The organism is Variovorax sp. FG153, assembly GCF_057809595.1.
Genome location: NZ_JBMDKG010000013.1, coordinates 1 through 167,499 on the forward strand (window position 1 = coordinate 1; position 167,499 = coordinate 167,499).

The window sequence follows — 167,499 nt, forward strand, 5'->3', positions numbered from 1 at the left end:
GCCCGCCCCGGCACCCGCGCCCCCGGCCCCGCCGCCCGCGCCGGCCGCCGAAGCCGGCCGCTGGACCGTCGGCGACCTGCACGTCCACACCTGGCAGTCGGACGACACGCAGCAGATCTCCACGCTCGACCAGGTGCTGGCCAAGGCCTTCGACCGCTTCGGCCTGGACTGGGTCGCGATCTCGGACCACCTGCGCCTCTCGTCCTACGACAACGCCGGCAACAAGCTGCCGGCGCAGATCCCCTTCTCCGAGGGCATGGCCAAGTACCAAGTGCCACGCATCAAGGCGCTGCAGGCCGGCGGCAAGTACGCCGACAAGACCATCTTCGCCTCGGCCGAGTGGGACATGCCCGCGCACGATCACGGCAACGTCGGCATCCTGACCGACAGCCCGATGTCGAATGCCGCGCTCAAGGCCGTGAGCCAGTTCGAATACCTGTTCACCAACCGCGACGCCGCGCTGTTCCCGGCCGCCGACGTGGCCGCCTGGGGCCCGAAGGCCGGCACCGGCTACAACACCCATGCCGAGACGATGCAGGCCGTGGCCTGGCTCAAGAAGAACTACCCGGCCACCAGCTACCTGCAGATCAACCATCCCTCGCGCAACCCCGGCAAGTACACGATCGCGCAGCTGCGCGAAATGAACGACCTCGCGCCCGACATCGTGTTCTCGCTCGAAGGCATGGTCGGCAACCAGATGGAGCCCGACCGCGGCGGCTACAACAGCTCCTACATCGACGCCAACCTGCCCTCGCGCACCTATGGCGGCGTCGACTACCTGGTGGCCAAGCTCGGCGGCACCTGGGACGCGTTGCTGTCGGAAGGCCGCCGCATCTGGAACGTGGCCGATTCCGACTACCACTTCACCACCTCGCAGGGCCTCTACAGCAGCGGCTACGCGCCCGGCGAGTACGCCAAGAACCACCTGTTCGGCGACATCAAGGATCCGAAGTCGCTGCTCGCGGCGATGCGCACGGGCCGGCTGTTCGCGGTCAACGGCGACCTGATCGACGCGCTCGACTTCCGGGTGGAAGGCAGCAAGGGCGCCGGCCGGATGGGCAGCGAACTCGCGGCCGCCGCGGGCGAGGAGCTGCGGATCACCGTGCGCTTCCGGAGCCCCGAGCGCAACAACTTCGAGTACCAGCTCGGCAGCGGCCTCTACGCCAACGTCAAGCCCGTGGTCGACCACATCGACCTGATCGCGGGCGACGTGACCGGCCGCGAGCAGCCCGGCACGCCCGGCTACGACCGCGCGACCAATCCGTCGACACGCGTCGTCAAGCGCTTCACACGCGCCGACTGGAAGCTCGACGCCGAGGGCTACTACGCCGCCAGCTTCACCGTGAAGGCCGGCGCCAACCAGTACTTCCGGCTGCGCGGCACCAACCTGGGGACCGACGTGCCCGGCGAGACCGCCAACGGCGAGCCGCTGCCCGACGCGCGAACCGAGGGCAACGACAACGTGGCGCGCTTCAACGCGATCAACGCGCGCAACTACGCCGACCTCTGGTTCTATTCGAACCCGGTGTTCGTGAAGGTGGCGGCGAAGTAGGCCCGGCCCGTCTTCCCCCTCCCTTTCCGCGCGAGAGCGCCGTGGCCCCTGGGCCCGGCGCTCTTTTTCTTGCAGCGGCGGTCCGAGCCCGCCCGTCCGCGCCTCAGGGAATCTACGGATATATGAATATCTGGATGATCTTGATTGTGCTCAGTTTTTGTATACAAATAACGAACTCAAAAACGGGCGCACAAATTGCGTCGTAAGCAGGTCCTCCAACGCAACCCAATCGAAGAGACGAGGTAAAGACCATGAGCACAGCCGTCAGCCAGACGCCCGCCGGGGCCAGCGCAGCCAGCGCCCCGGCGCATGCCGAATCGAATGCCCTCATCAAGCCCGGCTACCACCCGCGCCTGACCAACGAGGACCTCGCGCCGCTCAAGAAGCAGACCTGGGGGCAGTACAACATCTTCGCGTTCTGGATGTCCGACGTGCACAGCGTGGGCGGCTACATCACGGCCGGCAGCCTGTTCGCGCTGGGCCTGTCGAGCTGGCAGGTGCTGGTGTCGCTGCTGGTGGGCATCGTGATCGTGCAGATCTTCTGCAACCTGGTCGCCAAGCCCAGCCAGGTGACCGGCACGCCCTACCCCGTGATGTGCCGCGCCTCCTTCGGCGTGCTCGGCGCCAACATCCCGGCCATCATCCGCGGCCTGATCGCGGTGGCCTGGTACGGCGTGCAGACCTACCTCGCCTCGGCCGCCTTCATGGTGCTGGCGCTGCACATGTTTCCCAACCTCGCGCCCTACGCCGACCTGGCGCAGCACGGCTTCGTCGGCCTGTCGACGCTGGGCTGGGTCGCCTTCATGGTGATGTGGGTGCTGCAGGCCTTCGTGTTCTGGCACGGCATGGACGCGATCCGCAAGTTCATCGACTGGGCCGGTCCGGCGGTCTACGTGGTGATGGCCATCCTGTGCGGCTGGCTGGTGTGGAAGGCCGGCTGGAAGAACATCGACCTGAATCTCGGCGGCATCAAGTTCCAGGGCTGGGACGCGCTGCCGGTGATGCTGTCGGCCATCGCACTGGTGGTCAGCTACTTCAGCGGCCCGATGCTCAACTTCGGCGACTTCTCGCGCTACGGCAAGAGCTTCGACGCGGTGAAGAAGGGCAACTTCTGGGGCCTGCCGATCAACTTCGTGTTCTTCTCGCTGCTGACCGTGATCACCACCGCCGCCACGCTGCCGGTGTTCGGCGAACTGATCACCGACCCGGTGCATACCGTGGGCAAGATCGACAGCACCACCGCCGTGGTGCTGGGCGCGCTGACCTTCATGATCGCCACCATCGGCATCAACATCGTCGCCAACTTCGTCTCGCCGGCCTTCGACTTCTCGAACGTGGCGCCGCAGCACATCAGCTGGCGCACCGGCGGCATGATCGCCGCCGTGGGCTCGGTGTTCCTCACGCCGTGGAACCTCTACAACAGCCCCGAGGTCATCCACTACACGCTCGACGTGCTGGGTTCGTTCATCGGCCCGCTGTTCGGCATCCTGATCGCCGACTACTACCTGGTGCGCAAGCAGCAGATCGACGTGGATGCGCTCTACAGCATGAGCACGCAGGGCAAGTACTGGTACAGCGGCGGCTACAACCCGAAGGCGATCCAGGCGCTGATCCCCTCGGCGATCGTGCCGATCCTGTGCGTGATGGTGCCGACCCTGCGCGGCGCGGCCAACTACGCCTGGTTCATCGGCATGGCGCTGGGCTTCGTGATCTACGCGCTGCTGAACCGCAACACCAAGAGCTGAACACACTGCAAGAGAAAGGGAGCGCACCGTGCGCATCAAGATCATCAACCCCAACACCACCTGGAGCATGACCGAGAAGATCGGTGCCTGCGCCCGCGCGGTGGCGCACGCCGGCACCGAGATCGTGGCCGTGAGCCCGGCCATGGGCCCGGTGTCCATCGAGAGCCACTACGACGAGGCGCTGGCCGTGCCCGGGCTGCTGCAGGAGATCGCGGCCGGCGAGCGCGACGGCATCGACGGCTACGTGATCGCCTGCTTCGGCGACCCGGGCCTGAAGGCCGCGCGCGAGCTCGCGCGCGGGCCGGTGGTGGGCATCGCCGAGGCCGCGATGCACCTGGCCAGCATGGTCGGCAGCCGCTTCAGCGTGGTCACCACCCTGGGGCGCACCATCGGCCAGGCCTGGCACCTGGCGGAGATCTACGGCATGGAGCGCTTCTGCGCCAACGTGCGCGCCTGCGAGCTGCCGGTGCTCGAGCTCGAGGAGCCGGGCTCGCGCGCGCGCGAACGCATCGTCGAGGAATGCCGGCGCGCGCTCGAGGAGGACGGCTCCGACTGCATCGTGCTCGGCTGCGCCGGCATGACCGACCTGTGCGAGCACATCGGCGAACTGCTCGGCGTGCCGGTGATCGACGGCGTGGCCGCGGGCACGCAGCTGATCGAATCGCTGGTGCGGCTCAAGCTGCGCACCAGCAAGCGCGGCGAGCTCGCGCGGCCGCTGCCCAAGACCATGGTCGGCGCGCTCGAAGGCTTCACCCTCGCGAGGCCATAGCGGCCTGTGCGCCCGGCACCGGCTTGCGCCAAGCGACAATCCACCGATGCCCCGCGCACGTTCCACCCCCGCTCCTTCCCCCGCCGCGCCGGTTGCGTCCGGCGACGGCCCGGCCGCCGCCAGCGAGAAGGCGGACAAGGCCAGCTCCATCGAGAGCATCGCCCAGGACATCGCCACCGCCATCGTCGAGAAGCGCCTGCCGCCCGGCACCTGGCTGCGCGAGGAGGCGCTGGGCCGCGTCTATTCGGTGAGCCGCACCAAGGTGCGCGCGGCGCTCCTGATGCTGTCGAAGGACAAGCTGATCGAGATCATTCCCGACAAGGGCGCCTTCGTCTGCCAGCCCACGGTGGAGGAAGCGCGCGAGGTGTTCGCGGTGCGCCGCATCCTCGAGCGCGAGGTGGTGCGGCTGTTCATCGCCAACGCGCGGCCGCGCGACTACCAGGCGCTCGACCAGCACATCCGCTTCGAGCGCAACGCGCTGCGCCAGACCACCACCATGGGCACGGTGCGCGAGAAGCTGCTGGGCGACTTCCACGTCGCGCTGGCCGAGGCCACGGGCAACCACACGCTGGCCGAGCTGGTGCGCGAGCTGGTCGCACGCAGCTCGCTGATCGCGATGCTCTACCACTCGTCGAACGATCCGCACTGCTCGTCCGACGAGCATGCCGACTTCCTGCGCATCTGCCGCACCGGCGACGTGGAGGCCGCCGTGAACTGCATGATCGAACACCTCGACCGCATCGAGGCCAGCCTCGAGCTCGGCACCGGCAAGCCCGACCGCCAGCTCGACCTGGTGAAGGCGCTGCTGGCCTGAGGAGCGCGCGCATGGCGGCCCACGACACCGGTCTCGCGCTTCGGCGCCTGCGGCTGCTGCGCGGCTTCAAGCAGAGCCATTTCGCGCAGCTCATGGGCGTGCACCAGGCCACGGTGTCGCGCTGGGAGCGCGGCGACCTGCCGCTGTCGAAGGCGCAGCAGGCGGCCGCGCACCGGCTACTGGCCGCGGCGCGCGATCCTAGCCAGGACGCGGCGCTCAAGCGGCTGGTGGAGTCGTCCACGCGCAAGGTGCACCTGATCTGCGACCGCACGCACCGGCTGCTCGCGGCCTCTCCCGCGCGCCAGTCCGAATGGCGCGCCGACCCGGCCGAGTTCATCGGCCGCTCGCTGATCGGCTATGCCTCGCAGGAGATCCTCGCGGCCGAGGCCACGCTCGCGGACCGCGGCTGGCACGATGGCGAGCTGGCCACGCTCGAGATCGCGACCGCCGGCACGCTCGACCCCGTGATCCCGATCCTGCCGGGCCGCGTGCTGTGGGAACGCATCGCGCTGGCCGACGGCAGCGCGGGCCGGCTCGTTACCACCATCGCCTGAGGGCGGACCGCCCCACGCATAACTTATGCGTGGACGGGGCGCGCGGCCTCGCGCTAGCCTCGCGGTTTCGAGAATCCCCATCGCAGGAAGGAAACCGTTCCCATGACCACCCTGGTCACCGGCAGCGCCGGCCATCTCGGCGAAGCACTGATGCGCCATCTGCGCGCGCACCCCGACACCCTGGGCAAGGCCCGCGGCATCGACCTGCTCGCCTCGCCCTTCACCGACCGCACCGGCTCCATCGCCGACCGTGCCTTCGTGCGCGAGAGCATGCGCGGCGTGCGCACCGTGCTGCACACCGCCACCTTGCACAAGCCGCACGTGGCCACGCATGCGAAGCAGGACTTCGTCGAGACCAACATCGCGGGCACGCTCGCGCTGCTCGAGGAGGCGGTCGCGGCCGGCGTGCAGGCCTTCGTGTTCACGAGCACCACCAGCAGCTTCGGCTCGGCGCTCACGCCGGCCGCGGGCGAGCCCGCCGCCTGGATCACGGAAGAGGTGACGCCGATCCCGAAGAACATCTACGGCGCGACCAAGACCGCGGCCGAGGACCTGTGCCAGCTGTTCCACCGCGAGCACGGTCTCCATGCGATCGTGCTGCGCACCTCGCGCTTCTTCCCCGAGGACGACGACGATCCGCGCGCGCGCGAACGCCATTCGCTCGAGAACGCCCAGGCCAACGAGCTGCTGCACCGCCGCGCCGACATCGCGGACATCGTCGAGGCGCACCTGTGCGCGGCACGGCGCGCACCGGCGCTGGGCTTCGGCCGCTACATCGTCTCGGCCACCACGCCCTTCGCGCGCGACGAGCTCGCGCTGCTGCGCAGCGATGCACCGGCCGTGCTGCGCCGGCATTTCCCGGACTGCGAGGCGCTCTACGAACGGCGCGGCTGGACCCTGCCCGCGCAGCTCGACCGCGTGTACGTGAACGAACGCGCGCGGCGCGACCTGGGCTGGGCGCCGAAGCACGACTTCGCGCAGGTGCTGCAAAGCCTGCGCGAGGGCCGCGATTTCCGCAGCGACCTGGCGCACGCCGTGGGCAGCAAGGGCTACCACGCGCAGCGCTTCGAAAACGGTCCCTACCCCGTGGCCTGAACCCGCCGCGGCACGGCCTCCGGCCCACCCGGGCCCTCCGGGTTTTCCTCAGTCCGGATTGCCGCATAAATTGTATACAGTTTCGCGTACACCCGGTGCGGTGGACGCGCCCGACGACTGCGCGCCGCACCTCTCCCTGTCTTTCTCTCATTGCCGCAGCAGGAGATTCACGATGACGGCCGACTCCCTTTCCCCAGTCCATCCGGTAGACCAGCGCCTGCCCGCCGGCAAGCTCACCGCCCTGGGCCTGCAGCACGTGCTGGTCATGTACGCGGGCGCGGTCGCGGTCCCGCTGATCGTGGGCCGCGCGCTCAAGCTCTCGCCCGACGAGGTCGCGCTGCTGATCTCGGCCGACCTGTTCTGCTGCGGCATCGCCACGCTGATCCAGGCGCTCGGCGCCACGCAGTGGTTCGGCATCAAGCTGCCCGTGATGATGGGCGTGACCTTCGCCTCGGTGGCGCCCATGGTGGCCATCGCCAATGCCAACCCGGGCCAGAACGGCGCGCAGCTGCTCTTCGGCGCCATCATCGGCGCGGGCATCGTCTCGATACTGATCGCCCCCTTCGTGAGCCGCATGCTGCGCTTCTTCCCGCCGGTGGTCACGGGCACCATCATCGCGGTGATCGGCATCAGCCTGATGCGCGTGGGCATCAACTGGATCTTCGGCAATCCCGTGGGCCCGACGGCGCCCGCGCTGGTCGACCCGGTCTACGCCAAGTGGCTGGCCGAAGTCACCTCGCCCGGCAGCTCCATCCCCGCGGTGCCCAAGGGCTTCGCGATCATGCCCACGGTGCCCAACCCCAAGTACGCCGACCTCTCGGGCCTGGGCGTGGCCGCGCTGGTGCTGGTGTCGATCCTGCTGATCGTGAAGTACGCCAAGGGCTTCGTCGCCAACATCTCGGTGCTGCTGGGCATCGTCATCGGCGCGGTCGTGGCCTCGCTCACCGGCCTCATGACCTACGAGAAGGTCGGCAAGGCCGCGTGGTTCGACATCGTGCTGCCCTTCCACTTCGGCATGCCGCAGTTCGACCCGATCCTGATCCTCACGATGACGCTGATCATGGTGGTGGTGATGATCGAGTCGACCGGCATGTTCCTCGCGCTCGGCGAGATGACCGAGCGCAGGATCTCGCAGCAGGACCTCGCCAAGGGCCTACGCACCGACGGCCTGGGCACGTTGATCGGCGGCATCTTCAACACCTTCCCCTACACCAGCTTCTCGCAGAACGTGGGCCTGGTCGCCGTCACCGGCATCAAGAGTCGCTATGTCTGCGTGGCCGGCGGCATCATCCTGATCGTGCTGGGCCTGCTGCCGAAGATGGCGGCGCTGGTGGAGTCGCTGCCCACCGTGGTGCTCGGCGGCGCGGGTCTCGTGATGTTCGGCATGGTGGCCGCCACCGGCATCCGCATCCTCTCGGGCGTGGACTTCAAGCACAATCGCCACAACGCGATGATCGTCGCGGTCTCGATCGGCGTCGGCATGATTCCGCTGATCGCGCCCAACTTCAAGCAGTGGATGCCGCATGCGATCCACTCGCTGATCGAGTCGGGCATCCTGCTCGCATCGATCGCGGCGGTGCTGCTGAACCTGTTCCTCAACGGCGCGAAGCATGACGAGCAGGCGGTGATCGCGGCCGCCAAGCATGCGGATGCGCACTGAGCCGCTGCACGCCACAACGAACGAAGGGGCCGTCGGCCCCTTTTTTCATGCAGCGCGCACGGCCTCTGCTAGACCGCGTGCGCCGGCACGCCGCGCTGCGAGGCATGCCAGCCGAGCAGCCGCTCCTCGGCCAGCTCGATCCCCTTGAACAGCACCACGCCGAGCACGCACAGCAGCGCGAGCGCGACGAACACGGTGGAGGTGTCGAAGCTGCCCTGCGCCACCAGGATCACGTGGCCCAGACCCGATTCGCCGGCCACGAACTCGCCCACGATGGTGCCCACCAGCGCGAAGGACACGCCGACCTTCATGCCCGCGAACAGGCTCGGCAGCGCGTTGGGAAAGCGGATCTTCCAGAGGATGCGCCCGCGCGTGGCCTTGTTGACCCGCGCCATGTCGAGCATGTCGGGGTCGGTCGAGCGCAGCCCCAGCACGCAGTCGATCAGGATCGGGAAGATCGCGATCAGCATCGCGATCGCCACCTTGGGCAGCGCGCCGGTGCCCATCCAGATCACGAACAGCGGCGCGAGCGCGACCTTGGGCACGGCATTGAGCGCCACCAGCAGCGAGTAGAGCGTGCGGTCGAGGAAGCGCGAATAGACGATGCCGATGGCCGCGGCCACGCCGAGCACCACGGCCAGCACGAAGCCGTACAGGGTGGTGAGCAAGGTGTCGAGCGTCTCGCGCAGCAGGTAGCCGGGCTGCGCGAGGAACTGCCCGATGATCTTCGAGGGCGCGGGCAGCAGGAAATCGCGGATGCCGAGCAGGCGCACGCACGCCTCCCAGGCCACGAGCAGCACGGCGAGCGTGAGCAGGGCCTGGCGGCTGCGCTCGGTGTGGTTCCAGAGTGTCTTCATGGTCAGTAGGCGCCCAGTTCGCGGAAGGTTTCCTTGATGCGCGACACGTAGGCCGCGAACTCGCGCGTCTCGCGCACGTCGAGGCCGCGTGGCCGCTCGAGCTCGATCGGCAGGATGTCGGCGATGCGACCGGGTCCGCGCGCCATCATCACCACGCGCCCGCCGAGGTAGACGGCCTCGGTGATCGAATGGGTGATGAAGATCACCGTCTTGCCGGTCGCCATCCAGGTGCGCTGCAGCTCCGCGTTGAGCGCATCGCGCGTGAAGGGGTCGAGCGCGCCGAAGGGCTCGTCCATCAGCAGCAGCTGCGGATCGAGCAGCAGCGCGCGGCAGATCGACACGCGCTGGCGCATGCCGCCCGAGAGCTCGCGCGGATAGCGGTCCATGAAGTCGGCCAGGCCGAACAGGGCCAGCAGTTCGCGCGCGCGCGGCGCATGCCGTGCACGCTCGAGACCGTGGAACTCGGCGGCCGCCAGCACGTTGTCGAGGATGCTGCGCCATTCCAGCAGCAGGTCGCGCTGGAACACCACGCCCATGTTGTCGGGTGGCTCGGTGATCGGCACGCCGTCGAGCGCGAGCCGGCCGCTGGTGATCGGCTCGAGCCCGGCGATGCAGCGCATCAGCGTGCTCTTGCCGCAGCCGCTCGGGCCCACGATCGAGACGAACTCGCCGCGCGCGACGCCGAGGCGCACGTCCTGCAGCGCGGTGATCGGCTTGCGGCCGGACTGGTAGACCTTGTGAAGGCCGTCGATCGACAGGAAATCGGCCACGTGGGGGGCTCCGCGCGCGGGCGCTTCAGACGGAAAGGAGCGCATTGGTGTAGTAGTCGGAGGGTTTGCGGCCCGGCTTGATCTGGCCGGTCTGTTCCATCGAGCGGATCGCCGCGGCCCAGTCGGCGTCGGACTGCTGGCCGATCGGCAGGTTCTTGTCGCCCGGGCTCTGGAAGAACGGGCGGTAGGCCACGAGCTGTCCCTTGAGCACCTCGGGGTCGAGGCGCGCATTGGGCCGCTGCGCCACGATGGCGGCCACCGCCTCGTCGATGTGGTTGTCGTGGATGTACTGCCAGGCGCGCAGCTGCACGCGCGTGAACTTCGCGATCGCGGCCTGCTTCGATTCGATCGCCTTCGGCGTCGTGGCCAGCCCGTAGCTCGGAAAGCTGATGCCGCTGTCGGCCAGCAGCAGCGCGCTGGCCTTGCGGGTCTTCAGCACCATCGGCTGGCCGAACGGGGCCTGCGACATGAAGCCGTCGCTGTTGCCCGAGGCATAGGTCGAGATCATCGCGCTGGGCGTGACCATCACCAGCTCGATGCTGCTCTTGCTCATGCCGTTGGCCTTGAGGAAGGGCTCGATGAACGGCGCCCACGGGCTGGTCGTGAAGCACACGATCTTCTTGCCCGCGAGCTCCTTCGGCGACTTCACGCCCTGCGCCGCGTCGGTCATGACGGCGAGGTCGCCGGTGCGCGCGAAGCCGGCGATCGAGACCAGCTCGAGCCCGTTCTCCTTCGCCACCGCCATGGTGCCGAGCGCCACCTGGCCGACGTCGACCTGCCCCGCCGCGAGCAGCTGCAGCGTCGAGATGGTGCCGGTGCCGTCCTGCACCTCAACCTCCAGGCCCTCGTCCTTGAACCAGCCCTTCTGCTGGGCCAGGTGCACCGCGCCGTGCATGCCCCAGGGCGAGAAGTCCATGCGCACGCGCAGCTTGGTGGCCCCCTGCGCCTGCGCCGTTCGCAGGCCGAGGGACAGCGCCGGGAGCGCGGCCATCGCCGCGAGGCCTTGGGTCAACGTACGTCTTTTCATCGCTTACCTCTGCTTCTTCGTCATGGGGTGGTGGGGAATCGCGGGAGCGGCGCGGTGCTTCAGTCCGCCGTGCCGGCGCGCAGTGCCTGGGTTTGCGCGGCATCGAGGCGGCCGCTGGCCGGATCGACCACCGCGCGGTAGTGCCGGCGCACGAAGTCGGCCGAGAGCTTGTGGTCCCAGACGTCGCGCTCGATCTCCTGCGCGGGGCGCAGCAGCGGATCGCCGAAGCCACCGCCACCGGGTTGCGTGTGCGTCACCACGCTGCCTCTTGCAATGCGCATGCCAACCTTGCTCGCGAGCTCGGTGGTCTCGCCCGCGTGCTGCAGCCGGTTCGAGGCCGACTTCGCGGGCAGGCCGCCTTGCAGGCCGTAGGGCTGGAACTTCATGCGGTCGGCGCGCAGCTGCAGCAGCACGTCGTCGGCCAGCACGCGGTAGCTGCGCCGGATGCCGAGGCCGCCGCGGTAGCGGCCGGCACCGCAGGAGTCGGGCTCGAGCTCGTAGGCCTCGACGCGCACCGGATGCTGCGCCTCCAGCGTTTCCACCGGCGTGTTCGAGAGGTTCTGCGAAGCATTGGTGATCGCCTCGATGCCGTCGGAACCGGGGCGGCCGCCCCAGGCGCCGCAGATCATGTCGACGATGATGTAGCCGCTGCCGTCGTCCTTCTTGCCCGAGAGGCAGACCACGGTGTTGCCGCCCTCGCCCGCGGCGGGAATGCGGTCGGGCACCACCTGGGCCAGCGCGCCGAGCATCGCGTCGAACACGCGGTAGCCGGTGAGCGCGCGCGCCGCGACCGCGGCCGGCTCGATCGGGTTGAGCACGGTGCCCTCGGGCACGTGCACCTCGATGCAGCGGAACACGCCGGCGTTGTTCGGCACGTCGCCCTTCAATGCGCAGCGCACGCTGAGGTAGGTGCAGGACTTGGTGTACGACAGCGTCGAGTTGATCGCCGCGCGCACCTGCGGCGAGGAGCCGGTGTAGTCGACGCTGACGCGGTCCTCGTGCACCGTGAGCGCGACGCGGATCGGGATCGGCTCGGGCGAGAGGCCGTCGTCGTCGATGAAGTCCTCGAAGTGAAAGGTGCCCTTGGGCCAGCGGCGGATCTCCTCGCGCGTGAGCCGCTCGGCGTAGTCGAGCAGTTCGGCGAAGTAGCGCCGCGCGTCGTCGCAGCCATAGCGGTCGAACAGCGCCGTGAGCTCGCGCACGCCCACCTGCGAGGCCGCGTACTGCGCGCGCAGGTCGCCGAGCACGCGGTCGGGCACGCGCACGTTCTGCGCGATCACGCGCTCCATGATGTCGTTGACCGTGCCGCGTTCGTAGAGCTTGACCACCGGGATGCGCAGGCCCTCCTGGTAGACCTCGGTCGAGTCGCTGGCGTTCGATCCGGGCACGCGGCCGCCCACGTCGGTGTGGTGGCAGATGACGACGCAGAAGCCCTCGAGTTCCTCGCGATAGAAGAAGGGCACGAACATGAAGATGTCCGGCAGGTGCATGCCGCCCTGGTAGGGGTCGTTGACGATCACCGCGTCGCCCGGCGCGAGCGCATCCCCGTAGCGCTTGCGCACCTCGGCCATGGCCTCGGGGATGGCGCCCAGGTGCAGCGCGATGGTCTTGGCCTGCGCGATCATCTGGCCGTGGCGGTCGCAGATCGCGGCCGAGTAGTCCATCACGTCCTTGACGATCTCCGAGCGCGCGGTGCGCAGCACGGTGTAGGCCACTTCGTCGACGATGGAATCCATCGCGTTCTTGACCACCGCGAAGGTGATCGGGTCGATGGCGCGGTTCATGCCGGGATCTCCTGGAGGTCGATGACGATGTTGCCGATGGCATCGGCACGCGCGCTGCAGTGCGGCGGCACGACGATGGTAGTGTCGTAGGACTCGACGATCAGCGGCCCCTTCACCGGCGCGGCACCGAGGCTGGCGCGCGGGACCACGGGCGTCGAAGCGGGCGCCTCTCCGGGCGCGAAGCTCACGAGGCGTTCGCCCTGCGTGCCCTGCAGCGCGGTGGCGTCGACGCGGCACTTGGCGAAGTCGAGCCGGAAGTCGCTGCGGCCATGGGCGCTGACGCGCAGGTTGACCAGCTCGAGCGGCTCGTCGCTGCTGTAGCCGAAGGTCTGCTGGTAGAGCGCATGGAAGTCGCGCGCCAGTTGCTCGAGCACGGCCGTGTCGAGCGTGCCCGCGGGCAGCGCCACGGTGAGTTCCGAGCTCTGGCCGAGGTAGCGCAGGTCGGCGAAGCGCTCCACGCGCACCGCGTCGGCCGCGTAGCCTTCGGAGGCCAGCACCGTGAAGCCCTGGTCGGCGAGCACCGCGGTGGCGCGTGCCAGCGCGGCCGGTTCGCAATCGGCCAGCGGGCGCAGCACCGCCTTCACGAAGTTGTGCTCGGCGTCGGCCGAGAGCATGCCGGCCGAACAGAAGACGCCGGCCATGATCGGCGCGATCACGCGGCGGATGCCGAGCAGCCGCGCCACCGCCACCGCATGCAGCGGACCGCCGCCACCGAAGGCGATCATCGACATGTCGCGCGGATCGCGGCCGCGCTCCACCGTCACCGCGCGGATCGCGCGCGCCATGTTCACGTTGGCGACCTGGCGGATGCCGTGCGCCGCGGCGAGGCGGTCGAGCTTCAACGGCCCGGCCACGTGCACATCGATCGCCCGCGCCGACAGCTCGGGCGAGACCGGCAGGCTGCCGCCCGCGAGCGCTTGGGGATTGAGGTAGCCGAGCACCATGTTGGCGTCGGTCACGGTCGGGCGCTCGTTGCCGTTGCCATAGCAGGCCGGTCCCGGTGAGGCACCGGCCGATTCGGGCCCGACGCACAGCAGGCCGCCGCCGTCGATCCAGGCGATCGAGCCGCCGCCCGCGCCCACCTCGGCGATGTCGATCGCGGGCACCTTGAGCACGTAGCCGCCGCCCTTGACGAAGCGGCTCGGCGCGCTGATGCCGTCGCGGAACTCGTACTCGTTGGTCAGCGAGGGCTGGCCGCCGACGATGACCGAGGCCTTGGCGGTGGTGCCGCCCATGTCGAAGACGATCAGGTCGTCGTCGCCGCCCATCGCGCCGATGCGCGCGGCGCCGGCCACGCCGCCCGCCGGGCCCGAGGCCACGGCGAACACCGGCTTCTCGGTCGCGGAGGCGATGCCCATCATGCCGCCGTTGGAGGCCATCACCTGCAGCGAGGCATCGACGCCCATGTCGCGCAGGTCCTTCTTCAGGCGCGCGAGGTAGGTCTTCATCGCGGGCAGGATGTAGGCGTTGACCACCGTCGTGCTGGTGCGCTCGTACTCCTTGATCTCGGGCAGCACCTCGCACGACACGCTCAGCAGCAGCTCGGGAAAGCGCGCCTGCAGCGCGGCCTTGGCCTGCAGCTCGTGCGCCGGGTTGATGTAGCTGTTGAGGAAGCACAGCGCGACCGCATTCACGCCGTCGGCCACCAGCTCGCCGGCCTGCTCGAGCAGGTGCTCGACGTCGAGCGGCACGACCACCTCGCCGCGCGAGCCCATGCGCTCGCGCACGCCGCGGCGCCAGCGGCGCGTGGCCAGCGGCTGCGGCTTCTGCCAGCCGAGATCGAACATGGTGGGCGTGCGGATGCGGCCGATCTCCAGCACGTCGCGGAAGCCCTCGGTGGTGAGCACGCCGGTGTTGGCGCCGACCTTCTGCAGGATGGTGTTCGACGCGGTGGTGGTGCCGTGCACGATCTCGGCGATGTCGCCCGGCGCGATGCCGGCCTGGTCGATCAATGCGCGCAGGCCGTTGACGATCGCCTTGCCGAGGTCCTCCGGCGTGGTGGACGTCTTGTTGACGAAGAGCCGGCCGTCGGGCATCGCGAGCACGATATCGGTGAAGGTTCCTCCGATATCGCATCCGACGCGCACGCCTTTGCTTCGCTGTGGTGCAGAACCCATTGTGATGCTCCGTTCTAGCGGGGTTGGACGATAATGGGACCGGCCTTAACTAACTAACTGGCTAGTACCATTGAGGGCGAAATATAGGAGCCGTGACCGCACGGTGTCAACCTTTGTTTTGCATCTTTTTCGCGCCCGCGCCGGAAGTAGACTCGCGGCCTCGGTGGTGCCTCGCCGACATCAGGACCCATGACACACGACACAAAGACGCCCAAGCCGCGGCAGCGCAATGCCGTGGCAACGCGAGACCGGATCTTGAAGATCGCGAGCAAGGAGTTCGCCGCGCACGGCTACGACGGCGCGCGCATCGACGCGATCGTGGCCCGCTGCAAGATCAGCAAGAACCTCGTCTATCACTACTTCGACAGCAAGGAGGCACTGTTCATCGAGGTGATGGAGCGCGCCTACGGCGCGATGCGCGAACGCCAGAACGAGCTCGCGCTCACGGGCGAGGACCCGGTGCGCGACATGCGCGAGCTGGTCGAGAAGACGGTGCAGCACTTCATCGACCAGCCCGAGTTCCACCAGCTGCTGTCGACCGAGAACCTGCACAAGGCGGTGCACATCCGCAAGTCGAAAGTGATCTCGGAGATGTTCAACCCGCTGCGCACCGCGCTGTCGACCATCCTCGAATCTGGCAAGCAGAAGGGCGTGTTCCGCCGCGATGCCGACTGGGTCGACCTCTATGTCTCGATCTCGGGCCTGGGCTCGTACTTCATCACCAACCGCTACACGCTCTCGTACGTGCTCGACGTCGACCTCGGCGCGGCGGACCGCCAGCAGTCGCGGCTCAGGCACGCCTCGGACATGGTGATCAGCTACCTCTGCGACCGCAGCGCCGAAGCCGCGTGAGGTCCGCTCAGATCATCGCCAGTGCCGTCTTGCGCCTCGGCGGCGGATGCAGCCGGTCGAGCTTCTCGAGCACGCCGGCATCGAGCGCCAACGAGGCCGCCGCGAAGTTCTCCTTCAGATGCGCGCTGCCCACCGCCTTCGGAATCGCCGCCACGCCCGGCCGCGCGATGACCGCGGCCAGCGCGAGCTGGGCCGCGCTCACGCCCAGGTCCGCCGCGAGTTCGCCGAGCCCCTCGTCGTCGGCCAGCGCGCCCTGGTCGATCGGGCTGTAGGCCATCAGCGGGATGCCGCGCTCGCGCTGCCAGGGCAGCAGGCTGAACTCGGGACCGCGCTCGCCGAGCGACAGATAGACCTGGTTCGCCGCGCACGCGGGACCGCCCTGCCCCAGCGGCGCCAGCTCCTCCATGTCGTCGGTGTCGAAGTTGCTCACGCCCCAGCGCGCGATGCGCCCGCGCGCCACCAGCGCCTGCAGGGCGTCGACGGTCTCGGCCAGCGGATGGCTGCCGCGCCAGTGCAGCAGGTAGAGGTCGATGGCATCGAGGCCCAGGCGCTTCAGGCTGCGCTCGCAGGCCTCGGGCGTGCCGCGCCGGCTCGCGTTGTGCGGATAGACCTTGCTGACGATGAAGAGCTCGTCGCGCCGCACCTCGCTGGCGCGCAGCGCCTCGGCCACGGCCTGGCCCACCACGGTCTCGGCGCCGCCCTCGCCGTACATCTCGGCGGTGTCGATCAGCCGGTAGCCGAGCGCGATGGCCTCGCGCACCGCGGCCACCTCGGCCTGGCGGCGGCCCGCGGCCTCGCCCATGCGCCAGGTGCCCAGCCCGAGCACGGGCATCTCGTTGCCGTTGCCGGCGCCTTGGGGAAAGGAGAGTGTTCGCATCGGGCCATGCTAGCGCCGGCCGAATGCCACACGCGGACTACTTGAATTCCTCGGCCGCGATGCCGAGCTTGCGCAGCTTGTCGAACAGGGTCTGGCGCGCGATGCCCAGCGCGCCCGCGGTGGCCGGCTGGTCGCCCTGGTGCTGGCGCAGCGCCTCGACGATGACGGCGCGCTCGAAGGCCTCCACCTGCTGCGGCAGAGCCTGCGGCAGCACCTCCTCGTCGCTCGCGCGCAGCAGCGTGAGCCGCTCGCCGAGCAGGCCCAGCACGAAGCGGTCGGCCACGTTGCGCAGCTCGCGCACGTTGCCGGGCCAGGCATAGGCCATCAGGTCGGCGAGCTGGGCATGGCTGGGCACCGGCGCGGGCCGGTCGTACTTCTTCGCGGCCTGCAGCGTGAAATGCTCGAACAGGAGCGGGATGTCCTCGCGCCGCTCACGCAGCGGCGGCAGCTCGATGAACGCCACGCCGATGCGGTAGTAGAGGTCGGCGCGGAATTTCTGCCGGTCGCTCAGCGCCTTCAGGTCCTCCTTGCTCGCGGCCACCACGCGGCAATCGAAGGGGATCGGCTTGTTCGAGCCGATGCGCTCGATGCTGCGCTCCTGCAGCGCGCGCAGCAGCTTGATCTGCACCGCCATCGGCATGCTCTCGATCTCGTCGAGGAACAGGGTGCCGCCGCTCGCGTATTCGAACTTGCCCACGCGCGTGCGGTTGGCGCTGGTGAAGGCGCCGGCCTCGTGGCCGAACAGTTCGCTCTCGGCCAGCGCCTCGGGCAGGCCGCCGCAGTTCAGCGGCACGAAGTGCTCGCGCCGCCGTTCGCTGTGGTCGTGCAGGCAGCGCGCCACCATCTCCTTGCCGGTGCCGGTCTCGCCGTAGATCAGCACGTCGGCCGAGGTGCCGGCCAGGGTCATCACGTTGCGCCGCACCCGCTGCATCTGGGCCGAGCGGCCGATCAGCACCGACTGGATGCCGTTCCAGTTGTCGAGCGCCTCGCGCAGGCTGCGCACCTGCAGCGCCAGCTGCCGCCGCTCGATCGCATGCCGCACGATGGCCACCAGCCGCTCGGTGGTGAAGGGCTTCTCGATGAAGTCGTAGGCGCCGTCGCGCATCGCCGCCACCGCCATCGCGATGTGGCCATGGCCCGTGACCAGGATCACCGGCAGCTCGGGATCGATGCCGCGCACCTCCACCAGCCACTCGGTGCCGCTCATGCGCGGCAGCCGCACGTCGCACACCACCACCGCGGGCACGCCGAAGGCGATGTGCGGCCGCACCCGCTCCACGCTCGCGAAGGCCTCGACCTCGAAGCCCGCCAGGCTCAGCATCTGCGCGGTGCTCAGGCGCACGTCGTCGTCGTCTTCGACGAGCAGCACGCGGATGGCGGAGGCTTCGTTGGCGGGCGGTGGTGTCATGGGTGGGCGTGGGGGCTGGCGGCCGGCAGGTCGACGACGAAGTATGCCCCGCCGCCCTCCCGGTTGTCCGCCCGCAGGCCGCCGTTCATGGCGCGCACCAGCTGCGCGCACAGCACGAGGCCCAGCCCCAGCCCCGAGCCCGCGGGCTTGGTGGTGACGAAGGGCTCGAACAGCTTCGGCGCCACGTCGTCGCGGATGCCGGGGCCGGTGTCGCTCACGGTCAGCACCGCGCGGCCGTCCTCGCTCAGCCGGCCCTGCAGGCGCAGCACGCGCTGCGGCATGTGCTCCATGGCCTCGATCGCGTTGCGCATCAGGTTCACCAGCACGCTGCCGAGCGCGGCCTCGTCGGCCATCACGGCGAGCTGCGGCGGCTCGATGTCGACCTCGACCTGCACGCCGTGCTTCTGCTCGGCGCCGGCGACGATCACGCGCGCATCGTCGATCGCGGCGGCCAGCGCCACGGGCGAGGGCCCGAGCTGGTTCTTGTGCGAGAAGGTCTTGAGCTGCGCGGTCAGCCGCGCGAGCCGGTCGACCATGTCGCGGATGCGCTTGAGGTTGCCGCGCACCTCGTCGTGGCGCTCGTGGTCGAGCAGGATGGCCGCGCTCTCCGACAGCGTGCGCATCGCGGTCAGCGGCTGGTTGAGTTCGTGCGCGAGGCCGGCCGACATCTGGCCCAACGCGGCCATCTTGCCGGCCTGCACCAGCTCGTCCTGCGCGGCGCGCAGCTGCGCGGTGCGCGCCGCCACCATCGACTCGAGGCCGTCGTGCGCGGCCTGCAGCGCGGCCTGGTTGGCGAGCTTCTGGCGCTCGGCGCGGCGGCGCTGCCACAGGGTCACGCCCAGCAGCAGCAGCGCGACCATGCCGAGCGCGGCGGTCATCGCGGCATTGCGCGCGGCCACGCGCAGCGGCGCCATGTCGTCGAGCGTGAGCAATTGCCACGGCGCGTTGCGCAGGGTGCGGCTGGCGACGAGCCGGTCGGCGCCCTCCACGCGGATCAGCTGCACGCCCGGCGCCAGCGCCTCCAGCCGCTGCCAGCGCAGCGGCGCGAGCGCGGCCTCGCCATAGGGCCGCGAGCGCAGCACCTCGGCGCGCTGCAGCGCGTCGAGCGGCAGCAGCGGCCGGAACTTGAGGTCGTCGCGCGTGGCGAGGATCACCACGCCGCGCTGGTCGACCACCACCACGTCGCCCGGCAGCTTGCGCCACGCGGCCTCGTTGTCCTCGAGGTTGATCTTCACCGTGACCACGCCGGGCACGGAGCGCTCGCGGCGCAGCGCGTACGAGAGGTAGTAGCCGGGCCGGCGGCTCGTGATGCCCACGCCGTAGAAGCGCCCGCGCCCCTGGGCCAGCGCATCGATCATGTAGGGCCGGAACTCGTAGTGCTGGCCCAGCGTGGTGCCGGGCCGGTCCCAGTCCGAGGCCGCGAGCGAGGTGCCGCCGGCATCGAGCACGTAGAGCATCTCGGCGCGCGCGGTGGCGTTCACGCCCGCGAGGTAGCGGTTGGCGGCGTCGCGCAGCGAGGCGTCGGCCGGCGCGTTCAGCAGCGCGGGCACCACCGGCGTCATCTCGAGCAGCGCGGGCAGGTAGTCGAAGCGCGTGAGCTCGGCGTCGAGCCCGGTGGCGACCATGTCGAGCCGGTGCTCGGCGGCCTCGCGCAGGCGCGCCAGGCCGGCCTGGGTGGAAAGGTGGTGGCCGACCAGGGCGGACAGCGCCACCAGCACGAGCGCGGCGCACCAGCGCACCACCGCGCGCCGGGTGCGGGGACGGAAGGTCACGGTGGAAGTCTCCATGGAAGGGCGCGCCGCTCCGGTTCGGTTCTCGGGGCGCAGGTTAATGCAGATTGCGAAGCCGCAAGGCAGGACGCCCGCGCGAGGCGGGCGTCCGAAGAAAGACCGGCGCGAACGCCGGCCCCGATCAGCGCCCGCTGCCCGCGGGCATGTGCGCTTCCTTGGCGTCGAGCACCAGCTCGGGCTCGTCGGCCTCGGCGCCGCTGCCCTGGTTCAGCTGGCTGGTCAGGCGCTCGGTGTCGAGGTCGCCGGTCCATTTCGCGACCACCATGGTGGCCACGCCGTTGCCGATCAGGTTGGTCAGCGCGCGTGCTTCCGACATGAAGCGATCGATGCCCAGGATCAGCGCCAGGCCGGCCACCGGCACGTGGCCCACGGCCGAGAGCGTGGCCGCCAGCACGATGAAGCCGCTGCCGGTCACGCCGGCCGCGCCCTTCGAGGTCAGCAGCAGCACCAGCAGCAGCGTGATCTGCTGGGTGATCGACATCGGCGTGTTGGTGGCCTGGGCGATGAACACCGCGGCCATGGTCAGGTAGATCGAGGTGCCGTCGAGGTTGAACGAGTAGCCGGTGGGAATCACCAGGCCGACCACCGACTTCTTGGCGCCGAGGTTCTCCATCTTGGCCATCATGCGCGGCAGCGCGGCCTCGCTCGAGGAGGTGCCCAGCACGATCAGCAGCTCTTCCTTGATGTACTTGATGAACTTCCAGATGCTGAAGCCGTGCGCGCGCGCGATCGCGCCGAGCACCACGAAGATGAAGAACAGGCAGGTGGCGTAGAAGGTCGCCATCAGCGCGCCGAGCTGCACCAGCGAGCCCACGCCGTACTTGCCGATGGTGAAGGCCATCGCGCCGAAGGCACCGATCGGGGCCACCTTCATGATGTAGCCGACGATGGTGAACAGCACGTGCGAGAACTTCTCGATGAAGTCGAACACCAGCGTGCCGCGGCCGCCGAAGCGGTGCAGCGCGAAGCCGAACATCACGGCGAACAGCAGCACCTGCAGGATCTCGCCCTTGGCGAAGGCATCGACCACGGTGGTCGGGATCACGTTGAGCAGGAACTCGGTGGTCGAGGCCATCTTGCCCGGGCCGGTATAGGCCGCGATCGACTTGGCGTCGAGCTGGCTCGGATCCACGTTCATGCCGTGGCCGGGCTGCACGATGTTGATGATGACCAGGCCGACGATCAGCGCGATGGTGCTGACGATCTCGAAGTACAGCAGCGCGAGGCCGCCGGTCTTGCCGACCTTCTTCATGTCCTCCATGCCGGCGATGCCGACCACCACCGTGCAGAAGATGATCGGCGCGATGATCATCTTGATCAGCTTGATGAAGCCGTCGCCCAGCGGCTTCATCGCGGCGCCGGTGTCGGGATAGAAGTGGCCGAGCAGCACGCCGATGACGATGGCGGTGATGACCTGGAAGTACAGCGATCTGTAGAAGGGCTTGGGGGCGGATGCGGATACGTGGTCCACGGGAAATCTCCTTGAGGCCGGGGGCCGGCCGGGGCTGAACACTGGGATGGAAAGGGGTGCGCCCGACGGGCGCGGTCGGACGGGGTCAGCGCGCCGGCGCGCCGCCGCTCGGAGCGGGGCGTGCTGGCGAAGGGGGCCGCAAGGCCGGTCGGCTGAGGGTCATGGTTGTCTCCTGGGCTCGTTGTCGCCGGCTGCGCCGTCCGAAAAGGCGGCGCCGGCAGTGCAGAACACAGAGCAACGCACATGCCAGTCGAAACGGCACGTGAACCCGACTCAAGTCATTGATTTCATTGAAGAAAATCAGGGGCCAACGAGACCCCGCGCCGCGCTTCCGGACGCGGCCCGCGCGGGCCGTCCGGCGTTTCGGACGCACCCTTCAGGGAAAACCCTAGGCGCTGAATTCCGCGCGCAGCCCGCGCACCACCTGCTCGACCGTGGCCAGCCCGGCCACGCCGCCGACCGAATGCCCGGCGCTCCACAGGTCGGCCCAGCGCTGGATCACGGCGCCTTCGGAGCCGCCGCCGAAGCGCTGGCGCGCCTCCTGCACCGACACCGTCTCGTCGAGCGCCGCCGGATCGAGCCCCGCGTTCACCACCGAGGGCCGCAGGAAGTTGGCCGGCAGGCCGGTGAAGGCGCGCGTGGTCATCACGTCGTCGAGCGAGCTCGCGGCCAGCATCTTCTTGTAGGGCACCGAGGCCAGGCTCTCCTCGGTGGCGATGAAGCGCGTGCCCATCGAGCCCAGGTCGCAGCCCAGCACGGTGGCCGCGCGCAGCGCCACGCCGTCGGGCAGGCCGCCGGCCAGCACCAGCGGGCCGTCGAAGAAGGCGCGCACCGCGCGCACGAAGGCGAAGGGATTGGCCCAGCCGGTGTGGCCGCCCGCGCCCGCGGTCAGCAGCACCAGGCCGTCGGCGCCGGCCTCGATGGCGCGCTCGGCGTGGTGCACCGAGGCCACGTCGGCTAGCACCAGGCAGCCGCCGTCGTGCAGCGCGGGGATCACCGCCGCGGGCGAGCCCACGCTGGTGATCACGAGTTCGGCGCGATGGCGCACGATCAGCTCGACCTCGGCGCGCACGCGTGCCGGGTCGCGCCGCATGATGAGGTTGGGGCACCAGGGCGCATGCGCGGTCCCGGCATCGCGCGCCGCGGCCGCCTCGTCGTTGAGCCGCGCCATCCAGCCCGCGAAGGCCTCGAGCGATTCCGCATTGGCGGTCGGAAAGGCACCGACCACGCCGGCGCGGCAGGCGGCCGACACCAGCTCGATACCCGACACGCGCAGCATCGGCGCGGCGATCGCGGGCACCGCCAAGCGGTCGAGGAAAGGCAGGCGCTGCGTCATGCGGGCTCCGATGCGGGGGACACGAGGGAAGGCAGGCGCGCGAGCGAGGCCCGCGCCTGCGCCAGCAGCTCGGCCACGATGGCCGCCAGCGGCTCGATGCGCCGCGCGAAGGCGATAGCCGGCCCGAGCGACACCATGCCGCGCTGCCAGTCGCCCTGCGCATAGCAGTGGTCGCGCGTCGCGCGGCCGTCGATCAGCGCGCCGAAGGCGGCGTGGTCGGCCGCGCCGGCGCGCTCGATCGCCTCGACCTCGCGCGCGGTCTCATTGCGCAGCACGCGCCAGGTGTTGCCCAGCGTGTGCAGCAGCCGCACGGTGGACTGCTCGTCGCAGTCGAGCAGGTGGCGCTTGTAGGCCGGATGGGTGGCGATCTCCTCGGCCACCAGGAAGCGGCTGCCGATCAGCACGCCGTCGAGCCCCTGCGCGAGCACGGCCGCGAGCTGGCGCCCGTGGCCGATGCCGCCGGCCAGCACCACGGGCACGCGCAGCTGCTCGGCCGCCAGCGCGCCCAGCAGCATGGTCGGCAGCTCGTTGGCGCCCGGATGGCCGCCCTCCTCCATGCCGACCAGCGCCACCGCGTCGGCGCCCGCGCGCTCGGCCGCGAGTGCATGGCGCAGGCCCGGCGCCTTGTGGATCACCACCGCGCCGGCCGCGTGCAAGGTGCCGATCAATTCGCCGGGCGCATAGCCCGCGGTCTCGAAATGGCGCACGCCGTGCGCGAGCGCGATCTCCATCCAGCGCCGCACCGCCGTGTTGGCCTCGGGCCGCTTCGAGAGCGTGAGGTTCACGCCGAAGGGCCGCCCGCGCGTGAGCTCGCGGCATTGCACGAGCGCGGCCGCGAAGGCCGTGTCGTCGGCGAAGGAGCGCGGCGTGACGAAGCCCATGCAGCCGGCATTGACCAGCGCGGCCACGTAGCGCGCATCCGAGAGCCACATCAGCCCGCCGCCGAGGATCGGATGGTCGATCCCGAACAGCTCGGTGATGCGGGTGCAAAAGAGCGGTGCCGTCATGGCCGCTCAGCCGCGCGCGCTGTCGAGCCGCGGCGCGCCGCCGAGCCCGCCGGGCACGACGCCCACCATCGGCACCGGATAGCGCGCCAAAGCGAGCGCCGCATCGCCCTCGAACTTGCCACGCTGCGCGAACTGCGGCAGCGCCGCGAGCGCGGCCGGTTCCACCACCGGCGCCACCGGCACGTCGTGCCGCTGCAGCAGCGCGAAGGCGTCGTCGGCATCGAACGCGGCCAGCGCCTCGGCCAGCCGCGCATTGATGGCCGGCGCCACCTTCTTGCGCGCGCCATGCGAGCGGAAGGCCGCGTCGCCATAGGGCGAGAGATCGAGCGCTTCGCACAGCCGGGCCCAGAAGTGGTCCTCGAGCGCGGCCACCGACAGGTGCTTGCCGTCGCGGCAGAGGAAGGCGCCGTAGGCCGCCTTCACCAGCGTGGCCTCGCGCTGCGCCTCCAGGTCCGCATCTCCCGACGAGCGCCAGGCGCCGAGGCGCGGATTCATCCAGTGCAGCGCGCAGTCGGCCAGCGCCACGTCGAGGTGCTGGCCCTGGCCCGTGTGCTGGCGCTGCAGCAGCGCGGCCAGCGTGGACGACAGCGCATACATCGCGCCGCAGAGGTCGGCCACCGGCAGGCCGAAGCTCTGCGCCGGACCGCCGCCGGGCACGCCCGAGACCGCGAGCACGCCGGCCGCGCCGAGGTAGTTGATGTCGTGCCCCGGCAGGTCGGCCCACGGCCCCTGCTGGCCATAGCCGCTGAGCGACACGTAGACCAGCCGCGGGAACTCCGCGCGCAGGCTGTCGGCATCGAGCCCCAGCCGCGCCATCACGCCGGGCCGGTACGACTCCACCACCACGTCGGCCGTGGCGATCAGCGCGCGCACCTCGGCGCGCTGGGCCTCGTCCTTCAGATCGACCAGCAGGCTCTGCTTGCCGCGGTTCACGGCCTCGAACACGCCCGGCCCCATGCGCCGCACGTTGTCGCCATGCGGCGGGCGCTCGATCTTGATCACGCGCGCGCCGAGCTCGGCGAGGTTCTGCGTGAAGAAGGGGCCGGGCAGCAGTTCGCTGAAGTCGACCACCACGATGCCGGCCAGTGGCGGCGTTGCGACGTCCCGCGTCATGCCGGCACGCGCTCGATGATCACGGCGTCGAGCGGCAGCGCGCCCTCGCCCGCCGCGCCCACCCAGACCGGGTTGAGGTCCATCTCCTCGATGCGGTCGGCATTCGCCACCACGAACTCCGACACGCGCAGCAGCAGCGTCTCGAGCGCCGCAAGGTCGGCCTTGGGCCGGCCGCGCGCGCCGTCGAGCAGCGCGAAGCTGCGGATCTCGCGCACCATCGCCGCCGCGTCGCGCGGGCCTATGGGCAGCATGCGCCGCGTCACGTCGCGCAGCACCTCGACGTAGATGCCGCCGAGGCCGAAGGTCATGACATGGCCGAACACCGGGTCGCGCGTGACGCCCACCATGAGCTCGGTGCCGCCGCGCGGCGCCATCTTCTCGACCAGCAGGCCATCGACCGTGGCCTCGGGATGGTGCTTCGCGGCCGCGGCCATGATCTCGCGCCAGGCTTCGGCGACCTGGGCCGCGTCCTGCAGTCCCACCTTCACGCCGCCGATGTCGGACTTGTGGACGATCTGCGCGCTCGCGATCTTCGCGACCACCGGGTAGCCCATGCCTTCCGCCAGCGCGCACGCCTGCTCGGCCGAGCTTGCGAGCCCTTGCGGCAGCAACGCGATGCCGGCTTGCTTCAACTGCGCCTTGGCCTGCGACTCCGACAGGCTGCGCGTGGCGAACTCGCCCTCGGGCGCGCGCGTCGGCAGCACCGGCCGCGCCTCGGGGTTCGACGGATTCGCGCGCTTCCAGCGCCCGTACTCGACCCAGCGCGCGATCGCCGCGATCGCCTTGTTGACCGAGCGCGGCGGCGCGAAGCCGGCCGCCACCAGCTTGCGGTAGCCCTCGCCGAGCCGGTCGCTCATCCAGATCGGCACGATCGGCGAGGCGCTGTCCTTCTGCGCGTTGATGATGTTGTCGGCCATGCGCGTGGTGGTCTCGCCGTAGTCGAGCGCGATCGGCACGATGGTCAGGCCCGTGTGCGGATCGTTCGCCACGCAGCCCAGCGTGGTCTCGACCACGGTCTTGTCGCTGAGCACCATCGCCGTGGTGTCGACCGGGTTGCCGATGGCCGCGTAGTCGGGCAGCTTGGCGCGCAGCACCGCGGTGGTCTCTGGAGCGAAGGTGGCCAGCGTGAGGCCGGCGGCGCCCACCGCGTCGGCGGTCAGCGCGGCCGTGCCGCCCGAGGAGCAGTAGATGCCCAGCGCCTCCTGCGCCCCCGGCATGGCGCGCGCGAACAGCCAGGCGGTGTCGACCAGCTCGTCGATGTCGTCGACCTCGATCACGCCGAACTGGCGGAACACCGCGCTGTTGACCTCGGCCGAGCCCGTGAGCGAGGCGGTGTGCGACTGCGCGGCCTTGCGCCCGTATTCGGAGCGGCCCACCTTGAGCCCGATCACGGGCTTGCCGTTGGCCGCGCAGCGCTGCACCGCGGCAGCGAACTTCGCGCCGTCCTTGATGCCTTCGAGCAAGGTGACGACCACCTGGATGTCGGGCGCGTCGGCCATGTAGTGGATGAAGTCGGCCACCTGCAGGTCGACCTCGTTGCCGGTCGAGGCCCACAGGCCGATGCCGATGCCGCGCTCCATCGCCTGCATCACGTTGCGACCCAGGCCGCCGCCCTGCGTGGCTAGGCCGATCGGGCCCTTGGTGAGGTCGTGCGGGAACGAGGGCGAGAAGGTCAGGCCCAACCGGTGGTTGACGTTGGTCAGGCCCGGGCAGTTGGGGCCGTACAGCCGCAGGCCGCCGCGCGCGGCGATCTCCTTCATGCGCTGCTGCTCGCGCTCGCCTTCCTCGCCGGCCTCGCCGAAGCCCGAACTGAGGATCACGGCGAAGCCCACGCCGCGCGCCGTGCATTCCTCGATCACGGCCAGCACGCCGCTCGCGGGCACCGCAACCACGGCCACGTCGGGCGTGGCAGGCAGCGCGGCCACGCTGGGCCAGCACTGGCGGCCGCGGAGCTCGGCCTTGGTGGGATTGACGAGGTAGACCTCGCCATCGAATTCGGAGTGTTCGATCAGGTTGGTCAGCGTGCGCTCGCCGATGCTGCCTTCGCGCTCGGAAGCGCCGACCAGCGCGATGGAGCGCGGGCGGATCAGCCGTGCGATGTCGACCGGGCGCGTGTCCTGGGTGCCTTGCATTGCGGTGCTCCCCTCAGGCGATCGCCGACATGCCGAGGATCTCGCGCCCGACGATCAGCGTCTGGACCTCGGTCGTGCCCTCGGGAATGGTGCCGCCGCGGGTGTCGCGGAAGATGCGCTCGATCGGGTAGTCGGTGGAATAGCCGAGCCCGCCGTGCACCTGCAGCGCCATGCTCGCGACCTCGTGCGCGGCCTCGGTGGCATAGAGCTTGGCGATCGAGCAGGCCATGCGCGCGTCGTCGGCATTGGCGTCGAGCGCCGCGGCCGCGCGCAGCGCCAGCGCGCGCGCCGCCTCCACGCGCACCGTCATGTCGACGATGAGCTTCTGCACCAGCTGGAAGCTGCCGATCGGCTTGCCGAACTGGGTGCGCGTGCGCGCATAGTCGATCGACAGCTCGAGCGCCGCGCGCGCGGCGCCGACCGCGCCCATCGCGATGTTCACGCGCGCGCCATCCAGCCCCACCAGCATGCGCTTGAGCGCGCTGCCCTCCTCGCCCAGCAGGTTCTCGCGCGGCACCTTCACGTTGTCGAAGCTCAGCTCGGCGGTGCCGGTGCTGCGCAGCACCATGGTGTCGACGCGGCGCGCCTCGAAGGGCGAGACCTCGCGCTCGACCAGGAAGGTCGACAGCTGCCCCTGGCAGTCGGGGCTGAAGGTGCGCGCCACCACGATGCCGAAGTCGGCGAAGGCGCCGTTGGTGATCCAGAGCTTGCGGCCGTTGAGCACGTAATGGTCGCCCTGCAGGTCGGCGCGGGTCTGGATCTGCGCGATGTTCGAGCCGGTGCCGGGCTCGCTGATGGCGGTGAAGACGCGGCGCTCGCTCGCCAGCAGCGGCTCGAGGAACCTCTTCTTCTGCGCCGCCGTGCCCTCGCTCGCGATCTTGTGGATCGGCCCGTTGGTGATGTTGAGCATGGTGCGCAGCGACAGCCAGGTGTGGCCCGCCTCCTCCATCAGCATGGCCCAGGTCATCTGGTCCAGGCCCATGCCGCCTTCGGACTCGGGCAGGCGGCCGCCGATGTAGCCGAACTGCGCGAGCTGCTTCAGGATCTCGAACGGGAAGGTCTTCTCCACGTCGTGCTTCGCCACCAGGGGCGCCACCTCGCTCTTCATGAAGCGCCGGATGCTGTCGCGCAGCAGTTCCTGGTCGGCGTCGGGGGTGAAATTCATCGAGATGTCTCCTGTGGCGTTGGATGGAAAGGGACGCACGCCGGGCGCCCGGCGCTCGGTCTACGAGGCGCCGGGCTCCCGGGCGTTGCGGGGACGGAAGACCAGCGCCTGCACTTCCTGCAGGGCGGCCAGGAAAGGTTCGCGCTGCTGGCGCAGGCGGTCGGTGGGGCCGGCGACCGAGAGTGCGATCGGCTCGCCGCCCACGTAGCCGGCGACGGCCAGGGCCGAGAGCCCGTCGCCGCCTTCGTTCTCGACCCAGATCCAGCCCTGCTCGCGCGCCCGCGCCACCTGCGCCTCGAGCGCGGCGAGGTCGGTGATGGTTCCCTCGGCGAGCTGGCGCAGCGGCTTCAGGCGCAGCTGGCGCGCCGCCTCCTCGGGCGTGCCGAGCGCCAGCGCCGCCTTGCCGAGCGCCGAGACGTGCAGGCTCAGCTTGTCGCCGGGGTTCTGCATGTAGCGCAGCGGATGGCGGCCCTCGAAGAAGGCCAGCACCTTGACCACGCCGCCCTCGACGCGGCCGACCAGTCCGGTCTCGCCGGTCTTGTCGCGCAGCAGCTCGGCGGCTTCGGACGCCACGGCATAGAGCGGGTCGCTGGCCGAGATCTCCCTGGCCACGGCCAGCAGCCGGGCGGTGGGATAGAAGCGCCGGCTGCGCGCGGTGCGCAGCAGGTAGCCGAGCTCGTGCAGCGTGTGCAGCAGGTCCGAGCAGCTGCTCTCGGGCAGGTCCATGAGCCGCGCCAGGTCGGAATTGGAGAGCTCGCGCTTTTCGCGCGCGAACAGCTCGAGCAGCGCCATCGTGCGGGCGGCGGCGGGGACGAGTGTGGGCATATTTCCTCCGATATTTCGTAGAGACCCACGAATATTAACGAAGGGACGGTCTAGAACTTCCATTGGTGACGGGCAGTTTCTTCCGATACGGGTTTTCCGGCATCGGCGGATTTCCTCTTGTTTTTCTACGAATGGTCGAAGTATATTGCGATTACTCGTAGACAAACGAGACCCAAAACAAACCCGGAGACAAGGCATGCAGAAGTTCTGGAAGACAGCATTCGTGGGGCTGGCGGCGGTGTCCGCCCTGCTCGGCGGCCCCGCCCGGGCGGCCGGCGAGGCCTGGCCCGCCAAGCCCATCACCTTCGTGGTGCCGTTCACGCCCGGCGGCATCACCGACAACACCTCGCGCGTGCTCGCGAAGATCGTGGGCGACAAGCTGGGGCAGCCGGTGGTGGTCGACAACCGGCCCGGCGCGGGCGGCTCGATCGGCGTGGAGGCGGCCTCGCGCCAGGCGCCCGACGGCTACACCATGATCTACGGCACCCAGGGCACGCAGGCGGCCAACCTCGCGCTCTACAAGAACATCCGCTACGACCCTGTGAAGGACTTCGTGCCGGTGCACGCCATGTCCGAGACGCCGCTGATCCTGGTGATCAACCCGAACCGGCCGTTCAAGACCGTGCCCGAGCTGATCGCCTACGCCAAGGCCAATCCCGGCAAGCTCAACTTCGGCTCGGCCGGCCCGGGCACCGGCACGCACCTGACGGCCGAGCTGTTCCAGGTCGCCACCGGCATCAAGATGACCCACGTGCCCTACAAGGGCAGCAGCCCGGCGCTGACCGACCTGATGGCCGGCAACCTCGACCTGATGTTCGACTACCCGGTGGTGGTCATGCCCTTCGTGCAGGCCGGCAAGCTCAAGCCGCTCGCGATGACCGGCCGCGCGCGGCTGTCGGTGATGCCCGAGGTGCCCACCGTGGGCGAACTCGGCTTCCCGCGCGCCGAGTCCTCGGCCTGGAGCGCGGTCTTCGTGCCCGCGAAGACGCCGCCCGAGGTCGTGAAGAAGCTAGGCGACGCGATCGCGCTGGCCATCGTCGACCCCGAGATGCTGCAGGTCACCGAGAAGTTCGGCAGCGTGCCGCTCAAGGACCTGCGCGACGCGAAGCTCGGCGAGTTCGTCAAGACCGAGATGGTGCGCTGGCGCGAGGTGGTGCAGCAATCGGGCGCCCGCATCGACTGACCCCACGCCTCTTCCTTTCCTCCGCGATTCCTTCCTCCATGACCCCAGACCTGACCACGCTCCAGCCCCTGCGGCCCACGCTCTACCGGCTCGCGGCCGACGGCCGCTCGCTCGACTTCCTGTTCGCCCAGTGCCCGCAATGCCGGCAACTGAGCTTTCCGGCCAACGCGCCGGGCTGCATGCACTGCGGCCACGCCATCGATGCCTCGGCGCAGGTGGCACGGCCCGGCGGCGGCACCCTGCTCGAGTACGTGACCCTGCACGTGCCGATGGTGCCGGGCCTGAGCGCGCCCAGCATCGCGGGCGACATCCGCATCGCCGAGCAGGTGGTGGAGGAAGGCGTGATCGGCGTGGCCGACGAAAGCCTGCTCGCGCCGGGCATGACGCTGCGCGCGGTGGCGGTGCCGCTGCCCTCGGGCGAGCACTACGGCTGCCACTTCGTGCCGGCGGATGCGCAAGGAGCCACGGCATGAGCGCCGCGCCGGGCCGCCCCAAGCAAGCTCGCACCGCAGTGCGAAGCACGAAGGTACTTCAATGAACAGCAGCAACTGGCTGGCCGGCCACGGCGGCGTCTACGTGGTCGGCATCGGCCTGCATCCCTACCAGTTCCCGAGCGACACGCCCTACACCCACCTGGGCCTCACGGCCGTGCGCGCCGCGCTGGCCGACGCCGGCCTGGCCTGGAAACAGGTGCAGGCCGCGTACGTGGGCACCACCTCGATCGGCATGGCCGCGGGCCGCGTGATGCTGCGCCACCTGGGCTCGACCGGGCTCGCGGTGACGCAGGTCGAGAACGCCTCGGCCTCGGGCTCCTTCGCCTTCCGCCAGGCCTGCATGGAAGTGGCGCACGGCATCAGCGACGTGGTGCTCGCGATGGGCGTGGACAAGCACGGCGACGGCCGCCGCGCGGCCAACAAGGACGGGCTCGAGCGCCTCAGCGACACCGCCACCATCCCGGCCGTGAAGTTCGCGCTGATGGCGCGCAGCTACCTGCGCGAGCACGGCGGCGGCATGGAATCGATGGCGAAGGTGGCGGTCAAGAACCACGGCAACGCCGCGCTCAACCCCTATGCGCAGTTCCGCAAGCCGCGCACGCTCGAACAGGTGCTGGCCTCGCCCAAGGTGGCGGGCGATCTCACGGTGCAGCAGTGCTGCCCGCGCGGCGAGGGCGCCGCCGCGGTGCTGCTGGTGTCGGGCGATGCGCTGGCGCGGCTCGGGCTCGACCCGAAGCGCTGCGTGCGCGTGCAGGCCTCGGCCGCCAACAGCGAGCGCGACGAAACGCGTTACGGCGAGGGCCCGGTCGAGCTGGTGCGCGACAGCGCGCGCGCCGCGCTCGAGCAGGCCGGCATCGGCGCCACCGAGCTCGACCTGCTCGAGCTGCATGACGCCTTCTCGGTCGAGGAACTGCTCTACAGCGAGGCCGTGGGCGTGTGCCAGCCCGGCGAGGGCGCGGCCTACCTCGAGCGCGGCGACTCGCGCATCGGCGGGCGCTGCGCCATCAATGCCTCGGGCGGGCTGATCGGCATGGGCCATCCGCTCGGGCCCACGGGCATCGGCCAGGTCGCCGAGATCGTGCGCCAGATCCGCGGCGAGGCCGAGGGCCGCCAGCACCCGGCCGCGCGCTGGGGCATGGCCCACATGATCGGCCTCGGGTCGGTGGCGATCGCGCACGTGCTCGGCGGCACGGCGCAGGGCTGAAGAACAGAAGACGACACAGGAAGAAGCTCCCCATGAACCCGAACACCCCTGCCCTCGAAACCCTGCTGTACGAAGTGCGCGGCAACGTCGCCGTGGTCACGCTGAACCGGCCCGATCGCATGAACACGCTCGGCGGCTCGATGAAGCCCGACCTCGCGCGCGCCTTCTTCGAGTACGCGCGCGCCGACGAGCGCGTGCGCGCCGTGCTGGTCACCGGCAGCGGCGAGCGCGCCTTCTGCGCCGGTGCCGACATCAAGGAGCGCGCCGGCAACGCCACCCTCGGCACCGACTACTTCGTGGCGCAGAAGGCCACGCACGACCTGTTCCGCGACATCGAGGAGTTCGAGAAGCCGGTGATCGCCGCCATCAACGGCGTGGCGCTCGGCGGCGGGCTCGAGATCGCGCTGTGCGCCGACATACGCCTGGCCTCGCAGGCCGCGCGCTTCGGCCTGCCCGAGATCAAGCTCGGCGTGATCCCTGCGGCCGGCGGCACCCAGCGGCTGCCGCGGCTGATCGGCGAGGCGCGCGCCAAGGAGCTGATCCTCACGGCCGACCTGGTCGACGCCGACACCGCGCTGCGCTACGGCATCGTGAGCCGCGTGCTGCCGCCCGCCGAGCTGATGCCCGCCGCGCTCGAGCTGGCCCAGCGCATCGCCGAGCATCCGCCGCTGGCGGTGCGCTTCGCCAAGCGCGCCATCAACCGCGGCATGCAGACCGACCTCGACTCGGGCCTCGAGTACGAGCGCTACGCGGCCGCCATGATCATCGACAGCGAGGACCGCAAGGAAGGCATGCGCGCCTTCGTCGAGAAGCGCAAGCCGGTGTTCACCGGCCGCTGAGCCCCTTCCCTCCATCTCTTTCCCATCCCCTACAAGACAAGGAACGCATCCCATGAAACTCGGATTGGAAGGCCAGGTCGCGCTGGTCACCGGCGGCGGCCAGGGCGTCGGCCGCCAGATCTGCATCGAGCTCGCGGCCGAGGGCGCGCGCGTCATCGTCAACGACCTGTTCGCCGAGCGCGCCGAAGCGGTGGCAGCCGAGATCGCGGCCGCCGGCGGCCAGGCCCTCGCGGCGCCGGCCGACATCACGCGCGCCGACCAGGTCGAGGCCATGGTCGCCAAAGGCACGGCGCACTTCGACGCGCCGGTCAGCGTACTGGTCAACAACGCCGGCATCATTCCCGAGCGCCGCGAGAAGGGCGGGCGCACGCCGCCCTTCCTCGACATGCCCATCGAGGACTGGGCCAAGATCGTCAACCTCAACGTCTACGGCACCATGCACTGCTGCCGCACCGTGCTGCCGGGCATGGTGGCGCGCAAGGGCGGGCGCATCGTCAACATCATCTCGGAGGCCGGGCGCATCGGCGAGGCCAACATGGCGGTGTACTCGGGCGCCAAGGCCGCGATCGCCGGCTTCGGCAAGGCGCTGGCGCGCGAGCACGGCCGGCACGCGATCACGGTCAACTCGATCGCGCTGGGCGCGGTCTCGCACGCCGGCATCAAGGACGGCCCGCTGCGCGTGGACGCCACGGTCGAGAACGACGAGCGCCTGCCCAAGATGCTCAACGTCTACCCGATCGCCAAGGGCGTGGGCCGGCTCTCGCGGCCCGAGGACGTCTCGGGCGTGGTGGCCTTCCTGGCCTCGGACCGGGCGCTGTTCGTCACCGGCCAGACGCTGGGCGCCTCGGGCGGTTTCGCGATGCTCTGAGCGCGCGTTCCTGAAGATCGGGCCGCGCCCAGGGTTCTCCCGCAGCCCCGCGCCGGCACGGGCCGTGCGGGGCAATGCAGAATCCGGTCCCATGGCTGCATTGCCCTCCGTTCTCGATCCCCGTTCCGTCATCATGCTGGCGGGCCTGATGGGCGTCGTGATGTCGGTGGTCGTGTTCTTCATGCGCCGCAGCTACCCGGCCACCATCCAGGGCCTGCGCGAGTGGGCCTGGGCGCCGCTGGTGGCCTTCGTCAGCACCCTGCTGTTCGCCGGCCGCGACGTGCTGCCGGACTTCATCACCATCGTGGTCGCGAACGTGGTGCTGTTCGAGGCCTGCCTCCTCTACTACGCCGGCAGCCAGCGCTTCCTGCACGGCCGCAGCGACACCGCCGGCTGGCACGGCCTGACCGTGGTGATGGCCTGCGCGCTGTTCTGGTTCAGCGAGTTCAAGCCCGACTACGAGATCCGGCTGGTGATCGTCACGGCGCTGGTCGCCGCCCTGTTCTTCAACCACGCGCTGCTCTACATCCGCAACCGCGGCCGCGTGCTCGGCATGCGGCTGATGATCGTGCTGCTGCTGCTGCAGTCGCTGGTGGCCCTGGCGCGGCTGGTGTCGGCGCTGCTGGGCATGGCCGGCGTGGGCCTGATGGACGCGACCCTGCTGCAGTCGATCTACATCTCGATGTATTCCTTCACCGTGCTGCTGCTGTCGATCGGCGCCATCCTGATGGCCACCGACCGCATGCACTCGGAGTTCGAGTTCCTCGCCACCCACGATCCGCTGACCGGCGTGCTCAACCGGCGCGCGCTGCTCGACGCCTGCCAGGCCCAGCTCGGCACGGCCGGCCGCGAGGCCTCGGCGCCGCGGCGCATGGCGCTGCTGATGATCGATGTCGACCACTTCAAGTCGATCAACGACCGCTTCGGCCACCAGACCGGCGACGCGGTGCTGCGCGAGGCGGTCGGGCGCATGCAGCGCAGCCTGGGCGGCCAGGGCGTGCTCGGGCGCTACGGCGGCGAGGAGTTCGTCGTGATGCTGCCCGAAGCCAGCACCGACGAGGCCACCGCGCTGGCCGAAGAACTGCGCCATGGCGCGCGCCAGGCCTTCCCGGCCGATTCGCCGCTGGCCGCGGTGGGCTCGTTCACCGTCAGCGTGGGCGTGGCGCCGCAATGGCCGGGCGCCGACATCGACGACATGCTCGGGCAGGCCGACGAGGCGCTCTACCGCGCCAAGTCGCAGGGGCGCGACCGGGTGGTGCTGGCCATGGCCGGCTGATCACCGCGGCAACGGCCCGACGCGATCGGCCGCCGGTCTCCTACGAGCCGCGGCCGCGGCCGCGCGCATGGTGCGGCCATGAACCGGCTGCGTTTCGAGCCGGCAAGGAGTCACGCCATGGCCACCGGCACCCGAACCCTCTGGAAAGGCGCGATCAGCTTCGGCCTGGTCCACATCCCCGTCGGCCTGCACACCGCGAGCAGCGAGCAGGGCGTGGATTTCGACTGGCTCGACAAGCGCAGCATGGACCCCGTGGGCTACAAGCGCATCAACAAGCGCACCGGCCGCGAGATCGACCGCGACAACATCGTCAAGGGCGTCGAGTACGAGGACGGCAAGTACGTGATCGTCTCGCCGGCCGAGATCGAGGCCGCCTTTCCGCGCACCACGCAGACCATCGAGATCGAGCGCTTCATCGACGCCGGCGAGATTCCCTTCGTCTACCTCGAGCGGCCCTACTACGTGGCGCCGATCAACAAGGGCCAGAAGGTCTATGCGCTGCTGCGCGAGGTGCTCGTGAAGACCGGCAAGGTCGGGCTCGCGAAGGTGGTGATCTCGACCAAGCAGCACCTCGCCGTGCTCGTGCCCTCTGGCAAGGTGCTGGTGCTGAACCTGCTGCGCTGGGGCGACGAGGTGAAGTCGACCGAGGGGCTGGAGCTGCCGCCCGAAGGCACCAGGAGCGCGAAGATCACGCCGGCCGAGATGAAGATGGCCGAGCAGCTGGTCAAGGACATGTCGGGCGCCTGGGACCCCGAGGACTTCAAGGACGAGTTCAAGCACGCGGTGATGAAGATCGTCGAGAAGAAGGTCAAGGCCGGCGACACCGAGACGGTGGTCGAGCCCGAGGAAGAGGCACCGGGCCCGGGCGCGAAGGTGATCGACCTGACCGAGCTGCTGACGCGCAGCCTCAAGGGCGCGAAGGCGGGGGCCGCCGCGAAGAAGGGTGCGCGCGCGGCGCCCAAGGCGGGCAAGGCGGCCGCGAAGAAGACGACGCGTGCGAAGGCAGCGCCGGCCAGGAAGTCCGAGGAGCGCAAGGCGGCGTAGCACGCGAAGGCAACGAGGGGACAATCGGGCCCTTGTCCGCAAAGCCCGCTCCCATGCCGCCCACCCAGTACCTGTTCCTGTCCCTCGCGGATCACCCCTCGGCGTCGCCTGCCGCCGAACGGCAAGACAGCCATGCGCGCTGCCTCAACGCCGCGGGCCGGTGGGCGGTGCATGGCACGCCGGACTCGCCGCTGCTCGCATGGCCTGCGGCACGGGCGGACGAAGCGCGCGCCGCCGCCGAGCGAGCGGCCCAGGCCCAGGGCCGGCCGGTCGAGGTGCTGTCGCGCGGCGATGCCGGATGGGAGGAAGGCCGCGAGATCCGGCTGTTCACCGAAGCCTCGGAGCCGGTGCTTCTGGGGCCCACCGCACCGAGCGAAGCGAAGGCACGCCGCCTGCGCACCGAAACCGACAAGCTCGAAGCCTTCTGCCTGGTGGTGCGCCAGGCATCGGCGGCCACGAACCACGAGGAGTTCGTGCGGATCAGCCACGCCGCGGGCAAGGCGCTGAAGGTCCGCTTCGGTGGCGGATCGATCTCGTCGGCCGCCGCCTGGCTGACCGGCGCCAAGGGCCGGGAGGCACTGCAGAGCGTGCTGGCCGGCGAAGCCGAACTGACCGGGCGGCTCGCGCTGCGCGAGATCGTCGAGATCGTCGCGCTGGCGCGGGAGGCCGAACGCCTGCGGCAGGAAGCGGAGAACCCCGCCACCCGCCACTGAGGGCCCGGGGCGCTCAACGCGCCGGGACCGCCGACGAGGACAGCCGCCGGATCTGCGCCTGCGCGATGGCCCGCCGCGAGAGCGAGCGCGAATTGCCGAGGAACCATTCGTAGGTCGCGATCGCGGCCTGGGTCTCGCCGCGTTCCTCGAGTTCGAGCGCCTCCGCCATGCAGCGCGCGAACAGAAGGATGGCATCGCGCTCGCGTGCCGGCGCCGCCAGCGACCGCGGCCTGAGTTCGGGGTGCGCGATGTGGATCTGCCGTTGCACGTCGAGCACCTCGATCAGCGCGCGGCCTATTCTTTCGATGTTGGTGGACAGGGGGTGCAGCTGGGTCCTGTGGGCATCGGCGGCCGCCTGGTCCAGCAGGTGCGAGGTCACACGCAGCAGTTGATGAAGGCGCTTGAGCGTCATGCCCCGACCATAGTTTTTAGCCCCCCGGAAAACATCCCCTCTTGCGAGGGGGCCGCGCCCGATCGGGCCCTGCGATGGTGTAAAAACGCGGCCGCAGAGCCAGCTCCGGCCCGGCGCAGGGAGAGGTACAAGATGAAGATTCTTGTCGTGGACGACCACGCACTGTTCCGTGCGGGTCTGCGTCTGCTGCTCGCCAGCATGGAGAGCGGCGCGGCGGTCTACGAGGCCGCCACCTTGCGCGAAGCGACGGCCGCCGTTGCCGCACACCCCGATCTCGCCGTCTGCCTGCTCGACCTCACGCTCGCGCGCGAACGCGGCCATGAGGCACTCACCGCCTTCAAGGCGGCCGCGCCCGACGTCGCGGTGGTGATCGTGTCGGCCACCAGCGACCTCGCCACCGTGCGGGCCTGCATCGATGCCGGCGCCATGAGCTTCGTGCCCAAGAGCATGCCGCCCGAGACCCTGACGCGGGCGCTGCGCCGGGTGCTGGCCGGCCAGATCTACCTGCCGCAGGAGGTGCTGAACACCATCGCGCTGGCGCACGAGCTTCCCGCGCTGAGCCCGCGCCAGGTCGACGTGCTGCGCGGCCTGGCCCGGGCCCTGCCGACCAAGGCGATCGCGCGCGAGCTGCGGCTTTCCGAATACACCGTCAAGGAATACATACGCGGGCTGTTCGAGGCGCTCGACGTCCACAACCGCACCGAGGCCGTGATCACCGCGAGCCGGCTCGGCCTGCTGGACCTGCCGCGTCCCTGCTGACCCGGCCCCGGGGACAGCGTGCCAGCCACCCACGACCCCGCGGCCGAGGCCTCGTTCCAGCGCGAGCTGCTGCGGGAGTTCGTCGAGCTGCATGCACGCGTCACCCTGCGCATTCCGCTGGTGCAGGCCCTGCTGGTCGGTGGCTCCGCCTTCGTGCTGCTGCCGCAGGTGCCGCTCATCGAGTTCGCGCTCTGGGCCGTCGCGGTGCTCTGCATGGAGGGAGCGCGCGCCGCCCATGCCTGGCAGCTGCTGCGGCGGCTCTCCCGCCTCGACCTGCGCAAGGCCCTGCGCCAGCAGGTCGCGCTGGCCTTCCTGGCCGGTGCCGAGGCCGGCGTGATGCTGCCGCTGTTCAAGCCCGACTTGAGCGCGCTGAACCAGACCTTCCTGACCTTCATCCTGGTGGCATTGCCGGCCATCGGGGTCGCGGTCTCGATCTCCTCGCGCCTGCTCGCCGGCGTCTACGCAGCCGCCATCCTCGTGCCCACCTCCACCGCCTGGGTGCTGCTGCATCCCGAGCACCTGCTGGCGACCATCGTCATGACGCTCGCCTACATGCTCGCGCTGCTGTTCGCCGCCAACGAGAACGAGAAGCTGCTCACGCGCTCGGTGGCGATCCGGCGCGAGCGCGACGAGATGGTGCGCCACCTCGAACGCAGCAACGCGGAGGTCAACGCGGCGGTCACGCGCGCGGAGGCCGCGGCGCTGGCGCGCACGCGCGTGCTCGCGGCGGCGAGCCACGACCTGCGCCAGCCGCTGCATGCGCTGTCGGTCTACAGCGCGATCCTGGCCACGAGCCCCACGCCGGCCACGCTGGACGAGGTCGCCACGCACATCGACCAGCTGGTGCGTTCGCTCGGTGCGCTGCTGCACGGACTGCTCGACCTGTCGCAGCTGTCCTCGGGCCACTACGTGCCGGCGCGGCAGCGCTTCGCGCTCGATGCGGTGATCGCGAACGTCTGTGCCGAATTCGAGGCGGCCGCCGCGAAGAAGGGGCTGTACTTCGAGCGCGAGCTGCAGCCCGTCACGCTCGAGAGCGATCCCACCGCGGTGCTGCGCATCGCGCGCAACCTGATCGACAACGCCATCAAGTACACCGAGCGCGGCGGGCTGCGCGTGCGGCTGCGGCACGACGGCCTGTGCGCCGTCCTCGTGGTCGAGGACAGCGGCAAGGGCATCGCCGCCTCGGAGCACGCGCACATCTTCGAGGAGTTCTACCAGCTCGGCAACGCGGGACGCGACCGCAGCCAGGGGGTGGGACTGGGGCTGGCGATCGTCGAGCGGCTGGTGACGCTGATCGGCGCGCGGATCTCGGTGCGATCGCGGCTCGGTGCCGGCAGCCGCTTCGAAGTGCGCATGCCCGGCGTGCACGATGCGCCGCCGCCCGTTGCCGCGGCCGCGCCGGCGCCGATGGCCGTCGCGCTCGAGGCCGTGGCCGGCAGCCGGCCGAGGATCTACCTCGTCGACGACGAGCCCGACATCGTGCGCGGCATGACGACCTTGCTGCAGGCCTGGAAGCTCGAGGTGCGCACGGCCCTCGATGTCGCCGGCACGGCGGCGCTGTTCGACGAGGAAGGCTGCCCCGACCTGCTGATCGCGGACCTGCGGCTGCGCGGCAACGAGCACGGGCCGGCGCTGGTCGCGCGCATGCGCGAGATCCATGGCGAGTTTCCGGTGGTCTTCATCACCGGCGAGACCTCGTCCGAGGCCCTGCGCGAGGCGCGCGCCACACGCTGGCCGCTGCTGCACAAGCCGGTGGATGCGCAGACGCTGCGCGCGACGATCCAGTCGCTGCTGGCGGCGCACGGAGCCACGCGTCTTTGAGTTTTCTTTATCTTATGAAGAAATTAGGCTGAACATTTTTCATGGCGATGTAACGAGCAAACCACATCCTTTGGTTCTCACTTCGACGGCGCCCTCCGACCGCGCAGCCCTGCATGGCGGAACCCGTCCCTACTTCCAGAGGTTCATGGTGTTGACGACGCCCCAGTCTTTTTCCAAACGCTTCCTCGCGGTGGCCTGCGCAGTCTTCCTCGCATCGTGCGGGGGAGGCTCGGGCAACGGCGGGCTGGCCTTCCTTCCTCCGCCCGCCGGCCAAGGCACAGGCGGTTCCAGTGACTCCGGCGGCTCCGGCGGCGCCGGCACGCCCGACAACCCGAACGTCCGCCATGCCGCGGCCGTGAGCGTGCAGGGCGACGGCAGCGGCGACGTGGAGTCGCTCGACACCACGCTCGCCTGCCATGCCGACTGCAGCGCCGACTACGCCGAGGGTGCGAGCGTCAAGCTCATCGCGACCGCCGCGCGCGGCTCGGTCTTCGACGGCTGGCAGGGCGCCTGCGAAGGCACCGAGGCCTGCGAACTGACGATGGACCAGGCGCGCAACGTGGTGGCGAAGTTCTCGCTGGCCGCGAACGCCGCGCCCACGGGCACCTGGTTCAAGGGCGACACCCACGTGCACGACGACCACTCGGACGACGGCAGCGCGCCGCGCCAGCTCAACAAGGACAAGGCCAAGGGCAACCTCTCGCTGGCCGACCAGATCGGCCAGGCCGGCCGCACCGGCCTGGACTTCGTGCCCTTCACCGACCACCGCACCTACGACCAGCACTACGACCCGCTGTGGGAGTCGTCGTCGCTGCTGCTGATCCGCGGCGAGGAAGCCAACGGCAAGCCGCACGCCATCGCGCTCGGCGGCGTGGACTCGGTCGAGCAGGGAGCCATGCATCCGGACCGCGCGCAGTTCGCGCTGGTCCAGCAGTCGATCTGGGATGCGCATTCCCAGGGCGCCATCTGGTCGGTCGCGCATGCCGACGACGGCGAGACGAATGCCGACGGCTCGCCCAACGTGAACGCCAACGTGCAGGGCGTCAACCTGGTCGAGGTCTGGAACCGCTCGAAGAGCCCGGACAAGCAGATGGACTACGCCGAGAACCGCTGGAACGCGGGCTTCCGCTTCGGCGTGGCCGGCGCCAGCGACAACCACTTCCGCGAGTACTGGGGCGCGCCCTACCTCAACAGCCCCGGCATGCCGGTGACCAAGGTGCTGGCCAAGGGCTACAACGAGCGCGGCATCCTCGAGGCGCTGCGCGCGGGCTACACCAGCCTGTCGATCAACCCGACCGGCCCCGGCGTCTCGATGACCACGGACCTCAAGGGCGGCGGCTACACCGCCATGAGCGGCGACGAGGTCTTCGTGCCCGCGGGCACCACCGGCCACCTGCGCATCGGCGTGCAGCGCGCCGCCGGCATGGACGTGCTGCTGTTCCGCATGCCCGGCAAGAGCGCCGGCCCGATGAAGACCTTCAAGCCGACCCGCGACGACGAGACCTACACGGTCGACATCACCGCCGGCTCGCAGCCCGACTGGTACCGCGTCGAGGTGCGCGGCATCAACGTGCCCATTCCGCCGGCCGCGGCCGCGATGGAGCTCAAGGCGGCCGTGTCGCCGATCTTCGTCTCGCCGGCCCCGGTCGAGGCCAAGGCCGAGATCGCCGTGCCGAAGGAAGACAGCGTGGCCGACGGCGCGCTGCGCGTCGCCGGTGCGCGCGGCGACTTCGCCGGCTTCCCCGACCTCGTGACCGCCGACGGCGTGACGCACGTGGTCACCGAGATGCATGGCGATGCCACCAGCACCGTGGTCTACCGCCGCCGCGACGCCAAGGGCGTCTGGAGCGATGCCGGCCAGACGCTGAGCGGCAAGGGCCAGGCGCGCTTCCCGCGCGTGGCCGTGCGCGGCAACGACGTCTGGGTGGCGTGGGAGGAAGACGCGGTGCAGGTGCCGCACCGCCCGGTCATCAACCTGCGCCATTCGGCCGACGGCGGCGCGACCTGGGCCTCGACCGACACCGTGCGCTCGCTCGAGGGCCGTGCCGAGCATCCGGACGTCGCCGTGGCCGCGAGCGGCAAGCCGGTGCTGGCCTGGCAGGAGATCCGGGCCGACCAGCCCTTCGACATCATGGTGCAGGAGGTCGGCACCGACGCGCAGCCGCGCAACCTCTCGCGCGCCGGCAAGTCGGTCGACGCCGGCGTGCTCGACGACACGCGCTCGCCGCACTACCCGGCTTCCGTGCTGCCGAACCTGACGGTCGCGGCCGACGGCCGTGTCGCCGTGGCCTGGCAGGACAACCGCAACGACCAGGATCCGCTGTGGACCGGTGCCGCCGCCTACGGCGACGGCTCGAACCCCGACGACTGGCAGGTGCAGGTCGCGGTGCGCGACGCCGCCGGCGCCTGGAAGACGCCCGTGAGCCTCGGCGCCACCGACCGCGCCGATCGCCACCCCGACGTGATCTTCGGCGGCAACGGCGACCTGGTCGTGGCCTGGGAAAGCAAGGAGCAGGAGCCGGCCGGCAAGAACATCGCGGTGCTCGCGGCGGTGTCGGGCGACGGCGGCGCGACCTTCTCGGCCCCCACGGTGCTGGCCGCGGAGCCGACCACCATGAGCCAGCGCCCGCGCCTGGGCGTGGACAAGGACGGCTCGGTGCGCGTGGTCTGGTTCGACTCGCGCTCGGCCGACTGGCGCTGGCGCGTGATGACCGCGGTCTACAAGAAGCCCGCGGGCTGGGACACCGGCACGCTGCTGAAGGGCACCGGCATCAACACCTGGCCCGTGACCTCGGGCGGCGTGATCGCCTTCGCGAGCACGCGCAACGCCACGCGGCTGCAGCGTGACCAGACGCAGCAGGTGTTCCTGTTGTCCGCGAAGTAGGCGGACCCCGCTTCCAGGCCCGATGCCCCGCTCGCGCGGGGCATTTTTCATGGGGCCGGTGCCTGAAGAAAGGGCTCCCACAGGCCCGGGAATACCCTCTGCCAACCCGGGCCCTTTCTTGCCTACATTGCTTGTATGCAAGATTTCCGACGACTTGCATGCAAATAACACAGGAGATTTCCATGCGTCGTTTCACCCGCTCCCTGTTCGGCCAGGTCGTGCTCGCCCTGCTGATCGGCGTGGTGCTGGGCCTCGTGGCCCCGCAGTTCGCCGTCAAGCTCAAGCCGCTGGGCGACGGCTTCATCAAGCTGATCAAGATGATCATTCCCGTGCTGGTCTTCTGCGTGGTGGTGCATGGCATCGCCGGCGCGGGCGACCTCAAGCGCGTGGGCCGCGTCGGCGTGAAGGCGCTGATCTACTTCGAGGTGCTCACCACCATCGCGCTGGCGATGGGGCTGGTGCTGGCCTTCGTGTTCCAGCCCGGCGTGGGCATGAACGTCGATCCGGGCAAGCTCGACCCGGCCGCGATGAGCGCCTATGCCTCCAATGCCGACAAGCTCACGAGCGGCGGCACGGTCGAGTTCCTGATGAAGCTGATCCCCACCACGGTGGTGAACGCCTTCGCGACCGGCGATGTGCTGCAGGTGCTGCTGTTCGCGGTGCTGTTCGGCTGCGCGCTGTCGCTGCTCGGCGAGCGCGGCAAGCCGGTGGCGGTGGTGGTTGACGCGCTTTCGCTGGTGCTGTTCAAGATCATGGGCATCCTCATCAAGCTGGCGCCGCTGGGCGTGCTCGGCGCGATCGCCTTCACGGTGGGCCAGTACGGCCTGGGCTCGCTCAAGCAGCTGGGCATGCTGATCGCGCTGTTCTACCTCGCGGTGCTGCTGTTCGTGTTCGTGGTGCTGGGCTTCGTGATGCGCATGTCGGGCTTCAGCCTCTGGAAGCTGCTGCGCTACCTGCGCGAGGAGCTCGCGATCGTGTTCGCCACCACCTCGTCGGACAGCGTGCTGCCGCAGATCATGGCCAAGCTGCGCCGCATGGGCATCCGCGACTCGACGGTGGGCCTGGTGATCCCCACCGGCTACTCGTTCAACCTCGACGCCTTCTCGATCTACATCACGCTGGCGGCGGTGTTCATCGCGCAGGCCACCAACACGCCGATCACCATGGCCGACCTGCTGACGATCCTCGCGATCTCGCTGGTCACCTCCAAGGGCGCGCACGGCGTGCCGGGCTCGGCGATCGTGGTGCTGGCCGCCACCCTGCATGCGATTCCGGCCATTCCCGCGATCGGGCTGGTGCTGGTGCTGTCGGTCGACTGGTTCATGGGCATCGCGCGCGCGCTCGGCAACCTGATCGGCAACTGCGTGGCGACGGTGGCGATCGCCGCCTGGGAAGGCGACATCGACCGCGAGCGCGCCCATGCGGTGCTCGACGGCCGCGTGGCGCCCGAAGAACCGGCACTCGAGCCGGCGCTGGCAGAATCCGGCGCGCCGCTCGCCGGCGCCGCCCTCGAACGCCACTGAAGCAAGCCACCGCCGCCACCGATGAGCACCACCGAAGTCAGCCCCACCGTCATCGCCGAGCGCGTGGTCGAGGCGATCCTCGCGCAGAAGCTCGCGCCCGGCGAGCGGCTCGGCGAGCAGGCGCTGGCCGAGAACTTCGCGGTCAGCCGCACCATGGTGCGCGAGGCGCTGATGCAGCTGCAGGCGCGCGGCTTCGTCGAGGTGCAGTCGCGCCGCGGCTGGTACGTGGTCGAGCCCTCGGCCGAGGAGGCGCGCGACGCCTTCCGCGCGCGCCGCATCATCGAGTCGGGCATCCTCTCGGAGCCCGAGGGCCGGCCGCTGGCGAAGGTGATCCGCAAGCTGCGCGACCACATCGCCGACGAGCAGCGCGCGGTGGAAGGCGCCGATGCCGCCACCCGCGCCTTCCTGCTGGCCGACTTCCACGTCTGCCTGGCCGAGCAGCTCGGCCACCAGTTGCTGGTCGACGTGCTGCGCGACCTGACGGCGCGCACCACGCTTGCGGCCACGCTCTACCAGTCGAAGCACGAGGCCGGCCAGTCCTGCGCCGACCACGAGGCGATCGTGGCCGCGCTCGAGAACGGCGACCGGCCGCGCGCGCGCAGCCTGATGCTGGCGCACATCGGCAACGTCGAGCGCGCGCTCGAGGTCGAAGCCAGCGCCGAACCCGATGCCTCGGCGCGGCTGCGCGCCACGCTCGCGCCGGTGGCCTTGCCGCGCGCCAAGCGCTGAGAACCGTGCATTAGGTCCGCGCCGGCCGCTGGCGAGGGCGCACGAAGGGGCCGGCGACTACAAAAGCGGCCCGGCGCGCTCGGCTACAGTCCGGGACAACCATGAATTCTCCCCAACTCCAGCGCGGCGTGTTCCTCGCCCTGCTCGCCGTCGTCACCGTCGCTTTCCTGTGGGTGCTGATGCCGTTCTTCGGCGCGGTGCTCTGGGGCGTGGCGCTCGCGATCCTGTTCACGCCGCTCTACAAGTGGCTGCTCAGGAAGATGCGCGGCAAGCCGAACGCGGCGGCGCTGTCCACGCTCGCGATCTGCCTGGTGATCGTGATCCTGCCGCTGGCGATGATCGGCGTGTCGCTGGTGCAGGAAGTGGCGCTGGTCACGCAGAACATCCGCTCGGGGCAGATCAACTTCGCGGCCTACTTCCAGCAGATCCTGGCCGCCACGCCGCAGTGGCTGCTCAACCTCGTCGAGCGCTTCAACCTCGGCGACGCGGCCGCCTGGCAGGCGCGCATCTCGGCCATCGCCGGCCAGGGCAGCCAGCTGATCGCGAGCCAGGCGCTGGCGATCGGACAGAACACTTTCGACTTCGTGGTCAGCTTCTTCGTGATGCTGTACCTGCTCTATTTCCTGGTGCGCGATGGCGCCGAACTGTCGAAGAAGGTGCGCGACGCGCTGCCGCTGGCCAAGCCGCACACGCACTACCTGCTCAACAAGTTCACCACCGTGATCCGCGCCACCATCAAGGGCAACGTGGCGGTGGCGGTGGCGCAGGGCACGCTGGGCGGACTGGCCTTCTGGTTCCTCGGCGTGCAGGGCGCGCTGCTGTGGGCGGTGCTGATGGCCTTCCTGTCGCTGCTGCCGGCGGTGGGCGCGGCGCTGATCTGGGGCCCGGTGGCGATCTACTTCCTCGCCACCGGCCACTTCTGGCAGGGCGGCATCCTGATCTTCGTCGGCGTGTTCGTGATCGGCCTGGTCGACAACATCCTGCGCCCGGTGCTGGTGGGCAAGGACACGCAGATGCCCGACTACATCGTGCTGATGTCCACCATCGGCGGCATGGCGATCTTCGGCATCAACGGCTTCGTGATCGGGCCGGTGGTGGCGGCGCTGTTCATGGCGGCGTGGAGCCTGTTCGCCGATTCGGGGCATGTGGGAACGGGCCACGAGACCCCGGAAGCGGACGGCGAGGAAGGTCGCCGCAAGAATCCTCACAAGCATTGAGGACACAGCGAGCGCCGGCCGTTCGCGCCGGCCCTCGCGCATTTCGCGCGTGCATTCGCGCATTCCGTCGCATGGCGGTGGGCAGCATCCGCCGCCTTTGGGATCGTCGGGTCTTCCATCCACCACGACGAGGACCGCCATGCACCTTCCCGCTTTCCTGCCCCGCCCGGCCGCGCGCACCCTGTACGCCGCGACCGCCGTCGCCGCCCTCGCGGCCGCCACCTTCGTCCCGCTGAGCGCGCGGGCCGCCGACCTCAGCCTGAACGTGGCCGACGGCCCCGCGACCGAGGCCACGCTCTACATCGCGCTGTACGCCGATGCCGCCAGCTTCGGCGCCAGCAAGCCGCTGGCCTCGCAGAGCCTGCCGCTGCGCGAGGGCAAGGCGCGCGTGGTGTTCGCGGGTCTGCCGCCGGGCCGCTATGCGGTGCGCGCCTATGCCGACGAGAACGGCAACGGCAAGCTCGACACCAACCTCGTGGGCCTGCCGACCGAGCGTTACGGCTTCTCGAACGATGCCAGGGGCAAGCTCGGCGCGCCCGACTTCGAGGCCGCGGCGATCGGCGTCGACGCCGACCTGCAGAGCGCCATCCACCTGCGCTGAGGAGGCCGCCATGCAACGACGCGAACTGCTGCGCCTGCTGGCCGGCACCGGCGCCCTGCCCCTGCTCGCGCCCTGGGCCCGAGCGGCGGGCGCGGCCGGCGAGGAGAACTGGCAGACCCAGTTCGAGGCCGCCGACGCCCCCTGGAAGATCGGCTTCGCCACCCCGCCCGGCGACCTGCCGCCGACCCGCGCCACGGTGCGCGGGCGCTTTCCCGACGCGGTGGCCGGCACGCTGTTCCGTGTCGGCCCCACCGGCCACGACCTCGGCGGCGAGCGCTACCACCACTGGTTCGACGGCGACGGCATGGTGCACCGCTTCGCGATCGCGGGCGGCGAGGTGCTGCACCAGGGCCGCTACGTGGCCACGCCCAAGCGCGTGGCCGAGCTGCGCGCCGGGCGCCGGCTGGTCGAGGCCTTCGGCACCGTGCCGCCGGGCGCGGAGCCGCCGGCCTCGCCCGACGCGATGAACGTCGCCAACACCAGCGTGCTGCCGCTGCAGGGCGAGGTGCTGGCGCTGTGGGAAGGCGGCTCGGCCACGCGCCTCGATGCGCGCACGCTCGACACGCTGGGCCTGAAGACCTGGCGCGCCGACCTCGCGGGCATGCCGTTCTCGGCCCATCCGAAGGTGGACCCCGACGGCACGGTGTGGAACTTCGGCGTGAGCTCGGGCGCGAGCCTGCTCGCGCTCTACGAGATCGCGCCCGAGGGCACGCTGCGCCGCGCCGCCGCGGTGCCGGTGCCCGACCTGCCGATGGTCCACGACTTCGCCGTGACCGAGCGGCACCTGGTGTTCCTGATGCCGCCGCTGGTCTACGACGGCAAGCGCAAGGAGGCCGGTGCCAGCTTCCTCGACGCCCATGTCTGGCGGCCCGAGCTCGGCATGCGCGCGCTGGTGGTCGACAAGCGCGACTGGGAGCGGCGCCAGCTGCTGACCCTGCCGGCCGGCTTCCTGTTCCATGTCGGCAATGCCTGGGAGGAAGACACGCCGCGCGGCCCGCGCATCCACATCGACTACGTGCGCACCGAGGACGCCGAATCGGTGTTCACGACCAACCGCGAGCTGATGCGCGCACGCCGCGTGCGCCAGAACGAGCCGCGCCTGACCGTCGCCACGCTCGACCTGGCCGCCGGCCGGGCCACGCAGAAGGTGCTGCCGCAGGAGGCCGAGTTCCCGCGCATCGATCCGCGCCGCGTCGGCCTGCGCCATCGGCAGGTGATCCATGCCACGCTGACGCGGCCCGACGTGCCGGGCTTCCAGGCGGTGGCGCGCACCGACGTCGAGAGCGGCCGCAGCGAGCGCTTCGTCCACGGCGCGCAGTCGATCGTCGAGGAGCATGTGTTCGTGCCCGACGGCAGAAAGCCGGGCTGGGTGCTGGGCACCTCGCTCGACTTCGGCCGCAGGTGCACGGTGCTGTCCTGCTTCGCGGCCGACCATCTCGCGGCGGGGCCGGTGGCGCAGGCCACGCTGCCTTACGCGCTACCGCTGGGGCTGCACGGGGCTTTCGTGAAGGCCTGAGGCGCGAGGGACGCCGTCAGGCGTCCCACCAGCCTTCATCGAAACGCCCCTGCAGGAAGGCCACGAAGCTCGACACCTTGCCCGGCACCAGCTTGGGCGAGGGAAAGACAGCGTGGATCTCCTGCTCGGGCAGCGCATGGTCGGCCAGCACCGCGCGCACCTTGCCCGCGGCCAGCGATTCGCTGGCCACGTAGCGCGGCATCAGCGCGATGCCCAGGCCGTCTCGCGCGGCCGCCAGCACGGCCGAGAGGTTGTTGGAACGGAAGCGCCCCGACACCGGCACCGTCACCGGCTCGCCCTTGGGCGTGTGCATGCGCCAGAACTCGTCGCCCACCACGCTGCTGTAGATCAGCGCCACGTGCGCGCTCAGGTCCTGCGCGCGCCTGGGTGTGCCGTGCTTCTTGAGGTAGGCCGGCGAGGCGACCATGGCCCAGGGGTTGGCACCCAGGTAGCGCGCGCCCAGCGAGGAATCGGCCAGCTTGCCCATGCGCACCGCCACGTCGATGCCCTGCGCGATCAGGTCCACGTAGCGGTCCTCGAAGCTCAGGTCGATCTGCACCTGCGGATACCGGCGCATGTACTCGAGCGCGAGCGGCACCACCACGCGGCGGCCGAAGGCCACCGAGGTGCCGACGCGCAGCAGGCCCTGGGCCTGGTTCTGGCGCAGCTGCACCACGCTGTCGGCCTCCTCGGCGTCGCGCACGATCAACTTGCACTTCTCGTAGTAGAGCGCGCCGGGCTCGGTGAGGCTCACGCCGCGCGTGTTGCGGTTGAGCAGCCTTACTTTCAGGCGCGCCTCGGTGGCGGCGATCTGCTTGGTCACCGTGGGCTGGGTGGTGTGGAACTCGAGCGCGGCCTTCGAGAAGCTGCCGGTCTCCACCACGCGCACGAACATTTCCATTGCCAGCAACCGGTCCATCGCCACTCCTTCGGATCGCCGCCATCCTAATCACTTATTCCGCAATGGAATAGGTTTTATGGTCCCGTGCCGTCTTCTTGGAATCCGCCCCGCTTCCTACAGTGGACCCAAGCTTTTAAGGAGACTTTCAATGGCAAAGATGACCGCGGTCCAGGCCGCCGTGCTGGTGATGGAGAAGGAGGGCGTGACGCAGGCCTTCGGCGTGCCCGGTGCCGCCATCAACCCGATGTACTCGGCGCTGCGGCAACGCGGCAGCATCGCGCACATCCTCGCGCGCCACGTCGAGGGCGCCTCGCACATGGCCGAGGGCTACACCCGCGCCGTCGCCGGCAACATCGGCGTGTGCATCGGCACCTCGGGCCCCGCGGGCACCGACATGATCACGGGCCTGTACTCGGCCTGGGCCGACTCGATCCCGATCCTGTGCATCACCGGCCAGGCACCGCGCGCGCGCCTCTACAAGGAAGACTTCCAGGCGGTCGACATCGAATCGATCTCCAAGCCGGTCACCAAGTGGTCGGTGACGGTGCGCGAACCCGGCCAGGTGCCGCAGGTGTTCCAGCAGGCCTTCCACCTGATGCGCTCGGGCCGCCCGGGCCCGGTGCTGATCGACCTGCCCTTCGACGTGCAGATGGCGCAGATCGAGTTCGACATCGACAGCTACGAACCGCTCAAACCCTACAAGCCGGCCGCGAGCCGCGCGCAGATCGAGCGCGCGATCGAGATGCTGAATGCGGCCGAGCGCCCGCTGATCGTGGCCGGCGGCGGCGTCATCAATGCCGACGCGAGCGAACTGCTGGTGCGCTTCGCCGAAGCCACCGGCGTGCCCGTGATTCCCACGCTGATGGGCTGGGGCTCGATCCCCGACGACCATCCGCTGATGGCCGGCATGTGCGGCCTGCAGACCAGCCACCGCTACGGCAACGCCACCATGCTGGCCTCCGACTTCGTGCTGGGCATCGGCAACCGCTGGGCCAACCGCCACACCGGCTCGGTCGACGTCTACACCAAGGGCCGCAAGTTCGTGCACGTGGACATCGAGCCCACGCAGATCGGCCGCGTGTTCACGCCCGACTTCGGCATCGTCTCCGATGCCAAGGCCGCGCTCGAGCTGTTCGTGCAGGTGGCCGAGGAGATGAAGGCCGCGGGCCGGCTGCCGAGCCGCCGCGAGTGGGCCAACGCTTGCATCGAGCGCAAGAGGACCATGCTGCGCAAGACCAACTTCGACGAAGTGCCGATGAAGCCGCAGCGCGTGTACCAGTGCATGAACAACAACTTCGACAACGACACCTGCTACGTCAGCACCATCGGGCTGTCGCAGATCGCCGCGGCGCAGTTCCTGCACGTCTACAACCCGCGCCACTGGATCAACTGCGGCCAGGCCGGCCCGCTGGGCTGGACCATTCCCGCCGCGCTCGGCGTGCGCGCGGCCGACCCCACGCGCAAGATCGTCGCGCTCTCGGGCGACTACGACTTCCAGTTCATGATCGAGGAGCTCGCGGTGGGCGCGCAGTTCAAGCTGCCCTACATCCACATCGTGGTCAACAACTCCTACCTCGGCCTGATCCGCCAGGCGCAGCGCGGCTTCGAGATGGACTACTGCGTGCAGCTGGCCTTCGACAACATCAACGCGGGCCCCGACGCCGGCATCGAGAGCAGCTACGGCGTGGACCACATGAAAGTGGTCGAGGGCCTGGGCTGCAAGGCGATCCGCGTCAACCGCCAGGAAGAGATCGCCCCCGCGATCCGCCGCGCCGAGGCGCTGATGGCCGAGCACGGCGTGCCGGTGGTGATCGAGGTGATGCTCGAGCGCGTGACCAACATCGCGATGGGCACCGAGATCGACAACATCACCGAGTTCGAGCCGCTCGCGGAGACGCCGGCCGATGCGCCCACCGCAGTGGCGGCGGTGCTGCTGGACTGAATGCGGGCAGCCGGACGCAGAGGACGCGAAGGTTTCGCGAAGGACGCCAAAGGAATTCAAGAAAACTCTTGTGGCTGTTCTTTCGCGAACTTCGCGGAACCTTTGCGTCCTTCGCGTCCGGAAGTCCGATCCCGATTTGACTTGCTTTGATTGAGAGACCCCCATGCCCAAGTTCGCAGCCAATCTCACCATGCTCTTCACCGAGCTGCCGTTCCTGCAGCGCTTCGAGGCCGCCGCCAAGGCGGGCTTCGAGGCGGTGGAGTACCTGTTCCCCTACCCCTTCGAGAAGAAGGACCTCACCGCCGCGCTGCGCGCCAACGGCCTCGTGCAGGTGCTGCACAACCTGCCGGCCGGCGACTGGGACAAGGGCGAGCGCGGCATCGCCTGCCATCCGGACCGCACCGGCGAGTTCCGCGAAGGCATCGCGATGGCCATCGAATACGCCACGGCCCTCGGCTGCCCGCAGGTCAACTGCCTGGTCGGCAAGGTGCCGGCCGGCGTGAGCCACGACATCGCCCACCGCACGGTGGTCGAGAACCTGCGCCTCGCGGCTTCCGAGCTCGAGGCGGCGGGCATCCGCCTCTTGATCGAGCCGATCAACCCCTTCGACATTCCCGGCTTCTTCCTCAACCGCACCGAGCAGGCGATCGCGCTGATCGACGAGGTGGGCTCGGCCAACCTGCGCGTGCAGTACGACATCTACCACGCGCAGCGCACCGAGGGCGAGCTGGGCAACACGCTCACGAAGCACTTCGCGCGCATCGGCCACATCCAGCTGGCCGACAACCCGGGCCGCGGCGAGCCGGGCACGGGCGAGATCAACTACCCGTGGCTGTTCCAGCACATCGACGCGCTCGGCTACGACGGCTTCATCGGCTGCGAATACAAGCCGCGCGCCACCACCGTCGAAGGCCTGGGCTGGCGCGAGGCGCTGACCCGCGCGCAGTGAACGACGACACGACAAGATTCAAGGAAACCCAAGACATGACGCAACAAGCATCGCAACGCATCGGATTCATCGGCCTGGGCATCATGGGCGCGCCCATGGCGGGCCACCTGCTCGAGGCCGGCCACCAGCTGTTCGTGAACACGCACGGCAACACGCCCGAGCCCTTCATCTCGCGCGCCACCATCTGCGCCTCGCCGGTCGAGGTCGCACGCCAGGCCGACATCGTGTTCGTGATGGTGCCCGACACGCCCGACGTGGAGAAGGTGCTGTTCGGCGAACCGGGCCGCGACGGCGTGGCCGCGGGCCTGAGCAAGGGCAAGATCGTGGTGGACTGCAGCTCGATCGACCCGATCGCCACCAAGGGCTTCGCGCAGCGCATCGAGGCGCTGGGCTGCGGCTACATCGACGCGCCGGTCTCGGGCGGCGAGGTGGGCGCCAAGGCCGCGAGCCTCACGATCATGTGCGGCGGCGACGAGGGCACCTTCGGCCGCGTGCGCCCGCTGCTCGAGAAGATGGGCAAGAACGTGACGCTGGTGGGCGGCGTGGGCGACGGCCAGGTCTGCAAGGTGGCCAACCAGATCATCGTGGCGCTGAACATCGCGGCCGTGGGCGAGGCGCTGCTGTTCGCGAGCAAGGCCGGCGCCGATCCGGCCAAGGTGCGCCAGGCGCTGATGGGCGGCTTCGCGAGCTCGCGCATCCTCGAGGTGCATGGCGAACGCATGATCAAGCGCACCTTCGCGCCGGGCTTCCGCATCTCGCTGCACCAGAAGGACCTGAACCTCGCGCTGCAGAGCGCGCGTTCGCTGGGCGTGGCGCTGCCGCAGACGGCCGGCGCGGCGCAACTGATGAACGCCTGCGCGGCACTGGGCCACGGGCAGCAGGACCACTCGGCGCTGGTGCGCGCGCTGGAAGCGCTGGCGCAGCACACGGTGGCGCCGGACTGAAACCGTCGAAATCGGGCAGCCGGACGCAGAGGACGCAAAGATTTCGCGAAGAACGCGAAAGGGACCGAAGACAACTTTGAGATTTCTTTTGCGTCTTTCGCGAAACCTTCGCGTCCTCTGCGTCCGGAAGTCCGCTCCCTACTTCGCCGCCTCCAGCGACTCCTTGAGGTTGCGCCGCCGCCAGGCCCAGGTCTTGATGGCCTGCGGCAGGATGCCGAGGCAGGAAGCGTAGTAGGTCACCTTGAAGCCCCAGAAGCGCGGGCCGATGGGGGTGTCGCGGAACAGGTCGCCGGCCAGGATCGACAGCAGCGCCTCCTGCATGCGCCAGACGTTGCGCGGCGCCATGAACAGGCGCCGGATCGCTGGCGAGGTGATGCGGTAGATGAACCACGAGAACATCTTCGGACCGCGCTTCATGACCTTTTCGTAGTGGCGGAACGCGCGCTCGGCCTCCCTGGCCTCGCCGCGCAGCCACAGGTCGGCGGCCGTCGCGGCCTCGAAGCCGCTATTCATCGCGAGGTAGACGCCCGAGGAGAACATCGGGTCGACGAAGGCATAGGCGTCGCCCACCATCATGAAGCGGTCGCCGCGGCAGAACTTGGAGTCGTAGGCGTAGTTGCCGGTGGCGGTGGCGCCCTCCATCAGCGTGGCGTTCTTCAATCGCGCGGCCAGCTTGGGCGCGAGCGCGATGGTCTCCATCAGGAAGTCCTCGAGCGAGGCGCCCTGGCGGCGCTTGAAGTAGGCCGGCGAGGCCACAGCGCCGACGCTCACGGTGCCGTCCTTGAGCGGGATGTACCAGAACCAGCCGTGGTCGAACCAGAAGAGCGAGATATTGCCCTCGAAGCGGCCCGGCCGGCGCTCGGCATTGGCGAAGTGGCCGTAGAGCGCGGCGCTCGCATGCTTGCGGTTGCGCTGCTTGGCATCGAACTGGTTCGACAGCAGGGTGTCGCGCCCGCTGGCATCGATCACGAAGCGCGGGCGCCAGGCGGTCTCGGTGCCGTCGTCGGCCTTGATCTTCACCAGCGGCCGGTTGTCGGGCGTGCCCTTGCCGGCGTCCATGTCGACGCCCGTGACGCGCTGGCCCTCGAAGGTCCGCGCGCCGCGCTTGCCGGCATGGCGGAACAGCAGCTCGTCGAACTCCGAGCGGCGCACGTGCACCGCGTAGGGGAAGCTCTTGTCCATCGCCTCGCCGAAGTCGAAATGGCTGCTGTGGTCGTGCCAGGGCGAGACGAACTCGGCGCCGTGCTTGCGGATGCCGATGGCCTCGACCTCGGTGCGCACGCCGAGCCGGTCGAACAGCGGCATGTTCATCGGCAGCAGCGATTCGCCGATGTGAAAGCGCGGATGCTGCGCCTTCTCGAACAGCACCACGTCGTGGCCCTTGTCCGCGAGCAGCGCGGCCACGGTGGAACCCGAGGGCCCGCCGCCGATGACCACGACGTCGGGTTCGGTGCTGGTGAAAGGTCCGGAAGTCATTCGCTGCAAGCCTCTTGTTGTCGTTCTGTCATGTGGAGGATGAAGCCGCCCTCGCGGCAGGGCCGCAACCGGCCGGAGCGCAGTTTAGCGGCCCCCGGGGCCGCGCCGAACCCGTTCCGGCGCGCGGCCGCGGCCGCCGCGCATCCATCGGGGGCCACGCCCGCTATGGGTTCAGGCCTTTTCGGCATCGCCCTGGCAAGAAGAGGTAGCGCTTTTGCGGTAGCCTCGTTCCCCGTCAGAAACAAGGAGACTTTCCATGGCCGCCCCCCTGTCACCGGCAGAAGAAGCACTGCGCGAAGCTGCCCGTGAATACCACCGCTCGCCCGTCAAGGGCAAGATCTCGATCACCCCGACCAAGCCCCTGCTGAACCAGCGCGACCTGTCGCTGGCCTATTCGCCGGGCGTGGCCTATCCCTGCCTCGACATCGCGGCCGATCCGGCCACCGCCGCCGAATACACCGCGCGCGGCAACCTGGTGGGCGTGGTCACCAACGGCACGGCCGTGCTGGGCCTGGGCAACATCGGCCCGCTGGCCGCCAAGCCCGTGATGGAAGGCAAGGGCTGCCTGTTCAAGAAGTTCGCCGGCATCGACGTGTTCGACATCGAACTGGCCGAGACCGACCCCGACAAGCTGGTCGAGATCATCGCGGCGCTCGAGCCCACGCTGGGCGGCATCAACCTCGAGGACATCAAGGCGCCCGAGTGCTTCTACATCGAGAAGAAGCTGCGCGAGCGCATGAACATCCCGGTGTTCCACGACGACCAGCACGGCACGGCCATCATCTCGGCCGCCGCGCTGATCAACGGCCTGGAACTGGTCGACAAGAAGATCGAGGACGTGAAGATCGCCGTCTCGGGCGCGGGCGCCGCCGCCATCGCCTGCCTCGACGTGATGGTGGGCCTGGGCGTGAAGCCCGCCAACATCCACGCCTGCGACTCCAAGGGCCTGATCTACACCGGCCGCGCGGGCGGCTTCGACGAATCGAAGGCGCGCTACGCGCAGCCCGACACCGGCGCGCGCACGCTGGCCGACGTGGTGAAGGACGCCGACGTGTTCCTCGGCTGCTCGGCCCCGGGCGTGATGACGGCCGACATGGTCAAGACCATGGCGCGCCAGCCGATCATCCTGGCGCTGGCCAATCCCGAGCCCGAGATCCGCCCCGAGCTCGCCAAGGCCGTGCGGCCCGACTGCATCATCGCCACCGGCCGCTCGGACTATCCGAACCAGGTCAACAACGTGCTGTGCTTCCCGTACATCTTCCGCGGCGCGCTCGACTGCGGCGCGAGCAAGATCACGGAAGAGATGAAGCTGGCCTGCGTGCGCGAGATCGCCGACCTGACCAAGGCCGACATCAGCGAGGAAGTGGCCACCGCCTACGCGGGCCAGGAACTGGCCTTCGGCCCCGACTACATCATTCCCAAGCCCTTCGATTCGCGCCTGATCCTGCGCATCGCGCCGGCCGTCGCCAAGGCCGCGCAGGCCTCGGGCGTGGCCACGCGCCCGATCGAGGACATGGAGGCCTACCGCCAGCATCTCACGCGCTTCGTCTACCAGACCGGCATGTTCATGCGCCCGGTGTTCACCGCCGCCAAGCTGGCCACCGCCAAGCGCGTGGCCTACGCCGAGGGCGAGGACGAGCGCGTGCTGCGCGCGGCCCAGTACGCGGTCGACGAAGGCATCGCGCGACCGATCCTGGTGGGTCGCCCCGCCGTGATCGAGGCCCGCATCAAGAAGGCCGGGCTGCACATCCGCCTGGGCGCCGACTTCGAGGTGGTCGACCCCGAGGACGATCCGCGCTTCCGCACCTACTGGGAGAGCTACCACAAGCTCATGGGCCGCCGCGGCATGACGCCCGAGGCCGCCAAGGCCGCGGTGCGCCGTTCGAACACCGTGATCGCCGCGCTGATGATCCACCTCGGCGACGCCGACGCGATGATCTGCGGCATGGTCGGTCGCTTCGACGCCCACCTCGAGCACATCCGCGACCTGATCGGCCTGAAGCGCGGCGCGCCCGGCTTCGCGACCCTGAACGCGCTCACGCTCGACAAGCGCACCATCTTCATCACCGACACCAACGTGAACGAGGACCCGAGCGCCGAGATGCTCGCCAGCATCGCGCTGATGGCGGCCGAGGAGATCCACCGCTTCGGCCTGCCGCCGAAGGTGGCCTTCCTCTCGCACTCGAACTACGGCAGTTCCTCGCGCGGCTCGGCGCGCAAGATGCGGCTGGCGCGCGACCTGTTCGCCCAGATGGCGCCCGACATCGAATGCGACGGCGAGATGCACGGCGACGCGGCGCTCTCGGAGGAGATCCGCCGCACCGCGCTGCCCGACAGCACGCTCTCGGGCGAGGCCAACCTGCTGGTGTGCCCGAACCTCGACTCGGCCCACATCCTCTACAACGTGCTGAAGATGACCGGCGCCAACGGCATCACGGTGGGCCCGGTGCTGCTGGGCGCCGCGAGCTCGGCGCACGTGCTCACGCCCTCGTCGACGGTGCGCCGCATCATCAACATGACGGCGCTGGCGGTGGCGAAGGTCACTGTCGACAAGTAAGCAGGAAGGCCGAGCCTGGGGCCGCGATCGCGCCCCAGCTCGGCTTCGGTGCGAACGTCCCCTGAGAATCGAAGGTTTCTCACCCTTGCGGTGCGGTTTTCCCCAGCGACGCACCGCATCGAGACGCGGGAAGGGTTCGCACCAATCACGTGCGGGCACCGTTTTTGCTTGAATCCGGAAGCATTTCACCTTCACGGAACCAAGCCCGCATGAACAAGCGCCATCTGCTCCAGTCCTTCCTCGCCGCCTCGGCCCTGAGCTTCGGCCTGCCCTCGGCCTTCGCCCAGGCCACGACGCCGATCAAGTTCCAGCTCGACTGGCGCTTCGAGGGACCGGCCGCGCTGTTCCTGCATCCGGCCGCCAAGGGCTACTTCAAGGCCGCCGGCCTCGACGTGACCATCGACGCGGGCAACGGCTCGGGCGGCACGGTCACGCGCGTGGCCTCGGGCGCCTACGACATGGGCTTCGCCGACCTCGCGGCGCTGATGGAATTCCACGCCAACAACCCCGACAGCCCGAACAAGCCGGTCGCGGTGATGATGGTCTACAACAACACGCCGGCCTCGGTCATGACGCTCAAGAAGAGCGGCATCACCAAGCCCGCCGACCTCACGGGCAAGAAGCTCGGCGCGCCGGTGTTCGACGCGGGACGCCGCGCGTTCCCGATCTTCGCCAAGGCCAACAACATCGGCACGGTCAACTGGACCGCGATGGACCCGACCCTGCGCGAGACCATGCTGATGCGCGGCGACATCGACGCCATCACCGGCTTCACCTTCACCTCGCTGCTCAACCTCGAGGCGCGCGGCGCCAAGACGGCCGACGTGGTGATCCTGCCCTACCCCGACTACGGCGTGAAGCTCTACGGCAACGTCATCATCGCCTCGCCCAAGCTCATCAAGGAGAACCCCGAGGCGGTGAAGAAATTCCTCTCGGCCTTCGCCAAGGGCGCCAAGGAAGTGATCGCCAATCCCGCGCAGGGCATCGAGTCGGTGAAGGCGCGCGACGGCATCGTCGACAGCAAGCTCGAGACGCGCCGCCTGCAGCTCGCGATCGACACCGTGATCAACAGCGCCGACGCGCGCGCCGACGGCTTCGGCGCGGTCAACGCGGGCCGCCTGTCGCTGATGGCCTCGCAGGTGTCGGATGCCTTCAACACCAAGACCCGCGTGAGCCCCGAGGCCGTGTGGACCGCCGCGCTGCTGCCGCCGGCCGCCGAACTCAGCGGAATCCTGCGCAAGTGATGGCGGACGCCGCGAACGAGGCCGCCCCCTTCGTCGACTTCCAGGACGTCTGGCTCGCCTACAACGAGGAGCTGCTGCGCGCCAACCACTTCGCGGTCGAGGCCATCGACCTGAAGGTCAGGCGCGGCGAGTTCATCGCCATCGTCGGCCCCTCGGGCTGCGGCAAGTCGACCTTCATGAAGCTCACGACCGGGCTCAAGATGCCCTCGATGGGCCGCATCCGCATCGACGGCGAGCCGGTGACCGGGCCGCTCAAGATCTCGGGCATGGCCTTCCAGGCGCCCTCGCTGCTGCCCTGGCGCACCACGGTCGACAACGTGCTGCTGCCGCTGGAGATCGTCGAGCCCTACCGCTCGAACTTCAAGGCCAAGCGCAAGGAATACGAGGACCGCGCGCGCCGCCTGCTGCAGAAGGTGGGCCTGGGCGGCTACGAGGACAAGTTCCCGTGGCAGCTCTCGGGCGGCATGCAGCAGCGCGCGAGCATCTGCCGCGCGCTGATCCACGAGCCCAAGATGCTGCTGCTCGACGAGCCCTTCGGCGCGCTCGATGCCTTCACGCGCGAGGAGCTCTGGTGCATCCTGCGCGACCTCTGGACCGAGCAGCGCTTCAACGTGATCCTGGTCACGCACGACCTGCGCGAATCGGTGTTCCTGGCCGACACGGTCTACGTGATGAGCAAGAGCCCGGGCCGCTTCGTGGTGAAGCGCGAGATCGAGCTGCCGCGCCCGCGCGAGCTCGAGCTCACCTACACCAAGGAGTTCACCGACATCGTGCTCGAGCTGCGCAGCCACATCGGCGCGATCCGCGGCAATGCCGCCGGCGCCAGCGGTGCCGCCGCGGTGGCCCACTGAGGAGCGGCCATGAAGAACAACAAGCAACTCGAACGCTGGTCGCCCTGGCTGCTGCTCGTGGCCGTGATCCTGCTGTGGCAGGTGATCTGCGCGGGCTTCGGCGTCTCGGACTTCATCTTCCCGAGCCCGCTGCGCATCTGGAACCAGTTCTGGGAGTTCAAGGAGATCATCGCGGGCCATGCCTGGCGCACCTTCTGGGTCACGATGGCGGGCTTCGGCCTCGCGATCGTGGTGGGCGTGCTGCTCGGCTTCGTGATCGGCAGCTCGCGCCTGGCCTACGCGGCCATCTATCCGCTGATGACGGCCTTCAACGCGCTGCCCAAGGCGGCCTTCGTGCCGATCCTGGTCGTGTGGTTCGGCATCGGCATCGGGCCCGCGATCCTCACGGCCTTCCTGATCAGCTTCTTCCCGATCATGGTCAACATCGCGACCGGCCTCGCCACGCTCGAGCCCGAGCTCGAGGACGTGCTGCGCGTGCTCGGCGCCAAGCGCTGGGACGTGCTCGTGAAGATCGGCCTGCCGCGCTCCATGCCCTACTTCTTCGGCTCGCTCAAGGTCGCGATCACGCTGGCCTTCGTGGGCACCACGGTCAGCGAGATGACTGCGGCCAACGAAGGCATCGGCTACCTGCTGATCTCGGCCGGCTCGTCGATGCAGATGGGCCTGGCCTTCGCCGGGCTGATGGTGGTGGGCGCGATGGCGATGCTGATGTACGAACTCTTCAGCGTGATCGAGAAACACACCACGGGCTGGGCGCACCGCGGGTCGCAGAACCAGTGAGCGTCATGCCGGCCGGGCCGCGCTCGCGGCCTGCGCGCCGGCCAGCCAGCAGGCCGCGGTGAAGCGCACTTCGTCGCCCTGCACGAAGGGTTCGAAGGCGGCACGCACCGTCTCGACGACGCGCTCGCGCGTTGCCGCATCGGCCTGCTCGAGCGCGATGCCGACCGGCCCGAGGCGGCTCAGGTAGGGCACGAGCTCCCGCGCGGGCAGGCTGCAGGCCAGATCGACGGGACGGATCGCGATGGCGCCCCAGCCGGCCTGCGCGAGGATGGACTCGACCCGCTCGCGGTCCGCGAAGCCGAACTGCCCCGGCGCGCCCGGCCGGCGCGCGGGCAGTCGAGGCAACAGCGGCGCCGCCGCGCGTTCGGCCGTGGTCATGAACGGGTTCTCCGCGGCCGCGCGCCAGGCGAGGAAGCGCAGCGCGGCACCGTCGCGCGCGGCACGCCGCAGGTTCGCGAAGGCCGCGACGGGATCGTCGAAGAACATCACGCCGAGGCGCGAGACGAGGGTGTCGAACCCGGCCGGCGCGAAGGCATGGGCCTGGGCATCGGCGCACACGAAGCGCGCCCGCGAACCCTCGCGCTCGGCGCGTGCGCGGGCGGCCTCGATCATCGGCGCCGAGATGTCGATGCCGACGCATTCGCCAGCATCGCCCGACGGGCTCGCGAGCGCGAGCGTGACGGCACCGGTGCCGCAGCCCACGTCGAGCACGCGACCGAGCGAATGCCCGGCCAGGGACTCGATCAGCAGCGTGCCGAGCGGTGCGAACAGGCGGTCGAGCAGCGGCTGCCGGTCGACCCAGGCGCGGCCCGCCGGGCCGTTCCACAGCCGCGACTGCTCGCTGTCGGACTCTTGCGTGTCGTGCATCTTTCTTTCCTTTCTGGCTTGCCTTCGGAAGGCGGAGAACGCACTATGCAAGTTCAAGTCGACTTGAGGTCAAGAGGATGGCACCACTGGATATCGCGCAGGTGGCGAGGCAATCGGGCGTGCCCGCTTCCACGCTGCGCTTCTACGACGAGAAGGGGCTGATCGCCTCGACGGGCCGGCAGGGGCTGCGCCGGCTGTTCGATCCCGGCGTGCTCGAGAAGCTGGCGCTGATCTCGCTGGGCCGCGCCGCCGGCTTCTCGCTCGACGAGATCGCGCGCATGTTCGCGCCCGACGGCCAGCCGCGCATCGATCGCGGCATGCTCGAGACCAAGGCCGACGAGCTCGACCGCACCATCCGCCAGCTCGCCGCGATGCGCGACGGCCTGCGGCACGCGGCCGTGTGCCGCGCGCCCAGCCACATGGAATGCCCGACATTCCGGCGCATCCTGCGCGCCGCGGGCACGGGCGCCATCGCGGCACCCGATCGCAAGGCGCCGCGCAAGCGCGCCGCTCAATCGAGCAGCAAGGAGGCCTCGTCGCGCCAGTAGGCGACCGCCGCGAGCCAGCCTTCCCAGACGCAGCCGTTGCAGCCGCGCCCGCAGCAGGTGGTGGGCTCGGGCGGCGGCGCGCGCATCGCCAGGCCGCGCGCCGCGAGCAGCGGCGCGATGCGCGCGATCAGGGCCTGGGCACTGGCAAGGTCGGTCGGCGTGGCGAGAAGGGCCGGGTCGGCGAAAGGCGAATCGGGCATGCGGTGCGGGACGGTCGAGGCGCGATTGTCGGTGCTTCAGTAGCCCTTCAGGCCGCGCGGGCGTTCGTCCGCAGAATCGCCGCGATGGTCCGCTCCGATGCCCTGCCCCGCCTGCCGCATGTCGACCTGCTGCGCGGCCTGCTGGTGGTCTTCGTGATCCTGCTGCATGCGAACCTGCGCCTGCCCTTCGGTCCGCCCGAGCTCGCGCAGGCGCTCGGGCCACGCCTGCAGGGCCTCCTGTTCCGGAGCGGCTACTACGCGGTGATCGCGTTCTTCGTGGTGTCGGGCTACCTGATCGCGAGCGCGTCGCTGCGCCGCTGGGGCACGCTGTCGCGCGTGCCGCCCGGCGCCTTCTACCGCCTGCGCGCGGCGCGCATCCTGCCGAGCCTCGTGCTGCTGCTCGCGGTACTGAGCGTGCTGCATCTCGCGGGCAGCGCCTGGTTCGCGCTCGACACGACCAGGGTCTCGCTGCCGCGCGCGCTGCTCGCGGCGCTGGGCCTGCACCTCAACTGGCTCGAGGCGCAGGTCGGCTACCTGCCCGGCCCCTGGGGCGTGCTGTGGTCGCTCTCGGTCGAGGAGGCCTTCTACCTGGGCTTTCCATGGCTGTGCCTGCTCGCGCGCGGCGAACGCCGCTTCGCGCTGCTGATGCTGGTGCCGATCGCGCTCGGGCCGCTGGCGCGCAGCGTGTGGAGCGACAACGAACTGTGGCAGGACCACGCCTACCTCTCGGGCATGGACGGCATCGCCTTCGGCTGCCTCGCGGCGCTGCTCGCGCAGCGCGTGCCGCGCGCGCCCTCGGCCACGGTGCATCGGCTGCTGCTGGCCGCGGGCGCGCTGCTGGTGGCGGGCGTGTTCTGCTTTCGGCGCGAGGTGTTCCAGCTCGGCCTCACGCGCTTCGGCCTGCAGGTCACGCTGCTCGAGCTGGGCCTCGCGCTGCTGCTTGTGGCGGCGCACTGGCGACCCTGGCGCTGGTGCGCGGGCGCGGCCGCGGCGCCGCTGCGCTGGTTCGGGCGATACAGCTACGAGGTCTACCTGAGCCACATGTTCGTGGTGATTCCCGGTGCCTGGTGGTTCCAGCAATCGGGCCTGCCGGCGATGTGGATTCCGCTCGGCTACCTCGCGCTGCTGGCCGTGTCGGGGCTGCTGGGGCAGGTGGTGGCACGAGGCTTCTCCGAGCCCTGCAACCGCTGGCTGCGCCAGGCCTGATCAGGTCCCGAGGTTCAGCTCCAGCCGCATCCGCGCGCCGCCCGTGTCGTTGCTGCCGATGGTGAGCCGCCCGCGGTGCAGATGCGCCACCTCGGCCACGAGGTGCAGCCCGAGCCCGGCGCCGCGCCCGCGCGGCACCAGCCGGTGGAAGGGCTCGACCACGCGCTCGCGCTCCGACTCGGGGATGCCAGGGCCCGAGTCGAGTACCTCGATGCAGAAGGGCTCGCACAGCCGCACCTGGATGTCGCAGCCCTGCCCGCCGTGCTCGATCGCGTTCTGGATCAGGTTGGTCAGCGCGCGCTCGAGCGAGGGCGCATCGCCGCCGACCACGATCGCCTGCGGCGCATCGACCGACAGGGTGCAGCGGTTCATGATCGCGAGCGGCGCGAGGTCGGCCGCCACGCGCTCGCACAGCGCCTTCAGGTCCACCTGCTGCGCCTGCACCACCACGCCGTCGAGCCGCTGCAGGTCGAGCAGTTGCTCGGCCAGCGTGGCCAGGCGCGCCGAGGCCTGCATCAGCTTGACCTTGAGCGGATCGTTGGGCAGCCCCTCGAGGCGGATCTGCAGGATGGTGATCGGCGTGCGCAGCTCGTGCGCCGCGTCGGCCAGGAAGCGCTCCTGCCGGTCGTAGCCCTCGTTGAGGCGGTCGAAGGCACGGTTGACGGCATTCACCAGCGGGCGGATCTCGCTCGCCACGCCATCGAGCGGCAGCCGCGTGGTGCGCTCGTGCACGTCGATGCTCTCGGCATGCGCGGCGGTGGCGATCAGCCCCTTGAGGCCGCGCTTGACCACGAAGGGCGTCGCGAGGATCACGCCGAGACAGGTGACCAGCGCCATCGGCGCCACCAGGAACAGGAAGGCCACGCCGGTGCCGCGCAGGGTGCTCTTCATCGACAGCGGGCTGCCGGTCTGAACCATCATCGCGACCGGGCCGGCGCGCGTCTCGACGCGCTCGAAGCGCGCCTTCGGCTGGCCGTTGCTCGTGGCGAGGTCGATCCACACGCGGTCGATGCCGTCGAAGCGTCCGGCCAGGCCGAGGTAGCGCTCGGGCACCTCGCCCTGCACGAGCTGGTGGCCCTGCGCATCGCGCACGATGAACCACAGGCCCGCGCCGGCGTTGCCGCGCAGCTGTTCGAACTCGGGCGTGGGCGCGAGCGCGAGCACGCCGTCGTCCGCGCGCACGACCGCATCGCGGATCACGCGCACCGTCTCCTCGCCGGTCTCGTCGACCACCCGCCCCAGCACCCAGGCCAGGCCGATGAAGCCGCCCATCACCAGCAGCCCCACCACCACCTGCAGCAGGATCAGGCTCCAGATCAGCTGCCAGCGCAGCGACAGCAGCTTCATGCGGCGCCCGGCGCCGCGCACAGCAGGTAGCCCACGCCGCGGATGGCGTGGATCTCGACCTGGGCGCCCGACTTGTCGAGCTTGGAGCGCAGGCGCGAGACATGGGTGTCGAGCGCGTTCGAATGGATGTCGCCCTCCTGCCCGTAGACGCGGTCGTGCAGCGACTCGCGCAGCACGGTGCGCCCGCGCTGCTCGAGCAGGGCCTCGAGCACCAGCAGCTCGCGCCGCGTGAGCAGCAGGCTCTGCGCATCGACATGCGCCTGCCGCTGCAGGTGGTCGAAGCGCAGCCGCGCCAGCGCGGTGACGGGGTTCGCGCGCAGCGCGGGACGGCGCGCGAGCGCGCGCACGCGCGCCATCAGCTCGTCCATCGAGAAGGGCTTGGCGAGGTAGTCGTCGGCGCCGCCGTCGAGGCTCAGCACGCGTTCGGAGATGTCGGCCATCGCGGTGAGCACCAGCACCGCGGCCGCGATCCCGCTGGCGCGCAGGAACTCGATCAGGCTCAGGCCGTCGCCGTCGGGCAGGCCGCGATCGAGCACGATCACCTCATGCTGGCCCGCGAGCACCGCGTCCTGCGCCTCGCGCAGCGAGCCGGCCACGTCGACCACCGCCTGGTTCTGGCGCAGGGCCGCCGCCAGCGCCTGCGCGAGTTCGGCTTCGTCTTCGACCAGCAGGATTCTCATATCGGGCGGGAATTCTAGAGGGCGGCCCCCGTAATGTTCACGCAATGCCCTCGCCTACCCTGGCCGGTTCATCCATCCAGGGAGCCCAGGTGACACCCCTCTCGTCCCGCCTCGCCGGCACGCCATGGCACGCGGCGCTGCTGCGGCGCATCGCCACGCTCTGGGTCACCAAGATGCTCGGCACCACGCTCGGCATCTCCGGCTTCTTCGTGCTGTATTTCTGGGTCATGCACCACCCGCTCGGCCTGCCCCTCACGATGCCGCTCACGGCCATCGACCACTGGGTGCCGCTGAGCGAGGACGCGCTGCCGCTCTACGGCTCGCTGTGGCTCTACGTCGGCCTCGCGCCGGCCTTCGCGAAGGACCGCGCCGAGCTGCTGCTGCATGCGCAGGCGGCGGCGCTGATGGCGGCCATCGGGCTCGTGGTGTTCTGGCTCTTTCCGACCACCGTGCCGGCCTTCCCGGTCGACTGGGCGCAGTACCCCTCGCTGCAGTTCCTCAAGAGCACCGACGCGGGCGGCAATGCCTTTCCCTCGCTGCACGTGTCGTTCGCGGTGTTCACGGCCGTGCTGATGACGCGCCAGCTGCGCAGCGTGGACGCGCCCGGCTGGGTGCTGGCGCTCAACTGGCTGTGGGCCGCGGGGATCGTCTATTCGACGCTGGCCACGCGCCAGCACGTGCTGCTCGACGTGCTCGGCGGCACGGCGCTGGCGGGCTTCATGAGCTGGATCACCGGCCCGGCGCGGCGCCGGCTGATCCTGGTGGGCGCCTGAGGCGGCGCCCGGCCCTTCACTACCAGAAGATCCAGAGCGCGAGGCCGCCGAAGATCGCCCACTTCACGAGGTAGTACACGCGCTTGTCCCAGGCCTTCAGGCGCTTGCCGATCACGCGGATCTGGTAGATGTACTTGAAGGCGCGGTTGATGCCGCCGGTCTTGTCGCCGGCATCGTTGGGCGAGCTGGCCGCGGCCAGCAGGTTCTTCGCGAACCAGCGGTTGACGGCGCTGGCCCAGCGGTACTTGAGCGGACGCTCGATGTCGCAGAACAGGATCACGCGGTCGTGGTCGGTGGTGTTCTCGGCATAGTGGATGTAGGTCTCGTCGAACACCACCGATTCGCCGTCGCGCCAGTGGTAGCGCTGGCCGTCGACGTCGATGTAGCAGCCCTCCACGCCCGGCGTCCACAGGCCCAGGTGGTAGCGCAGCGAACCCGCGAAGGGGTCGCGATGGCGCACCAGCCGGCTGCCGGGCGGCAGCTCGGCGAACATCGCGGCCTTGATGGTGCCGATACCGCGCAGCAGCTCGGTCGTGCGCGGGCACAGCACCGCGGCCGAGGGATGGGCCTCGTCGTACCACTTGAGGTAGAAGCGCTTCCAGCCGCTCTTGAAGAAGGAGTTGAAGCCCACGTCGTTGAACTGGCTCGAGGCCTTGATGCTGCCGCCGTTGCGCATCGCGAGCGCCTCCTCGCGGATGATCTCCCAGTTCTCCTCGAGCACGCGCATCTCGGGGAATTCCTTGGGCGACAGGTAGGGCGTGCTCGGCACCTTCGAGAACATGTACATGAACACGTTGAGCGGCGCGAGGAAGGTCGAATGGTCCGACAGCTGGCGGAAGAATCGGTGGCGCACCTGGCCGCGGAAGTGCACGTAGAGCGCGCTGAGCGCGAAGATGGCGAGAATGACCCACTTCATGGGGGAGTGTCCTGTTCGGGAGGGGTGCCGGAGAGCACCCGGCATTTTAAATCTTCACACTTCGGCGGGGCTGAGCGGGGTCTTGGTGCCCTCAGCCGCGCCCCTCGAGCATCGGCTGCGCCTGCCCGTCGACCGCCAGCGGCAGCCGCACCACCGCGAGCAGCCCGCGGCCGCCGGCGCCGGTCTCCAGCACCACGCTGCCGCCATGCTTGTCGACCACCGACTTGACGATCGCGAGGCCCAGCCCGCTGCCGCTCTGGGCCTGGCCCGGGCTGCGGAAGAAGCGGTCGAACACCCGCTCGCGCAGGCCCGGCGGAATGCCCGGTCCCTGGTCGGCCACGCGCAGCACCGCCTGGTCCTGCTCGCGCGCCACCTGCACCTTGACGACCGTGCGGCGCAGGCTGTACTTGATGGCGTTGTCCACCAGGTTGTCGACCATCGACACCAGGCTCTCGCGCTCGCCGAGCACCGGCACCTCGCCCTCGCAGGCCAGTTCGAGCTCGACGCCGCGCGCATGCGCCACGGCCTCGATCATCGCGAGCCGGTCCTGCACCAGCGCGTCGAGCGACAGCGCCACCGGCAGCGCGGCATCGGACACCGCGTCGCTGCGCATGAGCTGCAGCAGCTGGCCCACCAGCCGGGTCGCGCGGTCGTTGCTGCGCAGCAGGTTGGCCATCAGCTCGCGCTGCCCCGAATCGATGCTCTGCGCCTTCAGCGCCTCCACGTTCACACGCATCGCGGCCAGCGGCGTGCGCAGCTCGTGGGCCGCGTCGGCGATCAGGCTGCGCTCGCGCGTGGTGCTGTCGCGCACCCGCTGCAGCAGCGTGTTGATGCTCTGCACCAGCGGCTGCAGCTCGCGGTGCGGCGGCCGGTACGACAGCGGCGTGAGATCGGCCGGCCCGCGCTCGGAGGTCTCGCGGCTCACGCGGCGCCAGGGCCGCAGCGCGAGCCGCACCGTGAGCCAGGCCGGCACCACCAGGAAGGGCAGGCTCACCAGCAGCGGCAGCAGGTAATAGCCGCGGTAGGTGATGTTGACCACCAGCCGCCAGATGCCGGGCTCGGCGATCATCACGCGGGTGTCGAGCTGCGGCGAATGCAGCGTGCGCGCGCGCCATTCGCGCCCGCCCGCGTGCACCGTCTCGATGACGTCGGGCGCGCTGTTGACGATCTCGGGCACGCTGTCGGTGGTGCGGTAGATCAGCTTGCCGCGCTGCCACACCTGCAGCATCGGCGAGGTGTCGGATTCGGCGTTGCCGTCGCTCGCGGTCTCCATCAGCGCGAGGTCGAAGGCATGCAGGGTGTCGTACTGGCGCTTCGGGTCGTCGGCCAGGTTGATGGCGATCGCCGCCACGCTCTCGTAGATCTTGCCGAAGCGCAGCAGCTCCGGGTCCTTGTAGGAGTCGTAGAACAGCAGCCCGACGATCAAGGTCCACAGCGCCGCCACCACCGCCATCTGCGCCAGCACCAGCCGGCGCATCAGCGAGGGCTGGATCACCCGCCCGATGAAGCGCAGCGCGCCACGGATCATGCGCGCGGGCTGCCGGCGCGCGCCAGCGACTGGGCGTCGACCACGTAGCCGATGCCGCGCACGGTGCGGATGTAGCCCTGGCCGATCTTGCGGCGCAGGTTCGAGATGTGCACCTCGAGCGAGTTGCTGCCGATGCCCGGGCCGCCCGGCAGCACCTGTTCCTCCATCACGCGGCGCGTGACCACGCGACCGGTGCGCTTGAGCAGCAGCGCGAGCAGGTCGAACTCGCAGCGCGAGAGCTCCACCTGCTGGCCGTCGACCAGCACGCCGCGCGTGGGCTCGTGCAGCGCCAGGCCGCGCATGCGGATGGTCTCGTCGTCGAAGCCGTAGCTGCGGCGCGCGAGCGCGCGCACGCGCGACAGCAGCTCGGCCAGCGCGAAGGGCTTGACCAGGTAGTCGTCGGCGCCGTCGTCGAGGCTGCGCAGCCGGTCGTTGAGCGCGTCGCGCGCGCTGAGCACGAGCACCGGCAGGATCTGGCGCTCGCGGCGTAGGCGCAGCAGCAGCTCGATGCCGTCGCCGTCGGGCAGGCCGAGGTCGAGCAGCACCATGTCGAAGGCACCGCTGTCGAGGGTACGGATGGCATCGTCGAGACGGCGCACCCAGACCACGTCCATGCCCTGGTTGGCGAGCGCGATGCGCACGCCGTTGCCGAGTTCGAGGTCGTCCTCCACGAGCAAAAGATTCATGACAGTCTCCGTGCGGTGCGCCGCCCGGCACCTGGGGAGCCGGAAGTATCTGCCAAGCGGCCTTCGAAGACTTCAGGATTCCTTCATGAAGGCCACAGCCGCGCTTCAGGTCGGTTGCCCACACTGCGCGCCATGCCCCGGTTCCACCCCCTCTTCTTCCCGCCGCGGCGCGCCTTCCTGCGCGCCGCGCTGGCCTGGCCCTCGGCCGTGTCGCTCTCGGGCCTCGGCGGCCTCGTCACCCTCGGCGGCTGCGGCGGCAGCAGCCATCCGGTCGCCCCGCAGGCCAGTGCGCCCGCCGGCCCGATCGTGGTGTCGGTGACCGACCGGCGCGTGAAGGTGGCGCACGATGTCTCGCTGCATGTGCGCGACTGGCAATGCGACAACTGCCGCGGCCCGGCCATCGTGCTGCTGCCGGGGCTGGGCGCCAATGCCTACGTCTTCGACGGCCTGGCCCATGCGCTCGCGCCGCGTTCGCGCGTGATCGCGGTGAGCCGCCGCGGCTACGGCCAGTCGGACAAGCCGCTGCCGGTGCGCACCGCCACCGAGCACTACGAGGTCGACACGCTGGTGGCCGACCTGCATGCGCTGCTCGACGGGCTCGGGCTGGACCGCGTGGTGCTCGCGGGCCATTCGATCGCGGGCAACGAGCTCACGCGCTTCGCGGGCCGGCATCCGCAGCGCGTGCGCGGGCTGGTCTACCTCGATGCCACCTTCGACCACACGCGCAACCCCGGCACCGGCGGTCTGCCCGTGCCAGACAACCGGCTGTTTCGCGAACCAGTACCGAACGAGGAGGACGGCGCCTCGATGGAGGCGGCGATCGCCTATGCGCGGCGCACGGTGCGGCACTGGTCGGCGCCGCTGGAGGCCAACCTGCGCGACCAGCTCGACCCACGGCCCGACGGCAGCGTGCGCCTCAACACGCCCGCCGCCGTGGCCGACGCGATGGACACCGCCAGCCATTCCTTCTCGCCCGACTACACGCCGGTGCGAGCGCCCGCTCTCGTCGTGACCGCGATGCCCGGGGACATCCGCGACATCTTCCCCGCGCTGCCCGAGACGCTGGACGATGCCACGCAAAAGGACGCGGCCGCCTACCTGCGCGCGATCCGCTACGTGCGCGTCGACGACGCGGCCCGCCTGATGGCGGCGCTGAAGACCCGCCACCAGCTCGTGCTCGAGGACGCCTGCCACGGCGACTTCTTCATCGAGCGCGAGTCCGAGCTGGTGCGCGCCATCGAGGCGATGCGCTGGGCCTGAGGCCGGCCGGTGGCGTCAATTCGGCGCGCGCAGCAGCTTGATCAGCGCCGCCAGTTCCTCGCCGCCGAGCCCCGCGGCATCGGCGCGCTGGAACAGGCCGGCCGCGAAGGCCGGGAACTCGCTGTTGATGCCGCTCTCGCGCGCCGTCTGAAGGATGCGCTGCGTGGCCTCGACCGAGATCCGCATCGGGCTCTGCGAGATCTTGAAGTCGCCCGACTGGATGACCGCGCCCTCGTGCTGCAGGAAGCCCGCGAAGGTCGGCATGATGCCCGCGACGATGCGTCCGAACTCGGCCACGTCGAAGCCCTCCGACTCGGCCACGCGCGCGCCGTGCAGGAAGCCCAGCATCGTGCCGTAGATGGTCGAGAGCGTCGCGAGGTCCATGGCCGCGGCGTTGCTGATCTTCTCGCCCAGGTAGACGATGCCGCCGCCGAGCACCGCGAGCAGCGGCTCGACGGCACGGAACACCTGCTCGTCGCCCGACATCAGGATCGGCGTGTCGCCCTGGCCCATCTGCTCGGGCGCGGCCTGGATCGCGCCCTCGAGGAAGGTGGCGCCGTGGCGCTGCGCCCAGGCCTGCGCATCGCGCGCGTCGCGCGGGCTGCCGGTCGTGAGCTGCACCAGCAGGCGGCCGTCCATCGCGGCCGCCACGCCCTCGGCGCCGAGGATCGCGTCGGCCGCGCGGTAGTCGTAGACGCACATCAGCACCACGCGGCTCGCGCGCACCGCGGCGGCGGCGCTGCCGGCCAGCACCGCGCCCTGGGCGACCAGCGACGCGGCCTTGTCGGCGCTGCGGTTCCATATCGTGACTTCGTGGCCCTGTTCGAGGTAGAGGCGCGCGATGGTGGCGCCCATCGCGCCGAGGCCGATGACGGTGATCTTCTGCTTGCTGCTCATGGGGTGTTTCCGAAAAGGATTGACGATGGCCGCATGGTAGAAATCGCACCTCCCGATGGTCAAGTACCTACGATAAAGTTCGGTACTTACCAAAATGTCAGTATTGGAGAAGGCATGGCAGCGAAGAAGCCCTACGTCTGCGGCATCGGCCCCGCGTTCGAAGTCATCGGCGGGAAATGGAAAGCGCTGATCCTCTGGGAGCTGCACCTGCAGCCGCGCCGCTTCGGCGAGCTGCGGCGCATGCTGCCGGGCATCAGCGAGAAGATGCTGATCCAGCAGCTGCGCGAGCTCGAGACCGACGGCGTGGTCGCGCGCGAGGTGTTCCACGAGGTGCCGCCGCGCGTCGAGTATTCGGAGACCAAACTGGGTGCCACGCTCAACGCGGCGCTCGGCCCGCTCGCCGATTGGGGCGACCGCTATGCCAAGCGCGTGGAGGCGGCGCGCAAGCAGTCGGAAGCGGCCAGGCAGGGCTGATGGAGATCGGATGACAACGACGCTGAACGACCCGGCGCGCCGCAACGCGCTGGCCACGATGATCGCGATGGCACTGCCATGGGGCAGCGCGCGCGCCGACGAGGGCTGCTCGGTCCGCGCCGCCTATGCCGGCCCGCCGCGGCGCTCCGCGCCCGATGCGGTCTGGCAGCGCGACTTCGGCCGCGCGATCGACGGCGAGCTGCCCGCCGACCTGCAGAAGAGCCTCGGCGATGCGCTCGACAAAATGCTGCAGCACGTGCCGGCCGCGAGCGTGGCGGTCGCGCTCCCCGGCGAAGGCAGCTGGCGGGCAACCCGCGGCCTGGCGCGCACCGAGCCGCGCGAGCCGGTACGGCCCGACCAGGGCTTCCAGGTCGCGAGCACCGCCAAGACGCTGACCGCCACGATCGTGCTGCAGCTCGTGGAGGAACGCCGGCTCGCGCTCGGCGACAGCATCGAGCGCTGGTTCCCCGAGGCGCCCAACGCCGGGCTCGTCACCATCGAGCACCTGCTGCGCCACACCAGCGGCCTCGTGAGCTTCAATGCGCTGCCCGACTTCGGCACGAAGTACCGGCCACCCGCGGAGATCATCGCCATGGGCCTCGCGCAGAAACCGCAGTTCTGCCCCGGCACGAACTGGAGCTACAGCAACACCGGCTACGCGATGCTCGGCGTCATCGTCGAACGGCTCGAGGGCGCGTCCTTCGAGCAGGTGCTGGCGAAGCGGCTGGTCGGCCCGCTCGCGCTCACGCACACCACGATGCGCCGGCCCGGCGTCGAACTGCCCGTGGTCAGCGGCCACGCGGGCGGTCGGCCGGTCGAGGCGCCCGACCAGTACGCCACGCCCTATGCCGCGGGCGCGCTGGCCTCGACCGCGGGCGACCTCGTGCGCTTCTGGCATGCGCTGCTCGGCGGCCGGGTGCTGCCGCCGGCCACGGTGCGGCGCATGTTCGGCGACATGCCCGCGATGCTCGGCCCCTACAGCGGCGGCAATGCCTCGTACGGCATGGGCGTGCAGCTCTACGACGTGCCCGACGGGCCGGGCCTGATGCTGGGCCACAGCGGCGGCATCGAGGGCTTCACGAGCGTGGTCGCCTACGTGCCGGCCGACGACATCTACGTCGCCGTGTCGTTCAACGAGAAGAAGGTGCCGGCCGAGGCCGGCCTGTGGTCGCTGCTGCGCGCGGTGCGGGCCTGGCGCGTGCTGCGCTGACCGCCCCCGGGTTCAGGCCGCCCAGTTCGTCTGGATCTCGGTCTTCACCTCGGTCATGAGCTTGTGCACCGGGCACTTGCCCGCCACGCGCAGCAGCTCGTCGCGCTGCGCGTCGGTGAGGTTGCCGCTCACGCGCAACGTCGAGTCGAGCCGGTAGATGCCCTTGCGCTCCTCGCTGTCGTCGCGGTCGACCACGACCTCGATGTCCTCGACCGGGATGCCCTTGCGGCGCGCGTAGATCAACACGGTGAGCGCCTTGCAGGCGGCCAGCGAGGCGTCGTAGAGGTCGTGCGGCTCGGGGCCCTCGTCGTTGCCGCCGCCAGCGGGCGAGGCATCGACCGCGATCTCGTGGTTGCGGATCTTGAGGATGTGGCGCGTGCCGGTGGTGCCGTCGCGGCGGATCGAGATGCTCATGGCGGTGTCCTTGGGATGGAGTAGAGGTTCAGGAAAGCAGCGGCTTCACGTAGAGGATGGTCGTGAAGCCGCTGTGCCATTCGAGGTCGGGATAGCGGTCGGCCTCGCGATAGCCGAGCGCGAGGTAGAAGCCCTGGCTCGCGGTGTTGAAGGTGTCGGTCTCGAGCCGCGCGCGCTCGATGCCGTCGGCGCGCATGCCGGCTTCGGCGAAGGCCATGAGCGCGCGCGCGATGCCCTTGCGCCGATGCGCCGCGGGCACGTGCAGCGCCTGCACGAAGTCGTGCTGCCAATGGACCATGCCGACCACCTCGCCGCCGATCTCGGCGACGAAGAACTCGGGCCCCATCTCGTCGATGTAGCCCACGGGCTCGCCGCTCTCGCGGTAGCCGCGCGCGGCCTCGGGCGTGAGCTGCGGCAGCCAGGTGCTCGCGAAGGTGTCGTCGAGGATGGCCTTGACGGCGTCGAAGTCGTCGAGGCGCCAGGGGCGGATGGTGATCGGGTCTTGGGACATGGGCGCGCGATGGTAGCCGTGCCTTCAGCGGTCGGTGGCGAGCATCAGGGTTTCCTTGATCTCCTCCATCACCACGTAGCTGTGCGACTCGGCCGCCACCGGCAGCTTCTTGAGGATGTCGCCGAGCAGGTGGCGGTATTCGCTCATGCCGCTCAGGCGCGCCTTCACGAGGTAGTCGAAGCTGCCCGACACGAGGTGGCATTCGAGCACCTCGGGCATGTGCAGCAGCTCCTGCCTGACCTTGTCGAACACGTCGCCCGACTTGGCCGAGAGCTTGATCTCGACGAACACCAAGAGCGTCTTGCCCAGCGCCTCGGGCGACACGCGCGCGTGGTAGCCGCTGATGACGCCGTCGCGCTCCATGCGCTTGACGCGCTCGGCGCAGGGCGAGGCCGAGAGGCCGATGCGCTCGGCCAGTTCGGTCATGGAAATGCGGCCCTGGCGCTGCAGCAGGTCGAGGATCTTGCGGTCGATTCGGTCGAGCTCGGGCACTTTCACTCCGTGCGGCGCATAGGAAGGTTCTACACAGGAGATTCCGCTGTCGAACGCTTGAAAACAGTGGAATCCACTTCATTCTGACGCATAAATTCTTGCTATTCCATTCGAATCAGCGGATACACCATGAAAGTCATCGTTCTGGGCGGCGGCGTGATCGGCACCACCACGGCCTACTACCTCGCGCGCTCGGGCGCCGACGTCACCCTGCTCGACCGGCAGGCCGGCCCGGCCGAGGAAACCAGCTTCGGCAACGCGGGCCAGGTGTCGCCCGGCTACTCCACGCCCTGGGCCGCGCCCGGCATTCCGCTGAAGGCGATCAAGTGGATGTTCCAGAAGCATGCGCCGCTGTCGATCCGCCCCGACGGCACGCTGTTCCAGTTGCGCTGGATGGCGCAGATGCTGCGCAACTGCTCGCCCGAGCGCTATGCGATCAACAAGGAACGCATGATGCGGGTGGCCGAGTACAGCCGCGGCTGCCTGCAGGCGCTGCGCGCCGAGACCGGCCTGCAGTACGAGCACCGCACCGGCGGCACCTTGCAGCTGTTCCGCACGCAGGCGCAGCTCGACGCGGTGCAGCGCGACATCGCGGTGCTCGAGGAATGCGGCGTGCCCTACGAACTGCTCGACCGCGATGCGCTGGCACGCGTCGAACCCGCGCTGGCCGGCGCGCGCGACCGCCTCGCGGGCGGCCTGCGGCTGCCGAACGACGAGACCGGCGACTGCCACCTGTTCACGCGCGGCCTGGCCGAGATCGCGCGCGGCCTGGGCGTGGACTTCCGCTTCGGCCAAAGCATCGAGGCGCTCGAGACCGAGGGCGGCCGCATCAGCGGCGTGCGCACCACGGCCGGCAAGGTGCTCACGGCCGACCGCTACGTGATGGCCTTCGGCAGCTACTCGCGCGCGGCCATCGCCTCGCTGGGCCTCGACATTCCCGTCTACCCGGTCAAGGGCTATTCGCTCACGGTGCCGCTGATCGACGAATCGCTGGCGCCGCAGTCGACCGTGCTCGACGAGACCTACAAGGTGGCCGTCACGCGCTTCGACAACCGCATCCGCGTGGGCGGCATGGCCGAGCTCTCGGGCTTCGACCTGCGCCTGAACCCGCAGCGCCGCGCCACGCTCGAGAAGGTGGTGAGCGACCTGTTCCCGGGCGGCGACCTGCCGCGCGCGAGCTTCTGGACCGGCCTGCGCCCGATGACGCCCGACAGCACCCCGATCGTCGGCGCCACGCGCTACCCGAACCTGTTCCTCAACACCGGCCACGGCACCCTGGGCTGGACCATGGCCTGCGGCTCGGGCAAGCTGATCTCCGACATCGTGACCGGCCAGCGGCCCGAGATCCGCACCGACGGGCTCGCGATGGACCGCTACGAGCAGGGGTCGCAGCGTGTGCCTCAACCGCGCCCGGCCTCTGCGACGGCCTGAGAAAGCGGACTTCCGGACGCAGAGGACGCGAAGGTTTCGCGAAGGGCGCAAAACAATTCAATAAAAAATTGGTTTTCCTTTCGCGTCCTCTGCGAAACCTTCGCGTCCTCTGCGTCCGGCTGCCCGATCCCGTTTTTCAGGCGGCCTTCGCAACCGTCACGCCGCTGTCCATCCCCCGGTACACCTCGGCCTCGCCGTGCCGCGCAAGCAACTGCATCAGGTGCTTGCGGATCAGCATGCCCGGGCGATCCGACTCCATCGAGTACTCGACGCCGCGCCGGCGCGTGTCGACCAGCGCATCGGGGTCGGTCGACTCGAGGATGTCCTTGTCCTCGCGCGTGATCTCCTCGTCGAAGGCGATCAGCATCGAGGCCGGGCAGTCGGCCTCGGTGTCGTTGCGGAACAGCCATTGGCACAGCTGCATGCGGTGATCGTCGATCGGCGTGAAGCAGTTGATGATGATGTGGCGGATGCCGCTCGGGTACTCGATGTCGAGGCGGCGCGAGAACGGCAGGAAATAGGCATTGCGCATGTGGCGCGTGGTGATGGGATCGCTCACGCCGCTGATCGCATGGAATTTCGCGGGATTGGTCGCCTCGATGACGGTCTCCGCGTGGAAGCCCGCCTCGTTCTCCACCAGCTCGTACCGGCTCGGCTTCGGGCTCGCGGCCACGCCGAAGGTGGCGCGGTGCACGAAGCTGAAGTGCGAGTTGTCGAAGGAGTTCTCGAGCGCGCGCAGCGGACTGGTCCGCCACTCCTCGTGGAACTGGAAGATGGTGCGGTAGCCCGGATCGTCGAACTCGGGAATGGCGGGGATGTCGGCGATCGGCTCCTCGAGCGCGACCCAGGCATAGCCATGGCGCGCGGTGCAGCGGTAGGCCGTGGTGCGATAGTCGGGCGGGATCGGCCGCTCGGGGTCGTACTGCGGGATGCGGATGACCTGGCCGCCGCGGTCGTAGGTCCAGCCGTGGTAGCCGCACTGGATCGCGCCCTGAGCGCACGCCTGGCCCGCGCCGTCGACGCACCAGCCCTTGGAGAGCTTCGCGGTGCGGTGGCAGCAGCGGTCGCGCAGCGCGGCCGGCTGGCCCTCGGCGTCGAGGAAGAGAACGATGTCCTCGCCGAGCAGCCGGAAGGGCCTGGGCCCCTGGGCCAGGTCGGCGAGCGGCATGACGGCATGCCAGAACTTGCGGAAGACGGGTTGACGGGTGACGAGCATGCGTGGGACTCCTTCTGCGTTGCATGTCCGCGCACGACCAGCGATGCGCGGGGACGAACCGAAGAGCAATTTCCCGTCGCGGCCGGCTTCGCCAGGGGGTGGGACGAAGGCCGGTGGACTGAACGCTTCTACTCTGCGCCTTGCCCGATGCAAGTTGCGCGCCCGCATTGTGTCGCGCGGGCGATTCACCGTGCGCAATGCCCGAGCGCGCCGCCTTGGCATGCGGCATGCATTCCACGCCGCCGAGAGTAGAAGCGTTCAGCGGCAGATGCACCATCGAAGTGCGCCGCCCGGAAATTGCTCTTGCAGCGCCCGCGCCATGGCCCGCCGTTCAGGCGGTCATGATGCGGTCACCAGGACATCCGATCCGAGACAAACGAAACTGCCGCCCCGCCGCAGCGAACGCACGCCCTCTTTCCACGCATGAACTTCAGCGACACCCCCTCTCCCTCCTTCCCCGCCGAAACCGCGCTCGACGAACGCGACGGCCGCTACCTGCGCAAGGCCATCGTTTGGTCGCACCTCGCGCGCCGGCGCGGCAACCGGCCCTTCGGCTCGGTCATCGTCTCGGCCACCGGCGAGGTGATCGCCGAGGCCTACAACAACACCGGCGAGACCGGCGACTGCACCGGCCATGCCGAGACCAACGCGATCCGCGCGCTCGCGGGCCGCGGCATCTCGCGCGAGGAACTGGCCGGCGCCACGCTCTATGCCTCGGGCGAGCCCTGCGTGATGTGCGCGGGCGCGATCTTCTGGTCGAACATCGGCCGCGTGGTGTTCGGCATCGACGCCGAGCGGCTGCGCGTGTTCCGCGGCGAGCGGCAGGACCAGCGCGATGCCGAGCTGTCATGCCGCGACGTGTTCCGCGCCTCGCCGCACCCGATCGAATGCATCGGCCCGGCGCTGGTCGACGAGGCCAGCGCCGCGCACGACGGCGCCTGGAAGAGCTGACGCGGCACATAGACTCCCCGCATGCCCTGGCACGCCCGCCTCCATCTTTCCTACCGCCACGAAGCCGACCGCACCGTCGCCCGCTTCCGCCACGACGGCCCGCTGCGCATCCTGCAGAGCCTCTACCCCGAGGGCGATGCCGTCTGCCACAACGTGCTGGTGCATCCGCCGGGCGGGCTGGTGGGCGGCGACACGCTCGAGATCGAGGTCGAGGCCGCCGCCGGCAGCCATGGCCTGGTGACCACGCCCGGCGCCTCGCGCTTCTACCGCAGCGAGGGCGAGCGCGCGGTGCAGCGCACCCGGCTGCGGCTGGCGGCCGGCGCGCGGCTCGAATGGCTGCCGCTCGAGGCCATTTGCTACAGCGGCTGCGTGGCCGAGAACCGCATCGCCATCGAGGCCGAACCCGGCGCCGAGATGATCGGCTGGGACGTGGCGGCGCTGGGCCTGCCGCATGCGCACCAGCCCTTCGAGCGCGGCAGCCTGCTGCAGCACATCGAGGCGCCCGGCGTATGGCTCGAGCGCGGCCGCATCGACGCGGCCGACCAGAGGCTGCTGCAAAGCCCGCTGGGCCTGGGCGGCCACCGCTGCCTGGCCTCGCTGTTCTACGTGGCGGGCACGCCGGCCGCGCGCGCCCGGCGCGAGGCGCTGCTCGCGCTCGCGCGCGAATGCATCGAGGCCCAGGGCCTGGCCGGCAGCGCCGGCGCCACCAGCCCGCATGCCGAGGTGGTGGTGCTGCGCGTGCTCGCGCCGGTGGTCGAACCCGCGATGCGGCTGCTGCGCCAGGTGTGGCAGGACTGGCGCGCCGAGCTCTGGTCGCTGCCGGCCGCCACGCCGCGCATCTGGTCGACCTGAAGTCCCTGGCCGTGGCGGCGGCGCGGAAGCTTCGGCTACAGTCCCGCACCTCCCCGCCTCAGGACCCGCCGCCAGAGTGACCCTCCGAAAATCCGCTCGCAGCCTGGTCGTGCGCCTCCTCGTGATGGGGCTGGTGATGGCGATCATCGGCACCGCCGCCAGCTACATCCAGCTCAGCCGCTTCCTGCGCGAGGACCTGACGCAGTCGGTGGCCTCGCAGCAAACCGCGCTGGCCGCCTACGTGGCGCGCGACGTCGACAACTACCTGGTGGAGCGGCTCGCCTTCCTCGAGCGGCTGGCGCAGGCCGTGCCGCCCGAGCTGCTGTCGCAGCCCGCGCCGCTGCACGCCTGGCTCGCGGAGCGCGGTGCGCTGAACCCGCTGTTTCCGCTCGGCCTGGCGCTCGCCACGCCCGATGGCAGGCGGCTCGACCAGGACGGGCAGTTCGCGACCGAGGCGCTGGAATTCGCTGCCGCGCGCGCCGGCCGGCGCGCGGTGGGCCGGGCGCAGGCGACGGCGGCGCATCACGCGGCCCTGCCCATGGCCGTGCCGCTGCGCGACGGCAGCGGCGAGGTGGTGGCCGTGCTGCTCGGCACCGCCGACCTCACGGCCGACGGCCTGCTCGACCACCTGCTGGAAGGCCGCGTGGGCCAGGCCGGCGGCATCCTCGTGATCTCGCCGCGCGACCGGCTCTTCGTCGCCTCGACCGACGCGACGATGATGCTGACCCCCACGCCGCCCGACGGCGTGAACCCGCTGCACGACCGCGCGATGGCGGGCTACCGCGGCAGCGGCACGACGCGCAACGCCCGCGGCATCGACGAGATCTCGGCCATCGCCTCGGTGCCGACGGCCGGCTGGTTCGTGGTCGCGCGGCTGCCGGTGGCGGAGGCGCTCGCGCCGGTGGCGCGCATGCAGGCCTTCATCCTGCGGCAGCGCGCGCCGGCCGTGACGATGGTGCTGATCGTGATCGGCCTGATCATGGCCTGGCTGCTGCGCCCGCTGCTGCGTGCCGCCGACCAGGCCGACCGCATGACGCGCGGCGAGCTGCCGCTGGCGCCGCTGCGCGTGGTGCGCGACGACGAGATCGGCCACCTGACGCAGGCCTTCAACCGGCTGCTGGCCAAGCTGGTCGACAACCAGCAGGCGCTGGCACGGCTGGCCCACCACGACACGCTGACCGGCCTGCCCAACCGCAAGCTGCTCGACGAGCGGTTGCAGCAGGCGCTGGCCCATGCCGCGCGCCACGGGCAGCCGGTGGCGGTGCTCTACCTCGATCTCGACGGCTTCAAGCAGCTCAACGACACCCTGGGCCACGAGGCCGGCGACCTCGCGCTGCGCGAGATCGCGCGCCGGCTGCAGGCGCTGGTGCGGCAGACGGACACCGTGGCGCGCATCGGCGGCGACGAGTTCGTGCTGCTCGCCACCGGCCTCGTGGAGCCCGCGGAACAGGGCGCGCAGGTGCTGGCGCAGCGCTGCATCGCGGCGATCGCCGAGCCGCTGCAGCTGGCACGCGCGCGCACGCTGATCGGCGTGTCGGTGGGCATCGCGCTGGGCCGTGGCGGCGAGACGCCGCGCGACCTGCTCGCGGCCGCCGACCAGGCGATGTACCGCGCCAAGCAGGACGGCCACGCCGTGCCCGCGGCGCGCTGAACGCGCCCGCGCCGCTCAGCCCCGGGTTCAGCCCGCCGCGTCGGTGCGCGGCAGCCGCAGGTGCTTCTTCAGGTGCTCGAACACCTGCCGCGTGACCGGGTTCACCACATGGCTGCGCACGTAGAGGTGGTAGGCCAGGTCGGGCAGCCGCGGCATGCCGTCGCCCACGCCGAGCACGCGCAGGCCCGCGTCGAGCTGCTCCACGCCGCGCGCCGTCACGCCCAGGCCCGCGCGCAGCGCCGCCTTGATGCCGATCAGGCTCGAGGAGGTGTAGCGCGGCGTCCAGGGCACGCCGGCCGCGTCGAGCGCCTCGTGGCCGATGCGCCGGAAGATGCTGGGCCCGTCGGCCATGATCAGCGGCACCGGCTTCGCCGGGTCGTGCACGTAGCCCGCGGCGCACAGCCACACGGTCGGCGAGTTGCGCAGCACCACGCCCTCGAACTGGGTGTCGATGCGGTTCGAGATGATCATGTCGACCTCGCCACGCTTGAGCGAAGTCATGAGGTAGGGGCTGCGCGCCACGTGGATGTCGAGCTGCAGCAGCGGCGAGGTGCGCGCCACCTCGGTCAGCAGCAGCGGCAGCATGGTCTCGGCCACGTCGTGCGGCGCGCCGATGCGCAGGTTGCCCTCGAGCTGGCCCTCGCGCAGGCTGCGCAGCGCCTCGTCGTTGAGCGCCAGCAGGTGGTGCGCGTAGTTGAGCAGGCGCTGGCCGTGCTCGGTCAGCCGCTTCTGCCGGCCCTGCCTGGCGAACAGCGGGTGGCCGATCTGCTCCTCGAGCCGCTGCATCTGCTGCGTGACCGCGGACTGCGTGCGGTCCAGGTGCACCGCCGCGGCGGCGAAGCTGCGATGGGTGACGACGGCGGCGAGCGTGCGCAGCAGTTCGAGGTCGAGCGTGGGCATTCATTAATTTTATTGATGTGTTTTGCGCCCGTGCTGGATTGTTCGGCGCCGCCGGGCTCACTACAGTGGCTGCACAGAAATCGGGCAGCCCCACAGGAGAAACCGCATGAGCACCGCATCCGTTCCACGCAGCGAAGCCGTCGAGACGGCCATCGCCAGCATGAAGACATCCATCGCCAACGGTGAACCGACGCGCGAGAAGCTGGCCGAGGTGCTCGAAGCGCTGCAGGGCCTGGCCGCCCGCACCGAGTACTGGCAGGCCGGCGACTACCCGCCGCCCGAGCCCGGCGAGCACCAGGCGCGCTACCTGATCGCCGAGGACGCCGACCAGAGCTACGCGCTCTATCTCAACGTGATGCGCCCGGGCAAGCGCATCGTGCCGCACAACCATACGACCTGGGCCTGCATCGCCGCGGTGGAAGGCACCGAGCACAACCGCGTCTACCGGCGGCTGGACGACGGCTCGGTGCCCGGCGTGGGCCGGCTCGAGGAGACCGCGCTGGTGGTGGTCGCGCCCGGCGCCGGCATCGCGCTGATGCCCGAGGACATCCACTCGGTGGAGATCCAGGGCGAGCAGACCATCCGCCACCTGCACATGTACGGCCGCGCGCTCGAGACGCTGGACCGCCGCACCGCCTACGACCTCGCGGCCGGCACCTGCCAGACCATGGGCATCGGCGTGCAGACGCGGCGCTGAACCGGCTCCCCCGCTTTCTTCCTTTTCGCTTTCCCCATGACCTCCATCGACCCGAAGACCCTCAAGCGCTGGCTGCACGACGGCGGCGAGATCGCGCTGCTCGACGTGCGCGAGCACGGCCAGTACGGCGAGTCGCACCTGTTCCTCGGCGTGCCGCTGCCCTTCAGCCGGCTCGAGCTCGATGCGCCGCGCCTGCTGCCGCGCCGCGGCGTGCGCGTCGTGACCTATGACGGGGGCGACGAAGAGAGCCGGGGCGTCGCTCATCGCGCCGCCGAACGCCTGCGGGCGCTCGGCTACGGCGACGTGCACGTGCTCGAAGGCGGCACGCGCGCCTGGCAGGCCGCGGGCCATGCGCTGTTCGCGGGCGTGAACCTGCCCTCGAAGACCTTCGGCGAACTGGCCGAGGAGGCCTACCATACGCCGCGCATCGGCGCCGACGAACTCGCCGCCATGCTCGCGCGCCGCGACGACGTGGTGGTGCTCGACGGCCGGCCCGTGAGCGAGTTCTTCAAGATGAACATCCCGGGCGCGACCTGCTGCCCCAACGGCGAACTCGCCTACCGCGTGCGCCGGCTCGTGCCCGATGAGCGCACGACCATCGTCGTCAACTGCGCGGGCCGCACGCGCAGCATCATCGGCGCGCAGACGCTGATCAACCTCGGCGTTCCGAACCCGGTCTATGCGCTGGAGAACGGCACGCAGGGCTGGTACCTGGCCGACCATGCGCTCGCGCACGGCGGCACCGAGCGCTATGCCGACGACAGCGGCAATTGCGAGCTGCGCGGCGCCGCGCAGGCGCTGGCCGCGCGCTTCGGCGCGCCCACGGTCGATGCGCGCACGGTGCGCGACTGGGCCGGCGACGCGGGCCGCAGCCTGTTCCTGTGCGACGTGCGCACGCCCGAGGAATTCGCGGCCGGCAGCCTGCCCGGCGCGCAGCACACGCCGGGCGGGCAACTGCTGCAGGCGGCCGACCAGTACCTGGGCGTGCGCGGCGCGCGGCTGGTGCTGTTCGACAGCGACGGCGTGCGCGCGCCCGCGGTCGCGAGCTGGCTGCGCCAGATGGGCCACGACGCGAGCGTGCTCGAGGGCGGGCTCGCGAGCGGGCTGGCGCTCGAGGCAGTGACCGCACCCGCGCCGAAGCCGCTCGTCACGATCGATGCGCGCGCGCTGTCGGCGCGCATCGAGAGCGGCGAGGTCGCGCTGGTCGACCTGCGCCCGGGCATGGCATTCCGCGCCGGCCACATCGCGGGCGCGCGCTGGTCGATCCGGCCGCGGCTGGCCGACGACCTGCGCGGCGAAACGCGCCAGTTGGTGCTGGTGGCCGACGATCCGGCGCTCGCCGCCTGGGCCGTCGCCTCCGAGCTCGCGGACCACGCGGCGCCGCTGCTGCTCGAGGGCGACATGGCCGCATGGCGCGCCGCCGGGCTGCCGCTCGAGGCCACGCCCGCGCTGCCCAGCGATGCCGACTGCATCGACTACCTGTTCTTCGTGCACGACCGCCACGACGGCAACAAGGAGGCCGCGCGCCGCTACCTCGCCTGGGAGACCGGCCTGGTCGCGCAGCTCGACGCGCAGGAGCGCGCCGCCTTCCGATTGCCGGGCGCGCCGCACGCGTAGCCCTCGCCCCCGTTCCTCGCCAGTCCACGGACCGCGGCTTCGCGCCACGGTCCGGCCTTCGCTCGTCCTCGTTCGTTCCGTCCAGGAGTTCACCATGTCGACTGCATCCGGCCTTTCCCCGCACCGTCCGTCCCGCATGCGCCGCGCGCGCTGGCTGCTCGCCGCGGCCTGGAGCGCCACGCTCGTGCTGCAGGGCGCGGCGGCCGACCCGCTGCCCGCGCGCAACGGCTACCCCACGCAGCCGATCCGCTTCGTCTCGCCGTTCCCTCCAGGCGGCGGCAACGACGCCACCGCGCGCCTGGTGACCACGCGCCTGGCCGAGATCACGGGCCAGCCGGCCGTGGTCGACAACCGCGGCGGCGCGGGCGGCAACATCGGCGCCAAGGCGGTGGCCGATGCCAGGGCCGACGGCTACACCGTGCTGACCTCGCAGGTCTCGATCATGGCGGTGAACCCCGCGCTGTACGCGGCGCCGGGCTTCGACCCGGTCAAGAACTTCGTGCCGATCACGCAGATCAACGCGGCGCCGCTCGCGCTGGTGGTGGAGGCGAACTCGCCGCTCAAGTCCTTCGCCGACCTGGCCGCGAAGGCCAAGGCCAGTCCCGGCAAGCTCACCTATGCCACGCCGGGCAACGGCACGCTCTCGCACCTGGTCGGCGTGGTGCTGCAGAAGGACAACGGCGTCGACATGACGCACGTGCCCTACAAGGGCGCCGGCCCCGCGCTCACCGACCTGCTCGGCGGCCAGGTCGACGTGCTCGTGACCTCCACCGCCTCGGTCGCTGGCATGGTGCAAAGCGGCAAGCTGCGCGTGCTGGCCGTGACCAGCCCGCGCCGCATCGGCGTGTTCGCGAAGGCGCCCACGCTCGAGGAGCTCGGCTATGCCAATGCGCGCTTCGAGGACTGGTACGGCTTCTTCGCGCCGGCCGGCACGCCGCCCGAGCGCGTGGCCTATCTCAACGAGGCGATCGTGCGCACCCTGCACCTGCCCGAGGTGAACAGGCAGGTGACCGACGGCGGCAGCGAGGTGGTCGCGAACACACCCGAGGCCTTCGCGGCGCAGCTCAGGCAGGACATCGAACGCTGGTCGCGCATCGTGAAGCTGTCGGGCGCGCGCGCCGACTAGCATCGGCGAACGCCTCCACGTCAGAGAAGAAGCCCATGCCCGCCTCGCCCACCGATCCCTCCGGCCTGTCCCTCGAAACCCGCATCGCCCACCTCGGCAAGCACCCGGCCCATGCGGGCGGCGCGCCGGTCAACCCGCCGCTGGTGCGCGCCAGCACGGTGGTGTTCGACAGCGTGGCCGCGATGCGCGACGCCCGCGCGCGGCGCGGCGAGGAGCGCGTCTTCAGCTACGGCGCGCGCGGCACGCCCACCACCTTCGCGCTCGAGGATGCGGTGAGCGAGCTCGAGGGCGGCTACCGCACGCGGCTCTTTCCCACCGGCCTCGCGGCCATCGGCATGGTGCTGCTGTCCTACCTCAAGCCGGGCGACCACGTGCTGATGTCCGACAGCGTCTACGAGCCGGCGCGCCAGCTGGTGCATTCCTTCCTCGATCCCTACGGCATCCGCTGCAGCTTCTTCGCGGCCGACGGCAGCGGCATCGAGGCGCTGTTCGAGCCCGCCACGCGGCTGGTCTACGCCGAGTGCCCGGGCTCGCTGGTCTACGAGATGTGCGACCTGCCGAAGCTGGCCGCGCTCGCGCATGCGCGCGGCGCGCTGCTGGCGGCCGACAACACCTGGGGCTCGGGCCTGCAGTACCGCCCGCTCGCGCTCGGCGCCGACATCTCGCTGATGGCCGCCACCAAGTACCTCTCGGGCCACTCCGACGTGATGATGGGCACGGTGGCGACCACGCGCGAGGCCTGGCGCGCGCTCAACGAGCGCTGCGACGCCTTCGGCATGACCGTGAGCCCCGACGACGCCTGGCTGGTGCTGCGCGGCATCCGCACGCTGTCGGCGCGGCTGCGCCTGCACGAGCAGCATGCGCTCGAGGTCGCGCACTGGCTGCAGGCGCGGCCCGAGGTCGCGACCGTGTTCTGCCCCGCGCTGCCCACGCACCCCGGGCACGATCTCTGGCGGCGCGACTGCAGCGGCACCAACGGGTTGCTGTCCTTCGAGCTGCGGCCGGAGATTGCGCCGGCCGCGGTCGAGCGGCTGGTCGATGCGCTCTCGCTGTTCGGGCGCGGCTCGTCCTGGGGCGGCTACGAGAGCCTGGTGGCCTGGGCCAACATGCGCGCGGCGCGCAGCGTGAGCGACTGGAGCGCGCGCGGCGCGGTGGTGCGGCTGCACGTCGGGCTCGAGGCGCCGGCCGACCTGGTGGCCGACCTCGGCCGCGGCTTCGCGGCCGCCGGAGCCGGCGAAGCCGCCTGAGGGCGCCGGGCCGCGTTCCCGCGCCCAGGCGGGCCGATCGGCTTTGTCAGCATCTGTTTCCTTTCCGCGGCTTCGGCGGCGCGGAACAGGGCCGCGAGAGCGCCGCCCGCACCCCGGCAGCCACCGCCGGTCACCAGGACGTGAAAAAAGCCCCTGCTCCGGGCAACAATTAGTGACCTTTTCTTAAGGCCAAAGGTTACATTCAGGCTCCAGCGCAGCGCACACCTGCCATGAACCGGATCGGCTTCTCCCCACGCACCCCTTTCCCGCCGGAAAGCACGCGCTCGCGCACGGCGAGCTTCATCCCCTGGCTGATCGCGGTCCAGCTCTTCGTGCTCGTGCCGATGCTGGCCTTCAGCGTCTATGTCACCACCCGCATGGGCGACCAGGCAGAGGCCCGCGAGCGCCAGTTGCTGCTCGACAAGGCCAACAGCACCGCCGCCGCGATGGCGCGCGAGGCCGACCGGCTGCGCGCCGACGTCCACCAGCTCGCCGCCGTGCCGCGCTCGGGCCAGCGCTTCGAGGTACAGGGCCCGGGCGAAGCCTCGCCCGCGCTCCATGCCGTCTACCGTCCCGATGGCACGCCGTGGCTGGCCGATGTACCGGCCGCGCTCGTCGGCCTGCGACCCGAGGGTTTCGGCGTGGTGCTGCGCGAACAGATCTGGCCCGAGGGCTGGGTTGCCTCGCTGGTCGACGCCAGCGGCAAGGTGGTCGCGCGCTCGCGCGACGAGGACCGCTATCTCGGCCACCACGCCACGCCCCAGCTGCGGCAGAAGATCGCCGGCGCCGACCGCAGCGTCAGCAGCACCCTCACGCTCGACGGCCTGAAGGTGCTCTCCACCATCGCGCCGGTGCCCGGCACGGCCTGGTGGGTCGCGGTCGGCGTGCCCGAGGACACCCTGACCCGCAGTGCCCGCAACCCGCTGGCCTCGCTGCTCGGCATGGGCAGCTGCCTGGTCGTGCTCGGCCTGGCGGCCTCGGCGCTGATCGCGCGCCGGCTCAACCGCGAATTCCGGCCCGCCTCGATGGACGTGCCCGATGTGGTGGTGCCCACCGCCACCGCGCGCGCGCTCACCGTGCCCGGCCCCGCGGCCGAGGCCATGCCGAAGACCGGCGTGGCCGCCGAAATGGCGCCCGCGCCCGACGACATGGCGCGCGACGACATCACCGGCCTGCCGCTGCCCGAGGTCTTCCTCGCCCAGGTGCGGCAGGCCCGCACCGTGGCCGAGAACAGCCCCGGCTTCCTCTGGTGCGCGATCAGCGTCGAGCTCGGCGGCCTCGCCGCGGCACGCGACCGCCTCGGCGAGGAAGCGGCCGAACGGCTGCTGCAGGCCTTCGTCGGCCGCATGCGCCGCTCGGTGCGTCCCGGCGACGCCTGCGGGCGCATCGACGCCGACACCTTCGTCATCGTGCTGACCGGCCCGCGCGACGGGCTGGCGCAGGCCGCAGAGCGCGTCGGCTCCTCGCTGGTGCGCGGCGCGCGGGCGCTCGGCCACGGGCTGGACTGCAAGGTCGGCTTCGCCATCGGCGACCCGGCGCGACCGGTCACGGCGGTGCTCGAACAGGCCGCCCATGCGCGGCAGGAAGCCCGCATCGACGGCGCCAGTGCCACGCGCTGGTTCAACGTCATCGCCTGAGCCTCCCGGCCTCCTACGGCCGCCGCCGTCGCCTCGTGCGATCATGCCCCGCCGCGCACGGCGGCTTTTGATCCAGGAGGTATCCGGTTTTGGTTTCGACAGGCAGGAACTGGCGCATGCGCGCCGCACCGCTCGTGGCCCTGACGATGGCGCTGGCCATCGCGGGCTGTTCCACCCCATCCCCGGGCAGCGCGCCCGTCGAGAAGAGCGATGCGCGCGGTCCCGGCAACTACGTGGTGCAGCCGGGCGACACCCTGTACCGCATCGCCTCGAAGACCGGCCGCCGGATGCAGGACATCTCGCGCTGGAACGGCATCGACGACCCGGACAAGCTCGAGGTCGGCCAGGTGCTGCGCATCGTGCCGCCGGGCGGCGCGTCGGAGCCGCCGCGCACCGCGGGCGGCGAGCGCGAACCCTCGAAGCGGCCCGTGCCGCCGGCACCGCGCGAATCGGGCCCGCCGCCCTCGCGCGTCGGCACCGGCGACTGGGCCTGGCCCGCGCCGGGCCCGGTGATCGCGGGCTTCAACGGCGGCAGCAACAAGGGCGTCGACATCGCCGGCAAGCTCGGCGAGCCGGTGGTCGCCGCGGCCAGGGGCGTGGTCACGGTCAGCGAGACCCTGCGCGGCTACGGCAACGTGCTCATGATCGACCACGGCGGCTCGCGCATGTCGGTCTACACCCACCTGCGCAGCGCCCTGGTGAAGAAGGGCCAGACCGTGCAGAAGGGCCAGCAGATCGCCGAGATGGGCAATACCGACGCCGACCGGGTCAAGCTGCATTTCGAGGTCCGCGTGGGCGGGCGCGCGGTCGATCCGCGTTCATTCCTGGCCGACGGACGATAAATTCCGCCGCCGGAATAGGGCGGCGGGCTCGAATTGGGATTGCCGGTCGCGCACCGGACTTGGGCATCCGGGTATTCCAGTGCGAGTTCTTTGCGGTCGTCCAATTGCAGCCTCGACGGCCGGCGGCGAATCCCGCGCGATGCGGTGAAGTCGAATTCATTCACCGACCGGCACGAAAGCCTGCCAGCCCGAATCCCCAATTCCCAAAAAGGAATCCGGGATTCCGCTTCCCGATCAGATAAAGTCGGCGGGCCGGATTCGATGCCGGCACGGATTGGCGATGGGCCAAACCGGATGCCTTTTTTGTAGACCACCTGTCTGCGACTCGTCCTGATTTCGATCTTGCGACAATTGCTGACAACGAAAAATGCGTTCGCGGCCTAATCTCGCCAGCTCTCCTCTCCTCACTCAAATACAAAGCATCTCCATGGCCAAGACATTCCAACAGGTCCAGAAGCAAATCGAACAACTCCAGAAAGAAGCCGATCAGCTTCGCAAGAAGGAAGCCGACGGCGTCCTCGAGCGCATCCGCGAAGCCATCGAGGTGTATGGCTTCACGGCCGCCGAATTGGGTTTCGGCCGCTCGCCCGGCCGTCCCGCCGCCACGGCGAAACCCGCCGCGCGCCAGGGCCGCAAGGGTCGCAAGGCCGCCGGCAATGCGCCCAAGTTCAGGGACGACCAGGGCAATGTGTGGAGCGGCCGCGGTCCGCGTCCCGGCTGGTTCAAGGCCGCGCTCGAAGCCGGCAAGTCGCCCGACGAACTGCTCGCGAAATAAGGCGACGGACTTCGGGAGGCGCCGCTACCACCGGTGCGCCATCCCGAAACCCGCCTTTGGCGCTTTCGAATTGCACATGCGGCCCTCGAGGCCGCATGTCTTTTTGGGGCGGCCGAATTGCGCCGCCGGGCTATCGCCCCAGGGGCCGCAATCCCTCCACCAGCAGCACCACCGCATCCGCGCCGGCCTTGCGGTCGCGCGCAATCGCCGCATAGCCGGGATCGTTCTGGAATGCGCGCGCGGCCTCCTTGTCAGCGAATTGCATCACCACCACCTTGTCGCGCTGCCATCCGCCTTCGAGGATTTCGGGCGCTTCGTCGGCCACGAGCAATTGCGCGTCGAAGCGCGCGAACACGGCCGGGAATGCGCGTTGATAACGCCGGTAGGCCTCGAGGTCGTTGAAGGCGAGTTGCGCAATGATGTAGGCGGGCATCTTCGGAATGTCTCCTGTGTCGCTTCGGTCTTTGATGGGCGATGCAGCGACGATCGGATCCATTCGCGGTCGCCGGCCGCATCGCCTCCAGTATCCATTCGCGAAAAGCCGAAACGCGCGTCCCATTGCGTGCATCGGCAATAGGCCGAAAGGCGGACCACCGAGCGAAGAGTCCCGGCAGCGGGGACGCGCTATGAAATGGCGCGCGGCGTCGCCGACGGCAGTTCGCCGAACAGCGCCTTGTAGCGCTGCGAGAAATGGCTCAATTGATGGAACCCCTGCGCCTCGGCCGCCTGCGACACGCTGCATTGCGCGGCCGAGGTGGCCAGCAGGCGGCCGCGCACCGCATTGAGCCGCAGGCTGCGCAGGTAATGCACGGGCGTCGTGTCGGCCATCTGCCGGAAGCCGTTCTGCAGGCTGCGCCGGCTGGTGCGCAGGCGCCGGCACAGCGCCTCGATGTCGGGCGGCGCGGCGCCGCTGGCGGCCACGATGCGATGGCACTCCGAGACGATGAAGCTCGCCGAGCTGCCCGCCACGCCCGGTGGGGCACCGGCCGCCCCCTCGAGCACGGCATGCAATGCCTCGAAGGCGATGCGCGCAGCGGCTTCCTCGTGCGCGGTATCGCCGCCCTGCACCAGCCCCAGCAAGGCGTGCCGCAAGCGCGCCACGGCTTCGGCCGGCGCGCGCAGCACCGGCTGCGACAGCAGGCGCAGCGCCTGCGGCGGCAAGGGCCGCGCATCGAGCAGGCGGCGGAACTGCTCGGCCTCGAAGGTCACGGCCAGCAGTTCCATGCCGCGCGGACGCTGCAAGGTGAAGTCCTCGCCGGCGCGCAGCAGGAACAGGCTGTGGTCCTCGAGCGCGCGGCCCTGCACGCGCGGAACGCCGGCGCCCTGGCCATTGCCGACCGCGAAGCACAGCCGTCCCGCCGGCAGGCAGCCCTGCTGCACGACGCGCTCGCTCATCCACTTGCGGAACACGTGCACCCCGCCCGACACGGCTTCGGCCAGCGTGCTGCGCATCACGCCCTGCGACAGCTGCAGGTAGCGCTGCTGCCACTCAGGCGCGGAAGCACCATGCAGGTGGAAGTCGTCGTACAGGTCGAGGGTGATGGCCATGCGTCGGCAAGGGGCGGTGGGACGCCAGCGTACGCCGGCCCGCGCATTTTGCCGATTTGGGTTAACGAGCGTTCGGCCTCCCGCCGCACACTGCCGGCCTCTTCACACAGGGCAGCCCCATGACCGAGGAACAGACCCAACAAGCCCTTCTGGGCGACTGGACCAGCATCGCGACCGAAGTCCGGCCCAGCGCCGCGAAGAATGCCGACGGCACGCTCAAGCCCTTCTATCTGAAGCGCGCCTTCAAGGCCCTGCCCGACGACCGCTTCGAGCTCGCCATCGTCAATTCGGCCGATGCGAACGGCGCGGTGCCGCTCGCGCGCATCCTCATCAAGGGCCACATGCTCTGGCGCGGCGCGCACCCGATCGCGGCCGGCGCGCAGAAGGTGGACTTCGTGGCCGACGAGGCCTACGAGGTCACGCCGCTGATCCAGGGCTTCGCCGACCTGCTGAACCAGGTGGCGAGCCAGGGCTATGCGAAGTGGGAGCTCAACGGCACGCAGAGCGTGTTCGGCAAGAGCTTCGCGCCCTTCGGCCTGGCGGCGGGCCGCCATTTCATGGAGTACGACCTCGTCCACCTGCGCGGCGACATGCTGTTCTGGGGCGCGCGCCACATCGACGGCCGCGGCTTCGACACCGAGCAGAACCGGCCGACCAACCTGCAGATCCCGCTGGTGCGCCCCTGATCAGCGCGCGAGCGTGGCCTCGATGAAGGCCACGGCGCGCGCCAGTCCCTGCTCGGCGCGCATGCGCTCGCCGAGTTCGCGCGCCCGCGAGCGCACCGCCTCGTCGTCGGTCCGGGCGATGCCGCGCGCCAGGTCCTGCGCCGTGAGCCGCGTGCCGGCCACCGCCTCGGGTGCCACGCCGGCGCGCGCGAGCTGGTGGGCCCAGAAGAACTGGTCGCCCGCGAACGGCACCACCACCGAGGGCACGCCGGCACGCGCCGCCGAATGCGCGGTGCCCGAGCCGCCGTGGTGCACCACCGCCGCCATGCGCGCGAACAGCCAGTCGTGCGGCACGTCGCCCACCACGTGGAAGTTGGCCGGCAGCCCCTGCATCGCCATGCCGCTCCAGCCCGGGTTGAACACCGTGCGCCGGCCCGCCATCGCCTCGACCAGCATCGCGCGCATGCGCACCGCATCGAAGCCCGTCATGCTGCCGAAGCCCAGGTAGACCGGCGCCTCGCCCGCGTCCAGAAAAGCCTGCAGCGCCGCGGGCACCTGCCAAGCGCTGGCGGGCGGCATCCACTGCCCGAAGGCCACCGCGTTGCCGGGCCAGTCGGCAGGGCGCGGCAGCAGGCTCGGCGAGAAGCCGTAGAGCATCGGGTGCCCGTCCCACATCTTGCCGCGTGCCGGCAGGCCGCGGACCTCGGCGCGCGCCGCATTGATCGCCGGGCGGAAGGCACGCCACAGCATCGCGTTGACGAAGCGATGGCTGGTGCGGTGCAGCCAGCGCGGCACCTTCGCGGGCGGCACGAAGGGCGTGGCGAAATCGCGCGTGGGCGTGAGCGGGAACATGCCCGCGCCGATCACCGGCACGCGCAGCGCGTCGCCGGCCGAGAGCCCGACGAAGGCCGCGAGCCCCGCCGACACGATGGCATCGCAATCGCGTGCCGCCTCGACGGTCTGCCGCAGCCAGGCCGCGGCATTGGCATTGGCGATGGCCGCGAGCGCCTTCGCGGCCGCGCCCGGGTTGTGGCTCTGCGCGACCACGTTGGCGATCGCGCCGCTCGCGCCCAGCGCGCCCTGGATGTCGCCGGCCAGCGCCTGCGAACGCACGCCCAGGCGCTGCGCGGCGCCGAGCGTGGAGGCATCGGCCAGCAGCAAGGTCGAATGGCCGGCCGCGTCGAGCGCATGGCACAGCGCGGCGAGCGGACGCGCATCGCCCTCGGTGCCGTAGGTGACGACCGCGATCCTCATGCGCGCTTCCTCCTCGCGGCCTTGGCGCCCGCGCGCGTGCCGTCGACGAAGACCTCGACGATCGCCGCGAACTCCTCGCCCAGTTCCAGGCCCGGCAGCGTGAGCCAGCGCATCAGCGCGCCGAAGTACAGGTGGTGCAGCAGCTGCGCGAGATGATCGGGCGCGAGGTCGGCGCGCAGGCTGCCCTCCTGCTGCGCATCGCGGATCAGCAGCGCGAACAGCCCGATCAGGTCGCGCGGCCGGCCCTCGGGATCGCCGCCGCCGTCGAGCTCGCTCTCGATGTTGAGGAAGCGAAAGCGGAAGTAGTCGAGCAGGTAGGCACGATGGCGCCGCGACCACTCGGCCGAGGCCTCGAGCAGCCGCACGAGCCGCGCCTCGAAACCGCCGGGCGCGCCGACCAGTTCGGCCAGCCGCGCGGTATCGGCCGCGAGCTCGAGGTGGATCCAGTGCGCGAGCACTGCCTCCTTGGTCGCGAAGTGGTTGTAGAGCGTGCCCTTGGCCACGTCGGCCCGCAGCGCGATCTGCTCCATCGTGGTGGCGTCGTAGCCCTGGGTCTCGAACAGCCGCATGGCGGTGGTCGCCACGTGGTCGAGCGTCTGGACGCGCCGCCGCTCGCGGCGGCCGGGGATCTCCGGGACTGGCAAGGCGAAACCTTCAAAGTTGAACGTCGTCCAAGTTTATACGACATCCAAAATCGAACGGCATTCAATTCCCGTCGAAACGAGGCGGCTGCGTGGCCGCCCTCCCCTCACCAGGCGTAGCCCGCCTGCACCCGCGTCGCAATGTGGCTGCCGCTGCCGCCGCTGGTGGCGGTGGACACGCCGAGCCCGAGGTTGAGGTTCTCGCTCACCTGGTAGCCGAAGGCGAAGCCGATCGCCGACGCGCCCGCGTAGTTGCCCACGGCCGCGCCCATCCACTTCTTGCCGGCGGCGAGCGCCGGCATCGCCGGCATCGCGAGCGAGGCCGCCACGCCGCGCGCGGCGAAGGCATTGGACTGCTGTACCGCACCGCTCACGGCCTGCTGCAGCTGGTTGACGTTGACCGCGTCGGTGCCCAGCAGGCCCGGCGCCACGTTGGCGATCGCGCGCAGCTGGCCGGTGGCCGCATTGCCCACCGACACCGTGTTGTCGCGATCGGCGACCGAGCCCTGGCCCAGTGCCACCGAGTTGCTGCCCGAGGCCAGCGTGTTGGCGCCGAGCGCGACCGCGTTGTTGCCCGTCGCCACCGCGTTGTTGCCGACCGCGGTGGTGGGGTCGGCCAGCGCCCGCGCGCCCGCGCCGATCGCCACCGAACCCTTGTGCTCGGCGCGCGCACCGTTGCCGATGGCGGTCGTGTCTTCGCCGATCGCCTGCGCGTTCGTGCCCATCGAGGTGCTGCCGGCGCCGCTGGACACCGAGCCGCTGCCGCAGGCCACCGCGCCCGAGGCGTTCATCGAGCACACGCCGCTGGCCAGCGCCTGGTTCATCAGCGCCTGCAGCGCCGTGACCTGCTGCACCGTGAAGTTGTTCGCCGAGCTGACCGCGCTCTGCTGCGCCTGCTGCACCTGGCCCACATTGGCCGCGTCGGTCGCGCTCTGGCCCGCCGCGACGTTGGCGATGGTGGTGCCCGCGCCGCCATTGGCATTGAGCTGCAGCGAGGTGCCGCCCGCGCCGTACTGCGCCGAGTTCTGCGCCAGGCCCAGTGCCGAATTGGCGGTGCCCTGCGCGGCCGTCGCGGTGCCCTGTGCCGCGTTGGCAGTGGTCTGCGCGGTGGCGGCCGCGCCCTGGGCGGCCGTGGCGGTCGTCTGCGCGGCATTGGCCGTGGTCTGTGCCGCGGCGGCGGCGGCCTGCGCGGCCGTGCCCGTGGCCTGCGCGGCGGCAGCGGCCGCCTGTGCTGCCGTGGCCGTGCCTTGCGCCGTATTCGCCGCTGTCGACGCGGCATTGGCCGTGGTCTGCGCGGCGGCGGCCGCCGTCTGTGCCGCAGTGGCCGTGCCCTGCGCCGTGGTCGCCGCTGTCGACGCGGCATTGGCCGTGGTTTGCGCGGCAGCGGCCGCCGTCTGCGCTGCCGTGGCCGTGCCTTGCGCCGTGCCCGCCGCCGTCGACGCGGCATCCGCCGTGGTCTGCGCGGCGGCAGCGGCCGTCTGCGCCGCCGTCGCGGTGCCCTGCGCGGCGCTGGCCGCCGCCGACGCACTGTTCGCCGTCTGCTGCACGCCGTGGAGCTGGCTGCCGTTGACCGCATCGGTGCTGGTGGCCGTCACCGCGCCCGCGCTCACGTTGACCAGCCCGCGCGTCTGGCCGGCCGATCCGAACGAGACCGTGTTGGCATCGGTCGCGACCGAGTTCGCGCCGATCGCCACGCTGCCGTTCGCGCCGCTCGCCACCTGGCTGCCGCTGCCCAGCGCCACGCTGCCCGCGGCCTGGGCCGAGGCACCGGCCGATCCATTGCCCGCGCCGCCGATCGCGGTGCTCGCGGCGCCCGATGCGACCGCGCCCGAGCGCGTGCCGTCGGCGCTGCCGAGTGCGATCGCGCCCGTGGCGGAGGCTTGCGCGCCATTGCCGCCCGATGGCGCGGTACCGCCGCAGCACCCTTCGGCACCATTGCCCCCCGCACCCAATGCGATCGCCCCGCTGCCGGCTGCCGTGGCGCCGCCACCGCCCGCGCCACCGTGGCCCCCGGCCACGCCCAGGCCGCCGTTGCCGCCGCCGCCGATGGCCATGGCGCCTTGACCGCCCGTTGCCGTGGCACCGCTACCGCCTGTGCCACCGGTTCCCCCTGAATTGGCCTCGCCACCATGGCCGCCGCCGCCAATGGCCATGGTTCCTTGGCCGCCAGCCGCCGAGGCTCCTCTGCCGCCCGCGCCACCGGTTCCCCCTGCGGACTCGCCGCCGTTGCCGCCGCCGCCTATGGCCGTGGCGCCCTGGTCACCAGCCAAGGCCCCTTGGCCGCCCGCTCCACCGGCTCCCCCGGCGGCCTGGCCGCCATTGCCGCCGCCGCCAACGGCCGTGGCGCCGCCCCCGGTCACGCTCGCGCCCGAACCGCCCACGCCACCTGTTCCGCCAGCGAAGGCATCGCCGCCACGCCCGCCCGCGCCCATCGCGGAGCCGCCGGCGGCGGTCGTGCTCGCGCCCGAGCCACCGGAGCCGCCCGTGCCGGTCGAATTCGCATTGCCGCCGCTCCCTCCCGCGCCGATCGCGGAGCCTCCCGCGACGGTGGTGCTCGCGCCCGAACCGCCAGCGCCGCCGGTCGCGCCCGAACTCGCATTGCCGCCGTTGCCGCCCCCGCCGATCGCCGTTGCACCGCCGGCGGCCTGCGCCGCCGCCCCGCCGCCGCCGCCCGAGCCGCCCGAATCGCTGGTGCCGCCATTGCCGACACCGCCGCCGCTGAAGCCCGCGGCAAAGCTGCCGCCAGCCATGAGCAGCGCCGCGAGCGGCACCGCGCGCAGCAGGCGCCGCATGGACGATGGGCCACTCGGAATGGAGCGAGGAATGGTGCGCACGGCGCGAAGGGGTGCTTGCATGGTGTCTCTGACGCGTTGAAAAAACGCAACGGAGTGTGTCCTCACGGTCCTCGTGCAGCCATCCCCGAAAACAAGTAAATCGCTCCTAGAATCGGCGCCGGCGTCTTCCACGCCTCCCGTCCGCGGAAAGGGCTGCGCCCAGGTTTCATCCCCCATCGCATGCCCATGCGACTCCCGGCCAGACAGCGGACACGGCCGACACTGGAGTTCGTATGTCCAACGCCCCTCGCGACACCCGTAGCGCCTCGGCCCGCAGCGGCCACATCAACCTCGAGCAGCAGCGCAAGCGCGCCAAGGAATTGCTCGAGCGGCTCACCGATGGCAGCGCCGCCGCGCCACCGTCCCTTCTCTCGCGCCGGAGCGCTTCGGCACCACGGCTGGCCGACGCCCAATGGCTGATCGCGCGCGAGCTCGGCTTCGCGAGCTGGCCCCGGCTCAAGGCCCATGTCGACGCGGTCGACTTCGCCGCGGCGCATCCGGGCTTCATGGCCGACGACGAGGCCGGCACCCGGCACTGGCGCTGCGGCAACGACATCGCCCACACCCTGCGGCTCGCCGGTTTCCGCGGCGCCTTCCACATGTTCGCGGACCCGCTGTGCATGGGCCCGGTGCCCGAGCAGCCCGAGGCCGCCTTCATCGAGACGCGCAGCGCCTTCGTCGCCCGGACCTTCGGCCTGCCGCCCGACGATGCACGCGGCCGCATGCGCGGCGAATACGAAGCGCTCGCGAACCTGCCCGATGCCGGCCGCGCCGTGCTCTGGTGCGAAGCCGATGCCTACGACCAGCTGTTCCTGATCGCCGTGCTCGCGCGGCTCGAGCGCCTGCCCGCGAAGCTCGAGCTGATCGAGATCGATCGCGTGCCCGGCGTCGACCGCTTCATCGGCATCGGCCAGCTCGCACCCGCCGTGCTGGCCTGGCTGTGGCCGCGCCGCAGGCCCATCGATGCGCCCGCGCTCGAACTCGCGCGCAACGCATGGCGTGCCTACCGCGCGCCCTCGCCCGAGGCCTGGGCCGACATCGCGCACGGCAAGACGCCCGCCCTGCCCTTCCTCGCGCCCGCGTTGCGGCGGCAGTTGCAGGAGTTGCCCTCGCTGCGCGACGGCCTCTCGCTGACCGAGCGCCTGGTGCTCCAGACCATCGACGAGCACGACCGACCCGCGTTCGGCCAGGTCTATGCCGAACTCAACGAGCATCGCGAGCCGCTGCCCTTTCTCGGCGACCTGATGTTCCATGCGCTCGTGCGCCCCTTGATCGACGCAGCCGAGCCGCTGATCGTGGAATCCGAGGCACAGCGCGACTGGCCCCGGCGCCCGCTCGAACTCACGACGCTGGGCCGGCGCGTGCTCGCGGGCGAGAGGTACTGGATCGACCATGCGAGCCACGAACGCTGGATCGGCGGCGTGCGCATCGAGCCCCGCCAGGCGCACTGGGCGATCGACGATGCACTGCGCCCCGTGTGGCGCGGCGAGCCTCGCTGAGTCCTGAGCGCGCGAGGTGCTTTGCTACCCTGCGCGCTTCATCTCATCCCACCGCCCCATGACCACGATCTCCGCCCGCCAGGCCGTGATGGCCGACCTCGATGCGCTGGCCGCGCTGTTCGACCAGTACCGCCAGTTCCAGGGCCAGCCCGGCAACCTGTCCGCCGCGCGTGCCTTCCTGCGCGAGCGCCTCGACCATGGCGAGTCGGTCGTCTTCCTCTGCCACGATGGCGCCGTGCCCGTAGGCTTCGCGCAGCTCTACCCGATCTTCTCGTCGGTCTCGCTCACGCGCGTGTTCATCGTCAACGACCTGTTCGTCGCCGCGGCCGGGCGCCGCAAGGGCGTCGCCTCGCGCCTGCTCGCGGCTGTCGAGTCGTATGCGTGGTCGCTGGGGGCTGCGCGCATTTCGCTCAACGTCGCGCGCGACAACGTGTCGGCGCAGCAGCTCTATGAACGGCAAGGCTGGGAACAGGACGGCAAGTACTTCATGTACCACCGCTTTCCTGCAGCTTCGTAGTGCCGCGCCAGGGCGGCGATGCAGAGGTCCAGTCTAGTTGCAAGGCCCGGTGCCCTCACCCTGACCCTCTCCCAGAGGGAGAGGGAACAAGACGCCGAGCGAAGCGATGGCCCGATCCACCCCCTCTGGCTGCGCCGAGGAGCGCAGCGTTTCGCGGATAAGGGCTCGCAGCTGTTTGAGCGAAGCGAGTGCTGCGAGACCCCGCGAAACGCGAGCACCGCAGGTTGCCCGTAGCGAAGCGGAGGGACGCAGACAGCGGGGTCGCCTTCTCTTTGGTTACTTTCTCTTGGCGAGACAAGAGAAAGTGACTCGCCCGCCGGGGCGAGACCCGGCCTGCAATCTCAAACTCCCTTCAACCCTTCCACCATCAACGGCAAAAAGACTTCCGAAGCCCCTCTCAGCACGACACGCGCCCTGTCGTCCAGATGCGCAATAGGCTCCATGTTCAACGTGATCAACGCAGCCCCATGCGCCATCGCAGCCACTGGCAAATCCGCAGCCGGATAAACCACCGCCGTACTCCCCACCAGCAAGAACAGATCGCAATCCGCCGAAGCTTCCTGCGCATCCATCAACACCCCCGGATTCAGCATCTCCCCAAACATCACCACATCGGGCCGCGCATGCCCCCCACACCGCAGGCAGCGATGAAAGGGCCAGGGCCCATGCCGATTGCCGCACCGATCGCACCGCCACCGCCGCAGATTCCCATGCAGCTCCAGCACGTCCATGCATCCCGCCTGCGTCAGCAGCCCATCGACGTTCTGCGTGATCAGCCGCGTAGCCGGCCGCAAGCGCTGCAGCGCAGCCAGCGCCCGATGCCCCGCATTCGGCGCCGCCTCCTCGATCACGGCCAGACGCTGCCCCCAGAACTTCGTGAAGCCTGCGGGATCGCGCGCCAGGTCCTCCGCATGCGAGAACTGGATCGCGTTCTGCTGCATCCACAGCCCATCGGCGTCCCGGTAGGTCGGGATGCCCGAGGCGCGGGACAGCCCCGCGCCGGAAAAAACGACGACGCGCCGGCTCGCGTTCAGCAGGCCGATCGCCGTCTCCAACTCTTCTTGCATGAATGAAAAAACGCTTCCTTCGGAAGCGTGGTGATCGTCAGCGGACCATTCTCGCCCAGCTCAACAGCAGCGCCCCTTGCCCGCGCCGTAGCGCGCCTCGAGCCGCTCGCGGAAGAAGGCCTCGTAGCTCATCGGCGGCCGGTCGGGATGCGTGGCCGCCATGTGGCTCAGGTAGACGTCGTAGTCGGGCATCCCGACCATCAGCCGCAGCGACTGCCGGATCGAGCGCGCGATGTAGCGCCCGGTGTCCGCGAGGCCGCGGCCCGCGGCGGACGCTTCATCGACCTGCATCTCGCGCTCCGGCCTCAGTGCGCGCCGCGCGCCGCGACCGCGCCGCCCATCGGCTCGAACGGCGTCTCGTGCGCGGTCGGCCGGTGGGCCGCGCGCGCCGCGATGCAGGCCTTGATGCTGTAGACCAGCACGCTGAGCACCACGAACATGAAGAGCGCGCACAGCGCGGCATCGAGCCGGTCGTTGAAGACGATGCGCTCCATCGCCGCCGTGGTCTTGGCCGGTGCCACCAGCACGCCATTGGCCAGGCCTTCGCTGTACTTCGCGGCATGCGACAGGAAGCCGATCTTCGGATCGCTCGAGAAGATCTTCTGCCAGCCCGCGGTCAGCGTGCAGGCCAAAAGCCACGCGGCCGGCGCCGCCGCCACCCAGGCATAGCGCTCGCGCTTCATGCGGAACAGCACCACCACGCCGAGCAGCAGCGCCACCGCGGCCAGCATCTGGTTCGAGATGCCGAACAGCGGCCACAGCGTGTTGATGCCGCCCAGCGGATCGACCACGCCCTGGTAGAGGAAGTAGCCCCAGGCCGCCACGCACAGCGCGGTCGCGACCAGGTTGGCCGGCAGCGAGTCGGTGCGCTTGAGCGCGGGCACGAAGCTGCCCAGCAGGTCCTGCAGCATGAAGCGGCCCGCGCGCGTGCCGGCATCGACCGCCGTGAGGATGAAGAGCGCCTCGAACAGGATCGCGAAGTGGTACCAGAAGGCCATCATGGCCTGGCCGCCGATCACCTGGTGCAGGATGTGCGCCATGCCGACCGCGAGCGTGGGCGCGCCGCCGGCGCGGCCCAGGATGGTGGTCTCGCCCACGTCCTTGGCGGTCTGCACCAGCATCTCGGGCGTGACCACGAAGCCCCAGCCCGAAATGGTCTGCGCCGCCTGCTGCACCGTGGTGCCGATCAGGGCACCGGGGCTGTTCATCGCGAAGTAGATGCCGGGCTCGATGCACGAGGCCGCCACCAGCGCCATCACGGCGACGAAGGACTCGGCCAGCATGCCGCCGTAGCCGATGAAGCGCGCATGGCGCTCGTTGTCGAGCATCTTGGGCGTGGTGCCCGAGGAGATCAGCGCATGGAAGCCCGACACCGCACCGCAGGCGATGGTGATGAACAGGAACGGGAACAGGTTGCCCGACCACACCGGGCCGTTGCCCTGCGCGAACTGCGTCACCGCGGGCATCTGCAGCGTGGGCGCCACCACCACGATGCCGATCGCCAGCGCGATGATGGTGCCGATCTTCAGGAAGGTCGACAGGTAGTCGCGCGGCGCGAGCAGCAGCCACACCGGCAGGCTCGCGGCGACGAAGCCGTAGCCCACGAGCATCCAGGTCAGCGCCTTGCCGTCGAAGGTGAAGGCCGGGCCCCAGACCGGGTCCTGGCTCACCCACTGGCCGCCGAAGATCGCGAGCATCAGCAGCACGAAGCCGATGATCGACACCTCGCCGATGCGACCCGGGCGGATGTAGCGCAGGTAGAGACCCATGAAGACCGCCACGGGAATCGTCGCCGCCACCGTGAAGGTGCCCCACGGCGATTCGGCCAGCGCCTTCACCACGATCAGCGCCAGCACCGCGAGGATGATGATCATGATCATGAAGGTGCCGAACAGCGCGATCATGCCTGGCACCACGCCCATCTCCTGCTTGACCAGGTCGCCGAGCGAACGGCCGTCGCGGCGCGTGGAGATGAACAGCACGATGAAGTCCTGCACCGCGCCCGCGAACACCACGCCCGCGAGCACCCACAGCAATCCGGGCAGATAGCCCATCTGCGCCGCCAGCACCGGCCCCACCAGCGGACCCGCGCCCGCGATGGCCGCGAAGTGGTGGCCGAACAGCACGTTCTTGTCGGTCGGCACGTAGTCCAGGCCGTCGTTGTGGCGGTGCGCCGGCGTCTTGCGGTTGCCGTCCAGGCCCAGCACCTTGTCGGCGATGAACAGGCTGTAGTAGCGGTAGGCGATCAGGTAGGTGCAGATCGCGGCGGCGACCACCCAGATCGCGTTGATCGTTTCCCCCCGGCTCAGGGCCACGGTGCCCAGCGCGAACGCGCCGAACACCGCGATGACGAGCCACACCAGGTGGCGGCGGATGCTCTGCATGCTTTGTCTCCTCGGATTTGTCGAACCCCGGGAGTCTTGCCGGACACGCGCGCGCTGCCATCCGTCGCACCGCGCAGGCCGGGCGCGTGGCTTTGCGTAATGGAAAACCCGAAGGCCTACCCGGGCCGGCGCACCTGCACCGGCTGGCGCGACCAGTAGATGCCGTCGAGCCGGTCGAGCCGGACCTCGCCGCCGGTCGAGGGTGCGTGCACGAAGCGGTTGGCGCCGACGTAGATGCCGGCATGCGTGGGCGTGCCCGCGCCGAAGATCACGAGGTCGCCGGTGCGCATCTCCGCGGTGGGCACGCTCTGGCCGAACGAGGCCATGCGCGCCACGGTGCGCGGCGCGGCCTGGCCCACGCTCTCGCGATAGACATAGCCGATCAGGCCGCTGCAGTCGAATCCGCCGGCGGGCGTGTTGCCGCCGTAGCGGTACGGCGTGCCGACCAGGCCGAGCGCGTGGATCGCGATGCTGTTCGACTGCTCGTCGCTCAGCGGCGAGCTGCGCACGGTCGGGGTCGAGGGCGAGGAGGGCGAAGTGGGCCGGCTCGCGCAGCCCGCGGCCAGGATCGCCACCGCGCAGGCCCCGGCGGCAAGGAAGCGATGCAGTTGCTTCGGGATGCGGTGGCCGGGGTGGTGCGCGCGTGCGTCTGGCATGTCGAGGGCGGGTCTTGTGGACGTGCGCGCACTCTAGCGCGAATGCGCGCGCGCCAAAAGCAAACCCTCCGCGCTCCACGCGCATCGGATGCGCGGGCCCGCGGAGGGCTGGGGGTGCGGCGCGCGCGAGGCGCGCCGCGGGGCACGGGATCAGGCCTGCGGTGCCGCGCCGTTCACCACGTCCTTCAGCGCCTTGCCGGCGGTGAACTTGGGGGCCTTGCTGGCCTTGATGGTCAGGGGTTCGCCGGTCGACGGGTTGCGGCCCGTGCGCTCGGGACGGCTGGTCACCGCGAAGGTGCCGAAGCCGATCAGTTGCACCGTGTCGCCGCCGGCGAGCGCGCGCGAGAGGTTGTCGAGGGCGGCGTCGAGGGCGCGCGCGGCGTCGGCCTTGCTCAGGCTGGTGTCGTTGGCGATGGCGGCAATGAGGTCGGTCTTGTTCAAAACGAGTGATTCCTTGTGGATTGAGATGACGGTTCGGTGACGCCCCCGCGCGGCGAAGCGGCGGGGGCGCACCGGCTCGAATTTAACGGGCGCTACGCCGGCCTCCGGCCGGCACGCACGCGAAAGCGAGGCAACGTGAACGATGCACGGGTCCGGAGCGATCCATCCCCGCGCGGCGAGGCTGCGGTTCTACCTCATGCGGGCGCGGGTTGTGCGGTCGGCGCGACGCCGGCGCTCATTCGTTTACGTCCGTTTCGTTCGGAAACTCCGAAGTTCGCGCCAAGTGCGTGCCAACGGGAACTTTTGCGGCGCATTCAGCGCCGCTCGAACTCCCTCGCATGCTCCACCGCATACTTGATCAGCTCGGCCTGCCCCTCGATCCCGAGCCGCCGCTTGATGCTCTGGCGGTGCGCCTCGACCGTGCGCACGCTCAGGCCGAGGTCGCGTGCGATCTGCTTGCTCGATTCGCCGCGGCCCAGCGCCGCGAGGATCTCGCTCTCGCGCGGCGTGAGCAGCGGGCGCGGGGTCTGGTTGCGGAACAGCTTCCTCGACACGGCCGGGCTCAGGAAGGTACCGCCCGCGGACACGGCCTCGATGGCCGCGACGATCTCAGACGCGGGCGCGTCCTTCAGCACGTAGCCGTGCGCGCCGGCCTGCAGCGCGCGCTGCACGTACTCGGGGTTGTCGTACATGCTGAGCATCACGACGTGCGGCGCGGGTTCTCGCTCGAGCAGCAGCGCGGCGAGTTCGATGCCGTTCATGTCCTTCATGCCGATGTCGACCAGCAGCAGGTCGGGCCGCACGCTGTCCATCTGCGCGAGCGCCTCGGCCGCGCTGCCGGCCTCGCCCGCGATCTCCAGCCCGGGCAGCGCGCCGAGCCGCGCGCGCAGGCCGTCGCGCACCAGCGGATGGTCGTCCACCAGGAAGATGCGGATCGGCGGCGGGGTGCGGGCCTTGGCGGTCGTCATCGTCGGGGCGTTCGTCAGGTGGAGGGGGAAAGGGGTGGCACGGCCCGCGCGGCCGCCGCGGGCACGATCGCGACGATGCGCGTGCGCCCGCTGCCCGAGCGCACCACGAGCTGCCCGTCGATCGAGGCCACGCGCTCGCGCATGTTGCGCAGGCCGATGCCGCGCCGCGGATCGAGCTGCACGGCATCGACGTCGAAGCCGATGCCGTCGTCGCCGACCTCGAGCCGCACCTCGCGCTCGCCGAAGGCCAGCGCGATGTGCACCTCGTGCGCGAGCGCATGCTTGCGCACGTTGGTCAGCGCCTCCTGCGTGGTGCGGAACAGCGCGGTCTTCACCTCCTGCGAGAGTTCGAAGGGCTCGCCCTCGACCATCAGCGAGGCGGCGGTCGTCCCCTGGCCCTCCTCGCCGAATTCGTCGACCAGCCGCTCGAGCGCGGCCGGCAGGCCCAGCGTGTCGAGCAGCGCGGGACGCAGCCGGTGCGAGATGCGGCGCACCTCGGTCAGCGAATCGTTGAGCCGCTGCAGCGCCTTGCCCAGCGCGGGCGGCGCGGGATGCCGCGCGCGGTCGAGCGCATCGACGGCCGACTCGATCAGCAGCTTGGCCGACACCAGGGTCTGGCTGGTGCCGTCGTGCAGCTCGCGCGCGAGATGGCCGCGCTCCTCCTCTTGCGACTGCACCACGCGGCGCGCGAGCAGGCGCAGCTTGGCCTCGGCCACGCGGTGCTCGCTGAGGTTGAGCAGCAGGCCGCCGGCGCTGACCACGCCCAGGCACAGCGCGGCGATGCCGGCGATCCACAGCAGGGTGGTCGTGACGTTGGCGCTGATCTGGCGGTCGAGCGACTGCATGGTGGCTTCCATGTCGTCGAGGTACAGGCCGGTGCCCACCATCCAGTTCCAGCGCGGCAGCGCGACCACGTAGCCGAGCTTGGGCGCGCGCTGCGTGCTCGAGGGCTTGCGCCATTCGTACTCGACGTAGCCGCCGCCCTCCTTCGCGCGCGCGATCAGGTCCTGGATCGTGAAGCGGCCCTTCGAATCCTTGAGCCCCCAGAGGTCCTGGCCCACGAGGTCGGGCTGGCGCGAATGCATCAGCGAGCGGCCCTGCAGGTCGTAGACGAAGAAGTAGCCGTCGTCGCCGTAGTCGAGCGCGGCCAGCCGGCGCAAAGCCTCGGCGCGCGTGGCCTCGTCGTCCTGGCCCGCGTCGTACAGCGGCTTGACGATGCTGATCGCGAGGTCGACGTAGCTGCGCAGTTCGTTGCGCCGCTGGGTCATGTAGCTCTGCTCGATCAGCGCGCGCTCGCGTTGCGCGAGGTCGTGCTCCTGGTGCCGCACGGCGAGCGCGACCAGCACCAGCGCCACCAGCAGCGGTGCGACGGCCAGGGCCACGATCTTGGTGCGCAGGTTCATGTCGGGCGCGAAGACTACCACCGCCCCGCCGGCAGGCGCGCAGGGCCCGGGCCTGGCTCAGTGCGGCGAGGTCGGCCGGCCCGAGGCCACCCAGGCATCGAGCCCGCCGGTCAGCGGCAGCGCGCGCCGCGCGCCACGTGCCAGCAGCACGCGCGCGGCCTGCGCGGCCGACACCTCGTTGGGGCAGTTGCAGTACAGCACCACGTCGCGCCCGGCCGCGGCCGACAGGTCGAGGCCGCGCTGCTGCAGCGCCTTGAGCGTGTACGACAGCGCACCCGGGATGCGGCGCGGATCGACCTGCCGGCCGGCCGCGCCGCGCACGTCGATCACCAGCGGCGGCTCGTCGCCCGCGAGCATCTCGTGCAGCTCGTCGACCGAGATGCGCGGCATGCCGGTCAGCCGCATGAAGGCGCGACGGCGCCACCAGCGCACCACCAGGAACACGACCAGCAGCGCGCCCAGGGCCATGGTGGCGATGCCGCCGGCCTGCGCCATCACCGCGAGCACGTCCTGGATCTGGTTGCGAAAGCCCCAGCCCAGGCCGAGGAACAGGCCGGTCCAGATCAGCGCGGCGCCGATGTCGAAGCCGATGAAGCGCGGCACCGACATGCCGAGCGCGCCCGCCATCGGCGGCGCCACCACCGACACGCCCGGCACGAACTTGGCGGCCACCAGCGACAGGCCGCCCCAGTCGCCGATCAGCGATTCGCCGCGGCGCACGCAGGAGTCGGGCGCCAGCGAGATCCGGCACAAGAGGCGCATGAAGCGGTAGCCGAAGCGCCGCCCGGCATAGAACCACGCGCCGTCGCCCAGCAGGTTGGCCGCCACCGCCGCGAGCACCACGCCGGCCAGCGAGATGTCGCCGGCCGCGAGCAGCGCGCCGGTGACCACCAGCACCGCGGCCGCCGGCACCGGCAGGCCCAGGCGGGCGGCGAAGCTGGCGGCGAACACCACCAGGATCGCGTTCTGCACCAGGAGCGACATCAGCTGTGCCATGGCAACGGCTCCGTGATGGCGAAAGAGGGTGCGGACGTGGTCATGGGCGGCATGGATTCTGCGGCATGGCGCAAGGGCCTGTCGCCGGGAGGCCATTGGCCATGCGGGTTGCGGCGCGTTCCGGGGGTCATGGCCGGCCCCCGCGCGACGGGTTCAGGCCGCCGGCCGGGCGACGCTGAATTCGAAGGTATTCACGCCGTCCGCGCTGGCCGCGGCGACCTGCCCGCCATGCATGCTGGCCACGGCCCGCACGATCGCCAGCCCGAGCCCGTGGCCATGGTGCTCGCCGCCGTCGTTGCGCGCGGCATCGACGCGGTAGAAGCGGTCGAACAGGTGCTGCAGGTGCGCCTCGGCGATGGGCGCGCCGGGATTCGACACGCCGATCCAGGTCGCCGCGGGCGTCTCGCGCAGCCGCACCGCGATGCGCGCGCCCGGCGGCGAATGCTCGATCGCGTTCTGCAGCAGGTTCGACATGGCGCGGCGGAACAGCGCGGTCTCGAGCTGGGCCTGCGCCAGCACGTCGCCCTCGATCTCGACTTGCACGCCGCTCTCCTCGAGCACGAACTCGAAGAACTCGATGGTCTTGCGCACCTCCTGCGCCACCGGCGTCAGCACCAGGCCGGTGGCGACCTCGCCGCGGTCGGCGCGCGCGAGGAACAGCATGTCGTTGACGATCGAGCGCAGCCGCTCCAGGTCCTCGAGGTTGGCCTGCAGCACCTCCTCGAACTGCGGCGCGCTGCGCTGGCGCGAGAGCGCGACCTGGGTGCTGCCGATCAGGTTGGCCAGCGGCGTGCGCAGCTCGTGCGCCACGTCGGCATTGAAGGCCTCGAGCTGGCCATAGGCTTCCTCGAGCCGCGCGAGCGCGCCGTTGAAGGCCTCGGCCAGCCCCGACAGCTCGACCGGCAGCGCGCCCGAGCGCAGCCGCTGCGAACGCATCTTGGGCCGCAGCGCCTGCGCCTCGCGCGAGAGCTGGTCGAGCGGGCGCAGGCCGACGCGCGCGATCCAGTAGCCGGCGGCCGCCACCACCAGCACCGCGCCCAGGCCCAGCGACACCAGCGCCGTGAGGAAGGTGCGGCGCGTGCGCGCATAGGGCTCGGTGTTCTTGCCCACGATCAGCCGCACGGCCGGGCGCTGCTCGAACGGCGGGATGTGGGCCGACAGCGTGCGGTAGGGCTTCTCCTCGCCGGGCAGCAGCAGGCTGCGGCCGGTCTCGCGCGTGAGGGCGTCGATCTCGGCCATGCCCTTGCCGTACTGGAAGCGCGGGTCGTCGCTGAGCACCCAGAAGCGGGTGCTGCCGTCCTCGGGCGTCAGTGCGTCCATGCGCGCCTGCACGCGCGGCCAGCGCTCGGGGGTGCCGATGGCCTGGATCCAGAACTGCAGGCTCTTGACCGTGGTGTCGAGCTCCTCGTACTGGTGGCGCTCGAGCTCGCGCAGCAGCACGCCCTGCAGCGCCGCGCCGATCAGCGCGAAGGTGGCGAGCGCCGCCGCCGCGAACATCAGCACCAGCCGCGCGGCGATCGAGCGCTTCATGGCGTGGCGCCGTCCTCGCGCAGCTCCATCACGTAGCCCATGCCGCGGATGGTGTGCAGCAGCTTGGGCGAGAAAGGCACGTCGATCTTGTCGCGCAGCCGCTTGATCGCGACCTCGACCACGTTGGTGTTGCTGTCGAAATTCATGTCCCACACCAGCTCGGCGATCGCGGTCTTCGAGAGGATCTCGCCCTGGCGCCGCGCCAGCACCGCGAGCAGCGCGAACTCCTTGGCCGTGAGGTCGATGCGGGTGGCGCCGCGGAAGGCCTTGCGCGCGAGCAGGTCGATCTGCAGGTCGGCGATGCGCAGCTGCATCGGCTCCTGCTTGCGGCCGCGCCGGTTCAGCGCCTGCAGCCGCGCCAGCAGCTCGAGGAACGAAAAGGGCTTGACCAGGTAGTCGTCGGCACCCTCGTGCAGCCCCTTGACGCGGTCCTCCACGCGGTCGCGCGCGGTCAGCATGATCACCGGCGTCTGCTTCACGGCGCGCAGCCCGCGCAGCACCGAGAAGCCGTCCTGGCCCGGCAGCATCACGTCGAGCACGATCACGTCGTAGTCGTGCGTGAGCGCCAGGTGCTGGCCGTCGATGCCGTTGTGCGCCATGTCGACCGCGCAGCCCTGCTCCGTCAGCCCCTTCGAGAGGTAGTCGGCGGTTCTCAACTCGTCTTCGACGATCAGGATCTTCATGGCGTGGCGTGGTCTCCGGTGCTCAATGCCCCTGCACCTGCGCGGGAGCCTCCCCGGCCTTGGCCGCCTTGCGGGCCATGCGCGCTTCCTTGCGGCGCAGGTACCAGTAATGGGCGCGGTCGAGGTAGAGGTAGACCACCGGCGTGGTGAACAGCGTGAGCGCCTGCGAGAGTACCAGCCCGCCGACCATGGCGTAGCCCAGCGGCCGGCGCAGCTCGGAGCCCGAGCCGTGGCCCAGCATCAGCGGCAGGCCCGAGAGCAGCGCGCACATGGTGGTCATCATGATCGGGCGGAAGCGCAGCAGGCAGGCCTGGTAGATCGCCTCGTGCGGCTTCATGCCCTGTTCGCGCTCGGCCTTGAGCGCGAAGTCGATCATCATGATCCCGTTCTTCTTGACGATGCCGATCAGCAGGATGATGCCGATCAGCGCGATCACGCTGAGGTCGTAGCCGCCCGCCATCAGGATCAGCAGCGCCCCCACACCGGCCGAGGGCAGGGTCGAGAGGATCGTCAGCGGATGGATGTAGCTCTCGTAGAGCAGGCCCAGCACGATGTAGACCGCCACCAGCGCCGCCGCGATCAGATAGGGCTGCGAGGCCAGCGAATCCTGGAAGGCCTGGGCCGTGCCCTGGAAGGCGCCGGTCAGCGACTGCGGCATGCCCATCTCGGACTGCGCGGCCTTGATCGCGTCGACCGCCTGGCCCAGCGAGGCGCCGGGCGCGAGGTTGAACGAGATCGTCACGGCCGGGAACTGGCCCTGGTGGCTGATCGAGAGGTAGGCGGTCTTGCTGGTGTCGACCTTCACGAAGGTCGACAGCGGCACCTGCTGGCCGGTGGCCGGTGCGCTCAGGTAGAGCTTGTCGAACAGCGCCGGATCCTGCTGCAGCGCGGGCGTCACCTCGAGCACCACGTGGTAGCTGTTGAGCTGCGTGAAGTACTGCGCCACCTGGCGCTGGCCGATGGCGTCGTACAGCGTGGCGTCGATCGCGGCCGGCGAGATGCCGAAGCTCGATGCGCGGTCGCGGTCGATGGTCAGCACGGCCGAGGCGGCGGCGTTCTGCTGGTCGGTCGCGAGGTCGGTCACCTCGGGCACCTGGCGCAGCTTGGCCAAAAGGCGCGGCGCCCAGGTGTTGAGCTCGTCGAGGTTCGAGTCGGTCAGCGTGTACTGGTACTGCGTGCGCGAGGAGCGCCCGCCCACGCGGATGTCCTGCCCGGCCTGCAGGAACAGGTTCACGCCCTGCACCTTCGCGAGCTGCGGGCGCAGCCGCGCGATGATCTCGTCGGCATTGGCGGTGCGGCCCTCGTCCTTGGGCTTGAGGCTGATGAAGAAGTTGCCGGTGTTGTAGGTCGACGAGCTGCCGTTCATGCCGAAGCCGGTCACGTCGGGGTCCTTGCGCACCACGTCGGCCAGCTCGAGCATGCGCGCGTTCATCGAGGCGAAGGAGGCATCCTGCGCCGACTCGGCGAAGCCCGAGATGAAGCCCGTGTCCTGCTGCGGGAAGAAGCCCTTCGGGATCACCACGAACAGCGCGCCCGTGGCCACCACGGTGGCGATGAACACCATCAAGGTGATGAACTGGTGGTCGAGCACCACGTGCAGCCCGCGCTTGTAGCCGTCGAGCATGGCGTCGAAGCCGCGTTCGCACAGCAGGTACAGCCGCCCGTGGCGCCGCGCATGCTCGTTCTTGAGGAAGCGCGAGCACAGCATCGGCGTGAGCGTGAGCGAGATCACCACGCTCACCACGATGGTCAGGGTGACGGTGACGGCGAACTCGCGGAACAGCCGCCCGACGATGCCGCCCATCAGCAGCAGCGGGATGAACACCGCGATCAGCGAGACCGAGATCGAGACGATGGTGAAGCCGATCTCGCCCGCGCCCTTGTAGGCGGCCTCCAGCGGCGCCATGCCCTCCTCGACGTAGCGGTAGATGTTCTCGAGCATCACGATGGCGTCGTCGACCACGAAGCCGACCGCGATGGTCAGCGCCATCAGCGAGAGGTTGTCGAGGCTGTAGCCCAGCAGGTACATCATGGCCACGGTGCCGAGGATCGCGAGCGGCACCGTCACGCTCGGGATCAGCGTGGCCGCCACGTTGCGCAGGAACACGAAGATCACGGCCACCACCAGCACGATGGTCAGGAGCAGCGTGAACTCCACGTCCTTGACCGAGGCGCGGATGGTCTGGGTGCGGTCGATGATGGCGTTGACGTCCACCGTCGGCGGGATCGAGGCCTTGAGCCGCGGCAGCGCGGCATTGATGCGGTCCACCGTCTCGATCACGTTGGCGCCGGGCTGCTTGGTGATGGCCAGCACGATCGAGCGGCCGTTCTGCACCGTGCTGCCCGCGGGCGCGGCGGCGCCGGCATAGGCCCAGCCCGCGATCTTCGCGTTCTCGGGGCCGTCGACCGCCACGCCGAGGTCGCGCACCCGGATCGGCGCGCCGTTGCGGTAGGCCAGCACCACGTCGTTCCAGGGCTGGGCCTTGAGCAGCTGGTCGTTGGTGTAGACGGTGAAGCTCTGGTTCGGCCCGTCGATCGTGCCCTTGGGCGCGTTGACGGTGGCCGAGGACAGCACGGTGCGCACGTCCTCCAGGCTCAGGCCCAGCGCCGCGAGCTTGGCCGGATCGACCTGGATGCGCACCGCGGGCTTCTGCGCGCCGCCGATGTTGACCAGGCCCACGCCCGAGATCTGCGAGATCTGCTGCGCGAGGATGTTGTCGGCGTAGTCGTTGACCTCGGTCAGCGGCAGCGTCTTGGACTGCACCGACAGGATCAGGATCGGCGAGTCGGCCGGATTCACCTTGCGGAAGGTCGGTGGGCTCGGCAGGTTGGCCGGCAGCTGGCCGGTGGAGGCGTTGATGGCCGCCTGCACGTCGAGCGCGGCGGCGTCGATGCTGCGGTCGAGGTCGAACTGCAGCGTGATCTGGGTGCTGCCCAGGCCGCTGGTCGAGGTCATCTGCGTCAGCCCCGCGATCAGCGAGAACTGGCGCTCCAGCGGCTGCGCCACGTTCGAGGCCATGGTCTCGGGACTGGCGCCCGGCAGGTTGGCCGAGACCTGGATGGTCGGGAAGTCGACCTGCGGCAGCGGCGCCACCGGCAGCAGCGGAAACACCGCGGCGCCGACCAGCAGGATGGCCAGCGCGAGCAGCGTGGTGCCGATCGGGCGCTTGATGAAGGCGGCGGAAATGCTCAATTGCGCACCCCGCTCGCGTTGTTGTCGCCGGCCGCGGCGGCCGGCGGCGCGGCCTTGGCCGCGGTCCTGTTCTCGGCCACCGTGGCGCCAGGCCGCAGCTTGTACTGGCCGTCGACCACCACGCGCTGACCGGCGGCCACGCCCTGGTCGAGCACGGCCGTGCCGTCGGCGATCTGCACCACGTGCACCGGCACCGAGCTGGCCTTGTTCTCGGCATCGACGGCCCAGACGTAGGTGCCGTCCTGGCTTCGCTGCACCGCGGCGGCCGGCACGGTCAGCGCGCCGGCGCGGCGGTCGAGCTGCAGCCGCACGTTGACGTACTGGCCGGGCCACATGGTGTGCTGCGGATTGGCGAAGCTGCCCTTGAGCTGCACCGTGCCGTTGGTGGTGTCGATCTGGTTGTTGAGCAGGATCAGCTTGCCCGTGCCCAGCTGCTGCGTGCCGGCGCGGTCGTAGGCCACCACCGCGAGCGGCGCGGCGCCCTTCTGTTGCAGCCGGTTGATGTCCTGCACCGCGTCCTCGGGCAGCGTGAACTGCACCGCGATCGGGTCGATCTGGTTGATGACCACCAGCCCGCCGGTGTCGGCCGCATGGACGATGTTGCCGGGGTCGACCAGCCGCGCGCCCACGCGGCCGTCGATCGGCGCGTCGATGCGCGTGAAGCTCAGCTGCACCTGGGCGTACTGCACCTGCGCGGCATCGGTCTGCACCGTGGCCTCGAGCTGGCCGACCAGCGCCTTCTGGGTGTCGAGCTGCTGCTTCGTGGCCGCGTCCTGCGCGATCAGCGTGGTGTAGCGCGCGAGGTCGGCGCGCGCATTCCCGAGCTGCGCCTGGTCGCGCGCCTGGGTGGCGCGGGCCTGCGCGAGCTGGGCCTGCAGGGTGCGCGGATCGAGCTGCGCGAGCATCTGGCCGGCCTTCACGTCCTGGCCCTCGACGAAGCCGACCTTGTCGAGCTGGCCGTCGATGCGCGCCTTGACGGTGACGGTGGCCATCGAGGCCACGGTGCCGATGCCGCTGCGGTAGACCTGCACGTCCTGCGCCCGCACCGGCGCGGTGGTCACCAGCACCGGCGGCACCTTGGCCTCGGGCGTGGCAGCCGAGGCCTTGCGGCCCAGGGTCCAGGCGCCGCCGCCGAGCACGGCGACGAGGGCGGCGACGGCGAACCAGGCGGCGCTGCGTCGCGCGCGGGGAACGGCGTCGTCGCTGGCGGGGCCGGTGTGGGAAGGGGCGGGATTCGTCATGGCATCAGGTTCCGGAAGTCGTTGCGGCGGCGGCGGTGGTGGCGGCATCGGCATGCCAGCCGCCCCCGGTGGCCGCGATCAGCGCCACGCTGGCGGCGAGCTGGCGCGCCAGCAGTTGCGCTGCCGTGCGCTGGTTGGTCAGCGAGAGCTGCTGCGCGGTCACCACGCTCAGGTAGGTGGCGGTGCCGGCGCGGTACTGGGCCAGCGCGAGGCGCTCGGCCGTCTGCGCGGCCTGCACGGCCTGCGCCTGCAACTGCGATTCGTGGTCGAGCACGCGCAGGGTGGCGAGGTTGTCCTCGACCTGCTGGAAGCCGCCGAGCACGGTCTGCTTGTAGAGCGCGACCGAGGCGTCGTAGGCGGCCACGGCCTGCTCGCTGTGGGCCTTGCGCAGGCCGCCGTCGAACACGGTCTGCGCGAGCACCGCGCCCAGCGACCAGACGCGGCTCGGCGTGTCGAACAGCGAAGCCAGTTTGCCGGCGCTGAAGCCGCCGCTCGCGCTCAGCACGATCTGCGGGAAGTAGGCGGCCTTGGCCACGCCGATCTGCGCATTGGCGGCCTGCACGCGGCGCTCGGCCGCTGCGATGTCGGGGCGGCGCTCGAGCAGTTCCGAGGGCAGGCCCGCGGGCGCGAGCGGCAGCCGGACGCCGAGCGTGCCGGCATTGGCGAGCGCGGGGTTCTCGCTGGCCGGCAGCGCGGCCAGCGAGAAGCGTGCCGGCGCCTGGCCGGTCAGCACCGCGATCGCATGCTCGAGCTGGGCGCGCTGCGCCTCGAGGTCCACGCCCTGCGCCTGCGCGGTGCGCAGCTGGCTCTCGGCCAGTGCCACGTCGGAGCGCAGCACGGTGCCGGCCGCGTACTGGTGCTGCGTGAGCTCGAGCGCGCGCGCATAGGCGGCGGTGGTGGTGGCATAGAGCGCGCGCTGCAGGTCGATGGCGCGCAGCTGCAGGTAGTCCTGCGCCAGCGTGGTCTGGATGCTCAGGCGCGCGCCCGCGAGGTCGTCGGCGCTGGCCTGCGTGCCGGCATCGCCGGCCTCGACCGAGCGGCGCACCGCGCCCCAGACGTCGGGCTCCCAGCTCGCGGCGAGGCCCAGGGTGTCGGTGGTGCGGCGCTCGATGCTGCCGGTGCTGTTGGTCTGCGCGCGGTTGGCGCCGGCGTTCAGGCCGAGGGTGGGATAGAAGCCGGCGCGCGCGGCCGAGGCCAGCGCGCGCGCCTCGCGGTACTGGGCCTCGGCCTGGCGGATGTTCTGGTTGGCGGCATTGGCCTGCACCACCAGCGCGTTGAGCGTGGTGTCGCCGAAGGCTTCCCACCAGGGGTGCGAGGGATCGATGGCCCGCGGCGTGGCGGTCTTCCACGGGCCGTCTTCCTTGTAGGCCGCGGGCAGTTCCATCGCCGGCCGCACGTAGTCGGGGCCGACCGCGCAGCCCGCGAGCAGCAGCGCGGCCAGCGCGGCCGCGGCGGGCGCGCGCAGGGCGCGGCGCGGAAGGTCGGAGAAGGGGGGAGCGGCGAAGCGAGCCATGGTGCGGCCACTCTAGGACCCGCCTTCCAACCGCTCGCTGTCGACTTCCTGACAAAGCTGTCAGTTGGCGCGCGCTAAGAAATCTTTACCGCCGCCGCGTCGGCTTCGGGACCGCCCGCGGCATTGAAGAAGCCGAAGTCTTCAACAACGCATTGACAGGAGCGACCCATGAAATTCGCAGCGATAGCCGCAGCCCTTGCCGCGGCGGCCAGTCTCAGTGCCTGCGTGGTGGCACCGGTGGGGCCGGTGCACGGCGCGGCCGTGTATGCCGCGCCGATCGAACCGCCGGTGGGCGTGGCCATCGTCGGCCCGACCTACGTCTCGCCCGGCCCCGGCTGGGGCTGGCGCTACCACCCGCACTACGGCTGGGGCTGGTACAACCCGCATGCGGGCTGGCACCGCGGCTGGCGCTGAGGCGCAAGGCGGCGCCGGCCGCGTTCAGCGCGGCGCGTCGCCCTTGCGGTACTCGGCCGTCAGCTCGTCGAGCTTCTGCTTGAGCGCCGGGTCGAGCTGGTACTCGGCCGCCGCGAGCGTCGCGTCGAGCTGCTCGGGCCGGCTCGCGCCGAGCAGCGGCGCGGTGATCAGCGGGTTCGCCATCACCCAGGCCACGGCCAGCGTCGCGAGCGGCACGCCCGCCTCGTCGGCCAGCGCATGCAGCTGCGTCACGGTGTTGAAGCTGCGCTCGTTCCAGTAGCGGTCCTGGTACATGTTGCCGGCCGTGCCGAGCGTGAAGCGCGTGTTCGCCTCGGGGCTGGCGCCGGGCTTGTACTTGCCGGTGAGCAGGCCGCCGGCCAGCGGGTTGTAGGGGATCACGCCCAGGCCTTCCTCGCTCGCGAGCGGCAGCAGCTCGCGCTCGATCTCGCGGAACAGCAGGCTGTAGCGCGGCTGCACCGAGACGAAGCGCGTGAGCCGCAGCAGGTCGGCCTTGCCGAGCGCGCGCGCGAGCCGGTAGGCCAGGAAGTTCGACACGCCCACATAGCGCGCGCGGCCCGACTTCACGATGGTGTCGAGCGCCTCGATGCTCTCCTCGAGCGGCGTCTCGCGGTCGTCCATGTGCAGCTGATAGAGATCGACGTGATCGGTCTTCAGCCGCTTGAGCGAGAGGTCGATGGCATCGAGCAGGTGCTTGCGCGAAGCGCCCTGGTCCCAGGGATTGGGACCGACTTTGTTGACCGCCTTGGTCGCGACCACGAAGCGCCGGCGGCCCGCGGGGCCCTGCTTCTCGAGCCAGTTGCCGATGATCTCCTCGGTGCGGCCCGTGGTCTCGACCGTGCCGCCCAGTGGGTAGACGTCGGCGGTGTCGAGGAAGTTGATGCCGCCCTCGGCGGCCTTGTCGAGGATGCGGTGCGACACGGCCTCGTCGGTCTGCAGGCCGAAGGTCATGGTGCCGAGCGCGAGCCGCGAGACGGTCAGGCCGGTGCGGCCCAGGCGGGTGGTGGGAATGCTCATGGTGGATGGTTCCTGTGAAACGGCCGGTCCGCGCAGGCGCGCGTGGCTGCACGACCATCATAGGCAGGCCGCCCGAGGCCTGCACGTCAGGGTGCAATCACCGTGACGCGTGCCGTCATGTAGGGATGCACCGAGCAGGCATAGTCGTAGACACCGGGCTTGTCGAAGCTCTGCGTGAAGTCCTGGCCCGGCAGCATCAGGTCCATGCCCGCGGGGCCGCCCTTCCTGAACACCACGCCATGGGGCGCGCCGTCGTCGTTCTTCCAGCGCACGGGCTGGCCCACCTTCACGGTGATCTGCGCCGGCTCGAAGGCGAAGTTGCGGATCGCCACGTGCGCCGAGCCGCCCGCGTGCCCGGCCGGCGCGCCGCGCTGCAGCGCCACCTTGCGCGGCGCATTGCCGACCGCCACCGTGTGCGACGGCCCCCCGGCCAGGTCGATCACGCTGACGTCGTTCGAGCCCTCGTTGCTGACCCACAGCTTCCCGCCGTCGGCCGAGATGTCGAGCCAGTGCGGCTGCTTGCCCACGGCGATGCTGCGGCCCGGCGTGCGCGTCGCGGGATCGAACAGCATCACCTCGCCCGGCCCCTGCACCACGACCACGCCGCTCGCCATGCCCGCGAAGTGCTGCGCGATGTGGGGCGACACGCCGGTGGGGATCGGTGCCAGCCACTGATTGGTGGCCGCATCCAGCACCTGCACCGCGGGCACGCCCGCGAGCGTCAGGTAGAGCGCCTTGCCGTCGGGGCCGAACTCGAGGTCGCGCGGCGGCTTGTCGAGCGCGATCTCCGAGACCGCCTTGCGCGTCGCCAGGTCGAGCACCACGAGCGCGAAATGGCCCGGCGCCTGCGAGGCCACGTAGGCCTGACGGCCATCGGGGCGCACGGCGATGGTGTGCGGCTTGGGCACGGCCACGCTCGCGGCCACGGCATGGGTCGCGGTGTCGATGAAGGCCACGCGGTCGTCGCCGTTGACGGCCACCAGCACCCAGCGGCCATCGGCCGTGGTGGCCAGGCCCTGCGGTCCCTGGCCGACCTCGATGGTGTGCGTCACGCGGTCGGTCGCGGCGTCGATCTCGCTCACCGCCGAGGCGCTGGAGCCGCTGACGAACACGCGTTGGCCGTTCGGGGAGATCACGATGCCGTCGGGCCCCGCGGCCACCGGCACGGTGGCGAGCACGCGCTCGCTGCCGGTGTCGATCACGCTGAGCGTGCTGTCCTTGAAGTTGCCGACGTAGGCCTTGGGGCCGGCGGCCAGCGCCGGGAAGGCCAGGGCGCCGGAGGCCGCGAGAACGGCGAGCAGGCGTGCGAATCCTGGAAAGGCGGTCATGGGGAAAGACTCCTGAAGGAAGAGAGGAAGAGAATCGGCACAGGGCATGACGCGCGGTGCCCTTCGTCTATTCCCCGAAATTTTTTCGCGCAGGGCTGGAATAAAACGCGCGCCCGCCGCGTCATGCCCCCAAAGCACGTCCCTTGACCGACCGCACCCGCCAGTTCGAAGCCGCCGCCCTGCCGCATCTCGATGCGGCCTGGAATCTCGCGCGCTGGCTGCTGCGCGACGACCGCCTGGCCGAGGACGCGGTGCAGGAGGCCTACCTGCGGGCTTTCCGTTTCTTCGACGGGCTGCGCGGCGAGAACGCGCGGCCCTGGCTGCTGGGCATCGTGCGCAACGCGTGCTACGACTGGATGCGGCAGAACCGGCAGCTGGCCGACCAGGTGGAGTTCGACGAGCTGCGCGACAGCGAGTCGGCCGACGCGACGGCGCCGGAGGCCGGCGATCCCGCGCGGCTGTGGGAGCGGCGCGTGCAGGGCGAGCGCGTCAATGCAGCGATCGACGCCCTGCCCGCGGTCTACCGCGAAGCGATCGTGCTGCGCGAACTGGAGGAGCTGCGCTATGAAGACATCGCACGCATCGCCGGCGTGCCGCTGGGCACCGTGATGTCGCGGCTGTCGCGCGCGCGGGCCCTGCTGCGCGAGAGCCTGCGCGACGAGCGCCCGGGCCCGGCGCGGGAAAGGACACGGCATGCCAATTCCTGACGACGAGCTGGGAGCGCTGATGCGACAGCACGCCACGCGCCATGCGCCGCCCGCCGGCCTGGCCGAGCGCATCGCGCTGTCGGTGCGCGCCGAGGCCGGCGCACCCGCAACGCCGGCGCCGCGCCGTCACGGCTGGTGGCAGGGCCTGCTCGGGTTCGGAACCGGCGCGGCCGCGGCCTGGGGCCTGGCGCTGGTGCTGCTGGCATCGCCGGCGCCCCTGGAGCTGCTGGGCGCGCAGGTCACGGCCAACCACGTGCGCTCGCTGATGGCCTCGCACCTGGCCGACGTGGCCTCCACCGACCAGCACACGGTCAAGCCCTGGTTCGCCGGCAAGCTCGACTTCTCGCCGCCGGTGGTGGACCTCGCCGCCGAGGGCTTCGCGCTGACGGGCGGGCGGCTCGACTACCTCGACGGGCGCACGGTGGCGGCGCTGGTCTATCGCTCGGGCCCGCATGTCATCAATGTCTTCGTCTGGCCCGCGGTCGATGAGAAGCCACAGGCCCCGGCCTTCTCGACGCGGCAGGGCTACCAGCTCGCGCACTGGACCCAGGGCGGCATGCAGGCCTGGGCCGTGTCGGACCTCAACGCGGCCGAGCTGCGCCACTTCGCGGCGCTGCTGCATGCGAGGACGGCGGTGCGCCCTTAGCGGCTGAAGACGGGATCGGGCCGCCGATCCGGTCTTCGTTTCGGCACACCGCGCGCGGTCGTGGTCGGCGCGCGGGACTGCGTTTAAGCTCGGCGGCGATCCACGCGTTTCCCGAATGAGCCCCTCCCCCTCCCCAGCCATCACGCATTCCACCGCCGGGTTCCGGACCTTGCTGCGCATCGTCGGCCGCGTCGCGGCCTCGCTGGTGCTGCTGCTGTCGACGGGCTGGGCCTGCCTCGCGCTCTGGTACCAGTTGCCCGTGGGCGAGACGGGCAAGGTCGCCGCCGCCGTGCTCTGGAGCGGCTTCGGCCTCGCGGCCCTGGTACTGCTGTGGCGCGGCCGGGCCGCGCGCGCCCTGCTGTCCTACGCGGCCGGCTTCGCGCTGCTGCTGGGCTGGTGGAACACCATCGTGCCGCTGCAGCAGCGCGACTGGGCCGACGACGTCGCGCGCCAGCTGGTGGCGCGCGTCGACGGCAACGTGGTCACGCTCGAGAACGTGCGCAACTTTGACTGGCGCAGCGACACCGACTACACGCCGCGCTGGGAAACGCGCCGCTACGACCTTGAGCGCCTGCGCTCGGTCGACGTCTCGGTCTCGTACTGGATGGGCCCGGCGATCGCGCACACGCTGGTGTCCTTCGGCTTCGACGACGGCCGCTTCCTCACCTTCTCGATCGAGATCCGCAAGGAGCGCGGCGAGAGCTTCTCGTCGATCGGGGGCTTCTTCCGGCGCTTCGAGCTGAGCCTGGTCGCGGCCGAGGAGCGCGACGTGCTGCGCGTGCGCACCAACGTGCGCGGCGAGGACGTCCACATGTACCGCGTGCGGCTGCCACAGGCCGAGATGCGCTCGCTGTTTCTGGCCTATCTCGACCAGAGCGCCGCGCTGCTGCGCGCGCCGAGCTTCTACAACACGCTCACGGCCAACTGCACCACCATCGTCTACGACCTCGCCAGGCGCATCGTGCCGGGCCTGCCGATGGACTGGCGGCTGCTGGCCTCGGGCTACCTGCCCGACTACCTGTACGACGTGGGCGGGCTGACGCCGGGCTACCGCCTCGATGCGCTGCGCGCGGACGGACGCATCACGCAGCGCGCGATCGCGAGCGATGCCACTCCGGGCGTCGATTTCTCGCGCGCGATCCGGCAGGGGCTGCCGGGCGCCGAGGCCCCGTGACGATGCGCGCGCGTCTTCCCTGCCTGGCGGCCCTGCTGTGTGCCGCCGCGCTGCTCGCGGGCTGCGCGGGCGTGAAGGTGGGCTCGATCTCGCCCGCCGAATACCTCGCGCAGCGCCGCGGCGACGTGCTCACCACGGGCCGGCTCAGCACCTCGGCCGAGGAGGTGCTGCGCGTGATCGGCTCCGATGCCGAGCTGTGCGGCAAGGACGGCCCGGCCTGCCGCAATGCGCTGGCCGACTCGCCGGGCCTGAGCGACGAGCAGCGGCTGTCGGCGCTGTCGGAGGTGTGGCTGCAGGTGGCGATCGCGGCCGACAAGAGCGGCAGCGCGACGCCGCCGGGCTCGAGCGCCGACACCGCCGCCATCGAGGCCTGGCTCGAGAGCGCGCGCCATGCCTATGCCTACCTGTTCTTCACCGCGCGCAAGCCGCGCGACCGTGCCTTCGAGGACCGGCAGACGCAGGTGCGCGACTACTACAACTACGCGGTGCAGCAGGCCATCACGGGCCTGTACCGCGGCGCGCGGCGCAACGGCGCGGCCCAACCGCAGGTGCCGCGCGTGGGCGACTGGCGCATCGAGGCCGACGTGTCGGGCCTGCGCCTGCCCGCCGACGCGCCGCTGCCCGACGAGCTGATCCCCGCCGCCTCGCTGACCTTCTCGGGCCTGCGCAACACCTACCGGCGCGACGGCTTCGGCGCCGAGCTGGTGGCGGCCGACAGCCAGCGCACCGACGAGAAGGCGCCCGCGCGCGATACCGCCGAGCCGAGCCCGCCCTACCGCGAGATGCCCTTCCCCGCCGTCACCGCGCTGCTGCTGTTCGAGGGCGGCAACCTCGCCGAGGTGCTGGCCACACGCAGGCTCCGCATCGCGGCCTACGACCCTTACCGCACCGCCAACGTGCAGCTGGCCGGGCAGGAGGTGCCGCTGGCCGCCAACTTCACCTCGGGCTACGGCCTGTGGCTGGCCCGCTCCGACTTCGCGCTGCAGGCGCTGCGCAGCCTGTTCGGCGGCCGCGACGGACTCACGCAGCCGCGCATCTACCTGATGCAGCCCTACGACCCGGAGCGCCGCACGGTCATCATGCTGCACGGCCTCGCGAGCAGCCCCGAGGCCTGGATCAACGTGGCCAACGAGGTGCTCGGCGACGAGACGCTGCGCCGCCGCTACCAGATCTGGCAGGTCTACTACCCGACCAATGCGCCGCTGCCGCTCAACAACTTCGCGATCCGCGAGGCCGTGACGCAGACGCTGCAGCACTTCGATCCCACGGGCCAGGCCCCGGCCTCGCAGAACATCACGCTGATCGGCCACAGCATGGGCGGCGTGCTGTCGCGGCTGATGGTGTCGTCGTCGCAGGACAAGCTCTGGGACGCGCTGCTGGCCAGCTACCCGATGCCGGGCGCGCAGCAGCGGCGCATCGAGGAGAAGCTCGCGCCCTACCTGCGCTTCGAGCCGCTGCCGCAGGTCAGCGACGCGATCTTCATCGCCTCGCCGCACCGCGGCACCGACTTCGCCAACAACCGCATCTCGCGCTGGGTCGCCAACCTGATCACGCTGCCGGTGGCGATGCTGGGGCAGTTGAGCGACATCTCGCGCGAGCTGATCCGCATCGCGCCGGGCCGGCAGGACGCGGGGCCGCTGCGCATTCCCAACAGCATCGACAACCTCAGCGACCGCGATCCCTTCGTGCGGCTCTCCTCGGGCCTGCCGATGAATCCGCGCGTGCGCTTCCACTCGATCATCGGCAACGACACGCCGGGCCTGGCGCAGGCCCTGTCGAGCGACGGCATCGTGCCCTATGCCAGCGCGCACCTCGACGGCGCGGCCTCGGAGCTGGTGATCCCGTCGGCGCACAGCGTGCAGGAGAACCCGCTCGCGATCCTCGAGATCCGGCGCATCCTGCGCGAGCAGCTGCAGCCGCGCTAGGACTTCAGCCTTCGCAGGCCGCCACGCGCGGCCGCCGCGCATCGGCGCGCGCGCTCGCCACGGCCCAGCAGAAGACGCCCATGCCCGCGAGCGCGAGCAGCGCGCCGACCCAGCCGGTCGAGGTCCAGCCCAGGCCCGCGGCGATCGCCACGCCGCCGAGCCAGGCGCCGAGCGCATTGGCCATGTTGAAGGCCGAGTGGTTGAGCGCGGCCGCCAGGGTCTGCGCATCGCCGGCCACGTCCATCAGCCGGATCTGCAGCGCCGGGCCGATGGCCACGGTGGTGCCGATCAGGAACACGTTGAAGCCCGCGGTGTAGATGTTGTGGGCCGAGAAGACGAACAGCGCCAGCACCAGCGCCGCATAAGCCATCAGACCGCCGATGGTGCGCATCAGCGACTTGTCGGCCAGCCGCGCGCCAACCAGGTTGCCGACCACCATGCCGAGCCCGAACAGCGCGAGCACGAAGGGCACGCCGCCCAGCGGCATGCCGGCCACCTCGATCAGCGTGGGCTTGATGTAGCTGAACACCGAGAACATGCCGCCGAAGCCGATGGCGCCGATGCCCAGCGTGAACCAGACCTGCTTGCGCTTGAGCGCGCCGAGTTCGCGCCAGGGGCTGGCGCCCGCGGGCGCGGCGAGGTCGGGGATGTCGCGGCGCAGCAGCACCACGGCGATGAGCGCGATCACGCCCACGAACACGAAGGCCGCGCGCCAGCCGAACAGCTGGCCGAGCCAGGCCGCGATCGGCACGCCGACCAGCGTGGCGCCCGTGAGTCCCAGCATCACCAGCCCCACGGCGCGCGCGCGGCGCCCGGGCGGCGCGAGCGTGGCGGCCACCAGCGCGGCCACGCCGAAGTAGGTGCCGTGCGGCAGCCCGGTCGCGAAGCGCAGCAGGTTCAGCGAGGTGTAGCCGGGCGCCATCGCGCTCGCGAAGTTGCCGGCCGCGAACACGGCCATCAGCGCGATCAGCAAGGCGCGGCGGCGCCAGCCGGCCGCGAGCACCGCGAGCACGGGCGCGCCGATGACCACGCCCAGCGCATAGGCGCTGATCACGTGGCCTGCCTGCGGGATGCTGACGGCGATGTCGTTCGCGACCTCGGGCAAGAGGCCCATGATCACGAACTCGCCGGTGCCGATGGCGAAGCCGCCGACACCGAGCGCGAGCACGGCGCGCAGGAACCGGGCCGACGAGACGGGCGGGATGGCGGGGGTGTCCGCGCCTTCGAGGGCGGATGGTGGGGCGTTCAAGGCCGGAGCTCCTGGGGGGATGCCCGGCGAGCGCGGGCAAAGCCCGATTTTAGGGTAAACCCTTAACGCGCGCTGATGAAGGCTTGCGCCCCGCCCGATACCTTTTTGCCCCTGCCGCTCAGCGGCGCAGGAAGCGCGGCGCGCGGCGTTCGGCCATGGCCTGCACGCCCTCCTTGAAGTCCTCGCTCGCGAACTGCACGCACTGCAGCTCGCGCTCGTGCCGGTTCGCCGCGGCCACCGCCTCGGCCAGGCCGCGCCGCAAGGTCGCGCGCGTCGATTCCACCGCGAGCGGGGCCGACAGCGCGATCTCGGCCGCGAGCGCCAGCGCGCTGGTGCGCACTTCATCGGCCGGCACCAGCTGGTCGATCAGCCCGATGCGCAGCGCCTCCTCGCCGCCGATGCGGCGCCCGGTGTAGAACAGCAGCGCGGCCTGCTGCGCGCCGACCAGGCGCGGCAAGGTCAGGCTCAGGCCGAAGCCCGGATGGAAACCGAGGCGGTTGAAGTTGGCGCTGAAGCGTGCCTCGGCGCAGCCCACGCGGAAGTCGGCCGCCAGCGCGAGGCCGAGCCCGGCGCCGATGGCCGGGCCATGCACCGCGGCCACCAGCGGCTTGGCGTTGCCGAACAGGCGCATGGCCTGCTCGTAGAGCGGCGCGGGATCGCGCGCATCGTCCTTGCCGCTGAAGTCGGCGCCCGCGCTGAAGGCCCTGCCTTCGGCGGCCAGCACGACGACGCGGCACTCGGGATCGGCATCGAGCTGCGCGAGCCGGTCGGCCAGTTCGCGCAGCAGCGCCACGTCGAGGTAGTTGAACGGCGCGCGCCGCAGCTCGAGCAGCGCCACGTGCCCATGGCCCGATTCCACCGAAGCGACCGCGCTCATTGCACCTCCAGCTTCGCGATGTCGACGTAGCCCTTCCACTTCTCGCGCTCCTGGCGCTCGAAGCTCGCGAGCTCGGCCAGGCTGACCTTCGCGGGCGCGAAGGCGAAGCCCTCGAGCCGCGCGCGGATCGGGTCGGTGGTCACGGCCTCGTTGATCCACTGGTTGAGCTGCTGCTGCAGCGCCGCCGGCGTGGCGGCCGGCACCGCGATGCCGAGGAAGCCGCCGCGGATGCTGAAGCCCGGATAGCTCTCGGCGATCAGCGGCAGCTCGGGATAGCGCTTGAGCCGCGCGTCGCTGTGCACCGCGAGCGCGCGCAACTGGCCCGAGGCCACGAAGGCATCGCCGGCCACGGTGTCGGTGAACACCACCTGGATCTGGCCCGCGATCAGCTCCGACATCGCCTGGCTCACCTGCTTGTACGGAATCGCCGCGAGCTCGATGCCGGCCTCGTGCGCGAACAGCGCGGCCGTGACCTTGGAGGTGGCATTGAAGTGGCCGTAGTTGATCGTGCCCGGCGCCTTCTTCGCGGCGGCGACGAAGTCCTGCAGCGTCCTGTAGGACGCGTCGGGCCGCACCAGCATGTAGGTGGAGCCGGGCCCGAAGGAGCCGACCAGCCGGAAGTCGCGCCCGGGGTCGTAGGGCAGCTTGCGGAACAGGCTGGGGTTGGCCAGGTGCGTGGAGGTGGTGGCCAGCAGCAGCACCGAGCCGTCGGCCGGCGCGTTGCGCACCGCCTCCACGCCGATGATGCCGTTGCCGCCGGGTCGGTTGTCGACCACCACCGCGCGGCCGGTCTTGCGCGTGAGGAACTCGGCCAGCATGCGCGCCGAGATGTCGCCCGAGCCGCCGGGGCCGAAGGGCACGACGATCTGGATCGGCTTGTTGTTGTCCGCCGCCATCGCGGCCGCGAACGGCAAGGCCGCGAGCGCGGCGAGGCACTGTCTTCTCTGCATGTCGTCTCCTGTTGTTCGTGTCGTTGGAAGTGCGCGCTCAGCCCGGGGCCTTCGCGCCGAGCGCCTCGTTGTGCTCGCCCACGCCGGGCGCGCGGTGCCGCACCCGCGGCCGCTCGCCATCGAAGGACAGCGGCAGCCCGACGATGCGCAGCTCCTCGCCGGGAATGGTCTGCAGGATGCCGATGGCCTCGGTCTGCGGCTGCGCGAGCACCTGCGCGAAGTCCTGGATCGGCGCGCAGGGAATGCCCAGGGCCTCGAGCGCCTCGAGCCACTGCTGCGTCGAGCGCGTGCGGAACACCGCCTCGAGCGCGGGGATCAGCAGCGCCTTGTGCTGCACGCGCAGCGCATTGCTCGCGAAGCGCTCATCGCGCGTCCATTCCTCGTGGCCGGCCGCGCGCGCGAGCTTGGCGAACAGCCGGTCGTTGGCCGCGGCCACCACGATCTCGCCGTCCCCGGTCGGCAGCGCCTGGAACACCACCACGTTGGGATTGCCGCTGCGGTGCCGCTCGGGCTGCTTCCCGGTGGCATGGAAGCCGGCCATCATCACCTGCAGCCAGCCCAGCGCGGTCTCGAACAGCGAGGTGTCGACCATGCAGCCCTGCCCGGTCGAAGCGCGGCGCAGCAATGCCGCGATGCAGCCCAGCGCGGCCCAGACGCCGGTGCCGAGGTCGAGCACCTGCATGCCCACGCGCGCCGGCGGCCCGCTCTCTGCGCCGTTGATGCTGAAGATGCCCGCGAAGGCCTGCACCATCGGCTCGTAGCCCGGCGCGAGGCGCATCGGTCCCTTGTGGCCGAAGGCCCAGAGCGAGCAGTACACCAGCCGCGGGTTGAGCGCGCGCAGCGCTTCGGCGCCGAGCCCCAGTTCCTCGAGCGAGCCGGGCCGCATGTTCTGCACGAACACGTCGGCCTCGGCCGCGCGCTCGCGCAGCCATTGCGCCTGCGCCGGGTCCTTGAGGTCGAGCGCGATGCTCTTCTTGCCGTGGTTCATGGCCTGGAAGGTGGTCGCGGTGCCGCGCCAGAACGGCGGGCCCCAGCCGCGCGCGTCGTCGCCCGTGCCGGGCCGCTCGATCTTCACCACCTCGGCGCCGAGCGAGGACAGGATCTCGCCCGCGTAGGGCCCGGCGATGTTCTGTCCGAGCTCGATGACCTTGATGCCGGCCAGCGGCAGCGCGGTGTTGGCGTTCGTGTCGTCCGTCATGCTTCAGCGTCCCGTGAAATGGGGCGCGCGCTTCTCGACGAAGTGCCGCACGCCCTCGCGGAAATCCTCGGTGTCGCGGCAGGCCGCGATCTCGCGGTCGGCCACGCGCGTGGCCTGCCCGAGGGTCTGGTAGCGGGCCTCGACCAGCTGCCGCTTGATGATGCGCACCGCGCGCGGCGAACTCAGCTCGGCGATCTCGGTGGCGCGCGCGAGCACCGCATCGAGAAAGCCTTCGGCCGGCAGCAGGCAGGCCAGTCCCATGCGATCGGCCTCCTCGGCCTGCAAGGTGCGGCCGGTCAGCAGCAGGTCGGCCGCATGCATCGGCCCGATCAGCCGCGGCAGCAGCCAGGCCGTGCCGTGCTCGGCCACCAGGCCGCGGCGCGCATAGGGCAGCGTGAGCTTCGCGCCAGCCGCCACGTAGCGCAGGTCGGCATGCAGCGCGATGCACAGGCCCACGCCCGCGGCCGCGCCGTTGATCGCGGCGATCAGCGGCTTGGCGAGCGCGCCGAGGTAGCCGTAGCGCTGCGCCGCGTCGTCGTCGGACTCGGCCTGCGGCACGGGCGGCCGGCCCGGGTCGGACAGCACCGCCATGTCCATGCCGGCGCAGAAGGCGCGGCCGGCGCCGCTGAGCACGATGGCGCGCACCGCGTCGTCGGCTTCGGCATGCGCGATGGCCGCGCGCAGCTCGGCCTCGAGCGTGGGCGTCCAGGCATTGAGCCGGTCGGGCCGGTCGAAGGTGATCGAGGCCACGCGGCCGATCGCCGCGTACCTCAGTTGCGTGAAATCCAAGCGTGTCTCCTGGTCCGTTGGGCCCTGCGATGGGCATGCGGCCAGTATTCCGGCGGGCTCCGGCGGCCACAACCTTAGAATTTCGGAGAACGAAATCATGGCCACGCCCCGCCCTTCCACCGCCGGCTCGACGCGCGCCCGCACGCAGGCCACCGGCACCTTCGTGCGCAGCACGCCCGGCAGCCATTCGCTCGAACGCGGCCTCGCGCTGCTGCGCGCCTTCCGGCATGGCGTGGACGTGCTGACCAACGCCGAGCTGGCCGACCGCGCGCAGCTGCCGCGGCCCACGGTCAGCCGGCTCACGCGTTCGCTGGTGGATGCGGGTTTTCTCGCCTACGACCTCGAGCAGCGCGGCTACCGCCTCACGGCCGCCTGCCTGAGCCTCGCGCTGTCCTTCCGCAGCTCGGAGGCCACGCTGGCGCGCGCACTGCCGCTGATGCGCGCGCTGGCCGAGGGCCGGCGCGTCAACGTCGGCCTCGCGGTGGCCGACCAGCTCGAGATGGTCTACCTGGAATCGGTGCGACTGAGCCGGCTCGGGATCTTCCGGCGCATCCTCTCGGGCTCGCGGATCCCGATCGCGAGCACCTCGCTGGGCTGCGCCTTCCTCGCCGGCATGCAGCCGGGCGAGCGCAAGGCCCTGCTGGGCCGGCTGCGGCAGGCGCACGGCGCCGAATGGCGCGTGCTGCAGCCGCGGGTGGAGGCCGCGCTCGAGGCGGTGCGCGAGCGCGGTTTCTGTCACGCGAACTGGGCCGCTGGCATGACCGCGGTGGCGCTGCCGCTGCGCGCGCCCTCGGGCAGCCTCTATGCGATGAACGTGAGCTTTCCCACCGCGGAGGAAGTGTCGGCCGACGCCATCGAGGCGCACGCGCAACTGCTGCTGCGCCTCGCGGCCGACCTGCGCCGCGACTGGGCGCGCTGAAGCGTCAGATCGCCACGAGCTGGCGCACGCCCTGCGCCTCCATGTCCTTGCCGAGGCCGCGCGCGATCACCTCGCCGCGCTCCATCACGAGGTAGTCGTCGGCCAGCTCCTGCGCGAAGTCGTAGTACTGCTCGCACAGCACGATCGCCATGTCGCCGCGGTCGGCCAGCATGCGGATCACGCGGCCGATGTCCTTGATGATGCTCGGCTGGATGCCCTCGGTGGGCTCGTCGAGGATCAGCAGCTTCGGCTTGGGCGCGAGCGCGCGCGCGATCGCGAGCTGCTGCTGCTGGCCGCCCGAGAGGTCGCCGCCGCGGCGCCCGATCATCTGCTTGAGCACCGGGAACAGCTCGAACAGCTCGGCCGGGATCGGCGTGCCGCCGCGCTTGTAGGCCAGGCCCATGCGCAGGTTCTCCTCCACCGTGAGGCGCGCGAAGATCTCGCGGCCCTGCGGCACGAAGCCGATGCCCGCGCGCGCGCGGTCGTAGGGCGTGGCCTTGTGGATTGGCCGGCCCTCGAGCTCGATGCTGCCGCTCTTGATCGGCACCAGGCCCATCAGCGACTTCAGCAGCGTGGTCTTGCCCACGCCGTTGCGGCCCAGCAGCACCGTGACCTTGCCCAGCGTGGCCTCGAAGCTCACGTCGCGCAGGATGTGGGAGCCGCCGTAGTACTGGTGGATGTTCTTGACTGTCAGCATGGCGTGGTTTCCTCAGCGGCCCAGGTAGACCTCGATCACGCGCTCGTCGGCCTGCACCTCGTCGAGCGAACCCTGCGCGAGCACCGAGCCGTCGCACAGCACGGTCACGATCTCGGAGATGGTGCGGATGAAGCTCATGTCGTGCTCCACCACCATCAGCGAATGCTTGCCCTTGAGCGTGAGGAACAGCTCGGCCGTGCGCGCCGTCTCCTCGTCGGTCATGCCGGCCACGGGCTCGTCGAGCAGCAGCAGCTTCGGGTCCTGCATCAGCAGCATGCCGATCTCGAGCCACTGCTTCTGGCCATGGCTCAGGTTGCCCGCCATGCGCGACACGCTGGCCGCGAGGTGGATGGTCTCGAGCACCTCGGCGAGGCGGTCGCTTTGCGCCGAGTCGAGCCTGAACAGCATCGAGGCGCGCACGCCCTTGTCGGTCTTGAGCGCGAGCTCGAGGTTCTCGAACACCGTGAGGTGCTCGAACACGGTCGGCTTCTGGAACTTGCGGCCGATGCCCAGCTGCGCGATCTCGGCCTCCTTGTGGCGCAGCAGGTCGATGGTGCTGCCGAAGAACACCGTGCCCTCGTCGGGCCGGGTCTTGCCGGTGATGATGTCCATCATCGTGGTCTTGCCCGCGCCGTTGGGGCCGATGATGCAGCGCAGCTCGCCCGGCGCGATGTCGAGCGACAGCTTGTTGATCGCCTTGAAGCCGTCGAAGCTCACGCTCACGTCTTCCAGGTAGAGGATGCGGCCGTGGGTCACGTCGACCTCGCCGGGCGTCGCGATGCGGCTGAAGCCCGCCGTGCGACCGCCCGATTCGGTGGCGCCGGTGTCGTGCGGCTGGCCCTTGGCGCGTGCGGCGCGCTCGGCGCCGGCTTCCATCAGGTCGGGCGTCATGCGCGGGCTCCCTTCGGTTCGGCATGCAACGGCGCGGCGATGGCGTCCGGCTCCATGCCTTGTTCGGTTGCCAGCGAGCGCTGGGCCTCGGCGCGCGCCGGCGATGACGCAACGGGCGCCGCCTTCTCGCGCGACAGCCACTGGCGCACCAGCCCCACGATGCCGTTCGGCAGGAACAAGGTGACCGCGATGAACAGCGCGCCGAGGAAGTACAGCCAGTACTCGGGATAGGCCACCGTGAGCCAGCTCTTCGCGCCGTTGACGATGAAGGCGCCGATGATCGGCCCGATCAGGGTCGCACGCCCGCCCACCGCGGCCCAGATCGCGATCTCGATCGAGTTGGCCGCGCTCATCTCGCTCGGGTTGATGATGCCGACCTGCGGCACGTAGAGCGCGCCGGCCACGCCGCACATCACGGCCGAGATGACCCAGATGCCGAGCTTGTAGGGCAGCGGGTTGTAGCCCGAGAACATCACGCGCGACTCGGCGTCGCGGATGGCCTGCAGCACGCGACCGAACTTGCTCGCGATCAGCCACTTGGCGAACAGGAAGAAGGCCAGCAAGGTGACGCCGGTGAGCGCGAAGATGGTCATGCGCATCTCCTGCGTGGCGATCGGGATGCCGAGGATGCGCTTGAAGTCGGTGAAGCCGTTGTTGCCGCCGAAGCCGGTCTCGTTGCGGAAGAACAGCAGCATGGCCGCGAAGGTCAGGGCCTGCGTGATGATCGAGAAGTACACGCCCTTGATGCGCGAGCGGAAGGCGAAGAAGCCGAACACGAAGGCGATCAGGCCCGGCACCGCGACGATCAGCACCAAGGTGGCAGCGAAGCTGTCGCTGAAGGTCCAGTGCCAGGGCAGCGTCTTCCAGTCGAGGAACACCATGAAGTCGGGCAGATCGCTCTTGTAGTTGCCGTCGCGGCCGATCTGGCGCATGAGGTACATGCCCATCATGTAGCCGCCGAGCGCGAAGAACAGGCCGTGGCCCAGCGAGAGGATGCCGGTGTAGCCCCAGATCAGGTCCATGGCCAGCGCGCAGATCGCGTAGCACATGATCTTGCCGACCAGCGCCACCGCGTAGTCGCTCATGTGCAGCGGGCTGTCGGCCGGCACCCACATGTTGAGCACGGGCGCCACCGCGCACACCACGATCAGCGCGACGAAGAAGGCCGTCCAGCCCTTGCCGCTCAGCAGCGGCCCCTTGGTTGGAAGTACGACCTTGCTCATGCCTCTGCGCTCCGGCCCTTCATCGCGAAGATGCCCTGCGGCCGCTTCTGGATGAAGATGATGATGAAAACGAGCACCGCGATCTTCGCGAGCACCGCGCCCGCCCAGCCTTCGATGAACTTGTTGAGGATGCCCAGCCCCAGCGCCGCGTAGACGGTGCCCGCGAGCTGGCCGACGCCGCCCATCACGACCACCATGAAGCTGTCGACGATGTAGCTCTGGCCCAGGTCGGGGCCGACGTTGCCGATCTGGCTCAGCGCGCAGCCCGCGAGGCCGGCGATGCCCGAGCCCAGTGCGAAGGCGTAGGTGTCGATGCGCGCGGTGTTCACGCCCATGCACGAGGCGATCGGGCGGTTCTGCGTGACGCCGCGCACGAACAGGCCCAGCCGCGTGCGGCCGATCAGCCAGCCCATGGCCAGCAGCACCAGCACCGCGAAGACGATGATGCACAGGCGGTTCCACGGCAGCGTGACGTTCGACAGCAGCGACAGGCCGCCGCTCATCCAGGCCGGGTTCTCCACGCCCACGTTCTGCGCGCCGAACAGCGAGCGCACCAGCTGCTGCAGCATCAGGCTGATGCCCCAGGTGGCCAGCAGGGTCTCGAGCGGGCGTCCGTAGAGGAAGCGGATCACGCCGCGCTCGAGCACCGCGCCCACCAGCGCCGAGGCCAGGAACGAGACCGGGATCGCGGCCACCAGGTACCAGCCGAAGGCGGCCTCGGGCAGGTACTTCTGGAAGATGCCCTGCATCACGTAAGTGGCGTAGGCGCCGATCATCATCAGCTCGCCATGCGCCATGTTGATGACGCCCATCAGGCCGTAGGTGATGGCCAGGCCCAGCGCGGCCAGCAGCAGCACCGAGCCCAGGCTGACGCCGCTGAACACGGCATTGAGGCGGTCGCCCCAGACCAGCGAGCCGTCGATGCTGGCGATGGAGGCCACGATCGCGGCCTTCACGTCGGCCTCGGTCTCGTCGGCCAGGCGCTGGTTGAGCAGCAGCTTGGTGTCGGGGCTGCGGCTCTCGCCGAGCTCGCGCGCGGCCACGAGGCGCTTGGCCTTGTCGGCGCTGCCGAGCATGCTGGCGGCGCGCACCAGTTCGAGCTGCGCCTTGATCTTCGGGTGGGTCTCGGCGGCCAGCGCCTTCTCGACCAGCGGCAGCCGCGATTCGTCGGGCTCCTTGAACAGCGCCTGCGCGGCCTCGGCGCGCACCGCGTCGTCCTTGCTGGTGAGCTTGAGCGCGGCCTGCGCGGCATCGAGCGCGCCGCGCATCAGGTTGTTGTTGACCACGTCCTCGGCCGTGTCGGGCACCTTGAGCTCGGCGCCGGTCACGGGGTCGTAGCCCTTGTCGTCCTTCATCACGAAGACCTTGTCTTCGGTGTACTTGACCGCGTCGTCCGACATCGCCTGGATGAAGTCGGCGGTCTTCTCGTCGGCGCTGGTGACGGCCTTGTTGAGCGCCGCGATGCGGGCTTCGGAATCGCCGGCGGCGATGGCCCGGGCTTCGTCGGCGGTCAGCGCCTGGGCGGCCGTTGCCATGAACAGCATGGCGGCGAATGCGCAGTGGAGGGTTCGTCGAAGCATCTTGAAGCGGAAGTAGGAAAGGCCCTCCCCCGGGCGGGGGAGGGAGGAACGCACTTACATCGACTTGCCGGCCGGATAGTCGGGCTTCTTGTCGTTGCCTTCGATGTACGGGCTCCACGGCTTGGCCTTGACCGGGCCCGGCGTCTTCCACACCACGTTGAACTGGCCGTCGGCCTTGATCTCGCCGATGAACACGCTCTTGTGCAGGTGGTGGTTCTTCTCGTCCATCTTCGAGACGATGCCCGAGGGCGCGGTGAAGGTCTGGCCGGCCATGGCGGCGATCACCTTGTCGGTGTCGGTCGACTTGGCCTTCTCGACCGCCTGCTTCCACATGTGGATGCCGATCCAGGTGGCTTCCATCGGGTCGTTGGTCAGCGGCTTGTCCTTGTGGCCGGCGATGTTCTTGGCCTTGGCGTAGTCGCTCCACTGCTTGATGAAGGCCGTGTTGGTCGGGTTCTTGATCGACATGAAGTAGTTCCACGCGGCCAGGTGGCCGACCAGCGGCTTGGTGTCCACGCCGCGCAGTTCTTCCTCGCCGACCGAGAAGGCCACCACCGGCACGTCCTTGGCCTTCAGGCCGGCGTTGCCGAGTTCCTTGTAGAAGGGCACGTTGGAGTCGCCGTTGATGGTCGACACCACGGCCGTCTTGCCGCCGGCCGAGAACTTCTTGATGTCGGCGACGATGGTCTGGTAGTCGCTGTGGCCGAAGGGCGTGTACTTCTCGTCGATGTCGGTGTCCTTCACGCCCTTGCTCTTGAGGTAGGCGCGCAGGATCTTGTTGGTGGTGCGCGGGTAGACGTAGTCGGTGCCCAGCAGCACCCAGCGCTTGGCGGCGCCGCCTTCCTTGCTCATCAGGTAGTCGACGGCCGGAATCGCCTGCTGGTTGGGCGCGGCGCCCGTGTAGAACACGTTCTTCGAGAGCTCTTCACCCTCGTACTGCACCGGGTAGAACAGCAGGCCGTTCATTTCCTCGACCACCGGCAGCACCGACTTGCGCGACACCGAGGTCCAGCAGCCGAAGATCACCGAGACCTTGTCCTGGCCGAGCAGCTGCTTGGTCTTCTCGGCGAACAGCGGCCAGTTCGAGGCCGGGTCGACCACCACGGGCTCGAGCTTCTTGCCGAGCACGCCGCCCTTGGCGTTGATGTCGTCGATGGCCATCAGCACCGTGTCCTTCAACACGGTTTCCGAGATGGCCATCGTGCCCGACAGCGAGTGCAGCACGCCGACCTTGATGGTGTCGGCGGCGAATGCGGGCACAGCGGAGATGCTGGCCAGCGCGACGGCGGCGGTGAGCGCCTTGAGGGTGAAACGACGTTGCATGTGGACTCCTGCTCCGGTGGGTTGAACCTGTTCGCCGGCGCGGTGCCGAGCGATGGGAGGGAGTCTGCGGAATGCACCAGGAAGGAGAAATACGCCGGGTGGCGTACACGGAGGTACTCAGGCCGCGTCAACGGCGCTACGGCGCCGGGTACTTGCGCGCGTTCGCGACCATCTTGCTGCGCGCGGCCTCGACGGGATCGATGCCGAGCTGGTCGGCCAATTGCAGCAGGTAGAGCAGCACGTCGGCGATCTCGGTGCCGACCTCGGCGCGCTTGTCGGCCGGCAGCTCGCGGCTCTGGGCCTCGGTGAGCCACTGGAAATGCTCGAGCAGCTCGGCGGCCTCGACCGAGAGCGCGGCGGCGAGGTTCTTGGGGGAGTGGAAGGGTTCCCAGTGGCGCTCGCGGGCGAAGTCGCGCAGGGCGAGCGTGAGCGATTGGAGGTCGTGGGTCATGGCGGCTCTTGGGGACACAAACATGAAAAGCCCATTTTGGGTAATAAAATGCCCAAAATGGGTAAATCGCCGATGCCGAAGCAGCTCGAAGCAACCGTCGGACTCGCCGACGCCCTGTTCACGACCACCCAGCAGCGCGTGCTGGGCTGCCTTTTCGGCCAGCCGGACCGGAGCTTCTTCTTCACCGAATTGATCAAGCTTACCGGCGCGGGCTCGGGCGCCGTGCAGCGCGAGCTCAAGCAACTGACCGACAGCGGGCTGCTCACGATGTCGCGCGTGGGCAATCAGAAGCACTACCAGGCCAATGCGCAATCGCCGATCCACGAGGAACTGAGCAGCATCGTGCGCAAGACCTTCGGGCTCGCGGGCCCGCTGCGCGAGGCGCTGCAGCCCGTGGCCGACAGGATCGAGGCCGCGTTCGTGTACGGCTCCGTGGCCAAGAAGAGCGACACGGCCGCGAGCGACATCGACCTGCTGCTGATCAGTGACGAACTTGCCTATCCGGATCTCTTTCTCGCGCTCGATGCCGTTTCCGCACGGCTCGGCCGTACAGTGAACCCGACCCTGTTCACGAGGAAGGAACTGATGCGAAAGCTCAAGGACGGCGAATCCTTCGCCACGCGCGTGATGGCTCAGCCCAAGCTCTGGGTGCTCGGCGACGCGCATGCCCTCCCCGCTTGACAACCTCTGCGGCCCTTCGAAGCCGCTCGCGGCCGAGGCGCCCGATGCGCGCGAGTTCGCGGGCTTGCTGCGTTCGGGCCATGCCCGCCTGAAGGATGCGCAGGTCGCGCAGCTCTCGCTCGAGGGCCGCTTCGACCTCGTCTACAACGCGGCCCACGCCTTGTGCCTCGCCGCCTTGCGCTGGCATGGCTACCGCTCGGGCAACCGCTTCATCGTCTTCCAGGTGCTGCCCCACACGCTGTCGCTGGGCCCCGAGGTCTGGCGCGTGCTGGCCAAGGGCCACGAGATCCGCAACCTCGGCGAGTACGAGGGCGACCTGAACGTGGACGAGCGCATCGTCCGCGACATGATCGTGGCCTGCCAGCAGGTGGCAGCGAAGCTGTCGGCGCTCCCCGCGCCCGGCGGCAGCTAGGAGTCTGCGCGGCAGAAGCCGCATCGGCTGCAACGCGCGAGAAAACGGTCCATCGCGGCGATCCCGCCTGCGCCCATAGCCCAGCTATGGGTTTGTCGGTATCACCACGCTGTCCTCGTTTTTCGCGCGTTTCGCTTCGATGCCTTCTGCCGCGCAGACTCCTAGCGCGGGCGCGCGCCCCACCGATGCAATACCGCCACCAGCAACGCCGACCCCATCAGATAGACCAGCGCCACTCCGAGCCCCGCCGCATAGGCCGCCGCATCGCCCCGCTCGCCGAGCCGCCCGTAGAACAGGATCCCGATCAGCGCCACGCCCAGTGCATTGCCCGCCTGCTGCACCATCGAGAGCACGCCCGAGGCCACGCCCGCATGCTGTGGCGGCAGGCCGGCGAGCACGCTCGAGACCAGGGGCGCCATCACCAGGCCCAGACCCGCGCCCTGCACCAGCAGCAGCGGCACCATCCAGGCGAGCAGGTGGGCATGGCCCGCGAAGGCCGCGACGTTGAGGTACTGCAGCGCATGGCCGGCCGCGAGCAGCAGCGCGCCGAGCACGATCGGCGGCTTGCCGCCGAAGCGGCGCGCGATGCGGGCGCCGCCCATCGAGGTGGCGAAGAAGCCGAGCGCCAGCGCGGTGAAGACCAGGCCCGAGCGCAGCGCGCCGAGCGCGAGGCCCTGCTGCAGGTACAGCGCGAGCACGAAGTACAGCGAGGCATTGCCGACATAGAAGGCCAGCGTGGTCAGCAGGCCGTTGACGAAGCGCGCATCGGCCATCAGTACCGGCGCCACCAGCGGCGCACCGCCGCGCGCGGCGAGCCGGCGCTGCTGGAAGGCGAACAGCAGCGCGAGCGGCAGCGCGGCCGCGAGGCACAGCCAGCTCCACAGCGGCCAGCCCTGCTGCCGACCCTCGACCAGCGGCAGCACCACCGCCACCGACGCCGCGGCCACCAGCAGCATGCCGGCGGGATCGAGCCGGCTCTGGTGGCCCCCATTGGCCAGCGGCGGAATGACGCGCGGCGCCAGCAGCAGCGCGAGCAGGCCGATCGGCAGGTTGATGAGGAAGCAGCTGCGCCAGCCGAGGCCCCACACATCAGCCTGGATCAGCAGCCCGCCCACGAGCTGGCCCAGCGTGGCGCCGAGGCCGAGCGTGAGGCCGTAGGCGGCGAAGGCACGGGCACGGTCCTCGCCGGTGTGGACCAGCCCGATCATCGCGAGCACCTGCGGCTGCAGCAGCGCACCGGCCAGGCCCTGCAGCACGCGGGCCGCCACCAGCAGCTCGGCATTGGGCGCCAGGCCGCAGGCCGCCGAGGCCAGCGTGAACAGCAGCAGGCCCGTCATGAACATGCGGCGGCGCCCGAAGAGATCGCCGAGCCGGCCGCCGGTGATCAGGCTTGCGGCGGTGGCGAGACCGTAGCCCGCCACCACCAGCTGCAAGGTGGCGGTGCTCGCGAGCAGTTCGCGCTGCATCGAGGGCAGCGCGACATTGACGATGAAGAAGTCCAGCACCACCAGGAAGGTGCCGCTGAGCATGACCCACAGGGCCAGCCGGCCGGGCCTGGCCGCGTCCGCGTTCTGGCCGGCCGAGGATGAAAGCGATGCCGCGGGAACGGCGATGTTGGACTGCGTCATGGTGGGCTCGAGTCTTGGAGGGAGGGCGCGCTGCGGCAATGACCCCGGAGGTCAAGCGATCAGACGCCGGGGGTCGGCAGGATGAACTGGTAGTCGACGGCGATGCGGCCGTCCTCGGCCAGCCGCAGGAACTCGAGCCCCAGCGCCGCCACGGGACCGCCCGCGGCGGGGACCATCTGCCAATGGAACATCACGGTGTCGTGCAGCCCTTGCGCATCGCCGGTGGCGATGAAGCGGAAGCCGCCATCGCGCACGTTCTTCTCGTGCGAGCCGGTGACGCGCTGCGCCAGCGCCTCGTAACCCTTGGCCTGCAGCGTGCGCACGTAGTGCTCGCCCTGGGGCACCCACAGTGCGGCGATGGCGTCGCGGCGGGCGTCGGCGTCGGTCAGGTTCCAGAGGGCGACGTAGCGGTCGGCCAGTTCGGTGAAGCGGGTCTTGGCATGCATGGCGTGTGCTCCTGTGCGGTGAGAGTGAATCGGCAGTTTCTGCCGCACTCGATGGACAGTGAATGCCTGAAAAGCCGACAATCTTGTCCATTCGTCCACCGCCACCGGAGCCTTCATGGACCCCCTCGACGACGTTTTCGCGGCCATGCGCGTGCGCAGCGCCCTGTATGCCCGGCTCGAGGCCGGTGCGCCCTGGGGCGTGCGCCTGGCCGGCGGCGAGAGCGCGCGTTTCGGCCTCGTGGTGCGCGGCGGTTGCCTGCTCGAGGTCGAGGGGGCGGACCACCCCGTCGCGCTCGCCGCGGGCGATTGCTACGTGCTGGCCCACGGCACGCCCTATGTGCTGCGCGACCATCCGACCACGCCCACGGTGAGCTGCGCCTCGGTCGTGCGCGACCGCATCGGCGGCGTCGTCGAGCTGGGCGGCACGGGCACCGCGGCCTCGGTGATCTGCGGCTGGTTCCACTTCGACCAGCGCGCCGCGCGTCCGCTGCTCGACCTGCTGCCGGTGCTGCTGCACGTGAAGATGGAACAGGCGCGCGCCCTCGCGCTGCAGGGCACGCTGCAACTGCTGGCCATGGAGACCGGCGAGCCCGGCCTGGGCTCGGGCCTGCTCGTGAGCCGGCTGGCCGACATCGTGTTCGTGCAGGCGGTGCGCGCGCATGTCGCGGCCGCGGGCGATGCGCAGACCGGCTGGCTGGCCGCGCTGGCCGATGCGCGCATCGGTCCCGCGCTGCGCGCGATGCACAAGGACATGGCACGCGCCTGGACGGTGGAATCGCTGGCCTCGGCCGCGAGCCTGTCGCGCTCGGCCTTCGCGCAGCGCTTCCGCGAGCGCGTGGGGCAGGCACCGCTGGAATACCTCACGCAGTGGCGCATGTTCAAGGCCGGCAACATGCTGGGCCAGGGCAACGCCGCGCTGGGCACCATCGCCGGCGCGGTGGGCTACGAATCGGAAGCCGCCTTCAGCAAGGCCTTCAAGCGCGAGAAGGGCATGGCGCCCGGTGCATGGCGCGCCGCGGCGCGCGAGAACGCCACGGCGTGAAAGAGCGCCTCAGGCCTGCTTGGCCGCGTGCCTGAACTGCGCCATGGCAAAGGCCCAGGCCATCCGCGTGGCATCGGGCCCGGCCGCATCGCTGAACATCAGCTTCGACGCACCGCCGCTCCACGCATGCCCCAGCCCGGCGATCTCGCACAGCGAGACCACCGTGCGGCCCTTGCGCTTGAAGTCGGTCACGCGCATCGGGCGGCGCTTGCCGCGCTGCACGTCGCGCGCCACGCCGGGCCGCGCGCCCATGGCCGTGGCCCACACGGCGGCGCTGTTGACGGCATTGCTGGGCACGACCACGGCATCGGCATCGCCGTGCAGCACGAGCATCGGCGGCAGGGTCGCGAGGACGGCCGCGGCACCCATCGCCTTGCCGACGGCGGTGACGGGCATCGGCGGCACGTTCTGGCCGCGCATCGCGCCGAGCGCGGTGGCCGACGACTTGGCCGCACCGGGCGCCACGCCCGAATGCATGACCACCGCGCGAAAGCGCTGCGGATAGCGCGTGGCCAGCAGCGCCGCCATGCTGGCGCCGGCGGAGAGGCCGGCCAGCGCGACGCGCTCGCGGTCCACCGGGTAGAGCATGCAGGCCTGGTCGACCGCGGCCATCAGCGTCGCGGCCTCGGCATCGGCCTTGCCGGAGCGGCGCTCATACCAGTTCCAGCAGCCCTGGGGATGCGCGAGCCGGTCCTGCTCGGGGTAGAGCACCAGGAAGCGCTGGCGCGCCGCCAGCGCGTTCATGCGCGTGCTGGCCGCGAAGTCGCGCCCGGTCTGGCCGCAGCCGTGCAGCATGACCATGAGCGGCAGCTTCTCGCCGGGCTGCAGATGCAGGTCGGCGGGACGGAACAGGTGATAGCGCCGCGCGCCGCCGGGACCGATCGCCATGCCGCCGAGCCAGTCGCCCTTGCCGGGCGGCGGCTTGAGCCGCTTGGCCGTCGCGCGCTGCACCTGGCCCGCCACGCGCTGGCTGTTGCGCAGCGTGAGCTTCGTGAGCGCCTTCAGGTTGCGCTCGTAGGCGCGGGCGAAGACGGAAGCGGTGGAACGGCGGGCCATGGCGCTCAAGTGTGAGGGCAAAGCGGCGCCCAACCTAGGGCCATGCCAGGGCACCCGTGGAACCGGCTTTGCCGGGCCACAGGGGTGCGCCCCCTTGAGGGGGGATCCGAAGCGACACGAAGTGCGCGGAGATTCGGGGGTAGGTTAATAAACCTCGGGGACGATCATGCTCGCGGGGACGGGCTGGCGCAGGTAGTCCGCATGGCGCACGCGGGCCGGCAGCTCCACCGGTGCATGCGGCACCATCTCGTAGGGCAACTGGCCCAGCAGGTGGCTGATGCAGTTCAGGCGCGCCTTCTTCTTGTCGACCGCCTGCACCACCCACCACGGGGCCTCGGGGATGTGGGTGCGTTCCAGCATCGTTTCCTTGGCCTTGGTGTATTCCTCCCAGCGGCGGCGGCTCTCGAGGTCCATCGGGCTGAGCTTCCACTGCTTGAGCGGATCGTGGATGCGGCCGAGGAAGCGCATGTGCTGCTCGTCGTCGGTGATGGAGAACCAGTACTTGATGAGCTTGATGCCCGAGCGCACGAGCATCTTCTCGAACTCGGGCACGGTGCGGAAGAACTCCTCGTACTCGTCGTCGGTGCAGAAGCCCATCACGCGTTCGACGCCGGCGCGGTTGTACCAGCTGCGGTCGAACAGCACCATCTCGCCGGCGGCCGGCAGGTGCGCCACGTAGCGCTGGAAGTACCACTGGGTGCGTTCGCGGTCGTTGGGCGCGGGCAGCGCGGCCACGCGGGCCACGCGCGGGTTCAGCCGCTGGGTGATGCGCTTGATGACGCCGCCCTTGCCGGCCGCGTCGCGACCCTCGAACAGGATCACGACCTTCTGCTTGCTGTGCTGGACCCAGTCCTGCAGCTTCACCAGTTCGCCCTGCAGGCGGAACAGTTCCTTGAAATAGGCCTGGCGGGCTGCCTTGTCGGACGCGCCGTTCGTGCCGGCGGGCTCGCCGTCGAGGCCGTCGACGTTGCGGTCCTCGATCTCCAGCTCGAGCTCCTCGTCGTAGCTGTCGATGAGGTCTCGGGCGATGCGCTGCATCAGTTCTTCGTGGTCGGGAAGGGCGCTCGTCGGCATGGTGAAGGGGCAAGAGTGGCGGGATCGGGGAAAACCATGCTGCATGGACCAGATGACGCCGGCGTGACGGTTTCGCGGCCGAAACCTGTAGGCCGACACGCCGTTGTCACACGGCGCGAACACCATTTCTCCCACTACAACACTTCAGAACGCTTCCATGAACACGCTCGCCGCCCCGAATACGGACATGCCGGCCGCGCCGGCAGGGTCCGCAGCCCACCGCCCGAAGCTCGACGCCCGGCCCGGTCCGGTCGCCCTGATCACCTTCGTCGGCCTGCTGGCCGTCGGCCTGCTCTACACGGCATGGAGCCTGGTGAGCGACGTCTCCGACTCCGGCGCGCCCATGACCACCTGGGTGCCCTACATCCTGCTGGGCGTGGCGCTGCTGATCGCGCTGGGCTTCGAGTTCGTCAACGGCTTCCACGACACCGCCAACGCGGTGGCGACGGTGATCTACACCCACTCGCTGCCGCCGAACTTCGCGGTCGTGTGGTCGGGCTTCTTCAATTTCCTGGGCGTGCTGGTCTCCAGCGGCGCGGTGGCCTTCGGCATCATCGCGCTGCTGCCGGTGGAGCTGATCCTGCAGGTGGGCTCGGGCGCGGGCTTCGCGATGGTGTTCGCGCTGCTGATCGCCGCCATCATCTGGAACCTCGGCACCTGGTGGCTGGGGCTGCCGGCCTCCTCCTCGCACACGCTGATCGGCTCGATCATCGGCGTGGGCGTGGCCAACGCGCTGATGCACGGGCGCGACGGCACCAGCGGGGTGGACTGGGCGCAGGCCACCAAGGTCGGCTATTCGCTCCTGCTGTCGCCGCTGGTGGGCTTCGGCTGCGCCGCGCTGCTGCTGCTGGCGCTGCGCGCCTTCGTGAAGAACCGCGCGCTGTATGAAGAACCCAAGGGCAGCGAGCCGCCGCCGTGGTGGATCCGCGGCCTGCTGATCCTGACCTGCACCGGCGTCTCGTTCGCGCACGGCTCCAACGACGGCCAGAAGGGCATGGGCCTGATCATGCTGATCCTGGTGGGCACGGTGCCGATGGCCTATGCGCTCAACCGCGCCATGCCGGCCGACCAGACGGTGAAGTTCGTGGCCGTGGCCGAGGTGGCGCAGGGCGCGATGCAGCGCAGCCTGCCGACCTCGCTGCCCGCGCTGCAGCCGGCGGCCGCGCGCGACTCGCTCGCGACCTACGTGCGCACCCGCGAGTTCAACGACACGGTGGTGCCCGCGCTGGCCTCTGTCACCGGCAGCATCGCGCAGCAGGTCAGGCAGCACGGCTCGCTGGCCCGCCTGCCGGCCGACGCGGTGGCCAACGTGCGCAACGACATGTACCTGACCTCCGAGGCGATCCGCCATCTGGACAAGAGCGGCGCCGCGCGCTTCGACGCCGACACCAAGGCCCGCGTCGGCGCGCTGCGCCAGGAACTCGACGACGCCACCCGCTTCATCCCGCTGTGGGTGAAGGTGGCGGTGGCGATCGCGCTGGGCCTCGGCACCATGATCGGCTGGAAGCGCATCGTGGTGACCGTGGGCGAGAAGATCGGCAAGACCCACCTGAGCTATGCCCAGGGCGCCTCGGCCGAGGTGGTGGCGATGGTGACCATCGGCGCGGCCGACATGTACGGCCTGCCGGTCTCGACCACGCACGTGCTGTCCTCGGGCGTGGCCGGCACCATGACCGCGAGCGGCTCGGGCCTGCAGATGTCGACGCTGCGCAACCTCGCGCTGGCCTGGGTGCTGACGCTGCCGGCGGCGATGCTGCTGTCGGGCGTGCTGTACTGGCTGTTCACGCACCTGTTCTGAAGCATCGCGCACCTTGCCGGCACTCCATGACCTGGCCGCCAATTCGTATGGCGGCGACGAAGCCGGGCTGATCTGCGGCTACCTGTTCGACCCGGGCGCGTCGGGCCCCGACGCCTCGCGCGAGATCGATTCGAGCCAGGCCGCGGCCTGGCTCGATGCGCTGCCGCCCGACGAAGAGCTGGCGGGCGCGCCCTTCGAGGGCCCCTACGCCTGGCTGCACTTCAACCTGAGCCATGCCCAGGCCGAGCGCTGGCTGCGGCGCCACGCGCGGCTGTCGGACACCTTCTACGAGACGCTGCACGAGGGCCTGCCCTCCACGCGCATCGAGCGCGCCGACGATGCGCTGATCGCGGTCATCAACGACGTGCACTTCGATTTCAGCTTCGAGCCCTCGGACATCTCGACGCTGTGGATCGCGGTCGGCGCGCGGCTGGTCGTGACCGCGCGCAGCAAGCCGCTGCGCTCGGTCGACGCGCTGCGCACCGCGGTCAAGGCCGGCGACGCGCCGGGCTCGAGCACCGAGCTGCTCGAGCACCTGCTGCGCGCGCAGGCCGACGTGCTGGTGAAGATCGTGCGCGGCGTGACCGGCCGCGTCGACCGCATCGAGGACGAACTGCTGGCCGGCCGGCTCGACCACAAGCGCGCGCGCCTGGGCCTGATGCGCCGGCTGCTGGTGCGGCTGCAGCGCCTGCTGGCGCCCGAGCCGGCGGCGCTGTTCCGGCTGCTGCAGCGCCCGCCGGGCTGGATGGCCGAGGACGACACGCAGGAGCTGCGCGGCGCGACCGAGGAGTTCTCGGTGGTGCTGCGCGACATGCAGGCGCTGCAGGAACGCATCAAGCTGCTGCAGGAAGAGATCGCCGCCAACGTCAACGAGGACAACAACCGCAGCCTGTTCGTGCTGACGGTGGTCACGGTGCTGGCGCTGCCGATCAACATCCTGGCCGGCCTGTTCGGCATGAACGTCGGCGGCATCCCGCTGGCCGAGCACAAGCACGGCTTCTGGATCGTGGTGGCGATCGTCGCCACCTTCACCGCGGTGGCCGCCTGGGCCGCTTTCAGGAAGAAGCGCTGAGCCGCTCCACCGCTGCGGTTAATGCTATTTATCTAGTAGCAAATACGAGCACCCATGCGACCGTGTCGACAGGCCGGAGCGCCTAGAATCGACCGGTGTCCTCCATTCTCAATGCCGACCTGCACTGCCACTCCGTGGTGTCCGACGGCACACTGACGCCCGAAGAACTCGCCGTGCGCGCCGCCAGCAATGGCGTCGACCTGTGGGCGCTGACCGACCACGACGAGATCGGTGGCCAGCACCGCGCCGCCGCCGCCGCGCGCGAGAACGGCATGCGCTACCTCACCGGCACCGAGATCTCGGTCACCTTCGCGGGCGAGACCGTGCACATCGTCGGCCTGGGCTTCGACCCCGACGACGCCGCCATGACCCAGGGCCTGTACGACACCCGCGGCGGCCGCGGCAAGCGCGCGCAGGAAATGTCCGAGGGGCTGGCCAAGGTCGGCATCCAGGGCGCCTACGAAGGCGCGCTCAAGTTCGTCGGCAACCCCGAGCTGATCTCGCGCACCCACTTCGCGCGCTTCCTGGTCGAGCAGGGCCACTGCCGCGACACGCCCGAGGTGTTCCGCAAATACCTCACCGAGGGCAAGCCCGGCTACGTGCCGCACCGCTGGGCCACGCTCAAGGATGCAGTGCACTGGATCACCTCGGCCAAGGGCCTGGCCGTGATCGCGCACCCGGGCCGCTACAAGTTCAGCGCCAACGAGGAGTACGCGCTGTTTCTCGAGTTCAAGGCGCACGGCGGACAGGCCATCGAGGTCGTCACCGGCAGCCACACCCCGGCCGAATACGTCGAGTACGCCGACAAGGCGCTCGAGTTCGGTTTCGCCGCCTCGCGCGGCAGCGATTTCCACAGCCCCGACGAAAGCCACTGCGACCTCGGCAAGCTGCCGCCGCTGCATGCTTCGCTCACGCCGGTATGGGAACTGCTCGGCCACCGAATCCAGACCTAGCGTGAGCCAACAGCCCGGGACCGCGACCGAGAGCGCCGCAACCCAAGCGCTGGCCCTGGCCCGCGCCGCGGCCCAGGCCGCCTCCAGCCGCGAGTCCGAACGCATCCTGGCCGGCATCGGCCTCGTCGTGCTGGCCGTGGCCTGCTTCGCCACGCTCGACACCGCCACCAAGATCTCGACCGCGAGCGTGCCGATCCTGATGGGCGTGTGGTTCCGCTATGCCTTCCAGGCCGTGGCCACCACCGCCGTGCTGCTGCCGCTGCGCGGCACCGCGCTGCTGCGCACCGCCCATCCGCGCTACCAGGCGCTGCGCGGGGCGCTGCTGCTGGGCTCGAGCCTGTTCGCCTTCATGAGCCTGCGCTACATGCCGCTGGCCGAGTTCACCTCGATCGTGCTGATCGCGCCGCTGGTGATCACGCTGCTGGCGGCCACCACGCTCAAGGAGCAGGTCTCGCCGCTGCGCTGGACGCTGGTGGCGGGCGGCTTCGCGGGCACGCTGGTCATCCTGCGGCCCGGCGGCGGCGCCTTCAGCTGGGCCATCCTGCTGCCGATCGGCCTGGTGATGACCAACGCCTGGTTCCAGGTGCTCACGAGCAAGCTCGCGCAGACCGAGAACCCGCTGACCATGCACTTCTACACCGGCTGGGTCGGCACGCTGCTGGCCTCGCTGGCCGTGCCCTTCGCCTGGACCGCGCTGCCCTCGTGGCACTGGTGGGCGCTGCTGTGCCTCATGGGCCTGATGGGCACGGTGGGACACTTCATGCTGATCCTCGCCTACCAGCGCGCGCCAGCCTCCACCCTCACGCCCTACCTCTATGCGCAGATCGCGTTCGCGATGCTCGGCGGCTGGCTGATGTTCTCCCACGTGCCCGATGTCGTGTCGCTGGTCGGCATGGCGATGATCGCGGTCTGCGGCGCGGCCGGTGCCTGGCTCACCGTGCGCGAGCGCCGCGTGCCGATCGAACCGGCGGAATCCTGATCAGGAGCGTTTTTCATGGCCCAGTACTTCGAAGTCCACCCCGAGAACCCCCAGCAGCGCCTGCTCAAGCAGGCCGTGGCGCTGCTGCAGCGCGGCGAGATCGTCGCCGTGCCCACCGACTCCAGCTACGCGCTGGCCTGCCACCTCGACGACAAGGACGCGGTCGACCAGCTGCGCCGCATCCGCCAGGTCGACGACAAGCACCACCTGACCCTGATCTGCCGCGACCTCAGCGAGCTCGCGAACTACGCGCGCGTGGACAACAAGCAGTACCGCCTGCTGAAGGCCGCCACGCCCGGCCCCTATACCTTCCTGCTCGAAGCCACCAAGGAAGTGCCGCGGCGCGTGAGCCATCCGCAGCGCAAGACCATCGGCCTGCGCGTGCCCGACCACAAGGTGCTGCTCGAGCTGCTGGCGCTGCATGGCGCGCCGCTTTTGGCCACCACGCTGATCGCGCCCGGCGAGACCGAGGCGCTCAACGACGCCGAGGTCATCCGCGAGCGCTTCGAGAAGCAGATCGCGGGCGTGATCGACGCCGGCGCCTGCCCCTCCCAGCCGACCACCGTGGTCGACCTCACGCCCATGGGCAGCGGCGACGATCCGGTGGTGGTGCGCCAGGGGCGCGGGGCGCTCTCCGTGCTGGGGCTGTGATGCAGCCTTCGTTTTCCCCTTGTTCCGTCTGACACAATCTCGCAGTGGATATCTCCAATCTGATACAGACGGTCCTGATCTATGCGCTGCCCGTGATCTTCGCGATCACCGTGCACGAAGCCGCGCACGGCTACGTGGCGCGCTACCTCGGCGACAACACGGCGGCGGTCATGGGCCGCGTCACGCTCAACCCGATGAAGCACATCGACCCCATCGGGACCATCCTGATGCCGCTGATGCTCTACTTCGCGACCTCGGGCGCCTTCCTGTTCGGCTATGCCAAGCCGGTGCCGGTCAATTTCGGCCGGCTGCGCCATCCCAAGCGCGACATGGTCTGGGTGGCCCTGGCCGGTCCGGCCTCGAACTTCATCCAGGCGATCCTCTGGGCCGTGGTCTGGGCGGTGCTCGTCGGCGTGGGCGTGCAGGAGCCCTTCTTCGTCAAGATGGCGCAGGGCGGCGTGCTGGTCAACCTCGTGATGTGGGCCTTCAACCTCTTCCCGCTGCCTCCGCTCGACGGCGGCCGCGTGCTGGCCGGGCTGCTGCCCAACGGGCCGGCGCAGAATTTCCTCGCTCGCATCGAGCCCTACGGTTTCTTCATCGTGATGGGCCTGGTGCTCGCGGGCATCGTCAGCAGGTTCTGGCTGATGCCGCTGATGAGCGTGGGCTACGAGGTGCTCGATCTGCTGATCGGGCCGCTGCAGGCCCTGTTGCGTTGATGTTGCGTTAGTTTCCAGTTCCGACCATGGCTTCGTCCTCCCCCTCCCCGCTGCGCGTCCTCACCGGCATCACGCCCTCCGGCACGCCCCATCTCGGCAACTACGTCGGCTCGATCCGCCATTCGGTGCGCCAGAGCGTCGCACCCGGCGTCGAGAGCTACTTCTTCCTGGCCGACTACCACGCCCTCATCAAGGTGCAGGAGCCCGCGAAGATCCAGCGCTCCACCCTGGAGATCGCCGCCAGCTGGCTGGCCTGCGGGCTCGATCCCGAACGCGTCACCTTCTACCGCCAGTCCGACATCCCCGAGATCCCCGAGCTCACCTGGTTCCTGACCTGCGTCACCGGCAAGGGCGTGCTCAACCGCGCCCATGCCTACAAGGCCCAGGTCGACAAGAACACGGCCAAGGGCGAGGACGTCGATGCCGACGTCACGGCGGGCCTGTTCATGTACCCGGTGCTGATGGGTGCGGACATCCTGATGTTCAACGCCCACAAGGTGCCCGTGGGCCGCGACCAGGTGCAGCACATCGAGATGGCGCGCGACATGGCGCAGCGCTTCAACCATCTCTACGGCGACCACTTCACGCTGCCGGACGCCGAGATCGACGAGGCCGTCGCCACCCTGCCCGGCCTCGACGGCCGCAAGATGAGCAAGAGCTACAACAACACGATCCCGTTGTTCACGCCGCGCGCCCAGTTGCAAAAGCAGATCGCCAGCATCGTGACCGACTCGCGTGCGCCCGGCGAGCCCAAGGAGACCGAGGGCTCGGCGCTGTTCCAGATCTACCAGGCCTTCGCGAGCGCCGAGGAAACCGAGGCGCTGCGCAAGTCCTACGCCGAGGGCATCGCCTGGGGCGACGCCAAGCAGGTGCTGTTCGAGCGCATCGACCGCGAGGTGGCGCCGCTGCGCGAGCGCTACGAGGCGCTGATGGCCGACCCGGCGCAGATCGAGCGCACGCTGCTGGCCGGTGCCGACAAGGCGCGCGCGCTGTCACGCCCGTTCATGACGCGGCTGCGCCATGCCGTCGGCCTGCGCAACCTGGCCGACGCGGGCGACGGCGCCAAGGCGCGCAAGGGCGGCAAGGGGGCCGGCAAGGCCGGCTTCAAGCAATACCGCGAACGCGACGGGATGTTCTATTTCAAGCTGCTCGACGCGAGCGGCGAAACCCTGCTGCAGAGCCGAGCATTCGCCTCGCCGCAGGAGGCCGGCCGTACCATCGCGGCGCTGCAGGAGCAGCGCGGCGCGGCCTTGGCGACTTATGCGGATCGGCTCGAGCCGATCGCCACGGATGAAGGATTGCGCGCCGCGAGCGAGGCGCTGGAGGCACTGTCGGAGGCCACCGCCACCACCAAGGGCGGCTGATCCGGCAACCGCCACCGGCCCATCCGCCGGTGGACGAGAAGAGAGAAGACGGTGCGATCACAAAGGAAGAAAACATGAGCATATATGTCATCGACGACCACCCCCTGATGCGCGACGCGATCGTGATGGTCCTGCGGCGCCTTCGTCCGGCCGAGAACATCGTCGAGCTCGAACGGCTCGACAAGCTCGCGAGTTCCGTCGCGCAGCGCGGAGCGCCCACGCTCTTCTGTCTCGACCTGAAGTTGCCCGACACCAACGGCGTTTCGGGCGTGATCGCCGTCAAGCAGGTCTATCCCAACGTGCCGATCGCCGTCTATTCGGCGGCGCCCTCGGCCGACATGGAAGACGCCTGCATCGAGGCCGGTGCCGACACCTACATCGAGAAGTCGGCCAGCTCGGCCGAGCTGGCGGCGGCCCTGCGCGGCCTGCTGATGGCCGGCTCGGAAGAAACCGACGAGCCGCCGCTGGCCAGCAACAGCAAGCTCTCGAAGCGCCAGACCCAGCTGATCGCGATGCTCGACAAGGGCATGAGCAACCGCGACATCGCCACCGACCTCGAGATCAGCGAGCACACGGTGAAGGTGCACCTGTGGCGCCTGTTCCGCCGCCTCGGCGTGAAGAGCCGCACGCAGGCGCTGCATTACGCGCGCACGAACGGGTTGCTGTCGGGCTGAGGCCCTTGCGGCAGTGCAGTGAATGAGCCGCGCCCCTGGGCGCGGCTTTTTCGTTTCAGGCGCGGGGCGGGGTCAGTACGGACCTCAAGGCAGCGCCTTGCGCTGATAGGCCACCTGCTGCGTCACCTCGAGCAGATAGCTCGCTTGCGTCGCCCCGGCTGCCTGTGGATAGACAGCCGCGTTGAGATCGAGCATCACGTCCTCCGAGAAATTCGCACTGAAGCGCTTCGAGTAGACGTCGAAGCTCGCGACCGGCGTGAGGAGATCGCTGGCATTCACGCGCAACCGGACCGTGATCTCCACGGCAGCCTCCCAGCCCTCGGGCGCGTTCTCGGGCAGCACCGCACCCACGATCCGATAGCGCGCCTTCGGACGCACCGGCGGAACCCGCGGATCGTCGGGCAGATAGACCATCCGATTGCCGTTGAGCGAGAAGTAGAGCGACGCGCCCGTGCTCTTGCCGAATGGCGTGCGTGCCAGCGCAACGATGTCCGGCGAAATTTCATAGCTCGTGCTGACCGGCGTCGCCGGCGCATCCGCTGGAAACACGCCCAGCCTGGGCGTTCCCAGGACCGTGGAAATGAAGACGGGCAAACGCTCGGGTTCGAGCCCGAACAGGCTGCCGAGCCCGCGCGACCGCACCTCGAAATCGGATGGAAGGGTCCCTACCCCGTTGCAATCTCTCGCGTTGACGCCGACCGGCCAGAAGTCGCGTACATGGTCTCCAGCGCGCCAGGCCTGGCAGTCCGAGTACGAGCCCGATCGGCCCGGATCGACCGCGGCGACGGTTTCGACCAGCGCGAACTTGAACAAAGGACCTGTAGCGGCGGGTAGCATGGGCGTGACGGTGATGTACGCCGGCTCGCTGTCCTTCACGCCATCGTTCACGACCAGCCGCAGCACATAGTCGCCTTGCTCGTCGAGCAGCAGCGACGGCTTCGCGCCATTCGCATCGGCCAGCACCGCCTGGCTGCCCGGCGGCTTGGACTGCAGCACCCAGGCATAGCTGAGCGAGCGCCCCTGCGCCGCCTTGCTGCCACTGCCGTCGAGCGTGGCGACCAGCCCCAGCGTGCCCGCCGAAGCCTTCGCGGCCGCGGCGACCGGCGGCGCGCTGTCGGTGGGCGTGGGGGTTTCGGGTTCCGAGGGCCCGGACGGACCGGAAGGCCCGCCCGTCGCGGGCGGAGCAACCGGCGGCAGGAACGCGAAGCCGGCGGAACCGCCGCCTCCTCCGCCACCGCATGCGCACAGCATCGCGACCATGGCCGCTCCCACGGCGTATCTGAACTTGTGGATCATCTCTGCGGGCCCTCCCGTGCCCTGTCTTGAAAGAACGGAAACGGCCTGCTGGATGCGGCTCTGCGGTTCCGTTTCGAGATGGCGGGGAAGATAACAGCAGCGGGCACCTCGGCCCTGCGCCAAATCCCTAGGTCGGCCTGATGCTGCGGAGGCTCCTAGCCCACCGCCGCGCTCACCCGCGCCTGCGCCACCGCCTCGTCCGCATCGTGCAGCGCCACGCGGAACACGCTGCCGCTGCCCAGGCGCGAGCGCACGCTGACCGGGTGGCCCAGCACGTGCGACAGGCGCGCGACGATCGCCAGGCCGAGGCCGAAGCCATCGGAGGTGCCGGCATGGTCGGCCACCTTGTAGAACTCGAGGAACACGTCGCGCAGGTGCTCGGGCGCGATGCCGATGCCGGTGTCCCAGACCTCGACGCGCATGCCCTCCCGCGTGCGGCGCGAGGCCAGCAGCACGCCGCCCTCGGGCGTGTACTTGATCGCATTGGCCAGCAGGTTGCCGATCATGCGGCGCACGCGGATCGGGTCGGTGAGGAAGCTGCCCTCGGTCACGTGGACGCGGAAATCGAGCCCCTTGCTCTCGGCCACGGGGCGGTACTGCAGCTCGAGGTCCTGCAGCAGCTCGGCGATGTCCACGCGCTCGATGTGCAGCCGCACCTGGCCCGAGTCGATGCGCGCGAGGTCGAACATGGAGTCGAACAGCGCATTGACCGCATGGGTGGCGCGCACGATCTTCGGTGCCAGCTCGAGCACCAGCTCGGGCTCGTTGCGCAGCCAGTCGGCGTACAGCGACAGCGCCAGCACCGGCTGGCGCATGTCGTGCGCGGCGCTCGCGAGGAAGCGGTTCTTCATCGCCACGGCCGCCACCGCCGCCTGCCGCTGCTGGGTCAGCGACTTGATCAGGATGTGGTTGTGGAACAGCAGCTCCAGGCTGTTGCGCGCGGTCTCGTGGATGTGGTGGCCGGCGCGCAGCAGCAGGTACCAGTGCAGCGTGGGCAGGATCGGCAGCAGGAAGCCGTACTGGAACTGCGGATGCTCGAGGTTGATGACCACCAGCCGCACCAGCACCGAGCCGAGCACGGTGGCGAACAGCGTGTTGACGAAGCGCTTGAGCAGCGGCGGGTGCAGCGCCAGCCCGTTGAGCGGCGAGGTCGCGACGCCCGCGATCACCAGCCAGCTGATGAACTGGTTGACCTGCGGCACGCGCTCGAAGAACAGCAGCACCGACAGGCCCCAGACGAAGGCGCTGGCGGTCCAGACGAAGGCATAGCGGTCGGCGTACTGCTGCTGCGCCAGCGCGCTGCGCCCGACGTAGCGCACCGCGTACACGCGCGCGGCCCAGGCCCGGCAGGCCATCGAGATCAGGCCGGCGGTGAGCCAGGTCAGCACCTCCCAGCGCGGCAGCGCCGACCAGTTGAGCGCCGCCATGCCGACCATCAAGGTGCCCGACACGAGGTAGGAGCCGCGCGCCGAGCGCATCAGGCTGCGGATCAGCTCGCCGCGCACCCAGGCCTCGGCCTCGTCGGCGGAGGCCGGCACGGGCGTGAGGCTGGTGATCGAGGCGGCGGTCGCCATCAGGCAGCGCCTTTTCTTCGGTAGCGGGCCAAAACCATGGATGAGGGTGCGGGTGGAGTCGGCGGCCGGAACGGCGTTCCGGCCAGTCCGGCGATCTTACCGGGCTGTAGTCCGGTGTTTCACGCCGTAACAAGCTCCGCGTCCGCCGCCACGATCCGATGTGGCTAGAAGGCTCTTTCCTGCACCGTCGCGTGCGGATGCAGCGGATGCGTCAGCGTGTCCGCGATCAGCCGCAGCGCGTCGTCGCACTCCTCGCGCGACATCGGCCCGCCGAGGCAGATGCGCACCGCGTCGGGCGGATCGCCGTCGGTCGAGAAGGCCGCGCTCGCGACCACGCCCACGTTGCGCGTGCGCAGGAAGGAGGCGAACTCGACCGGGCTCCAGCCCGGCGTGAGCGGCAGCCAGGCATGGAAGCCCTCGGGATGGGCCTGCAGCCCGTGGCCGCCGAGGTGGCGCGCGGCCAGCAGCTGGCGCGCGGCCGATTCGGCGCGCACCGCCTGCAGCATGGCGTCGGCCGTGCCGTCCTCGACCCACATCGTGGTCAGCGCATTGGTGACCGGCGAGGCCATCACCGTGGTGGCGCGCAGGGCACCCGCGAGCCGCTGCGACTGGCGCGCGGTCGGCGCGCAGACATAGGCGCTGCGCAGCCCCGCGCCGAAGCACTTGGAGAAGCCGGTGACGTAGTAGGTCAGCGCGGGCGCCAGCGTGGCGAGCGTAGGCGGCATCTGGCGCGGCAGCATGCCGTAGGCATCGTCCTCGATGATCGGCACGGCGTAGCGCAGCGCCACGTCGGCCAGCGCCTCGCGCCGCGCGCGGCTCACGGTGCCGGTGGTGGGGTTGAGCAGGGTCGGGTTGCAGTACAGCGCCTTGGGCTTCAGGGTCTTGCAGGCGTGCTCGAAGGCATCGGCGATCGGGCCGTCGTCGTCGAGCTGCAGCGCATGCAGCTGCACGCCGAGCTGGGCCGCGATGGCCTTGATGCCCGGATAGGTCAGCGATTCCACGCACACCAGCTCGCCGGGCCGCGCGAGCTGCGAGATCAGCGCGGTCAGCACGCCGTGGATGCCGGGGCACACGAGGATGCGGTCGACGCCGGCCTCGGGCACGTGCGGGCGCAGCCACTGCATCGCGGCCTCGCGGTCGTGCACCGTGCCGCCGAAGTCCTGGTAGCGCAGCAGGTCGTAGAGGTCGGCCTGCGCGAAGGCCTGCGCGGCGCCCTCGTGCATGCGCGCCACCAGGTGCTCGTCGCGCGGCTCGGGCGGCATGTTCATCGTCATCTCGGCGCCGCTGCCGCCGCGCAGCCGCAGGCTCGGGCTGCCGGTGCGGATGAAGGTGCCGGTGCCCGCGCGCGAGTCGATCAGCCCGCGCTTGCGCGCCTCGGCGTAGCCGCGCGCCACGGTCGTGTAGTTGAGCTGCAGGTCCGCCGCCAGCTCGCGCAGCGTGGGCAGCCGGTCGCGCGCGCCGAGCCGGCCGGTGCGGATGTCGTCGGCGATCAGGTCGGCCAGCAGCAGGTAGGCCGGCTTGGCGCTGGCGCGCAGCTGCTTGCGCCAGTGCAGCGTGACGGGGGCGATCGGGGCGGTGTCGGTGGCGGCCACTTGATTGCATCCATTGATTGCATCGGGGGACCGATCAACCCGCAGGAAACGTGCCCGTCCCCTGGGGGTTCCCAGGGCCGGCGATGCCTCGAACGGGTGCGATCAGCCCCATTGATCGGGTGCATTGATCGCACGCCGAACGCTTCGCCACGGTGCGGCCCGGCCCGCCGCGAAGGCCGCGCGACGCGTCCGCGACACCCGCGCGGAAATTTTTTCGCGCCCGCATGCGGCACCGCTGCGCCTTGATCGCAACTTGATTGCATCGCGGGCCCCGCGCCCTGGCACATGGCATGCGAAGAAGAAGGCGCGCAGACGCTGCTGCGTTCCTCTCCTTCATCCCTTTCACCGGAGTACCCCATGCCCACCGTGACCCGTCCCCGCAACGAAAAAGGCGAGTTCCTCGTCGACTACGAAGAGAAGGTGTTCGAAGACGTGAAGGCCGAGCCCGGCGAGAAGGCGCTCGTGACCTTCCACACCGTGGCCTTCGAAGGCTCGATCGGCTTCGTCAACCTGCTGCAGGCCACCCGCCTCAAGCGCAAGGGCTTCGAGACCTCGATCCTGCTCTACGGCCCCGGCGTCACGCTGGGCGTGCAGCGCGGCTTCCCGACCCTGGGCGACGAGGCCTTCCCGGGCCACCAGAACTTCAACAAGCAGATCGCCACCTTCATCGCCGAGGGCGGCAAGGTCTACGCCTGCCGCTTCGCGCTGCAGGCGCTCTACGGCCATGGCGAAGGCGCGCTGATCGAGGGCATCAAGCCGATCAACCCGCTCGACGTGCTCGACCTGATCCTGCTGCACCGCAAGCAGAACGCCTTCATCCTCGACACCTGGACGCTGTAAGCGATGGCCACCGCACCCCGCATCGTCCGTGCCGCGGCGATCCAGATCGCGCCGGACTTCGACCGTCCCGACGGCACGCTCGATCGGGTGTGCAGCGCGATCGACGAAGCCGCTTCGAAGGGCGCGCAGCTCGCGGTCTTCCCCGAGACCTTCGTGCCCTACTACCCCTACTTCAGCTTCGTGCTGCCGCCGGTGCTGCAGGGCGCGCCGCACCTGCTGCTGGCCGAGCGCGCGGTGGTGGTGCCCGGCCCGGTCACGCAGGCCGTGGCCGAGCGGGCGCGCGCCCGCGGCGTGGTGGTGGTGCTCGGCGTGAACGAGCGCGACCACGGCAGCCTCTACAACACGCAACTGGTGTTCGACGCCAACGGCACGCTCGCACTCAAGCGCCGCAAGATCACGCCGACCTACCACGAGCGCATGATCTGGGGCCAGGGCGACGGCGCCGGGCTCAAGGTGGTCGACACCGCCATCGGCCGCGTCGGCGCGCTGGCCTGCTGGGAGCACTACAACCCGCTGGCGCGCTACAGCCTGATGGCGCAGCACGAGGAGATCCACTGCGCGCAGTTCCCGGGCTCGCTGGTGGGCCCGATCTTCGCCGAGCAGATGGAGGTGACGATCCGCCACCACGCGCTCGAGTCGGGCTGCTTCGTGGTCAACGCCACCGGCTGGCTCAGCGACGAGCAGATCCGCAGCGTCACGCCCGACCCCAACCTGCAGAAGGCGCTGCGCGGCGGCTGCCACACGGCCATCGTCTCGCCCGAGGGGCGGCATCTCGCGCCGCCGCTCACCGAGGGCGAGGGCATGGTGATCGCCGACCTCGACATGGCGCTGATCGCCAAGCGCAAGCGAATGATGGATTCGGTGGGCCACTACGCGCGCCCCGAGCTGCTCTCGCTCGCCATCGACGACCGGCCCGCGGCCACCACCGTGCCGATGCACACCCTTTCTTCCCACCCACGGAGCCCCGACCATGACGACGACCGCCGCCCTCGCACCGAATCCCGCACCGAATCCCGCGCCGGTGGACAGCCGCCAGCTGATGACGGAGCTCCAGTCCTTCGGGTTGCGGCTGGTTGATCCCGGCGCGGGTGCCGCCAGCCGCCGCGGCGGCGCCGGCCCCTCGGACCACAAGGCCGTGCTGGTCGACGGCCACACGATCATGGTGCCGGTGCACACCGCGAGCGCCTGGCATTCGCCGTTCACGGCCGAGGCGCCGAACGCGCAGGGCGTGAGCCGCGTGATGCGCGGCAGCATCCCGATCGCGAACATCGCCTTTCCGCGCCAGCCGCGCTTCTATGCGATGCAGACCTTCGATGGCGTGCCCTATTCGCACATCGCCACCTTGCACGGCAGCGACGTGCTCGCCACCACCGTGCTGCAGACCTGCATCCGCTACGAGAGCCGGCGCAAGAGCTGCAAGTTCTGCGCGATCGGCCAGTCGCTCGCGGCCGGCCGCACCATCGCGCACAAGACGCCGCAGCAGCTCGCCGAGGTGGCGCGCGCGGCCGTGCTGCTCGACGGCGTGAAGCACATGGTGCTGACCACCGGCACGCCCAACGCCACCGACCGCGGCGCGGCGGTGCTCTGCGAGAGCGCCTTCGCGATCAAGGCCGCGGTCGACATCCCGATCCAGGGCCAGTGCGAGCCGCCCGACGACGACCGCTGGTTCCAGCGCATGAAGGCCGCGGGCATCGACACGCTGGGCATGCACCTGGAGGTGGTCACGCCCGAAGTGCGCGAACGCATCATGCCGGGCAAGGCCAGCGTGCCGGTGTCGCGCTACATGAGCGCCTTCGAGGCCGCGGTGGCGGTGTTCGGCCGCGGCCAGGTCAGCACCTACATCCTCGCGGGCCTCGGCGATTCGCGCGAGGCCATCCTCTCGGTCTGCGACGAGCTGCTCGCGCGCGGCGTCTACCCCTTCGTCGTGCCCTTCGTGCCGATCAGCGGCACGCCGCTCGAGGACCATCCCGCGCCCACGCCCGAGTTCATGAAGTCGCTGCTCGAGCCGCTGGGCCGGCGCGTCGCGGCCGCCGGGCTGCGCTCGGCCGACATCAAGGCCGGCTGCGGCAAGTGCGGCGCGTGTTCTTCTCTGTCCGTCTACGAGGCCTGAGATGAAGACCGCCGAAGCCTGGAGCGAGCTGCCGCTGGCCTACGCGCCGGTCGAATACCTCGTGCGCGAGGCCGCCCAGCAATGGGAGCGCGACGAGGCGATGGCGCTGCGCCGCGCGGTGTTCTGCATCGAGCAGGGCATCTTCGCGCGCGACGACCGCGACGCGATCGACGACCATGCGCTGCTGCTGGTCGCGATGTCGTGCAACGCCGGCATGCCCGAGCAGGTGGTGGGCACGGTGCGCATCCATCGCGGCGCGGCCGCGGGCGAATGGTGGGGCTCGCGGCTCGCGGTGCACCCGGCCTTCCGCAGCCAGGGCCACCTGGGCGCCACGCTGATCCGGCTCGCGGTGTCGCGCGCCCATGCGCTGGGCTGCACGCTGTTCCTCGCGCAGGTGCAGCTGCAGAACGAGCCGCTTTTCCGCAAGCTCGGCTGGACCACGCTCGGCGAATGCGAGGTGCAGGGCCGCCCGCATGCGCGCATGCGTGCCGACCTCGGCTTCTATCCGCCCTGCCACGACCCGGTCAGCGGCTTCGTCACGCGCGCGAAGGTGCCGCGATGAGCCGCGCCGCCGAGATCGCCGAAGCGCTGCGCGCCACGCGCGGCTTCGCCCACAAGCGCGACATCAGCGAGGTGGTGGCCGCGCTGGGCCGCTCGCTGCCCGGCGGCCACGCGGCGCTCGCGCAGGCCGTGCCCGTGGGCGACGACTGCGCCGCCATTCCCGACGGCCGCGGCGGCTACCTGCTGTTCGCGATCGAGGGGCTGGTCGAGGACTTCATCGTGCGCATGCCCTGGTTCGCGGGCTACTGCGGCGTGATGGTCAACGTGAGCGACATCTACGCGATGGGCGGGCGCCCGACCGCGGTGGTCGACGCGCTCTGGAGCAGCGGCATGAACCCGGCCGACCAGGTGCTCGGCGGCATGGCCGAGGCCGCGGCGCGCTATGGCGTGCCGATCGTCGGCGGCCACAGCAACAACCGCAGCGAGCGGCCGCAACTCGCGGTCGCGATCCTCGGCCATGCGCGCCGGCTGATCACGAGCTTCGATGCGCGGCCCGGCGACCTGCTGGTGATGGCGGCCGACCTGCGCGGCGCCTACGAGGAGCCCTTCCCCTACTGGAACGCCTCGACGCGCGCGCCGGCCGCGCGGCTGCGCGCCGACCTCGAGCTGCTGCCCGCGCTGGCCGAGGCCGGCCTGTGCCGCGCCGGCAAGGACATCAGCATGGCCGGCGCGGTCGGCACCGCGATGATGCTGCTCGAATGCTCGGGCGTGGGCGCCTCGATCGAGCTCGATGCGCTGCCGAAGCCCGAGGGCGTGCCGCTGTTGCGCTGGCTGTCGTCGTTCCCGAGCTACGGCTTCGTGCTCAGCGTGGCACCGGCGCAGCTCGCGCGCGTGCTCGCACGCTTCGCGGCACGCGACATCGCCTGCGGCGTGATCGGCACCGTGGACGAGAGCCGCACCGTGCGCCTGCGCGCCGATGGCGAGGAGGCCCTGCTGTGGGACTTCGGCCGCGATGCCTTCATCCAGCCGCCGGCGCCGTCCGGCCTGCGCGAGGAGGCCCGCCATGGCTGAAGACCACTTCGAGCGCCCGCTGCGCATCGGGCTGCTGACGCATTCGGTCAACCCGCGCGGCGGCGTGGTCCACACGCTGGAACTCGCGCGTGCGCTGCACGAGGCCGGCCATGCCGTCACCGTGTTCGCGCCGGCCGCGCCGGGCCAGCGCTTCTTCCGCGAACCGCCCTGCCGCGCCGAGCTCGTGCCGGTGCACGGCACGCCGGCCGACACGGTGGCGATGGTGCGCACGCGCATCGCGGCCTTCGTCGACCACCTGGGCGCGCTGCTCGAGCACGAGCGCTTCGACGTGCTCCACACCCACGATTCGATCGGCGGCAACGCGCTGGCGCGGCTGCAGGACATGGGCCGCATCGAGGGCTTCGTGCGCACGGTCCATCACCTCGACGACTTCGCCGATGCGCAACTCGCGCACTGGCAGCAGCAGGCCTTCGTCCGCGCGCGGCAGGTGTTCTGCGTGAGCCGGCTGTGGTGCGAGCATCTCGCTCAGCACCACGGGATCGCGGCGCAGGAGGTGGCGAACGGCATCGACACCGCGCGCTTCTCGCCGCGCATGCAGGCCGGCGACGCGGCGCTCGCGCGGCGACTCGGCATCCGTACCGACGCGACGGTGCTGGCCGTCGGCGGCGTCGAGGAGCGCAAGAACACGCTGCGCCTGCTCGAGGCCTTCGCGCTGCTACGGCAGCGCCCGGGCCAGGCCGATGCGCAATTGGTGATCGCGGGCGGCGCGAGCCTGCTCGACCACAGCGCCGCCATGCAGGCCTTCGCCGGCGCGCTCGCGCGCCTCGGGCTGGCCGAAGGCCCGGACCGCGCCGTGCGGCTCACCGGGCCGCTGGCCGACGAGGACATGCCCGCGCTCTATCGCCTGGCCGATGTGGTCGCGATGCCCTCGCTGCGCGAAGGCTTCGGCCTGGTGGTGCTGGAAGGCCTGGCGAGCGGGCGGCCCGTGGTGGCCTCGCGCATCGCGCCCTTCACCGACTACCTCGCGCCCGAGGACGTGAGCTGGGCCGACCCGCTCGATGCGGGCTCGATCGCGCAGGCCTTGGCCGAGGCGCTCGCGCGCCGCGACGACGCGCGCATCGCGCGATCGGCGGCCCGGCTCGCGCGGCACTTCAGCTGGGCCGAGAGCGCGCAGCGGCACCTCGCCCTGTACCGCGAAGGCCTGCCCCACCCCCACGCCATCGAAACGAGGACCGCCCCATGCCCGTGATGCATTTCCAGGTGCGCTGGCCCGATGCCAGCGAATCGCGCTGCTACTCGCCCTCGCTGGTGGTGCGCGACTTCCTCGCGCCCGGCGAACGCTATGCGCTCGACGATTTCCTGCGGCGCACGCGCGAGGCGCTCGGCATCGCCTCCGAACGCGTGCGCGCGAAGTACGGCTTCGCCTGTTCGCAGGCGATGGACCAGCTCGCCGAGATCGAGCGCATCGCCGCGCGCTTCGAGCCCGCCGCCGAAGTCACCGTCCTGGCCTTCGACTGACCTCCCCCTTGCGCCCCCCATCGAGAAAGAGAGACCCCATGTCCCACCCCACCCATCCCGAGCATCCCTACGGCGGCCGCAGCCACTACAGCGTGGCGATCGTCGGCGGCGGCCAGGCCGGCCTGTCGCTGAGCCACTGCCTGCAGCAGCGCGGCATCGACCACCTCGTGATCGAGAAGCGCAGCCTGGTCCACAGCTGGCGCACGCAGCGCTGGGATTCGTTCTGCCTGGTCACGCCCAACTGGCAATGCCAGCTGCCGGGCTGGCCCTACCAGGGCGACGATCCGCACGGCTTCATGGTCAAGGACCAGATCAACGACTGGCTCGCGGGCTTCGTGGCGCAGGTGAAGCCGCCCGCGCTCGAGGGCGTGACGGTGCAGCGCGTGGTGCACGTGCCGCAAAGCGGCGAGCGCGGCCGCTACGAGGTGCAGACCGACGCCGGCCTCTACACCGCCGACCAGGTGGTGGTGGCCTCGGGCGGCTACCACAAGCCGATCGTGCCGCGGCTGGCCGAGAAGCTGCCGGCCTCGGTGGCGCAGTACCACTCGGCGCAGTACCGCAACCCCGCGCAACTGCCCGAGGGCGCGGTGCTGGTGGTGGGCTGCGGCCAGTCGGGCGCGCAGATCGCCGAGGACCTGCACCTGGCCGGCCGCAAGGTCTACCTGGCCACGGGCGACGCACCGCGCTGCGCGCGCTTCTACCGCGGCCGCGAGGTGGTCGACTGGCTGGCCGACATGCAGTACTACGACATGCCGGTCACGGCCCACCCGCTGCGCGAGGGCGTGCGCGACAACACCAACCACTACGTGACCGGCCGCGACGGCGGGCGCGACATCGACCTGCGGCGCTTCGCGCGCGAGGGCATGGAACTGTTCGGCCTGCTGACCGACCTGGACCAGGGCGTGCTGCAGTTCCAGCCCAACCTGCGCGAGCACCTCGACCATGCCGACCGCATCTACAACGGTATCAACGCCTCGATCGACAAGTTCATCGCCGCCAACGGCATCGAGGCGCCGCCGCCCTCGGTCTACGCGCCCGTGTGGGAACCGGCCGAGGAACGCACCCGGCTCGATCTCGCGGCCGCGGGCATCACCAGCGTGCTGTGGTGCATCGGCTTCTCGCCCGACTTCGCCTGGGTCGACGCACCGGTGTTCAACGGCCGCGGCCACCCGGTGCACCAGCGCGGCGTCACGCGCGAGCCGGGGCTGTACTTCCTCGGGCTGCCGTGGCTGCACACCTGGGGCTCGGGACGTTTCTCGGGCGTGGCGCGCGACGCGGAGTTCCTTGCCGAGGCGATCGCCGCGCGGCGCGCCGAACTGCGCGCGGAACCCGAGGTCGCGCCGCCCCGGCTGCAGGCGGCCTGAGCGCACGGGCTTCAGCCCATCGCGTAGCGCACGATCAGGAACGCGCCCGAGCACAGCACCGCGAGCGCGACCACGCGCAGGAACTGCTCGCGCGACAGCCGCAGCGTGATGCGCCGGCCCAGCGCGGTGCCCAGCAGCATCGCGGGCAGCAGCAGCACGGCCAGCGCGAGGATTGAGACCTCGGCATACACGCCCGCTGCCAGGAACAGCAGCGCGCGCGTGAGCGTGCTGAGGCCGATCAGCGTGGACTGGGTGACGCGCACGCGTTCCTTTTCGTCGATGCGGCCCGCGAGATAGATCGCATAGATGAAGCCGCCGCTGCCGAACATGGCCGAGAAGATGCCGCCGACGAAGCCGAAGGGCACGGCCGCGCGCGCCGAGAGCCGCGCGACCGGCCGCCAGCCGCTGAGCGCATACAGCGCATAGGCGACCGCGAAGATGCCCAGCGCCAGCAGCATCGCCTGCGGCCGCCCGAGCAGCAGCAGCGCGGCGCCCACGAGACTGCCGAACGCCATCAGCGGCACCAGCCGGCGCAGCTCGGCGCGGTCGGCCGCGCCGGCATCGCGGCTCACGTTGACCACGGCCGCGACGAAGTCGAGCAGCGCCAGCAGCGGCACGACCGTGGCCACCGGCACGAACTGCGCAAGCACCGGCCCGGCGACCAGCGCGGTGCCGAAGCCGGCGATGCCGAAGATCACGTAGGCCGCGACGATGCCGGCGCAGATGGCCAGCAGTTGCAGCGGCGTGAAGGGCAGCAGGTGCTGCAGGGACGACGACAAGGTCATGGGACGCGAATCTAGGCGCTGGCGCCGCGCCGCGCCAATGCCGAATGCGGCGTGCGGCGATCTCGAAATCAGATCGCTGGCGCGAACGCGGCCTGCAGAGACTCGCGCAGCGCGAGCGCATGCCGCGGCCCGCCCTCGCGCCACAGCACCAGCACGCCGCTGCGGCAGCCCTCGCCGTCGAGCGGCAGCGCGCGCACGCCCGCGGGCGCCAGCGCGGCCATCGAGGCCGGCACGATCGCGAGGCCGAAGCCGGCCTGCACCAGCGCGAGCTGCGACCACTTGCGCGAGCGCACCTGCGCGCCCACGGGCTCGAAGCCCTCGGCGCGGCACAGTTCGGCCACCGCATGGCTGAGCCCGCCGCGCTCGCGGTGCGGCAGCGCGACGAAGGGCTGGTCGCGCAGCTCGGCGAGCCGCAGCCGCGCGCGCCCGGCCAGCGCATGCGCGGCGGGCAGCAGCACCACCAGCGGCTCGTCGAACAGCGGCGCATGGCCCACGCCCGGATGGCGGCGCAGCACCGGCGCGCGCGCGAGGCCGATGTCGGCGCGGCCCTCGGCGATGTCGAGCGCCTGGTGCTCGGACGAGGCCTGCGCGACCTCGATCGCCACGCCCGGACAGCGCAGCGCATGCGAGCGCAGCGCGCCGAGCAGCACCGGCGACAGCGGCACCGAGCTCGAATGCAGCAGCTGCACCGTGCCCTCGATGCCGCGCTGCGCCTGGCGCGCGCCCAGCGCGGCGGCATCGAGCGCGTGCAGGATCTGGCGCGCGTCGGCATACAGCGAACGGCCGGCCGGCGTCATCTCGAGCTGGCGCGTGCCGCGCTCGAGCAGCGGCACCTGCAGCTGCGTTTCCATCTCCTTGACCTGCCGGCTCAGCGCCGACTGCGCGATGTAGAGCCGTTCCGCCGCGAGGCTGAAGCTGCCGGCATCGACGATGTCGACGAAGTAGCGCAACTGCTTGTGGGTGAGCATGAAGTCCTCCGCTGGCGTCGCCGTGCCTCAGGCCACCACGCCCGCGAGCGAATCGGCCACGTCGATCGCGCGCGGCAGCGCGGCGCGCACCGCCTCGATGAAGTGCCGCAGCTTGGCCGACTGGAAGCGCGTCTGCGGATAAACGAGGTACACCGGCAGCGGCGGCGCCTGCCATTGCGGCACCAGCCGCAGCAGCCGGCCGCGCGCGATGTCGTCGTTGAGCAGCCAGGCCGAGCCCATGCAGGCGCCGAGCCCCAGCACGGCCGCGTTGCGCAGCGCGTAGAGGCCGTCGGTGCTCAGGCGCGGGCGGATCGGCACCCGGCATTCCTCGCCGGTCGTCACGTGCGAGAGCCGCAGCTCGGTGCGGTAGAAGGTGCGCAGCGCCAGCCAGGGCAGCGCCGCGAGCTCGGAGGCATGCGCGATCGGCGGCCGGCCTTCCATCAGCGCCGGCGCGGCGGCCACGATGCGCGGGATCTCCGAGAGCTTGAGCGCCACCACCGAGGGGTCGTCGATCTCGCCGACCTGGATCGCGCAGTCGATGTTCTCGGTGATGAAGTCGGGACGCCGGTCGTGCAGCAGCCATTCGACGTCCACGCGCGGGTTCTCGCGCAGGTAGCGGTACAGCGGATGCATCAGCAGGTCCTGCCCGAGCGCATGCGGCGCGATCACGCGCAGCGTGCCCTCGGCCGCGCGGCCGGCGCCGCGCAGCTCGTCCTCGAACGCGGCCCAGTCGGCCAGCAGTTCCTTCGCGCGCGCGAAGCAGCGTTCGCCGTCCTCGGTGAGCTTCATGCCGTGGGTGGAGCGCCGCAGCAGGCGCAGCCCGAGCGAGCGCTCGAGCGCCTGCAGGCGCCGGCTCACGGTGGGCTGGCTCATGCCGAGCTGGGCCGCGGCGGCCGACAGGCTGCCGGCCTCGACGATGCGGACGAAGGTCTGCATGAGCTCGACACGGTCGGCCGGGGCGGCGGCCGGGAGAACGGCGGGCGTTTCGGGAGCGGAATTCGATGCCATCGCGGGATTCTGCGCCTTGTATGCGTCAAACGTATAGGCGTTGTTCGCTGCCGAGGGCTACCGTTCGAGCGCTCCGCCCTGCAAACTCCGCGCACTTTCCGCCGAATCCAAGGGTAAATACCATGTCTTCCATTCAAGCAGCGCATGCGGGCACCAAGCCGCTGGCGCCGGCCGCCCCGGCCCTGCCCGCCTCGCTGGTGCTGCTGCTCGCCAGCGGCGCCGGCTTCGCGGTGGCCGCCCTCTATTACAGCCAGCCGATGCTGGGCGTGCTCGCGGCCGACATCGGCGCGCCGACGCGCACGGTCGGCTTCGTGCCCACGCTGACCCAGCTCGGCTATGCGCTGGGCATCCTGTTCCTGGCGCCGCTGGGCGACCGCTACGACCGGCGCCGCATCATCCTCGCCAAGGCGGCCGTGCTGTGCGTGGCGCTGCTGCTCGCGGGCGCCTCGCCCTCGATCGGCATGCTGCTGGCCGCGAGCCTGGCGATCGGGCTGGCCGCCACCATGGCGCAGGACATCGTGCCCGCCGCCGCCACCCTGGCGCCCGAGGCCAGCCGCGGCAAGACCGTGGGCACGGTGATGACCGGGCTGCTGTTCGGCATCCTGCTGTCGCGCGTGGTCAGCGGCTTCGTGGCCGAGCACTTCGGCTGGCGCACGATGTTCGTGGCCGCCGCCGCCAGCATCGCGCTGATCGGCGCCGCCGCCTGGCGCGGGCTGCCGCGCTTCAAGGCCACCACGCACCTGGCCTATGGCGCGCTGCTGCGCTCGCTGGCCACGCTGTGGCAACGCCATGGCGCGCTGCGCCGCGCGGCCTGGGCGCAGGGGCTGATCTCGATCGGCTTCAGCGCCTTCTGGTCCACGCTGGCCGTGATGCTGCACGGCGAGCCCTTCCACCTCGGCAGCACCGCGGCCGGCGCCTTCGGCCTGGCCGGCGCGGCCGGCGCGCTGGCCGCGCCGCTCGCGGGCCGGCTGGCCGACCGCCGCGGCCCGGAACTGGTGACGCGGCTGGGCGCCGCGCTGGTGGTGGTCTCGTTCGCGGTGATGGCACTCGCGCCGCTGATGGCGCCCGGCGCGCAGCTCGCGGTGATCGTGGTGGCGGTGATCGGCTTCGACCTCGGCGTGCAGGCCACGCTGATCGCGCACCAGACCATCGTCTACGGCATCGAGCCCGGCGCGCGCAGCCGGCTCAACGCGGTGCTGTTCACGGCCATGTTCATCGGCATGGCGATCGGCTCCGCGGTGGGTGCGCTGGCGCTCGCGCAATGGGGCTGGGCCGCGGTGACGGCGCTGGCGATCGCCTCCTCGGCCGCGGCGCTGGCCGTGCGGCTGTGGCCGATGTCGGGCCGCGCCTGACAGCCGGCCGCGGCGCTCAGGCCGGCGCCGCCGCCACCGGCATCGAGAAACCCTTGCGCAGCAGCGCCGCCGCGAGCCGGGCGCAGACCACGCGGTCCGGCGCGCCGAGCACCACGGCCAGCAGGCGCCGGCCCTCGTGCGCCGCGGTGGCGATCTGGTGCGCGCCCGTCGCGGGCGAGAAGGCCGCGGCCAGGCCGTCGACGCCGCGCACCGTGCCCAGCAGCAGGTTGACGTTGGGCAGCGCCTGCTCCCAGGGGTCGAGCCGGGTCTTGCCGGCGATGGCGGCGAGCGCCGGATGGTCGCGCATCAGCCGCGCCGCCAGCCGCAGCACGTCGACCGCGTTGCTGCGCGCGCTCTCGTCCTGGCCCGCGGGACAGGCGAAGCGGGTGTCGCGCAGGCCCCAGGCCGCGGCCTGGCGGTTCATGGCCTCGACGAAGGCCTCGGTGGTGCCGCTGTGCCAGGCGGCGAGCGCGAAGGCCGCGCTGTCGGACGAGGCGATCAGCACGGCCTCGAGCAGGCGCTGCACCGACAGCCGCACCATGGCCTCGGCGCCGACCGCGATCGGCGTGCGCTCGGCGCGCCGGTCACGCTGCTCGGCGACCAGCTTGCGCTCCACCAGCATCGCGGTCGCGAGCTTGGCGAGGCCGGCCGGCGGATAGCTGCCGGCGGCGGGCTCGTGGCCCAGCAGCCGGTCGGCCGCGAGGTCGTAGAGCGCCCAGCTCGCGGCCGGCGGCAGGGCCGGCGCGGCCTGGTCGCGCGCTGCCTCGGCGGGCGCGGACGACAGCACCCGCGCGGCTTTCCAGTCGAGCCCCGCGGCCTGCTCGAGGTCCGGCGGCAGCTGGTCCGCTGCGACGATGCGGTACGGCGGGGCGGGGGGAAAGGGCTTCAATCGGCGGAGTCCGGCGTGGGGTCGGCGGCGTGGTGCGTGCCGCCGGCATTGTCCGTTGCCGACGCGCGCCGCGTCAGACGGCGAGGGCCTGCTCCACGTCCTGCGTCTTGCGGCGCGCGAGCGCGAGGTTCGACTTCGACTTGTCGAGCACCAGGTAGACGAACAGGCCTTCGTGCTTCTGCAGCGGGCGGATGATGTGGTACTGGCGGCCGAGCGTGATCAGGATGTCCTCGATCGTGTCGTTCAGGCCGAGCGCGCGCATGGTCTTGTTCTTGGCGCGCACCACCTCGGTATTGCCCGCGGCCGCCACTTCGAGGTCCACGCCCGAGCCGACCTGGCCCAGGATCATGCCGCTGCCGGAGTCGACCAGCGCCGCGCACAGGGCGCCGTCGATCGTCATCAGTTCGTCCATGGATTGCTTGATATTTGCCATCGCTGTCTTTCGTAGTCCATCGCCCTGAGGATCGGCCGCCACCCGGGCGAGTGATGAGCGGCGGCCGGTTGGTAACAGTGAAGGGAGGGCCCGTGCCTCAGGCGCGCTGCAGCGCCAGCGTCGCCTGCTTGGCGAAGTACAGGACCTGGCCGATGACCGCGTCCTTGCCCGCGACCACGCTCACGATCAGGTCGGCCTCGTCGTGGCGCGCCTGCAGCATCAGGATGTGGCCCAGCGCGGACTCGATCGCGACGTTCTCGCACCGGCCCAGGCCGCTCTCCTCGCCGGCCACCGCGCCGAGCGCGGCCAGCGAACTCGCGATGGCCGACAGGCGCGCGACCTGCGCGGTGTTCTCCACGCGCGCGGCCAGCTCGAGGCCGTCCTCGGTCGAGATCACGACGGCTTTCACGCCCTTGATCTCGCGCATGAGCGTGTCGACGGCGGACTCGGCGGCGTCCTTGAGGCGGGGTGGAATGTTCATGTCGGAAGAGAAAGGAAGAAAGGGGCGGCGCTCAGGCCTCGAGCTGGATCAGCAGCAGCTCGAGCAGCTGCACCACCTGCTGCGGATCGGTCACGTTGGCCGGCAGCACCGGGCACAGCACGCCCTTGTCCTGCATGCGCTGGGCATAGGCGTCGAGGCCGGGTTCGGGATGGGTCTCGGTGCGGCCCACCGCGACCACGCAGGCGGTCTGCGCGATGAGTTCGGCGAAGCCGTCGAGGTAGACCTCGAGATCGGCCAGCGGATCGGGCCGGCTGTTGTCGACCAGGATCACGAGGCCGAGCGCGCCGCGCGCGAGGATGCGCCACATGAAGTCGAAGCGCATCTGGCCGGGCGTGCCGTACAGGCGCAGCTTCTCGCCGTTGTCGAGCGTGAGCTCGCCGTAGTCCAGGCCGACGGTGGTGGTGGCCTTGGCGACCGAGGTGTCGCTGTTGCGCACCTCGGTGCGCACCGGCGCAATCTCGCTCACGGCCGCGATGGCGGTGGTCTTGCCGGCGCCCATGGTGCCGGTGAAAAGGATCTTGTGCTCCACGCTCAGTCGGAATCGGTGGGGGTCATGGGGGCGAATCGCGGCGCATCAGGCGCGCGATCCCGAGGACAGCAGCCCGAGGCGGCTGCGGATGCGCGCGAGCAGGCCGGGCTGCACCTCGCGCGCCGGGGGCGTCGCCTCGGCGGCGGGGTGGACCTGCGAATCGGGCCAGATCGACTCGGGCGCGCGCGCGGCGCCGCCGCCGCTGGCCGCCACGAAGCCGGCGCGCTCGAGCGCGGCGATGAACTCGGCGCATTCCTGCGCGCTGGCGTTCGAGCGCTGCTGCAGCGCCGCCAGCGTGGCCGGGCGGCTCGCGAGCAGGGTCGCGAGCTTCATGCGCACGGCCGAGTCGAGCAGCGCGACCGAGGGCCAGCGCAGCAGGCGGTATTCCTCGCCGCGCGCGCCGCGTTCGGCCGATGCCGCCAGGCCCAGGTCGCGTGCATGGACCACCATCGCGCCAAGCCGGTTGAGCATGGCCTCGAGCGCATCGGCATGCAGCGGCAGCCGCAGGAAGGGGCCGCGCGGCGGCGGCGTGTCGCCGACCGTCAGCAACGGCACCGGCGAATCGGCCGCCTCGGCCGACAGCGCCGCGGCCCGGTCGCCCACCACGCGCAGGTCGGCACCCTCGACCTGCCAGGCCCAGTGCTGGTGGGTGCGGTGGTCGAGCAGCCGCACCAGCGACTTGAAAAGCAGTTCGTCGCGGGCCGGCAGCCCTTCGATGCTGAAGCTCAGCAGCGGCCGGCGGTCGCGGGTCGAGGCGCTGGAACCGGTCATGGGCGGTCTGCGGGTGGCTGGGCGGCACTCGCCCAAGATCGCACCAAATTGGGGCGTTTTTGCAGTCCAAATGGCAATTCAAGCGCTTCCATCGATGAAACATCCCCGGGAAGCCTCGCGGCCCGCCTTTGATTGAATGCCTAAGTGTTAACCAGTGTTACTCGCCAAAAATATAACACTCGTTGCAATTAAACACACTAGATTACAAAACCCGACTAAGTCCTACGGGAATCGGTGGAAACGGAAACGAGGCGCCCGACAGCGGGCGGCGGATGCTCAGGACCGCAGGCTGGTCCAGAGAAAGGCCAGGGTCGCCAGCGCCATGACCGCGGTCGCGGCCCAGCCCAGCACCCGCCAGTGCAGCGGCAGCACCAGTTCGCCCATGAGGCGGCGGCTGCCGGCGGCCCACATGACGCCGACCATGATCGGCACCGACATCAGCGAATTGAGCACCGCCGCCCACACGAGCGCCTTCATCGGATCGACGCCGCACAGGCTGATGCCGATGCCGCAGACCATGGCGGCCGCGAGGATGCCGTAGAAGGCCGGCGCGGCGCCCACCGGCTGCTCGAGCCCGCGGCGCACGCGCAGGAACTCGGCGCAGGCATAGGCGGCCGAACCGCCGAGCACCGGCAGCGCCAGCAGGCCGGTGCCGACGATCCCCAGCGCGAACAGCGCGAAGGCCGCGGTGCCGGCCACCGGACGCAGCGCCTCGGCCGCCTGCGCGGTCGAGCTCACGTCGGTCTGGCCATGGGCATGCAGGGTGGCGGCCGAGGCCACGATCATCGAGAAGGCGATCGCGTTGGAGAAGCCCATGCCGACCCAGGTGTCGAGCCGCAGCCGGCGCAGTTGCGCGCGAGCCTGCGCGGGATGGGTCCGCAGCGCGTGGTCCCCGGGGATGCGCTCGATCTCCTCCACCTCCTGCGCCGCCTGCCAGAAGAACAGGTAGGGACTGATCGTGGTGCCGAGGATCGCCACCACCATCTTGATGCTCTCGGCATCCCCGTGCAGGCGCGGCAGCAGCGCACCCGCGAGCGCGGCCTTCCAGTCGACGTGCGCCACCAGCGCCACGCCCACGTAGG

155 protein-coding genes are annotated in these 167,499 nt (G+C 70.5%); 77 read left to right on the forward strand and 78 right to left on the reverse strand.

Features of this window, described 5'->3' with window-relative positions; all coding sequences use genetic code 11:
- From ACODT0_RS16000 to ACODT0_RS16030, 7 genes are all read left to right on the forward strand, one after another.
- Window positions 1–1,552, forward strand: a 1,552-nt coding sequence (locus ACODT0_RS16000; RefSeq protein WP_489041702.1) for a CehA/McbA family metallohydrolase domain-containing protein, incomplete at its 5' end; no start/stop codon positions are given.
- A 251-nt stretch (window positions 1,553–1,803) separates the two neighbouring features.
- Window positions 1,804–3,297, forward strand: coding sequence for an NCS1 family nucleobase:cation symporter-1 (locus ACODT0_RS16005; RefSeq protein ID WP_057591521.1), 1,494 nt, complete (start codon window positions 1,804–1,806; stop codon window positions 3,295–3,297).
- A 28-nt stretch (window positions 3,298–3,325) separates the two neighbouring features.
- Window positions 3,326–4,066 (forward strand): aspartate/glutamate racemase family protein, encoded by a 741-nt coding sequence (locus ACODT0_RS16010; protein WP_057591522.1) that lies wholly within the window; start codon window positions 3,326–3,328, stop codon window positions 4,064–4,066.
- 46 nt (window positions 4,067–4,112) lie between these two features.
- On the forward strand, window positions 4,113–4,880 hold the full coding sequence (locus tag ACODT0_RS16015) for a GntR family transcriptional regulator (RefSeq protein WP_057591523.1): 768 nt from the start codon (window positions 4,113–4,115) through the stop codon (window positions 4,878–4,880).
- A gap of 11 nt (window positions 4,881–4,891) precedes the next feature.
- Window positions 4,892–5,434, forward strand: a complete 543-nt coding sequence (locus ACODT0_RS16020; protein ID WP_489041703.1) for a helix-turn-helix domain-containing protein — start codon at window positions 4,892–4,894, stop codon at window positions 5,432–5,434.
- A 102-nt stretch (window positions 5,435–5,536) separates the two neighbouring features.
- Window positions 5,537–6,529, forward strand: a complete 993-nt coding sequence (locus ACODT0_RS16025) for an NAD-dependent epimerase/dehydratase family protein (RefSeq protein WP_489041704.1) — start codon at window positions 5,537–5,539, stop codon at window positions 6,527–6,529.
- 172 nt (window positions 6,530–6,701) lie between these two features.
- On the forward strand, window positions 6,702–8,189 hold the full coding sequence (locus tag ACODT0_RS16030) for a nucleobase:cation symporter-2 family protein (protein ID WP_057591525.1): 1,488 nt from the start codon (window positions 6,702–6,704) through the stop codon (window positions 8,187–8,189).
- 68 nt (window positions 8,190–8,257) lie between these two features.
- Here the strand turns inward: ACODT0_RS16030 and ACODT0_RS16035 are convergent, their stop codons facing one another.
- The 5 genes from ACODT0_RS16035 to ACODT0_RS16055 are packed head-to-tail and all read right to left on the reverse strand — an operon-like array spanning window position 8,258 to window position 14,744.
- Window positions 8,258–9,046 (reverse strand): ABC transporter permease, encoded by a 789-nt coding sequence (locus tag ACODT0_RS16035; protein WP_057591526.1) that lies wholly within the window; start codon window positions 9,044–9,046, stop codon window positions 8,258–8,260.
- Between the two features lie 2 nt (window positions 9,047–9,048).
- The gene (locus ACODT0_RS16040) at window positions 9,049–9,816 is read right to left on the reverse strand and encodes an ABC transporter ATP-binding protein (protein ID WP_261210784.1); all 768 of its coding nucleotides are present in this window, start codon (window positions 9,814–9,816) and stop codon (window positions 9,049–9,051) included.
- A 25-nt stretch (window positions 9,817–9,841) separates the two neighbouring features.
- Window positions 9,842–10,843, reverse strand: coding sequence for an ABC transporter substrate-binding protein (locus tag ACODT0_RS16045; RefSeq protein WP_261210783.1), 1,002 nt, complete (start codon window positions 10,841–10,843; stop codon window positions 9,842–9,844).
- Between the two features lie 59 nt (window positions 10,844–10,902).
- Window positions 10,903–12,627: a hydantoinase B/oxoprolinase family protein gene (locus ACODT0_RS16050; RefSeq protein WP_489041705.1), complete on the reverse strand. Its 1,725-nt coding sequence runs from the start codon at window positions 12,625–12,627 to the stop codon at window positions 10,903–10,905.
- The gene (locus ACODT0_RS16055) at window positions 12,624–14,744 is read right to left on the reverse strand and encodes a hydantoinase/oxoprolinase family protein (protein ID WP_489041706.1); all 2,121 of its coding nucleotides are present in this window, start codon (window positions 14,742–14,744) and stop codon (window positions 12,624–12,626) included. The genes ACODT0_RS16050 and ACODT0_RS16055 overlap by 4 nt, the downstream gene beginning before the upstream one ends.
- Before the next feature lie 189 nt (window positions 14,745–14,933).
- On the opposite strand from ACODT0_RS16055, the gene ACODT0_RS16060 reads away from it, so the two are divergent.
- The gene (locus ACODT0_RS16060; protein ID WP_064262214.1) at window positions 14,934–15,596 is read left to right on the forward strand and encodes a TetR family transcriptional regulator; all 663 of its coding nucleotides are present in this window, start codon (window positions 14,934–14,936) and stop codon (window positions 15,594–15,596) included.
- Between the two features lie 7 nt (window positions 15,597–15,603).
- Here the strand turns inward: ACODT0_RS16060 and ACODT0_RS16065 are convergent, their stop codons facing one another.
- The 10 genes from ACODT0_RS16065 to ACODT0_RS16110 form a co-directional block, all read right to left on the reverse strand.
- Window positions 15,604–16,473, reverse strand: coding sequence for an aldo/keto reductase (locus tag ACODT0_RS16065; RefSeq protein ID WP_489041708.1), 870 nt, complete (start codon window positions 16,471–16,473; stop codon window positions 15,604–15,606).
- A 37-nt stretch (window positions 16,474–16,510) separates the two neighbouring features.
- A complete protein-coding gene (locus ACODT0_RS16070) occupies window positions 16,511–17,881 on the reverse strand; it encodes a sigma-54-dependent transcriptional regulator (RefSeq protein WP_057591532.1) in 1,371 nt (456 codons plus the stop codon).
- A complete protein-coding gene (locus ACODT0_RS16075; RefSeq protein ID WP_489041709.1) occupies window positions 17,878–19,653 on the reverse strand; it encodes a sensor histidine kinase in 1,776 nt (591 codons plus the stop codon). The genes ACODT0_RS16070 and ACODT0_RS16075 overlap by 4 nt, the downstream gene beginning before the upstream one ends.
- A gap of 139 nt (window positions 19,654–19,792) precedes the next feature.
- Window positions 19,793–21,142: a dicarboxylate/amino acid:cation symporter gene (locus ACODT0_RS16080; protein ID WP_057591534.1), complete on the reverse strand. Its 1,350-nt coding sequence runs from the start codon at window positions 21,140–21,142 to the stop codon at window positions 19,793–19,795.
- Window positions 21,143–21,530: 388 nt separating this feature from the next.
- Window positions 21,531–22,478 carry an NAD(P)H-dependent flavin oxidoreductase gene (locus tag ACODT0_RS16085; RefSeq protein ID WP_261210778.1) on the reverse strand — a complete coding sequence of 316 codons (948 nt, stop codon included), beginning with the start codon at window positions 22,476–22,478 and terminating at the stop codon, window positions 21,531–21,533.
- Entirely contained in the window at window positions 22,475–23,485 is a 1,011-nt protein-coding gene (locus tag ACODT0_RS16090; RefSeq protein ID WP_489041710.1) for an NAD(P)H-dependent flavin oxidoreductase, read from the reverse strand. The genes ACODT0_RS16085 and ACODT0_RS16090 overlap by 4 nt, the downstream gene beginning before the upstream one ends.
- Before the next feature lie 6 nt (window positions 23,486–23,491).
- Complete coding sequence (locus tag ACODT0_RS16095; RefSeq protein ID WP_489041711.1) at window positions 23,492–24,598, reverse strand: CaiB/BaiF CoA transferase family protein; 1,107 nt, start codon at window positions 24,596–24,598, stop codon at window positions 23,492–23,494.
- The gene (locus ACODT0_RS16100; protein WP_489041712.1) at window positions 24,595–26,730 is read right to left on the reverse strand and encodes an acetate--CoA ligase family protein; all 2,136 of its coding nucleotides are present in this window, start codon (window positions 26,728–26,730) and stop codon (window positions 24,595–24,597) included. The genes ACODT0_RS16095 and ACODT0_RS16100 overlap by 4 nt, the downstream gene beginning before the upstream one ends.
- A 13-nt stretch (window positions 26,731–26,743) precedes the next feature.
- Window positions 26,744–27,895 (reverse strand): acyl-CoA dehydrogenase family protein, encoded by a 1,152-nt coding sequence (locus ACODT0_RS16105; RefSeq protein WP_057591539.1) that lies wholly within the window; start codon window positions 27,893–27,895, stop codon window positions 26,744–26,746.
- Window positions 27,896–27,955: 60 nt separating this feature from the next.
- Window positions 27,956–28,720: an IclR family transcriptional regulator gene (locus ACODT0_RS16110; RefSeq protein ID WP_203202367.1), complete on the reverse strand. Its 765-nt coding sequence runs from the start codon at window positions 28,718–28,720 to the stop codon at window positions 27,956–27,958.
- A 196-nt stretch (window positions 28,721–28,916) separates the two neighbouring features.
- On the opposite strand from ACODT0_RS16110, the gene ACODT0_RS16115 reads away from it, so the two are divergent.
- From ACODT0_RS16115 to ACODT0_RS16150, 8 genes are all read left to right on the forward strand, one after another.
- Entirely contained in the window at window positions 28,917–29,903 is a 987-nt protein-coding gene (locus tag ACODT0_RS16115) for a Bug family tripartite tricarboxylate transporter substrate binding protein (protein ID WP_057591541.1), read from the forward strand.
- A 38-nt stretch (window positions 29,904–29,941) separates the two neighbouring features.
- A complete protein-coding gene (locus ACODT0_RS16120; RefSeq protein WP_057591542.1) occupies window positions 29,942–30,376 on the forward strand; it encodes a zinc ribbon domain-containing protein in 435 nt (144 codons plus the stop codon).
- A 61-nt stretch (window positions 30,377–30,437) separates the two neighbouring features.
- The gene (locus ACODT0_RS16125; protein ID WP_489041713.1) at window positions 30,438–31,601 is read left to right on the forward strand and encodes a thiolase family protein; all 1,164 of its coding nucleotides are present in this window, start codon (window positions 30,438–30,440) and stop codon (window positions 31,599–31,601) included.
- A gap of 32 nt (window positions 31,602–31,633) precedes the next feature.
- Window positions 31,634–32,440 carry an enoyl-CoA hydratase/isomerase family protein gene (locus ACODT0_RS16130; protein ID WP_057591544.1) on the forward strand — a complete coding sequence of 269 codons (807 nt, stop codon included), beginning with the start codon at window positions 31,634–31,636 and terminating at the stop codon, window positions 32,438–32,440.
- A gap of 52 nt (window positions 32,441–32,492) precedes the next feature.
- On the forward strand, window positions 32,493–33,308 hold the full coding sequence (locus ACODT0_RS16135; RefSeq protein WP_057591545.1) for an SDR family NAD(P)-dependent oxidoreductase: 816 nt from the start codon (window positions 32,493–32,495) through the stop codon (window positions 33,306–33,308).
- Between the two features lie 91 nt (window positions 33,309–33,399).
- Entirely contained in the window at window positions 33,400–34,584 is a 1,185-nt protein-coding gene (locus ACODT0_RS16140) for a GGDEF domain-containing protein (protein WP_082321711.1), read from the forward strand.
- A gap of 117 nt (window positions 34,585–34,701) precedes the next feature.
- Window positions 34,702–35,628 carry a non-homologous end joining protein Ku gene (gene ku, locus ACODT0_RS16145; RefSeq protein WP_057591547.1) on the forward strand — a complete coding sequence of 309 codons (927 nt, stop codon included), beginning with the start codon at window positions 34,702–34,704 and terminating at the stop codon, window positions 35,626–35,628.
- A 53-nt stretch (window positions 35,629–35,681) separates the two neighbouring features.
- The gene (locus ACODT0_RS16150) at window positions 35,682–36,341 is read left to right on the forward strand and encodes a hypothetical protein (RefSeq protein ID WP_422096138.1); all 660 of its coding nucleotides are present in this window, start codon (window positions 35,682–35,684) and stop codon (window positions 36,339–36,341) included.
- A 13-nt stretch (window positions 36,342–36,354) separates the two neighbouring features.
- On the opposite strand, the gene ACODT0_RS16155 is transcribed toward ACODT0_RS16150, so the two are convergent.
- Window positions 36,355–36,753, reverse strand: a complete 399-nt coding sequence (locus tag ACODT0_RS16155; protein ID WP_296724993.1) for a hypothetical protein — start codon at window positions 36,751–36,753, stop codon at window positions 36,355–36,357.
- Between the two features lie 132 nt (window positions 36,754–36,885).
- Here ACODT0_RS16155 and ACODT0_RS16160 point away from each other — a divergent pair, with 132 nt between their 5' ends.
- The 8 genes from ACODT0_RS16160 (at window position 36,886) to ACODT0_RS16195 (ending at window position 47,803) form a co-directional block, all read left to right on the forward strand.
- On the forward strand, window positions 36,886–37,512 hold the full coding sequence (locus ACODT0_RS16160) for a response regulator transcription factor (RefSeq protein ID WP_064262213.1): 627 nt from the start codon (window positions 36,886–36,888) through the stop codon (window positions 37,510–37,512).
- Between the two features lie 18 nt (window positions 37,513–37,530).
- Entirely contained in the window at window positions 37,531–39,333 is a 1,803-nt protein-coding gene (locus ACODT0_RS16165) for an ATP-binding response regulator (RefSeq protein WP_413762605.1), read from the forward strand.
- 151 nt (window positions 39,334–39,484) lie between these two features.
- The gene (locus ACODT0_RS16170; protein WP_489041714.1) at window positions 39,485–42,217 is read left to right on the forward strand and encodes a CehA/McbA family metallohydrolase; all 2,733 of its coding nucleotides are present in this window, start codon (window positions 39,485–39,487) and stop codon (window positions 42,215–42,217) included.
- 182 nt (window positions 42,218–42,399) lie between these two features.
- Entirely contained in the window at window positions 42,400–43,740 is a 1,341-nt protein-coding gene (locus ACODT0_RS16175; RefSeq protein WP_489041715.1) for a C4-dicarboxylate transporter DctA, read from the forward strand.
- A 21-nt stretch (window positions 43,741–43,761) separates the two neighbouring features.
- Window positions 43,762–44,469, forward strand: coding sequence for a GntR family transcriptional regulator (locus ACODT0_RS16180; protein ID WP_057591554.1), 708 nt, complete (start codon window positions 43,762–43,764; stop codon window positions 44,467–44,469).
- A 101-nt stretch (window positions 44,470–44,570) separates the two neighbouring features.
- Window positions 44,571–45,686: an AI-2E family transporter gene (locus ACODT0_RS16185; protein WP_422096135.1), complete on the forward strand. Its 1,116-nt coding sequence runs from the start codon at window positions 44,571–44,573 to the stop codon at window positions 45,684–45,686.
- Window positions 45,687–45,825: 139 nt separating this feature from the next.
- On the forward strand, window positions 45,826–46,287 hold the full coding sequence (locus ACODT0_RS16190) for a DUF2141 domain-containing protein (RefSeq protein ID WP_296724972.1): 462 nt from the start codon (window positions 45,826–45,828) through the stop codon (window positions 46,285–46,287).
- A gap of 10 nt (window positions 46,288–46,297) precedes the next feature.
- Window positions 46,298–47,803 carry a carotenoid oxygenase family protein gene (locus ACODT0_RS16195; protein ID WP_489041716.1) on the forward strand — a complete coding sequence of 502 codons (1,506 nt, stop codon included), beginning with the start codon at window positions 46,298–46,300 and terminating at the stop codon, window positions 47,801–47,803.
- Window positions 47,804–47,819: 16 nt separating this feature from the next.
- On the opposite strand, the gene ACODT0_RS16200 is transcribed toward ACODT0_RS16195, so the two are convergent.
- Entirely contained in the window at window positions 47,820–48,722 is a 903-nt protein-coding gene (locus tag ACODT0_RS16200) for a LysR family transcriptional regulator (RefSeq protein WP_489041717.1), read from the reverse strand.
- A 130-nt stretch (window positions 48,723–48,852) separates the two neighbouring features.
- Between ACODT0_RS16200 and gcl the strand changes: the two genes are divergently transcribed.
- From gcl to ACODT0_RS16215, 3 genes are all read left to right on the forward strand, one after another.
- A complete protein-coding gene (gene gcl / locus ACODT0_RS16205) occupies window positions 48,853–50,646 on the forward strand; it encodes a glyoxylate carboligase (RefSeq protein ID WP_057591558.1) in 1,794 nt (597 codons plus the stop codon).
- 163 nt (window positions 50,647–50,809) lie between these two features.
- Window positions 50,810–51,595 carry a hydroxypyruvate isomerase gene (gene hyi / locus ACODT0_RS16210; RefSeq protein ID WP_489041718.1) on the forward strand — a complete coding sequence of 262 codons (786 nt, stop codon included), beginning with the start codon at window positions 50,810–50,812 and terminating at the stop codon, window positions 51,593–51,595.
- A gap of 35 nt (window positions 51,596–51,630) precedes the next feature.
- Window positions 51,631–52,539 carry a 2-hydroxy-3-oxopropionate reductase gene (locus tag ACODT0_RS16215; protein ID WP_057591560.1) on the forward strand — a complete coding sequence of 303 codons (909 nt, stop codon included), beginning with the start codon at window positions 51,631–51,633 and terminating at the stop codon, window positions 52,537–52,539.
- Between the two features lie 138 nt (window positions 52,540–52,677).
- Here the strand turns inward: ACODT0_RS16215 and ACODT0_RS16220 are convergent, their stop codons facing one another.
- Window positions 52,678–54,015 (reverse strand): NAD(P)/FAD-dependent oxidoreductase, encoded by a 1,338-nt coding sequence (locus ACODT0_RS16220; protein ID WP_261210763.1) that lies wholly within the window; start codon window positions 54,013–54,015, stop codon window positions 52,678–52,680.
- A gap of 256 nt (window positions 54,016–54,271) precedes the next feature.
- On the opposite strand from ACODT0_RS16220, the gene ACODT0_RS16225 reads away from it, so the two are divergent.
- The 4 genes from ACODT0_RS16225 (at window position 54,272) to ACODT0_RS16240 (ending at window position 59,447) form a co-directional block, all read left to right on the forward strand.
- Window positions 54,272–56,572 carry an NADP-dependent malic enzyme gene (locus tag ACODT0_RS16225; RefSeq protein WP_479670613.1) on the forward strand — a complete coding sequence of 767 codons (2,301 nt, stop codon included), beginning with the start codon at window positions 54,272–54,274 and terminating at the stop codon, window positions 56,570–56,572.
- Window positions 56,573–56,781: 209 nt separating this feature from the next.
- Window positions 56,782–57,816: an ABC transporter substrate-binding protein gene (locus ACODT0_RS16230; protein ID WP_057591563.1), complete on the forward strand. Its 1,035-nt coding sequence runs from the start codon at window positions 56,782–56,784 to the stop codon at window positions 57,814–57,816.
- Window positions 57,816–58,667 carry an ABC transporter ATP-binding protein gene (locus ACODT0_RS16235; protein ID WP_261210761.1) on the forward strand — a complete coding sequence of 284 codons (852 nt, stop codon included), beginning with the start codon at window positions 57,816–57,818 and terminating at the stop codon, window positions 58,665–58,667. The genes ACODT0_RS16230 and ACODT0_RS16235 overlap by 1 nt, the downstream gene beginning before the upstream one ends.
- Before the next feature lie 9 nt (window positions 58,668–58,676).
- Window positions 58,677–59,447, forward strand: coding sequence for an ABC transporter permease (locus ACODT0_RS16240; RefSeq protein WP_296741781.1), 771 nt, complete (start codon window positions 58,677–58,679; stop codon window positions 59,445–59,447).
- Between the two features lie 3 nt (window positions 59,448–59,450).
- On the opposite strand, the gene ACODT0_RS16245 is transcribed toward ACODT0_RS16240, so the two are convergent.
- Window positions 59,451–60,314, reverse strand: a complete 864-nt coding sequence (locus tag ACODT0_RS16245) for a class I SAM-dependent methyltransferase (RefSeq protein ID WP_489041719.1) — start codon at window positions 60,312–60,314, stop codon at window positions 59,451–59,453.
- Window positions 60,315–60,391: 77 nt separating this feature from the next.
- Between ACODT0_RS16245 and ACODT0_RS16250 the strand changes: the two genes are divergently transcribed.
- Window positions 60,392–60,862, forward strand: coding sequence for a helix-turn-helix domain-containing protein (locus ACODT0_RS16250; RefSeq protein ID WP_057591567.1), 471 nt, complete (start codon window positions 60,392–60,394; stop codon window positions 60,860–60,862).
- Here the strand turns inward: ACODT0_RS16250 and ACODT0_RS16255 are convergent.
- On the reverse strand, window positions 60,826–61,062 hold the full coding sequence (locus tag ACODT0_RS16255; RefSeq protein WP_057591568.1) for an oxidoreductase-like domain-containing protein: 237 nt from the start codon (window positions 61,060–61,062) through the stop codon (window positions 60,826–60,828). The two genes, ACODT0_RS16250 and ACODT0_RS16255, sit on opposite strands and share 37 nt — an antisense overlap.
- Window positions 61,063–61,146: 84 nt before the next feature.
- On the opposite strand from ACODT0_RS16255, the gene ACODT0_RS16260 reads away from it, so the two are divergent.
- Window positions 61,147–62,268, forward strand: coding sequence for an acyltransferase family protein (locus ACODT0_RS16260; RefSeq protein ID WP_489041720.1), 1,122 nt, complete (start codon window positions 61,147–61,149; stop codon window positions 62,266–62,268).
- Here the strand turns inward: ACODT0_RS16260 and ACODT0_RS16265 are convergent, their stop codons facing one another.
- A complete protein-coding gene (locus ACODT0_RS16265; protein ID WP_057591602.1) occupies window positions 62,269–63,615 on the reverse strand; it encodes a sensor histidine kinase in 1,347 nt (448 codons plus the stop codon). It lies immediately after the preceding gene.
- A complete protein-coding gene (locus tag ACODT0_RS16270; protein ID WP_057591570.1) occupies window positions 63,612–64,295 on the reverse strand; it encodes a response regulator in 684 nt (227 codons plus the stop codon). The genes ACODT0_RS16265 and ACODT0_RS16270 overlap by 4 nt, the downstream gene beginning before the upstream one ends.
- 89 nt (window positions 64,296–64,384) lie before the next feature.
- On the opposite strand from ACODT0_RS16270, the gene ACODT0_RS16275 reads away from it, so the two are divergent.
- Window positions 64,385–65,068 (forward strand): phosphatase PAP2 family protein, encoded by a 684-nt coding sequence (locus tag ACODT0_RS16275; protein ID WP_261210757.1) that lies wholly within the window; start codon window positions 64,385–64,387, stop codon window positions 65,066–65,068.
- Between the two features lie 19 nt (window positions 65,069–65,087).
- Here ACODT0_RS16275 and lpxO read toward each other — a convergent pair whose 3' ends face one another.
- The 3 genes from lpxO to ACODT0_RS16290 form a co-directional block, all read right to left on the reverse strand.
- Window positions 65,088–65,984: a lipid A hydroxylase LpxO gene (gene lpxO / locus ACODT0_RS16280; protein WP_489041721.1), complete on the reverse strand. Its 897-nt coding sequence runs from the start codon at window positions 65,982–65,984 to the stop codon at window positions 65,088–65,090.
- 91 nt (window positions 65,985–66,075) lie between these two features.
- A complete protein-coding gene (locus tag ACODT0_RS16285; RefSeq protein ID WP_489041722.1) occupies window positions 66,076–67,512 on the reverse strand; it encodes a sensor histidine kinase in 1,437 nt (478 codons plus the stop codon).
- The gene (locus ACODT0_RS16290; RefSeq protein ID WP_057591573.1) at window positions 67,509–68,198 is read right to left on the reverse strand and encodes a response regulator; all 690 of its coding nucleotides are present in this window, start codon (window positions 68,196–68,198) and stop codon (window positions 67,509–67,511) included. Before ACODT0_RS16290 ends, ACODT0_RS16285 begins: the two co-directional genes overlap by 4 nt.
- 132 nt (window positions 68,199–68,330) lie before the next feature.
- Here ACODT0_RS16290 and ACODT0_RS16295 point away from each other — a divergent pair, with 132 nt between their 5' ends.
- Entirely contained in the window at window positions 68,331–69,458 is a 1,128-nt protein-coding gene (locus tag ACODT0_RS16295) for an alpha/beta fold hydrolase (RefSeq protein WP_296741756.1), read from the forward strand.
- 15 nt (window positions 69,459–69,473) lie between these two features.
- Here the strand turns inward: ACODT0_RS16295 and ACODT0_RS16300 are convergent, their stop codons facing one another.
- On the reverse strand, window positions 69,474–70,355 hold the full coding sequence (locus ACODT0_RS16300; protein WP_489041724.1) for an NAD(P)-dependent oxidoreductase: 882 nt from the start codon (window positions 70,353–70,355) through the stop codon (window positions 69,474–69,476).
- Between the two features lie 114 nt (window positions 70,356–70,469).
- Here ACODT0_RS16300 and ACODT0_RS16305 point away from each other — a divergent pair, with 114 nt between their 5' ends.
- Window positions 70,470–70,829 (forward strand): winged helix-turn-helix transcriptional regulator, encoded by a 360-nt coding sequence (locus ACODT0_RS16305; protein WP_057591576.1) that lies wholly within the window; start codon window positions 70,470–70,472, stop codon window positions 70,827–70,829.
- A gap of 10 nt (window positions 70,830–70,839) precedes the next feature.
- Window positions 70,840–72,039 carry a serine hydrolase domain-containing protein gene (locus ACODT0_RS16310; RefSeq protein WP_489041725.1) on the forward strand — a complete coding sequence of 400 codons (1,200 nt, stop codon included), beginning with the start codon at window positions 70,840–70,842 and terminating at the stop codon, window positions 72,037–72,039.
- Between the two features lie 12 nt (window positions 72,040–72,051).
- Here ACODT0_RS16310 and ACODT0_RS16315 read toward each other — a convergent pair whose 3' ends face one another.
- Genes ACODT0_RS16315 through ACODT0_RS16325 form a run of 3 tightly spaced genes read right to left on the reverse strand, consistent with a single transcriptional unit; the run spans window position 72,052 to window position 73,456 of the window.
- A complete protein-coding gene (locus ACODT0_RS16315; RefSeq protein ID WP_057591578.1) occupies window positions 72,052–72,453 on the reverse strand; it encodes an OsmC family protein in 402 nt (133 codons plus the stop codon).
- Window positions 72,454–72,481: 28 nt separating this feature from the next.
- Window positions 72,482–72,964 (reverse strand): GNAT family N-acetyltransferase, encoded by a 483-nt coding sequence (locus ACODT0_RS16320; RefSeq protein ID WP_489041726.1) that lies wholly within the window; start codon window positions 72,962–72,964, stop codon window positions 72,482–72,484.
- Between the two features lie 24 nt (window positions 72,965–72,988).
- Window positions 72,989–73,456: an Lrp/AsnC ligand binding domain-containing protein gene (locus ACODT0_RS16325; RefSeq protein ID WP_057591580.1), complete on the reverse strand. Its 468-nt coding sequence runs from the start codon at window positions 73,454–73,456 to the stop codon at window positions 72,989–72,991.
- Window positions 73,457–73,585: 129 nt separating this feature from the next.
- Here ACODT0_RS16325 and ACODT0_RS16330 point away from each other — a divergent pair, with 129 nt between their 5' ends.
- Window positions 73,586–74,887 carry a D-amino acid dehydrogenase gene (locus tag ACODT0_RS16330; RefSeq protein WP_489041727.1) on the forward strand — a complete coding sequence of 434 codons (1,302 nt, stop codon included), beginning with the start codon at window positions 73,586–73,588 and terminating at the stop codon, window positions 74,885–74,887.
- A 136-nt stretch (window positions 74,888–75,023) separates the two neighbouring features.
- Here ACODT0_RS16330 and ACODT0_RS16335 read toward each other — a convergent pair whose 3' ends face one another.
- Window positions 75,024–76,103, reverse strand: a complete 1,080-nt coding sequence (locus ACODT0_RS16335; RefSeq protein ID WP_413762589.1) for an aromatic ring-hydroxylating dioxygenase subunit alpha — start codon at window positions 76,101–76,103, stop codon at window positions 75,024–75,026.
- 423 nt (window positions 76,104–76,526) lie between these two features.
- Between ACODT0_RS16335 and ACODT0_RS16340 the strand changes: the two genes are divergently transcribed.
- From ACODT0_RS16340 to ACODT0_RS16350, 3 genes are all read left to right on the forward strand, one after another.
- Entirely contained in the window at window positions 76,527–77,054 is a 528-nt protein-coding gene (locus ACODT0_RS16340; RefSeq protein WP_489041728.1) for a nucleoside deaminase, read from the forward strand.
- Window positions 77,055–77,075: 21 nt separating this feature from the next.
- A complete protein-coding gene (locus ACODT0_RS16345) occupies window positions 77,076–77,906 on the forward strand; it encodes an urease accessory protein UreD (protein WP_489041729.1) in 831 nt (276 codons plus the stop codon).
- Between the two features lie 76 nt (window positions 77,907–77,982).
- Window positions 77,983–79,557 carry a diguanylate cyclase domain-containing protein gene (locus ACODT0_RS16350; protein ID WP_489041730.1) on the forward strand — a complete coding sequence of 525 codons (1,575 nt, stop codon included), beginning with the start codon at window positions 77,983–77,985 and terminating at the stop codon, window positions 79,555–79,557.
- Between the two features lie 27 nt (window positions 79,558–79,584).
- Here ACODT0_RS16350 and ACODT0_RS16355 read toward each other — a convergent pair whose 3' ends face one another.
- The gene (locus ACODT0_RS16355; protein ID WP_261210749.1) at window positions 79,585–80,457 is read right to left on the reverse strand and encodes a LysR substrate-binding domain-containing protein; all 873 of its coding nucleotides are present in this window, start codon (window positions 80,455–80,457) and stop codon (window positions 79,585–79,587) included.
- A 106-nt stretch (window positions 80,458–80,563) separates the two neighbouring features.
- Here ACODT0_RS16355 and ACODT0_RS16360 point away from each other — a divergent pair, with 106 nt between their 5' ends.
- The 7 genes from ACODT0_RS16360 to ACODT0_RS16390 all read left to right on the forward strand — a co-directional run bounded on the left by ACODT0_RS16360 (window position 80,564) and on the right by ACODT0_RS16390 (window position 88,398).
- Window positions 80,564–81,154 (forward strand): cysteine dioxygenase family protein, encoded by a 591-nt coding sequence (locus ACODT0_RS16360; protein ID WP_261210748.1) that lies wholly within the window; start codon window positions 80,564–80,566, stop codon window positions 81,152–81,154.
- Between the two features lie 36 nt (window positions 81,155–81,190).
- The gene (locus ACODT0_RS16365) at window positions 81,191–82,771 is read left to right on the forward strand and encodes a rhodanese-like domain-containing protein (protein WP_489041731.1); all 1,581 of its coding nucleotides are present in this window, start codon (window positions 81,191–81,193) and stop codon (window positions 82,769–82,771) included.
- A gap of 94 nt (window positions 82,772–82,865) precedes the next feature.
- Window positions 82,866–83,897, forward strand: a complete 1,032-nt coding sequence (locus tag ACODT0_RS16370) for a Bug family tripartite tricarboxylate transporter substrate binding protein (RefSeq protein ID WP_261210746.1) — start codon at window positions 82,866–82,868, stop codon at window positions 83,895–83,897.
- Window positions 83,898–83,932: 35 nt separating this feature from the next.
- Complete coding sequence (metC, locus tag ACODT0_RS16375) at window positions 83,933–85,144, forward strand: cystathionine beta-lyase (RefSeq protein ID WP_261210745.1); 1,212 nt, start codon at window positions 83,933–83,935, stop codon at window positions 85,142–85,144.
- Between the two features lie 230 nt (window positions 85,145–85,374).
- On the forward strand, window positions 85,375–86,781 hold the full coding sequence (locus ACODT0_RS16380) for a sensor domain-containing diguanylate cyclase (protein ID WP_413762584.1): 1,407 nt from the start codon (window positions 85,375–85,377) through the stop codon (window positions 86,779–86,781).
- A gap of 116 nt (window positions 86,782–86,897) precedes the next feature.
- A complete protein-coding gene (locus ACODT0_RS16385) occupies window positions 86,898–87,623 on the forward strand; it encodes a peptidoglycan DD-metalloendopeptidase family protein (protein WP_261210743.1) in 726 nt (241 codons plus the stop codon).
- Between the two features lie 427 nt (window positions 87,624–88,050).
- Window positions 88,051–88,398, forward strand: coding sequence for an H-NS histone family protein (locus ACODT0_RS16390; protein WP_057591593.1), 348 nt, complete (start codon window positions 88,051–88,053; stop codon window positions 88,396–88,398).
- 130 nt (window positions 88,399–88,528) lie between these two features.
- On the opposite strand, the gene ACODT0_RS16395 is transcribed toward ACODT0_RS16390, so the two are convergent.
- Window positions 88,529–88,894 (reverse strand): DUF1330 domain-containing protein, encoded by a 366-nt coding sequence (locus ACODT0_RS16395; protein WP_261210742.1) that lies wholly within the window; start codon window positions 88,892–88,894, stop codon window positions 88,529–88,531.
- A 128-nt stretch (window positions 88,895–89,022) separates the two neighbouring features.
- The gene (locus tag ACODT0_RS16400; protein ID WP_489041732.1) at window positions 89,023–89,946 is read right to left on the reverse strand and encodes a helix-turn-helix domain-containing protein; all 924 of its coding nucleotides are present in this window, start codon (window positions 89,944–89,946) and stop codon (window positions 89,023–89,025) included.
- Between the two features lie 119 nt (window positions 89,947–90,065).
- Here ACODT0_RS16400 and ACODT0_RS16405 point away from each other — a divergent pair, with 119 nt between their 5' ends.
- A complete protein-coding gene (locus ACODT0_RS16405; protein ID WP_489041734.1) occupies window positions 90,066–90,632 on the forward strand; it encodes a hypothetical protein in 567 nt (188 codons plus the stop codon).
- Here the strand turns inward: ACODT0_RS16405 and ACODT0_RS16410 are convergent, their stop codons facing one another.
- The 3 genes from ACODT0_RS16410 to ACODT0_RS16420 form a co-directional block, all read right to left on the reverse strand.
- Window positions 90,633–91,865, reverse strand: a complete 1,233-nt coding sequence (locus ACODT0_RS16410; RefSeq protein ID WP_489041735.1) for a glycosyltransferase — start codon at window positions 91,863–91,865, stop codon at window positions 90,633–90,635.
- Window positions 91,862–92,509 (reverse strand): TetR/AcrR family transcriptional regulator, encoded by a 648-nt coding sequence (locus ACODT0_RS16415; protein WP_489041736.1) that lies wholly within the window; start codon window positions 92,507–92,509, stop codon window positions 91,862–91,864. The genes ACODT0_RS16410 and ACODT0_RS16415 overlap by 4 nt, the downstream gene beginning before the upstream one ends.
- A 104-nt stretch (window positions 92,510–92,613) precedes the next feature.
- Window positions 92,614–95,361, reverse strand: a complete 2,748-nt coding sequence (locus ACODT0_RS16420; RefSeq protein WP_489041737.1) for a YadA family autotransporter adhesin — start codon at window positions 95,359–95,361, stop codon at window positions 92,614–92,616.
- Between the two features lie 212 nt (window positions 95,362–95,573).
- On the opposite strand from ACODT0_RS16420, the gene ACODT0_RS16425 reads away from it, so the two are divergent.
- Complete coding sequence (locus tag ACODT0_RS16425) at window positions 95,574–96,839, forward strand: DUF1835 domain-containing protein (protein WP_489041738.1); 1,266 nt, start codon at window positions 95,574–95,576, stop codon at window positions 96,837–96,839.
- A gap of 58 nt (window positions 96,840–96,897) precedes the next feature.
- Window positions 96,898–97,356: a GNAT family N-acetyltransferase gene (locus tag ACODT0_RS16430; RefSeq protein WP_489041739.1), complete on the forward strand. Its 459-nt coding sequence runs from the start codon at window positions 96,898–96,900 to the stop codon at window positions 97,354–97,356.
- A 341-nt stretch (window positions 97,357–97,697) separates the two neighbouring features.
- Here ACODT0_RS16430 and ACODT0_RS16435 read toward each other — a convergent pair whose 3' ends face one another.
- The 13 genes from ACODT0_RS16435 to ACODT0_RS16495 form a co-directional block, all read right to left on the reverse strand.
- On the reverse strand, window positions 97,698–98,423 hold the full coding sequence (locus ACODT0_RS16435; RefSeq protein WP_489041740.1) for an SIR2 family NAD-dependent protein deacylase: 726 nt from the start codon (window positions 98,421–98,423) through the stop codon (window positions 97,698–97,700).
- Window positions 98,424–98,483: 60 nt separating this feature from the next.
- Window positions 98,484–98,714, reverse strand: a complete 231-nt coding sequence (locus tag ACODT0_RS16440) for a YbdD/YjiX family protein (RefSeq protein ID WP_057597219.1) — start codon at window positions 98,712–98,714, stop codon at window positions 98,484–98,486.
- 14 nt (window positions 98,715–98,728) lie between these two features.
- Complete coding sequence (locus ACODT0_RS16445; protein WP_261210734.1) at window positions 98,729–100,807, reverse strand: carbon starvation CstA family protein; 2,079 nt, start codon at window positions 100,805–100,807, stop codon at window positions 98,729–98,731.
- Window positions 100,808–100,923: 116 nt separating this feature from the next.
- Window positions 100,924–101,463: a C40 family peptidase gene (locus tag ACODT0_RS16450; RefSeq protein ID WP_296728331.1), complete on the reverse strand. Its 540-nt coding sequence runs from the start codon at window positions 101,461–101,463 to the stop codon at window positions 100,924–100,926.
- Window positions 101,464–101,613: 150 nt separating this feature from the next.
- On the reverse strand, window positions 101,614–101,904 hold the full coding sequence (locus ACODT0_RS16455) for an HU family DNA-binding protein (protein WP_057597217.1): 291 nt from the start codon (window positions 101,902–101,904) through the stop codon (window positions 101,614–101,616).
- Window positions 101,905–102,218: 314 nt separating this feature from the next.
- Entirely contained in the window at window positions 102,219–102,872 is a 654-nt protein-coding gene (locus ACODT0_RS16460; RefSeq protein WP_261210732.1) for a response regulator, read from the reverse strand.
- A 14-nt stretch (window positions 102,873–102,886) separates the two neighbouring features.
- Window positions 102,887–104,275, reverse strand: coding sequence for a cache domain-containing protein (locus ACODT0_RS16465; protein WP_261210731.1), 1,389 nt, complete (start codon window positions 104,273–104,275; stop codon window positions 102,887–102,889).
- Between the two features lie 57 nt (window positions 104,276–104,332).
- Entirely contained in the window at window positions 104,333–105,271 is a 939-nt protein-coding gene (locus ACODT0_RS16470; RefSeq protein ID WP_057597214.1) for a DedA family protein/thiosulfate sulfurtransferase GlpE, read from the reverse strand.
- 153 nt (window positions 105,272–105,424) lie between these two features.
- Window positions 105,425–106,801, reverse strand: a complete 1,377-nt coding sequence (locus tag ACODT0_RS16475) for a heavy metal sensor histidine kinase (protein ID WP_057597213.1) — start codon at window positions 106,799–106,801, stop codon at window positions 105,425–105,427.
- Window positions 106,798–107,484 carry a heavy metal response regulator transcription factor gene (locus ACODT0_RS16480; RefSeq protein ID WP_057597212.1) on the reverse strand — a complete coding sequence of 229 codons (687 nt, stop codon included), beginning with the start codon at window positions 107,482–107,484 and terminating at the stop codon, window positions 106,798–106,800. Before ACODT0_RS16480 ends, ACODT0_RS16475 begins: the two co-directional genes overlap by 4 nt.
- A gap of 22 nt (window positions 107,485–107,506) precedes the next feature.
- Window positions 107,507–110,677, reverse strand: coding sequence for an efflux RND transporter permease subunit (locus ACODT0_RS16485; protein ID WP_261210730.1), 3,171 nt, complete (start codon window positions 110,675–110,677; stop codon window positions 107,507–107,509).
- A complete protein-coding gene (locus ACODT0_RS16490) occupies window positions 110,674–111,918 on the reverse strand; it encodes an efflux RND transporter periplasmic adaptor subunit (protein WP_489041741.1) in 1,245 nt (414 codons plus the stop codon). The genes ACODT0_RS16485 and ACODT0_RS16490 overlap by 4 nt, the downstream gene beginning before the upstream one ends.
- Window positions 111,919–111,922: 4 nt before the next feature.
- Window positions 111,923–113,431 (reverse strand): efflux transporter outer membrane subunit, encoded by a 1,509-nt coding sequence (locus ACODT0_RS16495; protein ID WP_261210728.1) that lies wholly within the window; start codon window positions 113,429–113,431, stop codon window positions 111,923–111,925.
- Window positions 113,432–113,599: 168 nt separating this feature from the next.
- On the opposite strand from ACODT0_RS16495, the gene ACODT0_RS16500 reads away from it, so the two are divergent.
- Entirely contained in the window at window positions 113,600–113,845 is a 246-nt protein-coding gene (locus tag ACODT0_RS16500; protein WP_422096110.1) for a hypothetical protein, read from the forward strand.
- A 24-nt stretch (window positions 113,846–113,869) separates the two neighbouring features.
- Here the strand turns inward: ACODT0_RS16500 and ACODT0_RS16505 are convergent, their stop codons facing one another.
- Together ACODT0_RS16505 and ACODT0_RS16510 are read right to left on the reverse strand one after the other, a co-directional pair.
- Complete coding sequence (locus ACODT0_RS16505; protein WP_057594399.1) at window positions 113,870–114,880, reverse strand: aldo/keto reductase; 1,011 nt, start codon at window positions 114,878–114,880, stop codon at window positions 113,870–113,872.
- 86 nt (window positions 114,881–114,966) lie between these two features.
- Complete coding sequence (locus ACODT0_RS16510) at window positions 114,967–116,208, reverse strand: YVTN family beta-propeller repeat protein (RefSeq protein ID WP_489041742.1); 1,242 nt, start codon at window positions 116,206–116,208, stop codon at window positions 114,967–114,969.
- A 143-nt stretch (window positions 116,209–116,351) separates the two neighbouring features.
- Here ACODT0_RS16510 and ACODT0_RS16515 point away from each other — a divergent pair, with 143 nt between their 5' ends.
- From ACODT0_RS16515 to ACODT0_RS16530, 4 genes are all read left to right on the forward strand, one after another.
- Entirely contained in the window at window positions 116,352–116,915 is a 564-nt protein-coding gene (locus ACODT0_RS16515) for a sigma-70 family RNA polymerase sigma factor (protein ID WP_489041743.1), read from the forward strand.
- Window positions 116,902–117,561, forward strand: a complete 660-nt coding sequence (locus ACODT0_RS16520) for an anti-sigma factor family protein (RefSeq protein ID WP_261210725.1) — start codon at window positions 116,902–116,904, stop codon at window positions 117,559–117,561. The genes ACODT0_RS16515 and ACODT0_RS16520 overlap by 14 nt, the downstream gene beginning before the upstream one ends.
- A 115-nt stretch (window positions 117,562–117,676) precedes the next feature.
- Entirely contained in the window at window positions 117,677–118,735 is a 1,059-nt protein-coding gene (locus ACODT0_RS16525; protein ID WP_489041744.1) for an Lnb N-terminal periplasmic domain-containing protein, read from the forward strand.
- A gap of 2 nt (window positions 118,736–118,737) precedes the next feature.
- Window positions 118,738–120,660: an esterase/lipase family protein gene (locus ACODT0_RS16530; protein WP_489041745.1), complete on the forward strand. Its 1,923-nt coding sequence runs from the start codon at window positions 118,738–118,740 to the stop codon at window positions 120,658–120,660.
- Window positions 120,661–120,664: 4 nt separating this feature from the next.
- Here the strand turns inward: ACODT0_RS16530 and ACODT0_RS16535 are convergent, their stop codons facing one another.
- The 5 genes from ACODT0_RS16535 to ACODT0_RS16555 all read right to left on the reverse strand — a co-directional run bounded on the left by ACODT0_RS16535 (window position 120,665) and on the right by ACODT0_RS16555 (window position 125,723).
- The gene (locus ACODT0_RS16535) at window positions 120,665–121,909 is read right to left on the reverse strand and encodes an MFS transporter (protein ID WP_082321706.1); all 1,245 of its coding nucleotides are present in this window, start codon (window positions 121,907–121,909) and stop codon (window positions 120,665–120,667) included.
- A gap of 118 nt (window positions 121,910–122,027) precedes the next feature.
- A complete protein-coding gene (locus ACODT0_RS16540) occupies window positions 122,028–122,786 on the reverse strand; it encodes an enoyl-CoA hydratase/isomerase family protein (RefSeq protein ID WP_489041746.1) in 759 nt (252 codons plus the stop codon).
- Window positions 122,783–123,736, reverse strand: coding sequence for a Bug family tripartite tricarboxylate transporter substrate binding protein (locus tag ACODT0_RS16545; RefSeq protein ID WP_489041747.1), 954 nt, complete (start codon window positions 123,734–123,736; stop codon window positions 122,783–122,785). Before ACODT0_RS16545 ends, ACODT0_RS16540 begins: the two co-directional genes overlap by 4 nt.
- Before the next feature lie 37 nt (window positions 123,737–123,773).
- Complete coding sequence (locus ACODT0_RS16550; RefSeq protein ID WP_489041748.1) at window positions 123,774–124,934, reverse strand: CaiB/BaiF CoA transferase family protein; 1,161 nt, start codon at window positions 124,932–124,934, stop codon at window positions 123,774–123,776.
- Between the two features lie 3 nt (window positions 124,935–124,937).
- Window positions 124,938–125,723, reverse strand: a complete 786-nt coding sequence (locus ACODT0_RS16555; protein ID WP_489041749.1) for an enoyl-CoA hydratase-related protein — start codon at window positions 125,721–125,723, stop codon at window positions 124,938–124,940.
- 97 nt (window positions 125,724–125,820) lie between these two features.
- Between ACODT0_RS16555 and ACODT0_RS16560 the strand changes: the two genes are divergently transcribed.
- The gene (locus ACODT0_RS16560) at window positions 125,821–126,642 is read left to right on the forward strand and encodes an IclR family transcriptional regulator (protein WP_261210718.1); all 822 of its coding nucleotides are present in this window, start codon (window positions 125,821–125,823) and stop codon (window positions 126,640–126,642) included.
- A gap of 4 nt (window positions 126,643–126,646) precedes the next feature.
- Here ACODT0_RS16560 and urtE read toward each other — a convergent pair whose 3' ends face one another.
- From urtE to ACODT0_RS16590, 6 genes are all read right to left on the reverse strand, one after another.
- Window positions 126,647–127,339: an urea ABC transporter ATP-binding subunit UrtE gene (urtE, locus tag ACODT0_RS16565; RefSeq protein WP_057594408.1), complete on the reverse strand. Its 693-nt coding sequence runs from the start codon at window positions 127,337–127,339 to the stop codon at window positions 126,647–126,649.
- Between the two features lie 12 nt (window positions 127,340–127,351).
- On the reverse strand, window positions 127,352–128,230 hold the full coding sequence (urtD, locus tag ACODT0_RS16570; RefSeq protein ID WP_057594409.1) for an urea ABC transporter ATP-binding protein UrtD: 879 nt from the start codon (window positions 128,228–128,230) through the stop codon (window positions 127,352–127,354).
- The gene (gene urtC, locus ACODT0_RS16575) at window positions 128,227–129,453 is read right to left on the reverse strand and encodes an urea ABC transporter permease subunit UrtC (protein ID WP_489041750.1); all 1,227 of its coding nucleotides are present in this window, start codon (window positions 129,451–129,453) and stop codon (window positions 128,227–128,229) included. The genes urtD and urtC overlap by 4 nt, the downstream gene beginning before the upstream one ends.
- Window positions 129,450–130,997 carry an urea ABC transporter permease subunit UrtB gene (gene urtB, locus ACODT0_RS16580; RefSeq protein WP_261210715.1) on the reverse strand — a complete coding sequence of 516 codons (1,548 nt, stop codon included), beginning with the start codon at window positions 130,995–130,997 and terminating at the stop codon, window positions 129,450–129,452. Before urtB ends, urtC begins: the two co-directional genes overlap by 4 nt.
- Window positions 130,998–131,087: 90 nt before the next feature.
- Entirely contained in the window at window positions 131,088–132,356 is a 1,269-nt protein-coding gene (gene urtA, locus ACODT0_RS16585) for an urea ABC transporter substrate-binding protein (RefSeq protein WP_057594412.1), read from the reverse strand.
- Between the two features lie 136 nt (window positions 132,357–132,492).
- Window positions 132,493–132,807, reverse strand: a complete 315-nt coding sequence (locus tag ACODT0_RS16590) for a nucleotide pyrophosphohydrolase (RefSeq protein WP_057594413.1) — start codon at window positions 132,805–132,807, stop codon at window positions 132,493–132,495.
- Between the two features lie 57 nt (window positions 132,808–132,864).
- On the opposite strand from ACODT0_RS16590, the gene ACODT0_RS16595 reads away from it, so the two are divergent.
- Window positions 132,865–133,488 carry a transcriptional regulator gene (locus ACODT0_RS16595; protein ID WP_489041751.1) on the forward strand — a complete coding sequence of 208 codons (624 nt, stop codon included), beginning with the start codon at window positions 132,865–132,867 and terminating at the stop codon, window positions 133,486–133,488.
- Complete coding sequence (locus ACODT0_RS16600) at window positions 133,472–133,900, forward strand: hypothetical protein (protein WP_489041752.1); 429 nt, start codon at window positions 133,472–133,474, stop codon at window positions 133,898–133,900. The genes ACODT0_RS16595 and ACODT0_RS16600 overlap by 17 nt, the downstream gene beginning before the upstream one ends.
- A 161-nt stretch (window positions 133,901–134,061) precedes the next feature.
- Here ACODT0_RS16600 and ACODT0_RS16605 read toward each other — a convergent pair whose 3' ends face one another.
- Complete coding sequence (locus ACODT0_RS16605) at window positions 134,062–135,528, reverse strand: MFS transporter (protein ID WP_489041753.1); 1,467 nt, start codon at window positions 135,526–135,528, stop codon at window positions 134,062–134,064.
- A gap of 59 nt (window positions 135,529–135,587) precedes the next feature.
- Window positions 135,588–135,974, reverse strand: a complete 387-nt coding sequence (locus ACODT0_RS16610; RefSeq protein ID WP_208507800.1) for a nuclear transport factor 2 family protein — start codon at window positions 135,972–135,974, stop codon at window positions 135,588–135,590.
- 115 nt (window positions 135,975–136,089) lie between these two features.
- On the opposite strand from ACODT0_RS16610, the gene ACODT0_RS16615 reads away from it, so the two are divergent.
- On the forward strand, window positions 136,090–137,016 hold the full coding sequence (locus tag ACODT0_RS16615; RefSeq protein WP_489041754.1) for an AraC family transcriptional regulator: 927 nt from the start codon (window positions 136,090–136,092) through the stop codon (window positions 137,014–137,016).
- Window positions 137,017–137,025: 9 nt separating this feature from the next.
- Here the strand turns inward: ACODT0_RS16615 and ACODT0_RS16620 are convergent, their stop codons facing one another.
- Together ACODT0_RS16620 and ppk2 are read right to left on the reverse strand one after the other, a co-directional pair.
- On the reverse strand, window positions 137,026–138,072 hold the full coding sequence (locus ACODT0_RS16620; RefSeq protein ID WP_489041755.1) for an extracellular catalytic domain type 1 short-chain-length polyhydroxyalkanoate depolymerase: 1,047 nt from the start codon (window positions 138,070–138,072) through the stop codon (window positions 137,026–137,028).
- Window positions 138,073–138,216: 144 nt separating this feature from the next.
- Window positions 138,217–139,146, reverse strand: a complete 930-nt coding sequence (gene ppk2 / locus ACODT0_RS16625; protein WP_057594416.1) for a polyphosphate kinase 2 — start codon at window positions 139,144–139,146, stop codon at window positions 138,217–138,219.
- A gap of 157 nt (window positions 139,147–139,303) precedes the next feature.
- On the opposite strand from ppk2, the gene ACODT0_RS16630 reads away from it, so the two are divergent.
- The 8 genes from ACODT0_RS16630 to ACODT0_RS16665 all read left to right on the forward strand — a co-directional run bounded on the left by ACODT0_RS16630 (window position 139,304) and on the right by ACODT0_RS16665 (window position 147,353).
- A complete protein-coding gene (locus ACODT0_RS16630) occupies window positions 139,304–140,944 on the forward strand; it encodes an inorganic phosphate transporter (protein WP_057594417.1) in 1,641 nt (546 codons plus the stop codon).
- Window positions 140,945–140,957: 13 nt separating this feature from the next.
- Window positions 140,958–142,016: a transporter gene (locus ACODT0_RS16635; protein WP_261210713.1), complete on the forward strand. Its 1,059-nt coding sequence runs from the start codon at window positions 140,958–140,960 to the stop codon at window positions 142,014–142,016.
- A 95-nt stretch (window positions 142,017–142,111) separates the two neighbouring features.
- Window positions 142,112–142,969, forward strand: coding sequence for a 3',5'-nucleoside bisphosphate phosphatase (locus ACODT0_RS16640; protein WP_057594419.1), 858 nt, complete (start codon window positions 142,112–142,114; stop codon window positions 142,967–142,969).
- 1 nt (window position 142,970) lies between these two features.
- Window positions 142,971–143,948, forward strand: coding sequence for a DMT family transporter (locus ACODT0_RS16645; protein ID WP_261210712.1), 978 nt, complete (start codon window positions 142,971–142,973; stop codon window positions 143,946–143,948).
- Between the two features lie 15 nt (window positions 143,949–143,963).
- Window positions 143,964–144,599, forward strand: coding sequence for an L-threonylcarbamoyladenylate synthase (locus ACODT0_RS16650; RefSeq protein WP_057594421.1), 636 nt, complete (start codon window positions 143,964–143,966; stop codon window positions 144,597–144,599).
- A 44-nt stretch (window positions 144,600–144,643) separates the two neighbouring features.
- On the forward strand, window positions 144,644–145,315 hold the full coding sequence (locus ACODT0_RS16655; RefSeq protein ID WP_057594422.1) for a site-2 protease family protein: 672 nt from the start codon (window positions 144,644–144,646) through the stop codon (window positions 145,313–145,315).
- Window positions 145,316–145,341: 26 nt separating this feature from the next.
- A complete protein-coding gene (locus tag ACODT0_RS16660) occupies window positions 145,342–146,679 on the forward strand; it encodes a tryptophan--tRNA ligase (RefSeq protein ID WP_261210711.1) in 1,338 nt (445 codons plus the stop codon).
- Window positions 146,680–146,753: 74 nt separating this feature from the next.
- Window positions 146,754–147,353, forward strand: a complete 600-nt coding sequence (locus ACODT0_RS16665) for a response regulator transcription factor (RefSeq protein WP_057594424.1) — start codon at window positions 146,754–146,756, stop codon at window positions 147,351–147,353.
- 84 nt (window positions 147,354–147,437) lie between these two features.
- Here the strand turns inward: ACODT0_RS16665 and ACODT0_RS16670 are convergent, their stop codons facing one another.
- The 3 genes from ACODT0_RS16670 to ACODT0_RS16680 form a co-directional block, all read right to left on the reverse strand.
- The gene (locus ACODT0_RS16670) at window positions 147,438–148,649 is read right to left on the reverse strand and encodes a PKD domain-containing protein (protein ID WP_261210710.1); all 1,212 of its coding nucleotides are present in this window, start codon (window positions 148,647–148,649) and stop codon (window positions 147,438–147,440) included.
- A 155-nt stretch (window positions 148,650–148,804) separates the two neighbouring features.
- A complete protein-coding gene (shkS, locus tag ACODT0_RS16675; protein WP_057594426.1) occupies window positions 148,805–150,223 on the reverse strand; it encodes a surface-behavior sensor histidine kinase ShkS in 1,419 nt (472 codons plus the stop codon).
- Window positions 150,224–150,387: 164 nt separating this feature from the next.
- Entirely contained in the window at window positions 150,388–151,791 is a 1,404-nt protein-coding gene (locus tag ACODT0_RS16680; RefSeq protein WP_057594437.1) for an aminotransferase-like domain-containing protein, read from the reverse strand.
- A 381-nt stretch (window positions 151,792–152,172) separates the two neighbouring features.
- Here ACODT0_RS16680 and ACODT0_RS16685 point away from each other — a divergent pair, with 381 nt between their 5' ends.
- The 8 genes from ACODT0_RS16685 to ACODT0_RS16720 are packed head-to-tail and all read left to right on the forward strand — an operon-like array spanning window position 152,173 to window position 159,180.
- Window positions 152,173–152,655 carry an MSMEG_0572/Sll0783 family nitrogen starvation response protein gene (locus tag ACODT0_RS16685; RefSeq protein ID WP_057594427.1) on the forward strand — a complete coding sequence of 161 codons (483 nt, stop codon included), beginning with the start codon at window positions 152,173–152,175 and terminating at the stop codon, window positions 152,653–152,655.
- Between the two features lie 3 nt (window positions 152,656–152,658).
- Entirely contained in the window at window positions 152,659–153,732 is a 1,074-nt protein-coding gene (locus tag ACODT0_RS16690; RefSeq protein WP_489041757.1) for a Nit6803 family nitrilase, read from the forward strand.
- Window positions 153,695–154,765: an MSMEG_0568 family radical SAM protein gene (locus tag ACODT0_RS16695; protein WP_296728973.1), complete on the forward strand. Its 1,071-nt coding sequence runs from the start codon at window positions 153,695–153,697 to the stop codon at window positions 154,763–154,765. The genes ACODT0_RS16690 and ACODT0_RS16695 overlap by 38 nt, the downstream gene beginning before the upstream one ends.
- Window position 154,766: 1 nt before the next feature.
- Window positions 154,767–155,327: an MSMEG_0567/Sll0786 family nitrogen starvation N-acetyltransferase gene (locus ACODT0_RS16700; RefSeq protein ID WP_489041759.1), complete on the forward strand. Its 561-nt coding sequence runs from the start codon at window positions 154,767–154,769 to the stop codon at window positions 155,325–155,327.
- Window positions 155,324–156,337 carry a sll0787 family AIR synthase-like protein gene (locus ACODT0_RS16705; RefSeq protein WP_057594430.1) on the forward strand — a complete coding sequence of 338 codons (1,014 nt, stop codon included), beginning with the start codon at window positions 155,324–155,326 and terminating at the stop codon, window positions 156,335–156,337. Before ACODT0_RS16700 ends, ACODT0_RS16705 begins: the two co-directional genes overlap by 4 nt.
- Window positions 156,330–157,547 carry an MSMEG_0565 family glycosyltransferase gene (locus tag ACODT0_RS16710; protein ID WP_489041760.1) on the forward strand — a complete coding sequence of 406 codons (1,218 nt, stop codon included), beginning with the start codon at window positions 156,330–156,332 and terminating at the stop codon, window positions 157,545–157,547. The genes ACODT0_RS16705 and ACODT0_RS16710 overlap by 8 nt, the downstream gene beginning before the upstream one ends.
- A complete protein-coding gene (locus ACODT0_RS16715; protein WP_057594432.1) occupies window positions 157,538–157,816 on the forward strand; it encodes an MSMEG_0570 family nitrogen starvation response protein in 279 nt (92 codons plus the stop codon). The genes ACODT0_RS16710 and ACODT0_RS16715 overlap by 10 nt, the downstream gene beginning before the upstream one ends.
- 38 nt (window positions 157,817–157,854) lie before the next feature.
- Window positions 157,855–159,180, forward strand: a complete 1,326-nt coding sequence (locus ACODT0_RS16720; RefSeq protein ID WP_057598965.1) for an MSMEG_0569 family flavin-dependent oxidoreductase — start codon at window positions 157,855–157,857, stop codon at window positions 159,178–159,180.
- Between the two features lie 11 nt (window positions 159,181–159,191).
- Here the strand turns inward: ACODT0_RS16720 and ACODT0_RS16725 are convergent, their stop codons facing one another.
- The 3 genes from ACODT0_RS16725 to ACODT0_RS16735 all read right to left on the reverse strand — a co-directional run bounded on the left by ACODT0_RS16725 (window position 159,192) and on the right by ACODT0_RS16735 (window position 161,941).
- A complete protein-coding gene (locus ACODT0_RS16725) occupies window positions 159,192–159,965 on the reverse strand; it encodes a sulfite exporter TauE/SafE family protein (protein ID WP_422096090.1) in 774 nt (257 codons plus the stop codon).
- Between the two features lie 68 nt (window positions 159,966–160,033).
- On the reverse strand, window positions 160,034–160,933 hold the full coding sequence (locus ACODT0_RS16730; protein ID WP_489041761.1) for a LysR family transcriptional regulator: 900 nt from the start codon (window positions 160,931–160,933) through the stop codon (window positions 160,034–160,036).
- 27 nt (window positions 160,934–160,960) lie between these two features.
- Window positions 160,961–161,941: a LysR family transcriptional regulator gene (locus tag ACODT0_RS16735; protein WP_057597783.1), complete on the reverse strand. Its 981-nt coding sequence runs from the start codon at window positions 161,939–161,941 to the stop codon at window positions 160,961–160,963.
- Between the two features lie 122 nt (window positions 161,942–162,063).
- On the opposite strand from ACODT0_RS16735, the gene ACODT0_RS16740 reads away from it, so the two are divergent.
- Window positions 162,064–163,293 (forward strand): MFS transporter, encoded by a 1,230-nt coding sequence (locus ACODT0_RS16740; RefSeq protein ID WP_057597784.1) that lies wholly within the window; start codon window positions 162,064–162,066, stop codon window positions 163,291–163,293.
- A gap of 16 nt (window positions 163,294–163,309) precedes the next feature.
- Here the strand turns inward: ACODT0_RS16740 and ACODT0_RS16745 are convergent, their stop codons facing one another.
- The 6 genes from ACODT0_RS16745 to ACODT0_RS16770 form a co-directional block, all read right to left on the reverse strand.
- On the reverse strand, window positions 163,310–164,182 hold the full coding sequence (locus ACODT0_RS16745) for a D-alanyl-D-alanine carboxypeptidase family protein (RefSeq protein ID WP_489041762.1): 873 nt from the start codon (window positions 164,180–164,182) through the stop codon (window positions 163,310–163,312).
- 73 nt (window positions 164,183–164,255) lie between these two features.
- The gene (locus ACODT0_RS16750) at window positions 164,256–164,615 is read right to left on the reverse strand and encodes a hypothetical protein (protein ID WP_057595890.1); all 360 of its coding nucleotides are present in this window, start codon (window positions 164,613–164,615) and stop codon (window positions 164,256–164,258) included.
- 97 nt (window positions 164,616–164,712) lie between these two features.
- Window positions 164,713–165,096, reverse strand: a complete 384-nt coding sequence (locus tag ACODT0_RS16755) for a roadblock/LC7 domain-containing protein (protein ID WP_057595891.1) — start codon at window positions 165,094–165,096, stop codon at window positions 164,713–164,715.
- 31 nt (window positions 165,097–165,127) lie between these two features.
- Window positions 165,128–165,646, reverse strand: coding sequence for a GTP-binding protein (locus ACODT0_RS16760; RefSeq protein ID WP_082321702.1), 519 nt, complete (start codon window positions 165,644–165,646; stop codon window positions 165,128–165,130).
- 45 nt (window positions 165,647–165,691) lie between these two features.
- Window positions 165,692–166,417 carry a hypothetical protein gene (locus tag ACODT0_RS16765; protein WP_489041763.1) on the reverse strand — a complete coding sequence of 242 codons (726 nt, stop codon included), beginning with the start codon at window positions 166,415–166,417 and terminating at the stop codon, window positions 165,692–165,694.
- A gap of 276 nt (window positions 166,418–166,693) precedes the next feature.
- Window positions 166,694–167,499, reverse strand: an 806-nt coding sequence (locus ACODT0_RS16770; RefSeq protein WP_489041764.1) for an NRAMP family divalent metal transporter, incomplete at its 5' end; no start/stop codon positions are given.

What these genes read in the sequence shown, in the direction of transcription:
- ACODT0_RS16005 (WP_057591521.1), top strand. Translation starts at nt 1,804, where the DNA reads ATGAGCACAGCCGTCAGCCAGACGCCCGCCGGGGCCAGCGCAGCCAGC.
- ACODT0_RS16015 (WP_057591523.1), top strand. Translation starts at nt 4,113, where the DNA reads ATGCCCCGCGCACGTTCCACCCCCGCTCCTTCCCCCGCCGCGCCGGTT.
- ACODT0_RS16020 (WP_489041703.1), top strand. Translation starts at nt 4,892, where the DNA reads ATGGCGGCCCACGACACCGGTCTCGCGCTTCGGCGCCTGCGGCTGCTG.
- ACODT0_RS16025 (WP_489041704.1), top strand. Translation starts at nt 5,537, where the DNA reads ATGACCACCCTGGTCACCGGCAGCGCCGGCCATCTCGGCGAAGCACTG.
- ACODT0_RS16030 (WP_057591525.1), top strand. Translation starts at nt 6,702, where the DNA reads ATGACGGCCGACTCCCTTTCCCCAGTCCATCCGGTAGACCAGCGCCTG.
- ACODT0_RS16035 (WP_057591526.1), bottom strand. Translation starts at nt 9,046, where the DNA reads ATGAAGACACTCTGGAACCACACCGAGCGCAGCCGCCAGGCCCTGCTC.
- ACODT0_RS16045 (WP_261210783.1), bottom strand. Translation starts at nt 10,843, where the DNA reads ATGAAAAGACGTACGTTGACCCAAGGCCTCGCGGCGATGGCCGCGCTC.
- ACODT0_RS16050 (WP_489041705.1), bottom strand. Translation starts at nt 12,627, where the DNA reads ATGAACCGCGCCATCGACCCGATCACCTTCGCGGTGGTCAAGAACGCG.
- ACODT0_RS16055 (WP_489041706.1), bottom strand. Translation starts at nt 14,744, where the DNA reads ATGGGTTCTGCACCACAGCGAAGCAAAGGCGTGCGCGTCGGATGCGAT.
- ACODT0_RS16060 (WP_064262214.1), top strand. Translation starts at nt 14,934, where the DNA reads ATGACACACGACACAAAGACGCCCAAGCCGCGGCAGCGCAATGCCGTG.
- ACODT0_RS16065 (WP_489041708.1), bottom strand. Translation starts at nt 16,473, where the DNA reads ATGCGAACACTCTCCTTTCCCCAAGGCGCCGGCAACGGCAACGAGATG.
- ACODT0_RS16070 (WP_057591532.1), bottom strand. Translation starts at nt 17,881, where the DNA reads ATGACACCACCGCCCGCCAACGAAGCCTCCGCCATCCGCGTGCTGCTC.
- ACODT0_RS16085 (WP_261210778.1), bottom strand. Translation starts at nt 22,478, where the DNA reads ATGACGCAGCGCCTGCCTTTCCTCGACCGCTTGGCGGTGCCCGCGATC.
- ACODT0_RS16090 (WP_489041710.1), bottom strand. Translation starts at nt 23,485, where the DNA reads ATGACGGCACCGCTCTTTTGCACCCGCATCACCGAGCTGTTCGGGATC.
- ACODT0_RS16095 (WP_489041711.1), bottom strand. Translation starts at nt 24,598, where the DNA reads ATGACGCGGGACGTCGCAACGCCGCCACTGGCCGGCATCGTGGTGGTC.
- ACODT0_RS16100 (WP_489041712.1), bottom strand. Translation starts at nt 26,730, where the DNA reads ATGCAAGGCACCCAGGACACGCGCCCGGTCGACATCGCACGGCTGATC.
- ACODT0_RS16105 (WP_057591539.1), bottom strand. Translation starts at nt 27,895, where the DNA reads ATGAATTTCACCCCCGACGCCGACCAGGAACTGCTGCGCGACAGCATC.
- ACODT0_RS16110 (WP_203202367.1), bottom strand. Translation starts at nt 28,720, where the DNA reads ATGCCCACACTCGTCCCCGCCGCCGCCCGCACGATGGCGCTGCTCGAG.
- ACODT0_RS16115 (WP_057591541.1), top strand. Translation starts at nt 28,917, where the DNA reads ATGCAGAAGTTCTGGAAGACAGCATTCGTGGGGCTGGCGGCGGTGTCC.
- ACODT0_RS16120 (WP_057591542.1), top strand. Translation starts at nt 29,942, where the DNA reads ATGACCCCAGACCTGACCACGCTCCAGCCCCTGCGGCCCACGCTCTAC.
- ACODT0_RS16125 (WP_489041713.1), top strand. Translation starts at nt 30,438, where the DNA reads ATGAACAGCAGCAACTGGCTGGCCGGCCACGGCGGCGTCTACGTGGTC.
- ACODT0_RS16130 (WP_057591544.1), top strand. Translation starts at nt 31,634, where the DNA reads ATGAACCCGAACACCCCTGCCCTCGAAACCCTGCTGTACGAAGTGCGC.
- ACODT0_RS16135 (WP_057591545.1), top strand. Translation starts at nt 32,493, where the DNA reads ATGAAACTCGGATTGGAAGGCCAGGTCGCGCTGGTCACCGGCGGCGGC.
- ACODT0_RS16140 (WP_082321711.1), top strand. Translation starts at nt 33,400, where the DNA reads ATGGCTGCATTGCCCTCCGTTCTCGATCCCCGTTCCGTCATCATGCTG.
- ku (WP_057591547.1), top strand. Translation starts at nt 34,702, where the DNA reads ATGGCCACCGGCACCCGAACCCTCTGGAAAGGCGCGATCAGCTTCGGC.
- ACODT0_RS16150 (WP_422096138.1), top strand. Translation starts at nt 35,682, where the DNA reads ATGCCGCCCACCCAGTACCTGTTCCTGTCCCTCGCGGATCACCCCTCG.
- ACODT0_RS16155 (WP_296724993.1), bottom strand. Translation starts at nt 36,753, where the DNA reads ATGACGCTCAAGCGCCTTCATCAACTGCTGCGTGTGACCTCGCACCTG.
- ACODT0_RS16160 (WP_064262213.1), top strand. Translation starts at nt 36,886, where the DNA reads ATGAAGATTCTTGTCGTGGACGACCACGCACTGTTCCGTGCGGGTCTG.
- ACODT0_RS16175 (WP_489041715.1), top strand. Translation starts at nt 42,400, where the DNA reads ATGCGTCGTTTCACCCGCTCCCTGTTCGGCCAGGTCGTGCTCGCCCTG.
- ACODT0_RS16180 (WP_057591554.1), top strand. Translation starts at nt 43,762, where the DNA reads ATGAGCACCACCGAAGTCAGCCCCACCGTCATCGCCGAGCGCGTGGTC.
- ACODT0_RS16185 (WP_422096135.1), top strand. Translation starts at nt 44,571, where the DNA reads ATGAATTCTCCCCAACTCCAGCGCGGCGTGTTCCTCGCCCTGCTCGCC.
- ACODT0_RS16190 (WP_296724972.1), top strand. Translation starts at nt 45,826, where the DNA reads ATGCACCTTCCCGCTTTCCTGCCCCGCCCGGCCGCGCGCACCCTGTAC.
- ACODT0_RS16195 (WP_489041716.1), top strand. Translation starts at nt 46,298, where the DNA reads ATGCAACGACGCGAACTGCTGCGCCTGCTGGCCGGCACCGGCGCCCTG.
- ACODT0_RS16200 (WP_489041717.1), bottom strand. Translation starts at nt 48,722, where the DNA reads ATGGACCGGTTGCTGGCAATGGAAATGTTCGTGCGCGTGGTGGAGACC.
- gcl (WP_057591558.1), top strand. Translation starts at nt 48,853, where the DNA reads ATGGCAAAGATGACCGCGGTCCAGGCCGCCGTGCTGGTGATGGAGAAG.
- hyi (WP_489041718.1), top strand. Translation starts at nt 50,810, where the DNA reads ATGCCCAAGTTCGCAGCCAATCTCACCATGCTCTTCACCGAGCTGCCG.
- ACODT0_RS16215 (WP_057591560.1), top strand. Translation starts at nt 51,631, where the DNA reads ATGACGCAACAAGCATCGCAACGCATCGGATTCATCGGCCTGGGCATC.
- ACODT0_RS16220 (WP_261210763.1), bottom strand. Translation starts at nt 54,015, where the DNA reads ATGACTTCCGGACCTTTCACCAGCACCGAACCCGACGTCGTGGTCATC.
- ACODT0_RS16225 (WP_479670613.1), top strand. Translation starts at nt 54,272, where the DNA reads ATGGCCGCCCCCCTGTCACCGGCAGAAGAAGCACTGCGCGAAGCTGCC.
- ACODT0_RS16230 (WP_057591563.1), top strand. Translation starts at nt 56,782, where the DNA reads ATGAACAAGCGCCATCTGCTCCAGTCCTTCCTCGCCGCCTCGGCCCTG.
- ACODT0_RS16235 (WP_261210761.1), top strand. Translation starts at nt 57,816, where the DNA reads ATGGCGGACGCCGCGAACGAGGCCGCCCCCTTCGTCGACTTCCAGGAC.
- ACODT0_RS16240 (WP_296741781.1), top strand. Translation starts at nt 58,677, where the DNA reads ATGAAGAACAACAAGCAACTCGAACGCTGGTCGCCCTGGCTGCTGCTC.
- ACODT0_RS16245 (WP_489041719.1), bottom strand. Translation starts at nt 60,314, where the DNA reads ATGCACGACACGCAAGAGTCCGACAGCGAGCAGTCGCGGCTGTGGAAC.
- ACODT0_RS16250 (WP_057591567.1), top strand. Translation starts at nt 60,392, where the DNA reads ATGGCACCACTGGATATCGCGCAGGTGGCGAGGCAATCGGGCGTGCCC.
- ACODT0_RS16255 (WP_057591568.1), bottom strand. Translation starts at nt 61,062, where the DNA reads ATGCCCGATTCGCCTTTCGCCGACCCGGCCCTTCTCGCCACGCCGACC.
- ACODT0_RS16260 (WP_489041720.1), top strand. Translation starts at nt 61,147, where the DNA reads ATGGTCCGCTCCGATGCCCTGCCCCGCCTGCCGCATGTCGACCTGCTG.
- ACODT0_RS16265 (WP_057591602.1), bottom strand. Translation starts at nt 63,615, where the DNA reads ATGAAGCTGCTGTCGCTGCGCTGGCAGCTGATCTGGAGCCTGATCCTG.
- ACODT0_RS16270 (WP_057591570.1), bottom strand. Translation starts at nt 64,295, where the DNA reads ATGAGAATCCTGCTGGTCGAAGACGAAGCCGAACTCGCGCAGGCGCTG.
- lpxO (WP_489041721.1), bottom strand. Translation starts at nt 65,984, where the DNA reads ATGAAGTGGGTCATTCTCGCCATCTTCGCGCTCAGCGCGCTCTACGTG.
- ACODT0_RS16285 (WP_489041722.1), bottom strand. Translation starts at nt 67,512, where the DNA reads ATGATCCGTGGCGCGCTGCGCTTCATCGGGCGGGTGATCCAGCCCTCG.
- ACODT0_RS16290 (WP_057591573.1), bottom strand. Translation starts at nt 68,198, where the DNA reads ATGAATCTTTTGCTCGTGGAGGACGACCTCGAACTCGGCAACGGCGTG.
- ACODT0_RS16295 (WP_296741756.1), top strand. Translation starts at nt 68,331, where the DNA reads ATGCCCCGGTTCCACCCCCTCTTCTTCCCGCCGCGGCGCGCCTTCCTG.
- ACODT0_RS16300 (WP_489041724.1), bottom strand. Translation starts at nt 70,355, where the DNA reads ATGAGCAGCAAGCAGAAGATCACCGTCATCGGCCTCGGCGCGATGGGC.
- ACODT0_RS16305 (WP_057591576.1), top strand. Translation starts at nt 70,470, where the DNA reads ATGGCAGCGAAGAAGCCCTACGTCTGCGGCATCGGCCCCGCGTTCGAA.
- ACODT0_RS16310 (WP_489041725.1), top strand. Translation starts at nt 70,840, where the DNA reads ATGACAACGACGCTGAACGACCCGGCGCGCCGCAACGCGCTGGCCACG.
- ACODT0_RS16315 (WP_057591578.1), bottom strand. Translation starts at nt 72,453, where the DNA reads ATGAGCATCTCGATCCGCCGCGACGGCACCACCGGCACGCGCCACATC.
- ACODT0_RS16320 (WP_489041726.1), bottom strand. Translation starts at nt 72,964, where the DNA reads ATGTCCCAAGACCCGATCACCATCCGCCCCTGGCGCCTCGACGACTTC.
- ACODT0_RS16330 (WP_489041727.1), top strand. Translation starts at nt 73,586, where the DNA reads ATGAAAGTCATCGTTCTGGGCGGCGGCGTGATCGGCACCACCACGGCC.
- ACODT0_RS16335 (WP_413762589.1), bottom strand. Translation starts at nt 76,103, where the DNA reads ATGCTCGTCACCCGTCAACCCGTCTTCCGCAAGTTCTGGCATGCCGTC.
- ACODT0_RS16340 (WP_489041728.1), top strand. Translation starts at nt 76,527, where the DNA reads ATGAACTTCAGCGACACCCCCTCTCCCTCCTTCCCCGCCGAAACCGCG.
- ACODT0_RS16345 (WP_489041729.1), top strand. Translation starts at nt 77,076, where the DNA reads ATGCCCTGGCACGCCCGCCTCCATCTTTCCTACCGCCACGAAGCCGAC.
- ACODT0_RS16355 (WP_261210749.1), bottom strand. Translation starts at nt 80,457, where the DNA reads ATGCCCACGCTCGACCTCGAACTGCTGCGCACGCTCGCCGCCGTCGTC.
- ACODT0_RS16360 (WP_261210748.1), top strand. Translation starts at nt 80,564, where the DNA reads ATGAGCACCGCATCCGTTCCACGCAGCGAAGCCGTCGAGACGGCCATC.
- ACODT0_RS16365 (WP_489041731.1), top strand. Translation starts at nt 81,191, where the DNA reads ATGACCTCCATCGACCCGAAGACCCTCAAGCGCTGGCTGCACGACGGC.
- ACODT0_RS16370 (WP_261210746.1), top strand. Translation starts at nt 82,866, where the DNA reads ATGTCGACTGCATCCGGCCTTTCCCCGCACCGTCCGTCCCGCATGCGC.
- metC (WP_261210745.1), top strand. Translation starts at nt 83,933, where the DNA reads ATGCCCGCCTCGCCCACCGATCCCTCCGGCCTGTCCCTCGAAACCCGC.
- ACODT0_RS16380 (WP_413762584.1), top strand. Translation starts at nt 85,375, where the DNA reads ATGAACCGGATCGGCTTCTCCCCACGCACCCCTTTCCCGCCGGAAAGC.
- ACODT0_RS16385 (WP_261210743.1), top strand. Translation starts at nt 86,898, where the DNA reads ATGCGCGCCGCACCGCTCGTGGCCCTGACGATGGCGCTGGCCATCGCG.
- ACODT0_RS16390 (WP_057591593.1), top strand. Translation starts at nt 88,051, where the DNA reads ATGGCCAAGACATTCCAACAGGTCCAGAAGCAAATCGAACAACTCCAG.
- ACODT0_RS16395 (WP_261210742.1), bottom strand. Translation starts at nt 88,894, where the DNA reads ATGGATCCGATCGTCGCTGCATCGCCCATCAAAGACCGAAGCGACACA.
- ACODT0_RS16400 (WP_489041732.1), bottom strand. Translation starts at nt 89,946, where the DNA reads ATGGCCATCACCCTCGACCTGTACGACGACTTCCACCTGCATGGTGCT.
- ACODT0_RS16405 (WP_489041734.1), top strand. Translation starts at nt 90,066, where the DNA reads ATGACCGAGGAACAGACCCAACAAGCCCTTCTGGGCGACTGGACCAGC.
- ACODT0_RS16410 (WP_489041735.1), bottom strand. Translation starts at nt 91,865, where the DNA reads ATGAGGATCGCGGTCGTCACCTACGGCACCGAGGGCGATGCGCGTCCG.
- ACODT0_RS16420 (WP_489041737.1), bottom strand. Translation starts at nt 95,361, where the DNA reads ATGCAAGCACCCCTTCGCGCCGTGCGCACCATTCCTCGCTCCATTCCG.
- ACODT0_RS16425 (WP_489041738.1), top strand. Translation starts at nt 95,574, where the DNA reads ATGTCCAACGCCCCTCGCGACACCCGTAGCGCCTCGGCCCGCAGCGGC.
- ACODT0_RS16430 (WP_489041739.1), top strand. Translation starts at nt 96,898, where the DNA reads ATGACCACGATCTCCGCCCGCCAGGCCGTGATGGCCGACCTCGATGCG.
- ACODT0_RS16435 (WP_489041740.1), bottom strand. Translation starts at nt 98,423, where the DNA reads ATGCAAGAAGAGTTGGAGACGGCGATCGGCCTGCTGAACGCGAGCCGG.
- ACODT0_RS16440 (WP_057597219.1), bottom strand. Translation starts at nt 98,714, where the DNA reads ATGCAGGTCGATGAAGCGTCCGCCGCGGGCCGCGGCCTCGCGGACACC.
- ACODT0_RS16445 (WP_261210734.1), bottom strand. Translation starts at nt 100,807, where the DNA reads ATGCAGAGCATCCGCCGCCACCTGGTGTGGCTCGTCATCGCGGTGTTC.
- ACODT0_RS16450 (WP_296728331.1), bottom strand. Translation starts at nt 101,463, where the DNA reads ATGCCAGACGCACGCGCGCACCACCCCGGCCACCGCATCCCGAAGCAA.
- ACODT0_RS16460 (WP_261210732.1), bottom strand. Translation starts at nt 102,872, where the DNA reads ATGACGACCGCCAAGGCCCGCACCCCGCCGCCGATCCGCATCTTCCTG.
- ACODT0_RS16465 (WP_261210731.1), bottom strand. Translation starts at nt 104,275, where the DNA reads ATGAACCTGCGCACCAAGATCGTGGCCCTGGCCGTCGCACCGCTGCTG.
- ACODT0_RS16470 (WP_057597214.1), bottom strand. Translation starts at nt 105,271, where the DNA reads ATGGCACAGCTGATGTCGCTCCTGGTGCAGAACGCGATCCTGGTGGTG.
- ACODT0_RS16475 (WP_057597213.1), bottom strand. Translation starts at nt 106,801, where the DNA reads ATGAAGCGCTCGATCGCCGCGCGGCTGGTGCTGATGTTCGCGGCGGCG.
- ACODT0_RS16480 (WP_057597212.1), bottom strand. Translation starts at nt 107,484, where the DNA reads ATGAAGATCCTGATCGTCGAAGACGAGTTGAGAACCGCCGACTACCTC.
- ACODT0_RS16490 (WP_489041741.1), bottom strand. Translation starts at nt 111,918, where the DNA reads ATGACGAATCCCGCCCCTTCCCACACCGGCCCCGCCAGCGACGACGCC.
- ACODT0_RS16495 (WP_261210728.1), bottom strand. Translation starts at nt 113,431, where the DNA reads ATGGCTCGCTTCGCCGCTCCCCCCTTCTCCGACCTTCCGCGCCGCGCC.
- ACODT0_RS16500 (WP_422096110.1), top strand. Translation starts at nt 113,600, where the DNA reads ATGAAATTCGCAGCGATAGCCGCAGCCCTTGCCGCGGCGGCCAGTCTC.
- ACODT0_RS16505 (WP_057594399.1), bottom strand. Translation starts at nt 114,880, where the DNA reads ATGAGCATTCCCACCACCCGCCTGGGCCGCACCGGCCTGACCGTCTCG.
- ACODT0_RS16510 (WP_489041742.1), bottom strand. Translation starts at nt 116,208, where the DNA reads ATGACCGCCTTTCCAGGATTCGCACGCCTGCTCGCCGTTCTCGCGGCC.
- ACODT0_RS16520 (WP_261210725.1), top strand. Translation starts at nt 116,902, where the DNA reads ATGCCAATTCCTGACGACGAGCTGGGAGCGCTGATGCGACAGCACGCC.
- ACODT0_RS16525 (WP_489041744.1), top strand. Translation starts at nt 117,677, where the DNA reads ATGAGCCCCTCCCCCTCCCCAGCCATCACGCATTCCACCGCCGGGTTC.
- ACODT0_RS16530 (WP_489041745.1), top strand. Translation starts at nt 118,738, where the DNA reads ATGCGCGCGCGTCTTCCCTGCCTGGCGGCCCTGCTGTGTGCCGCCGCG.
- ACODT0_RS16540 (WP_489041746.1), bottom strand. Translation starts at nt 122,786, where the DNA reads ATGAGCGCGGTCGCTTCGGTGGAATCGGGCCATGGGCACGTGGCGCTG.
- ACODT0_RS16545 (WP_489041747.1), bottom strand. Translation starts at nt 123,736, where the DNA reads ATGCAGAGAAGACAGTGCCTCGCCGCGCTCGCGGCCTTGCCGTTCGCG.
- ACODT0_RS16550 (WP_489041748.1), bottom strand. Translation starts at nt 124,934, where the DNA reads ATGACGGACGACACGAACGCCAACACCGCGCTGCCGCTGGCCGGCATC.
- ACODT0_RS16560 (WP_261210718.1), top strand. Translation starts at nt 125,821, where the DNA reads ATGGCCACGCCCCGCCCTTCCACCGCCGGCTCGACGCGCGCCCGCACG.
- urtE (WP_057594408.1), bottom strand. Translation starts at nt 127,339, where the DNA reads ATGCTGACAGTCAAGAACATCCACCAGTACTACGGCGGCTCCCACATC.
- urtD (WP_057594409.1), bottom strand. Translation starts at nt 128,230, where the DNA reads ATGACGCCCGACCTGATGGAAGCCGGCGCCGAGCGCGCCGCACGCGCC.
- urtC (WP_489041750.1), bottom strand. Translation starts at nt 129,453, where the DNA reads ATGAGCAAGGTCGTACTTCCAACCAAGGGGCCGCTGCTGAGCGGCAAG.
- urtB (WP_261210715.1), bottom strand. Translation starts at nt 130,997, where the DNA reads ATGCTGTTCATGGCAACGGCCGCCCAGGCGCTGACCGCCGACGAAGCC.
- urtA (WP_057594412.1), bottom strand. Translation starts at nt 132,356, where the DNA reads ATGCAACGTCGTTTCACCCTCAAGGCGCTCACCGCCGCCGTCGCGCTG.
- ACODT0_RS16590 (WP_057594413.1), bottom strand. Translation starts at nt 132,807, where the DNA reads ATGACCCACGACCTCCAATCGCTCACGCTCGCCCTGCGCGACTTCGCC.
- ACODT0_RS16595 (WP_489041751.1), top strand. Translation starts at nt 132,865, where the DNA reads ATGGGTAAATCGCCGATGCCGAAGCAGCTCGAAGCAACCGTCGGACTC.
- ACODT0_RS16600 (WP_489041752.1), top strand. Translation starts at nt 133,472, where the DNA reads ATGCCCTCCCCGCTTGACAACCTCTGCGGCCCTTCGAAGCCGCTCGCG.
- ACODT0_RS16605 (WP_489041753.1), bottom strand. Translation starts at nt 135,528, where the DNA reads ATGACGCAGTCCAACATCGCCGTTCCCGCGGCATCGCTTTCATCCTCG.
- ACODT0_RS16610 (WP_208507800.1), bottom strand. Translation starts at nt 135,974, where the DNA reads ATGCATGCCAAGACCCGCTTCACCGAACTGGCCGACCGCTACGTCGCC.
- ACODT0_RS16615 (WP_489041754.1), top strand. Translation starts at nt 136,090, where the DNA reads ATGGACCCCCTCGACGACGTTTTCGCGGCCATGCGCGTGCGCAGCGCC.
- ACODT0_RS16620 (WP_489041755.1), bottom strand. Translation starts at nt 138,072, where the DNA reads ATGGCCCGCCGTTCCACCGCTTCCGTCTTCGCCCGCGCCTACGAGCGC.
- ppk2 (WP_057594416.1), bottom strand. Translation starts at nt 139,146, where the DNA reads ATGCCGACGAGCGCCCTTCCCGACCACGAAGAACTGATGCAGCGCATC.
- ACODT0_RS16630 (WP_057594417.1), top strand. Translation starts at nt 139,304, where the DNA reads ATGAACACGCTCGCCGCCCCGAATACGGACATGCCGGCCGCGCCGGCA.
- ACODT0_RS16650 (WP_057594421.1), top strand. Translation starts at nt 143,964, where the DNA reads ATGGCCCAGTACTTCGAAGTCCACCCCGAGAACCCCCAGCAGCGCCTG.
- ACODT0_RS16660 (WP_261210711.1), top strand. Translation starts at nt 145,342, where the DNA reads ATGGCTTCGTCCTCCCCCTCCCCGCTGCGCGTCCTCACCGGCATCACG.
- ACODT0_RS16665 (WP_057594424.1), top strand. Translation starts at nt 146,754, where the DNA reads ATGAGCATATATGTCATCGACGACCACCCCCTGATGCGCGACGCGATC.
- ACODT0_RS16670 (WP_261210710.1), bottom strand. Translation starts at nt 148,649, where the DNA reads ATGATCCACAAGTTCAGATACGCCGTGGGAGCGGCCATGGTCGCGATG.
- shkS (WP_057594426.1), bottom strand. Translation starts at nt 150,223, where the DNA reads ATGGCGACCGCCGCCTCGATCACCAGCCTCACGCCCGTGCCGGCCTCC.
- ACODT0_RS16685 (WP_057594427.1), top strand. Translation starts at nt 152,173, where the DNA reads ATGCCCACCGTGACCCGTCCCCGCAACGAAAAAGGCGAGTTCCTCGTC.
- ACODT0_RS16690 (WP_489041757.1), top strand. Translation starts at nt 152,659, where the DNA reads ATGGCCACCGCACCCCGCATCGTCCGTGCCGCGGCGATCCAGATCGCG.
- ACODT0_RS16695 (WP_296728973.1), top strand. Translation starts at nt 153,695, where the DNA reads ATGACGGAGCTCCAGTCCTTCGGGTTGCGGCTGGTTGATCCCGGCGCG.
- ACODT0_RS16700 (WP_489041759.1), top strand. Translation starts at nt 154,767, where the DNA reads ATGAAGACCGCCGAAGCCTGGAGCGAGCTGCCGCTGGCCTACGCGCCG.
- ACODT0_RS16705 (WP_057594430.1), top strand. Translation starts at nt 155,324, where the DNA reads ATGAGCCGCGCCGCCGAGATCGCCGAAGCGCTGCGCGCCACGCGCGGC.
- ACODT0_RS16710 (WP_489041760.1), top strand. Translation starts at nt 156,330, where the DNA reads ATGGCTGAAGACCACTTCGAGCGCCCGCTGCGCATCGGGCTGCTGACG.
- ACODT0_RS16715 (WP_057594432.1), top strand. Translation starts at nt 157,538, where the DNA reads ATGCCCGTGATGCATTTCCAGGTGCGCTGGCCCGATGCCAGCGAATCG.
- ACODT0_RS16720 (WP_057598965.1), top strand. Translation starts at nt 157,855, where the DNA reads ATGTCCCACCCCACCCATCCCGAGCATCCCTACGGCGGCCGCAGCCAC.
- ACODT0_RS16725 (WP_422096090.1), bottom strand. Translation starts at nt 159,965, where the DNA reads ATGACCTTGTCGTCGTCCCTGCAGCACCTGCTGCCCTTCACGCCGCTG.
- ACODT0_RS16730 (WP_489041761.1), bottom strand. Translation starts at nt 160,933, where the DNA reads ATGCTCACCCACAAGCAGTTGCGCTACTTCGTCGACATCGTCGATGCC.
- ACODT0_RS16735 (WP_057597783.1), bottom strand. Translation starts at nt 161,941, where the DNA reads ATGGCATCGAATTCCGCTCCCGAAACGCCCGCCGTTCTCCCGGCCGCC.
- ACODT0_RS16740 (WP_057597784.1), top strand. Translation starts at nt 162,064, where the DNA reads ATGTCTTCCATTCAAGCAGCGCATGCGGGCACCAAGCCGCTGGCGCCG.
- ACODT0_RS16750 (WP_057595890.1), bottom strand. Translation starts at nt 164,615, where the DNA reads ATGGCAAATATCAAGCAATCCATGGACGAACTGATGACGATCGACGGC.
- ACODT0_RS16755 (WP_057595891.1), bottom strand. Translation starts at nt 165,096, where the DNA reads ATGAACATTCCACCCCGCCTCAAGGACGCCGCCGAGTCCGCCGTCGAC.
- ACODT0_RS16765 (WP_489041763.1), bottom strand. Translation starts at nt 166,417, where the DNA reads ATGACCGGTTCCAGCGCCTCGACCCGCGACCGCCGGCCGCTGCTGAGC.